183 protein-coding genes, 1 tRNA gene and 4 pseudogenes are annotated in these 182,876 nt (G+C 45.5%); 124 read left to right on the plus strand and 64 right to left on the minus strand.

The annotated features are described in order from the left end of the window. Window positions 1-480: 480 nt before the first annotated feature. Together KI350_RS13130 and KI350_RS13135 are read left to right on the plus strand one after the other, a co-directional pair. Window positions 481-969, plus strand: a complete 489-nt coding sequence (locus tag KI350_RS13130; RefSeq protein ID WP_065643825.1) for a dihydrofolate reductase — start codon at window positions 481-483, stop codon at window positions 967-969. Window positions 970-984: 15 nt separating this feature from the next. Then, a complete protein-coding gene (locus KI350_RS13135; protein ID WP_065643826.1) occupies window positions 985-1,608 on the plus strand; it encodes a hypothetical protein in 624 nt (207 codons plus the stop codon). 40 nt (window positions 1,609-1,648) lie between these two features. Here the strand turns inward: KI350_RS13135 and trhA are convergent, their stop codons facing one another. Together trhA and KI350_RS13145 are read right to left on the minus strand one after the other, a co-directional pair. Then, window positions 1,649-2,290 (minus strand): PAQR family membrane homeostasis protein TrhA, encoded by a 642-nt coding sequence (gene trhA, locus KI350_RS13140; protein WP_065643827.1) that lies wholly within the window; start codon window positions 2,288-2,290, stop codon window positions 1,649-1,651. Between the two features lie 15 nt (window positions 2,291-2,305). Continuing rightward, window positions 2,306-3,307 (minus strand): sigma 54-interacting transcriptional regulator, encoded by a 1,002-nt coding sequence (locus tag KI350_RS13145; protein ID WP_065643828.1) that lies wholly within the window; start codon window positions 3,305-3,307, stop codon window positions 2,306-2,308. Between the two features lie 232 nt (window positions 3,308-3,539). Between KI350_RS13145 and ilvA the strand changes: the two genes are divergently transcribed. The 7 genes from ilvA to ypmT all read left to right on the plus strand — a co-directional run bounded on the left by ilvA (window position 3,540) and on the right by ypmT (window position 8,444). Continuing rightward, window positions 3,540-4,808 carry a threonine ammonia-lyase IlvA gene (ilvA, locus tag KI350_RS13150; RefSeq protein ID WP_065643829.1) on the plus strand — a complete coding sequence of 423 codons (1,269 nt, stop codon included), beginning with the start codon at window positions 3,540-3,542 and terminating at the stop codon, window positions 4,806-4,808. A gap of 92 nt (window positions 4,809-4,900) precedes the next feature. Then, window positions 4,901-5,152: a YpmP family protein gene (locus tag KI350_RS13155; protein ID WP_065643830.1), complete on the plus strand. Its 252-nt coding sequence runs from the start codon at window positions 4,901-4,903 to the stop codon at window positions 5,150-5,152. Between the two features lie 149 nt (window positions 5,153-5,301). After that, complete coding sequence (locus tag KI350_RS13160; protein ID WP_065643831.1) at window positions 5,302-6,144, plus strand: DegV family protein; 843 nt, start codon at window positions 5,302-5,304, stop codon at window positions 6,142-6,144. 8 nt (window positions 6,145-6,152) lie between these two features. Then, complete coding sequence (locus KI350_RS13165) at window positions 6,153-6,743, plus strand: SCO family protein (RefSeq protein ID WP_065643902.1); 591 nt, start codon at window positions 6,153-6,155, stop codon at window positions 6,741-6,743. A 143-nt stretch (window positions 6,744-6,886) separates the two neighbouring features. Further along, window positions 6,887-7,639 carry an SGNH/GDSL hydrolase family protein gene (locus KI350_RS13170; protein WP_065643832.1) on the plus strand — a complete coding sequence of 251 codons (753 nt, stop codon included), beginning with the start codon at window positions 6,887-6,889 and terminating at the stop codon, window positions 7,637-7,639. A gap of 9 nt (window positions 7,640-7,648) precedes the next feature. After that, a complete protein-coding gene (locus KI350_RS13175; RefSeq protein ID WP_065643833.1) occupies window positions 7,649-8,221 on the plus strand; it encodes a YpmS family protein in 573 nt (190 codons plus the stop codon). 31 nt (window positions 8,222-8,252) lie between these two features. Next, window positions 8,253-8,444: a protein YpmT gene (ypmT, locus tag KI350_RS13180; protein WP_065643834.1), complete on the plus strand. Its 192-nt coding sequence runs from the start codon at window positions 8,253-8,255 to the stop codon at window positions 8,442-8,444. A 95-nt stretch (window positions 8,445-8,539) separates the two neighbouring features. Here ypmT and KI350_RS13185 read toward each other — a convergent pair whose 3' ends face one another. Next, window positions 8,540-9,244: a DUF4397 domain-containing protein gene (locus tag KI350_RS13185; protein WP_065643835.1), complete on the minus strand. Its 705-nt coding sequence runs from the start codon at window positions 9,242-9,244 to the stop codon at window positions 8,540-8,542. A 96-nt stretch (window positions 9,245-9,340) separates the two neighbouring features. Here KI350_RS13185 and KI350_RS13190 point away from each other — a divergent pair, with 96 nt between their 5' ends. Then, window positions 9,341-10,672, plus strand: coding sequence for an MATE family efflux transporter (locus KI350_RS13190; RefSeq protein WP_065643836.1), 1,332 nt, complete (start codon window positions 9,341-9,343; stop codon window positions 10,670-10,672). A 133-nt stretch (window positions 10,673-10,805) separates the two neighbouring features. Continuing rightward, on the plus strand, window positions 10,806-11,894 hold the full coding sequence (locus KI350_RS13195; RefSeq protein ID WP_065643837.1) for a diguanylate cyclase: 1,089 nt from the start codon (window positions 10,806-10,808) through the stop codon (window positions 11,892-11,894). 49 nt (window positions 11,895-11,943) lie between these two features. Here the strand turns inward: KI350_RS13195 and KI350_RS13200 are convergent, their stop codons facing one another. Both KI350_RS13200 and KI350_RS13205 read right to left on the minus strand, forming a co-directional pair. Then, entirely contained in the window at window positions 11,944-12,195 is a 252-nt protein-coding gene (locus KI350_RS13200; protein ID WP_065643838.1) for a DNA alkylation repair protein, read from the minus strand. Window positions 12,196-12,259: 64 nt separating this feature from the next. Next, window positions 12,260-12,694: a MarR family transcriptional regulator gene (locus tag KI350_RS13205; RefSeq protein ID WP_020451863.1), complete on the minus strand. Its 435-nt coding sequence runs from the start codon at window positions 12,692-12,694 to the stop codon at window positions 12,260-12,262. A 356-nt stretch (window positions 12,695-13,050) separates the two neighbouring features. Here KI350_RS13205 and msrA point away from each other — a divergent pair, with 356 nt between their 5' ends. The 14 genes from msrA (at window position 13,051) to KI350_RS13275 (ending at window position 24,694) form a co-directional block, all read left to right on the plus strand. After that, window positions 13,051-13,596, plus strand: coding sequence for a peptide-methionine (S)-S-oxide reductase MsrA (gene msrA, locus KI350_RS13210; protein ID WP_065643839.1), 546 nt, complete (start codon window positions 13,051-13,053; stop codon window positions 13,594-13,596). Then, window positions 13,583-14,023, plus strand: coding sequence for a peptide-methionine (R)-S-oxide reductase MsrB (gene msrB / locus KI350_RS13215; protein WP_065643840.1), 441 nt, complete (start codon window positions 13,583-13,585; stop codon window positions 14,021-14,023). Before msrA ends, msrB begins: the two co-directional genes overlap by 14 nt. Window positions 14,024-14,428: 405 nt before the next feature. Then, a complete protein-coding gene (locus tag KI350_RS13220; protein ID WP_081303514.1) occupies window positions 14,429-15,196 on the plus strand; it encodes a GNAT family N-acetyltransferase in 768 nt (255 codons plus the stop codon). A gap of 80 nt (window positions 15,197-15,276) precedes the next feature. Next, window positions 15,277-15,405, plus strand: a complete 129-nt coding sequence (locus KI350_RS13225) for a YjcZ family sporulation protein (RefSeq protein ID WP_003182774.1) — start codon at window positions 15,277-15,279, stop codon at window positions 15,403-15,405. Between the two features lie 137 nt (window positions 15,406-15,542). Next, window positions 15,543-16,778 (plus strand): MFS transporter, encoded by a 1,236-nt coding sequence (locus KI350_RS13230; protein ID WP_065643841.1) that lies wholly within the window; start codon window positions 15,543-15,545, stop codon window positions 16,776-16,778. A gap of 168 nt (window positions 16,779-16,946) precedes the next feature. Then, the gene (locus KI350_RS13235; protein WP_065643842.1) at window positions 16,947-18,287 is read left to right on the plus strand and encodes an aspartate aminotransferase family protein; all 1,341 of its coding nucleotides are present in this window, start codon (window positions 16,947-16,949) and stop codon (window positions 18,285-18,287) included. Beyond that, window positions 18,284-18,976, plus strand: coding sequence for a CoA transferase subunit A (locus tag KI350_RS13240; protein ID WP_020451855.1), 693 nt, complete (start codon window positions 18,284-18,286; stop codon window positions 18,974-18,976). The genes KI350_RS13235 and KI350_RS13240 overlap by 4 nt, the downstream gene beginning before the upstream one ends. Further along, window positions 18,958-19,611, plus strand: coding sequence for a 3-oxoacid CoA-transferase subunit B (locus KI350_RS13245; protein WP_020451854.1), 654 nt, complete (start codon window positions 18,958-18,960; stop codon window positions 19,609-19,611). The genes KI350_RS13240 and KI350_RS13245 overlap by 19 nt, the downstream gene beginning before the upstream one ends. A 13-nt stretch (window positions 19,612-19,624) precedes the next feature. Further along, window positions 19,625-20,893 carry a peptidase gene (locus tag KI350_RS13250; RefSeq protein WP_026579416.1) on the plus strand — a complete coding sequence of 423 codons (1,269 nt, stop codon included), beginning with the start codon at window positions 19,625-19,627 and terminating at the stop codon, window positions 20,891-20,893. A gap of 27 nt (window positions 20,894-20,920) precedes the next feature. Beyond that, a complete protein-coding gene (gene ablB, locus KI350_RS13255; RefSeq protein ID WP_023857378.1) occupies window positions 20,921-21,754 on the plus strand; it encodes a putative beta-lysine N-acetyltransferase in 834 nt (277 codons plus the stop codon). Between the two features lie 98 nt (window positions 21,755-21,852). Then, window positions 21,853-23,262, plus strand: coding sequence for a lysine 2,3-aminomutase (gene kamA, locus KI350_RS13260; protein ID WP_065643843.1), 1,410 nt, complete (start codon window positions 21,853-21,855; stop codon window positions 23,260-23,262). Then, window positions 23,259-23,540, plus strand: a complete 282-nt coding sequence (locus tag KI350_RS13265; RefSeq protein WP_020451850.1) for a YokU family protein — start codon at window positions 23,259-23,261, stop codon at window positions 23,538-23,540. The genes kamA and KI350_RS13265 overlap by 4 nt, the downstream gene beginning before the upstream one ends. Before the next feature lie 86 nt (window positions 23,541-23,626). Beyond that, window positions 23,627-23,848: a YozE family protein gene (locus KI350_RS13270; protein ID WP_020451849.1), complete on the plus strand. Its 222-nt coding sequence runs from the start codon at window positions 23,627-23,629 to the stop codon at window positions 23,846-23,848. A 165-nt stretch (window positions 23,849-24,013) separates the two neighbouring features. Next, window positions 24,014-24,694: a hypothetical protein gene (locus KI350_RS13275; protein WP_020451848.1), complete on the plus strand. Its 681-nt coding sequence runs from the start codon at window positions 24,014-24,016 to the stop codon at window positions 24,692-24,694. On the opposite strand, the gene KI350_RS23040 is transcribed toward KI350_RS13275, so the two are convergent. Then, window positions 24,687-24,821, minus strand: coding sequence for a hypothetical protein (locus KI350_RS23040; protein WP_020451847.1), 135 nt, complete (start codon window positions 24,819-24,821; stop codon window positions 24,687-24,689). The two genes, KI350_RS13275 and KI350_RS23040, sit on opposite strands and share 8 nt — an antisense overlap. A gap of 122 nt (window positions 24,822-24,943) precedes the next feature. Between KI350_RS23040 and KI350_RS13280 the strand changes: the two genes are divergently transcribed. The 3 genes from KI350_RS13280 (at window position 24,944) to KI350_RS13290 (ending at window position 26,210) form a co-directional block, all read left to right on the plus strand. Continuing rightward, window positions 24,944-25,114, plus strand: a complete 171-nt coding sequence (locus tag KI350_RS13280) for a YozD family protein (RefSeq protein WP_020451846.1) — start codon at window positions 24,944-24,946, stop codon at window positions 25,112-25,114. Between the two features lie 109 nt (window positions 25,115-25,223). Continuing rightward, the gene (locus KI350_RS13285) at window positions 25,224-25,835 is read left to right on the plus strand and encodes a phosphatase PAP2 family protein (RefSeq protein WP_023857376.1); all 612 of its coding nucleotides are present in this window, start codon (window positions 25,224-25,226) and stop codon (window positions 25,833-25,835) included. A gap of 63 nt (window positions 25,836-25,898) precedes the next feature. Beyond that, complete coding sequence (locus KI350_RS13290) at window positions 25,899-26,210, plus strand: YodL domain-containing protein (protein ID WP_031305173.1); 312 nt, start codon at window positions 25,899-25,901, stop codon at window positions 26,208-26,210. A gap of 37 nt (window positions 26,211-26,247) precedes the next feature. Here KI350_RS13290 and KI350_RS13295 read toward each other — a convergent pair whose 3' ends face one another. The 3 genes from KI350_RS13295 to KI350_RS13305 form a co-directional block, all read right to left on the minus strand. After that, window positions 26,248-26,379, minus strand: coding sequence for a hypothetical protein (locus KI350_RS13295; RefSeq protein ID WP_023857374.1), 132 nt, complete (start codon window positions 26,377-26,379; stop codon window positions 26,248-26,250). A 70-nt stretch (window positions 26,380-26,449) separates the two neighbouring features. Beyond that, the gene (locus tag KI350_RS13300) at window positions 26,450-27,322 is read right to left on the minus strand and encodes a TIGR03943 family putative permease subunit (protein WP_025811279.1); all 873 of its coding nucleotides are present in this window, start codon (window positions 27,320-27,322) and stop codon (window positions 26,450-26,452) included. Window positions 27,323-27,338: 16 nt separating this feature from the next. Beyond that, complete coding sequence (locus KI350_RS13305) at window positions 27,339-28,346, minus strand: permease (protein WP_020451841.1); 1,008 nt, start codon at window positions 28,344-28,346, stop codon at window positions 27,339-27,341. 208 nt (window positions 28,347-28,554) lie between these two features. Between KI350_RS13305 and deoD the strand changes: the two genes are divergently transcribed. Continuing rightward, the gene (gene deoD / locus KI350_RS13310; RefSeq protein ID WP_003182742.1) at window positions 28,555-29,253 is read left to right on the plus strand and encodes a purine-nucleoside phosphorylase; all 699 of its coding nucleotides are present in this window, start codon (window positions 28,555-28,557) and stop codon (window positions 29,251-29,253) included. A gap of 33 nt (window positions 29,254-29,286) precedes the next feature. Next, window positions 29,287-30,108 carry a M15 family metallopeptidase gene (locus KI350_RS13315; RefSeq protein ID WP_145645777.1) on the plus strand — a complete coding sequence of 274 codons (822 nt, stop codon included), beginning with the start codon at window positions 29,287-29,289 and terminating at the stop codon, window positions 30,106-30,108. A 35-nt stretch (window positions 30,109-30,143) separates the two neighbouring features. On the opposite strand, the gene KI350_RS13320 is transcribed toward KI350_RS13315, so the two are convergent. Further along, complete coding sequence (locus KI350_RS13320) at window positions 30,144-30,398, minus strand: hypothetical protein (RefSeq protein WP_145645776.1); 255 nt, start codon at window positions 30,396-30,398, stop codon at window positions 30,144-30,146. A gap of 94 nt (window positions 30,399-30,492) precedes the next feature. After that, window positions 30,493-31,203 carry a class I SAM-dependent methyltransferase gene (locus KI350_RS13325; RefSeq protein ID WP_145645774.1) on the minus strand — a complete coding sequence of 237 codons (711 nt, stop codon included), beginning with the start codon at window positions 31,201-31,203 and terminating at the stop codon, window positions 30,493-30,495. Between the two features lie 159 nt (window positions 31,204-31,362). Between KI350_RS13325 and KI350_RS13330 the strand changes: the two genes are divergently transcribed. Beyond that, window positions 31,363-32,760, plus strand: coding sequence for a S41 family peptidase (locus KI350_RS13330; RefSeq protein ID WP_212930496.1), 1,398 nt, complete (start codon window positions 31,363-31,365; stop codon window positions 32,758-32,760). Between the two features lie 45 nt (window positions 32,761-32,805). On the opposite strand, the gene KI350_RS13335 is transcribed toward KI350_RS13330, so the two are convergent. Both KI350_RS13335 and KI350_RS13340 read right to left on the minus strand, forming a co-directional pair. After that, a complete protein-coding gene (locus KI350_RS13335) occupies window positions 32,806-34,287 on the minus strand; it encodes a sodium:solute symporter family protein (protein ID WP_145645770.1) in 1,482 nt (493 codons plus the stop codon). Beyond that, window positions 34,287-34,490, minus strand: a complete 204-nt coding sequence (locus KI350_RS13340) for a DUF3311 domain-containing protein (RefSeq protein WP_020451835.1) — start codon at window positions 34,488-34,490, stop codon at window positions 34,287-34,289. Before KI350_RS13340 ends, KI350_RS13335 begins: the two co-directional genes overlap by 1 nt. Window positions 34,491-34,780: 290 nt before the next feature. Here KI350_RS13340 and KI350_RS13345 point away from each other — a divergent pair, with 290 nt between their 5' ends. Further along, window positions 34,781-35,386: an alpha/beta hydrolase gene (locus KI350_RS13345; protein WP_065643846.1), complete on the plus strand. Its 606-nt coding sequence runs from the start codon at window positions 34,781-34,783 to the stop codon at window positions 35,384-35,386. A gap of 44 nt (window positions 35,387-35,430) precedes the next feature. Here KI350_RS13345 and KI350_RS13350 read toward each other — a convergent pair whose 3' ends face one another. Further along, window positions 35,431-36,051, minus strand: coding sequence for a nitroreductase family protein (locus tag KI350_RS13350; RefSeq protein ID WP_065643847.1), 621 nt, complete (start codon window positions 36,049-36,051; stop codon window positions 35,431-35,433). A gap of 134 nt (window positions 36,052-36,185) precedes the next feature. Between KI350_RS13350 and yodB the strand changes: the two genes are divergently transcribed. The 3 genes from yodB (at window position 36,186) to KI350_RS13365 (ending at window position 37,602) form a co-directional block, all read left to right on the plus strand. After that, window positions 36,186-36,506 (plus strand): transcriptional regulator YodB, encoded by a 321-nt coding sequence (yodB, locus tag KI350_RS13355; RefSeq protein WP_065643848.1) that lies wholly within the window; start codon window positions 36,186-36,188, stop codon window positions 36,504-36,506. 5 nt (window positions 36,507-36,511) lie between these two features. Further along, a complete protein-coding gene (locus KI350_RS13360) occupies window positions 36,512-37,258 on the plus strand; it encodes an SDR family NAD(P)-dependent oxidoreductase (RefSeq protein WP_065643849.1) in 747 nt (248 codons plus the stop codon). Between the two features lie 65 nt (window positions 37,259-37,323). After that, window positions 37,324-37,602 carry a hypothetical protein gene (locus KI350_RS13365; protein ID WP_065643850.1) on the plus strand — a complete coding sequence of 93 codons (279 nt, stop codon included), beginning with the start codon at window positions 37,324-37,326 and terminating at the stop codon, window positions 37,600-37,602. Window positions 37,603-37,714: 112 nt separating this feature from the next. Here the strand turns inward: KI350_RS13365 and exlX are convergent, their stop codons facing one another. Both exlX and KI350_RS13375 read right to left on the minus strand, forming a co-directional pair. After that, entirely contained in the window at window positions 37,715-38,413 is a 699-nt protein-coding gene (exlX, locus tag KI350_RS13370; protein ID WP_065643851.1) for an expansin ExlX, read from the minus strand. Window positions 38,414-38,641: 228 nt separating this feature from the next. Then, the gene (locus KI350_RS13375) at window positions 38,642-39,094 is read right to left on the minus strand and encodes a spore gernimation protein GerT (RefSeq protein WP_065643852.1); all 453 of its coding nucleotides are present in this window, start codon (window positions 39,092-39,094) and stop codon (window positions 38,642-38,644) included. Window positions 39,095-39,175: 81 nt separating this feature from the next. Here KI350_RS13375 and rarD point away from each other — a divergent pair, with 81 nt between their 5' ends. The 4 genes from rarD (at window position 39,176) to bshB2 (ending at window position 41,492) form a co-directional block, all read left to right on the plus strand. Then, window positions 39,176-40,108, plus strand: a complete 933-nt coding sequence (rarD, locus tag KI350_RS13380; RefSeq protein ID WP_065643853.1) for an EamA family transporter RarD — start codon at window positions 39,176-39,178, stop codon at window positions 40,106-40,108. 74 nt (window positions 40,109-40,182) lie between these two features. Continuing rightward, a complete protein-coding gene (locus tag KI350_RS13385; RefSeq protein WP_023857365.1) occupies window positions 40,183-40,458 on the plus strand; it encodes a hypothetical protein in 276 nt (91 codons plus the stop codon). Between the two features lies 1 nt (window position 40,459). Then, complete coding sequence (locus KI350_RS13390; protein WP_065643854.1) at window positions 40,460-40,810, plus strand: YojF family protein; 351 nt, start codon at window positions 40,460-40,462, stop codon at window positions 40,808-40,810. Window positions 40,811-40,826: 16 nt separating this feature from the next. After that, window positions 40,827-41,492, plus strand: coding sequence for a bacillithiol biosynthesis deacetylase BshB2 (gene bshB2 / locus KI350_RS13395; RefSeq protein ID WP_065643855.1), 666 nt, complete (start codon window positions 40,827-40,829; stop codon window positions 41,490-41,492). Between the two features lie 42 nt (window positions 41,493-41,534). On the opposite strand, the gene KI350_RS13400 is transcribed toward bshB2, so the two are convergent. Then, window positions 41,535-42,893: an MATE family efflux transporter gene (locus KI350_RS13400; protein WP_065643856.1), complete on the minus strand. Its 1,359-nt coding sequence runs from the start codon at window positions 42,891-42,893 to the stop codon at window positions 41,535-41,537. Window positions 42,894-44,025: 1,132 nt separating this feature from the next. Between KI350_RS13400 and KI350_RS13405 the strand changes: the two genes are divergently transcribed. From KI350_RS13405 to odhB, 6 genes are all read left to right on the plus strand, one after another. Then, window positions 44,026-45,339, plus strand: a complete 1,314-nt coding sequence (locus tag KI350_RS13405; protein ID WP_059230614.1) for a C40 family peptidase — start codon at window positions 44,026-44,028, stop codon at window positions 45,337-45,339. Window positions 45,340-45,483: 144 nt separating this feature from the next. Beyond that, on the plus strand, window positions 45,484-46,044 hold the full coding sequence (locus tag KI350_RS13410; protein ID WP_408580747.1) for a superoxide dismutase family protein: 561 nt from the start codon (window positions 45,484-45,486) through the stop codon (window positions 46,042-46,044). A 94-nt stretch (window positions 46,045-46,138) separates the two neighbouring features. Beyond that, entirely contained in the window at window positions 46,139-47,029 is an 891-nt protein-coding gene (locus tag KI350_RS13415) for an ATP-binding protein (RefSeq protein WP_059230609.1), read from the plus strand. Window positions 47,030-47,039: 10 nt separating this feature from the next. Beyond that, window positions 47,040-48,953: a nitric oxide reductase activation protein NorD gene (locus KI350_RS13420; RefSeq protein WP_059230607.1), complete on the plus strand. Its 1,914-nt coding sequence runs from the start codon at window positions 47,040-47,042 to the stop codon at window positions 48,951-48,953. Between the two features lie 384 nt (window positions 48,954-49,337). After that, entirely contained in the window at window positions 49,338-52,172 is a 2,835-nt protein-coding gene (sucA, locus tag KI350_RS13425; protein ID WP_059230604.1) for a 2-oxoglutarate dehydrogenase E1 component, read from the plus strand. A gap of 14 nt (window positions 52,173-52,186) precedes the next feature. Further along, on the plus strand, window positions 52,187-53,467 hold the full coding sequence (odhB, locus tag KI350_RS13430) for a 2-oxoglutarate dehydrogenase complex dihydrolipoyllysine-residue succinyltransferase (protein ID WP_059230602.1): 1,281 nt from the start codon (window positions 52,187-52,189) through the stop codon (window positions 53,465-53,467). Between the two features lie 31 nt (window positions 53,468-53,498). Here the strand turns inward: odhB and KI350_RS13435 are convergent, their stop codons facing one another. Further along, window positions 53,499-54,479, minus strand: a complete 981-nt coding sequence (locus KI350_RS13435) for a bile acid:sodium symporter family protein (protein ID WP_065643857.1) — start codon at window positions 54,477-54,479, stop codon at window positions 53,499-53,501. 214 nt (window positions 54,480-54,693) lie between these two features. On the opposite strand from KI350_RS13435, the gene KI350_RS13440 reads away from it, so the two are divergent. After that, window positions 54,694-56,034, plus strand: coding sequence for a sodium-dependent transporter (locus tag KI350_RS13440; RefSeq protein WP_065643858.1), 1,341 nt, complete (start codon window positions 54,694-54,696; stop codon window positions 56,032-56,034). A gap of 215 nt (window positions 56,035-56,249) precedes the next feature. Here KI350_RS13440 and KI350_RS13445 read toward each other — a convergent pair whose 3' ends face one another. From KI350_RS13445 to KI350_RS13455, 3 genes are all read right to left on the minus strand, one after another. Further along, complete coding sequence (locus KI350_RS13445; RefSeq protein WP_065643859.1) at window positions 56,250-56,780, minus strand: stress response protein YvgO; 531 nt, start codon at window positions 56,778-56,780, stop codon at window positions 56,250-56,252. A gap of 621 nt (window positions 56,781-57,401) precedes the next feature. Further along, window positions 57,402-58,187, minus strand: a complete 786-nt coding sequence (locus KI350_RS13450; RefSeq protein ID WP_223254869.1) for a superoxide dismutase — start codon at window positions 58,185-58,187, stop codon at window positions 57,402-57,404. A gap of 50 nt (window positions 58,188-58,237) precedes the next feature. Then, window positions 58,238-60,127 carry a terpene cyclase/mutase family protein gene (locus KI350_RS13455; protein ID WP_145645768.1) on the minus strand — a complete coding sequence of 630 codons (1,890 nt, stop codon included), beginning with the start codon at window positions 60,125-60,127 and terminating at the stop codon, window positions 58,238-58,240. Window positions 60,128-60,359: 232 nt separating this feature from the next. Here KI350_RS13455 and KI350_RS13460 point away from each other — a divergent pair, with 232 nt between their 5' ends. Further along, complete coding sequence (locus tag KI350_RS13460; RefSeq protein WP_035338563.1) at window positions 60,360-60,761, plus strand: cytidine deaminase; 402 nt, start codon at window positions 60,360-60,362, stop codon at window positions 60,759-60,761. Between the two features lie 17 nt (window positions 60,762-60,778). After that, window positions 60,779-61,315: a GNAT family N-acetyltransferase gene (locus KI350_RS13465; protein WP_212930497.1), complete on the plus strand. Its 537-nt coding sequence runs from the start codon at window positions 60,779-60,781 to the stop codon at window positions 61,313-61,315. Between the two features lie 194 nt (window positions 61,316-61,509). Here KI350_RS13465 and KI350_RS13470 read toward each other — a convergent pair whose 3' ends face one another. Both KI350_RS13470 and KI350_RS13475 read right to left on the minus strand, forming a co-directional pair. Next, entirely contained in the window at window positions 61,510-62,757 is a 1,248-nt protein-coding gene (locus KI350_RS13470) for an MFS transporter (RefSeq protein ID WP_236808571.1), read from the minus strand. A gap of 124 nt (window positions 62,758-62,881) precedes the next feature. Next, window positions 62,882-64,369 (minus strand): aldehyde dehydrogenase family protein, encoded by a 1,488-nt coding sequence (locus tag KI350_RS13475; protein ID WP_059230638.1) that lies wholly within the window; start codon window positions 64,367-64,369, stop codon window positions 62,882-62,884. 267 nt (window positions 64,370-64,636) lie between these two features. Between KI350_RS13475 and KI350_RS13480 the strand changes: the two genes are divergently transcribed. The 4 genes from KI350_RS13480 to KI350_RS13495 all read left to right on the plus strand — a co-directional run bounded on the left by KI350_RS13480 (window position 64,637) and on the right by KI350_RS13495 (window position 66,974). Continuing rightward, window positions 64,637-64,846 (plus strand): DUF6501 family protein, encoded by a 210-nt coding sequence (locus KI350_RS13480; protein WP_043928038.1) that lies wholly within the window; start codon window positions 64,637-64,639, stop codon window positions 64,844-64,846. A gap of 433 nt (window positions 64,847-65,279) precedes the next feature. Next, the gene (locus KI350_RS13485; RefSeq protein ID WP_020451808.1) at window positions 65,280-65,624 is read left to right on the plus strand and encodes a PH domain-containing protein; all 345 of its coding nucleotides are present in this window, start codon (window positions 65,280-65,282) and stop codon (window positions 65,622-65,624) included. Between the two features lie 114 nt (window positions 65,625-65,738). Further along, window positions 65,739-66,227, plus strand: a complete 489-nt coding sequence (locus KI350_RS13490; protein WP_065643864.1) for a TraR/DksA family transcriptional regulator — start codon at window positions 65,739-65,741, stop codon at window positions 66,225-66,227. A 120-nt stretch (window positions 66,228-66,347) separates the two neighbouring features. Beyond that, on the plus strand, window positions 66,348-66,974 hold the full coding sequence (locus KI350_RS13495; RefSeq protein WP_020451803.1) for an FMN-dependent NADH-azoreductase: 627 nt from the start codon (window positions 66,348-66,350) through the stop codon (window positions 66,972-66,974). 42 nt (window positions 66,975-67,016) lie between these two features. On the opposite strand, the gene KI350_RS13500 is transcribed toward KI350_RS13495, so the two are convergent. From KI350_RS13500 to KI350_RS13515, 4 genes are all read right to left on the minus strand, one after another. After that, window positions 67,017-67,532 carry a DinB family protein gene (locus KI350_RS13500; RefSeq protein WP_065643865.1) on the minus strand — a complete coding sequence of 172 codons (516 nt, stop codon included), beginning with the start codon at window positions 67,530-67,532 and terminating at the stop codon, window positions 67,017-67,019. 119 nt (window positions 67,533-67,651) lie between these two features. Further along, window positions 67,652-68,107: a YndM family protein gene (locus tag KI350_RS13505; RefSeq protein WP_020451801.1), complete on the minus strand. Its 456-nt coding sequence runs from the start codon at window positions 68,105-68,107 to the stop codon at window positions 67,652-67,654. 21 nt (window positions 68,108-68,128) lie between these two features. Then, the gene (locus KI350_RS13510) at window positions 68,129-68,254 is read right to left on the minus strand and encodes a hypothetical protein (RefSeq protein ID WP_020451800.1); all 126 of its coding nucleotides are present in this window, start codon (window positions 68,252-68,254) and stop codon (window positions 68,129-68,131) included. Window positions 68,255-68,355: 101 nt separating this feature from the next. Beyond that, window positions 68,356-68,961 carry a TetR/AcrR family transcriptional regulator C-terminal domain-containing protein gene (locus KI350_RS13515; RefSeq protein ID WP_035338566.1) on the minus strand — a complete coding sequence of 202 codons (606 nt, stop codon included), beginning with the start codon at window positions 68,959-68,961 and terminating at the stop codon, window positions 68,356-68,358. Window positions 68,962-69,224: 263 nt separating this feature from the next. Between KI350_RS13515 and KI350_RS13520 the strand changes: the two genes are divergently transcribed. Next, complete coding sequence (locus KI350_RS13520) at window positions 69,225-71,891, plus strand: phosphoenolpyruvate synthase (protein WP_212930498.1); 2,667 nt, start codon at window positions 69,225-69,227, stop codon at window positions 71,889-71,891. Between the two features lie 169 nt (window positions 71,892-72,060). Further along, on the plus strand, window positions 72,061-72,519 hold the full coding sequence (locus KI350_RS13525) for an NUDIX hydrolase (protein WP_065643869.1): 459 nt from the start codon (window positions 72,061-72,063) through the stop codon (window positions 72,517-72,519). A gap of 152 nt (window positions 72,520-72,671) precedes the next feature. Here the strand turns inward: KI350_RS13525 and KI350_RS13530 are convergent, their stop codons facing one another. Further along, complete coding sequence (locus tag KI350_RS13530; protein WP_003182651.1) at window positions 72,672-72,857, minus strand: type Z 30S ribosomal protein S14; 186 nt, start codon at window positions 72,855-72,857, stop codon at window positions 72,672-72,674. 763 nt (window positions 72,858-73,620) lie between these two features. Then, window positions 73,621-74,244, minus strand: coding sequence for a LysE family translocator (locus KI350_RS13535; RefSeq protein WP_065643870.1), 624 nt, complete (start codon window positions 74,242-74,244; stop codon window positions 73,621-73,623). A gap of 175 nt (window positions 74,245-74,419) precedes the next feature. On the opposite strand from KI350_RS13535, the gene KI350_RS13540 reads away from it, so the two are divergent. After that, on the plus strand, window positions 74,420-74,656 hold the full coding sequence (locus KI350_RS13540) for a CotD family spore coat protein (protein WP_065643871.1): 237 nt from the start codon (window positions 74,420-74,422) through the stop codon (window positions 74,654-74,656). 82 nt (window positions 74,657-74,738) lie between these two features. On the opposite strand, the gene KI350_RS13545 is transcribed toward KI350_RS13540, so the two are convergent. Beyond that, a complete protein-coding gene (locus KI350_RS13545; protein ID WP_081303516.1) occupies window positions 74,739-75,242 on the minus strand; it encodes a YoqH family protein in 504 nt (167 codons plus the stop codon). A gap of 133 nt (window positions 75,243-75,375) precedes the next feature. Between KI350_RS13545 and KI350_RS13550 the strand changes: the two genes are divergently transcribed. The 4 genes from KI350_RS13550 (at window position 75,376) to KI350_RS13565 (ending at window position 78,798) form a co-directional block, all read left to right on the plus strand. Then, the gene (locus tag KI350_RS13550; RefSeq protein ID WP_171866300.1) at window positions 75,376-76,158 is read left to right on the plus strand and encodes an alpha/beta fold hydrolase; all 783 of its coding nucleotides are present in this window, start codon (window positions 75,376-75,378) and stop codon (window positions 76,156-76,158) included. 232 nt (window positions 76,159-76,390) lie between these two features. Continuing rightward, window positions 76,391-76,600: a hypothetical protein gene (locus KI350_RS13555; RefSeq protein ID WP_065643873.1), complete on the plus strand. Its 210-nt coding sequence runs from the start codon at window positions 76,391-76,393 to the stop codon at window positions 76,598-76,600. A 231-nt stretch (window positions 76,601-76,831) separates the two neighbouring features. Continuing rightward, entirely contained in the window at window positions 76,832-77,083 is a 252-nt protein-coding gene (locus KI350_RS13560) for a CotD family spore coat protein (protein WP_020451792.1), read from the plus strand. 365 nt (window positions 77,084-77,448) lie between these two features. Next, window positions 77,449-78,798, plus strand: a complete 1,350-nt coding sequence (locus KI350_RS13565; protein WP_065643874.1) for an amidohydrolase family protein — start codon at window positions 77,449-77,451, stop codon at window positions 78,796-78,798. Window positions 78,799-79,146: 348 nt separating this feature from the next. Here KI350_RS13565 and KI350_RS23220 read toward each other — a convergent pair. The 6 genes and pseudogenes from KI350_RS23220 to KI350_RS13580 all read right to left on the minus strand — a co-directional run. Next, a pseudogene (locus tag KI350_RS23220) lies at window positions 79,147-79,287 on the minus strand (DUF1796 family putative cysteine peptidase); the annotation flags it as partial. Beyond that, on the minus strand, window positions 79,275-79,568 hold the full coding sequence (locus KI350_RS23225) for a DUF1796 family putative cysteine peptidase (RefSeq protein ID WP_306420065.1): 294 nt from the start codon (window positions 79,566-79,568) through the stop codon (window positions 79,275-79,277). The pseudogene KI350_RS23220 and the gene KI350_RS23225, both read right to left, overlap by 13 nt. A gap of 205 nt (window positions 79,569-79,773) precedes the next feature. Then, window positions 79,774-80,007 (minus strand): hypothetical protein, encoded by a 234-nt coding sequence (locus tag KI350_RS23045; RefSeq protein WP_236808686.1) that lies wholly within the window; start codon window positions 80,005-80,007, stop codon window positions 79,774-79,776. A 246-nt stretch (window positions 80,008-80,253) separates the two neighbouring features. Then, window positions 80,254-80,334, minus strand: a pseudogene (locus tag KI350_RS23230) (hypothetical protein); the annotation flags it as partial. Beyond that, window positions 80,298-80,624 carry an SMI1/KNR4 family protein gene (locus KI350_RS23050; protein ID WP_252606808.1) on the minus strand — a complete coding sequence of 109 codons (327 nt, stop codon included), beginning with the start codon at window positions 80,622-80,624 and terminating at the stop codon, window positions 80,298-80,300. The pseudogene KI350_RS23230 and the gene KI350_RS23050, both read right to left, overlap by 37 nt. Before the next feature lie 74 nt (window positions 80,625-80,698). Beyond that, window positions 80,699-81,136 (minus strand): hypothetical protein, encoded by a 438-nt coding sequence (locus tag KI350_RS13580; RefSeq protein ID WP_065643875.1) that lies wholly within the window; start codon window positions 81,134-81,136, stop codon window positions 80,699-80,701. 226 nt (window positions 81,137-81,362) lie between these two features. On the opposite strand from KI350_RS13580, the gene KI350_RS13585 reads away from it, so the two are divergent. Beyond that, a complete protein-coding gene (locus KI350_RS13585; protein WP_065643876.1) occupies window positions 81,363-82,565 on the plus strand; it encodes a Ger(x)C family spore germination protein in 1,203 nt (400 codons plus the stop codon). A 227-nt stretch (window positions 82,566-82,792) separates the two neighbouring features. Here KI350_RS13585 and KI350_RS13590 read toward each other — a convergent pair whose 3' ends face one another. Together KI350_RS13590 and KI350_RS23055 are read right to left on the minus strand one after the other, a co-directional pair. Then, window positions 82,793-83,074 (minus strand): YozQ family protein, encoded by a 282-nt coding sequence (locus KI350_RS13590; protein ID WP_065643877.1) that lies wholly within the window; start codon window positions 83,072-83,074, stop codon window positions 82,793-82,795. A gap of 410 nt (window positions 83,075-83,484) precedes the next feature. Beyond that, entirely contained in the window at window positions 83,485-83,763 is a 279-nt protein-coding gene (locus KI350_RS23055) for a hypothetical protein (protein WP_075754245.1), read from the minus strand. Between the two features lie 343 nt (window positions 83,764-84,106). Between KI350_RS23055 and KI350_RS13595 the strand changes: the two genes are divergently transcribed. The 4 genes from KI350_RS13595 (at window position 84,107) to KI350_RS13610 (ending at window position 86,400) form a co-directional block, all read left to right on the plus strand. After that, a complete protein-coding gene (locus tag KI350_RS13595; protein WP_065643880.1) occupies window positions 84,107-84,499 on the plus strand; it encodes a YwqH-like family protein in 393 nt (130 codons plus the stop codon). 7 nt (window positions 84,500-84,506) lie between these two features. Then, complete coding sequence (locus KI350_RS13600) at window positions 84,507-84,638, plus strand: DUF5344 family protein (RefSeq protein ID WP_223254865.1); 132 nt, start codon at window positions 84,507-84,509, stop codon at window positions 84,636-84,638. A gap of 186 nt (window positions 84,639-84,824) precedes the next feature. Then, window positions 84,825-85,271, plus strand: coding sequence for an SMI1/KNR4 family protein (locus KI350_RS13605; RefSeq protein WP_065643881.1), 447 nt, complete (start codon window positions 84,825-84,827; stop codon window positions 85,269-85,271). Window positions 85,272-85,737: 466 nt separating this feature from the next. After that, a complete protein-coding gene (locus KI350_RS13610; RefSeq protein ID WP_065643882.1) occupies window positions 85,738-86,400 on the plus strand; it encodes a flagellar brake protein in 663 nt (220 codons plus the stop codon). Window positions 86,401-86,517: 117 nt separating this feature from the next. On the opposite strand, the gene KI350_RS13615 is transcribed toward KI350_RS13610, so the two are convergent. Continuing rightward, complete coding sequence (locus KI350_RS13615) at window positions 86,518-87,072, minus strand: hypothetical protein (protein WP_065643883.1); 555 nt, start codon at window positions 87,070-87,072, stop codon at window positions 86,518-86,520. A 202-nt stretch (window positions 87,073-87,274) separates the two neighbouring features. Here KI350_RS13615 and KI350_RS13620 point away from each other — a divergent pair, with 202 nt between their 5' ends. Both KI350_RS13620 and KI350_RS13625 read left to right on the plus strand, forming a co-directional pair. Beyond that, window positions 87,275-88,894, plus strand: coding sequence for a T7SS effector LXG polymorphic toxin (locus KI350_RS13620; protein WP_065643884.1), 1,620 nt, complete (start codon window positions 87,275-87,277; stop codon window positions 88,892-88,894). Between the two features lie 12 nt (window positions 88,895-88,906). Continuing rightward, window positions 88,907-89,401: a hypothetical protein gene (locus KI350_RS13625; protein WP_081303521.1), complete on the plus strand. Its 495-nt coding sequence runs from the start codon at window positions 88,907-88,909 to the stop codon at window positions 89,399-89,401. 376 nt (window positions 89,402-89,777) lie between these two features. Here KI350_RS13625 and KI350_RS23305 read toward each other — a convergent pair. Beyond that, window positions 89,778-89,992, minus strand: a pseudogene (locus tag KI350_RS23305) (YjgB family protein); the annotation flags it as partial. A gap of 147 nt (window positions 89,993-90,139) precedes the next feature. Between KI350_RS23305 and fdhF the strand changes: the two are divergent. Genes fdhF through KI350_RS13650 form a run of 4 tightly spaced genes read left to right on the plus strand, consistent with a single transcriptional unit; the run spans window position 90,140 to window position 94,328 of the window. Then, window positions 90,140-93,097, plus strand: coding sequence for a formate dehydrogenase subunit alpha (fdhF, locus tag KI350_RS13635; RefSeq protein WP_065643885.1), 2,958 nt, complete (start codon window positions 90,140-90,142; stop codon window positions 93,095-93,097). Continuing rightward, a complete protein-coding gene (locus KI350_RS13640) occupies window positions 93,090-93,650 on the plus strand; it encodes a helical membrane plugin domain-containing protein (RefSeq protein WP_059230598.1) in 561 nt (186 codons plus the stop codon). The genes fdhF and KI350_RS13640 overlap by 8 nt, the downstream gene beginning before the upstream one ends. Before the next feature lie 58 nt (window positions 93,651-93,708). Continuing rightward, entirely contained in the window at window positions 93,709-93,978 is a 270-nt protein-coding gene (locus KI350_RS23060; protein ID WP_023855692.1) for a pre-toxin TG domain-containing protein, read from the plus strand. Beyond that, window positions 93,972-94,328, plus strand: a complete 357-nt coding sequence (locus KI350_RS13650; protein WP_059230596.1) for an MmcQ/YjbR family DNA-binding protein — start codon at window positions 93,972-93,974, stop codon at window positions 94,326-94,328. Before KI350_RS23060 ends, KI350_RS13650 begins: the two co-directional genes overlap by 7 nt. Before the next feature lie 245 nt (window positions 94,329-94,573). On the opposite strand, the gene KI350_RS13655 is transcribed toward KI350_RS13650, so the two are convergent. From KI350_RS13655 to KI350_RS23235, 3 genes are all read right to left on the minus strand, one after another. Next, window positions 94,574-94,647: transfer RNA gene (locus tag KI350_RS13655), tRNA-Arg, on the minus strand. A gap of 124 nt (window positions 94,648-94,771) precedes the next feature. After that, on the minus strand, window positions 94,772-94,948 hold the full coding sequence (locus KI350_RS13660; protein ID WP_374706248.1) for a YjfB family protein: 177 nt from the start codon (window positions 94,946-94,948) through the stop codon (window positions 94,772-94,774). Between the two features lie 228 nt (window positions 94,949-95,176). Then, complete coding sequence (locus KI350_RS23235) at window positions 95,177-95,311, minus strand: hypothetical protein (protein WP_261378973.1); 135 nt, start codon at window positions 95,309-95,311, stop codon at window positions 95,177-95,179. Window positions 95,312-95,412: 101 nt separating this feature from the next. Here KI350_RS23235 and KI350_RS13665 point away from each other — a divergent pair, with 101 nt between their 5' ends. The 4 genes from KI350_RS13665 (at window position 95,413) to KI350_RS13680 (ending at window position 100,695) form a co-directional block, all read left to right on the plus strand. Next, window positions 95,413-95,934 (plus strand): hypothetical protein, encoded by a 522-nt coding sequence (locus KI350_RS13665; protein WP_059230593.1) that lies wholly within the window; start codon window positions 95,413-95,415, stop codon window positions 95,932-95,934. A gap of 183 nt (window positions 95,935-96,117) precedes the next feature. Continuing rightward, on the plus strand, window positions 96,118-97,899 hold the full coding sequence (gene recQ, locus KI350_RS13670) for a DNA helicase RecQ (protein ID WP_059230636.1): 1,782 nt from the start codon (window positions 96,118-96,120) through the stop codon (window positions 97,897-97,899). A 236-nt stretch (window positions 97,900-98,135) separates the two neighbouring features. Continuing rightward, window positions 98,136-98,945: a 3D domain-containing protein gene (locus KI350_RS13675; protein WP_023855696.1), complete on the plus strand. Its 810-nt coding sequence runs from the start codon at window positions 98,136-98,138 to the stop codon at window positions 98,943-98,945. A 160-nt stretch (window positions 98,946-99,105) separates the two neighbouring features. Then, window positions 99,106-100,695 carry a solute:sodium symporter family transporter gene (locus KI350_RS13680; protein WP_059230590.1) on the plus strand — a complete coding sequence of 530 codons (1,590 nt, stop codon included), beginning with the start codon at window positions 99,106-99,108 and terminating at the stop codon, window positions 100,693-100,695. Window positions 100,696-100,726: 31 nt separating this feature from the next. Here KI350_RS13680 and KI350_RS13685 read toward each other — a convergent pair whose 3' ends face one another. Continuing rightward, complete coding sequence (locus tag KI350_RS13685; protein WP_020451768.1) at window positions 100,727-101,692, minus strand: S66 family peptidase; 966 nt, start codon at window positions 101,690-101,692, stop codon at window positions 100,727-100,729. A gap of 44 nt (window positions 101,693-101,736) precedes the next feature. Beyond that, complete coding sequence (locus KI350_RS13690; RefSeq protein WP_059230589.1) at window positions 101,737-102,246, minus strand: GNAT family protein; 510 nt, start codon at window positions 102,244-102,246, stop codon at window positions 101,737-101,739. Between the two features lie 230 nt (window positions 102,247-102,476). Here KI350_RS13690 and KI350_RS13695 point away from each other — a divergent pair, with 230 nt between their 5' ends. The 6 genes from KI350_RS13695 (at window position 102,477) to KI350_RS13720 (ending at window position 107,817) form a co-directional block, all read left to right on the plus strand. Continuing rightward, window positions 102,477-103,457 (plus strand): hypothetical protein, encoded by a 981-nt coding sequence (locus KI350_RS13695; RefSeq protein WP_020451766.1) that lies wholly within the window; start codon window positions 102,477-102,479, stop codon window positions 103,455-103,457. Between the two features lie 152 nt (window positions 103,458-103,609). Next, window positions 103,610-104,143 carry a DUF420 domain-containing protein gene (locus tag KI350_RS13700; protein ID WP_020451765.1) on the plus strand — a complete coding sequence of 178 codons (534 nt, stop codon included), beginning with the start codon at window positions 103,610-103,612 and terminating at the stop codon, window positions 104,141-104,143. A 161-nt stretch (window positions 104,144-104,304) separates the two neighbouring features. Beyond that, window positions 104,305-105,513 (plus strand): glycosyltransferase family 4 protein, encoded by a 1,209-nt coding sequence (locus KI350_RS13705; RefSeq protein ID WP_059230587.1) that lies wholly within the window; start codon window positions 104,305-104,307, stop codon window positions 105,511-105,513. 14 nt (window positions 105,514-105,527) lie between these two features. After that, window positions 105,528-105,929, plus strand: coding sequence for a hypothetical protein (locus KI350_RS13710; RefSeq protein WP_059230585.1), 402 nt, complete (start codon window positions 105,528-105,530; stop codon window positions 105,927-105,929). Between the two features lie 210 nt (window positions 105,930-106,139). Further along, window positions 106,140-106,778: a papain-like cysteine peptidase gene (locus tag KI350_RS13715; RefSeq protein WP_059230583.1), complete on the plus strand. Its 639-nt coding sequence runs from the start codon at window positions 106,140-106,142 to the stop codon at window positions 106,776-106,778. Window positions 106,779-106,830: 52 nt separating this feature from the next. Then, window positions 106,831-107,817 (plus strand): polysaccharide biosynthesis protein, encoded by a 987-nt coding sequence (locus KI350_RS13720; protein ID WP_059230581.1) that lies wholly within the window; start codon window positions 106,831-106,833, stop codon window positions 107,815-107,817. A gap of 133 nt (window positions 107,818-107,950) precedes the next feature. Here the strand turns inward: KI350_RS13720 and KI350_RS13725 are convergent, their stop codons facing one another. Together KI350_RS13725 and KI350_RS13730 are read right to left on the minus strand one after the other, a co-directional pair. Then, window positions 107,951-108,601, minus strand: a complete 651-nt coding sequence (locus KI350_RS13725) for a lysozyme family protein (RefSeq protein WP_059230580.1) — start codon at window positions 108,599-108,601, stop codon at window positions 107,951-107,953. A gap of 90 nt (window positions 108,602-108,691) precedes the next feature. After that, window positions 108,692-110,029, minus strand: coding sequence for an APC family permease (locus KI350_RS13730; protein ID WP_059230578.1), 1,338 nt, complete (start codon window positions 110,027-110,029; stop codon window positions 108,692-108,694). A gap of 152 nt (window positions 110,030-110,181) precedes the next feature. Here KI350_RS13730 and KI350_RS23065 point away from each other — a divergent pair, with 152 nt between their 5' ends. The 3 genes from KI350_RS23065 (at window position 110,182) to czrA (ending at window position 111,816) form a co-directional block, all read left to right on the plus strand. Then, window positions 110,182-110,433, plus strand: a complete 252-nt coding sequence (locus tag KI350_RS23065; protein ID WP_223254864.1) for a YnfE family protein — start codon at window positions 110,182-110,184, stop codon at window positions 110,431-110,433. A gap of 140 nt (window positions 110,434-110,573) precedes the next feature. Further along, the gene (locus KI350_RS13740) at window positions 110,574-111,398 is read left to right on the plus strand and encodes a hypothetical protein (RefSeq protein WP_059230575.1); all 825 of its coding nucleotides are present in this window, start codon (window positions 110,574-110,576) and stop codon (window positions 111,396-111,398) included. Window positions 111,399-111,483: 85 nt separating this feature from the next. Next, window positions 111,484-111,816, plus strand: coding sequence for a Zn(II)-responsive metalloregulatory transcriptional repressor CzrA (gene czrA, locus KI350_RS13745; protein ID WP_059230573.1), 333 nt, complete (start codon window positions 111,484-111,486; stop codon window positions 111,814-111,816). Window positions 111,817-111,856: 40 nt separating this feature from the next. On the opposite strand, the gene KI350_RS13750 is transcribed toward czrA, so the two are convergent. Continuing rightward, window positions 111,857-112,408, minus strand: coding sequence for a CcdC protein domain-containing protein (locus tag KI350_RS13750; protein WP_481966651.1), 552 nt, complete (start codon window positions 112,406-112,408; stop codon window positions 111,857-111,859). A 137-nt stretch (window positions 112,409-112,545) separates the two neighbouring features. On the opposite strand from KI350_RS13750, the gene KI350_RS13755 reads away from it, so the two are divergent. The 8 genes from KI350_RS13755 (at window position 112,546) to KI350_RS13790 (ending at window position 119,586) form a co-directional block, all read left to right on the plus strand. Next, complete coding sequence (locus KI350_RS13755; RefSeq protein WP_059230571.1) at window positions 112,546-113,481, plus strand: helix-turn-helix transcriptional regulator; 936 nt, start codon at window positions 112,546-112,548, stop codon at window positions 113,479-113,481. 53 nt (window positions 113,482-113,534) lie between these two features. Then, on the plus strand, window positions 113,535-114,290 hold the full coding sequence (locus KI350_RS13760; RefSeq protein WP_081303529.1) for a zinc ribbon domain-containing protein: 756 nt from the start codon (window positions 113,535-113,537) through the stop codon (window positions 114,288-114,290). 81 nt (window positions 114,291-114,371) lie between these two features. Then, window positions 114,372-115,085, plus strand: a complete 714-nt coding sequence (locus KI350_RS13765) for an MBL fold metallo-hydrolase (protein WP_059230569.1) — start codon at window positions 114,372-114,374, stop codon at window positions 115,083-115,085. Window positions 115,086-115,092: 7 nt separating this feature from the next. Next, window positions 115,093-115,665 carry a TetR/AcrR family transcriptional regulator gene (locus KI350_RS13770; RefSeq protein WP_059230567.1) on the plus strand — a complete coding sequence of 191 codons (573 nt, stop codon included), beginning with the start codon at window positions 115,093-115,095 and terminating at the stop codon, window positions 115,663-115,665. A 243-nt stretch (window positions 115,666-115,908) separates the two neighbouring features. Further along, on the plus strand, window positions 115,909-116,808 hold the full coding sequence (locus tag KI350_RS13775) for a DoxX-like family protein (protein ID WP_059230565.1): 900 nt from the start codon (window positions 115,909-115,911) through the stop codon (window positions 116,806-116,808). A gap of 1 nt (window position 116,809) precedes the next feature. After that, complete coding sequence (locus KI350_RS13780; protein WP_059230564.1) at window positions 116,810-117,427, plus strand: DUF4166 domain-containing protein; 618 nt, start codon at window positions 116,810-116,812, stop codon at window positions 117,425-117,427. After that, window positions 117,424-119,070: a YndJ family protein gene (locus tag KI350_RS13785; protein ID WP_059230562.1), complete on the plus strand. Its 1,647-nt coding sequence runs from the start codon at window positions 117,424-117,426 to the stop codon at window positions 119,068-119,070. Before KI350_RS13780 ends, KI350_RS13785 begins: the two co-directional genes overlap by 4 nt. Before the next feature lie 30 nt (window positions 119,071-119,100). After that, a complete protein-coding gene (locus KI350_RS13790; RefSeq protein ID WP_025811326.1) occupies window positions 119,101-119,586 on the plus strand; it encodes a DinB family protein in 486 nt (161 codons plus the stop codon). 55 nt (window positions 119,587-119,641) lie between these two features. Here the strand turns inward: KI350_RS13790 and yqeK are convergent, their stop codons facing one another. Continuing rightward, a complete protein-coding gene (gene yqeK / locus KI350_RS13795) occupies window positions 119,642-120,271 on the minus strand; it encodes a bis(5'-nucleosyl)-tetraphosphatase (symmetrical) YqeK (RefSeq protein WP_025811327.1) in 630 nt (209 codons plus the stop codon). Between the two features lie 149 nt (window positions 120,272-120,420). Between yqeK and KI350_RS13800 the strand changes: the two genes are divergently transcribed. The 3 genes from KI350_RS13800 to KI350_RS13810 all read left to right on the plus strand — a co-directional run bounded on the left by KI350_RS13800 (window position 120,421) and on the right by KI350_RS13810 (window position 122,033). Continuing rightward, entirely contained in the window at window positions 120,421-120,906 is a 486-nt protein-coding gene (locus KI350_RS13800; protein WP_025811328.1) for a MarR family transcriptional regulator, read from the plus strand. A gap of 110 nt (window positions 120,907-121,016) precedes the next feature. Beyond that, window positions 121,017-121,616, plus strand: coding sequence for a TetR/AcrR family transcriptional regulator (locus KI350_RS13805; RefSeq protein WP_025811329.1), 600 nt, complete (start codon window positions 121,017-121,019; stop codon window positions 121,614-121,616). Window positions 121,617-121,622: 6 nt separating this feature from the next. After that, window positions 121,623-122,033, plus strand: coding sequence for a DUF5367 family protein (locus KI350_RS13810; RefSeq protein ID WP_033155099.1), 411 nt, complete (start codon window positions 121,623-121,625; stop codon window positions 122,031-122,033). Between the two features lie 50 nt (window positions 122,034-122,083). Here KI350_RS13810 and aprX read toward each other — a convergent pair whose 3' ends face one another. Then, window positions 122,084-123,412: a serine protease AprX gene (gene aprX / locus KI350_RS13815; RefSeq protein ID WP_025811331.1), complete on the minus strand. Its 1,329-nt coding sequence runs from the start codon at window positions 123,410-123,412 to the stop codon at window positions 122,084-122,086. Between the two features lie 210 nt (window positions 123,413-123,622). Here aprX and csaA point away from each other — a divergent pair, with 210 nt between their 5' ends. Next, entirely contained in the window at window positions 123,623-123,955 is a 333-nt protein-coding gene (csaA, locus tag KI350_RS13820) for a chaperone CsaA (RefSeq protein WP_023855721.1), read from the plus strand. Window positions 123,956-123,999: 44 nt separating this feature from the next. Here the strand turns inward: csaA and KI350_RS23405 are convergent, their stop codons facing one another. Both KI350_RS23405 and KI350_RS23410 read right to left on the minus strand, forming a co-directional pair. After that, window positions 124,000-124,950, minus strand: coding sequence for a methyl-accepting chemotaxis protein (locus KI350_RS23405; RefSeq protein WP_374706255.1), 951 nt, complete (start codon window positions 124,948-124,950; stop codon window positions 124,000-124,002). After that, window positions 124,945-125,985, minus strand: a pseudogene (locus tag KI350_RS23410) (cache domain-containing protein); the annotation flags it as partial. The pseudogene KI350_RS23410 and the gene KI350_RS23405, both read right to left, overlap by 6 nt. Before the next feature lie 463 nt (window positions 125,986-126,448). Here KI350_RS23410 and abc-f point away from each other — a divergent pair. From abc-f to KI350_RS13855, 7 genes are all read left to right on the plus strand, one after another. Next, the gene (abc-f, locus tag KI350_RS13830; RefSeq protein ID WP_020451740.1) at window positions 126,449-128,176 is read left to right on the plus strand and encodes a ribosomal protection-like ABC-F family protein; all 1,728 of its coding nucleotides are present in this window, start codon (window positions 126,449-126,451) and stop codon (window positions 128,174-128,176) included. A gap of 146 nt (window positions 128,177-128,322) precedes the next feature. Further along, entirely contained in the window at window positions 128,323-128,448 is a 126-nt protein-coding gene (locus KI350_RS23240; protein ID WP_023855724.1) for a hypothetical protein, read from the plus strand. 1 nt (window position 128,449) lies between these two features. Next, window positions 128,450-130,018 carry a spore germination protein gene (locus KI350_RS13835; RefSeq protein WP_020451739.1) on the plus strand — a complete coding sequence of 523 codons (1,569 nt, stop codon included), beginning with the start codon at window positions 128,450-128,452 and terminating at the stop codon, window positions 130,016-130,018. A 22-nt stretch (window positions 130,019-130,040) separates the two neighbouring features. Continuing rightward, window positions 130,041-131,147 carry a spore germination protein gene (locus KI350_RS13840; RefSeq protein ID WP_020451738.1) on the plus strand — a complete coding sequence of 369 codons (1,107 nt, stop codon included), beginning with the start codon at window positions 130,041-130,043 and terminating at the stop codon, window positions 131,145-131,147. A gap of 29 nt (window positions 131,148-131,176) precedes the next feature. Continuing rightward, on the plus strand, window positions 131,177-132,277 hold the full coding sequence (locus KI350_RS13845; RefSeq protein ID WP_020451737.1) for a spore germination protein: 1,101 nt from the start codon (window positions 131,177-131,179) through the stop codon (window positions 132,275-132,277). Continuing rightward, window positions 132,264-133,460: a Ger(x)C family spore germination protein gene (locus KI350_RS13850; protein ID WP_145651853.1), complete on the plus strand. Its 1,197-nt coding sequence runs from the start codon at window positions 132,264-132,266 to the stop codon at window positions 133,458-133,460. The genes KI350_RS13845 and KI350_RS13850 overlap by 14 nt, the downstream gene beginning before the upstream one ends. 39 nt (window positions 133,461-133,499) lie before the next feature. Next, window positions 133,500-134,597 (plus strand): spore germination protein, encoded by a 1,098-nt coding sequence (locus KI350_RS13855; RefSeq protein WP_020451735.1) that lies wholly within the window; start codon window positions 133,500-133,502, stop codon window positions 134,595-134,597. A 4-nt stretch (window positions 134,598-134,601) separates the two neighbouring features. On the opposite strand, the gene KI350_RS13860 is transcribed toward KI350_RS13855, so the two are convergent. Next, the gene (locus KI350_RS13860) at window positions 134,602-136,059 is read right to left on the minus strand and encodes an MDR family MFS transporter (RefSeq protein WP_044803362.1); all 1,458 of its coding nucleotides are present in this window, start codon (window positions 136,057-136,059) and stop codon (window positions 134,602-134,604) included. Between the two features lie 202 nt (window positions 136,060-136,261). On the opposite strand from KI350_RS13860, the gene KI350_RS13865 reads away from it, so the two are divergent. After that, the gene (locus KI350_RS13865) at window positions 136,262-136,738 is read left to right on the plus strand and encodes a MarR family winged helix-turn-helix transcriptional regulator (RefSeq protein WP_020451733.1); all 477 of its coding nucleotides are present in this window, start codon (window positions 136,262-136,264) and stop codon (window positions 136,736-136,738) included. Between the two features lie 40 nt (window positions 136,739-136,778). Here the strand turns inward: KI350_RS13865 and KI350_RS13870 are convergent, their stop codons facing one another. The 3 genes from KI350_RS13870 to ppsA form a co-directional block, all read right to left on the minus strand. Beyond that, window positions 136,779-138,818: a molybdopterin-containing oxidoreductase family protein gene (locus KI350_RS13870; protein ID WP_025811340.1), complete on the minus strand. Its 2,040-nt coding sequence runs from the start codon at window positions 138,816-138,818 to the stop codon at window positions 136,779-136,781. A gap of 146 nt (window positions 138,819-138,964) precedes the next feature. After that, the gene (locus tag KI350_RS13875) at window positions 138,965-140,389 is read right to left on the minus strand and encodes an MDR family MFS transporter (protein WP_212930499.1); all 1,425 of its coding nucleotides are present in this window, start codon (window positions 140,387-140,389) and stop codon (window positions 138,965-138,967) included. A 455-nt stretch (window positions 140,390-140,844) separates the two neighbouring features. Then, window positions 140,845-143,439 (minus strand): phosphoenolpyruvate synthase, encoded by a 2,595-nt coding sequence (gene ppsA, locus KI350_RS13880; RefSeq protein ID WP_212930500.1) that lies wholly within the window; start codon window positions 143,437-143,439, stop codon window positions 140,845-140,847. 324 nt (window positions 143,440-143,763) lie between these two features. On the opposite strand from ppsA, the gene KI350_RS13885 reads away from it, so the two are divergent. Then, window positions 143,764-144,480, plus strand: a complete 717-nt coding sequence (locus tag KI350_RS13885) for a 3-ketoacyl-ACP reductase (protein ID WP_025811343.1) — start codon at window positions 143,764-143,766, stop codon at window positions 144,478-144,480. Window positions 144,481-144,526: 46 nt separating this feature from the next. Here KI350_RS13885 and KI350_RS13890 read toward each other — a convergent pair whose 3' ends face one another. The 5 genes from KI350_RS13890 to KI350_RS13910 form a co-directional block, all read right to left on the minus strand. Then, complete coding sequence (locus KI350_RS13890; RefSeq protein WP_025811344.1) at window positions 144,527-145,741, minus strand: cytochrome P450; 1,215 nt, start codon at window positions 145,739-145,741, stop codon at window positions 144,527-144,529. 236 nt (window positions 145,742-145,977) lie between these two features. Further along, window positions 145,978-147,801 carry an ABC transporter ATP-binding protein gene (locus KI350_RS13895; protein WP_020451727.1) on the minus strand — a complete coding sequence of 608 codons (1,824 nt, stop codon included), beginning with the start codon at window positions 147,799-147,801 and terminating at the stop codon, window positions 145,978-145,980. Then, complete coding sequence (locus KI350_RS13900; protein WP_025811345.1) at window positions 147,798-149,525, minus strand: ABC transporter ATP-binding protein; 1,728 nt, start codon at window positions 149,523-149,525, stop codon at window positions 147,798-147,800. Before KI350_RS13900 ends, KI350_RS13895 begins: the two co-directional genes overlap by 4 nt. Continuing rightward, window positions 149,522-149,995 (minus strand): MarR family winged helix-turn-helix transcriptional regulator, encoded by a 474-nt coding sequence (locus KI350_RS13905; protein ID WP_025811346.1) that lies wholly within the window; start codon window positions 149,993-149,995, stop codon window positions 149,522-149,524. The genes KI350_RS13900 and KI350_RS13905 overlap by 4 nt, the downstream gene beginning before the upstream one ends. Before the next feature lie 139 nt (window positions 149,996-150,134). Then, complete coding sequence (locus KI350_RS13910; RefSeq protein WP_025811347.1) at window positions 150,135-151,709, minus strand: alkaline phosphatase family protein; 1,575 nt, start codon at window positions 151,707-151,709, stop codon at window positions 150,135-150,137. 130 nt (window positions 151,710-151,839) lie between these two features. Here KI350_RS13910 and KI350_RS13915 point away from each other — a divergent pair, with 130 nt between their 5' ends. Next, entirely contained in the window at window positions 151,840-153,756 is a 1,917-nt protein-coding gene (locus KI350_RS13915; protein ID WP_033155100.1) for a di-heme oxidoredictase family protein, read from the plus strand. A gap of 69 nt (window positions 153,757-153,825) precedes the next feature. Further along, window positions 153,826-153,990, plus strand: a complete 165-nt coding sequence (locus KI350_RS13920; RefSeq protein WP_023855739.1) for a hypothetical protein — start codon at window positions 153,826-153,828, stop codon at window positions 153,988-153,990. Window positions 153,991-154,146: 156 nt separating this feature from the next. Here KI350_RS13920 and gltC read toward each other — a convergent pair whose 3' ends face one another. After that, on the minus strand, window positions 154,147-155,049 hold the full coding sequence (gene gltC / locus KI350_RS13925) for a glutamate biosynthesis transcriptional regulator GltC (RefSeq protein WP_025811348.1): 903 nt from the start codon (window positions 155,047-155,049) through the stop codon (window positions 154,147-154,149). 148 nt (window positions 155,050-155,197) lie between these two features. Here gltC and gltB point away from each other — a divergent pair, with 148 nt between their 5' ends. The 8 genes from gltB (at window position 155,198) to KI350_RS13965 (ending at window position 167,708) form a co-directional block, all read left to right on the plus strand. After that, window positions 155,198-159,763, plus strand: a complete 4,566-nt coding sequence (gene gltB, locus KI350_RS13930; RefSeq protein WP_025811349.1) for a glutamate synthase large subunit — start codon at window positions 155,198-155,200, stop codon at window positions 159,761-159,763. 16 nt (window positions 159,764-159,779) lie between these two features. Then, a complete protein-coding gene (gene gltD / locus KI350_RS13935) occupies window positions 159,780-161,261 on the plus strand; it encodes a glutamate synthase small subunit (protein WP_020451720.1) in 1,482 nt (493 codons plus the stop codon). A gap of 232 nt (window positions 161,262-161,493) precedes the next feature. Beyond that, a complete protein-coding gene (locus KI350_RS13940) occupies window positions 161,494-161,694 on the plus strand; it encodes a hypothetical protein (RefSeq protein WP_020451719.1) in 201 nt (66 codons plus the stop codon). Between the two features lie 139 nt (window positions 161,695-161,833). Continuing rightward, complete coding sequence (locus tag KI350_RS13945; protein ID WP_236808676.1) at window positions 161,834-163,534, plus strand: DUF6044 family protein; 1,701 nt, start codon at window positions 161,834-161,836, stop codon at window positions 163,532-163,534. Window positions 163,535-163,556: 22 nt separating this feature from the next. Continuing rightward, a complete protein-coding gene (locus KI350_RS13950) occupies window positions 163,557-164,564 on the plus strand; it encodes a glycosyltransferase family 2 protein (RefSeq protein WP_065643893.1) in 1,008 nt (335 codons plus the stop codon). A 64-nt stretch (window positions 164,565-164,628) separates the two neighbouring features. Then, window positions 164,629-165,870 (plus strand): MFS transporter, encoded by a 1,242-nt coding sequence (locus KI350_RS13955; RefSeq protein WP_065643894.1) that lies wholly within the window; start codon window positions 164,629-164,631, stop codon window positions 165,868-165,870. A gap of 17 nt (window positions 165,871-165,887) precedes the next feature. Further along, complete coding sequence (locus tag KI350_RS13960) at window positions 165,888-166,994, plus strand: mandelate racemase/muconate lactonizing enzyme family protein (RefSeq protein ID WP_065643895.1); 1,107 nt, start codon at window positions 165,888-165,890, stop codon at window positions 166,992-166,994. 90 nt (window positions 166,995-167,084) lie between these two features. Further along, a complete protein-coding gene (locus tag KI350_RS13965) occupies window positions 167,085-167,708 on the plus strand; it encodes a YitT family protein (protein WP_026579600.1) in 624 nt (207 codons plus the stop codon). Window positions 167,709-167,726: 18 nt separating this feature from the next. On the opposite strand, the gene KI350_RS13970 is transcribed toward KI350_RS13965, so the two are convergent. Continuing rightward, entirely contained in the window at window positions 167,727-168,491 is a 765-nt protein-coding gene (locus KI350_RS13970) for a phosphosulfolactate synthase (RefSeq protein ID WP_020451713.1), read from the minus strand. Between the two features lie 611 nt (window positions 168,492-169,102). Between KI350_RS13970 and KI350_RS13975 the strand changes: the two genes are divergently transcribed. From KI350_RS13975 to KI350_RS14005, 7 genes are all read left to right on the plus strand, one after another. Then, a complete protein-coding gene (locus KI350_RS13975; RefSeq protein WP_212930501.1) occupies window positions 169,103-169,813 on the plus strand; it encodes a phosphoadenylyl-sulfate reductase in 711 nt (236 codons plus the stop codon). A 14-nt stretch (window positions 169,814-169,827) separates the two neighbouring features. Then, window positions 169,828-170,967 carry a sulfate permease gene (locus KI350_RS13980; protein ID WP_023855744.1) on the plus strand — a complete coding sequence of 380 codons (1,140 nt, stop codon included), beginning with the start codon at window positions 169,828-169,830 and terminating at the stop codon, window positions 170,965-170,967. Between the two features lie 302 nt (window positions 170,968-171,269). Further along, window positions 171,270-171,947, plus strand: coding sequence for a DUF421 domain-containing protein (locus tag KI350_RS13985; RefSeq protein ID WP_020451710.1), 678 nt, complete (start codon window positions 171,270-171,272; stop codon window positions 171,945-171,947). Window positions 171,948-172,298: 351 nt separating this feature from the next. Then, a complete protein-coding gene (gene proC / locus KI350_RS13990; RefSeq protein WP_075213795.1) occupies window positions 172,299-173,150 on the plus strand; it encodes a pyrroline-5-carboxylate reductase in 852 nt (283 codons plus the stop codon). Between the two features lie 38 nt (window positions 173,151-173,188). Further along, window positions 173,189-174,310 (plus strand): glutamate 5-kinase, encoded by a 1,122-nt coding sequence (gene proB, locus KI350_RS13995; RefSeq protein WP_020451708.1) that lies wholly within the window; start codon window positions 173,189-173,191, stop codon window positions 174,308-174,310. A gap of 25 nt (window positions 174,311-174,335) precedes the next feature. Then, on the plus strand, window positions 174,336-175,607 hold the full coding sequence (locus KI350_RS14000) for a glutamate-5-semialdehyde dehydrogenase (RefSeq protein ID WP_065643896.1): 1,272 nt from the start codon (window positions 174,336-174,338) through the stop codon (window positions 175,605-175,607). Between the two features lie 208 nt (window positions 175,608-175,815). Then, window positions 175,816-176,166, plus strand: coding sequence for a winged helix-turn-helix transcriptional regulator (locus tag KI350_RS14005; protein WP_065643897.1), 351 nt, complete (start codon window positions 175,816-175,818; stop codon window positions 176,164-176,166). Between the two features lie 35 nt (window positions 176,167-176,201). Here the strand turns inward: KI350_RS14005 and KI350_RS14010 are convergent, their stop codons facing one another. Beyond that, the gene (locus tag KI350_RS14010) at window positions 176,202-176,762 is read right to left on the minus strand and encodes an NAD(P)H-dependent oxidoreductase (RefSeq protein ID WP_020451705.1); all 561 of its coding nucleotides are present in this window, start codon (window positions 176,760-176,762) and stop codon (window positions 176,202-176,204) included. A 230-nt stretch (window positions 176,763-176,992) separates the two neighbouring features. Here KI350_RS14010 and KI350_RS14015 point away from each other — a divergent pair, with 230 nt between their 5' ends. From KI350_RS14015 to KI350_RS14025, 3 genes are all read left to right on the plus strand, one after another. Further along, window positions 176,993-178,153, plus strand: coding sequence for an acyl-CoA dehydrogenase family protein (locus KI350_RS14015; RefSeq protein WP_065643898.1), 1,161 nt, complete (start codon window positions 176,993-176,995; stop codon window positions 178,151-178,153). A 31-nt stretch (window positions 178,154-178,184) separates the two neighbouring features. Further along, window positions 178,185-179,822 carry an AMP-binding protein gene (locus KI350_RS14020; RefSeq protein ID WP_075213102.1) on the plus strand — a complete coding sequence of 546 codons (1,638 nt, stop codon included), beginning with the start codon at window positions 178,185-178,187 and terminating at the stop codon, window positions 179,820-179,822. A 512-nt stretch (window positions 179,823-180,334) separates the two neighbouring features. Next, window positions 180,335-182,876: non-ribosomal peptide synthetase (locus tag KI350_RS14025; RefSeq protein WP_212930502.1), on the plus strand; the 2,542-nt coding region annotated here is incomplete at its 3' end.

Here is a 182,876-nt window from a genome sequence, read left to right on the forward strand (position 1 = left end):
ATCTCAAAAAGCTGGCGAATTGGACTTGGAAAGGTCCTCATCGCCAGAACTCTCATCGAAAAAACAGAATAAATTGGACAAAAATAGGCCGGATTATAAAAATTCGACCTATTTTGTCAACGGTCTGCGTCCCCGCCATCAGGCGGGGACTTTTTTATGCCGCATATTTTAAACCTTTTCTCGAAAAATATCTTGTTTTCGAAAGGTTAAACAAGATACACTACAAAAGGATGAAAAAAATGAAACATCATGCGGATATATGCCGTCATATGTTAGAGAACCGGAATTGAACAAAACGGGGAATGACACCAATGCATTCGGGCGGCCTGATCAGAATGAAAACCTCGAAGAAAGAAAGGTTTCCTCTCATCACAGCTTTAACCTCCATCTACATGCATCATGTTCACAGATGATCACACAAAGAGATGAGCATCATCCGGCTTTATTTCGCTACAAACATCATAAGGGGGCTTTAAATTAATGATTTCATTGATTACCGCCATGGACAGAAACCGCCTGATCGGCAAAGATAATGATCTGCCATGGCATCTGCCGCAGGATTTGAAGTATTTTAAAGAGGTGACGAAAGGACACGCCGTAATCATGGGGAGAAAGACGTTTGAATCCATCGGCAGACCTTTGCCTCACCGGGAGAACATCATCGTCACATCCAATAAAGAACTGGATATCCCGAATTGTCAGGTGATGCACTCGACAGAAGAAGCGGTGCGGTTTGCGAAAAACAAAAATGAAGAATGTTTTGTCATCGGCGGTTCAACACTGTACGCGGAGATTCTGCCTTTTGCGGACAAGCTGTATGTGACAAAAATCGATGAAACCTTTGAAGGGGACCGGTATTTCCCTGAATTCAGCGAAGCCGAATGGGAAATCGTTTCGAGGCGGAAAGGCCTGAAAGATGACAAAAATCCTTATGACTACGAATTCCTCGTTTATCAAAGAAAAGGATAGAGGAGAGGGTTTTTCATGTTTCGCTATTGTTTTTTATGGGTTTATTCAGCCTATATGTTCATCAAGCATATCAAGCTCCTGCAGGCGCTGCAGACACTTGACCCGCGCCTTTCGTATGCCAATCAGATGGAAGCTGTCTTTGATAAGCCGAAAGCTTTTTTGCGGGGGTGCATCGGCTTAACCGGTTCGACCGTTTCCATCCATCAGAACGGAAGATCCCCGGCGGGGCCCGTCCTTTACGTGCATCCAAAGCTCGGCCTGTCAGAGCTCGCCGTGCTGCTCGGACACCTTGATAAAACGGCTTCGTTTTTTGCTGATCCGCGCGCCTTTCGTTATCCGTTGCTCAGCGGCTGGCTCAATAAAATGGCCGCGGTCAAAAAAAGCGCCGACAAGGAAGCATCACTTGAAAAAGTGGAAGAGATCATCAGGAAAGGCCAAAGCTTTATTCTGTCTGAAGATGACGGGCTCGATTACAAATCTTTATCCAAAAGGCTCGGCATTCCGATCGTTGCAGTCGAAACAGCCGGTACGGAAGACATGAAGAAAGGCAAGTTGTTCAAGAGGCTGAGGCCTGCTGATATCGACTTGACGATCCACCAGGCTTACGTCCTGACCGAAAACAAACAGCTTCAGGCATAAAAAAACCAGGCTCCCGTAAAGGAAGCCTGGTTTTCGCCGTTTATGATACAAACGGCACCTTTGCCACGTAGAAAAGCACGCAGAAAAACATGGAGGCGCTGCCGCCGAGTACGAAAGTGTGCCAAATCGCATGATGATACGGGATCTTTCTCCATAAATAAAAGATCGTTCCGACGGAATACAATATTCCCCCTAAGAGCAGCAGGGCGAATCCTTCTCCGGTCAAGGCCGTATAAAGCGGCTTGATCGCAATGATCGCCATCCAGCCCATCACGAGATACACCAGCGTGCTGACCACGATAAACCGTTTCACAAAAAAGATTTTAAATACAACTCCGCCAATCGCAAGCCCCCAGACAACCGCAAGCATTGTATAGCCGAGCGCGCCTTTCAAAGGTCCGAGGAGCAGCGGTGTGTATGTACCCGCAATCAGTACATAGATGGCTGAGTGATCGATGATCTCAAGAATATCTTTCGTTTTTTTGTGCTGAATGCTGTGCAGAAGGGTCGAACTTAAATACAGGAACAGCATGGAAGCGCCGAAAATCGAAAAGCTGACAACATCCACCGGACTTCCGTAGCGGATCGCAAATATCACCAAAAATACGATGGCGGGTATGGAGAGGAGAACGCCGAGTCCATGGGTTATTGCATTCGCAATTTCTTCTTTAATCGTGTACATACCAAGACACCCTTTCTAATCTTGAATAATGTGATGCTTTAAAGAGCTTAAAAAGCGGAGGCCTTCAAGCGTGATTTTTGTCCCGGCTCTTCCGCGGCCCTTTGTAATAAACTCTCTTTTTTCTAAATAATCCAATCTGCTGCGCACTTGCTGGGGGGTAAGCTCCGACTTGCCGTTTTTGCTCAGTTCAGACAGAACCCTGCGGCTGGCAGGCTCTCCTTTTTCATTTAATTGTTTGACTGCATCGAGCAAAAACGCAAACTCCTCTTTTTCCATTAAAGTCAGTGATGTTGAAGCCGTTTTTTTATCTTTTGGCTTCTTCTTTTCGATTTGTTCTCTTAACGCCGGCGGAGTGTCGTAAAGCTGAATCGTTTTCCCGTCTGAGACGGTTTTCATATAATCCGTCATGTTTTTGAGTTCTCTGACGTTCCCCTCAAACTCATGCTGCTCTAAAGCCTTCCAAACGACCGGTTCGACATATATGTCATGATCCCCGCTTTTTACAAAATGATGCACAAGAAGGGGGATGTCGCTTCGCCGTTCAGCAAGGGGTGGTAGCGGAAGGTCGAGCACATTGAGCCTGTAGTACAAATCCTTGCGGAATTCGCTGTTTTCAATCCGTTCACCGAGCGGCACGCTTGAGGTGGCGATCAGTCTTTTTGGCATCCCTTTTTCAATGGCTGCCAAAAGCTTGCCCTGAAGAGGCAAGGAAAGCCCCCACACTTCGTCGAGAAACAAGGTGCCGGATTCATTCATCTCTGAAAGAAAAAAGTCTTCAGCCGCATCATCTTCATTCAGCGTGCTGCAGCTTACGTGTGTGAAGGGATCATGCTTGAAAGATGATCCGGAATGAATGGCTTTGGCGAACAGCTCTTTGCCTGTGCCTGTTTCTCCATGAATCAGAATCGGATGGGAAGAGGCTGCAAATTGTATCGCTCTGTTTTTCGTTTGCAAAAAGGAATCGCATTCCCCGATCAGCTCGGAGAACTCTACGGATGGATACGTGTGTTTAATCATGGCGGGTCTCCTTTTGGTTCCAATTGGTTCTATTATAACACCCAATTAGAACAAATAAAGAGTTTTTTGAAAAAAAGTGTATTTGCCTGCACATTAACAATCAAAAAGAACGCCGTATATATTGAGAAAGTGTATAATATTCTGTAAATAACAAAGAATTGCCCTTTAAATTTTGAATATTCATGATATAATGGCGTATTAAATAAAGCTTTATACAGAAAGGATCTTATACATGAAACCGTTGCTTAAAGAAAACTCTCTCATCCAAGTCAAAGACATTTTAAAAGCCCATCAAAATGTAAAAGATGTTGTCATTCATACCCCCCTCCAAAAAAATGAGAGGCTCTCCGAGAGGTACGATTGCAACGTATATTTAAAAAGAGAAGACCTGCAGGTTGTCCGCTCTTTTAAACTGAGAGGCGCCTATTATAAAATGAAGCAGCTTTCAAAAGAAACGACGAAAAACGGGGTCGTCTGCGCCAGTGCAGGAAACCATGCGCAGGGGGTCGCTTTTTCCTGTAAACATCTCGGTATTCACGGAAAGATTTTTATGCCGTCGACGACTCCGAGGCAGAAAATTTCTCAAGTCGAATTGTTCGGCAAGGAATACGTCGAGATCATCCTGACAGGCGACACGTTCGATGATGCGTATCAAAGCGCAGTCGCCTGCTGCGAGGAAGAAAAACGGGCATTTATCCACCCGTTTGACGATTCTGCCGTCATGGCCGGCCAGGGAACGGTTGCGGTCGAAATCTTAAACGATATCGAAACAGAACCCCATTATTTATTCGCAAGCGTAGGCGGAGGCGGTCTGCTTTCAGGAGTGGGAACCTACATGAAAAACGTGTCCCCGGATACAAAGCTGATCGCGGTTGAGCCCAAAGGCGCGCCGGCTCTATTTGAATCAAACAAAAAAGGCGAAGTCGTCACCCTCGAGAAAATCGATAAATTTGTAGACGGAGCCGCCGTGCAAAAAATCGGCGAGGAGACATTTAAAACGCTTGAAACCGTTGTAGATGATATTTTGCTCGTTCCCGAAGGAAAGGTATGCACCGCGATTCTTGAGCTGTACAACCAATGCGCGATTGTCGCCGAGCCTGCGGGAGCGCTGCCGATCGCCGCTTTAGACCTTTACAGGGAAGAAATTAAAGGGAAAAATGTCGTATGCATAGTAAGCGGAGGAAACAACGACATCGGCAGAATGCAGGAAATCAAAGACAGATCGATGATGTATGAAGGACTCCAGCATTATTTCATCGTGAACTTCCCGCAAAGGGCGGGAGCTTTGCGCGAATTTTTAGATGAAGTGCTCGGGCCGACCGATGATATCACCCGTTTTGAATATACGAAAAAAAACAATAAAAGCAGCGGCCCTGCGCTCGTCGGCATCGAATTGAAGCAGCGCGAAGACTACGAGCCGCTGATTGCGAGAATGGATCGGAAAGGCTTCCGCTATGTCGAAGTGAATAAAGATGAAGGGCTCTTTCATTTGCTGATTTAAGAAATTTTTTTGAAAACGCGCATAAATCACAGACAACGGCTCCTGAGATTATGTATAATAAAGAAAATATCTCATAAATGAGGATTGATAGCTTGTTACTTAAAAGCCTGGAGTTCAAACGTTCGGATGGACAGAAGGTGAAGGTGACGGAAATACCCGTGCTGAAGGAGGACGACCCGCATTTTTTTATGGCCAGTCTGAGGCTCGACATCTTTTTAAAGACGCTCTATTGCTCAAAGCGGAAAAAAAACGTCTACTCCTTTAGGGACTACTTAAAGAGAGCATTGAAATGGCAGGATTACCTCGCCATTTATCAAGAGGAAGAATTGAAGCATAATGCATAAGAATTGATCGCATTCTTTGCCGGCCCATGAAGACAGCCAAATCCGCTTGGAAAAGGGCGGGAGACGGCATTCGGCCGGCAAAGAATTTTTCATGCCGATTTGACCTCACTAGGAAATTCACCATTTGAACCGACAGGATGTGAAGGGAATTGCCAAGCATTAAAATTGTAACGGACTCAACAGCTGACTTGAGCGAAGAACTGCTCAGAGAATATCATATTTCTGTGCTCCCGCTTTCGATATCAATCGACGGCATTGTTTACAGAGACAGGTTCGATATTCAGCCGGACGAATTTATTGAGAAAATGGAGAGCGCCGCAGAACTCCCGAAAAGTTCACAGCCGCCTTTAGGCGCTTTTATCGAACTGTATGAAGAGCTGACTGCTGACGGAAGCGAAGTGATCAGCATCCATCTCTCAAGCCAATTGAGCGGGACATACCAGACGGCTGTAAGCGCTTCAAACATGGTCGACGGGAATATTACGGTGATTGATTCCATGTATATTTCAAAAGGGCTCGGCTTTCAGGTCTTGCGGGCCGCCTTGCTGGCCGAAGAGGGCATGACGGCTGAAGCGATTGTAAAAGACCTGGAGAACTTGCGCGACCGGACATCTCTCTACGTGACAATTGATCATTTTGATAACTTGATCAAAGGCGGCCGCATCGGGCGAGGAAAAGCGCTGATCGGCTCATTGCTCAAGGTTAAGCCGATTGCAAGGCTTGAGGACGGAATCTATACGCCTGAAAAAAATGTCAGGAGCAGCAGTCAGCTTATCCGTTATTTAACTGGTCAATTTCTTTCCGCGGTGAAGGGAAGGACGGTGCAGGCGATCGGAATCGCCCATGCCGATGCACTCGACCTCGCCCATCGGCTGAAAGACTCTTTGCTTGAACATATTCCGGGAATCGATATTGATATTGCGTACACAACGCCGATTATCTCTGTTCATACCGGAAAAGGAGCGATCGGTTTTACCTTTTACACCGATTGAAAAAGGGGATGGAAGGATTGAAAAACGTTTTTGGCATTGTCCTTGCAGGTATACTCACAGTGTTTCTTTCGTCCTGCGGAACTAGCAAGATTGAAAATTCTTTAAACTATGACGTACAATCTTTTTCTTTTCAAAATCAAGACGGGAAAACCGTGTCTCTTGAAAGTTTAAAAGGCCAGGTGTGGGTGGCCGACTTTATATTTACGAACTGTAAAACGATCTGCCCGCCGATGACTTCACATATGGCTGAACTGCAAAAACGAATGGAAGAGGAAAACCTGCAGGCCCGCATCGTCTCATTCAGTGTTGACCCCGAAAATGATACGCCAGAAAAATTGAAGAAATTTGCGGCCAACTATCCGCTCAATTTTCAAAACTGGGATTTTTTAACCGGATACTCGCAGGAGGAAATCGAAAAATTTGCACTGAAAAGCTTTAAAGCAATCGTGAAAAAACCTGAAGATGAGGATCAGGTGATTCACCAATCGTCATTTTATCTAGTCGATCAAAACGGCAAAGTCGTCAAGGATTATGACGGTGCAAAAGATACGCCGTACGATGAAATCATCGCCGATATTAAGACGCTGGAAAACCGTTGATAAAAACGGGCGGCCTGCCGCTAAAAGCCTGTTTCCTGACCACCGGAAAACAGGCTTTTTTTTACACTTGTCAAATCATTTTCAAAAGAATCAAAACATGGTACACTTTTTTTTAGGTTATCTAGAAGGAAGGGGCATCATCATTGAACATACGGTTTATAACAGCCATGATGGCCCTCGTCTGTCTGCTTTCAGCCTGTACGGAATGGAATGCGGGCGTTGAAAAAACATCGGTCTCCCCTAAGCGCGATATCGTGATTGCAGCAGTGGGCGATTCTCTGACAGAGGGGGTAGGCGATCAAGAAAAGAAAGGCTATGTCGGCATCGTGGCCGACGAGCTTGAAAGCCGGAGCGATGTGAAGTCCGTAACGGTCAAAAATTATGCCGTTAAAGGTTCCCGGACTGATCAGCTGCTTGAAAGATTAAAAGAAAAAGAAGTACAAGAGGGCCTGAAAGATGCAGACTACATTTTATTTACAATCGGGGGCAACGACCTGATGAAAGTCGTCCGCCAAAACTTCGCGCACTTAACGCTCACACCTTTCCGCGCTGAACAAAAACTGTTTGAAAAGCGGTTTTCGAATATTTTAGCGGAAATCAGAGAGCAAAACGCCAGCGCTGAATTGATTTATGTCAGCATGTATAATCCATTTAAGTTTACGCTGTCTGAACTGAGGGAAATTGACCAAGTCGTAGACGAATGGAATGAAGGCGCAGAAAAGAGCCTGAAAAAGGTCTCCAATACGAAAATGGCGGATATCGCTGATATTTTTGAGGAAAACAGCGATGAAAAGAAGATTGCAAAAGATGAGTTTCATCCTAATCAATACGGGTATTCTTTAATAGCGAAACGCGTTTACGAACAAATTAAAAACGAAGACCCCTCAGCAGAATAAGGTGAAAAAATGAAGAAATGGAAGAGCTTATTTTTAATTTTAGCAGCAGTCAACGTCATCATACTTGCCGGGATTTTCATTCTCGTATTCATGCCCGGCGGTCAAAAGGAACCGTCACGGCCGACTCCGAGCGAATACCAATTGAACGTGACGAGCACGAAAGAGTCATTGGCCGCATTCATCAACACGTATTTGGAAAAGGAGTCTTCGCCGGATCTTGACTATCAAATCGAAATCGATGATGAATTCCACATCGTCGGTGCGATCCGCGCCTTTTCCTCGACAGTCGATGCGAAGGTGTCTTTTCGGCCGACAGTGGAAAAAAACGGAGATGTGGTTCTTGACGTGACGAGATTTTCGATCGGCAAGTTAAATGTTCCGATATCGATGGTGCTGAACTACATGGATCAATTTTATGATCTTCCTGATTTTGTACACGTTCGTTCGGACGCTAAAGAAATTCAAGTCCGTCTGTCAGAGATGCCGCTTAAAAACGGCATGTATGTGAAAGCAAAAGACATTGATTTAGAAAAAGATCAAATCGAATTTGTTTATTATCAGCCTGCACAAACAGATTCATAGATCGTGCAGCGGGATTTACAGGGGTGAACATATGGAACGTATCTACACATATTTCAGCTTGCTGTCTATGTTGTTTTCGCTGTACTTCGGCGGTCTCGCCGCCTTCAGTTTCATCGATGAAAACATGGACAAAATGTATTTGAACATCGGGTATTGTGCGTTGTTTTTAAGCGTTATGATCTTTACCCTAGATGCGAAAAAACGTGACCATCACAATCAATAATTGCCGGCAAAATCCTAAAACATGAGACCGTTTTAGGATTTTGTTGTCCATGCTTCAGCAGACTGTAAAAGAGACATCAGGTCTCTTTTTTTTCGCTATGAAGGCGGAGCTTTGGCAGGAAACGGCGCCGCTTTTATGGTGAGAGAAGGGGAGCCGTTGACGAAACCGAGGCCATACAAAGTTGCGGATTCCCCTGCGTGAAGCGTGATTTTCGGGACCTTCAGCAAGACCGCTGTTGAACCGGCGGCCTTTAGCTCCATGTCGATTTTCTGTGAACGCACCTCGATGTACCGGGTGACCGTTTGAAAGGGGACACCGGAAAACAGGACAGGTCCGTTTTGCACTGCAAAGTCAAGAGCGGGAGAGTCCGGCGATAAATGGACACATCGGATGCTGCGGCTTTCCGGATCAGCCGCAGGCCGGTCATACATTCCGACGGGAACGAGCTTTGCGGCTGTACCAGTAACGGCAACCGTGCAGTACCCGCCGTGGATCAGGTGATACTGTACCGTCAGCATTGGACCGTGCGCCCTGCCTCTTTGGAAAACATCGATTTGAATACGGCCGGCAGGAAACCGGACATAAGAAGATAAATCTGTATAGGAGATGTTTTGAAAAACGGAGATTCCGTTTACGAATACGTCGAGATTGTCGGTGTGAGGAGCCGCATGGAGCAGTCTGATCATCGCTGCTTTTCCGCTGTTTCGAAAATAAAAGGGCGCCTCTGCAGGCGGAAGATGGTAGCAGTTCCACCGAAAACCTTCCGCCATTTGACGGGCATCATGATCTGTAGAGAACATCTTGTCACGCCCCTTTGCATGCTTTCTGACATCATATGAGGCTGCGAAGCCATTGGTCACATCGCGATCAAGACGGCAGATGAAAAGGAGTAGACAATGAAAACGGATTTTACATACGGAAATGTGTTTAAACAGCTGGTCTTTTTTTCCGGCCCGATCATTTTAGCCAATCTTTTGCAGATTTCATTTCAATTCGTTGACAGCTTGTGGGTCGGAAATCTGCTCGGAGCAAAAGCTCTCGGTGCTGCGGCCGTCTCAGGGACGGTTTTCTTTACGGTGTTATCGTTCGTATTAGGCGTCAACAATGCGGCACTGACGATTCTTGCGCAGCAAAAAGGAAAAGGGGATCAGAAGGGACTTGCTTCATATGTCAACGCGTTTGTCGTTCTGATGACGGCGATGAGCGTAGTGCTCGGGGTTATCGGCTATTTTTTCACAGAGCCTCTGCTTTCGCTTCTTCAAACGCCCGGCAATATGATGGATTTGGCTGTAAGCTATTTGAGCATTCATTTCATCGGGATTATATTTTTATTCGGCTATAATTTCATCAGTACCGTGTTAAGGGCGGTCGGCGACAGTCAAACACCTTTGCGTTTCGTCCTCTTGGCCGTCATCCTGAACCTGTTCATGGATCCGCTGTTTATCTCGGTATTCAACCTCGGAATTGCCGGAGCAGCCTATGCAACCGTCGTTTCTCAAGGGATTGCTTTCATTTACGGTGTGGTCTATACGGTGAGAAAGCGGCTTGTTCCATTTTCAAAGCCGGCGCTTCCGTCACTGGAAGAGACATCCGTCATTTTGAAGCTCGGAGTGCCTGCCGGCTTGCAAATGATGGTGATTTCAGGCGGCTCGATGGCGATTATGAGCGTTGTCAATTCATTTGGAGAACGTGTCGTGTCAGGGTTTGGCGCGGTACAGCGGCTTGACAGCCTGCTGATTCTCCCGGCGATGGCCATCGGCACGGCTGTCAACAGTATGGCTGGCCAAACCGTCGGCAGCGGCGATATGGAGCGTACGAAAAAAATCGCTCACTATGGCGTCATTTATGTCCTGCTGTTTATGGCTGCTGTCAGCACCGCGATATTTCTGACAGGCTATCATGCGGTCAGGCTGTTTATTTCGGAAGCCGATTCAGCCGCATTCGGGGAAGAGTATTTAAAAACGATTGCTTTTTTCTATCCGTTTATTGGGATTAACTTTGTGTTAAACGGTGTTGTAAGGGCAGCCGGCGCGATGTTTCAAATTTTGGTGCTGAACGTCATTTCTTTTTGGGTTTTGCGCTATCCGTTCACATACTTATTTTCAAAGTGGCTTGGCGAAAACGGCATAGCGCTTGGCATCGGAATGAGCTTTATGCTGAGCAGCCTGACCGCGTTTTTATATTACCGCTACGGGAAGTGGAAGCACCTCGTTTTATTTGAAAAATGAAAGCAAGCTCCTGCGGCAAGCCCCGGAAGCGCCTCCTGCCGGGCATCTGAAGCAAACAAACAAAAATGCTTTTAACGTCTTAATAATTGACGATATATACAATATAAAATGAGTTTGGTGTTGGGGGCTTGTCATGTTTTTAATCGATTTATTTTTGAATTTGTGCATTTTAATCACTTCGCTCTTTATTTACACTCAGCTAAAGTGGAATATTTTTTCCCGAAAAGCGACTAATAAACAACTTGATTGGATTGACGGCGTCATGGGAGGGTTGCTCGGAAATGTGCTCATGTTCTTTTCGATCCAGGCAACCGATGAAACGATCGTTGATTTGCGTTATGTGCCCGTCATGATTTTGTTTTTATTTACGGGCGCCTTTCCGGCCTTTATTTGTTCTCTGCTGATTATAGGAGGAAGATTTGTTTACGGGGGGAATACATCATCGATTGCGGCGCTCACAGGAATGATCGTTATATTCATGGGATATTATCTCATCCTCAGGGCCATGGATAAAGACGCTGACACTTATCGAAAGACATTTGCTTTAGTCATTTTTGCCAATGTGGCGATTTCAATTGTGATCTTGATGCTCCTCCATGATTTCCATTTAGTGAAAATTTTATTGATATGGTTCTGGATTTTATCTACTATCGGCGGATTTACATCAGTATACGTCGTCTCATATTTGAAAAAATCTCATTTTCTGTTAAAAAAATATGAAGAGGAATCGTCGCTTGATTATTTAACGGGATTGAATAATGTCCGCCATTTTGATGCGATATGGAATGCTCAAATTTCAAACGCAATGGAGAAGAACGAGAAACTGTCTTTGCTTATGATCGATATCGATTATTTCAAAACGATTAATGATACATACGGACATTCAAACGGAGACGTGATTTTAAAAGAACTGGGAACGATTTTAAAAAAGACAACACGTGCGGAAGATATCGTATCAAGAAACGGCGGAGAAGAGTTTTCGGTCATATTGCCGAACAGTTCCCATTCGCAGGCCGCAGAGATCGCTGAAAGGATACGCAAGGAAGTGGAGACACACACTTTTTCAATTTCTCATTCTAAAAAGATTCATATTACCGTTTCGATTGGGGTTGCGGCATTTCCGGAGGTCAATCGCAGTACGGACGAGTTGATTGAAAAAGCCGACCAATGTTTATACAGGGCTAAACACCTTGGGAGAAACCGGGTGTGCACATCACTTTAAGCTGCACGAAAAAGGATAGATGAAACGATGTCCATCTATCCTGTCTTTGTTAGGTACGTTTATCGAATTCCGCAAGTTTGATAAACGTCTTTTCATCTTCAATTAATCCGCACGCGCCGCACTGCACTTTTATGGCAGGGCCGCTGTACGGCAGGTGAAATGGAGAAAGCTCTTCATCTGAATACGTTTCCATGATCTCCCCTGTTGCCGGATCAATCTTGACGGATATCGGGGATTGTTCGATTAAGTTAAACCGTGTTCGGTTTGTTTTGCAGTTAGGACAAAGATAAGGAGCTGTCATAAGTCAGTACACCTCTTTTTTTAATTTAAGGTGCACAGATTCGGGCCAATTTATGTAAACCCGATTAGCGCTGTTCCCGTTTTTTGTCCAATTTGCTGAAAAGTTCAATCAGCGTTTTCAGCTCTTCATCACTGAAGCTGCTGAACCGCTTGAAATAATATTCCGTTTTCTTTTCTTCAAAATATCTGATAATCTCTTTTCCCGCGTCTGTCAGATGGATTTTGATGATCCGTCTGTCTTCTTTTGACCGGACTCTCGTGATCCAGCCTTTTTCAACCAACGCATCGGTTACAGCTGTAATATGGCTCGCAGAAACGCCTAAAATCGTTGCAAACTCCGTGACTTTCTTCGGACCTTGCTCGCTCAGCAGGCGGAGAATCATGAATTCATTGCGGGACATCTCTTTTTCGAGCAGCTCATTTATTTCATCACGTATCTGTTTAAATACTGTGCGAAGCAGTGCTTCCATATCATACATCATTTGTTCTCTAACTTTCAAAATTTCGCCCCTCCATATAAGTAGCAAATTTCAGCTTTTTTAAAAAAGGAATGACCGAATCAGCATGAATATTATTTTTCATGAACATGATATCACTATGATACCATAATTTTCGTTTTTCAAGTGTATGTTTCAGAAGATTTTTAGTTCATTTGACCATCAATTGAACAACGGTCCATGACAATGGTAGATGAATACTGCTGTTTCTTAAAATATGGTGATGGCAATGACATATTATTGTCATTTTTTCTTTTTAGGCAGCGGCTGATTTTATGATGAGCGGGAGAGGGCTTAAAAATGAGCATGCTGTGATATAATGGTTCCCAACAAAAGTTGAAGAGAAGGAGGCAGAACAGATGGCTGAAAAACGAGAACTCGCCACATTTGCCGGAGGCTGCTTTTGGTGTATGGTCAAGCCTTTTGACGAACAGCCGGGCATTATAAAAGTCGAATCCGGCTATACTGGCGGCCATACGGAAAATCCGACCTATGAAGAGGTTTGCAGCAATACAACGGGACATAGGGAAGCGGTGCAAATCACGTTTGATCCCGATGTCTTTCCATACGAAAAACTGCTGGAACTCTACTGGCAGCAAATCGATCCTACTGACAGCGGAGGACAATTCGCAGACCGCGGCGAGTCTTACCGGACAGCGATTTTTTACCACAATAATAAGCAGCGGAAACTCGCTGAGGAATCGAAGAAAAAGCTTGAAGAAAGCGGCATCTTTAAAGATCCGATCGCGACCGACATTCTGGAAGCCGGGCCATTTTATCCGGCTGAAGAATATCATCAGGACTATCATAAAAAGCATCCTGAACGCTACACACAGTACCGGATCGGAAGCGGAAGAGAAGGATTTTTACAACAGCATTGGGGGCGAAAGCATGACGAACAATAAAGAAGAACGGCTGAAGCAGCTGACCCGGACGCAGTATGAAGTGACGCAGAAAAACGGGACGGAGCCTCCATTCCAAAACGAATACTGGGATCTGCGCGAAGACGGAATCTATGTCGATATCGTGTCGGGAAAACCGCTGTTTTCATCGCTTGACAAATTTGACGCACACTGCGGCTGGCCAAGCTTCACAAAACCGGTCGATACCGGGGAGATCGAAGAAAAACTTGACACTTCACACGGCATGGTTCGGACTGAGGTGAGAAGCAAGTCTGCCGATTCCCATCTTGGACACGTGTTTCCGGACGGACCCGGACCGGACGGCCTGCGCTATTGCATCAATTCAGCAGCCCTCCGGTTTGTGCCGAAGGATGACCTTGAAAAAGAAGGGTACGGCGAATATGTCAAGCTGTTTGAACGTGAAAAATAGGACTTAAAGGCGCTCAATAAATTATCAAGGATCTGCCCTCTTTGCTCTCACAAAGCAGAGAGGGCTTTTTTATCTCCGAATGTGGAATTGCATACTCCGAGCGAAAAAGTCGAGTAGTTTCTATTGATAAAGTAAAGCGGCATGAAGACTGCCGTGAGGATACTCAGCAAACAATAAAAATTTGAAATTTGTTACGAAAAATCCGTTAACATCCCTCGAAATACAAACAAGAATCATGTGGAAGAAACGCGTCTTTGAAAGAACGCAAGAAATCCTGAGAAGAAAGCTGAGAAGAACGGCATGTTCAGATGATCTTTCTTTCAAAGAGTCATCTTTTTAGAGGATTTTCTGCTCTGAAAGCGAAAAACATAATGATAGAACATCTTGAGAAAAGAGGCAGCCGTTGTGACATCCATTTCAATCACAGAAGACCGTTATTTAATGCTGACATGCAGCAAAAAAATTGAGTCGCATTATCATATATACACAGATGACCAGATCCCGCAAATGTTTTCATCTCACTTTCTGCAGCTGCAGGACGAATTTCCGCTGACAGAGCTGTACTCCCTGCTCGTTCGTGTACCCGATATTTTAAAACGAAATTATATTCATGTGAAAAGCTCTTTTAACCGCGATCTTCCTTTCACAATGAAAAAATCGCTCTTTGATCTTGGATACATTCTTGATGAAGAATTGTTTTATTCGATCCGGCTTGCAGAGTGGAAAGGAGTTTCTCCTGTGCGGGCAGAATGGGGGACGAAGAAATCGCTCATTGACGGCTGCCGCATCATGCAGGCTTATGATTCGTTGTCGATCAATGAAGCGTTTGCGAAAGAAAAGCTGCTGCGCAAGTATCCTTTTTACGAGGAAGGCATCATTCAGCTGTGTGTCTGCTACTCGGGAGAAGGTGAACCGATTGGATGTGCCGAGCTTTATCTCGATCAGGATGAAAGCGTTGCTAAAATCGAAGAAGTCGCCATTTTGGAGCCTTACCAGCGGAAAGGCTATGGATCGGGCCTTATCAAGCAGATGCTCGCCGCTGCCAAACAATCTGGCATGGAATCGTGCTATCTTGTGACTTCGGGAAGCGATCAGGTGAAAACGTTTTATGAAAAGCTGGGTTTTCAGCAGGAGGAAAAGCTCACGACGATATTTAAATATTTGTTCGAATAAAGTAGGCAGGTGCACATACCAATTGGGACTTGGCCTGCATAGGCTGGGGTGTAGACTTTATACGAAAGGATGATAAGCCTGTGCATTACTCCCATTATTGCTGTCCTACTGGAGGATACGGCTACGGGTTTCACGGCAGAAACACATTTGTGCTCATCGTTGTCCTCTTTATTTTGCTCATCATTGTCGGTGCGGCTTTCATTTGCTAGCTAAAAGCCCGACGCCCGGTCGCTTGACATGCTCACAAAGCCTTCCATCCGGAAGGTTTTTTGTTTTTGTTGTAAAATTTTACATATATATGTAATATAATACGAGGTGGAAATATCGGACAAACGGGGGAGTAACTTTGAAATATGCTTGGGTCATAAAAGGGGACTTTTTCAGACTGTGGTCTGGAACATTTTTATCGCTCTTTAGTTCGGTTCTTTTTTATTATTCATTGGTATGGTGGTCTTTAGCTGAAACCGGAAGCGCTCTTTCGGGAAGCGTCGTGATCGGCATCGGGCTGACTGTCTCGATTTTGATATCGCCGTTTACAGGCTGGCTTTCCGACAGGTTTCACAGGGGGAAATTGATTGCGGCTTCAGATATGATCATTTCAGCTGTATTTTTAATAATCGGATTTTTGGCGCTGTCAGGCATGAGTTCAGTGATGTTACTGGCGGTTGCAAGGGTGATTGTATCGGCATGTTTGACCGCAATCGAACCTGCTGCAAGATCGCTCTTGCCGGATACACTGAGAAAAGAACAAATTGAAAAAGGTATCGCATTTCAAGAAGTGGTCACACAGCTTATCCAAGTGATCGTTCCGCTTGTCACAGGGGTTCTGTTTTCCTTTCTGCATTTCGGCTGGTTATGGGTGCTGTGCGGAAGCCTCTCCTTCCTGTCCATCTTTTTGGAGTGGAGAATCAAAGATAAAAGGGGCAGCCAAAAGCGTATTCCTTTTACAAACAAACAGTTGTTCAGCGGTTTTACGAGCTTGTTTCAAAATAAGCCGCTCAAGTATTTGTTGTATGGGACGAGCATACAGCAGCTTGTATTCAGCGGTTTTCCAATATATATCGTCATTTGGACTTCGCTATTATTAAAAGATCAGGCTTGGCTGGGCGGCGCTTTTCAATCATTTTGGGCGTGCGGGACACTGTCTGCAGCGCTTTTCTTGTCCTTTATCGCAAAACCGGAGCACGCAAAAGCAGCTGTGCCCGCTTTAATGCTGATTTTCGGCCTGCTTTTGTCGCCTCTCGGCTGGATTGATCATGTCGTGCTCGGCGCCGCGATTTTGATCGTCATCGGAATGATCAGCGGCGTAGTCAACATTTATATTGAAGGTTACTTGCAAAGGGTAACGGAAGGTGAAAACAGGGGCAGGTCGCTGGGCGCTTTTTTTGCGGTCAACAGCTCTTTTATGCCGCTCGGCTATGCGGCCGCGGGGATGTTGTCGGATGCCGTCAGTCCCGAATATTTATTTCTCATCGTCGCACTGCCCGCGCCGTTCGCTGCGTTTTCGATGATGAGATCATTTTATTTATGGGAAAAACAGACGAAGGAAACAGTTGCTTTGCAGGACAAAACGTCAATGTGAATAAGCGCGCCTGGAAAAATAAAAGGACATGTCCTTTTATTTTTTTTGTTTACAACTAACGGCGATCGCTCCGAAATCAACCATTTCCGCTTGAAAAGAGAATGCCGCCTTTTCCCCATTCATATAATGTAAAGAAAAACCTCTCATTGGGGAAGGGGGGATGTTTTCATGTCATTTTTGATTAAGCCGGATTTGCACGCAAACTATCCGGTCGTTCAGTATGCAAAAGGAAGCTGGATTGTCGACAATTCCGGAAAGCGGTACCTTGACGGTTGTTCAGGGGCTGTTACCTGCAATCTCGGGCACGGTGTACAAGAAGTGATTGATTCTCTCAAAGAGCAGCTTGATTCCGTTTCATTTGTCTACCGTTCACAGTTTACGAGTGAACCGGCTGAACAGCTTGCCGAACTCCTTGCTGAATGGCTGCCGGGTGATCTGAATTGGTCTTTTTTTGTCAACAGCGGGTCGGAAGCTGTTGAAACCGCCATGAAAATCGCCGTTCAATACTGGCAGGAAAAAGGACAAAACGACAAAACGATTTTCCTTTCAAGATGGAACAGCTATCACGGAATTACAAACGGGGCCCTGTCGCTGTCGGGATTTTATGAGCGCCGCTACAGGTTTACGCACATGCTGCACAAGTATCCCGCCGCTTCTGCGCCAAACTGCTACAGATGCCGGCTTTCTCATCCCGACTGCCAGGAAGCGTGCGTGAAAGAAATCGAGCTCGCCATTAAAAGGATCGGCAAGCAGTTTATCGCGGGCTTCGTGGCCGAACCCGTCATCGGGGCTGCTGGAGCAGCCATAACAGCGCCCGATGGTTATTACAAAAAAGTAAAAAAGATTTGCGAAGAAAATGAAATTCTTTTTATTGCGGATGAAGTCATGAGTGGGATGGGAAGAACCGGCCGGTTGCTGGCGATTGAACATTGGGGTGTGACCCCGGATATTGCCGTACTCGGCAAGGGGATGAGCGCAGGGTATTCACCGATTGCCGCAGCTGTCATATCCGATGACATCATGGAAACGGTCAAAAACGGCTCAGGAGTCATCATGAGCGGACATACGTACAGCGCAAACCCTTTTTCAACCCGTGCGGCGCTCACCGTTCTCCGCTACATGTTGAAGCACGATCTTGTCAAACAAGCCAGGATAAAAGGGGAAAAGCTGAAAAAGATGCTGAAAGAAGTCATGAAACAGTCGAGCATCATTGGCGACGTTCGGGGCAAGGGGCTTCTTATCGGGATTGAATTTGTCGCCGATCGAAAAAGCAAAAAGACATTTCCTTCATCAATGCCGGTGTCGGCTCTCGTCATTTCCGAAGCGAAAAAAAGAGGCCTGCTTCTTTATCCGTCCCAGGCGGGCATTGACGGCGGCGGGGGAGATGCGGTCATCATTGCGCCGCCCCTTACGATATCGGATCAAGAGCTGGAAGAACTTATTCATATATTTAAACATGCCGTACACGAGATTGAAAAACAAGCAGAAAAGGTGATACGCGAAAGATGACGGTCCTGAACAAACGAATTGCTGTTGAAGATGCGATTGCCGATTTGAAAGACGAAGCGACCGTCATGTTTGGCGGATTTGGGGGAGTCGGTTCACCGCCTTCTTTCATCAGTGCGATTTTGAAAAAAGGCGTAAAAAATTTAACGGTCATATGCAATGACGCAGGCTTTCCCGGCATCGGCATCGGGCCATTAATCGTCAATAACCGCGTAAGGCGGCTGATCGCTTCCCATATCGGATCAAATCCCGTTGCGGGAAAACAAATGACTGACGGTTTTCTCGCCGTTGAATTTTCACCGCAAGGGACGCTCGCGGAAAGAATCCGTGCGGGCGGCACAGGTCTTGGCGGCATTTTGACCGATATTGGGATCGATAATGACATGGTGCGTCAAGGAAAGAAGATCGTTTCTTTGAATGGTCGTGCATACCTTGCCGAAGAAGCGCTGAGTGCGGAATACGCTTTTATTTATGGGAAAACCGCCGATGAATTCGGCAATATCATCTACGACAAAACGGCGCGTAACATGAACCCGCTTATGGCGATGGCTGCTGATCGGACATTTGCCGAAGTGGAGCGGATCGTTCCCCTGGGAGAGCTGGATGAAGAAGAAATTGTAACACCCGGTGTTTTTGTCGAAGGTGTCGCTGAAACGGAAGGGGTGAACTGGAAATGGGTTTGGGAGTCATAGAGCGGGAGAGAATTGCAAAACGGGCGGCCCGCGAAATCAAAAGCGGAATGATTGTCAATCTGGGCATCGGCATTCCGTCTTTAGTTCCCAATTTTCTAGATCCGGGCACTTCCGTTATGATCCAATCTGAAAACGGGCTTCTCGGCATCGGCGAGTCGCCTGAAAAAGGAAGGGAAGATGAGAATCTTTGCAATGCGGCAGGCTGGCCTGTCACCGTAGTAAAAGGCGCTTCTTATTTTGATTCGGCTCTGTCGTTCGGCATGATCAGAAAGGGCGCGATTGATGTCACGATTCTTGGTTCTCTGCAGGTCAGCCAGTCAGGGGATCTGGCCAACTGGATCGTCCCCGGCAAAAAGGTTCCTGGAATGGGAGGGGCGATGGAGCTTGCCCAAAAGGCGAAAAAAGTCATTGTCGTGATGAGCCATACCGATAAAAACGGCGCCCCCAAACTTGTCGCCGACTGCACTCTGCCACTGACTGCAAAAGGCTGCGTTGACATGGTGATTACAGAAAAAGCCGTGATCACCATTGACAGCGGCGGCTTTGTATTAAAAGAGCTGATGAATGAAGAGGATCTTGATGATGTGCTGCGGCTGACGGATGGAAAGGTCCGGATCGAACTGCCGCTTTCGTAAGAGGAGGAATTGGATGGAGAACATAGAGAGAAAGGTGTGCGATTGGATCGATTCGCACGAGAAAAAAGCGGTTCGCCTTTTGAAAAAACTCGTCGGAGAAAAAAGCACAATGGGCAGTGAATTTACCGCCCAAGCTGTCGTCCTGGAGAAACTGAGGCAATTCGAAGCTGAAATCGATGTCTGGGAGCCGAGCATGAAGCAATTGGAACAGCACCCGCTGTTTAAATCAGACAGAACAAGCTTTAAAGAAAGCCCGAATATTACGGCTGTCAAAAGAGGAAAGGGCGGCGGGAAATCGCTGATCTTAAACGGACACATCGATGTCGTGCCTGAAGGAAACAGAAAAGACTGGGAGACGGAGCCTTTTCAGCCGGTCATGAAGCAAGGACGAATATACGGCCGGGGCACAACTGACATGAAAGGCGGCAATACGGCTCTTTTAATGGCGATGGAAGCGCTGGAGCAATGCGGGGTTCAATTAAAAGGAGACCTGATTTTTCAAAGTGTCGTAGACGAGGAGTGTGGCGGAGCCGGGACGCTGGCGGCCGTCATGAGGGGCTACAAGGCGGACGGCGCTTTGATTCCCGAGCCGACAAATATGAAAATGTTTATTAAGCAGCAGGGGTCGATGTGGTTCAGAATCACGGTCAAAGGGCTTTCTGCACACGGCGGCACAAGATATGAAGGTGTCAGCGCCATTGAAAAAAGCATGCTTGTCATCCAGTCGCTTCGCCAGCTTGAACAGGTCAGGAATAAAAGAATAACAGATTCTTTGTATGACAATATCCCGATTCCGGTTCCGATTAACATCGGCACGATCAAAGGAGGCGCATGGCCTTCATCGGTCGCTGACACGGTGACACTGGAAGGAAGGTGCGGAATCGCTCCGAACGAATCTCCTGAAGCCGTCCAGTCCGAGTTTGAAAACTGGCTCAATGATCTTCAATACCATGATGAATGGTTTAAACACTACCCTGTTGACATAGAATGGTTCGGCGCCATGTGGCTCCCAAACGATTTGGCTGAAGACCATGAACTGACGAAAGTGCTGAAATCCGCCTATCAAACCATCACGGCAAACGATCCCCTAATCGAAGCTTCCCCGTGGGCGACAGACGGCGGAATATTGTCGCACGCCGGAGGCACCCCTGTCATCGTCTTCGGTCCGGGAGAAACGAAAATGGCTCACCAGGCAAATGAATACATTGAAAAAGACGCCCTGATTCAGTCAGCCAAAATCATCAGCCTGTTTATTATGAATTGGTGTGATTATGAACGGTGAAAAGATCAGCTGTTTTGGAGGTTAAATATGGTGGAAAAATGGAGCAATGACAGCTGTACGCTTGAAGCGGATGTCGACTTGTTCAGTAAAAGAATCAGAATCATCAATTATGAAGGCGATGTGTGTTCATTTTTTCCCGCCATATTGAAAGAAGCAAAAAAACACGGCATAGGGAAAATGATCGTTTTCACCAAAACGAATGACAGAAACGCTTTGCTTGAGCGGACGTTTGAACCGGAAGGGAAAATTGACGGATACTTTAACGGGCATGATGCTGACGTGTTCGTAAAATATGTGAAAGAAGACAGGCGAAAAACCGCTGACTGGCTTGCGCAGGATCAAATGCTGACAGAGCTGTTCAGCACTCCCCGCATCGCGGAGGCCCAAAACGCTTCCTTTCAAATCAGGCGGGCCGCCTCCAGTGATGCGCCTGGTCTCGCCGATCTCTACAACTGCGTCTTTCCTGTATACCCCGCGCCTGTTTCAGATCCGGCATATCTTAAGGAAGCGATGGGGAAAGGGGCTGTTTACTACCTCGCTTTTGACGGGGAAAAAGTGATTGCATCAGCAGGTGCAGACGTGAATCCCGTTTTGGGGAATGCGGAAATAACAGACTGCGCCGTCCTGCCGGAATACAGGGGCTTTTCATTGACGAGGCGGCTGATTGCCGCACTCGAAACCGATTTGAAACAAGCGGGTATCTTTTACGTTTATTCAATCGCAAGAGCAGCTTCTTTCGGGATGAACGCCAGTCTTTATCATTTATCATACTCATATAGGGGCCGGCTTTTGAACAACTGCCTCATTTATAAAACCATCGAGAACATGAACATCTGGTGCAAAAATTTAAGCCGGTCTTAAAAAGCGGTCTTCCGCGGGTTTTATATTTGAAGAGACACTTTTCACACCGGTCACATAACCTGAAAAGTATAGGGAAAATGCTGATAGGGGGATGAAAGATGGAAAACGGTCTGTTTCAGCCGAAAAGGCACTGGAAGGATATTGAGCTTTGGAAAGATGTTCCCGAGGAAAAATGGAACGACTGGATCTGGCAGCTGACCAACACCGTCAGAACGCTTGACGATTTGAAAAAAGTCGTCAATCTTACGAAAGAGGAAGAAGAAGGGGTGAGAATCTCCACAAAGACGATCCCTTTAAATATTACGCCGTATTACGCTTCACTGATGGATCCGGATGATCCGCGCTGTCCGATCAGAATGCAGTCGGTGCCCCTGGCAGAAGAAATGCACAAAACAAAATACGACCTTGAAGATCCCCTTCATGAGGATGAAGATTCGCCTGTCCCCGGCTTAACCCACCGCTATCCGGACCGGGTTTTGTTTCTCGTCACTAATCAATGCTCGATGTACTGCAGATACTGTACAAGGCGGCGTTTTTCCGGACAAATCGGCATGGGCGTGCCGAAAAAGCAGCTCGATCAGGCGATCGCATATATCCGGGATACGCCCGATGTCAGGGATGTCCTGATTTCAGGAGGGGACGGCCTTCTCATTAACGATCAAATTCTTGAATATATTTTGAAAAACCTCCGTGCGATCCCGCACGTGGAAATCATCCGGATCGGCACGAGAGCCCCGGTCGTCTTCCCGCAGCGGATTACCGACAAACTTTGCAGCATTTTGAAAAAGTATCATCCCGTCTGGCTGAATACGCATTTCAACACGAGCATCGAAATCACGAAGGAAGCGAAGGAAGCCTGTGAGAAGCTGGTCAACGCCGGGGTTCCGGTCGGCAATCAGGCCGTGATTTTGGCTGGTATAAATGACAGCGTTTCCATTATGAAAAAGCTGATGCATGATTTGGTGAAAATCAGAGTCCGTCCGTATTATATCTATCAATGCGATTTGTCTGAAGGAATCGGCCATTTCAGAGCGCCTGTCTCCAAAGGTCTTGAAATCATTGAAGGCTTGCGCGGACACACAAGCGGCTATGCAGTCCCTACCTTTGTCGTTGACGCGCCGGGCGGGGGCGGAAAAATCGCCATACAGCCGAATTACTTGATTTCGCAAAGCCCCGATAAAGTCGTGCTCCGCAATTTTGAAGGCGTCATTACGTCTTATCCTGAGCCTGAGAACTATATTCCGGGAAGAGCTGACGACCATTTTTCCAAAATTTTCCCTGATGTAATGAAGGAAAAAGAGGAGATCGGCATATCGGCAATCTATGCGGATCAAGCTCTTTCATACACACCGGACGGCTTAAAACGGCTTGAAAGAAGGGAGAGCTATTCCACAAGGCCCGATCATGAAACATTGAAAAGCCGCCGGGCAAAGCGCGATGAATTGAAAGAAAAGAAATTCCTTGCTCAGCAAAAAAAAGAAGGCGAAGCTGAGGGGCGTGTGCAATGAAGAGGTGTGAATGGTGCAGTGAAGAAAAAGCCGGGGAAGCCCGCACGGCGGTTTATTGGGAGCTTCCTGACGGGACGAAAGCGATCGAAATCACCGATACACCTGCGGTGGAATGCGAAGGCTGCGGCATGGTCTATCAGGAGGACAATGTCACTTGGGAAATTGAAAATCAGCTGCTCTTGATCGATACAAAAAAACTGCCTTCGTCCGTTTCGTATGATGCGCTGATGAAAACAGAGCGCATATTGAAGCGCAATTACTTTGATTTTTCTTCATGAAGCCGGCTTTTTGCCGGTTTTTTTTGTTTGTATTTTTTCAGACGCCCTGTATAATAGAACATCAAAAGAGGACAGGAGGGGAGACCGTGAAGTCTTTTTACCATTATTTAATGAAATACCGCCATCCGAAACCGAAGGACGCGATCAGCGAATTTGCGAACCACGCTTATCTTGATCACGGATTTCCCAAGACATCAACTCATTACGATGAAATCAGCTCTTACCTTGAGCTTAATGGGGATTATTTATCGTCAATGACGACATTTGATGAGGCTTGGGAGCAATATATTTCGGAAACAAAGCGATAAAAAATCCGCAGTTCTGAATAACTGCGGATTTTTTACGTTCGCCTAAAGCCGGCTGGGCTTTTCGGAAAACTCATCGGGCTTTGTAACCTTAGCCCATGCGAATTAACAGCACTCAGCATACGATAAGCGTAACACGGAAGCTTCAAGGCAAGGGGGAATCCAAATATGAAGTCAAACGCGCCTAAATTCAAAGTCGGGGATGTTGTCGTTGTCGTGATGTACGGGACGGTCGGAACGATTACAAAAGTTCATAAAATCGATAAGCATTTTTTGTATGAAGTCAATCATAATGAAGTGCTTTATTTTGAAACTTCTCTTCAGCTCTACAAAGATTATGACGGGGTCATTGTCGATACGGAAAAGCTTGATATCGAATATGAATTTTTAATCGGGGATGTCGTCTATGTAAAAGATTACGGCAAAGAATTGTTTAAAATCACCGGGCACAGAACGGAAATTTGGAGATATGTGGAGGATGGCTGGGAAGACATCATTTACGAGCTGACCCGTTTGAAAGACGGGGAATGGCTTGAAACCGAAGAAGAAGATTTAACGCTCGTTCTCAGAACTTACGAAATGGACCAGTTCGTCCATCAGCTTCTGTTTGTTCATTATGTCGGCGAAGCCGGACAAGAGCTTGATGAACCGATATCTGAAAAGGTGTTTCTGCCATTCGCGGGGGATCCCGAGGAGCATGAGCATGAGCGCAACATGGCTGTTGCTGTCGTGGATGAGCTGCTTGATATTTACAATGACTATAAAGTATTGTATGAAATGTTTCAGGATGCGGAATATAAAGAAATGATGGAGTTTGTGTTAAGCAGCCTGAAGGAATATTTCAAATGATAAACAACAAATATAAAAAGTAAGGAAAACAGCCGAACACAATCAGGCCGAACATGGCTTTCAAGACCTTCCCCAATACCAGGTCAAACCCTTCTCCGTCAAGTGCTTCAAGCGTTTTTTGGATCATTTTCTTTTCCCCTTCCGGCTTTTGTCTTGTTACGACATGTATATGACAGAGGACAAACATTATGACAAACCGGTTATAAAACCGGATGCCAGCTCATACATCAGAATAAGGAGGCGATCACAATGAAAGAAATTGAACTGATGATAGATACAGAAGAAATCGCTGATTTTTTTTATCTAGAGCTGACAAGAAGAGGCTACATACCGAGCGAGGACGAACTATTCGAAATTGCCGATATCACCTTTGATTATCTGATTGCAAAATGTATGATAGATGAGCATATAGAGGATTGAAAAAAGGGACCGGGGCGCACCTGCTCCGGTTTTTCTTATAAATTTGCCCGGCGGGGGAGCCGGGTGTAAAATGTTTAAAAACAATGACAAGGAGGCACTGATTTTTTCAATGTATAAAGCACTATTTTCAGCCGCTGTCTTTGCAATGATGGCCATTCTTATCCGCATCCCGGCGGTTCAATCGTTTGATGTGAGCGTGATACAGGCTCTCGAATCTGTCAGACACCCGGTTCTCACAGCGTTTTTTAAAGCGGTGACAGAGCTTGGGTCAAGCGGCTTCATGCTGCCGCTGATGCTTGCTTTAACCTTGGTACTTGCCGTCTATAAAAAAGCAGCGGCATCACTGTATCTTTATTTGCTGTTTTTTGTTGAAAGAACGGCCAATGAAGCTTTAAAAGGCTGGATTGCCAGAGAGCGCCCTGCGATAAACCCGCTCGTCCACGAATCGTCACACAGCTTTCCGAGCGGCCATTCAATGAATGCGGCGAGCATATATCCGTTTATCGCATATCTCTTTTTGCTCTGCATTCCTTTTTTTCAACAACGCAGCCGCGCACTTTACATGTGGACAGGCTTTATCGTCGGACTCATCGGCATCAGCCGCATGTATCTCGGCGTTCATTATATGGCAGATGTCATCTCAGGATTTTCTCTCGGTCTGGCGCTGTTTTTCATCTTCAAAAAAATTGGCGAAAAGTACCCGCTTGTTCGACAAAAGTAGTCAAAGGGATTGAGCCGCGAAGCGCCAATTGTATAAAAAAAGGAGGGATCTGTATTGCCGTTAATGTTTCAACTGTTTAAAAAGAAGCTGACACCTTATGATGTGACGATTTTTCAAACGCCTTGCTTTGGTGAAGATAAGGGATATGAAATGGTTTACAGAACGGAAATAAACGGCAGAACCCATGAAGATGTGCTGGAACGGGCATTTTCCACTTTCAATGTTTATGACACGGTGCCGAATGATTATAAGGCGAGATTCCTTGCAACAGGCGACATCGTTTTAATCGATGAAGGAAGAAAGGGAAAAACCTATTATAAACTGCTGTCTACGGGATGGAGCAAAATCAACCGCATTTTGCTGCAGTCATCGTAAAGCTGAAAAAACTGCGGAAGCGCTGTCCGCAGTTTTTTTATGTTGTATTCTTTCGTTTTCTGGCGCTGAATTCCTTTTCGTGTGCATCCTCTGCTGCGATGACGTCCTTTGTCGGGATGTGGTTGTTCTTTTTCAGACCGGTGACTCTGTTTCGCTGTTTTTTGCCCATCATTTATGACCTCCTTCCTAAAAAATAGGATGACTAAACGCCCCGCTATTTATCCAAGAGAAAGTCGTCTTTAATCTGTCATATTGATCGCGGCCGGGTAGACATACGGCTGCTTCGGCTCGCTGATCTCCTTCCATCGCTTCGTGCGGATGATCGGGATGACAGCGCCGTTATAAGATGCTTTGCCGAGCGTTCCTTCCAATTCAATCCATGTATCAGGCTGCAATTGCTCAGCGCCGCTCCATTCGGCGAGAAACCCGATCAGACTGGCGTCTGCAATGCAGTGCGTGATCATAAATCGGGACAGCACGAGCTGGCGTGCGCTCAGCCCCGCTTCCTTATGGACGAAGCCTTTGACCGTGATTTCTTTTCCAATGTAATGATCAAGACGGCTTGTCACTTCATCATAATAGTCTGCAAACATATCGTCATTCATGACAATTCGCTTTTCATGCTTAAATTGCTCCATCTTCCGGTCATACGCCGACTTCGGCATCGCTGAATCGGCGAGCCCCTGCTGAATCTCCGGTGTCATGACATGTTCCTTTTCGCCTTCGGTTTGAGGGGCGATCTCCGTTTTGGTGAGCATCGTCCCTTTATTGGCGGCGACAGACGAATTCAGTACAGCCGGGGAAAGGGTGAATCCGGTGATAAGGGGAAGCGTGATTACGCCATAATGCATCAGCCTGATGAAAAAAGGCTTTGATTCGTCATGATCATGTCCGCAGCCGCAATCTCCAGAGTGGTCATCCTTCACTGTCCAGACCCTTGTCAGCTGAATGATAAACAGAAACGCAAACACACCTGCGGCGATGAGGCTTGTGTAATCGTATTTCGGATTGATCAGCTTATTAATTTCCCCTGTGTAATGGAGCTTGAAAATAAAGACGGAAAAAGCCGCCAACACGAGTGCGCGCAAAAATTGCCGAGGCTGAAAAACCATTGGTGAAACCTCCTTTCTAAAGCAAACTGACAAATTTGATACAAACATAGACAACAACTGTGATCAGAACAGACAAACAAATGACGAACTTCGGCTTAAACGCATGCAGCATCATGACCGTATTTTTTAAATCGAGCATCGGTCCGTATACGAGAAAAGCAAGGATGGACGAAGAAGGAAACAAATTGGAGAAGGAGGCGCCGATAAATGCATCCGCTTCAGAGCACAGTGATAAGAAGTAAGCCAGTCCCATCATGACCAATGCCGAGTCGAGCATGCCCCCTCCGAACAAAAACAGCGATTTTAACGGGAGGTAGGTTTGCACAAGTGCGGCAATTAAAGCGCCGATAATCAGAAACCTTCCCATATCAAAGAATTCGTCAACAGCGTGTTTCAGCATATCAAATAGCTTTTCCGAAAAAGGGGATTGTCTGCCGGAATGGGCGCAGTGTGCAGCTGTTATGCTGCTTTCCGTTTTCAGCTGGCTGGAGCGGAACATCATGCTGATCGCAAAAGCGATGATGACCGCTGCGGCAAAACCGACAGCAACCCTTAAAACGGCCATTCGCAAATCATTGCCAAATGCCATAAAAGTGGATAAGATGACAATCGGATTGATCAGCGGACCTGTCAACAGAAAGCCGACGCCGGCGTAGATGGGAACGCCTTTTGAGACGAGCCTTCTCACGATCGGGACAATTCCGCATTCGCAAGCCGGAAAACAAGCGCCGAGCAAACAGCTGACAATTACTCCTGAAAACCTGTTTTTTGGAAAAAGCGAGCGGATGTGCTCTTCAGTCACAAAAATCTGGATGAAACCGGCGATCAATACCCCGATTAATACAAAGGGAAGAGCTTCGATTAAAATGCTGATGAAAATCGTATTCAGCTGCTGAACGGAAGCCGGAATCTGGAAGGGGAGGCCTGCGGCGAGCGATCCGCCGGCTGACACAAGGCATAGCAAAACACCGATGACAACAAGCCCGGTAAAGTCGATTAAATAACTATTAAGTGAACGAAACATCACTTTTCCTCCATCCTGAAATAGCTAATCGTAATGATTCTTTTTTAAAGGTATGCCTGTCCTTTTTTAAACATGACAACAAAAGAATGATGCCGAAGCGTTGCAGGGCTTTATTTTCTTTTTCCGCGATGTTGGTTTATAATACATATGCGAGTGGATGCTGCAATCATCATCACCAATCAGCTTTAAAAAGGCAGGAGGAATATTCATGAGCGTACATATTGGCGCAGAAAAAGGACAAATTGCAGAAACGGTGCTGCTGCCGGGAGACCCGCTGCGTGCAAAATATATCGCTGATACATATTTGGAAAACGTTGAATGTTATAACGAAGTACGGGGAATGTACGGCTTTACGGGCACTTATAAAGGAAAGCGCGTTTCCGTACAGGGGACAGGCATGGGTGTGCCGTCTATTTCAATTTATGTCAATGAACTGATCAGAAGCTATGATGTGAAAAACCTGATCCGCGTCGGATCGTGCGGTGCGATCAGAAAAGACGTCAATGTAAGAGATGTCATTCTGGCAATGACTTCATCAACCGATTCGCAAATCAACAGAGTGGCATTCGGTTCGATCGACTTTGCGCCCTGCGCAGACTTCGGCCTGTTAAAAGCTGCTTATGACGCTGCAAGTGAGCGGAACATCCCGGTTACGGCAGGGAACGTGTTTACGGCGGATCAATTCTATAATGACGACAGCCAAATTGAGAAGCTTGCCAAACACGGAGTGCTTGCGGTCGAGATGGAAACGACGGCGCTTTATACATTAGCTGCGAAATTCGGCCGAAAAGCCCTCTCCATTTTAACGGTCAGCGATCACGTTATTACCGGCGAGGAAACAACGGCAGAAGAAAGACAGACGACCTTTAATGATATGATTCTGCTGGCTCTGGATACCGCATTGTAACCAGATACATGCACTGAAAAAGGATGGATTCGAATGAACGGAAAGTACAAATACGTGACGATTGCTTCATTGCTGAGTGCAGCGGTTCTGCTTGGCACAGGATGTACCATGACTGAACAGAAGCAAAATGATACGGCTAAAACACAGAACACTGCAAATGCAAGCAAAGATGCGAAAGACCAAAAGGACGACAGCAGCCTGGAAGATCAGGAGTTCATACTTGAGAGCAAGTATTTTAATCAAATTAAAGATGTAGACGGGCTGCCGACGATTCAAAATCCGGAAAACATACTGGCGCTTGTCAATAAAGAGTACGCGCTTCCCGGTAACTATGCACCGAGCGACTTGACAGTGCCTGATGTCGCGTTTTCTTTTACCGAGGATATTGACAAGCGGTATATCAGAAAAGAAGCCGCCAAAGCGCTTGAAGAGATGTTCAGTGCCGCGAAAAAAGAAGGCTATGAACTGGCTGCGGTGTCCGGCTACAGATCCTATGACAGACAAAAAGCGATCTATAACAACGAAGTGAGCCAAAAGGGAGAAGAAAAGGCGAAAGAAGCTGTGGCATATCCGGGTCAAAGCGAGCATCAGACAGGACTTGCGATGGATATTTCCAGCAAAAGCAACGGCTTCGCCTTATCAGAGGACTTCGGCAATACGAAAGACGGACAATGGGTCGAGAAGAACGCCTACAAATACGGCTATATCATCCGTTATCCGAAAAACAAAGAAGACATTACGAAATATAAGTATGAACCTTGGCACCTGCGCTATGTAGGCAAAAAAGCAGCTAAAGTTATCCAGGAACACGACTTGACGCTTGAAGAGTATTTTAAACAAGTGAAAAAGATATAAAAGAAAAAAGGCCGATATCAATCGGCCTTTTCATATTACCAAAAAAACAAGCCTGCAAGGGCTACACCGGCAATTAGACCGAGGCCAAGTCCGTATACAGGGCCCCAACCCCACCCGCCGCCGTAATATCCGTAGGCGAATCCGGGGCCTCCCCGTCTGATCATCGGGGCGATATAAACTTTGCTTGGTGATACACGGACGATTCTTCCGACATGGACGCGGCCTCTTTTGTCGGTGATTCTCGCAACTCTGCCAACATTTTGGTGGCAAAACCTGTAATATCTGTCCACTTGAATGCTCCTTCCATCATCTTATCTATTCCTAATCAGCTTATGACGGATTTAATAGAAAAGGTTGGACGAAAGAAGGAGGACAAATGATGGTTTATAGATGTGATATAAAAATAATATGATCAAGAGAGTCCCGGTATTTTTCCAGGTAATGCAGGTGTTTTTCCATTGTTTCATAGTTTTTGTCGGAAATCGAAGGCGACAGATCCATTTCAACGGCGTCATCAGGTTCTGCTGCGTCTTCCAATAGGACAGGGATGATGTTAACCTTTGAAAATCCTTCTTCCCGCAGAACATTAACCCATTCATCCTCGGCATATAAAGCGGTGAATCCGTAAAAGTCCGTGATTTCTTTTTTGGCTTCGTCTGTCAGAGCTTTGCCTTCCTTAAGGCAGACTTCGATCGCGATCAGCGTCCCTCCAGGTTTTAAAATCCGCCGGATTTCCTGTAAAGCGGACCGGATATTTGTGAAGCTCAGCACAGATTCAGATAATACACAGGCAAAGCTTTCAGACTGAAACGGCATTTCCTCGAGGGGAGAGTGGACAACCGGAATGGATAGCTGTTCTTTTTTAAAACGCTGTTTGGCTTTATCGATCATGACCGGGTCGGCGTCAAGGGCAGTGACAGGAAACAGCAGCTGCCCCAAATAAGCGGCGGTCTGGCCGGTTCCGCAGCCTGCATCAAGAATCGGCTGCTCAGGGTCGAGGCCGGCTTTGGCGAGCACTGCCTTTGACAGGGACATCCCGCCGGGATGAGCGGATGAGACGCCGAAGCTGGCGAGCATGTCTAAATAATCGCTCAAATTGAAATCCCTCCTTTTTTGTATGCATATGCAAAAGCGGAATAATGGTTGAAAAACGATCGAATGCCAGCAGCCCGGAAAATCGGACCCTGAGTGATTCGAGTTGACGAATAAAGATTCGTCCATGATAATATGGTAAGAAGAAAAGGTGGTGTTCGTTTGAAACAGCAGTTAAAACTCTTTTTGGCTGTATTGATTACGGCTGTCGCCGCCTCCGCACTGACGCTATATCTGGCGGGCAAAGGCAGCGGCGGTTCAGTATATTCCGCTTCAGACTCCGAGAAATTCGAAAAGCTGATGGCGGCGTACGACAAAATCAAGAGCGACTATTATCAAAATGCAGACGATGAAAAGCTGACTGACGGGGCGATTAAAGGGATGCTTGGAGCTTTGGATGATCCATATTCAACATACATGGATAAGAAAGAAGCTAAAAGCTTTGAAGAAAGCATTACCTCTTCTTTTGAAGGAATCGGCGCCCAAGTAGAAGAAAAAAATGGACAAATTCTAATCGTCGCGCCTATTAAAGGATCTCCCGCAGAAAAAGCCGGCTTAAAGCCGCATGATGAAATTCAGAAAGTGGACGGCAAAAGTGTAAAAGGCAAGACCGTCAACGAAGCGACAGCAATGATCCGCGGCAAAAAAGGCACGAATGTCAAGCTTGTTCTCAACAGGGGAGGCGTCGGCCAAATCGATGTTACGATTAAGCGGGATACGATTCCGATCGAAACGGTGTACTCCAAAATGATCGACGGCAACATCGGTGAAATCCAAATTACGTCTTTCTCTGAAAATACCGCAAAGGAACTGACAAAAGCCATTGATGACTTGTCTGAAAAAGGTGCGGAACGATTCGTGCTTGACCTCAGAGGCAATCCTGGCGGCCTGATGGACCAAGCGATTATGATGAGCAACCTGTTTGTCGATAAAGGCAAAACCATTATGCAGGTTGAATCCAAAAACGGAAAAAAAGAAGTGTACAAAGCTGAGAAGGAACGAAAAGTGAACAAGCCGACCGTCGTTCTCGTCAACGGAGGAACGGCAAGCGCCGCTGAGATCATGGCCGCAGCACTTCACCAGTCTTCAGGCATCCCGATTGTGGGTGAAAATACGTTTGGAAAAGGAACGGTTCAAAATGCGGAGAGCTTCTCCGACGGATCGACCGTCAAGCTGACGATTGCCAAGTGGCTGACGCCAAATGGAGACTGGATTCACGAAAAAGGAATCAAACCTCAATATAAAGCAGAGCTCCCAAGCTATGCCAAACTGCCGTACCTGGATTCCAAAAAAGAGTATAAGGCAGGCAGCACCGGAGACGAAGTGAAAGCCGCCCAGCAAATGCTCCAAGCGCTCGGCTATAAGCTGAATGCGACAGGGGCATTCGACGCACAGACGGAGGCTGCCGTTAAGGCTTATCAAAAAGACCAAAAGCTGAAAGCGACAGGCATCCTAACGGGCGAGACGACAATCAGCATGACAAGCAAGCTGCAAGATAAGCTTGCCGACAATGATACGCAGCTAGATAAAGCGATTGAGATCTTAAAAAAAGAGAAATAAAAGAAGCCCTTACGCTCACACGGAGCGTAAGGGTTTTTTTAGTAATCAAGCGCTTTTTTGCACATTCTTCTTAGTATGGAACAAATAGTTGATCACAGAATTGTGTTTTACATTTTTCACAAATAACGGATTCAACAAGACAACAGTCAAAAGGTTGGCGGCAAGCCCCCAGAAGCCTTCGTAAATGCCGAAAGTGGCTCCTGTCAAATAAACGGTAAATGTAACGGCAAGGCCGATGAGGAGACCGATGATCGTCGCTTCCTTCGTCTGGTTTTTCCAGAACAGGCTGATGACGATGGCAGGGAATATCTGCACCATGCCTGATACACCGAGAAGCTGAAGCGTTACAAGCGCTGCCGGGAACAGCATTCCGAATAAAAGGGCCAAGCCGATGACGACGAATACCATCGAGCGGGTGATGATCGTCAGTTTTTGTCCTGAAACGCGGGGGTTGATCAAATCGCGGTATAAATTGTTAGCGAACAGGTTGGACGCCCCAATCGCCATAATCGAACACGGGATCAGACTTGCCAGGGCAATCGTTGAATAGGCGAATCCTTGCGTGACGCCGCCGTAGGAACTTTGAATTAAATACAGCAATGCAAATCTCGGATTAATGTCATCAGGAAGTACGAGAAATGCGATAAAGCCTAAGAAAATGACTAAAATCAATACAATATTGTACAGCGGCAGAAACATACTGTTCTTTCTGAGTGCATCCGCGCTGTTCGCCGTGAAAACGCCTGTCGCCGCATGGGCCCACATGAACAGAGCCAACGCGGAAACGATCGATGCCGTGATGAACCAGGCGATTCCGCGAGGTCCGTCAGAAGGGATTGTCAGCATATGCGGCGCTTCATTTGCCAGCTTGTCAATCATCGGCGTCCAGCCGTTAAAATGGATGAGCGGCAACGAAACGACCATAAACAGCATCATCACCCAAACTAAAATGTCTTTAATAATGGCGGTATATGTAGGACCTTTGATGCCGCTGAAAAACGTATAAAGCGCGACAAGGACGAACGAAATGATTACGACGACATTGACGTTAATAAACCCTGTACCCGCGACTTGAAGCGTATCCTGAATTCCGCTGAGCTGCAGGCAGATATACGGGATCAGCATTAAGACGCCGACAATCGCAACAAGCGAAGACAGGAGCTTGCTGCTGAAGCGTTCCCTTGCGTAATCGGCCAGCGTTGTGAGCTGGTGTACTTTCGCCACCTTCCAAATCTTCGGCAGAAAAAAGTAGGCGATGAAATAGGCCAAAACCGAATAAGGAATCGCGAAAAAAGCGACGCTTCCGCTTGTAAAAGCGGTGCTTGTCAATCCTAAAAACGTGTAAGCCGTATACAAGTCGGCACCTACAAGAAACCAGACGAGCAGCCCTCCGAACCGCCTTCCGCCGACGGACCACTCTTCAACCGATTTCCGCGACTGCTTATTGCTGCCGGCGATAAACCCGATACAGACCACGGTCAAAATAATGCCGGCGGTAATGAGGAGCGCGGTTAAATTTCCCTGCATCACTCATAACCTCCGTTTCTTTTCTCAAATCTGTAAATCGCAAATGTGATCATCGGTGTCAGCACAATCCACAGCACCAGCCAAAAATGAAAAAATGGAAGTCCGAAAACGATCGGATCAATCCGGTTTACAAATGGCAGCAAGGCAAGCTGCCCGATAAAAGGGATGATGAACAGAACCCATTTAAAAAGCTGTTGATTCACCTTTTTTCCTCCTTTAGCGATTTTAATGTTCATAATCATAGCAGTTGTCAGATTTAATCACAAGATAATTATTAGAAAAAAGTGATTTTTTAAATTATTTAAACAGCCATTCTGACTTGCATATTCGAAAGTATAACTTTACAATAATTAATATCTCGAATTCGAGATAAAACAGAATGAAGGGGATCACCACACAGGAGAGGCGAACGGGGGCTTTTTGATTGATGAACCGCTGGAAAGACTGGCGCAATGACATCGCGAAAACAAAATGGGAAAAGGAGTGAAAGGAAATGAATCATATATATGAGAAAGGGAATTCTGATACGACCCTGTTGTTATTGCATGGAACAGGGGGAAACGAACACGATCTTCTGCCGATCGGCAGGATGATTGATTCCGATGCAAATTTGCTCGGAGTCAGGGGAAATGTGCTGGAAAACGGAATGCCCCGGTTTTTCAGGCGCTTGAGAGAAGGGGTGTTTGACGAGAAAGATTTGATCGACCGGACGGATGAATTAAAAACGTTTTTAGATGAAGTCGCAAATGAATTTCACTTTGACAGGAGCCGGGTAGTCGCAATCGGCTATTCAAACGGCGCCAATATCGCGGGAAGTCTCCTGTTCCGTCATGAACGTGTACTGAAAGGGGCGATTTTGCATCATCCGATGGTTCCGTTTAGAAATCGCAAGCTCCCTGATATGACAGGCCTGCCCGTGTTCATTGGAGCCGGCAAAACAGACCCTCTCTGTCCGCCCCAGGAATCAAGCGAGCTTGCCGGCTATTTCACAAACGCCGGCGCCCAAGTGCTCCTTCACTGGGAAAGCGGCGGCCATCAGCTGACACACAGCGAGATCGACCAGGCGAAAATCTGGTATGAAAAGCATATAAAAGCATAAAAATAAACCTTAGTCCTTTTTGGGGACTAAGGTTTTTAGCATGTTTACAGCCATGTAGATACGTCAGACACATCAAAACGATTGCTTTTGTGTGCAGGTTTGACCGGTTTTCCGATCGAAATCAGCATGACCGGTACATAGCGTTCATCGATGTTGAATTCTTTCACGAACGCTTGCTTGTCAAATCCGCCCATCGCGCATGTGTCATAGCCCATTGCTTTAGCTGCAATCATCAGCTGCATGGCCGCGAGCGATGCGTTTGTAAAGGCAGCGTCTCTTGCAAATCCGCTGTTTTGATAAGCGCCGTTGATTTGTCCGAGCAGCGTGTTTTTAATGTCTTCGGTCATATAACCTGCTTCTGTCAGAGGCCCGTATACGGCTTCACCGTTCAGGTTCGCTTGTAAGTCTCCAAGCACAGCTACAACCGCAGATGCCTGGCTGACTTGTTTTTGGTTGAACGCGATTGGAAGGAGCTTATCTTTTGATTCCTGGCTGTGGAAGACTGTAAAATGCCAGTGCTGCAGATTCCAGGCTGACGGAGCCTTTGTTGTGACGCTCAGCAGCTTTGTCAGCTCCTCTTTGGAAATGGAAACGCTTGTGTCATATTCTTTAATCGAAGTACGCTCTTCCAGAATGTTGAGAGCGGTGTTTTCTTGTGAAGACATGTGACTTCCTCCTTTGGGCTAAACATGTTATGATAGAGTCAGACAAAAAGTTAGAAACTTACTTTTTGTAACTTTAATGAGTATTTTAATAGCACACATTATATTTGTCAACTGGATATGGAGGGGTGAGAGAATTGGGGTTTACAATGTGTCCTAGAATGGAAGCCGCCTTTTCTTTACTCGGCAAACGATGGAATGGATTGATCATCCATGTTTTATTGGATGGTCCTAAACGGTTTAAAGACTTGACCGAAATGATACCGATGATTAGCCAAAAAATGCTGGCTGAACGTTTAAAAGAGCTCGAACACTGCAAAATAATCGAGCGCCAAGTGCTGCCGGAAACGCCGGTAAAAGTCATCTATCAATTGACAGACAAGGGAACGGCGCTGGAGCCTGTCCTCAAAGAGATACAAACCTGGGCTGAACATCATTGCGATCCGGAAGGGAGCTGACCGGATTGACTAGTAAAGAAACAGTCGTTATTACAGGCGGGGCCAAAGGCATCGGAAGAGACCTGGTGGCCGCCTATGCTCAAAAAGGTTTTATCGTCGTATTTGCCGATGTACTGAAGGAAGAGGGGGAACAGCTTGAAAAAGAGCTGACCGCTTCCGGAGCGCGCGTTCAGTTTGCGGTTTGTGATGTAGGATCTGAAGAAGATGTGAAACGGCTGATGCAGGAAGCTTCCCGAAACGGCCGTTCGATATCGGCGCTCATTAATAACGCGGGCAGATCAGTTTGGAAGTCCCCTTATGACTTGACGGCGCAAGAATGGGACGATGTTCTGAATACCAATTTGAAAGGCGCGTTTCTTTGCGCAAGAGAAGCCGCCAAACAAATGAAAGAAGCGAAAACAGGCGGAGCCATCGTTAATATCGCTTCGACAAGGGCGTTTATGTCCGAGCCGGACTCGGAAGCCTATGCCGCGTCAAAAGGGGGCTTAATCGCTTTGACTCACGCATTGGCCGCGTCTTTAAGCAAAGATTCGATCGTCGTCAACAGCATTTCCCCGGGGTGGATCGAAACCGGGGATGATACTGCCCTGCGGCCTATTGACCACGGGCAGCATTTGTCAAACAGGGTCGGCCGCCCTCAGGATATCGTCAAAGCATGCTTTTATTTGACCGATCCGGACAATCGCTTTGTCACCGGTACAAACTTGACAGTGGACGGCGGAATGACAAAAAAAATGATTTATGAAGAATAGCCCAAACGTTTCCCGACTTTATGAATACCTTTACTATAGGCAGACATAAAGGAGGATAAAAGCCAATGAACCCTCATATGCTTTATTCGAGATCAGGTCCTGCCGGATACCCGGCCAGATTCCCGTTATTCTGGGGTTTTGGAGCGCCGCTTGTCGGCGGATTGCTGGGCGGTTTTCTCGGAAGCGCGATTTTTAACTACCCAAGGCCTTACGCTTACCCGCCGCCATACCCGGGACCTTACGGCGGCGCGCCTTATTACGGCTACGGGGCAGCTCCTGGGGCCGTTCCGTACGGAGGTGTTCCGGGCGCAGCTCCATACAGAGGGGCGGGACCGGGCTATTGATCAATAAGCCAATTGTTGCTGGCATCTAAATGCCGGATGTCCAATATGAAGCGGCGGCCAAAGCTTGCGAATCTTTTCGCCTTTGGCCGCCGTCTCATTCTTTCCGGATCGATCAGTCAGGGAACTGTACTTTTCCAGGTACGGTATATGCGCTTGACGTCCCGTTTTCCGGCAGTTTTTTTATCGTGTCTTTTACGACTTTTCCTCGGATATCTGTAATTCTGACTTTAAGCGGACTTGTCCCGAGATTGGTGCTGACGAAATGGTTGTAGTCCGTTTTCTCCATGTTGATCCACTTTCCGTCTTTGTAATATTCCATTTTCATGACGGGATATTTGTGATTTCTGACTTGGATCGCCGCCCACCACTGGCTGCTGCCTTCTTTGATCCGGTAAGTGAAATTGCCGGTAATCGGCGCTTTGACTACACGCCATTTAATGTTGATTTTGCCGTCTTTCATATCGCCGATCTCGCGAAAAGCGTTCGGTGAAAGGTCAAGAGCGCCCGGCGCGCCTTCAGGATACAGATCGGTCACATAGACGGTCGTTTTTCCTTTCGGCCCTTCAACCCGCAGATAGGCGCCGGCAAGAGCTGCTTTCACTCCGCGGTAATTCATATCTGTCGGATTTAAAGCGGTGATCTTCATATTGGACGGAATCGGATCCAAAAGCAATGCACCGCCGGAGTAACCTGACCCCGTATAAGTGGCGTAGCCCGTATGCAGTGAGTTGTATGCAGCAGAAGCTTGGGGTGAAAAACAAAGGATCGTCAAAAACATTGCTGTGATCAATAGGCTGATTTTCTTTTTCATATTCATCCTCCTGTTTTATAAATTGAGAACCATTATCATTATAAGGACTAACTGACAGCAGCCGAAAGAGGAAATAGTTACAGGGACTTTTTAAGGAATAATGACTAACACTGTCGAAATGTAAAGGCACAGCCTGATGTCAGGCAAATGAGATGATCATCCATGAGGACTAGTGTTAAGATGGTACAGGAAGAAAAAAAACAGCCTGCTTCTCCAAGCTGGCCGTTTTCAAAACGTGATGTCGATTTCAGACAGGTTAAAGTCCTCATTTTTTAAGAACATCACTTCCAAAATGCCGTCTTTAAATATTGCTTTCGTACCCTTTCTGCGTACTAGAGAGGGGAGAACGACTTTTTCCTGCCGCCCTTTTTCAGGGTAGTTTTCTATGATCAGGGTTTGTGAAGTATGTTTAATTTTCAGAAGGTTAAGCTGTTCTTTGGTGAGCGGTACTTTAACAAATACATGGCTTGTCGTTTCAAAAATATCAATCGGATCAGATTCATCTGCCGCCGGTGTTTCTTTTGAGAGAGGGTCACGAAAAGGAAATTGAACTGCATACCCCGGTCCGAAAACGCTTTTCATCATGTGGTGGATATATTGCTCCACATCTTTCGGGTCAGCGTTTTTTAATCCGTCCTTGGAAAACTGCTGAAATGGAAAAAAGCGTTGCCAATCAAACACGATCACACTTCCTTTCACATAGACGGTACAGTATATGCAAAAAAGTGCGGAAAGTGATGAGAAGAAAGGAAAGAAACAGACATGAATCATTCATCTCAAACGAAAGGAATCATTTACACAGCGCTTTCTTATTTGCTGTGGGGGCTCCTTCCTTTATATTGGAAAGTGCTCGATCAGACGGCTGCACTCGATATACTGGCGCACCGGATTATCTGGTCATTTGTTTTCATGTGCGGCGTGCTTCTCGTTTTGCGGCAGTGGAAAAACGGAGTCAAAGCATTTCGCGCGCTTTCGGGAAACCGAAAGGAATTGGTACCGCTCATTTTGTCGTCCGTTCTGATTTCGATCAATTGGTATGTCTACATATGGGCTGTCAGCAACGGCTATATTCTTGAAGCGAGCCTGGGCTACTACATCAATCCGCTCGTATCGATCGTGCTCGGAATTGTCTTTTTAAAGGAAAAGCTGACGCGGATGCAGGGAGCGGCAGTTCTTCTCGCTGCTTTCGGCGTGCTTATTTCCGCCTTCCAGTACGGTTCCGTGCCGTACATCGCTCTGATACTTGCATTCAGCTTCGGGCTCTACGGACTGGCGAAAAAGCGGACATCGCTCTCAAGCGCCATAGGACTTACTTTGGAAACGATGATGATCGCTCCGGTTGCAGCGATCTACCTGCTGTTCTTCAGCCATCCGGAAAAGGCTCAAGCCGCTTCAGGGAGCATCGGCATGATGGTGCTGCTGTTTTTGGCAGGAGTGTTAACCGCGATTCCGCTGCTTTTATTTGCGGAAGGTGCGAAAAAACTTCCGCTTTATCAAGTCGGCATTTTGCAATATATCGCTCCGACCATTACATTATGCTTAGGCGTTTTCGTCTACCATGAACCGTTCAGCAGCAGCAAGGTCTTTACGTTTACCTGCATATGGGCGGCGCTGATTTTGTTTACACTTTCGCAATTTCAATGGAAGAAACCGGAGAAAGTATTTTTGAAAAGAAAAAATTCCTTTCATCCGTAAGCCCTTTTTCTTTTCAATAAGCACCGATTATGTATAATTAAACATTATTGAAGCAATTCGGAGGTTATTCCGTCATGGCAGACGAATTAGAGCTTTTCCGGGCGTATAAAACCCTTTGGAAAAACCGGACGATGGACGGAGAGGGCAGGCAGGCGCTTCATCGGGCGATTGATGATGAGCTGAACGACCTCCGCACCCATCCAAGGCTCAGAAAGACGAAGCACGAAAAATACTATCAATCAATCCGGCGCATTGTGAATTCACAATTGGAACCAGATATGAAGCTCAAGCTGATTGAATGGCATACGGAACGATTGGAGTTATTAACAAACGAAGAAAGCAGGGAGTAACATGAAAGCAATAATAAAAAAAGATGTGCAGGCTTCTTTGGAAACATTTTTAAACCAGCCTGCTTACATTCATTTGGAGACGACAACCGGATCGTATTCCGCGCATAAAGATGAGCAGAACATGACCGTGGTGGCGTATATCAGAAACGCGAAGGTGACCTGCTCCCGGGCTAAAATCACGGGTGAGGGGCCATTTCGCGCCGGTTTGAAAATCGAAGACGGCTGGATCTACGCCGAAGGCCTGACGGATTATACGGTTGATGATGAAGGAAGATTGCTTCTCGCCGGCTATTTGCCGGGCGGCAAACTCGCCATTTCGCTTCAAATCAGCAAAAAGCCATTTGCAGTCTAAAAAGAAGGTGTTATAGATGAAAAAACATTTACTCGTGATCTTGCCGCATCCTGACGATGAATCTTTCGGAGTCGCCGGCTTGATCGCCTTAAACCGAAAAGAAGATATACCTGTCACATACGCGTGCCTGACGCTGGGCGAGATGGGAAGAAATATGGGAGACCCGCTTTTTGCCAACAGGGAAACCCTTCCGCTGCTCAGAAAGCAAGAGCTGATCGACGCCTGCAGGGAAATGGATGTACAGGACTTGCGCATGCTCGGATACCGCGACAAAACGCTCGAATTCGAGGATGAAGAAAAACTGGCCGATCGAATAGAGGCTGTCATCGATGATGTAAACCCGAGCCTTGTTGTGACGTTTTATCCGGGACACGGCGTTCATCCTGACCATGATGCGTGCGGTGCCGCGGTCATCAGGGCATTATCGCGGAAAAAGAAAGAAGACCGGCCGCGCGTCTTATGCATGGCCATCACCCACCACAGAGAAGAGGTTCTTGGCAAGCCTGACGTCGTTCTTGATATCAAAGAAGCCGCAGATATTAAAATGAACGCGCTCAAAGCGCATAAATCTCAAACAGGCGGCTTTATGAAAGAAATAGAGCAAAAACTCGCCAATGGCGAGCCGGTTGTTGAGACATGGTTTGAAAAAGAAACATTTTGGACCTATCAATGGAATGATTAAAATGGTCAAAAAAGGTGTCGGGCATATGAGCCCGGCACCTTTTTATACGCTTTGAGTGTGAATATAGCGGTTTTGAATGTGTTTGAGCCTGAAGAACAGCCCGACTGCACCGGCTGCGAGCCCCGTGATCAGTCCGATCCAGTACCCGAAAGCTCCGAATGAAGTATACGTTCCGATCACAAAACCGACCGGAAGCCCGATAATCCAATACGAGACGAGAGCGGTAACAAGCGTGTAGTTGACATCTTTATATCCTCTGAGCGCTCCTTGTATCGGCGCGGCGATGGCATCTGACAGCTGAAAAAACAACGCATACAGCAAGAAGTCCTTTGTCAGAAGCAGCACATCCCGGTCAGCCGCATACAAACCGGCGATTTGCTCTCTGAACAGTAAAATGATGAGTGCGGTGAATAATGAAAAACCGACCGCTATTGAAATGCCGAGATAGCTGTAGGTTCTCGAGTCTTTAAACCGTTTTGCTCCAGCCTCAAAGCCGACGACAATTGTCAGCGTCATCGATACGCTCAATGGAAGCATGTAAAGAAGCGAAGCGAAATTCATTGCCGCCTGATGGGAAGCGATCGTGACCGTGTCAAAATGGCTCATCAGCAAAGTGACAGCTGCGAATATACTCGTCTCAAAGAAGATGGCGAAACCGATCGGAATCCCGATCTTCAGCAGTTTCATACTTTCAGCAAAAGAAAATGAATAGAATGTTCCAAAAATCCTAAACTGGTGAAACGGCGTCTTTTTGTGGACGATGTATAAAGAGATCAGACAAATGCACCAATATGTGATGGCGGAAGCCATACCGGCTCCTGCTCCTCCAAGCTTTGGAAAGCCGAAGTTCCCGAAAATGAACAAATAATTCAAAACAAAATTAATGGGCAGAGAACAGAGCGTAATCAGCATCGTCACCCGCGTTTTTCCGAGTGAATCAATAAAGCAGCGCATCACATTGTAAACAAACAGCGGCAATATGCCGAGCCCGATGCAGATTAAATATTGCTTTGCGATAACCGCTACCTTCTGTTCAAGATCGAGGTTCTCAAGCACCGGATCAATCAGTAAGTACCCGGAAACGATCACAGCAATGCTGATGATCCCGGCCACATAGACCGATTGAATAACAGTATAAGGGACATCCTTTTGCCGCTTGGCCCCCATCAGCTGGGCGACCATCGGTGTTACAGCCGTCAAAATGCCGGCAAGCCCTGTATAAACGGGGGTCCACAAACTCGAGCCGATTGCGACCCCGGCGAGGTCTGCGGCACTGACTTTGCCTGACATCACCGTGTCGAGAACCGTAATGAGCGACAGTCCCGCTTGCGTAATCAAAATCGGAATTAAAATCGTTAAAAACTGTCTTGTTTTCTCCCGCAAATCCTTTGTTTCCCTCATATCAGTTCCCCGTTTCTTTTGGATAACGAGAGAAATTATAACACGTTATGTATAAAATGCAATAAATGTCTGTTCAATCTTTTTTCGTCTGTTTTGTTTTTTTAAACATTTGCACATAAATAAAGGAAAGAGAAAGGATTCCTAAACATGTACATAAATATTGACATATTTTTTGAATGGCCAAGAAGATTCACCTCCATGTCTTAAAATGCGCCATAAAAGGAAGAATCATGCATGAAAGCGGCGGTAATCAACCGGAAGTTTTTTATGTGCTTTAATAGTCTATTAAGACTATTAATATACAAAAAATAATGAGCATTAAGTTTTATTTTTTCTAATTATCGTTACATTAAGACGGGAAAAAAGAATCTATAAATGAAATAGTAAAACGCCGTTCGATCTAAATAAAAGATGCTCCCAATTCCGGATGTTGGCAAAAAAAATGTGTGATATAGTCAATTTATGGTTTCTTGGAGGAATTTGTGCTGAAATGTAGAAATGTATGAGTGATCCTGATCTTTGCTTTTTGATTAGGCAATAGATGAGGATTGATCGGCGATTTCCGGTAAACTAATGAATATGAATACACAGTTTTTACATCCTCAACTTGAATGCTGGCTTGTCCATCTGTTGACCGTTTGATCCGAGAGAAAAAGAAAGCGGCTGTAAAACGGTACGGAAATCCGCATGTTACGGCGTCTATTCGGGCTGTTTCAGCACATGCAGCATATCCAGTCAACTCCTTCTCGCTGTTTTTCACCATGAACCTCTGATTTTAAAACAACTGATCATCGTATTTCTGAAAAATTGAAACGCAAACCTTTGCAAAAAAAGCATAAGGCATCTCGAGCGCGCGAAAAAAAGTATTGATTTTTGTCAATATGTCTATCAGTCTGTATTTTTAATGAGAAATTTGTAAAAAAACAAAAAGACTATTAAAAAAATATAAAATAGACCGATACAAATCGTGAATTGCATTTTTTGCTTAAGAATATAAAAGGGGGCTTTCGGCCAAAGGTCATACATATGGTGATCAGATCACCTGTCTGATCGGCCGGATAAAGTCTTAAGCAATAGCAAATGTAATGGCATACATAGAGAGAACGAAAATGAAACGGGAGGTTAAAAGGTTATGAAGAAGAAGATAGCAGTAGGTTTGGCGGCCTCTGCGGTAGTTGGAACTTCATTGGCGGCATCACCGGTAGAAGCCCAAACCATCAAGGTGAAAAGCGGAGACTCACTGTGGAAGCTTTCAGCTGATTACAATACCAGTGTTTCGGCACTTCAATCAGCCAACAATCTTTCATCTACAGTTATTTATGTCGGACAAACTTTAAAAGTACCGGACGGCAAGTCAACAAGCAGCTCACAGACAAAATCCGCAAGTTCCAGCTCAAGCTCAAGCACTGCCAAGTCAACTTACACGGTAAAATTAGGAGATTCCTTGTGGCTGATTGCCAAAGACTACAAAACAACCGTAAAAGAGATCAAAAACTTAAACGGGCTGAGCAGCGATATGATTTACCCGGGACAAAAGCTGGTCATTAAAGGAAGCGCGAAAAACACCGGTTCCAGCTCCGGCTCAAGTTCCAGTTCGAAATCATCCAGCTCATCCTCAAGCTCGCAAAGTGCAAGCAGTTCAAGCAGCACATACAAAGTCAAATTGGGCGACTCTTTATGGAAAATTGCCAATAGTTTGAATATGACAGTCGCCGAAATTAAAACGCTGAACAACTTGAAGTCGGACACGATCTACCCGAACCAGGTTCTTAAAGTGAAAGGAACGGTTTCCAGCGGAAGCAAACCATCTTCTGGTTCGTCTTCAAGTTCTTCATCAAGTAAAACGAACACAAGCAGCAGTTCAAAAACGACCACTTACACGGTTAAACCAGGGGATTCTCTCTGGAAAATTGCAAATTCGATGAAGGTGACAGTCCAAAGCATCAGAGAGGCTAATCAATTAAAAACAGATGTTTTGCAAGTCGGCCAGAAGCTTAAAATCTCCGGTGCATCGACTTCCGGATCATCTGGCAGCCCGTCTTCCAGCTCGCCGAACTCTTCAGTTTCAACCGGCACTTCGACAAGCGCAAAGGTCGAACGAATGATTGCGGAAGCAGAAAAGCATATCGGCGTGCCTTACAGATGGGGAGGCAACAACCCTTCAGGCTTTGACTGCAGCGGATTCATCTATTACACGTTGAACAAAGTCACATCTGTCTCAAGGCTGAGCGCAGCCGGATACTGGAACATCATGTCGCCAGTCAGCCAGCCTTCAAGAGGAGACTTCGTTTTCTTCCAAACATATAAAGCGGGCCCTTCACACGTCGGCATTTATTTAGGAAACAACAAGTTTATCAATGCCAACGATTCCGGTGTCACCGTCAGCGACATGAACAATTCCTACTGGAAACAGCGCTATCTCGGCGCAAAACGGTATTCATTTTAAAAAAGCCATTTTATATGGCTTTTTTTTTTGCGTGATTTCAGGATGGTAAGGACAGGTTTAATGCCCCTCTTCATTGTCTAAACTGAAAAGAAAAGCGAAGGGGGAAGCCGTTTGAGAACATTACAGTACATATTGCTCACATGTATGGCTGTTTGTTTGGCAGCTGCATGCAACCAGCAGAAAGAAATCGAGCAAAAAAATGCCGAACAGGAACATAAAGAAACTTTTGAAGCGATGACACAGCCATTAAAAATACCGCTGATCAAACGCGACGGTACGGAGACCGGTTTTATAGAAGTGTCTGAATCTGCTGCAGAAGGCCTTGATATAAGAGTCAGCGTCCATGATCTGCCGCCGGGAATGCTTGCTTTTCATATTCATGAAACGGGCGTGTGTAAAAAGCCTGATTTTGAAAGTGCGGGTGCTCATTTCAATCCTGACCAAAAGGAGCACGGCTTTCACAATCCGAAAGGACCGCATGCCGGTGATTTGCCGAATATTGAAGTCGGAGCCGACGGCAAAGTCGACGTCATCGTAAATGCGCCGGACGTCACCCTCGATCAGAAAAGCAAGTTCAGCTTGCTTGATCATGATGGAAGTGCTTTCATCATTCATGAGCATCAGGATGATGATTTGACAAATCCATCCGGAAACTCCGGAGCCCGGATGGTTTGCGGAGCGCTGACGAACACCGGAAAAAAGTGAATCGGCGCATGGAAGCCGTTTATATTGAGGGCAGCGCATCTTTTCTAGTATACTTACATACAGAAGACGCTTTGAGAAAGGAATTTTACAACACATGAAATATGATCTGCATGAACTAGAGCTGCCTGAAAAAATAAAAGAGCGGCTGATTCAGTCTGCCGCCAAACCTGTTGCCGCGGAATACCAATCATTGATTGGAACGCCCGGTTATGAAGCGGAAGACAGCGCCATTCTCTATGACGCGATGATCGCGCTGTCACTCGGAAAAAACGTTTTGTTAAAAGGCCCGACAGGCTCCGGAAAAACAAAACTTGCCGAAACGCTCTCCGCTTATTTTCAAAAACCTATGCACAGTGTCAACTGTTCTGTGGACCTTGATGCAGAGGCGCTTGTCGGTTACAAAACGATTGAAAACACCGACGGGAACGCCTCTATTGAATTTATCGAAGGTCCCGTGACAAAAGCGATGAACAACGGCCATTTCCTATATATTGACGAAATCAACATGGCGAAACCGGAAACGCTGCCGATCTTAAACGGGGTGCTCGATTACCGGAAAATGATGACCAATCCGTTTACGGGGGACGTCATCAAAGCGAAAGAGGGATTCGGCGTGATTGCAGCGATAAACGAAGGTTATGTCGGAACGGTCCCGTTGAATGAAGCGCTGAAAAACCGGTTTGTCATTATCGACGTGCCCTACATTAAAGGTGACCTGCTGAAACGGGTGCTTGAAACACAATCCGAACTGAAAAATCAGAAGCTGCTGAACCGCTTTGTCACCCTGTCATCGGACTTAATGACGCAGGCTCATAATGGACAGGTTTCTGAAGAGGCCGCTTCCATCAGAGCGCTTCTCGATACTTGCGACTTGTCGACGTATATTCCGCCGCTGCGAGCGATCGAACGGGGCATCGTTGAAAAGCTTGATGATGAACGCGAAAAAGCGGCGGTCCGAAATATTGCCCAAACTTTGTTCGAATGAGGGTTTTTTTATGAAGTTTATTAAATTCAATGACAGCAAGATTGACTCTCTGCTTTTTATGGAGCTGACAGATCTGGCGAAAACGCTCGCAAAAAGCGATCAGGTTGAAGTGGAGTACGGGGTTCAGTCTTATTACAATCCTTTTGAGAAAAAGATCTACATGAGCCATTTTTGGAAAGACAGGAACCACCGGGATATGGTAGACGGTTTGAAAAGTGATGTCTACTTGCGGTCAATCGGCTCCCGCTACAGCTCGATGAAAGACTTTTCCCGCATGCTTGACGCGGCTCGGAAATATCAGTTTAAGAGTTTGGCAAAACAGTTGTTTATGCTTTTTGAAGACATCAGAATCGAAGAGTCCATCAAGAGGGAGCGCCCCGGCACAAAACCGGTATTTTCAAACCGGAAATCAATGTACCGGAAACACTTTGCGACCCAGTTGACGCTGAATTTGGAGCGGAGCATTTTTACAGATGCTTTGTTTTGCGCTGTATATCTTAAGCTGACCGCGGAATCGCCGCTTGATGAGATACCGGCTATCCATGAATCGGTCGATCCGATGAAAGGATTTATAGAAGCCGAGCTCGCCCGCGTATTCGAAGCGCGTTCAACTGCTGACATCGTCTCGATTGTAAGCGGGCTGATGGAAGGTTTCGAAGAGGTGCTCGAAAAGGATATGCTGAATACGTACTTCTTTTTTCCGGAACTGGAATACGACCAAGTTGACGAAGAAGAGCTTTTTCAAGATTTGAAAGCAAAACCGAAGCTGAGCGAGGATCTGACGCTTGAAGAAAAAAGTGCGGGTGACGAGGAAGTTCACGAAGAAGAAATGCCGACTTGGCACAGAGAAACGGAAGCCCCGGCGAAAAGCTTTCTCCAGTTTGATTTGGAGCACGGCGCAAAAACCGATATTTCCGGCGGCGCTTTAAGAGAAGGAGAAGACGGCGACCAAGCGCTCGGGTCTGTTCAGGGAACGGCGAAGCAGACGAAAAGAAAAGACTATTCAAAACTTGAATCGCTTGAATCTGTTCAAGATGAGCCGAACGGCGGCGCCGCACCAGCCGGCAAAGAAAACCGCTATGCGTTTTCGGTGATGAAGCCTCCGGAAAAACCTTCTAACGAAGACATATTAGACTACCAGGCTCAAGCCAAAACAATTGAATCGTATCAAAAACGGCTCAAACAGATGATTCAAAAAACGCTCGAGCATAAAAAAACGCTCCCGAGAACCGATTTGCATGCAGGCAGATTGAACAATAAGCTGCTCCGCTACTTTACAGAGCGCAATCCGCGCCTGTTCTATAAAAAGCAAGAGCCGTCAACAGAGATCGACGCCGTGTTTACATTGCTCGTCGACTGTTCAGCAAGCATGCATGACAAAATGGCGGAGACGAAACGGGGCATTGTTCTGTTTCACGAAGCGCTTAAATCTGTTGCTGTTCCTCACCAAATCGTCGGTTTTTGGGAAGATACGAACGATGCGACAGAGACGAGCCAGCCCAATTACTTCCATACGGTCGTCTCTTTTGCGGATTCCTTAAAAGCAGGCGCCGGACCGCATGTCATGCAGCTTGAACCGGAGGAAGACAACCGGGACGGATATGCGATCAGACAGATGACGAAGATGCTTGTTCAAAGAAGCGAAGCTCAGAAGTTCCTGATCGTCTTTTCAGACGGGGAGCCGGCTGCATTCGATTATGAACAAAACGGGATTGTCGATACACATGAAGCCGTTATGGAAGCGCGGAAACGAAATATCGAAGTCATCAACGTATTTTTATCAAACAGCGAAATTGAAGAATCGCAAGTGAAGACGATACAGGATATGTACGGAAAGTACAGCCTTTTCGTCCCGGACGTCGATCAGCTTCCCGATGTTCTGTACCCGCTTTTAAAAAAGCTGTTGAACAAAAGTATACGATAGATATGACAGATGGCAGCAATACTCGCGGCCATCTGTTTTTTATCGTAGAAACACAGTGAAATATTGAAATTTTTATTATTTTTATCAACTTAATTTTTTGCGGAGCACATCGGGATGTTAAAAAATAGACGGTCAGGGGAAATATGTGAATAAATAATGAGCCGATTTAAGAGAATCCGGTCTGAAAGTTCAAAATTATAAAATTTTTTATTTTTCAAGATGATTTTTTAATTTTATTTGAACAATCTGTGTAGAAACAAATGAGAAACAGTGGTAAAATGTACGTGGAAGCGTTTTTATTACATATTTCTGGGCGCAAGGTTCAGAAGATATATTAAGATAGTGAATCATTCACTTGATTATTAGGTTGGGGGTAATGTTCAAATGTTTCAAAATAGTATGAAACAAAGAATGACTTGGGAAGAATTTCACGGTCCGAACCTCGGCTATGTGCTGGAGCTTTACGATCAATACGTCAAGGATCCAGAAAGCTTGGATGCTGATTTAAAAGAGATGTTTGACGAACTTGGAGCTCCCCCGGGCGATATAAGGGCCGCCTCTCTAAAAAACGAAGAGGCAGATTTCACGGCTGGATCTATTCAAAAAATCGCATCAGCGATAAAACTCGCAGAAGATATTAGAACCTATGGCCATTTAAACGCTTCCGTCAATCCACTGAGAAAAACACAAGAGAAACAGGAGCTTTTTCCTCTTGCTGAGTACGGGTTAACTGAGCAGGATGTGAAAAAAATTCCGGCGTCTGTCCTATGCAAAGATGCCCCTAAAGAAGTAACAAACGGTTTAGAAGCCATTCAGTACTTGAGAAACACATACAAAAAATCGATTTCTTTTGAATTTGACCATGTGCACATTTTTGAAGAGCGCAACTGGCTGATGAAAAAGATCGAATCCGGGCAATTATTCGCCCCGAAATCGAAAGAAAAGCTGGTGGAAGTTTTAAGAAGGCTGACAGAAGTTGAAAGCCTTGAACAGTTTCTCCACAAAACCTTTGTCGGGCAAAAACGCTTTTCAATAGAAGGACTTGATGCGCTTGTTCCCATGCTGGATGATATTATCGCCAAGTCCGTTTCGGCAGGTACGACAAACGTTAATATCGGTATGGCGCACAGGGGCCGCCTGAACGTTCTTGCGCATGTGCTCGGAAAACCTTATGAAATCATTTTTTCTGAATTCCAGCATGCGCCGAACAAGGATCTCGTTCCGTCGGAAGGTTCGACAGGGATCAATTACGGCTGGACGGGTGACGTAAAATATCACCTCGGCGCCAACCGTCAGATTCAGGATGAGCATACGAAAACGGCGCGCATTGCGCTCGCGAACAATCCGAGCCACCTGGAGTTCATCGATCCGATCGTTGAGGGTTCGACAAGAGCCGCCCAGGAAACGAGAACGGAGAGCGGCTATCCGGTTCAAGACGTCAAAAAATCGCTGGCGATTCTGATTCACGGCGATGCGGCATTCCCAGGGGAAGGCATTGTCGCGGAAACGCTGAATTTAAGCCAGCTTAAAGGCTATCAGGTGGGCGGAGCGATTCACATTATCGCCAATAACATGATCGGCTTTACGACGGAAAGCAATGAGTCAAGATCGACAAAATATGCAAGCGACCTTGCAAAAGGTTTTGAAATTCCGATCGTCCACGTCAATGCGGATGATCCTGAAGCATGCCTTTCAGCAGTTCAGCTCGCTGTTGAATACCGCATGACTTTCAACAAAGACTTTTTGATCGATCTGATCGGCTACCGCCGTTTCGGCCACAATGAAATGGATGAGCCGTCTGCAACGCAGCCGATGCTGTATGATGCGGTCAGAAAGCACCCGACCGTCAAGAACATCTTTGCTGAAAAGCTGATTCATAACGGGATCGTCGATAAAGAAACCGTCGACAAAATCGGGGACGCTGTCATGAAGCGTTTAGAAGAAGCCTATCGCAAAGTGCCGGCCAAGAAGGAAGACATGACGCATGAAATCGTTCTTCCCGAGCCTGTTTCCAACGGTTTTCCTGATGTTGACACGTCGGTTGATGTTGAAACGTTGCGCAAAATCAATCAGGAGCTTGTTTCATGGCCTGAAAACTTCAACGTTTTCGATAAGCTGAAGCGAATCCTCGAAAGGCGCGCCAAAGCGTTCGACGATGACCGAAAAGTCGACTGGTCGCTAGCAGAGGCAATGGCTTTTGCGTCCATTTTGAAAGACGGCACGCCTCTAAGGCTGACCGGGCAGGATTCAGAACGCGGCACATTCGCACACCGCAACCTTGTCCTTCACGACAGCAAGACAGGGGACGAATTCATCGCACTGCATCACCTTGCAGATACGAAAGCGTCATTTGCGGTTCACAACAGCCCGCTTTCTGAAGGGTCCGTCCTTGGCTTTGAATACGGATATAACGTGTCTTCGCCGGAAACGATGGTGATCTGGGAAGCGCAGTTTGGCGACTTTGCAAACGCGGCGCAAGTGTACTTTGATCAGTTCATTTCTGCAGGAAGAGCGAAATGGGGACAAAAATCAGGGCTCGTTGTTCTCTTGCCGCACGGCTATGAAGGGCAGGGACCTGAGCATTCAAGCGGAAGAACGGAACGCTTCCTTCAGCTGGCGGCGGAAAACAACTGGACTGTCGCCAACTTGACGAGCGCTGCCCAGTACTTCCATATTTTAAGAAGGCAGGCGAAGATGCTCCTTCGCGAGGAGATCCGCCCGCTGATCATCATGACGCCGAAAAGCCTGCTGAGAAATCCGAATACCGTGTCAGAAGTGCAGGAGCTCAGCGACAGTAACTTTAAGCCGGTCTATGAAATGTCAGGACTTTCCCATCAGTATGACAAAGTGACGCGCCTCGTCCTTTCAAGCGGTAAAGTTTCGATTGACATCAGCAGCCATTTCAATAAAATGGAAGGTGAAAAAGATTGGCTGCACATTGCACGGGTTGAAGAGCTGTATCCGTTCCCTGCAAAGCATATTAAAGCGATCTTCAGCAAACTCCCGAATTTGGAGGAGATTGTCTGGGTACAGGAAGAACCGCAAAATATGGGTGCATGGAACTATATTGAGCCTTATTTAAGAGAGATTGCTCCAAAGGACGTGAAGGTCCGCTATATTGGCAGAAGAAGACGTTCAAGTCCGGCAGAAGGGGATCCGACGGTTCATAAAAAGGAACAGGAACGCATTGTATCTGATAGCTTGACTCGCAAAAATTAAGGGGGAACTAAAAAATGGCGGAAATTAAAGTACCTGAATTAGCGGAATCAATTTCAGAAGGAACGATAGCCCAATGGCTGAAACAACCGGGAGATTATGTAGAACAAGGGGAATTCCTGCTTGAGCTTGAGACTGATAAAGTCAACGTTGAATTGACGGCAGAGCAGTCCGGCGTTCTTCAGGAAGTGCTGAAAGATTCCGGTGACACGGTTCAGGTCGGCGAAATAATCGGAACGATTTCAGAAGGCGAAGGCGAAGGAGGCAAATCAACGGCTCCTCAAGCTGACGCTCAAGAAAGCGCCGGCGCTCCGGAAGAGAAGGCAGCCTCGTCTGAAAAGACAGCCGAACCTCGCGAAAGCGCGAACGATGAGGCGGATACATCCAAAACAAGAACAATCGCTTCTCCGGCTGCCCGAAAGCTCGCCCGTGAAAAAGGCATCGATTTATCGGAGATTCCTACCGGTGATCCGCTCGGAAGGGTCAGAAAGCAGGATGTTGAATCTTATCAGAAGAACGAGCAGCCGCCAAAAGCTCAGCCTGAACCAAAACGCGAAACACAGGCGCCGGCCGCTAAACAAACCGAAAATGCAGGTAAACCGGTAGAGCGTCAAAGAATGTCCCGCCGGAGACAGACGATCGCCAAACGCCTCGTTGAAGTTCAGCACACCGCCGCTATGCTGACGACATTCAACGAAGTGGACATGACGGCGGTCATGAACCTAAGGAAACGCCGAAAAGATCAATTCCTTGAGCAGCATGATGTGAAGCTCGGATTCATGTCATTCTTTACAAAAGCTGTTGTCGCCGCGCTGAAAAAATATCCGCTCCTCAATGCGGAAATTCAAGGTGACGAGCTTGTGATCAAAAAATTCTATGACATCGGAATCGCTGTAGCTGCGCCGGATGGCCTCGTCGTACCGGTCGTGCGCGATGCAGACCGCAAAACCTTTGCAGATATTGAAAGGGATATCGGAGAGCTTGCGAAGAAAGCGAGAAATAACAAATTGTCGCTCAACGAGCTTCAAGGCGGCTCCTTTACAATCACAAACGGAGGAACGTTCGGATCACTGTTATCGACTCCGATTTTGAACAGTCCGCAAGTTGGTATTTTAGGGATGCATAAAATCCAGCTGCGCCCTGTGGCAATTGATGAAGAGCGTTTCGAAAACCGCCCGATGATGTACATTGCATTATCGTACGACCACCGGATCGTCGACGGTAAAGAGGCGGTCGGCTTCCTGGTTACGATTAAAAATCTGCTTGAAGATCCTGAACAGCTTCTGTTGGAAGGTTAAATCAAGAAAAAAGCTTTGGCCGCATGTACGGTCAAAGCTTTTTGTTTATCATCTGCGGGGCAGGAGAATGATTGTCATTCTTCTGCTTATTTGTTTTTTTGCCCCAATATGTCGCAAGCCATGAGCCTGAAAGGTTATGCCAGACACTGAAAACAGCGCTCGGAACAGCGGAAAGAGGGGAGAAGTGCGCCGTCGCCAATGCCGCGCCGAGACCCGAATTTTGCATCCCGACCTCAATGGCTACGGCTTTTTGTGATGCATAATCCATTTTAAAGCACTTTGCCAAAACAAAGCCAAGGAAAAGCCCGAGGCCATTATGAAGAATGACGACCGCAAAAATCAACAGCCCCGATTGAATAATGTTTTCCCGGTTGCCTCCGACGACCGCGGAGACGATGGCGACGATGCCGAGAACAGAGACGAGCGGAAGCACCTGCACAGCTTTTTTCACTTGTTTTTTAAAGAAAAATTGAACGATCAGCCCGGCGATAATCGGGAACAGCACGGCCTGCAAAATCGACACGAACAGCGAGCCCGGAGATACTGGAAGCCATTCTTTTGCGAAAAATAAAATGAGAAACGGCGTTAAAAAAGGGGCAAGCAATGTGGAAACCGTTGTAATCGCCACTGACAGGGCGATATTCCCTTTCGCCAAAAATGTCATGACGTTTGATGCCGTTCCCCCGGGGCAGCATCCCACTAAAATGACCCCAACCGCTATTTCAGAGGGAAGACCGAGTCCATAGGCCAGTCCGAAAGCGAGCAGCGGCATGACCGTATATTGAACCATCACACCGATCAGCACATGCAGGGGACGTCTCAGCAGCTCTTTAAAATCGTCCGCTGACAATGTCAATCCCATGCCAAACATAATCACGCCAAGCAGGATGGTAATATAAGGGATAATCCAGGTGAACTGCGTCGGAAAGGCAAAGCCGAGAACCGCAAACAGAATCACCCAAATGGCGAACGTTTTTCCTGCAAATTGACTGATTTTGATCAAATAACTCATAAGTCCAGCTCCTCACATCTGTAGAAAATATAACATTCTCTTATTATAATTAATATTCTGAATAATTCAATACTAGTAAAATGCGTATTTGTTTTAAATAATATTATTATGTAAACTGAAAGAAATGTTTGAAAACCTTGACGAATTCGTTTATGCTTTTTAAAATGATAGTTTGTAGCCATATGCAATTAGACCGAGAAGAAGAGGTGCTTAAGTGGAAAATAAACAAAATATATGGTCATCAAAGCTTGGATTTATCTTAGCTTCGGCCGGCTCGGCAATCGGGCTCGGCGCGATATGGAAGTTTCCTTATGTCGCCGGAACAAGCGGCGGCGGAGCATTTTTACTTATGTTTATTCTTTTTACTTTATTGATTGGGCTTCCGTTATTAATGGCGGAGTTCATTATCGGCAGAAAGACTCAAAAAGATGCCGTTGAATCCTATAAGGAGCTGGCGCCCGGCTCGCTTTGGCACTGGATTGGACGCCTCGGCATTATCACGTGTTTCATTCTGCTGTCTTTCTATAGTGTTGTCGGCGGCTGGATCATCATTTACATTATTAAAGGGCTGACCGGTGAACTGTCAAGAAGTACGGATTATGCCGGTCTTTTCGGGGAGACGATTGCAAATCCGTATCTCGTTCTTGCGAGCCAGTTTGCATTTATCATGATAACGATCCTTGTCGTTTCCAAAGGAGTCAGAAGCGGAATTGAAAAAGCGAGCAAGTTTATGATGCCTGCTCTGTTCATTATTTTTCTGCTGTTGATCATCCGTTCGCTCACACTTCCCGGTTCAATGGAAGGATTGGAGTTTTTCTTAAAACCTGACCTTTCCCATATCACAGCCAAAACGGTGCTGTTTGCGCTTGGACAATCCTTTTTCTCGCTGAGTGTCGGTGTTTCCGTTATGGTAACGTACAGCTCTTATTTATCGAAAAAAGAAAACCTTGTACAGTCGGCCGTTTCAGTGACTTTGCTCAATGTATCTGTAGCGATTCTTGCCGGGTTTGCGATTTTTCCGGCCGTTTTTTCATTCGGATTATCTCCTGATGCCGGCCCGATGCTGTTATTTAATGTGCTGCCGTCAGTCTTTCATAAGATGCCTTTAGGAATCGTCTTTTTATTGGCGTTTATGCTCTTATTTTTATTTGCTACACTGACGTCCGCATTTTCTATGCTTGAAATCCTTGTTTCTTCCTTGTCAAAAGGGGATCCTAAAAAAAGACAGGCTTTCGCTTGGGCCGGAGGAATTGCGATTTTCCTATTCGGAATTCCTTCAGCATTATCATACGGCGTGCTTCAGGATGTATCGATTTTTAATCTATCGATTTTTGATGCGGCGGATTACCTTGTCAGCAATATTTTAATGCCGCTCGGCGCTTTGCTCATCGCCGTTTTTGTGCCGCTCAAAATCCCGAAAGACGAGCTGTTTGCCGAATTGAAAGAGGGCTCTAAAATTAGCAGAAAATGGTTTGCGGCATGGCTTCTGCTGATCCGCTACGCCGCTCCGATCGTCATTATTGTCGTCTTTTTGGACGTCATTGGCGTATTCTAAGATTGAATGGTTTATAAGGCCGGACAAATCCGGCCTTTTTTTCATGCAGACAGTTTGAGTGCCGCTAATGATAAGCATCGCGGTATGATCGGTTTAATAAAGGGGGCAGGAAAAAATCGACTTTTTTCTGCGCAGACATATTAAAAAAGCCTGCCGATGAATTCGTTTTTGACGATTTTACCGGCAGGCAGAAGAGGGGGATACTTTGACTTTGATTAAGGCTTGCGGAATGTTACAGTTTGACCGTTTCGATCAAACCAACCTTTAAAGGCCCAGTTAATCCAGCCGCCATCTCCCTGGTTTGTAAATTGTCCGCTTTCAAATACCCAAATGCCGTAAATCACGCCATGATAGTTGGCAGATCCATAAAATTTTACTCCTCTTAAACCATTATGATAGCCTTGGCTTAAGTTGAACACCATGACATTATATCTTTGCCCTGCAGAGTAAAAAGCAGTTTCCATGCAGTTTTTGACGAAACCGCTGCGGTTATTGCTTTGGACGATAGCATCTCTAATCGAGTTTCCGATTCCTAAGAGATCGAGGCCGATGTTGAGATTAATAGCGGAAGTTTTAAACTGTTGTTTTTCCTGGTCCAATGACTGATTGAGAGATGTGGGTATAGACATAGAAGGTAAGGTTGTAACAGCACTGTCCGTATGTTTTGATTCTTTCGCTTCTGATAAGTACGGGAGACAAGTCAAACCGAGCATGAAGGCTGTAAAGAAAGCAAACATTTTTTTCATGATTAACCCTCCTAAAATAAATTTCCATTTTTCAAAAAACTGACCAGCTGAATCAGACAAACATCGACACCTTGTTCATTTATTCCCTCCCTTCTTGTAGAATAGCTTAACGATTTTTAGAATTAGAAGAATGAGGAAAAACGACTATTTTCCAAATAAATCAAAAAATGTTCACATTTCATACTTAAGGCGCAAATTTGGGATATATTGATAGAGTATGGCGGATTCGCTTTTCCATAAGGGGATTATCATAATAACAGGTTCAAAAAGGTGCACGGATGCGGGATTTCTCTTCTGAATCTACTCAAGCATCTCCGTGTATCAGTTTTGAAAATCCTGAGGATAAACAGGAAACTTTTATACGTTATCTTTTTACATATGGTAGAGGAAACATGGATGCGCATCGACAGTGATAAGGGATCGGTACTCGGCTCGATACGGCCAGTGTCGACGACTGCATGGTGCCGGGAAGCATTCATGTAAGAAAGGCGCGAGAGGAAGCGCTTGTCCGCTTTTTGAGGCAAGTCTTTTTCATCTCTGATGACGGGGAGGCCGATGTCGGGCGCAACTACCGAAACAAAAGAGGACTTCAGTAGTTGAAGTCCCGCCATTGAATTTGAATCAGAAGGGCTCCCATAGAACGCGCTTTGCTGTCGCAAACCGCCTTTCAGGTTCTCTCCAGTCAACGACATTCCACCAATTATCGACGTATTTTGCCCTTTCATTTTTATATTGAAGGTAGTATGCGTGTTCCCATACGTCGAGCGGGAGAAGGGGGATCACATCCCATTGGCTCATCAGCTGATGTTTTTCTGCGATCAGAATTTCCAAGCGGTGTGAGCGAGGCGCCCAGACAAGGATCGCCCAGCCCACGCCTTCCACCTTTTTCGCCGCTTCGGAAAATTGTTCTTTAAAGGCCGAATAGCTGCCGAAAGAACGGTTAATCATTTCCAGCAATTCGCCTGTCGGCCGCCTTTTTCCTTTTGGATGCATCGCGTACCAAAATATCGTGTGCAAATAGTGCCCGGCTCCGTGGAAGGCGAGCTCTCTTTCCCAGTGGTTTACAAGGTCGAATTGTTTGGTTTGCCTTGCTTTCTGCAGTTCTTTTTCAGCTTTGTTCAAGCCGTCGACATAGCTTTGGTGATGTTTTGTATGATGAAGAAACATAATTTCTCTTGAAATATAAGGCTCAAGGGCTGAATAAGAGTAGGGCAGGCTTGGCAGGCGATGGCCTCCGATCGGCACTGTTCTGAATGGCTGCCGGCCTGCTTGAGACGCATCACTGCGGGAGATGGCTTGATACACGGCTTCTGCCTGTTCATACCATTCCTGTTCGGTCGCACGAGGATCATCCAGTGATTGAAAAAGTTTTTCTAACTGGCTTACTATAGAAGGATCATCTTTCATCTGGTCTTTCAGACCTTTGGCCCATGACGCTATTTTTTCTTTGTAAGCATTCAATATGTCTCCCTCATTTCCGCTTTTTTAATAAATGCGCTTGAAGCGAGCAATGAAAACACAAAAGGATAACTGTGATAGCGGATGTAGAATTGTTTCGGCAGACCGATTCCCGTCGGGTATTCGAGTCGCTCAGGCGAGCTTTCGTGATCAGCGGTGAGAAAACGAATCCCATTTAAGATCTTAGGGTCATCCGGACGCTCATATTGCAAAAGCGCCTCCAGCGCCCATGAAGATTGAACAACTGTTCCAAAGTGAAGAGGGACAAAACGCTTCGCTTCACAGCTTTTGCAAGATTCTCCCCAGCTTCCGTCTTCAAGCTGGATCGATTTAAGCCAGGAGACCGCTTTTCTGACAGACGCGTGATTGTGGGAAATTCCGACGGCTTTCATTCCGGTGAGTGCGGCCCATGTCCCGTAAATAAAGCAGACGCCCCATCTGCCATACCACGAACCGTCAGCTTCCTGATGGTGATCAAGCCACCTTAGAGCGCGTCTGACTGCGGGATGGTCATCTGTCAACCGCTCTTTAAGTCCGAGCAGATGAAGAATGCGCCCAGTCAAGTCTGCCGTTGACGGATCGACTGCTGCGTCAGCGGCAGATTCGAGCGGCAGATTTCGGATGAGCGGATGGTCAACGTTTTTTTCAAATGCTGAAAACCCCCCATCCTTGTTTTGCATTGATATAAGCCAGGTGAGCCCCCGGTTCCAGGCAGCCGGACGCCTTTGAAACGGAATTGCTTTTAATGCCGCAGCGGTATCGTCCAAATCGGGATTGTTTGTATTGATGTGTGAAAAACCCCACCCTCCCGGTGCCGCTTGAGGGTTTGAGACCGCCCAGTCCGCTTTTTTCACATGCTGTCTTTTGAGAAGGTAGTCCGCTGCCGATGAGATGGAAGAATGTTGTTCAGGTATTCCGGATTCCTGCATGGCAAAGCTGATGAGCGCGGTGTCCCAGACAGTGGAAGTTGAGTTTTCCAAATGGAAGCCTTCCTCTCCGCATGAGGAAATAAGGCTTTTGATTCCGCCGACTGCTTTTTTAACAACGGGGGCGTTTTTTGATATTCCCATCGCTAGCAGGCTGTAAATCATGAACATGGTCGCGCTCGCATAGCTGTATAGTGTTCCGTCTTCTTCGATTCTGTCCAGCATATATTTTTTGCCCGCTTCAAATCCGAGCTGATGAACATAAGCCGGCCATTGAAAGAGCTGTTTCCATTGCAGATTGAAAGAATAGAAGGTTCTCTCGTCAAAAGAGCGGATGTTCAGCCATTCGAGAGGATTTTTTGACATGGCTTCATCCAGATGCCGAAGCGAGCCGATTTGGTTGTTTTTTAAAGAGAATCGTCGATTAAACGTAATGGCCATCGGGACAAAATGAATTCTTGCGTATGTGCTGAAATGGTAAAAATGAAGCGGGAAATAGGGCGGGATCAGTAAAAACGAAAGCGGAATATAGGCTCTCGGCCATGGATACAGCCCGTTGGCAGCGAGCATCCACTTCGTCATAAAGTGCACATTCTTCAAACCGCCTGTTGCCTTAATAAACGCCTCGGCTTTCTGCATATGCGCATCTCTCCGGTCATAGAGCCCCGAAGCCAGCATCCCGGTATAGCCCTGGACTGTCGCGGTCAAATTGCCTGCCGTTTCATCCGGATGATTGCGAAACGCACCGTCTCCGCTCTGCTTCGAACGGATTCGTTCAGCAAGACTTGTGATGAGAGAAGAGTCCTGATCGCCAAGTGAGGTCAGCATCAAAATGAAAAAGCTGTCTGTCATCACGGGCCCTTCAAAACAAAACCGCCATGACCCATCAGGTCTCTGTCTATTTTGAAGCTTTGCGAGCGTCTTTTGTCTGAAAGCTTTCACGTCTTCTAGTAAAGAACGCAATCTTCTCATCTCCTTCATTTTACTGTATTCATTTCGGAAATGTGTCATGCCAACCGGATGAAAACAGAAGAACAGCGATTTTGAATATGTGATGAGCATACAGAGGCATTCGTCAGCGCGGGCATGCGTGAGCATGATCAGGAAATCATGAATATCTTCGTTTACCTCTGTTCCATTATCAGGTATTGTAAAAAGAGAGACCTTAGAAACAATGTTTGGGGGATGTTGCTGAATGAATATTGAACAGATGCTGTATGACACCGCAGTCGAATTGATCAAAAAGAGGTATCCGACCGGATGGGGCGGGGCAGCTGCCATGTATACCGAAGACGGGAGAATCTTGACGAGCGTAGCGCCGGAAGTAATCAACGCTTCAACCGATTTATGCATTGAAACGGGCGCCATTCTCGAAGCCCATAAATATCAGGCAAAAATTACGCACTCTGTTTGTGTTGTGAGAGATGATGAACATTCCGAATGCAAGGTATTAACGCCGTGCGGGGTATGCCAGGAAAGACTTTTTTATTGGGGGCCGGATCTTAAAGCAGCTGTAACTGTACCGGATGGGCGTCTGCTTTATAAATCTTTAAAGGAAATACAGCCATACCATTGGTTTGCTGCGTATCAAAAGTAGCAGGGGAGGGGCGTTCGATGTTTGAGTGCCGCAAGGTTTATCTCAGACCTGTTGAAAAAGGCGATATGGAGAGCTTTTACAAAGCTGTTCAAAATGAAGACATCAGATATATGACGGGCACGACGCGCGAATTTACGATGGAAGACCTTTATGAGCACTACGAGAGAATCACAAGCGATGAGACGCGCTATGATTTTGCCGTCTGCTTAAAGGAGGACGATCGTTTGATAGGCGATCTGTCCATCATTGACATCGACCGGACGAATCGAAAAGCGGGGTTTAGAATCGCTTTGCACAGCCCCGCTTATTTGAACAAAGGCTATGGTTCTGAAGCGGTGCGGCTGGCCATGCAGTTTGCATTCGAAAGGCTCGATCTTAACCGCCTCCAGCTCGAAGTCTTTTCACACAATAAGCGCGCTCTGAAAGCATATGAAAAAGCCGGATTTAAAAGGGAAGGTACGGTCAGGGAGGCTCTTTATATGAATGAACAGTACTCAGATGAAATCATTATGGGGATATTGAAGCGGGAATACAAAGAGCTGATATTCTGCTGAATCAGAGGACGCGCAGCATGTTATTCTACTGAGCGCCGCTTTGTTCATTCTTATTTTTCAATCTTTGCTGAACGGCTGCAAATGCCGCCGAAAACAGGCCGCCGGCAATCTGCGCCATTGTCATCAAATGAGCTTCTTTTTTTCTAAAACGATCACTCCAAATATACCGTTGATGAGAAAAATCCACAGCAGCTTCATCGTTCTATCTCCTCTTTCGTGTGCTGCCTTGCAGACTGGCTGTACGTTCTCACATCCCGTACGAAAAATGTGACAGCGGCTGTTCCGGCATATAATACAGCGGCAGCGATAAATACGCTTTGCACCCCGATCAAGTCAGCCAAAGCCCCCATAATGGCGATTGTTAAAACAGACCATGCAGTCAAAATGGTATTTTTGGCGGCGGTAACCGGTGCACGCTCTTCATCTGTCAACGTATCTTGAAGGATAACCGTCTGACTGACGTCTCTTACTTGATAAAGCGGACCCATCATGATACAGAGGATGACCGAAAGGAGGGGATTTGACGAATAGGCGAATAAAAGCGTTGTGATTCCCATTGAAACAGAACCCAAGACAATCATGAGGCCAAGCCTTTTTTTGAGCTGGTTGGAAAAGAGCACAGCGAGAATGCCGCCCAAAATTGCTCCCAAAAAATAACCGGCATTGATGAATCCCCACCAAGCCTCTCCTTTATTCAGCACCTCTTTCGTAAAAGCCAGCAAAACGGCGGAAGTCCAGACCGCATTTGCTAAACCTTCTGACATGTCCATCATCGTAAGCAGCAAAACGGTTTTCTTCCTGTATACAGTGCGCCAGACTGATTGTGTGCGGATTTTTTGGCGAGGGATAACCGCTGTTTTCAAATCAGGCAATTTGATTAAAAGCCCTGATACGAAAAAGAGTCCTGCTGTAAACACTGTCAGCGTGTGAGTCTGGGTCAAAACGGTTAAATAGCCGCCGAGCCCCCAGCCTGCTGCCTGAACAAACTGGTTGACCGTTACGATGCTTCCCGATGCAGCCACGTAATCGCGCTTTTTAATCGCTTGATACAGTAAACCTAATTGTGCGGGAGAATACCAGGAGCCGACAAAGCTTTGCAAAAACAGCAGCATATAAATGATATAAGAGGGTAAGCCCAGCGATTGGCATAAGCCGATGCATAATGCGCAGACCGCTCTGAACCATGTTGAACAAGCCGCTGTTTGAAGCAGGTCGAGGCGCTGAATAGCAAAAGCAGCCATCGCACCGCCTAATACACTGCCGAACGAGGATAAAGCCAAAACCAGACCCGATCCGAATACAGAGTTCGTTTCCTTAAACACATCGACCATGACGATGATCGTCATCAAAATCGATCCGACAGCCTGTGCTGTTTGTGACGCCCATATGTATCTAAAGCTTTTTTGATTCCAGAGGGTTTTGCTAAGAGAGGAAGAATACACGATTCTATCATTCCAGTCGATTTAAACTATCATCCATTTTACCATATGTATCTATAAATGTTTATTTCCACAAAAAGAAAACCGCCCTGATCGACAGGGCGGCTGCAGAAACTCATGTCTTGCGTTATTCGCCTGTATGAATCCAGACGCTTTTTACTTCTGTATAGTTATCCAGAGCGTATGAGCCCATTTCACGTCCGAGTCCCGACTGTTTGTAGCCGCCGAATGGGGATGCAGCGTCAAAGGCATTATAGCAGTTGACCCAAACGGTACCGGCTTGCAGACGGTCGGCGATATAGTGGGCGTTTTTCAAATTTTCCGTCCATACGCCAGCAGCAAGGCCGTATTCGCTGCGATTGGCCCGTTCGATCACTTCATCTACCGTTTCATAAGGGATCGCCGCCAAAACAGGACCGAAGATTTCTTCTTTTGCTATTGTCATCTCGTCTTCGACATTGGTGAATACAGTCGGAGAAACAAAGTATCCCTGTTCATAAGGGCATGTTCCGCCGGCTGCGATTTTCGCACCCTCCTGACGTCCTTTTTCAATATACGAGAGGACGCGTTCGTGCTGCTCTTTGCTGACAAGCGGTCCCATTTGCGTGTCTTCATGAAGGCCCGCACCCTGGCGGAGCGATTTGGAATAAGCGGCCATTTCATCGACGACTTTGTCATATTGGTCTTTATGGATGAACACGCGTGATCCCGCACAGCACACTTGGCCTTGATTGAACATGACGCCGGTCAGTGCGCCTGGAATCGCTTTCTTCAGGTCGGCGTCAGGGAGGATGATATTCGGCGACTTTCCGCCGAGTTCAAGGGTAACCCGTTTAACCGATTTGGCCGCTTTCTCCATAATTTTTTTGCCGATTTCCGTTGACCCTGTGAATGCCAGTTTGTCGACAAGGGCATGATCGGTCAGAGCTTCTCCGGCCGTCTCACCGAAGCCAGGAATGATGTTGATGACGCCTTTCGGGAAGCCTGCTTCATCGATCAGTTCTGCCAAATACAGAGCGGAAAGCGGCGTTTGTTCCGCCGGTTTTAAGACAACCGTACATCCCGCTGCAAGGGCGGCTCCCATTTTCCACATGGCCATCAGAAGCGGGAAGTTCCAAGGGATAATTTGCCCGACAACTCCGACAGGCTCATGTCGTGTATAGTTGAAATAAGGTCCGTTAACAGGAATCGTCTGTCCGGTTATTTTCGTCGCCCAGCCGGCATAATAGCGCATATGTTCAATTGACAGCGGAATATCGCCTGCGGTCGTTTCGCTGATCGGCTTCCCGTTATCCAGCGTTTCAAGCTGAGCCAGTTCCGTTTTGTGTTCCTCCATCAGATCGGCGAGTTTGTACATCAGCCGGCTTCTTTCGGCCGGGTTCATCGTCCGCCACTCACCGCGGTCAAAGGCTTCCCGCGCGGCTTTCACCGCTTTGTCCACATCCTCGGGACCTGCCTCATATAAGGTGGCGAGCGTTTCACCAGTCGCCGGGTTTGGGGTCTCAAACGTTTTGTTTGAGGCGCTGGTTACAAATTCCCCGTTAATATAGAGCTTCTTTGTTCCCTGCAAAAATGACTCCAGCTTTTTACTGACCTGCATTGTTAATGAACTCATGTTTGTCAAACAAACCTCCTTTGAAATTTTGGTCTGTCTTCGGGTGAGTTGTCTTGATGCTGGTTTGTCTTTTGATTCGGTCATTGCGCGGATGGAAGAGGGATATATTTCTGATTTTGGAACTATACACCACCATTCTATAACAGGGAATGAAACCAAATCAATATCCATGCTCTTTAAAATCACATTCGCCTCCAGATCGCATTGCATTTCGGCGAAAAAACGCTACAATGGAAACTATACACGTATGAAAAAGGAGACATCCACATGATTCACGAAAAATGGCAGAACAATAAAACCATTAAAAAAGTAAAGTGCATACATACCGATGCCAAAAAGTACATCGTCAACAGAGCGCTGACCGTCGGTAACGTATACGAGGTCAAAAACGAAACGGAAGAGTTTCTGTTTATCATCGATAATACAAACAAAGTCGGAGGCTATTACAAAGAGTACTTTGAAGAAGTAAAAGCCTGAATCAATTCGCGCGGGTCATCAACAGCAATGAATGGTAGTCGAACAAAAACCGCACGCATTCATAAAAAATCGGCTGACTGAATCAGTTGCGTGACCGAAGCAGGAAAAGCGCCTGATATGTACATAAAAGGCATAATAGTCAAAAGAGAACCGCAGAGGAAGAACATCCTGCTGCGGTTTTTTGTTTTATCCGTTATGCACCTTTTGATTGGTAGCAAACGAAAAATAAGCTAAAAAAACTGATAAAAAGTTGAAACCTCACGCGTCCGCCGGGCGTATGAATTGATAGTAAAAACAAACATATAGCGTTAAAGAAATGTAATCTGCTCGTAATTGTTTATAAATCAGGGTTATCGTATCCTTATTAGTAACTGACAGCATACTTTGCCTTGTGCATAAACATAAATTGGACATACAGAAAGAGGGGTTTTGATTGGGCGTTTTTTCAGCAAGCAAGACAGCAGACGGCAAAAAATTTGAACCGCTGCTCATAGAAGGAGAAAAAATTGAATCGGTTTGCAGACTGAGGATAGATCAAATTTGTTTTACGAACAAGCGGATTATTTTTTTTGATAATAAACTGTTTTCCAAAAAGAAAGTCCGCGTCTTTCTGCCATACAGATCGATTGAAGGCTTTGCGATTAGAGAAGTCAGCATGTTCAATCCAGACAGTTCTCTTTCTCTGATGACCAGCAGCAAAATCTTTGACCTGGAATTTACGAAGGATACCGACATGCTTGAAATTCAAGCGCTGTTATCAAAATACTTATGTGCATAATCTCAACAGGCTGTTCAAACGCTATTTTGCGAACGAACGGTCTTTTTTTTGCGGAGAAATGCAGGTTTCCCCTTTCGGCAATCGGGTAATGAAAAAGAAAGGAGGATGATCAACATGGCATTGACAGAGGAACAAAAACAGCACCTTTACGATAAATTAATCAGCTTAAAAAACGAAATCACAGCTGCAAAGTCTGAGGTACAGCCGATGAATGAAGAAACAGGCGAATTGTCAAACGGTATTGACAATCATCTTGCCGATCACGCCGGTGTGTATACCGAACGAATGAGGGACCAGGCTTTCCGGCAATCGGACGAAGCTTTGCTGAAAGAGATCGAAGACGCTTTAAATAGGATGAAAGACGGCACATACGGAAGGTGTGAAGCAACTGGAAAAGAAATCCCTTATGAACGCCTTGAAGCGGTTCCATATGCGCGAAGAACGGCCGAAGCTCAAGCGGAAGCAGACACAAGACATGAAGACCGCACAGGGAATGACCGGCAATTTACACGGCAGATGAAGGATTTGACGAATAAAGAAACGATGGATCAAAAGCATTCATACGTCTATGAACGGCTTGACCAGGAGCAGGACTCCAAATAAAGCGCCCAAACGGGTGCTTTTTTTTGGCCAGAAAAATAAATGAGTTGACTTTCTATTTAAAAGAAAGTAACATACTATTTGTAAGTAAATATTGAAACGTTAGCACGGGAGGAAAATAGAATGTCTAAAGTATTGTTTGTTAAAGCTAATGACCGTACTGCTGAAGAAGCTGTATCTGTAAAACTTTATGATGCGTTTCTTAACAGCTATAAAGAAAATCATCCAAACGATGAAATTGTAGAGCTTGATCTTTACAAAGAAAACCCGCCGTACCTGGGCAGAAATGCTATTAACGGGACATTTAAAGCAGGAAAAGGCATGGAATTGAACGAGGAAGAAAAAGCAGCTGCAGCTGTAGCGGACCGTTACTTGGACGAATTCGTCAAAGCCGATAAAGTTGTTTTTGCTTTCCCATTGTGGAACTTTGCTGTTCCAGCTGTACTTCACACTTATGTGGACTACTTGTCCCGCGCAGGAGTGACGTTTACATACACTCCTGAAGGACCTAAAGGCTTGATGGGAGACAAGAAGGTTGCTCTGTTAAATGCCAGAGGAGGCTTCTATTCTGAAGGACCGATGGCTGCAATGGAAATGTCATTGAACTACATGAAAACCGTCATGGGCTTCTTCGGTGTTCAAGACCTGCATACCGTTGTCATCGAAGGACACAACGCTGTTCCTGACGACGCTCAAAAAATTATTGAAAACGGCTTAGCAGAAGCTAAAAAGCTTGCAGCATCATTTTAATTGTGAAACCCTTGTTCCAAAAGCGGAACAAGGGTTTTTTATTTATGTCGGCTGCTTCATGCTTAATAAATAATAAACATAGTCTGTCGGCACACCTGCTTCACCCATCTGTCTCAGCATCGCTGAAATGTTGCCTCTGTGGTACGTGCCGTGATTGACCACGTGATGAAGGAGTTCGCTAACAGGCGTTTTGATTTCGCCGAATGCCGGATGTGCAATCGTGATTTCACCATCGGGGTCTTCAAGATTTTCAAAAAACGTTTCATATTGAAGCGCCGTGTCATGGAAGAGGGAAATGAAGTCATCGATCTTTTTCCCCTTTAATCCTTCTTTCAGCCGCATGCCTGTTTCCTTTGCTTCCTCGTAAGCGGCTCCGGATATAATCTTCAGCCATAAGGCGTCAGCCACGCACATATGGGTAACAACCTCAGATACAGATTGAAAAACGCTTTTGATTTCCCGAGTGAACAGCTCTTCAGGCAGGCTTTTCAGGTGGGTGAGCACCCTTTGATTCGCCCAATTGTGATAATCTAAATGCTTTAGCGCGCTATGTGTCATTTTTTTGTCCTCCTCACTTTTTTAATATCAATTCGTGAAAAAGACTCATATTCCTTTAATATGAAAAATGCCTCTGGTCATAAACGTAAAAAAACCTGCCGATCGGCAGGTTCTTGTGCTTAGTCTTCGTCCTGTTTTTTAGATGGGGTAACCGGGTAAAGTTCTTCCGATGCTTCACTTTGATACTGCAATGAGCCTGGCTTTTCCCGTTTTTCGTTTTCCGTTTCGCCCAAAACGTTGGCTTCCATATAGCGGTGGAAGAAATATTCGAACACTGTGACGCCGATTGCTGACACGATTGAAGCTGCAGCAAGCGAACCATACGGCGGATTATTTTGCATGGCGAGAATCGCCCAGATCAATACGAGGGAAAGGCCAAAGTCTCCCATTGTTGCAGTTGTATTGTTTGTTCTCGGCAGAAGAAGAAGATCTCCGATCAGATAGGAGATCACACCTAAAAACAATGTCAAAACAAACATTTCGCCAAATGGAACGCCAAAAAACAGAGTTAGCACCACATATAAGAGGACAAGGCTCACAATAAATTTTAAACACAATGCTCTTACATGCTTCATTTCGTTTCCACACCTTTCAGCTTATTTTAAAGCATTCCTGTTTTGTTGCTGTTTATTGCTTTTGTTATCCTGCTGGAATGCGCTTTCTGTTTCGTGGTCGTTTTTCAGCTGCTCGAGGCTGCTGTTTTGAATGCCTTTCTTCTGCATGGTCTCACCACCTTTTTCACTATATTTTGGATTATTTTTGATTTCTTATACATACCACGAAAAAAGCAAAAAAGAGGGTTATCCCTCTTCCTGAAAGCCTGTCATTTTTTTCTCAGTCCTGCCGCGTATGCAGGGCCCATCCCAGTTATTTTTGATAAAATGAGCGCCATATCATGCGGCGTCTCTTTCATGCCGTTTTCCAGCCATTGCTGCATGACGCTGATATGAGCGCCGGTTATATAGGAAATCAAGTAGTCCTCCGGTACGATCGGATCCGCCTTGATCGCTTTTTTCAGCCGTTTTAAATTGATGCTCAAAACCGATTTGAATTTCAAACGGAAAGAACCCGGGCCTTTCGGGCCTAAAATTGCCTTCATAAAAACCTCGTTTTCTCTTATATATTGAAAAATATCGACGACAAACGTTAGCGGATGATCAATCACATCCTGATTTAATATGTCCATTGAGTGAATCGAGCGTTTAGCAATATTACTGATCTCTTGGATAATTTCCTCCTCGCTTTGTTCCAGCAAATCGTATTTATCTTCGTAATGCAAGTAAAACGTGCTGCGGTTAATATCGGCTTTCGTTGTAATGTCCGTGACGGATATCTCTTCAAACGTTTTATTTTTCATCAGTTCAGAAAGTGCGTCTCTAATCATTTTTTTCGTGCGCTTTACCCTGCGGTCTTTTTTTTGTCCAGTCATACAAATCCTCCTGAGGTCCATGAAAATCAACAATGTCCATGTTTGTGTTGAGAACTTAACATTTGCTGATTGATTGTTCATTGCATTCGCCTTTTGTGCAATTATAATAAACATGATGAATATTAATCAACACAGTGTTCAATATTTGTGTATGAAAAAGCATGCCTCATAAGACAAAGTGTGTTGAAAGTCCGGCCAGGGCAAAATCAATCGTCCAAAATGAGGCGTGGAATTTCAAAAAGCGGCTCTAAGGAGAGGATAGAATGGAGAAATATGTGCTGTATTTCAATGAAATCGATCAATTTGCTTTGCCCTATGTCGGCGGAAAGGGGGCGAACCTCGGGGAAATGACAAAAGCGGGTTTTCCCGTTCCCGAGGGGTTTTGCATATCAACTGCCGCCTATCGCGCGTTCATACAAACAAGCGGCATCATCGACAGCCTGCTCGACCAGCTTGGACAGCTCAAGCATGATGATCTGGAACAGATTCGGATTGCGGGGAAGCAGATTCGCGAGCATCTTGCCCAGATTCCCATACCTGACGAGATCAAATCGGCGATACTGGAAGGCGTTGATACGACCGGCAAAGATAAAGCCTATGCTGTCCGCTCCAGTGCTACGGCAGAAGACCTGCCGACAGCTTCATTTGCGGGGCAGCAGGATACCTTTTTGAATGTCTGCGGAAAAGATCAGCTTCTTGATGCGGTAAAACAATGCTGGTCCTCTCTGTTTACGGACAGGGCGATTTCCTACCGCGCGAAAAACGGTTTCGATCACCGCTCTGTTTTTCTTGCAGTTGTCGTGCAAGAGATGGTTTTTCCCGAGGTGTCCGGTATTATGTTCACTGCGGACCCGATCACGGGGCACCGCAAAACGGTTTCCATCGATGCCAGCTTCGGCTTGGGTGAAGCGTTGGTGTCCGGAATTGTGAGCGCTGATCTGTATCAGGTTCAGTCAGGTGAAATCGTCAAAAAACAACTTTCGAAGAAGGAATCGGCCATTTACTCCGTTCCAGAAGGAGGAACCGTTCAGAAAACCCTCTCTCCGGAAGAACAACGAACACAGGCTTTGCCGGATCCAAAAATCGTCGAATTGGCAGAACTGGGGCGCAGAATCGAGGCTCACTACGGTAAGGAACAGGATATAGAATGGGCTTTTGCCGGCGGCAGCTTTTACATTCTTCAAAGCCGGCCGATCACATCCCTATACCCGGCCGTACACGTTTTTGATGATAAGCCGCATGTATTGATTAATTTTGGCTATATCCAAATGATGACCGATCCAATGAAACCATTGGGTGTATCGGTGATCAGCCAAGTTCTCCGATTTTTAAAAAAAGACCCTTCGGCACAGCCGATTCTTCGCGAAGCGGGAGGAAGAGTGTTCGCCGATATTACGGGTGCTCTTTCCCTCAGATTCGCCCGAAGCCGGCTGCTTAAAGTATTAAATGGTATGGATCAGCTGATGGTATCTGCTGTATCGGAGGCAGTCAAGCGCAAAGAACATCAGCTTAATTCTCTTTCGATAAAAGGCATGTTTCATATTGCCGGGAGATTGGCGCCGATTTTGATTCCGGCAGCATTAAAGGTTGCCGGAATCCTGCTGATGAAAAACCCCGATAAAGCCGAGAAAAAAGCGGAATTGATCATTGAAGCGATCGTGACGGACACCGAGGAGAAGCTTAGCCGGACTTCCGGCGCTGAGACGATCCGCGTCATCCAAAAAGGAATGGAAAGGATGTTCCAAGACGTGCTTTCAAAAGTCGCTGTATATGTCTTCAGCGGAATGATTGCAGCCGGATCGCTCGAAAAAAAGCTAAAAAAAAAGCTGGGGGACGAGAAAAGCGCTATTTTACTGGGGAAATTGTATAAATCCCTGCCTCATAATGTCACAACGGAAATGGGTCTTGAGTTGGGGGATCTTTCCGATCAGGCGAGGAAGTATCCTGAAGTCATTGACTATTTCAAGCGTGCAGACAGCGAAAACTTTATGGAAGAATTGCTCAAAATCCCCGGCGGCGCCGAATTGAAATCCAGTTTAGATGGTTTTCTCAAAAAGTACGGGATGCGGTGCGTGGGAGAAATCGATATGACAAGGCCAAGATGGGCAGAGGCTCCGGTTCAGCTCGTTCCGTCCATACTCAGCCATATTCGGACGACTGCCCCTGGGGAACACAGGAGGAAATTTAAACAAGGCGAAATGGAAGCGGAAGAGGCAAAAAAGCAAATCATCTCTCAATTTCGTTTTCCGGAAAAAAAGAGAGTCTCCCGGCTCGTTCATATGTATCGAAGCCTGATGGGAATGCGGGAGCATCATAAATTTACACTTGTAAAATTGATGTTTTTATACAAAAAAGCCATTCTTAAAGAAGCCCGCACCCTCGTTGAAAAAGGTATCCTCAATTGTGAAGACGATGTTTTTTACCTTACGCTTGAGGAGCTTATCGCGCTATTGGAGAATCGCGGCATCGGGGATATTCCGGAATTGTTAACAGACAGAAAACAGCAGCATATGTCCAATCAAAAGCTCACATCCCCCCGCGTGATGACAAGTGAAGGGGAGATCATTACAGGGAGGCTGCGAAATGCAAAAAGTCCCGAAGGAGCTCTCACAGGGACACCGGTTTCTGCAGGCACCATTGAAGGGACCGCCAGAGTTGTGAAGAGCCCTGAAGACGCGAAGCTGAATCAAGGGGACATCTTAGTGGCGCCGTATACTGATCCGGGCTGGACTCCGCTTTTTACTTCAGCGGCCGGACTGATTACGGAGGTGGGCGGCATGATGACTCATGGTTCAGTAGTGGCAAGGGAATACGGCATTCCTGCGGTCGTCGGAATCGACAAAGCGACAGACATTATTGAAGACGGCGCCTACATCCGAATCGACGGAACAAACGGGTTTGTTCAAATATTGAACAGTGACGGCTCATGAACGCGCTTATATTGATATTTGCTGCTTATACAAATCCCTGATATAATAAAAATAGAACGAGTGTTCTGTTTGGTTGTCAAGGTGTGCAAAGCGTTGAGAGCTTTCAATGAACAAAGCAGATTCATGAAAGAAGAAGCTAGTCAAACCAATGAAAATAAAGGAGAAATGGATGTCGCAAAATGGAATTGTTTTAGTAGCCAGTGTATCAATCTTACGTGATAATAAAGTCTTGATGATAAAAGAGAATAAGCCTACCGCCGTTCATAAGTGGAACTTTCCGGGTGGACGTATCGAATATGGAGAGGACATTCTCCATTCAGCTCGAAGAGAAGTTAAAGAAGAAACTGGATTGGACGTAAAACTGATTGCCGCTGCTGGTGTATATAATTTTATCAGTAGGACGAAGAATCAAGTTATTTTATTTCATTTTATTGGTGAAGTTACCGGAGGTTCTTTCAATCTCGAAGAAGATGAAATTTCAGACAGCAAGTGGATAAAAGTAAGTGACCTTGTAACATTTGAGAACGAAGACTTACGAGAACCAAATGTAACAAAGCAAATCATTGATAACTTATTAAAAGAGAATGTACACTCAATGAGTGTGTATAATGAGCAACTGATTCAATAGTTCTTATCCAGCTAACAGAGACGTTAGTTGAACAAGTATAGAGGAAACCCTAATCATAGGATTTCCTCTATTTTTATGCAATATCAACATTAAAATTCAACAGAGCCTAAATCAAAAAAGCCAGCCTCTTGAAAAGGCTGACGAAGTCGTTCTTACCAGCTTGCTTTTTTAACGCCGGGGATATGCCCTTTGTAGGCAAGCTCGCGGAAGCAGATGCGGCACAATTTAAACTTCCGAATCACGGAATGCGGTCTGCCGCAGCGTTCGCAGCGGGTGTACTCTCTGACTTTGAACTTTTGTTCCCGTTTTTGTTTGACAATCATTGAAGTCTTGGCCATCTTTTTACCTCCTTCATTTTAAATTCATCGATTTATATAAATAAAAATAGATTTTATTTCTGTAAAAAATTTATTATAACATTTAAAATATCATTTGTAAATAAATTCAAAAGACTCACTGTCCGAGTCTTTTTTGCAGATAAAAAGCGAAAATGAATCTCATTGATTAAAGCAAAACTTAGCAGATACACGAATCAAACGATCCCGTTTCTCCTCAAAAAGCGGCATATTCTATCAAAAAAGACCCACGCCCATCGATTGACTGATCTACCGTCCCTAAGATCGATGTGTCCGCTTTATTCGATCTGATGATTTGGATTGAGCGGAAAATAACCGATTTGCATCATTACGAAGCAGCGGGAAATTTGTATACTGGCTTCAAAGAAAGGGGGAGGATAGAGAACAACGGTATTTAGATTTTTGTCTCATTGTCTGGCACTCCACTATACAATGAAACGAAGGAAGAATCTAACACAGCAAGAAAGCGCTGCAGAATTTGACAGTCTTGTGATTCGACTCCAGCCAAAGAAACAAATCACTTCGATTCCGCAACACCAGCTCCCGCTCTCAACGATCAAGCTTGAAAACGAATAACGGAATGCAGGGCTGTTCATTTTCACATGAACCTCGATGTTTAAAGGGATGACATTGCCGCTGTGTCCATGAAAGCGGCGCCCGACGGCGAAAATGGTAAACGCGTCAAATGTTATAAGCGGTAAAATCGGGAAAAGGTGTGCTGGCTGCACACCTTTTTTCAGCGGCGCTACCTTTGGCTGACCGCTATTTTAAGTCCGATCAAAGCGAATAAAGACCCTTCCAGCAAATGAACTTTTTTGGCGGCTTGCGGACTTCTGCGCAGCCGGCCTCCGACTTTTTCCGCAAACAGGCTGATCATTACAAAGATCACAAACGCTTGAATTAAAAATAACATGCCGTAAACGAGCATTTGCGTTGTCACGCTGAAGGTGCCGGGGTGTATAAATTGCGGAAGAAAGGCAAGGAAGAACAATGAGACCTTCGGGTTTAATAGATTCATCACAACGCCTTTTTGGTATAAAGCCCTGCGGTTCAATGAATCTTTGGCTTCAAGATTGAAACCAGCGCTTTTTTGCCGAAAAGACTGGTAAGCTAAAAACAACAGATAGGCTGCACCTGCATATTTCACGATCGAGAAGGCGACAGCTGATTGATAGATCGCAGCAGAAATACCTGCTGCAGCCGCCGTGATGTGGACGACTAACCCTGTGCATAGCCCGCATGCGGTTGCTGTACCTGCCGATTTTCCCTTTGAGATGCTCTGTGCCAAAACGAACAAGTTGTCAGGGCCCGGCATAAGTGTAAGCAGTACAGCCGCACCCAAAAAAGAAACGATCGATATCACATCCATCTGTCCAACTCCATTTTCATTAGTATTTTTTTAATTATACCATCAGAGAAACTCTCTTTTGAGTGAGAAGGCGGGGAAAATGGACGGATTTTTAGTTTCTTGTATTAGTACAAGTTTGTGCTAATCAACATATTTTGATAATGAAGAATGAAACTCAAGGAAGGGAGAAGTGCTTATGTCTTACTGCAAACCGCGCGTTCTGCCGCCAGTTGTGCATCCTACCAGGTACTGTGAGGATCACAGATACTCTAAAACGATCGTTCCTCACATCCATCCGCAGCATATTAAAAAAGTGGATCATCAGAAATACGAGCATGTTCACTATTATCCGCATTCTTATTCAAGCTATAAGCCGGTATATCATGATCACTCTTACTGCGGTAAACCTTGTAATCGCTACGAAAAATACTAACCTTTCCCGAAGAAAAAATTCTTCTCATGAAAAAAGGCCGTAAGAAGCGTCCTAATGGTGCTTTTGCGGCCTTTTTTTTGATTTAGTTCCTGCATCCTTGCAAAGTCCCCTGCAAAACAGCTCGGCCGGCCTTTTTCGTCTTCGAATTGAAAGGACGCACTTCGACTCGAGTATTCACAGTCAGCTCTGACGATATTTCGTCAAATTTGCCCGCCCAAGGACTTCCGCCAAACCAGCTTGGCGCGTCTTCCCGGACGAGATGCATGGTGAAGCGCCAGCTGATCTGGTCCGGTATCCGGGCAATTCCTTCATATTGATCATAATCTCCAAATGAAGCAGGGGCTGGAAGCCAATCGGCGTAGATGCCGACGCTCCGCCGTTCCCTGACTGGACTTCCAGGGGCTTCGGTATACGGTTTCTTCACTTTCGCAATTAAAGCCGTTCCGCGGGCATTGGGAATATCCTGGGCTGGATGAAGAATGACGCTGCATGGATAAGGTACTAGTGCGGCAGGCTGCGCTTGGATCGTCGCCGCAGGCAGCATGAGGACAAGCGATATCGCCAGACTTCTCAAGCGTTTCATCATTGAACCACCTCCGTATCTTGAAATAGTCTAACCAGTCACACCTTTTCAAATTCTTCACCTTCAGCCGTCTGGACATTCACCTATTGACATCTTGGGAGTACCTTATGGTAAAGACATGATTGGGGGCGACGGCATGGGATACTTTGTTCAGGCTGAATCAGACGTTAACCTGTACGTAGAAGACATCAATCCTCAAAGCCGCAAAACAATTGTATTTTTGCACGGCTGGCCATTAAGCCATCTGCAGTTTGAATATCAATTTGACGATCTTTCACAAAAGGGATACCGCTGTATCGGCATTGACTGGCGGGGATTCGGGCGTTCGGATAAGCCGGCGACGGGCTACAATTACAACCGTTTGGCTGATGATATCCGCGCTGTCGTTGAGACGCTTCAACTAAACCGCTTCACGCTTGCCGGTCATTCAACCGGCGGCGCCATAGCACTTCGCTATATGTCGCGATACAGGGGTTCCGGGGTCTCAAAGCTGGTTTTGATCGATGCAGCGGCACCTGTGGGATTTACAGAAGAGACGGCAGCCAAATTGCTCCAGCAAGCGTCTAACGATCGTCCTAAGATGATGCGTGAAGTGACCGACACATTTTTCTTTCAATATATTACACAACCGTTCTCGGACTGGTTTTTTCAATTGGGATTGCAGGCGGCAGGCTGGTCGACAAAAGCGGTTATCGACATGCTGAGAGATGAGAAACTGTATGATGATCTTGGAAAAGTCGCTGCTCCGACCTTGATCATTCACGGTGTTCAAGACAAGGTGATTCCGTTTGCACAAGCAAAGGAACTCAACCGCAAAATAAGAAATTCATATCTTGTTCCGTTTCAATACAGCGGACACGGCCCGTTCTGGGAGGAACGCGAAATGTTCAACCGGATTTTAACGCAGTTTATCGGTTGATTCTATACGGAGGAGCTGCCGCCACATAATGTTCAAAAAGCGGAAAGGGATATTTTGGATAACGTGTTATGATGATAATTACCGTACTGCTTCTACAGTTTGAGGCGTAAAAAATACCCGAATAATTTTAAACTCCAGGGAAGAGAAAAATCGCAAGTTTTTACTGGGGTGAATCTCCGTTTTGCGCAGAAGCAGAAGGAAGCATGACGTTTCTGAGGGGGAATGGGATTTAATGAAGTCAATTCAAGCAATCACCGTTCATTCAAAGCAATATATTGTAGGTGAGCCATGTCATCCGCCAGGATTTAGAGACGAAGCGACCGTTATGAAAATTACAGAAAAAAACAAGTTCTATGGGTTAATCAGAGGCTTTGTTGTTCATTTCGATACAAAAACAGAGCTGCATATTCATACAGATCCCGTCAAGGTTTATTGGAGATGAAGGACTTTAAGCGAACATTTAAAGTATTCGTTTAGTGTCTTTTTTTAACTCCGGAAGCAAGGGGTATTCAACCGGCGGATGCTTCAGGGTAATAAAGCAGATTTTTCAAAAACGATCTTCAGAAAATGAACGGGCAAAAATTGGGACAAAGTATAGGTACTTATGCAGTCAGGCTTTAGCTTTTCAGCATAATGTACTAGTGAATCTATAAATTGAAAGGAGCGTGTACACATGTACTGCAAAAAACATCATGAGCCGCATGTTTACCCTACGAAATATTGTGAGGATCATAAGTATTCAAAATCTGTCGTTCCTCATATTCATCCGCAGCATACTAAAAAAATTGACCACCACAAATATGAACATGTTCATTACTATCCGCACACTTATTCACATCATAAAGACGTTTCGCATGAACACTATCATTGCGGAAAACCTTGCAAAGGCTATGAAAAAAAGTCGGACTATGGCCATTGCTATTAATAAAGTGATTGTACCGTATTTTGATCGCAGCTAAATATACGTTCACTCATTCACAGACCATAGCTTTTTTATGGTCTGTTTCTATTTTGGAGGTAGTAACCTATATCGTGATAACCAGCAGTATGAAAGCGGAATTTACGATAAATACACACCGCATCATTGCAATATAAATAACCGCTGTTTCCTGCAATTCACCTTTCTTCTTTTTCTGACGTGATCGTGTACTGCATCTCTTGCATCTAGCTCAGAAGGCGGATTTCCAAGTCGCACAATGCATATTAATATCATTTATACCTTTTTTATTTTAAAATGGTACATATAGGATGTTGTTTTCTCTAGTTGGCTGGGAAGAAAGGAGAACCGTTATGCAAAAAACACTTTTTCAAAACGCAACGATTGTTACTCTTGATCCGCAGCTTCATACGATCGAAAAAGGGGACATGCTGATTGAAGGCTCCGTCATTCTTGACGTTGCCGAGTCGATTGCACCGGGAGACGCTGAGATTGTTGATGCCTCCAATATGCTGATCATGCCTGGATTTGTCGATACACACCGCCACGTATGGGAATCTGTGATCCGCGGAATCGGAGCTGACTGGTCCCTGCAAACTTATTTAAACCGGATTTATTATGGGAATTATGGATCGATGAGAAGGCCTGAGGATGATTGGGTCGCGAACTATTTAGGTGCGCTTGAGGCGCTTGATGCAGGGGTCACAACTTTGCTGGACTGGACGATGATTGAATCGCCTGATCATACGGACCAGCTGATTGCGGGACTAAAAGACGCCGGCATTCGCGCAGTATTCGCTTTCGGAACATCCGGTGATGCAGAATATTGGGACAGAGACAGCGATCTTTCGAATATGGACGAAGCGAAACGGGTAAAAAAAGCATATTTTCAATCGAAGGATCAGCTTCTGACGATGGGACTTGCAATTCGCGGTCCGGAGTTTTCTTCATGGAAGACATCTGTCTTTGAAATCGAGACGGCCCGGGAACTGGATGCCTTATGCAGCATGCATATTGCGTTTGGCAACTGGGGAGCGAAAGATCGTTCGATTGAGAAGCTGAATCAAGCCGGGCTGCTCGGTCCCGATTTAAATATGGTGCATGCCAATGCGATGAGTGAAGAAGAAATGAAAATGCTTTCGACTCACGGAAGCTCGATTTCTGTGACACCAGAAATTGAGATGATGATGGGGCACGGCTATCCTGTTACAGGGCTCGCCCTAAAAAACGGGGTTCTTACTGCACTTGGGGTTGATGTTGTGACATCGACGGGAGGAGACCTTTTCGCACAGATGAAATTTGCCCTTCAAGCAGAGCGTGCAAAGCACAATGAAGAGCTGCTGAAAGAAGGGATCATGCCTGGTCCCGAATTGAGCATATCGGCCGAACAAATCCTGAGAGCGGCGACCATTGACGGGGCGAGGGCCTTAAGGCTCGATCACAAAATCGGCTCGCTTTCCCCCGGCAAAGAAGCTGACTTTATCATGGTGAAAACGGACAGCGTCAATTTGCTTCCTTTCACTGATGCGGTGGGGGCTATTGTCCAAAGCGCGCACACGGGAAATGTAGACTCCGTATATGTCGCAGGAAAAGCGGTGAAACGAAACGGCCGATTGGTTGATGCAGATCTTGAAAAAGTGAGACAAAAAGCGCTGGAAGCAAGAGACCATATCTTATCCCGATACCCTGAAGGCGCCTTTTGATCTTTCCTTTGAAATTCTCAGTGATAAACTTGCCTTGCTAGACTTCAGAAAGCCGCTCCTTAGGATTTGTTCTGTTTGAAGACCAGCTTTCTGGTTTAGTTTTCAGAGAAGAGTATGTATGGAAAAGATTAAGATGATGTTATAACCTTTTCCTGTCGCTTATTAGTTTTGTTTAAAAAGGGATATAATTCACGCCATTAAGCATTTCTCTCCACAGATGATCATTAGACTGCCAGATTTCACGATCTGGAAGTGTAACCGCGCATATTCTTTTTAATGGCCAATTCTGCTCGACAATTCCTTTAACTTTTGAGTGATTGATAAGGAGTACCCTGAAGTCGTTTTGTACTAAATCCGATAATACGGACTCAGTTCTTGAGCTTCCTTGTAGGTTCCGTTAGTTCTGACAAAAAGGATCCGATTAGCGGTTGACATCTTTTCATAAAATCTGTTGATTCTTCTATTGAATTTTTCCATCACTTCATCGTATGCGGCAAGATGTTCGAGTGTATTTTTATCTGCTTTAAAATCATGAGCTGAATCGCATGATAATAATCATCTGTAACAGAGATATAACGGTCAGTAGTATAAACACCTGTTGAGCAGCCTGTTACCCTTAGATTTAGGGGTGCCATAAAATTTGAAAAGCGATTCTTTAAAAGACGGTTCAATTCGGTCAGGGAAGAGGTGCCTACCCAGTCTAAAGGGCCTGCATACGGCCTTAAATTGTTTTCTCTAAGCTGAAGAGCAGTTAACAGAGGTGGCCTAATCCGAAAATGGCATTATAGTCTCCTTTTATATCATTCAAATTCATAATCTAAACTCCTTTTGTGGATTAATTTCCAACAATCTATTTAGTATTCTATGTTTTATAAAAGGTTGAGTAACAACAGTTGCCTACATTGAGGTCTCGGAACAGGAGAGTTTATAGAATGGGGCGGAAACATAAATAAAAAACAACATAAAAGTTGTTTTTTAAAGGGAATCTTTTATCTGTACTAAAAGGATGTCTATAACAGAGTCATTCAAATTCTTTAGAATAGCTGCAATGTCTAAGACCAGCCTTCTTGTTTGTTCGTTATCAAGCATTAAATCTTTATGGTAGGAAATAATGGATTCTAAAACAATGGCAAGTTCGACACCATTGTCAATATTTGCTGTCAATGAGCTTTCTTTTATTTTTGTCAGAAGCCAATTTAAATCATCCAAACCTTCAATAGGGTAGTAATGAATCTGATACAGATCGGCTGCCGAATTTTCAGTCAGAATCTGTTCCGCTTTTTCTTTTGTGATGGCATCTTCCGGATAGACATAGGGAATATCTACATTCTCAGGATATATGCCTTCCTTATGTTCGCAGCTGTCATCATCAATGGAGTCATCTGTATAAAGTTTAGAGAGAAATTCTCCAAATGAACCGGCTAATCTAAAATCCTCTTCAAGTTCTGAGTCAAAATAGTGAACGGGCGGATTTTCTTTCGTCTCCCTGTAGTCAAGCGCTATCCACGTATGGCCGTCACCATGAATAAGGACCAGGTTGTCGGGCAGTCCCCATTCTTTAATAAAGGCTTTACTCTCGAGAATTCCTTCCTTTTCCCCATGCCTAATAAGTAGTCAAACTGGATATGATCTTTAGCCCAGGAGGTGGGCCGTTCAGAAGGGAAAGCATTAAAATTGATATAGCCGCCATTTTGTTCAAGAATAAGCGCTTTATATTCTTCCGGAAGTCTCACACCTAACTTTTTTTCAGCTTTCAGAATGCCTCTCTCTGATATGCTTTTTAAAGTGTACGGATCTTCGTCTTCGTATTTCCAAAAGTTTTTCAAATGATTCCCCCACATCCGTTTGTAGTCAGCAAAATGGTGCTCGGGCCTTTATGCTTGTATTGCCTTTATAACGGCTATCTTTCGCTGAAGGCCGAGAAATTATCATACGTTTGCGGAATAGCTCCGTATGTTCCTTTAATGCGGATATCCTTACATTCACCTTCGGTATTCTCAAAATAAAGCCTATAGGTCCGAGGCATCAACGTGATGACATCCTGAGCGGTTCGATCAGGCCAGTTACCTTCAAAATCTTTAATGCTTAAGCTCATAAATCTGCCGGAAAGGTGCATCATCTGAATTTTAATCGTTGTTTTGCAGTTTTCTGCATTGAAAATCGTAAACTTGTAGCCAATATGCCAATTATAAACATTAGTGTCGCTATTGGGAATGACTTCCACATGTGTTCCCGTAAACGTTAAATTCAATTTGTGCGGGAACGAATAAGCTTCAGCACTACTCCCAAAACTGAAAAATCCACAAACCAACACCGTGATCAGCAAAAAGCGTTTCATTCCATCTCCCCTCCTTTTTCCATTTTATTGTAGCATAGATGAGTTGAAAAAGATGGAAGTTTTTTAAGAGAGAAGCACAAACCGAAAATCACGTACGGTTTTGATCAATGCTCCAATATGGTTTTAATTACCGTATATATATAAATTGATCCAAGGGAAAATTAGGATCAGCCTAGTTGGATCCATGGCAATTCTCTTTATTTTTTTTCATGTGAGGAGCGGAAACATGAAACTTAGCACTTATAAGATCTGCTTTTTATTTTCTATCATCATTCTTTTTTTAACCGGATGCTGGAGCAGCCATGAAATTGAAGATCTTGGTCTGACTTTTGCTCTAGGGGTTGATGAAGGCCGAGCGACTGCACTTGAAAAAAAATTTATTAAAATGGGCGGCAATTATCCAAAGAAAGATCGAATCACCTTGACATACCAATATGTCAATCCGTACACAGCAGGGGTCAAAATTGCCGGGGGAAGCAGCGGCCGCCAAAAATCTTACATTAATGTATATGGAACGGGTGATTCCTTTCAGCAAATAGGCACTGAAGTAGCGCTCAGACAGGACAGGCCGGTCTTCAGTTCCCACTTAAAGGTGATCGTCATTGCTGCTGATTTGCTTCGTACATATTCACTGAAGGAATTGCTTGATCAGTCTCTGAGGGACAATGAAATCAGGCTGAGTACGCTGGTCCTTATAACAAGAGGAAGAGCAAGCGATGCACTTGAACTGAAAGACGGCTCCGGGGAGATACCCGCGTTTCACCTTAGCAGAATTATTCACAATGACTTTAAGGCGAAAAAGATTCTCCCTCCGATTACACTTGCCAAACTGACGGGCATGATGAATGCTGGAACGAGCTATTTGCTTCAAAACGTTATCGGTGTCAATGGGGAAATCAAATATGCAGGAGCTGTAGCCATTAACGGAAAAACAAATAAGCTCCTTGGTTTACTAGATGAAAAAGATGTAGACGGGATTATGTGGATTAAAGGACAAGGGATAGGCGGTACCATCAAAAACTACGATCCGAAAACAAAAAAACTGACGGCTTTGGCAGTAGATCATCTAAAGAGTGAGATCAAGCCTGTCGTTAAAGGAAACCGCCTTTCGTTTAAAGTGAAAATTGAGTCAGAGGCACACCTGGCCGAAACCTGGAATACAGCCGACGCAGAAATTGACAAAAAATATTTGAAAAAGAAGGAAGCATATGCATCACAAACAGTGAAACAGCTGGCTGAGCAGATTACAGAAAAAATGCAGAGAGAATATAAAGCCGACCTTGCCGGCTTCGGTGAAGAAGTGAGGATTCAATATCCCTCTCTTTGGAAGAAGCTGAAGAAAAATTGGGATGAAGTGTTCACGGAGATTCCCATTCAATATGATGTGAACATCACGATTGAGGAATTTGGATCACAAAGTAGACATTAGCTTTAACGGGAATTTATAAAGAGTGAAAGGGATAGAAGGAATGGGTGAGAAGTTGGTCATAAACAGACGGGCTTTAAAAAAACAAAGACATCTGATCAAACACACATTTTATACACCGACCATGGCCTTTGAGGTTGTGAGCGAATATTTGATTAGAGGGCAGTCATTTTTTGTTAAACAAAACGGAACTAACTTACTCTTTTAAGTTAGTCCCGCTGTTCAAACGACTAATCCAAATTTTGATCGATCGTTCCTTCAAAATAGTCATCACTGACCTGTTCATGAGTTTCAGCCAATCCTTTTTCCAACTGCGTGGCTCCTTCATAATCCGAGGGGTCAAAGTATTTTCCAGCCATATCCGTGCTGTCATTTATGTTGTCTTTGCTATCAGTTTCAGCGTTCTCTGTCTTAGCATTGCTGTCTAACGATTGCTGAGAATCGTATTCCTTGTCTGCTGAAGAAAATCTTTTGTAATCATCGGGTTTGTCTGCTCCATTTTTTTGCATCACGTTTATCACTCCATATCATTGAATTTTATAATAAGAAAGGGGCATCTGAAGACCATTTCAGTTTGATGATCATTCAATACAATGGTTTCACTCCTTTTGTGAATTGTGCTGAAATATCAACTCTTCTTATTTTGTCTGTTGATGTGGTATTCATTCGCTTTTTCGGGAAATCCAACTTCAACCCTATATCAAGGGAAAGAGAACAGGCGCAAAAAAATCATAAAGTAAAGCCGGGCGTGCAGGAACGACGCCGATCCTTTCAATGGAAGGCATCAAACAGGATAACTTCCCATTCGATGATTAAGGCTTATGTATTTAAGGACATGTGAACTTGCATTGGACGCCTCCTCTGGGGGATAAAAGCGGAAAAAAAGCGAATTCAACTCTGGAATATATATTTTCACGCCTGTTTATGTTTTTTTGTTTCTATATGATGAAATGGTTGTTTTCAATGATGCATATGAACCAATAGCTGCGTAACCATAGAATCCGCCCATAAATACTCCAGCTATGAGGCTGTGTCGATGGCTTATGCAAACAGATATGATTAAGCCTAATGCGAGCGCAATTGATGGGACATACTTTTTGGGAACCTTGAGAAAAACTTTAATGATCTGTGTGACGATCATAATAATTGGCACTGCTATAACAGCATCCCAAAAGTTTGTATGAATGATTGGGAAATCCAAATAAACACCACCTTTTTCATCAGTATTTCTTGATTTGCTGAAAAATATTTAACCCGAGCAGCAGAAAAGCCACGGATCGCATAAATGAAGCAGTATACCAGCATCATGATTTTGTTGTTTAGCTTAGAAATAAGTTTTGAATGATCTTTTTGCAGCCGTTTCATTAGCGGCATTTTTTATGCGCTTGAAACTCTCGATTAAAGAATAGGTTTATTGGCCTGATCTTAAAGATACATTTTGTTGGATTGAAAGGATTTATTCACCAATTCCTTTCCGTATAGTGGTAAACTCTTAGTTGGTTATTACTTTTGTCATACATTTTTCGGGAAACGAGGTGTTGCATATGATAGGTTCAATACTTGGAGAAACGCTGGCTTTAGATATCATGAAAGTTGATTTATCGATGAAGAAAGAATTTTTGGCAGAGCTGAAAGCTTGCCGCAAAGAGCTAGAAAAAGACAAAACGGAGTTTTCTGATTCCAAAAAGACGATCACCGAACCACAGTTGTCGTCTCATACATGGCAAGGCAGTCTTGCTGACTCCTTTGACCGTATTCGAGGCCTGATGAAGACTGCCTACAATGACATCAGCGGAAAACAGCTTTCTGATGTTTTAAGCAAAATCGATGAACGAATCAAATCTTTACAAGAGGATATTCACTCGCTCAGCCAGGAAGTTCGTTCTTTAGAGAAAAAGATTGAAAACGCGAAGCGAGAAGCGCGAAACAAGGAGTAAATGAAAAATGGGTCAAGAAATAAAAGTGAATACCGGAGAAGTCAAACAAGCGCTCTCTAAATTAAAGCATTCCAGCCATTCAATGAAAGCGACGGTTCCGACAGATATCAAGGGCCAGAATCAGCTTGATGGGATATAGGCAGGCTTAAATAAAGATTCTGATCCACCTGTACCATCACTGAATAGGCCACCTTCAGGTTATATATGACATCATCATCAAGACAGGAAAACGATGATTCATGCAGACAAAGATTTCATAGGGAATTTACTCATGCGGGTGATTATCAACTGTTAATGGCATGTAGATAAGTAGGAGAAATTAAAGGTGAGAATTGAAAAACCAGGTAAAAAACTTACTTTAGAAGAAATTAAACAGTTTGAAACAAAAAATAACGTAAAACTAACGGAAAAATACAAGAGATTTTTACTTAAGTGGAATGGCGGATACCCTAAACCAAGTATTTTTAATATTTCTGGCGAACAGGGAAAGAGCGTTCTGAATGTATTTAATGGTATTGGTGATATGTATGATAATTTAGAGGAAGTCATAGACATATATGAGTATAGACTTCCAACTGGCTTTATTCCGATTGCAGATGATCCTGCAGGGAACGTAATATGCCTAGGCACTAAAGAACCTTATGATGACAAAATTTATTTTTGGGATCATGAAGAAGAGTCAGAGAATCCTGATGACATGAGCAATATGTACTTCTTAGCTGATAACATCAATGAATTATTGGACAACCTTTATGAAGGTGATGAAGAATAAAATGTGCTTTTAGAACCTTAATTGGCTATTGCCTTTCAAGTTTTTTTGTTCAAATCGAGAAAAGCCGACAAAAAAAGGGAATGGTGAATTTTTTCTATTCCACTTTGTCATACGTTAGAGACAAGAAAAACGAACGTGAAAACCTTAGTCCAGACGAAGATCCTGCGGACACTGATCAGTTGCACACGGATGTTGTGCAACTGATTGGCGGCCGCTTTTTAATGCCGGAATGGGACACACCTTTCCATAATGAAATGATGTATCGAATGATGATGAAGATCGTCAGGGTTACTGAGACGTGGCTGGAGTCTATGCAGTATTGCGAGTGATTGTCAACACAAGGCGGTAAGATCCCGTTGACATGATAAGTTTTTCAATTTCTTCAATGCCTACTTCTTTTCTTTTTTTAAATTATGTGTCATAGTACCGATATAATGATTAAGTAGAATTGAAAGAGTGATGCCCATTGTTATCTTTAGGAAATACCATAACAATAGAATTTGAAAACGAAATTCAAGAGTATGTCCTTGCGAAAAGCAAAGTGTTATCTATTGAAGGCAATGTATTAAGAGTGCATTATCCTGTGGATGAAGAAACGGGGAGAACCGTTATTATTCCAACAAACACAATGGCCACGGTTCACTTTATAAGTGAGCAACAAGCCCCATATAAATTCACTAGTGTAATACAAGGCCGAGAAATCTATCAGGATATACCTGTATTAAATATATATTTACCTGAAGAAGATCAAATGACAAAAGTTCAAAGACGACAATTTTTTAGAGTCAATACAACGATTCCTGTCACTGTTCGCCCATATGGATCCGGCTCAATGTTTAAAACATATACAGCAAATATCAGTGCTGGAGGCGCTGCGTTAATCATTGATGAGACGCAAAAACACGAACCGGAAGATGATTTGAATCTAAGTATCCATCTGCCAAATGGACATGATGAAGATGTGATTGCCGTCCATGCTCAAGTCAAACGCACTTACATTGACCCCAGAACAAACAAACAGTTCATGACAGTTGAATTTATCAAGATGAATGAACATGACGAACAAACTCTTGTGCATTATTGTATAAAATTGCAATTGACAGAAAGAAGGAAATTGAAAGCTGATTAAAATATTAATCTCAACCTATTATTTGGTGCAGCTTAGAGCAGGTATTGATCCTCCAAAAGTTAAGGAAGGCAGAGATCTGCCTTTTAAGAAGGGATTTTTCTTCCCCGCCGCTTCTATTTATATGGAAAGCTGTTGGCGATTAAAAAATCCGCCGCCAAAATGATTAAAGATACATAATCTGGCCAATGGAAAATGATAAAAGAGGCAAACCCTTATGTACCAAGGGTTTGCCTCTTTGCATTTGAAACGTCCTAGGAGAGACTCGAATGGCTGACAGGATGGCGACTTCATTGTGTTAAATTGAACAGGGCACTCAAACAAAGCTTTGATGATGATGAATGAAAGATCATAAAGGCCAAGCTGTGTTTGTTTTCTTGCCTCTTCTACTTTTAAAAAGTAGAGAGATGACATTTCAAAACATTCATTCTCATGATAGTATTTATCCACGTCTAGTGACATATCTTCTACATCAGGAAACATTTTTTTTGATTCTAAATGAAGTAAGCAACGATCAATTTTTTTGGTGTCAGGTCCATCTAAATAAAGACCCTTTAAAAACTCAAATTTTAGGCTATAAATTGAGTCGCCAACCTCATTTGAATGCTCGCACCCCTCATCAAAAAAGAGTTGCGCTTTCTTCTTGTTTTTTTGTTTGAAATGAATTTGTGTCATTAAAAAGTATGCTTGCGGGAGGCAGAAAAGATGAGTTTTTCACAATCGTTTTATATTGATGACACAATTCAACACCAATAGTTTCTTTGACCTAATCACTTTGATTCATTTTCATGGGTGGGTAGGATTTATTCACCAATTATTTTCTATAAAGTGGTAGAATATTTCGTGGTATGTCACTTTTGTATTAGAGGGGAATGCTATGAAAACTCTTGATGTTCAGGCGTTGCACAAAGCCATTGATCAAACGCTGGAACAATTAAAACAGCAGTCAGACGAATTTGCCAAAGTCAAAAAAGCCGTAGAGGGTATTACATCACTTGAGGATGCTTTAAAAGGAAAAGGCGGAGACGCGATCCGTGCCTTTTACGAGGAGTGCCACACTCCTTTTTTGCGGTTCTATGATACTTTCATAGAGGAATACAGTTCCACGCTAAAGAAATTGAAAAGCGCGCTGAATTCTCTTGAACCAAACCACAACGGATTTATTTCACAAACCTTCCTCGAACACGAACTGGAACAAGGATTGAATGCGGCCGACCGCACAACGAAGCGTTTGGTATCTAAAACAAATGCCACGATCACAAAAGTCAGCCACATTGTCGATTGGCCTGATTTGAATGACAGCGGTTTTCATGAACAGAACAGGAAAGCATTAAAGGAAATCAATCAGACAATTGAAAAGCTACATGCTTTTGACCGTGAACAAACAAACACTCTTAAAACTGCTGAACAAGACCTGGAAACGATGCAAAAATACATCAAAGAGCTTGAGAAAATGTACACAGGCCCAAAAATCGAGATCACAAGCTATAAAAAAGGTTCAATTTTAAAACCCGATGAGAATACAAACATTAACGGTCCGGTCGGCGGTCTAAAGGGAGAGTTAGAAAATGCTGAGCCTTCGCCGATGGAAATCATGCTAAAAAAATTGTCCGATCAAGAAGAATCTGAAGTCGATTCACTTACCAAAGCAGATCATTTTAAAAAGATTGATACAGGTATTCGCATCATCAAAGGCAAAGTATATAATATGAAGGGATACAAAAAGCTCGGTTCTGTCGATGTCACAGATGAAGTTGGTACAGGCAAGGACTTTGTCGGCGGTTCATACACGCTTTATTCAAACGGTCAAATTGTCCGAAAATACATATCCGGCGGTGAAGTGAAATACGAACTTGTCAGTCGCATACCGGAAAGCAGAGTGAAGAAAAGCGACATTGAAAAAGCTCTTGATTGGGCTAAAGACACAGTTGGAGAATTGTCCGGTGGTTATGATGGTTATAGAGCGATAACAGGTGTTGACCCTGTGACTGGTGAAAAACTATCCGTCACTGACCGTATCCTGTCCGGTGTTTCTGTCATACCAGCTACTAAAGTAGTCAAGGTAGGGAAATATGTTTTCAAAGCAAATAAAGGTGCGAAGACGGCGAAAAGGGTTTCGAATGCTGAGAGAAGTGCTAATGCTACGCCTAAAATTAACAGAAAAGAAGCTCTCAATCAGGCAAAAGATTTAGCTGGAGTCCCAAGATCACAACAACCTACACGTCAATGGCAGGTTGGCGATGATGTAACTAAGAAGGGTGTAGACTATAAAAACTATGAATATAGTTCAAATCCAACCCATCATGGACGTTACTATGAATACGATACACCAAACGGGAAAATGGTCGTTGCTGAACACACAAATGACGGAAAATTGCATGCACATGCAGGGAAGCCAAATGAAAAAGAGAATCCATTTAATTATGACTTTAAGAAGAAAAGATATTCTAATATTTATGGTTCTAATGGAGACCATCATATTTATTACAATAAGTAATGAGGGATTATTATGACACATCGGCAAAAAACCATTCAAGAAAAAATAGCATTTATGAAAGCAAAAAAAGTTTTAGAACAATTCTCTAATTTAGTGTTTATAGAGTTTGAAAGTTCTAATTCTCAGTGGTTACAAGTATTTGAAACTCCTTTGGAACAATTTAGTTTAATCGATTCTAAGCCAACTTATTCTAAGCCAATTGGAGACGATAATGAAGCTTATATCTCTTGGTTTATAAACTCACTAAATTTTTTAGAAGAAAAAAAAGAGTGGTTAATACTTGTTCCGAATTGCCCTCTTCCAATTTGGGCAAATGTTCAAGTTCTTGACTTCACTTTGGCAATTGGAGAGCTTTGGCAAACTTCAGAATCTCGAAATTTCATTATAGCTGACAAGTCGACAGGGATTATTGCACAAATATTTTCAGAAGAAAAGAGTTACGAAGTTCATATTGCCAAATGTGACATTAATGATATACACAACGAGAAAAACAACAAAATTAAATAAAACATTTGTAACCTTGAAATGCTTTTGCCTTTCAAGGTTTTTTTTATCTTCAAATTCGATAAAAATCCGACAAAAAGGGGGATAAAATGGGGGACTTTTTCTATTCCATTTTGTCATACGATAGAGACAAGAAAAATGAACGTATACCTGAGTCCAAGAAGGAGAGCCTGCGGACACTGATCTTTTGCACACGGATATTGTGCAGCTGATTGGTGGCCGCTTTTTTATTGGCCAGAATGGGAGACGCACCTTTCCCTTATCAAGTGTGTACCCGGATGTATCGAATGATGATGAAGGTCGTCAGCTTCACAGGAGGAGCGGCTGGAGTCTATGCAGGATTGCGCGCGATTGTCACGGGGAACGCAAGCGGTAACTTAACTGCAAGGCCCTGCACCTGCTGAGGCATTTCCCCTGTGTAAGCGGAGTTGTAAAGATTTTTGACAAGCTCGGTCGCTGATTGGTTTGTGTTTTTCAGAGAGCGAGGTTGTTTGGGACGGTGTTTGTCGGTGCTAAAAAGGACGGCGCCCCAAAGCCGGAAAGAGAGCCTGTCAGTGCTGCTGCCACGGTTAGAACAGACATTGTTTTTTTCATGCTGATCCCTCTTTTTCATCTACCCTCCCGTTTCCCGGTGATGATGTGATAAAAACATATGAGTGCGCTTTGTATGTTTGATTGATCCCTTGCAAGGGAAGAAAATGGGTAATTCGGTATATACACAAGCAAGAAAGGGGAATGGAGATGGCTGAACAGAAAAAAATCACAATAAACGGCGTTGAAATGGAAGCGTCCGAGGAACAGACGGTGCTTCAGCTTTTGAATAACAGCTCGATTGAAGTGCCGCAAGTTTGCTATCATCCGAGCTTAGGACCGATTGAAACATGCGATACGTGCATCGTCAGCATCAATGGCGAGCTGAAGAGGTCGTGCTCCGCTGAGTTAAAGGATGGCGACGTCATTGATACGCTTTCGTCTGATGTGAAAAAAGCGCAGGTCATCGGGATGGACAAGATTTTATATAATCATGAGCTTTATTGTACAGTTTGCGATTACAACAACGGGGGATGTGAAATACATAATACGGTGAAAGAAATGAAAGTCAATCACCAAAGCATCCCGTTTGATCAGAAGCCTTACCATAAGGATGAATCAAATCCGTTTTACCGGTACGATCCTGATCAATGTATTTTGTGCGGACGCTGTGTCGAAGCGTGTCAGGATGTTCAGGTAACTGAAACACTGACCATAGACTGGGAGCGGAAACGCCCGCGCGTCATTTGGGATAATGATGTGCCGATCAATGAGTCATCTTGTGTATCATGCGGCCACTGTTCTACCGTCTGTCCATGTAATGCGATGATGGAAAAAGGAATGGAGGGGGAAGCCGGATATTTAACAGGAATCGATGACGAAACGCTGCGTCCGATGATCGAGATCACAAAAGGCGTAGAAACAGGTTACGGCTCGATTCTCGCCATTTCCGATATGGAATCTGCCATGCGTGATGAACGAATCAAGAAAACGAAAACCGTCTGCACATACTGCGGCGTCGGCTGCAGCTTTGATGTCTGGACAAAGGGCAGAGACATTCTGAAAGTCGAGCCGCAGGAGGAAGCACCGGCCAACGGCATTTCTACTTGTGTAAAAGGAAAGTTCGGCTGGGATTTCGTCAACAGCGAGGAACGCCTGACAAAGCCGCTGATCCGTGAAGGCGACCATTTCCGTGAAGCGGAATGGGAGGAGGCGTTATCGCTGATCGCCAGCAAGTTCACGGATTTAAAAGAGGCGTTTGGCCCGGATTCACTTGCCTTTATTACATCTTCTAAATGTACAAACGAAGAATCCTACCTCATGCAAAAGCTGGCGAGAGGGATCATCGGCACAAATAATGTCGACAACTGTTCGCGCTATTGCCAATCTCCTGCGACTGCCGGCCTGTTCCGGACAGTCGGCTATGGCGGTGACTCAGGGTCGATTACAGATATCGCGGAAGCGGACCTTGTGTTGATTATCGGTTCGAACACGTCTGAGTCGCATCCGGTCTTGTCCACTCGCATTAAACGGGCTCATAAGCTGAGAGGGCAGAAAGTGATCGTAGCGGATATCAGAAAACACGAAATGGCAGAGCGCTCTGATTTATTTGTCCAGCCGCGTGCCGGCTCGGATATCGTCTGGCTGAATGCGATCGCCAAATATTTAATTGAAAACGGCAAAGCCGATGAACGCTTTTTGCAGGAAAGAGTGAACGGACGGGATGAATATGTAAAAAGCCTGGCGCCGTACACACTTGAATATGCCGAGAAGAAAACCGGAATTGATCAAGAAACCCTCATCCAAATGGCCGAGATGATTGGACAAGCTGACAGTGTGTGCGCATTGTGGGCCATGGGGGTAACACAGCATATTGGCGGAAGCGATACGAGCACAGCAATTTCTAATCTGCTGCTTGTGACAGGAAACTACGGAAAATCGGGTGCGGGCTCTTACCCATTGCGCGGCCATAACAACGTGCAGGGAGCAAGTGACTTCGGAAGCATGCCTGACAGAATGCCGGGGTATGAAAAAGTGACAGACGAACAAGTCCGCCAAAAATACGAGCGGGCGTTGGGTGTGCCGCTGCCGAAGGAGCCGGGCATGACCAACCACGAAATGATCGAAAAAATCCATTCCGGCCAGCTGAAAGCGATGTATGTAAAAGGTGAAGAAATGGGTCTGGTCGATTCCAATATTAATCATGTACACGCCGCATATGAAAAGCTTGATTTCTTTGTGGTGCAGGACATTTTCTTTTCACGTACAGCCGAGTTTGCTGATGTTGTTCTTCCTGCGAGCCCGAGCCTTGAAAAAGAGGGAACCTTTACAAACACAGAACGCCGGGTTCAGCGGCTATATCAGGTGTTAGAACCGCTTGGCGAATCAAAACCGGACTGGCAGATTATTATGGAGGTTGCCAATAAACTCGGTGCTGACTGGCACTATGAGCACCCTGGAGACATTATGAAGGAAGCAGCTATGCTGTCGCCGATTTATGCCGGCGTCACCTATGAGCGCCTTGATGGCTACAACTCCCTGCAATGGCCTGTAAGCGCTGATGGAAAGGATTCGCCTTTACTTTTTACTGAGCGCTTCCCTTTCCCGGACGGCAAAGCCAAACTCTTCCCTGTTCAGTGGACAGAACCTGAAGAGTTCGGTGATGAATATGACATCCACGTCAACAATGGGCGGCTTTTGGAGCATTTCCACGAAGGGAACCTGACCTACAAATCAAAAGGCATTTCGGAGAAAACACCGGAAGTGTTCTTAGAAATTTCTCCTGAACTCGCGGCAGAACGAGGGATTCAGGACGGAACTCTTGTCAGACTCACATCGCCTTTCGGAAATGTCAAAGTGAAGTGCTTGATCACTGATCGTGTCAAAGGGAAGGAAGTATATCTGCCAATGAACGATTCAGGGGAAGCAGCGATCAACCTGTTAACAGGCAGCCATGCTGATAAGGATACCGATACGCCTGCATATAAAGAAACCTCAGCCAAGATGGAAATTTTAAAGCACGACGGAAGCAATCCGCTGCCTAAGATCAATCACCGCAATGGCAATCCGCAGCCGCAAATCGGTGTGCAGGTACAAAAGAAATGGGCGCGAAAGGATTATATTTTCCCTGGTGACGCTGTGAAAAGGGGGATTGGGCATAATGGCTAAAGCGATTAAACGAATTCAGAAAATCGAGATAACCGAAGAGGAACAGAGAAAGCGTGATATGAAAGAAATAGAAGATGCATTAGTCGAAAATAAGGAAGCCATTCTTGAAACGTTGCATATGATTGGCCACATGAACGAACGCGGTGTTTTGCCATTGCTCCGCGGCCTTTTTGGCCAAGGAGATAAAGTTCTTGACATCTTAGTGAAAAAGGCAGATACAGAGGAAACAGCCAATACACTGAAAAATCTGCTTCTTCTGTTCGGAACGCTTGGCATGCTGGATGTAAAACAGCTGGAACCTCTCATTTTGAAAGTGAATGCGGGGGTGGCAAACGCGGTGGAACAGAAGGACAGCGAAGAGAAAACAGGTTATTTTGATATCATCCGCTCGCTCAAAGACCCGGAAATCAACAAAGCAGTTACACTGCTATTCTCCTTTTTAAAAGGAATGGGACAAGATACAAAGGAGCTGGAACGCACGACTCAGTCTCCGGAGCACCAAAAACATCATCAGGAACCCCGAGAGAAAAGAGGAATGAATAAGAGGGATTGACCCCGCCCGAGCCGGCTGTTGCCAGCTCGGGTTTTTTGCAGGCAGCCGGCTAATCAATATGAAATCGAAGCAAAAAGAGCTCACTCAAAAAACAGGAAGATCTTGCGAGCGGGAGTGGTATGAAAAAGTGTTGGATGCAGGCAGCACATTTGCAGGAAACATCACCGGATATTATGATTACAAGAAAGCCACTGAGGGTGTTAATCCCGTTACAGGAGAAACATGTCTCCTTCACATCATGACTTCAAAAAATTCACCATTGTCCCATCTGGATCGGCAATTGCCGAAAATCTATTTAAGTTGTTGGAGGAATGATTCAGTATGTTAACAAGAGAAGATATCTTTAAGCATGTCAAAGAAAAATTCGGTACATTGCCAGATTACCCATTTCAAAAATTTCCATACTATGCTGCCTTAAGACATGAATCTAACGAAAAATGGTATGGTCTTGTAATGAATGTTCTTCCAGAAAAGTTAGGCTTAGATGGAAATGACGAAATAGATATTCTGAATTTAAAATGCCCTCCCGAAATAAGCGGCAGTTTAAGAAATGGAAAGAGCATTTTACCTGGATATCATATGGATAAGGAAAATTGGATATCACTTGTTTTAGAACGTATAGATTCAGAAGAAGAAGTTTATAACTTAATTGAGCAAAGCTTTAATTTAACCAAGTAAATCATGAAATGATCGTTTCGCAAAAGGAACCAGAAAATGTTCAAACTTTTTTATAAAACCGAAACTTAAATTCGTTGGATAAGAATCCATTTTGATCAATCTTTTTTTTCAAAACGGGTTCTTTCTATAATATGTGGGTTCTCATGATGATTTTAATCAACTTTATTTTAAAGCAACAACAACACGGCCATTAACAAAAGAGGCAAACCCTTACGTTCCAAGGGTTTGCCTCTTTTCATTCAATACGTCCCAGGAGAGATTCGAACTCCCGACACACAGCTTAGGAGGCTGTTGCTCTATCCACCTGAGCTACTGGGACACAGAACAATATTATAGTGCAAAAACCAGAAAAAATAAAGAGGTTGCAGCGATTTTTTTTAAAATTTCTTCGGGAAAACATACATCCGGCAGACTTCGCAGCCTGCTGAATGTATGTTTTGGCCTTAACCTTTCAGGTCAATATGATGTCCTGAAACTGGATGTGGGGCCTGCACCATGTCTACGAGCTGCTGTGCGCTTTGTTCAGCGGTGTCCAAAGCCGTCTTTGTCAGCGACATTTGCACGTTTTGATGAAGAGCGGCCTGACTCATGGCCATTGATAAAACAGCAATATCCAACATAACCACCTCCTTAACATGTGTATCGGTTAGAGAGGAGAGGACTTTACTCATATTTACTAATCTGAATATTCAATATAATATAGTTGTAAACTGATCCTGCGGCATCTTAAACAGCATAAAAAAGAAGCCGTCTCTCAATACGGCCACTGATCGGTTCCTTGTTTGTCTATGAATAAGGAGAGGGGCTGTTTTGTATCTTCCGCGATTCTTCAATTCCTGAGCATTTGTCTAATGTTTGTTGTTGATTTCATTCTCAAAGAGGCTGATGATTCTATCATTCTGCTTGACAATCGTTCGCAACATGGCGACAATGTTTCCTGCAAATCCGATCAATATGATCATCAGTATGATGATGATCCACATGGTAAACCACACACCTTTATGCACAAAATTTTCCTTTCGATTCAACATTACCACCTGGTCTTTCACAAAACAACTTTCCTTTTGAAACGGAGGCTGATTTTATGGATTGGCTTGAATTTGTTTCGGCGACGGTTCAATCATTGGCATGGCCAGCTACTTTGATGATGTGCGTTTTGCTGTTAAAGGAACCTTTGTCTGAACGGATGAAGGAATTGATCAAACTGAAATACAAGGATTTTGAATTGGAGTTTGACAAAAGGCTTCAGGAGCTCGTCTCCGTACGGGAAAAAAGGTTATCGGGACTGACTTCTGTACGGTCGGTGCCGGCAGGGGAAAACATGATCGAAAACGCTTGGTCTGATGTTCACAACGTTCTTCGGGAAACAGCCTCAACATTTGATCAAAATGCGCTCCGTCTTGAAAGCGATGAATTGATTCAAATGCTGCATGACCGCGGAATTATACAAGACGACGCGGCATCTGTGCTGTCAGAGCTTTCCGCTCTGCGCCGGGATGCATCGGACAGAGCGAGCATTACCGGAGCCCTGGCATACAAAACACTTTGCTTGGAGGAAGCGAAGCGTTTGCAATTATTAGCTGAACAACAGGCTGCGATTAAATGAAAGGCGAAACTATTCATTTGATACTCTGACGCTTTACATCAGCGCCGGGGTTTTTTGTATTTGAGCTAAAAATGAATTTTCTTTATCGAATTGACGATTTTACGGAGAGGGGCTGATTGCCGGTTTAAATATGATATCATGGTGGACAGGAAGAAGTTTATGATAAGAGAGGGTTTCATTTATATGCTAGAGAAAGCTGAAGCTTTATTGCAGCACTATTATGGCTATCCTTCACTGCGTCCGGGTCAGAAGAAAGCCATTCAATCGGTTGTTTCTGAAAAACGGGATACAGCATGCATTATGCCTACGGGCGGAGGGAAATCAATCTGCTACCAAATTCCTGCGCTCCTTATGGAGGGGACAACCATTGTGATCTCTCCTTTAATTTCCTTGATGAAGGACCAGGTGGATGCGTTAAATCAGCTTGGAATTCAAGCTGCGTACGTGAACAGTTCTTTAGGCCATGGCGAAATCGCTGAGCGGCTTTCCGTTTTAAAGGAAGGCGGCTACAAGCTGTTTTATGTCACACCTGAGCGGCTGACGTCTCCCGATTTTATTCGCGTGCTTTCCCGCATTCATATCCCGCTGACAGCGATTGATGAAGCTCACTGCATTTCACAGTGGGGCCACGATTTCAGGCCGAGCTACAGACATATTGAAAGCTTTTTAAATAGTCTCGGCACCCGTCCGGTCGTATTGGCATTGACGGCTACCGCAACGCCCGAGGTTCATGAGGATATTTGCACACAGCTCGGGATCGAAAAAGAGAGCACGGTTTTCACCGGTTTTTCACGGGATAATTTGACGTTTAAAATTTTAAAAGGCGAAAACAAGGATCGTTTTATCGAATCATATGTGGAGAAAAACCGCTCAGAGGCGGGAATTATTTATACAGCGACAAGAAAGGAAGCCGAAAGAATATCAAGCCGCCTGTCTCAAAAAGGAATTGCGGCCGGGTGCTATCACGGCGGGATGAATGATGAAGAAAGGGACCGGCAGCAGGATCTCTTTTTAAATGACGAGATCAGTGTGATGACAGCGACCTCAGCATTCGGAATGGGCATCGATAAATCCAATATCCGCTATGTGATTCATGCTCAAATTCCAAAGAACATGGAGAGCTATTATCAAGAAGCAGGACGAGCCGGACGCGACGGTCTTGACAGCGAGTGTGTCCTACTATTTTCTCCTCAGGACATCCGGCTTCAGCGGTTTTTAATCGAACAGTCGACAGAAGATGAAGACATTCGGGCGCAAGACGTGAAAAAGTTGAGGCAAATGGTTGATTTTTGCCATACTGAAGGCTGTCTTGAGCGGTTTATTCTTTCTTATTTTGGCGAAGTTTCGACTGAAGACTGCGGCAGGTGCAGCAGCTGTCTCGACACCCGAAGCATCACCGATGTGACGAAGGAAGCACAGATGGTACTGTCCTGCATCATCCGCATGGGAGAAAGGTTCGGAAAAACCATGGTGGCGCAAGTTCTGGCAGGTTCGAAAAATAAGAAAGTGACCGAAAACGGCTTCCAGCAATTATCGACTTACGGAATTTTAAAGAACCGGTCTATTGCCGACATCAGCGATTTTATAGAGTTTTTAATCGCAGATGAGTACATCCAGATGTCCGACGGAACATATCCCGTTCTCTTTGTCGCCAACAAGGGGCGAAACGTTTTGCTCGGCCGGGAAGCGGTGATGCGCAAAGAAAAAATGCAGACAAGTCAAATTGTTAAAGATGACGAATTGTTTGAACGGTTAAGAGCGCTGCGCAGAAAACTTGCCCAGGAACAAGGCGTGCCTCCTTTTGTCATATTCTCTGACGAAACGCTGCGGGAAATGAGCGGGAAAGTTCCCCTGACAGACGAAGAACTTTTGTCAGTCAAAGGAGTGGGAGAACAAAAAAGAGTAAAATACGGCGCTGTATTTCTACAGGAGCTTCAAGCCTATAAAACTGAGAAAGAAGCATAAAAACCCAAAAACATCATATGTAAAAAGTTTTTTTAGTAAATCTCCTATTGCAGATAAAAAAAGATTGGAACCCTTGATACACCTGAATTTATGCCGGTTTTTGGACGGCTGAAACTCCTCCTCGTAAAATAACTGTAATCAAAAACAAATTGTTTTGTTATTGATTTGACATTTTCATATGTTACGATTGCTCCTGTTAGCCGGACAATAAAAAGCTAACAAGGGAGGATTTACTTATGAAGAAGACGTTTATGTCCTTTGTTGCAGTTGCAGCACTATCTTCAACTGCATTCGGAGCGAGTGCCTCTGCAAAAGAAGTAACAGTCCAAAAAGGTGACACCCTTTGGGGAATCTCGCAAAAACAAGGGGTAAATCTGCAGGACTTAAAAGAATGGAATCAGCTTTCCTCAGACCTGATTATTCCAGGACAAAAGCTGAACGTTTCTGAAAAACAGACAGAAGAAAAGAAACAATATACCATTAAAAAGGGAGACACTCTCTGGAAAATCGCTCAACAATTCGGCGTTTCCGTGAACGACCTTAAAAATTGGAACAACATAAAATCAGATATCATTTACCCGAATACATCCATAACTGTTGACGGACAGGCGACGGTTCAAGCTGCTGCGGCGCAGCCTGCGGAAACAAAGCCTGCCGTACAAAAAGAAGCGAAAGTTGAGAAAGCTGCGCCTGCACCTAAGCAGGAAAAAGAAACGGCTTCCCGTTCAAACGAATCTCAAAGCTCTCAAAGCGCTGCAAAAGAACTGACGGTTACCGCAACGGCATACACTGCCAATGACGGCGGAATGACAGGCGTGACAGCTACGGGTTTTGATCTGAATGCCAATAAAAACGCCAAGATTATTGCGGTGGATCCAAACGTGATCCCGCTTGGATCCAAGGTGTATGTTGAAGGCTACGGAGAAGCGACTGCTGCCGACACCGGCGGTGCGATCAAAGGGAACAAAATCGACGTATTTGTTCCAAGCAAATCCGCGGCAAAAAACTGGGGCGTTAAAACGGTTAAAGTAAAAGTTTTAAAATAAGAAGTTTTACCATTGATGGACACTGACCATGGAGATGATCAGTGTCTTTTTTCTGTTTTCTGCATCTTTTTTTCGATTTAGATGTTTTTTTAGATTGGCAAATGGGTAGTTCAATAGATATGTACATATCAGCTGATTTAGAAAAGGAGATGTAGGAGTATTGCTGTGGATTATCATGACATTTTTATTGATTAATGCAGGGATTTTTATTTTTTCTTATCTGAGGACAAAAGATATTAATTTGAAGACGTCAGACGGTTATTTTCTCGGCGGGCGAAGTCTCACTGCTCTCTATATTGGAAGTTCGCTGCTTTTAACCAATTTGTCAACAGAACAAATGGTAGGGTTAAACGGTCAAAGCTATTCGGGAACGATGAGTGCGATGGCTTGGGAGGTTACAGCACCGCTTGCGCTCATTATGCTGGCATTCGTTTTTTTACCGAGGTATCTCAGTTCTGGGGTTACGACGATACCTGACTTTCTTGAAAAACGCTATGATCAAAGAACGCGGCAAATCGTCTCGATTCTCCTGCTTCTGGGATATGCGACCTCGTTTCTGCCAACCGTATTGTACTCCGGGGCGCTCGTTCTCGATCAAGTGTTTAATATTTCCTCTGCGCTTGGAATCAGTACGTTTGCGACTGTTTTTTTCATCTCGCTTGTGATCGGGGCCGCAAGCTGCTGCTACATATTTTTTGGGGGACTAAAAGCTGCGGCATCGGCTGATGCCATTTATGGCGCCGGTTTAATTCTTGGCGGTCTGTTTATTTTTGTGCTTGGAATCATGGCAATCGGCGACGGCAGTCTCTTAAACGGCTATACTGAGCTGACGAGTGTACATAAGGAAAAGCTGAATGCCATTACAGCTGACAACACTGCAGAAGTCCCGTGGCCGACGATTTTTACGGGACTGCTTGTGAACAACTTATTTTATTGGGCTGTTAATCAGTCGATCGTTCAGCGGGCGCTTGGGGCGAAAAACTTGGCTGAAGGGCAGAAAGGCGCATTGCTGGCCGGTGTATTTAAGACGATCGGTGTGTTTTATCTCGTTCTTCCCGGGGTTATTGCTTACCATCTTTACGGAGGTCATATTGAAAATGCTGACACCGTTTACCCTAAGCTGATCGTTGATTTGCTGCCGACTGCGCTTATCGGTGTCTTTGCCGCGATTTTATTCGGAGCGATTCTCAGCTCGTTTAACGGTTCGCTGAACAGCACGATCACGTTGTTTACATTGGATTTGTACAAACCGATCTTCAAGCCTGAGGCAAAAGAAGAAGAGCTTGTGAAAACGGGAAGGATCTTTGTGGTGATCCTTGCCGCGGTGTCGATTATCATCGCGCCTTTTATTCTGTTTGCGCCGTCCGGACTTTACAATTATTTACAGGAAATGTTCGGATTTTTCAATGTCCCTGTATTGGCTGCCGTCGTTGTTGGATTCTTTACGAAAAAAGTGCCGGCGCTTGCCGTGAAATGGGCGATATTCGCACACATTGTTTTGTATACCATCTCAAAAATCTATTTTGGCCATATTCATTTTCTCTATATATTGGCCGTTTTGTTTCCGTTTTCCGTCCTTTTGATGCTTTTCATCGGAAAATTGAAGCCAAGGCCGTCAGAATTCAAGCTTGAGAAAAATGCTAAGGTTGACTTGCGGCCATGGAAGCATGCCAAACTTGCTTCTATTCTTGTGATTTGTCTGATGGCCTGCATTTATCTGTTATTTTCGCCTTGGGGTCTTGCCAAATAAAAAAAGGCAGAGGATGTGTTCATCCTCTGCCTTAATGTTTTGTGATACAAAGTGATACATGTTCTTTCTGTGCGTCGATCCGGCACCGTCCGCCAATCGGAAATGTAAAGAAAGGGGTCGTATGGCCGAAATCTATATTTGCGATAACGGGTATTTGAGAAAGCTCTTTTTTTGTTTGCACAATTTGTTTAAGGCGCTCAAGCGTTACGGCTGATGCTGTCTGAAAACGGCCAATGAGAACGGCTTTGACACCGGAAAAATCGGGCAGATGAAGCAAGGACTGCAGATCGCGGTCAAAAAACGCTGCCGGCGATTCCCAATCATCCTCAAGAAACAATACGGCGTTCTTGATGTCAGGGAAATATTCCGTACCTTGCAATAGGTTCAATGTGCACAAATTCCCTCCTATGATCTTTCCGTCTGCTGAGCCTTCGTTGATCACAACAGGGCCGCTGTTTTGTTTGGGACATTCTTCAGTTTCGATTTCTTCACACCACATCGATGATGGTTCAACATCGTAGACACCGCTTGCGCAACAGCACTTCAAAAAGTAATCTGTCATATAGTTTAGTCCATACCCCATTGAAAAGCTTGAAAAATGAGGTCCCGAATAGGTGACAAGCCCGGTTTTTGCATAGATCGCCGCTGAAAGAGCGGTAATATCTGAAAAGCCGCAGAACACTTTTGGGTTGGCTTTTATGAGTTCATAATTCAAATGTGATAACAGCTGATTGCTGTTATACCCGCCGAGCACAGTGAGTATTCCTTTGACGCGTTGATCGGAAAAGGCATCATGGAGATCGCTTACTCTCGATTGAATGCTGGAGGAAGAACATTCATCAATTTCATTAGCATGTGCGGAAAAAGAGATTCGAAATCCGAGGTTGTTTAAAACCGTTCTCGCTTTTTCGATCTTATCGGTGTTGAGAAGTGACAGGCTTCTCGATGGGGCAATCACCCTGATTTCGTCACCGGGCTGTAGTTTTTCTGGAAACATGAACGGGCACACCTTTCATTGTTTCTATCTATTTCACCATACTTTTAAAGATCCTGCCACTGAATTTCACCGGATTTTAAACCGGGGTCGATCGTTACTTCAAAATGATGCTTTTCATAAAAATGGATCAGCCGGTCCACATGGTCCCAATCCCTTTCAGCAATGTCCCCCGTGATGACCGGTATGTTGTGCTCGCGGGCTTTTTCTTTTAAATACTTCATGCAGATGGAACCATAACCGTAGCCTGCCGGCCCTTTAATATCCCCGATATGGATCGCGCATTTTTCTTCTTTGTAGGAAGCGACAAGAGAAAAATCACATCTTCCGCGGTACGGCGACTGGCAATCGCTTAACATGATCTTGCATGTCCGGCCATCATCAATCGAATGGACAATCATCCATTCATCGTCTTTCGATTGATCAATACCGAGCACTCGCGAATCTTTGGAGATATCCTTCATATTTTCACGCATCCGAAACAGTTGAAATTGTAATTCGTTCAATTCCTTCTGCAAGCCGGAGCTGTCTTTTTCCATTTCTTCATCCGTTATCATAAAAACTTACTCCTTTCCATTAAAACATACAGTTTTCGATTATAGTAAAAAGAACGGCAATTTGCAAATGGGTTGCTAGAATTAAATTTTAATGTAATTTTAAACAAAAATTTCACATTCTACGATTTTTTTGTGATAGAATTCATATGACTTCTGGTATATTTACCTAGGATACGAGACAATGGATCCTCCTAATCCCAGAAAAACCATGACAAAAGGAGCGTACGATTTTGAAGAAAAGAATTTTTTCTCTATTGATGCTGATGTCAGCTTTTGTTCTTGTATTAGCTGCATGTCAGCAGGCTGATCCAAAAGGATCTTACGCAACGGCTTATAAAAAGCTGATTTCTGCGAAATCATACGAATTTTCAAGTGATATCGGCTTGAAAGTTGACGCATCCAACCTTGGAGCGGAAGATAAGCAAGTTGCTGATATGCTGAACGATGCAACATTAACGATCAGCGGAAAAACGAATGCTGAAACGAAACAGTCTGAGGCTGTGATTAAAGCGAAGCTGAAAGTCCAAAACATGTCGCTTGATTTCGATATTCCGGTTTATATGGACGAAAAGAAACAAGTCGGCTACATCAAAATTGACAGCGTTCTTGACAGCTTCGGCTTCTTCCTTGGAACAGCCGGCATGAATTTTGACAGCGTCAAAGGCAAGTACCTTGAATTCCCGCTTGAAGATGACAAAACTTCATCTCAAGACACGGATGAACTTCAAAAACAATTGATGGAATCCATCAAAGAAGCTGCAGACAATCTGCCTGCAGATAAGTTTGAAAAAGCGGATCTGACAGATAAAGAAAAAGAGCAGGGTGCTGCTCAAAAAGTCGCTTTCAGCTTTAGTGACAAAGAAATTAAAGCTGCGGTCGTCAAGTTCATCGAAATCGCCGGAAAAGCGAGCGGAGAAGCTGTTCCGAAGAGCGAGCTGAACAAGATTAAAGACGGACTGAAAGACGTCACATTCAAAAAGTTCGATGTGACATCAACAATCGATGACAAAGAAAATCTTCTGACTGAAAATGCGGATATCTCTTTGTCTGTTGACAGCAAAAAAGCACCTCAATCTTTAGGCATCACGGCATCTACAACTTACAAAAATATCGATGGTGACGTAAAGTTTGAGCATAAACCGAATAAAGAAGATATCGTAACTGAAGAAGAATTCGAAAAATTAATGGCTAAAGATGCTATGAATTTCTAAGGCATCCGCCTTGGTTCCCTTCCTCGTTCTAGAGGAGGGGAATTTTTGTATATTCTGTGACTAAATTCTGACGAAAAGCCGAAAACGTTGACATTCCTCCTGAATTTGAATACGATTTTGATAGCTTGCACAAATAGGAGAGATTGCCCGATATGACACATACACAAAAAAATAAAAACTATACAGGCATTGTTGTTGCTCTGACGATTATCATAAACGGTGTCATTGCCCTCTTGTTTTTCATGCCGAAAAGCGACAAATTCGCTCATTTGGATTTGACTTTTCTGCCGCTTTTGAACGCAGTCTGCAACAGCTTCACATTCATTTTCTTAGTGGCTGCACTGATCATGATTAAACAGAAAAACATTAAGGCGCACAAGCGGTTTATTTTTGCCGCTTTTACGACAACGTTCATCTTTCTCGTTTCATACTTAACTTACCATTCATTAATGCCTGACACTCATTTTGGCGGGGAAGGGATTATAAGACCGATCTACTATTTTATTTTGATCACACACATTGTCTTGTCCGCTTTAATCGTTCCCTTGGCCTTGTTTACGTTGTTCAGAGGCCTGAGCATGCAGGTGGAACGCCACCGCAAAATCGCCCGCTGGACGATGCCGCTTTGGCTGTATGTCAGCCTGACAGGTGTTCTCGTCTATATGATGATTTCCCCCTATTACTAAAAGAAAAATCCGTTCTCTTATAAAAGGAGAGCGGATTTTTTTCTTTTAGCAGCCTCTTGAAAAATAATCTTTCTGAATTGGATATCCGTCCTACACAAGATATGACAATCACCAATATAAATAATTAGAGCATTGGATAGAAATGAAAAAGGGAGATGCTTATGAAAATTCTTCTTGCCACTTATTGGAGTATTCCGCATGTAGGTGGTGTATGGACATATATGGTCCAGCTGAAAGAATCGCTTGAATCTATGGGACATGAAATCGATTTGCTTGGATATGGAGAGGAAAATCAGATTGTTCATATTGTAAACGAAAATCGCAAGGTCGAAAAAGAACAGCTGATGCCTATGATTGAGCAATCGGTCAATCAACAATCTTTTCCGCAAATATTCGACAATCAATTGGTCCACTTTACTGAAATCCAGCGCTATGTTTACGAACTTGCAGCCATTTATTTAGGATTGGAAAAATACGATCTGATCCACGCCCAAGATGTCATCTCAAGCGGCTGCCTGAAACGAGTGAAGCCAAAAAACACACCGCTTGTCGCCACGCTTCACGGGAGTGTAGCCCATGAAATCAGACACCAGCTGACAACGATCCACAGAAAGTCTAGTTCTGACGTTGCAAGGGCGTACTTCGACCATCTTGAACAGGTCGGCGCTGTTTCGGCTGATGCCACAATCGTTGCCAACAATTGGTTGAAAAACCTGCTGACTAAGGAATTCGATACACCGGAGGAACAAATCAGCGTTCTCCATTATGGCTATGATATTGATAGCTTTCTAAAACGAAAGGATATAAAGTCAGCGGAAATACCGCAAACAGATAAGAAAATTATCCTTTTCACAGGCAGGCTCGTTGAAAACAAAGGTGTTCAGCATCTGCTTGCCGCGCTTTCACATTTAAAAGAGGTTCGGGATGATTGGGTATGCTGGATTGCCGGCGACGGAGAGAGAATGGCGGGACTGCGAATTCTATGCGGACAGCTCGGTTTGGAAAACGATGTCGTGTTTATGAAAAAGCGCGATGATGTCCCTTATCTTCTTTCAATTGCTGATGTGTATGTTTTGCCGAGTCTTCTCGAAAATCAGCCGCTGTCTGTTATTGAAGCACAATTAGCCGGACTTCCTGTCATTGTCAGCGACGCCGGAGGTCTTCCTGAAATCGTCGAACACAATGTGACCGGTATGGTTACGCCTAAAGGAGATGCACAGGCCATATGCGACTCTATCAATCAGTTGTTGGAAGATGAGACACTTAGAAAAACTTTAGGATCCAATGCGCACAAGTTTGCAATGGAATATTGGAATATGGAGGAAGCTGTCAACAAGGTTTTGGAAATTTATCAGCAAACTTTAAAATAAAGGAGACATGTCATATGAAGTCTGAAATTAAAAAGCATTTGTTTGAACTTCTGACGAAAGAGGAAGTGGATATCGATTGGTGGGATAAATATTTGGATTTGCTTTTCGAGTTTCGAAAAGAAAAAGTTGAGGCTCTAGCCGAAAAGGCAGCTCAGACGAATTCGGCAGCTGAATCAAATGAACAGCCTGTTGATACCGCAGAGGCTTCACCGGAAGAAAGCTCAACGAATGTAAACAGCAAAAATGAAGTATTAGACGAATTATCTGCAAGCTTTGAAGAAATGAACAATAAAATTATAGAAAGCAATAACAAAGTGCTTGAGGCGATCAAAGAGTCGCTTCCAGAGAATTATTCAATTCCAAATGATTCCACAGTGAATTTCTTTAAAACACAAAATCAAACAAAAACAGAATAATTTATTCTCCAAAATCAACCTTCGGAGCTCCGAAGGTTTTTATTAAGCCTTTAAATCTAGCAAGGCTGATTGAATTTAGGAGTCTGTTAGGTGATTGTCTTTTACCAATTTGTTACACCGACATACTATGTTATAAAGACCACATGCTCTTTCCTATCATTAGTTACTTATAACGATTTTCTTTTGTTAGTAAGCACAAGGAGTGAGAATATGAATTTAAAAGAGATACAGGGTGAATATGATGCGATTTTCAGCTTGGGGCATTTATGTCTGACAGCTCTCCAGCTGAGAAAAATGAATAAAAGGCCTTATGCAGGGCCGTTTGATTGGGTCGGCTCCTCGTCGCTGCCGGATCTTTGCCGACTGATACGGAACCGATTTGAAGGCTTTATGGATCCTATAAATTTGAGAGTGACGGGGTATTCCACAGGAGTTGCCACTCAAGATCCTTTTATTTCGGTTACAGATGATCATTATTGCATTGACTCGGCACACGATTTTAAAGCGGATCGAAATACACTCGACAACCTGGCTACTTATCATGAAGTGATAGAAAAGTTTAACAGGAGATTTAACAGATTTTTAGAAATGACATCGACTGCACAGCGCGCGTTGTTTGTCAGAACAAGCGGCACAATGCAGGAAGCAAAAGAACTTGAAGAAGTGCTCTCAAATTTGGTTACAAACGATTTCAGCATTCTTCTGATCAATCACACAAATGTATCGGGTATTGTTGAAAATCACTGGCCGTTAAAGAACGTATGCGCTGTCGAACTTCCTGATCAAGAAATTTGGCAATCAAATGACCTGTATTGGAGTGAAATGTTCCAAGGCATAACGATTCGTTAGTTTTTTGCCGATGAGAATGATTGACTAAGGCACAAAGGGAGAGAAAAAGCGGATGTTTGAAAATAAAACGATATTCATTACTGGAGGAACAGGCTCATGGGGCCGGGAACTCATTCTTCAGCTGCTATCCTTAAACCCTCAAAAGCTCATTGTATTTTCCAGAAATGAAGAAAGACAAGTTCAAATGAGAAGGCAGATTGAAGATCCGAGGCTGACGTTTTTCATCGGGGATATCAGAGATCGGAAAGCGTTGAATACAGGATTAAAAGGGGTCGACTATGTCTTTCATTTAGCTGCGCTGAAGCATGTGCCGGTTTGTGAAGAACAGCCGCTAGAAGCATTAAAAACGAATGTCACAGGGACGGAAAACGTCATTGAAGCAGCGATCGAAAACGGCGTTAAAAAAGTCATCAACGTCTCGACCGACAAAGCGGCTGACCCTGCCAACTTTTACGGAATGACGAAAGCGATCGGCGAGAAGCTGATCGTATACGCGAACCATCTCTATTCAGACACGGATTTTATTTGTGTAAGGGGAGGAAATGTGCTCGGAAGCAGCGGAAGCGTTCTTCAGCTTTTTAAAGACCAGATCAGGGAAAAGAACCAGGTCTCCATCACAGACAAAAGAATGACCCGTTTCTTCCTCACGAAGGAAAAAACGATCCGGCTTTTATTAAAAGCGGCTGAAAGCGGCCAAGGCGGAGAAATTTTCATTATGAATTCGCCGGCCTGCAGAATTTTAGACATGGCTGAAGTGCTGATCGAAGCTTACGGAAACGAAAAAACGTCGATCACAGAAACGGGGGCAAGGCCGGGAGAAAAGCTTCATGAGCTGCTGATTTCACCTCATGAACGGCAGCATGCTGTTTCATTTACAAATGACCTCGCGGTGGTGCTACCTGCAATCAAAATGCCTGAACTTCATAAAAAGTATGCGGATTGTCAGCCTTTAGAAACAGATCAGTTGAGCTCAAAAGACTTTTTAATCTCAAAAAAGGAAGTAAAAGAAATGCTGAAAGAAGGCGGTTTTTTGCAGTAGAAGGATGGAACGAAGCGTTCACGGAGAATACGCGAACTGATGACAAGCATGGCATGCAGCTGCAGGCGATGCTTCTGTTCGCTCCTCGAAAACAGGACAAGCCGGACGAAAATTCACCCGGCTTGCCGTTTTGTCAATGTTCAAGTGTTAACCCTTCGATATGTTCTTCGACTTTTTTTGTGCGTTCCATTACTTTTTCCGTGTAAGAGTAATCCCCGTAGCAATAAGGGTAGCGGAAATTGTTTGTATCTCCGCCGCAATTATACAGATCGGGGTTCTTTTTGACTTGTTCCTCGGAAAATGCCTTTGCCAGCTTCTCTGAGTGCTTTCCGCCGTGTTTTGAGACGTAATCGATATAACCCGATCCCATATTATAGCTTTGGATGATCGTTTCAATATCGACACCTTTTTTCTGTCCCTTTTGATACATTGCTGTAAAGTGGCGCACACCCTGCTTAATGCTTGCTTTTGGATCGTCAATCTCATTTCGCTTCATACCGAGAGATTCCGATGACTGCATCGGATCACCGCCTCTGCCTTTCGACTCCTGATACATCATGCCCAACAAAAGAGCGGTGTATTGTGAAAGATCCTGTTCATCAAGTTCTTCTTCAACAAGAGGTTTGTAATCTTTTAATCTCTCAAGAATGTTAGATTCAGTGTCAAGAGGAAGCCATTTTAATTGTTCCAGACCGGAGATGGCAAAGAAAATGATCAAGGGAACAAACACAAAAAAAGACAAACAGCCAGCTCCGGCTAAACATCCCGATTTCTTTTTCTTCAATGGTTTCACCTCTGTAGCGCCCTGATGCAAAACAGTATACAGCCTCATTTATTATGACATATATCTTCAAGAAGACCAAGCGATATCCTTCTATCTTGGATCGCGGTCAAAGCCGAATGTGACGTTCGGAAGAGAACGGATTCTGAATAAAAAGTATATAAACCCGGCAATCAGCCAGCCGGCTCCAATCATGAGCGCATTTTTGCTGATGCTAAGCAGCAGCCAGCCGCAGAAAGAGGCCCCCAAAAAGGGCAGAACCAAATAGCGAAGCGTTTTTAAAAAGCCTCTCTCCTGTTTTCGAATGTAGTAATGGCCGATGACAGACAGGTGGACAAAAATAAATCCGATCAGCGCGCCGAAACTGATGAATGAATAGATGACCTCGAGTTCCCCGATCATGGCCGTCAATGAAATCAGCCCGATGAACATAATATTAAACACCGGCGTCTTTAAAGTCGGATGCACATAGCCGAAAAAGCGTTTCGGAAGAGAGCTGTCCCGCCCCATCGCATACAAAAGCCGCGAAGCGCTCGCATGCGAAGAAAGCGAAGATGAAATGACAGCGACCATTGTTCCCGCCAAAAAGAAGGACTTTAAAAAAGCGCCTCCTGTATATAGGGCGATTTCCAGCGATGCCGAATCGGCGTGCCGGAAGCTATCATAGGACGGATAGATTTGCTGCATCAAGTAAGAAATCGCCGTAAACAGCGTTCCGCCGATCGCTACTGTTAAAAAGATGGCCAACGGAATGTTCTTCTTCGGGTTGACCGTTTCTTCAGACATGGTGGAAATCGCATCAAAGCCAAGAAACGAAAAACACAAAATCGTCGCTCCTGATACAATCAGGGAAGGCTCGATATCAGAACGGAAAAACGGATCGGCTGACATCAGCTCGCCCGTCCCGAGGCCGTCTGCCAGCCCGGCGATCATAAAACCGGCAAAAGTCAGGGCGACGATCACTTGAAAAGCGACGAACAGCCCTGTAATATTTGCCGTTAGTCTGATGCCTAAAATATTGACAACGGTAATCGATAAAGCGAGCAGAACGACCCAAAAACCATGCGGCACTTCAGGAAAAGCCGCCGTCAAATAAGCGCTGCCGATCGCAAAATTGACCATCGGCAAAAATAAATAGTCCAGCATGATCGTCCAGCCGGCTAAAAATCCCGCATGCGGATGAATGCTTTCATATGCATATGTATAAACCGATCCCGCTTGTGGATAGGCCTTGACCATGCTGCCGTAGCTCAAAGCGGTCAAAAGGAGTGCGGCAACAGTGAATATGTATGCCGCCGGAACGTGTCCCTTTGTCAGTTGTGCGACCACTCCGTATGAATCAAATACGACGAGCGGGTCCATATAAGCAAGGCCGATCACAACGAGCGGGCCGAGTGTAAGACTTCGTTTAAGCGCAGTTTCGTTTTTCAATGACTTCTAAATCCCCTTATGTAAAAAATACAGAAATTAAGACATATTTTATCTGTTTTTTTGCGCTTGAGCAACCGTATAAAACCTCTTTTTCCCGTATAAAAATAATAAATGTTGCAAACCCTTTGAAAAAAGGCAAGGAGTATGAAGACATGGATATATTGAGAGGCTATGTTGAAGCCGTCAAAAGAAATATCGAGACGATGAATGCATCCGATTATGATGGAAAAGAAGAGGATTTAAGAAGACAGCAGGAAGAGCTCGAACGCTATGAACAACAGTTAAAAGAGAAAAGCGCTTCGGCCGATCGCTTTGATCAGGTAGTCGATGCCGCTGTAGATTGTGCGGCCGGCGATATTTCATTTTCACAGCTTGAACATATGTATCAGCAAGAAGGCAGCTAGCGTCCGGATCAGCGGACGCTTTTTTCACGTTTCAGGATGAAGCGGACAGATCAGCCTGGATAGCGCAATATATAGAAGCGAAAAAATCATGTATATGTGAAGGAGATGGTAAAATATAGTTTGAAAGGGGAGGAGCAATTTTGACTAACTATATTTGCACGACGTGCGGTGTTCAATGTGAAGCTGCTCCGAAAGAGCCGGCGGAATGCATTATTTGCAATGAAGAAAGACAGTATGTCAATCATTCAGGGCAAGCTTGGACAACGCTGGAAGAAATGAAGCAAAGCGGAAGGTTTCAAAACGAAATCGCATTGGAAGAAGAGCGCCTATACAGTTTAACGACAACGCCCGAATTCGGCATCGGTCAGTCGGCATACCTGATTCAGGAGCCCGGTTTTAACTTGCTGTGGGATTGTATCACATACCTGGATCAGCGGACGTTTGAGAACATCGAGCGGATGGGCGGAGTCCAGGCGATCGCTTTATCACATCCGCATTATTATGCTGCACAAACGGAATGGGCTGAAATGTTTGATGCTCCGATCTATATTCATGAAGATGACAAACAATGGGTGCAGCGGCCGAGCAGCCGGATTGTGTTTTGGTCCGGCGATTCCCTCAAGCTGTCAAGCGGATTGACCTTGCACCGGCTTGGCGGCCATTTTAAAGGGGGAGCGGTCTGCCATTGGGCAAACGGAAACGGAGGCAAGGGAATCCTCCTTTCAGGAGACATTATCCAAGTCGTTCAAGATCGCAGATGGGTGAGTTTTATGTACAGCTATCCAAATTTGATTCCTCTTCCCGCCGGCAAAGTGCAGCAAATGGCTGATCAAATAAAAAATGTTCCATTCAACCGGCTGTATGGCGCTTTTCGCCGCTCAGTGGAAAACCACGCCGGAGAACGTGTACAGCTGTCAGCCGCAAGGTATGCAGAAGCGCTTCAGGGGACGCTGTTTTCGACTTGATCTATCCCCTGGCTATAAAACTTTTCAACCGGTATGTTTTGGTATATGATATGAAGGTAAAAGTTGCACGGAAAAGGTGAAAAGCATGAGTGAGCACAATCAGGAAACAACAGAAAAACAGGTGCAGGCCGAGTTAGATGAAGAAACTTTATTTCTCGTTTCACAGACGTTTAAAGCGCTCTCAGACCCTACGAGAATCAAAATTCTTCACCTGCTCTCACAAGGCGAACATTCGGTCAATGAAATAGCGGAGAAGCTGAGTTTGCTGCAGTCAACCGTTTCTCATCAGCTCAGGTTTTTAAAAAACCTTCGTCTCGTCAAATCAAGAAGGGCAGGAACTTCCATTTTTTATTCTCCGGAAGACCAGCATGTCCTCGATGTACTTCAGCAGATGATCGATCATACACAGCATGACTAAAGCTTATGAAAAGGCAAACTCCACATCCCGAGTTTGCCTTTTACGCTGAGCGTTTTTCTTCAGTTCTCCCTTTTTTTAAAACAAAAAAAGAGAAACCGACATAATAAACGGCCAGTACAAAAAAACCGATCATCGTCGCCGGGTCCTGCGCAAAAAGGGCGCCGTACGCTGCTGAACCCCCGTTTGAAACCGCAGACTGGAGCTGTCCGATCTCGGCGATCCGGTAAAGAAACCGGTATAAAAATAACAAAAGTACGATCAATTCAATCCATAAATGCGTTCTGAAATAAAGGATGCCGTCCCGATTTTCGATTGACACATGCTTCAGCGCATAGGCGGTCAAGATGAGCCCGAGCGCGATCCCAATCAGATCATAAAAGTATGATAAAGGGTGAAGTGCGCTCATCGTCAGCAGAAAAACGAAAATTCCCGAAAAGAGGATGATCCGGAACAGCATGCGTGCCGGCTTTAAAGGCTGATAGCCGACTGAGCGTTTGAACTTGATATAGACGATGGACACAATTGCGAAAAACTGTAAAAAATAAAATATGATGTTTTTAAAACCTCCTTTTTTTAAGGAGTATATGTCCAAACTGTATAAATCGTAACAGGAAAAGTGATTTTCTAAATAATTGGGTGATCAGATCCCCTTTTTTGTCATGATATTCCAAAATGGTGTGTGCATTAGAATGAAATTAGGCAGCATAAGATGAATGTGAGGGATCTGCGGTGAAAATTGACCGGCTATTGGCCATCGTGATTTTATTGATTAATAAACGCCAGGTACAGGCAAAGGAGCTTGCCGGCATGTTCGAGGTCTCTGTCAGAACGATTTACCGGGATATCGAGGCGATCAACCAGGCGGGCATTCCGATTGTCACCTCACAGGGAGCGGGAGGCGGGATCAGCATCATGGAGCGGTTCCGGCTCGAAAATAAACTGCTTTCTGCAGACGAACTGGCTGCCATTACGACGGCTTTGGAAAGCGTTTCTTCGACGTATGAAGTGCTCCATCACGGTTCTGCCCTTGAAAAAATCCGGTTTCTCGTTTCCGAAGAAGAAATGCCGGAATTCCGCAAGAAAACGGAAAAATGGTTTGTTGACATCTCTTCCTGGGGAGAAAGTCCTGTCATCAAAGAAAAGATCCGCTTGTTAGATGAGGCGGCAGACAGCACGCGGGTGGTTTCTTTTACATATGTGAACAGAGAGGGGCAAACCGGAACAAGGAAAGCGGAGCCGCATACCCTCGTCCTAAAGGGAAGGCACTGGTATTTATATGCGTTCTGCCTGAAGAGACAGGCGTTTCGCTTCTTTAAACTGTTGCGTATGAAAGACGTGCGGATGCTTGAAGAAAAGTTTGAAAGAAAGGAAGTTGATCTGTCTTCGCTTCCTTGGGAAACATCATGGTACAAACCGGACAATATGACCGAGTTGACCCTTCTCATTAAGCCGTCGGGAGAGTCTTTGGCGAGAGAATGGTTTGGCTCAGAAGCGCTCACTTATGAAAACGGACAATGCGTGGCAACCGTTTCTTATCCGGAAGATCAATGGCTGTACGGATTTCTGCTCCAATTTGGAACACATATCGAAGTTCTCGCACCTCCCCGCATCCGTCAAAAAATAAAAAACTTGGCTAATCAAATTGTACATTTATACGAAACCTGACACGATGCTGTCAGGTTTCTTTTTGTATGATGAAGAAAAAGGAGGAATGAAACATGGAACATCATGTTTGCCAAAGCTGCGGCATGCCGATGACAAGCGAACTTTACGGCACAGAAAAAGACGGGGGGAAGAATCGCGACTACTGTGTGTACTGCTATGAAAACGGAGCATATACACATCCGGATGCGACATTGAAAGATATGATCGAAATCTGTGTTCCTTATATCAAAGAAGAGGGAAAAACCGAGGCCGAAGCGCGAGCGCTCTTGGAGCGGACGCTCCCTTATTTAAAACGGTGGGCGGCGGATACGCAATCGAAAAGGCGGGCAGAGAAGATGAGCTTTTCTCATTTCGAAAAACAGAAGGCAAAGTTATTCAGCGGGATATCGACCGTGACAAGCAACCGCGATGAAGCATCTGAAAAAGGTAAAATTCCTTCCATGTGGAGTTTATACCTTGAAAAATTTCTGCATACTGAACGCCGGGACATGAGGAGAGACACGATCGCCCTTTATTCAGATTATGAGACGGACGAACACGGGACATATACATTTTCAATCGGAACGTTCGTTGATCAGCAAGAAAAAGCGGCCAATCTCATTTCGCTCCCTGCATCCGAATATGCCGTTTTTGTTTCAAGACGGGGGAAGATCGCGGAGGTAGTGTTTGAGACTTGGCAGGAGATTTGGACATGGGATGAAAAAAATCTCCGTACTTATACCGGCGATTTTGAAGTTTATGATGAACAAGCAGAGAATCCCGAAAACGCCCAAGTTACCATCTATGTTGCTGTCGATCGAAAAAAATAATGCTTGCAAAACTAATACCATTAGTTTTAAAATGAAAACTAGCGGTATTAGTTTTTTATTTTGATCGAAGAGGTGAAAGCAATGAAGATTACCCGATTTGAATCGGTCTACCAGCTGACTTTTTTTCCGCGCATATTTCCTGTCAACTGTTATTTAGCGGATGAAGAAGACGGCCTCACATTAATTGATACAGGGATTCCGATTAGCAAAACAGGGATTTTAAAGGCTGCGGATCATCTCCGCAAGCCGATTAAACGGATTTTGCTGACTCATGCCCACAGCGACCATGTCGGTTCGCTTGACGAGCTGTGCCACAGCCTTCCCGGTGTGAAGGTGTACATATCTGAACGGGATGCACGTCTGTTAAAAGGTGATACAGAGATGTTGGAAGGGGAGCGCGGAACAATCAAAGGAGGCGTTCCGAAAAACATCAAAACAAATCCTGATATCCTTTTAAAGGAAGGAGACAGGATCGGTTCATTGCTGACCGTTTCATCACCCGGGCATACGCCTGGCAGCATCTCGTTTTTTGATGAAAGAAGCGGCCTTCTCATAGCCGGTGACGCGTACCATACGCGAAGCGGCATGACGGTATCGGGGCATTTAAAACTCTCATTCCCTTTTCCGGCTTTGGCCACGTGGGACAAAGAAATTGCTTTAGAAAGCGCGCAAAAGCTGTTAGATTTAAAACCGAAGGCGCTTGCCGCCGGCCACGGCGATCTTGTCCATAATCCGGCTCAAGCGATGAAAAAAGCGGTAAACGAAGCATATATCAAATTGAACAGGAAAGGATGAAGAAATCGTGTCTCCGCGAATCGGTTTGAATAAAGATGCAGTATTGGAAGCTGCCGCATTTCTGGCTGATGAGGAAGGCATTCATGAAGTGACGCTTGCTTCTCTTTCCAAAAGGCTGAATGTCAAATCTCCGTCTCTGTACAATCATATAAAAGGATTGAACGACTTACGGAAAGAACTTGCACTTTACGGCTTGACGATACTTTATGAAAACATGGCTTCTGCTGTCCAGGGAGCCGAAGAGGATCAGGCTGTCAGCAGAATGGCTCACGCCTATGTCGCTTTTTCCAAAAACAGGCCGGGGCTTTATGAAGCCACTTTTATTGCAATGCCTGAGGAAGATGAACGGCTCGACGAAGCAGGAGACAGAATCATCGAATTGGTGCTTTCCGTTCTGAAAGACTATCATTTAGACGATGACTTCGCGATCCATGCGGTCAGAGGCTTGAGAAGCATCATGCATGGATTTGCAACACTCAGGCAACACGATGCGTTCGGACTTCCTTATGATGTGGAAGAAAGTTTTGATCTGACAATCCGTGCCTTCCTAAAAGGCATTGCTGTCTATCAGACCGAATAAACAAGGAAATTTTCCCTTAATTGTTTACATTTTTTCGAAAATTTAGTATGATTGTCGTATGGCTCTTCCATTTTTTGAGTCATAGGTATGAGAAGGCTTAACCAGCCACTAATTGCCTTGGCCTAACAGCCGAGGATTTTTTTATGTCGGCAAAGAGAGACTGGATATGCAAAAATTGGTTCACACATGATGTGTTCCATGTTATGCTGTTATTGTGAATATATTCACAAAAGGGCGTGCGCAATGAAAAAAACTCCGATTTACGTAGAAATATCTATCCAGACAGATATGGAGCGGCTATGGCGCTATACCCAAGATCCTGCCCTCCATCGGCAATGGGACTTGCGATTTACGGACATTACCTATTTAAAGCGCAGACCGGGTGAACCGCAAAGGTTTTTATACGAAACAAGAATCGGCTTCGGCTTGAAAATTTCCGGTACAGGAGAGTCTGTCGGAAACGTATATCAAGACACGGGAGACAGAGTCTCGTCACTCAAGTTCGCTACAAACCACCCGCTTTCTGTCATTCGCGAAGGCAGAGGATACTGGAAATACAGCGAGAGCGAAACCGGGATCACGTTTATGACACAATACGATTATGACACCCGTTACGGGAGGCTGGGCCGGCTTGCAGATATGGCATTCAGGCCGCTCATCGGCTGGGCGACGGCCTGGAGCTTTGCTGCACTGAAGATTTGGCTTGAAAAAGGACTTCATCCAAGGCTGCTTTTTCAAAAAACATTGATCTATTGGCTCGTTTGTCTGCTGTTTTCTTTCGTCTGGATTTACCAAGGGCTTGTTCCAAAGCTCATCATGGCTCATCCTGAGGAAATCAGCATGCTTTCGGCTTTCACGGACGGCCGCTTTCATCCCGAAATGCTCCTGAAGCTTATCGGTTTGGCCGAGGTGATGGTCGGTCTGTTATGGCTTTATCCAGGCCGGAAAAGGAAGTGGTTCCTTCTGCATATCGCCCTGCTTGTGCTGCTTTCGGCATCGGCGGGAATGGCTGATATCGCATCTTTTGTCCAACCTTTTAACCCGGTCGTGCTGAATGCAGCGCTTATCATCTTGTCCGTTGTCGGCTATGTGAGCGCTTGCGGCATTCCAAACGCGGGTAATACGATCAGAAAGAGGCGTTGATTTGGTTTCGATGTACGAACGGGTGATCGAGGATTTTTACCTTCTTCACCCAAAACTCAAGGAACGGTATCACCTCACTCAAGAAAACGCGTTCAGAGGAAAAGGAGTGATGACGGAAATATCCGGCGGTACGTACTGGATCAGGCTGTTGTTTAGAGCGGGAACGGTCTTCCGCTGTTTTTTTCCCGAAAGAGGGAGGAACATTCCGTTCACGATTGAAAATCACATTCGGCTGACGAAAAATGATACACCGGCAGCCGTTTGGAACAGGACTTTCTTTTTTCGTGATAAACAAAGGTATTTTGATGCTGTCATGATCTATGATGAAAGCCGAGGGGAAATCATCGACTATTTCGGACATCCGCCAATCTTAATTTCAAGCCTGCGGTTTAAGGCGGAAGCTGACGGATCATTGTCGATTACTTCTGTCAGACAATGGCTGCCTTTATTCAGTAAAAAGCTGCCCCTTCCAAAGAGTTTATACGGTATTTCCAGGGTGAATGAATCGTATGACGAAGAAAAAGGCTGTTTTACGATTGATGTTCATGTGAAAAACCCGCTGTTCGGAACGCTGTTTGTCTACAGAGGAACGTTTAACAGGGAGGAGGAGACGGCATGAAAGCCCGCCGCTTTTTTGTAAGCGTTCTTTGCTACGCGGCTTTTTTCGCCGGCAAAGCGCCGGACATCCCGCCAGCAGAGGCGCTGCTTTTATTAGCTGTGCTGTTTTTTGTACCGGCCGCACTCGATCTCATTCAGCATGAAAACGGAATGTTTCGGCTGATCAGCGCGTGCTTTCCTTATGCGGCTTGTGCAGCTTCGTTATCCCTGTTGATCCATTCCCCGCTTTTTTCAGCGGTTTGGCTATGCTATACGGGGATGATCGCCTTATATGGCATTCTTCGTCTCTGGGAAAGAGGAGGAAAGGGCCTTGAAGAGGCATCGATTGACAGCGGCCTGCTTTACCTTCCTTTCGGAGGGGGGTGGCTTTTTGCTTATACGCTGAATCTCCAGGTCATGGATTTCAGCCCGCTGATCGTGCTGCTGACAGCGGTGCATTTTCATTATTCCGCCTTTCTCATTCCGATTTTTAATGGAATGCTCGGAAGGAAGCTGAAAAAGAAAGGCCTTCTCTATGCGGCGGTGACATGGCTCATCATGCTGTCTCCGCTTTTCATTGCGGTCGGCATATCGTTTTCGAAAACCATTGATGTCTTCGCCGTTGCGCTGTATTTGGCGGCCCTATACGGCAGCGGCTTTCTCGTCTCGATCGCGGCCTTCAAAAACAGCGCGGCTCGCCGCTTTGTTATCTTTTCGTCTTTTACATTGATGATCACCATTGCCTTTTCACTTATTTACTCTTACGGCGTTTATCGCGGCCGGCCAACTTTTACAATTCAGGAAATGATTTGGATTCACGGGCTTGTCAACGCTTTTGGCGTCATTATTCCAGCCCTGACCGGCTGGCGTCTTGAATCTCCTGAGCCGGACTGTGAAAGGAGGCAAGGCGAAATGATGAGCAACATTTACGGGTCATGGAGAATCGGAGCCGATTTTTTACACCGGCACCGATTACAAAGCGATTCGTCTTACCAAGGTCTTGCCGATGATATGAGCGTATTTCAGAGAAACGGATTTCAGCTTGAGACGGTTTCTCCTCTTATTCTCGATTTCTATGAGCATACTGCCGATTATTCGTTAACAGCAGAGATCGCCTGGCGTCCATGGTTTAAGCCGCTTGCGTTCATGTACCAGCTGATTTCAAAAATGACAGGGCAAATTCATTTGGGGACAAAGACCGGGCGGCAAACGATGGAGGGCGAGATAATCGGTGTTGATTCAGCCAAAGACGGCAGGAAGAATGTGCGCGCCTGGGTCAGAACGAACGAGGAAGGCGAGACTGTGTTCGTGGCGCTTTATTCTGCTCATACCCATGATCACATCACATATATGAATATTGCGCTGCCATTGCCGTTTTCCAATATGACAGGCATTTTAAAGCCGAAAGCAGAGGACGGTTGCCTGATTTTGACGAGCAGTGACAAACGATCTGACCGGGGGGATGAAGGGATTTTCCTTTCGACCGGAACAGGTACGTTTAAACTGCCGCTTGCCGAACGTTTTATCATCAAAGAGCAGGGACGAAGGAGGCTCTACGCCCATCACCGCATGTGGCTGTTCGGCATACGGTTTCTCGACATTCAATATCATATTGAAAAAAAGGATTCTGCCATCAATAGGGCGAAAATAGCAACTGAAAGCTAGGCAAAAATCGAATCGAACTGGAGGGTATTTATGCTAAAAAACATTTTGCTTGAACAGTTTAAAGCATGCTTTAACGAAACGACTTGGTTTGTTTGTTTTCAAACGGCTTCCGCTGATCTCACGGAAAGCCAGGCAAGGCAAAAAGGGGAAGGTTCGGAAAATTCGATTTTAGAAATTGCCAACCATTTGATTTTTTACAACGAGCGCTATTTAAAGCGGTTTAAAGGAATTCCCGTTCCGGCTTTTGATTATACGATCGATGATACGTTTGTAAACAAAAGCGGACTGGGCTGGGAAGAAAGCCGGAAGGAACTGAATACGATCTATGACGAATGGATCGATGCGCTTTCAGCATGCGAAGAGGAGATGCTGAACGAGCCGGCCCAGCATGATCCGCATTCCACCTGGGCGGAGATTTTGTCCCTTCTCATTCTTCATAATGCTTACCATTTGGGACAAATCGTCACTATCCGAAAACAGCAGAAATCGTGGGACCCTTCAAAAGGCGTCAACTAACGGTGTTGTCAGGCAAGATGGCGGCTTAAGGCGGTCACCCACCCTAAGCCGCAGTTCATTTTGCCTGGGGGCATGCTTCGATTATTGCTTTTAGGTGATGATAGGCGTCTTTTAGCCAGGGATGGACAACTTTCAGTTTATCTTTTTGTTTCCACAAATACTGAATATAAACAAACGCCCCGTGCTCCAGAGAAATTTCAAGCGCTTCATGAAGCTCCTTGATGTAAGGCGGAGTCCCCGTCTGATCCCATTCGATTTTGTCAGCTGAAAACAGGACAAGGTCGAGCTGCGAGGGATTTTCTTTCAGCGTTGTGTGGCATTCTATTGCATCTAAAATATCTTGATCCGCCACCTGAAACAGATCCCGCGCCATCACTTTCGACAGTTTTTGATGGATAATCATCGGAAAGATCCGTTCTTCGGGCAGAATATCAATACCGAGCGCCTCAGCAGCTGCAATCCTTTTTGCGTTAGGGATGACACCGCTAATGTCATGCAAAATTCCGGCTATTCCCGCTTTTTGTGCAGGAACATGAAAACAATTTGCCAAATCTTCCGCCGCTTTTTTCACCCTTATCGAATGTTCAGCTGTTTTTTCGTGGTTATGGCGTCTCAAAAATTCAAGGGCATCTGAACATACATCGCCTGTGCAGCGAACTTCCATCTCTATTCCTTCAATATTCATCAGCGATTCTCCTTTTTGATGTTGTTTCATGATAAACAAAACACATTCGTTATCAGATTTTATCTTATCATAACATTGACAAATCCCAGAACATGCAATTAAAATATTTTGTTAACCGAAAAATAAAAAGAAGGGACTGTCGATTGACTATGTCTGAACTGACAAAACAGCTGATCTATGATATGTATGTTAAACTCCTGCACCTGAACGAACAAAAAGCGGATACTGATCTCAAGGCATTTTTAAAGCAGGCGGCAGAATCTGATGTTAAACGGCTCCCGGGGAATATGACGACGATCCATGTCATCAGCTGTATCGGTCATGATGAACCGATTAACAACACAGGCATCGCCAAAAAAATGAATTTATCAAAAGCAAATATTACGAAAATCAGTTCAAAGCTGCTAAAGGAAGGCCTTATTAAACGGTTTCAATTGACGGACAACAAAAAAGAGATATACTTCAGGCTGACGCCCAGCGGAAAACAAGTGTTTGAGCTTCATGAAAAGCTTCATCAGCAAAAAGCGGAACAGTTTCAGCGGTTTCTCGATTCGTTTTCTACAGCAGAACAGGGAGCTATTTTGAAATTTCTTCAAGGGCTGACACTTATGACAGAAACGGATAAGAAACAATAATAATATTATGTTAACTTGAAAGAGAAGATAAAACCGATTGACAAGAAAACCCTTCCAGATTATAGTTGAACTAACAAGTTAGTTATTCGGATAACTAAGAGGTGAAGTGAATGGCAAGGCCGAATGTGACATCAAAAGAAACGTTAATTGAGGCGGCTAAGCGCCGCATTGCCGGACATGGTCTGGACAAATTGACGTTAAAGGCGGTTGCTGAAGAAGCAAAGGTGACACAGGGAACGGTTTACTATCATTTCCGGACAAAAGAGCAGCTTGTCTTTGAAGTGGTCCGCGACCTTTGCCGCGCGTCGTGGGAAAGGTTGAAAGCAAATGAAAAACCCGCTGCCGAAAGGATAAAAGACGGATTGTCATCGGCGAAATCAAGAACACGGAAAGATGCGTATTACCATCAGCTTTTTTTAGAATTGGCCGTTTTAGGTTTTCGAAATGAAAAGATAAACGAACAGCTTGGAGAACTTCTCGAAGAGGAAAATGCGGTGTTGGCAGAACAGCTTTCCGAGATGTGGAAGCGTTCTCCTGTTGACGGGGTTTCTTTCAGCACGTGGGGCATTCTTTTAAACGCACTAATCGACGGTCTTGCGCTTCAGTCGCTGATGTCTCCGGGATTTCCCTCTGAAAAAGTCTACGGGGAATTAGATGCGGTGCTGCAGATGCTGACGGAAACCGCTGTAAAACAGCATGGAGGGGAGTAAAGGGAGATGGAGATGTTGACTGAAAAACTCGGTTTGGCTCTTGTTTTTTCGTTCGTTGTCTGGGTTGGTGCCACTGTGTTTTTTATGCTGTTCGGCAGTGCGGTTCTTGCCGAACCCGGCCAAGATGCTTTTATGCTCCGCTTTTTGCTTCTTGAAGCCGGAACTTTTGCCCTGCTATATGCCGTGATCCTCGCTTACCGGCGAGTTGACAAATCGAGGTTTGCGGCGGTTAAGCTTGGCATTGTAGGGTCGGCAGTCGGTTTATGTCTTGACACTTTTTCTTTATGGCATCATTCGTTGATCTTTCCGGCGCTTTCAAAGGGCCAGGTGATTGGATTTGCGGTTTGGATGGTCTTCGCGTATGCCATGTATTTGATGATACCGCTCATACTTGAAAAAAGAAGGTTTGCGGTTTAAATGTTTTATGTAAGATTCGCCCGCTTTATGCCAAAACGGGCGAACGGTCTTTAATCTTGCGGAACCGATTGTTCTCCATTGATGTATCCCGCACCGTAAACATTTGGATCGCGATCTTTCCATAAATCGGTTCCGTCTATTAACAGTTGTTTGATTTCATCAGGTCCTGTCCCCGGGGCTTGCTGAAGAATAAGGGCTGCAATGCCTGCGCAGATCGGCGTGGCCATCGAGGTTCCCGATAATATCATATAATCTGTGCCGACTCTGTTTGCTTTTTGCATCTTATCGAGGAAAGATCCAGGTGAACGAAGCGATGTAATATTTGTGCCCGGTCCCAGCAAGTCCGGTTTAACTTGACCGTAGATCGTCGGCCCTCTGCTTGAATAAGAGGCAACATCATCATCTTCCCGGCTGACTGTATCCCGGTCATCCAAAGCTCCGACTGTAATAATCTTGCTGCTGACGCCAGGGCTGGCAATCGTTTGCGCATCAGGACCGGAATTTCCTGCTGCCGCACATACCACAATGCCTGCGTCCCATGCTGCATGAACAGCTTTAACGACCGGATCTTCTTCCTCATTCTCGTAGCGTAACGCATCTGCCCCCAATGACATTGAAAGAATGTCGATCGGATCATCAGGGTTTTCCTCATTGAATTGAATGCACCAATCGATCCCTTGAATGACAGTTTCCAGCGTGCCGGATCCCATTTTGTCCAATACTTTTACACCGACAAGTTCCGCTTCAGGAGCAGGCCCCCGGTACTGACCCGATGAGGCCGCTCCATTTCCGCAAGCATCGCCGGCGCAGTGTGTGCCATGGCCATTGTCATCATACGGTTCTGTCCTTTGGTTGACAAAGTCTTGAAAAGCCCTGATCCTGCCTTCAAGATCTTTGTGAGGGTATATGCCCGTATCAATGACAGCGATTGTGACACCTTTGCCTGTCAGCATCTGGTTGTTTCTGATCACCTCTTTGGCACGGCTTGATTCAACCGCTACGTCGAGGAGCGCTTTCACTTTGCGATTTAAATAAATTTTACGAATGTCACCGCATTGAGATAGAAGCGATTGCAAAGAAGAAGGGGTGACTTCCGCGCTGCAGCAGCTAATGTTAGAAAAGCGATGCTTGATTTTGTTTCTTCTTTTGCTGCCGATCATTTCATTGACTAATTGATAGCCTTTATGGTGGCTGTCTTTTTCAAATTCAATAATGACCGGTATTTTTTTGTTCTTCATTAATATTTTTTCGAAAAATCTGTGTAAAAAGCAAGGCGTCCATTTAAAAGGTTTATAGAGTTTCAGTACGCTTTCTCTCAGCGGCCGGTCCAGCTTATGGGCGTTGGACCTTACCATTTGAACCATATAGGAACCGAACATCCTAGTTCCACCTCATCTCTTATAGTTTATTCTTCCTCTTAATCTATGAATGAAAGGGGGTTCCCGTAAAGTTGGCTGTCCTAAAACGGCGGCAAAAGAGGCCTGTTTCCCATTCGCTTCTGGAAGTGCAGGGTTTCAACGAATCAAAATACATGATATTCTAGTCATGTCAATATCACCCTCTAGGAAGCGGCCAAAGGAGCTGAATTCATGGCAACAATCGAAGATTTTTTAAAGCTGGATATTCGGATTGGGACAATTTTAAAAGCAGAAGAGTTTCCTGAAGCGAAAGTGCCGGCCATTAAGCTTGAGATCGATTTCGGAGAAGAGATTGGTGTCAAACGTTCGAGCGCTCAAATCACAAAGCGTTACACACCTGAAAAGCTTATAGGCCGGCAGGTGACGGCAGTCGTCAATTTTCCGCCGCGGCGGATTGCCGGGTTTAAATCGGAAGTTCTCGTTCTTGGCGGCGTGCCGGAAAAAGGCGACGTTATTTTGCTGGCGCCTGATCAAGAAGCGCCCAATGGAACGAAGATCAGCTGATACATAAAAGAGAGGCCCCCTCTACCAGAAGGAAGCCTCTTTTTTTATTTCACCTTGAATTTTTTCGTTAAATCTCGCAGATCTTCCGCCATTTGTTCAAGTGTGGCAGAAGACGTACTGATTTCTTCCATTGAAGCCAGCTGTTCTTCCGCTGATGCTGCAATATCTTGTATTCCAGCTGTGCTTTCCCTTGAAACATCGGCGATTTCCTGAACGGCACCGGAGACTTCCTCAGAGCCTTTCGACAATTGTTCGACCGCTGCATTGAGCGTTTGCAGCTTGCCGGCGATCTCATTCGTCATGCCGCTGATTTCGTGAAAGCTCGTTTCTGTTTTCTCGGTAATTTTGAGTCCGGATTGGACTTCATGGTTGACCGATTGAAACATGTTGAGAGAATGTTCGATTTCTTTGACGATTTCCTGAATCAGAGCTTCGATTTCTTTTGCCGATTCCGCTGATTGGGCAGCAAGCTTTCGAACTTCTTCGGCGACGACTGAAAAGCCTCTGCCCGACTCGCCGGCGCGGGCCGCTTCAATTGCGGCGTTCAATGCCAATAGATTCGTTTGATCGGCAATTCCGTTAATGACCCTGAGAATTGATGTGATATCTTTCGATTTGCCTTCGAGACCTTTGACGACGCTCTCAGCTTGTTTGACAGATCGATCGATGGAGTTCATCTGGCCGACTGTTTTCTGAACGAGTTCTCCGCCGGTTTCGGCGATTTCTGTCGATTTGATCGATGATTCAGTAATCGATTCCGACACTTCGGTCATTTCGCTCAGATGATCATTCATTTGGCTGAGCTGCTGCGAGCTGGTTTCGACTTTTTCATTCTGGCTTTCGGCCCCGTTCGAGAACTGTTCGATCGCAGAAGTAATATGTTCTGTCGCTTGGCTCGTCTGCTCCGCGCTTGCTGTCAGCTGCTCTGATGATGAGGCGACATTCTCAACCGATTCCTGAATGGTGCCGATCAGTGTGCGGAGCGATTCCGCCATATCATTGAAGCTTGTGCCGAGCTGCCCGAATTCGTCATTTGAACGGACTTTAATTTGCTGCGTCAAGTCACCGCTGCTGATGTTCTTTGCAGTTAGAACGAGCTGATTCAATGGTTTGCTAATCGCGCGGACAATAAAGAAAATGAGAATTCCGCCAAGCACCAAAGCCCCTGAAAAGACGATGAGAGCCATATAAAGGACGGGCTTTGTTGCGTTTGTTATCTCATCGGAAAACATCGTCCCGGCGATTTTCCAGCCTGTCAGTTTGTTTGTTGCAAACGCCATTTGCTTGGCTTCTCCTTCAAAAGTATACTTGTACTCGCCTTTTTCTTTGCCGTAAACTTGATCAACCCAGCCGCCTTCACCTTCAGTTCCGGCTTTGATCGTCGGGTGGGCGATATATTTTTTGGAGGCACTTGAGATAAAAGCAAAGCCGTCTTTTCCGACTTTGATATCGTTTGTCGCTTTAATCAGCTCGTCGATATTCAAGCTGAGCGCCGCGACGCCCGACCCGTCTTTATTTTGTTTGGCGATGGTAATGACCGTGTTGCCGGTGGCGGCAGATGTGTATGGATCAGTGACGATGATTTCGCCTTTTTTCTCAACTGCTTCTTGGAACCATGGCCTTTCCGCGGGATTATAGCCGTCAGGCATTTTCGTATAAGGATGCTGCACGTAGATACCGTCTACAGAGCCTGTGAACACGGCTTCTACATCTTTATTTTGTCTGGCGTATTGTTCAAACTTTTGTCTTAACGAAGCCTGGCCTTTTTCCTTGTATACTTTTTCTTTGATCACTTCACTGAAATATGTAACAGCATCCGCTTTTTTTTCGATGTTTTGATCGATCGTTTCGTTTAATTGATCCACGCTGTTTTTTGCGCTTCTCATGATTTCCTCTTCAATCGAACTTCCCGCCGTATAATAGGAAACACCTGAAAGGATTAAAACTGGGAGCGTTAAAATCAATAAAAATGAGACCGCTAATCTTTTAGAAAGAGAGGGATGCTTGAACCAGTCCAATATTTTTTTCATTCGCCAAAACTCCTTTTTATAGGTTACGAGATTAATATCGGACAATTTTCACACTTTTGCATTAAATTTTAAATTTTAGACTTCGAAATAAAATTCTCAACTAAGGTGAAAGGCAACAGTTTTCGGGATCGGCTGAAAAAAGGGCTGAATAACTGTTGACAAAGTTTACCTTCGTTTATATACTAATCGGTAAATACAGTGAAAGGAATAGGTATAGGGGACATGAAGCAGTAATCTTATTTTCCATCGTTTTTTTAAATATGAAAAAACGGAAACTTGGAGAATAGGATGAGTATGCCCTTTTATACCTTGCATCAATTTCTAAATTTGCATGTTTTTTGTCGTGCAAAGAATTGGGATCGGTTCATACCGCTTTCACGATGCATATTTTGGCATGATATCCTCTCCGGGTTTCCGCGAGAGGTTTTTTGTTGTCAGCCAAAATAAAACAGAGGTGAACGGTATGACGATCTTAATGAAAATAAGAGGTTTGCAAAAAAGCTTTGGAGAGCAAACAATTTTAAAAAACATCGATTTTGACATTTCCAATCAAGAGCGGATTGGGCTGGTCGGATACAATGGAGCGGGGAAAACAACGCTCGCAAATATATTGAGCGGTCATATAGAAGCCGACAAAGGCACTGTTCAAACAGACCGGACGCTTAAAATCGGCTATCTGCTCCAGTCGATTGAGTACTCCGTTCATGATTTCAACAGCATATTAACAGGCGATGAGGGCGGGAAATTATATCAGTTGACCAGCCGTCTTGGCTTATCAAAGGTCCAAAGCTGGAATTCCGAACGGCTCAGTCATTTGAGCGGGGGAGAAAAACTAAAGCTTGCACTGGCGCACGTCTGGAAAACGATGCCTGACCTCCTCATCTTAGATGAGCCGACCAATCACTTGGATTTAAAAGGAATCAGCTGGCTCCTTGAAGAACTGCAACAATATCGAGGGGCTGTATTGATTATTTCTCATGACCGTTATTTCTTGGATCAATCCGTCTCCAAAATACTTGAGCTGGAAGATGGGAAGTTGCACACTTATCAAGGAAACTATAGTGCATACCGGCAGGAGAAAAAACGATTATATGAAGAACGTCTGCACCAATACGAAGTCCAGCAGAAGCAAAAAGAAAGAATCGAGTCACAGATTGCAACTCTTCAAAATTGGTCGCAGAAAGCCCACCGTGACTCAACAAAACAGGGATCACAGTCAGAACGAAGGCAGCTGGGTTTTAAAGAATACCACCGGGTAAAAGCCAAAAAGCTCGATAATCAAGTCAAATCAAAACTTAAACGCCTTGAACAGGAATTGGAAAAAAACAAAGCGGAAAAGCCACAGGAAGCTGCGTCAGTCAATTTTCAATTTTCATCAGGAGAAAAAAGGGGCAAACGGATTATTGAAGCAAAAGACCTGACAAAAGCGTTTGACGGACGCACTTTATTCAAAGACAGCCATTTTTACGTCAAACATGGCGAGAGAATAGCGCTTATCGGAGACAATGGCTGCGGCAAAACGACCCTTGTGAAGATGATGTTGGATGCTGAACCTGCAACAGCCGGAACGCTATGGAAGAGCCGATCTGTAAAGGCCGCATATTTAAGCCAGGATGTCAGTGATTTAAGGGTTGATCAAACAGTGGCTGAAGTACTGAATTTGTCTGACAGAGCCGAAATCGCAAATGCGCGGACCATTTTGGCCAATATGGGAATCAAAGAAAACCGCTTTCATGATGAAATCGGGACGTTCAGTCTCGGGGAGCGGACCCGGATCAAACTGGCAGGCATGATTTTAAAGGATTATGATCTGCTGATTCTGGATGAACCGACCAACCACCTTGATTTGCCAAGCAGAGAGCAGCTTGAGCAGACATTGCTTGAGTTTCAAGGCACGATCATCATTGTGTCGCATGACCTGTATTTTACAGATCAATTGTGTAACAAACTTCTCGTATTTGAAAATGGGCGCATCATCCGCGTCGAAACCGGATTGAAAGATTATCGGAACAGAAAGAAACAGCGACATGCAAAACGTGATGAAGAGGAGCGGCTTCGCATCGAAAATCGGATGACCGCCGTTCTTGGAGAATTGGCCGGACTCACACCCCAAGACCCGAGATATCATGAATTGGATCAGGAATTTTCAGAGCTGGCCATACGCAAACGGTCGTTTTTAGAAAAAGAATAAATGGACAGAACCATTTGTGTTTTTTAACACAGATGGTTCTTTTTTGTTTGACGTGGTTTAAATTACCACCCATTATAGATGGCACCCAAGGTAATAATAGGATAAAAATGATGGACTTACTACAGCAATAAAAAAGGGTGATCAACATGTGGAAAACCATTGTTTCCTATTTTCCGGACTGGATGGTCCTGATGCAGGCTTTTTTTGTCTTTTTCGTCCCGTTTGCCATATCAAAAGTATTTCTGTGGCTTCGCACGGCAGGGGATGATTGATATGAGATGGTGGAAAGCAAAAACGCGCAGATTGATACAGTCGTCCAACAAGCCGGAAAAACCTAAAAATGAAGTGCCGTCTTTGGAATCAACGGGGTATTTGACCGGCGATTTTGATCACGACCTGCAAGCGGTCAAAACAGCCTTGGAGAATAACTCAGACGTTCATTTCCGAGAATTCGACTTAGGGCGCACCGGCACCCGGGCGGCGATTGTTTTTGTTGAAATGCTTGCAGATCAAGATCTGATTGACAAACATATTATGAAATCCCTTATGGATGATTTTTCTAAAGAATATAACATTGAGCTTTCTTCATTAAACAGCAATATAACGGACTTAATCAAAAAACAGATTTTATCAATCAGCGGAGTATCAGTGGCAAAGCATGTCAGCGAAGCGGTGCCGGAAGTGTTGATGGGTACGGCTATACTGCTGATCGACGGTTCAGCGGAAGTTTTATTGCTGGGTACCGTTAAAAAAAATACAAGGAACATTGAAGAGCCCGTATCTGAATCCTTGGTCAGAGGGGCGCGCATCGGTTTTACGGAAACGATTGGCACAAATACAGCCCTTTTGAGGCAGCACGGCAAAAACCGAAATTTGTCTATGGTTCAATTTCAAGTTGGGAAGCGAGCCGTCAAAAATCTTGTCGTCGCCTATATCAAAGACGTGGCTGAACCAGGAATGGTGGAAGAAGTCAAAAAAAGAATCGAAAAGATAGATATCGATGATGCGCTCGAATCAGGTTTCGTCGAGCAGCTGATCGAAGACAATTATCTCAGTCCATTTCCGCAGGTGCAAAGCACTGAACGTCTTGACAGGGTGATGAGTGCGTTAATGGAGGGCAGAGTGGCCATTTTATTGGACGGGACGCCTTTTGTTTTAATCGTTCCGGTTACATTCAGCATGCTCCTGCAATCGCCCGAGGATTATTATGAACGCTGGCTCCCGAGTTCATTGATCCGCATCATGCGAATCGGCGCAGCCATGATCTCGCTTCTTGGACCCGCTTTATATATTTCCTTTATTTCGTTTCATCCCGGGCTGATTCCGAGTGAACTTGCGATTTCCATTACCGGAACGAGGGTGGGCGTACCTTTTCCATCGCTGATCGAAGCGCTCATTATGGAAGTGGCGATCGAAATTTTGCGCGAAGCCGGCCTTCGGCTGCCAAAACCAATCGGTCCGGCGATGGGAATCGTCGGCGGTATCATCATCGGGGAGGCTGCCGTGCAGGCAGGCATTGTCAGCCCGATTATGGTCATCGTTGTTGCCGTTACCGCGATTTCTTCATTCGCCATTCCGCAATACAGCGCCGGTATTTCGCTGCGCATGCTGAGATTTGTGGCGATGTTTTGTGCAGCCACGTTCGGCTTGTACGGGGTGATTATGTTTTTCCTCATGCTTGCCAGCCACGCGGTGAAGCTGAAAAGCTTTGGTGTTCCATACGCAAGCCCGGCTGTCCCTTATCGTTTGCGCGATTGGAAAGATTTCATCGTTCGCATGCCGATACAGATGATGAAAAAGCGGCCGAAGATGCTAAAAACAGACGATTCGACACGTCAGTAGCAGAGAAAGGAGGGAGACGCTTATGATGGTCAGGCACGAAGAGCGCATTACCACTTCGCAAACAGCTGTTATCATCACCAATTTCCTGCTTGGGACAGGGATCCTGACGCTCCCGCGAACGTCTGTTGAGGAGGTGGGGACACCTGATGTTTGGATCACGCTTGTATTAGGCGGCTTGGTCGCACTCTTGGCCGCGGTCATCATGGTAAAGCTCAACCATCAATATCCTGATAAAACCTTTTATGAATTCAGTCAGGACATCATCGGCAAATGGATAGGCAGCCTGATCAGCTTGTTATTCGCATCTTATCTATTGGCCCATTCCGGTTTTCAAGTCCGCTCGATGCTTGAAATCATCCGCTTTTTTTTACTGGAAGGAACCCCCCGCTGGGCCATTGTCATGGTTTTTTTATGGGTCGGATTATACTTGATCGTTGGCGGTTTAAGTTCGATCGCCAGGTTGTTCCAAATCGTGCTCCCCATTACATTCATTCTTTTTCTGCTGGTCGTGTTTATGAGTATCGGAATTTTTGATGTGGACAACTTGCGTCCTGTACTTGGCAAGGGAATAGGGCCTGTCTTAAAAGGAATAAAGGTGACCGCATTGTCTTTTTCAGGTATTGAAATCATTTTGGTCCTGATGCCCTTCATGAATCAGCCTCGCAAGGCCATTCATACGGTTACGATCGGGATTGCTATCCCTCTGCTTTTCTATATGGTCACAGTCGTTATGGTAATCGGCGCCCTGTCTATAGACGGGGTGGTTTCACGGACCTGGCCGACGATTGATTTGATGAGAAGCTTTGAAATCCCCGGTCTGATATTTGAACGGTTTGAGTCGCTGCTGTTGGTCATCTGGATCATGCAGCTGTTCTCCACCTTTGTCATTTCTTTTTATGGTGCGGCATTAGGCCTGGCCCATCTCTTTAAAACAAATATTCGGCCGATGCTGTTTGCCTTGCTTCCGGTGATTTATCTCATGGCCATGATCCCGAAAAATATCAACAACATGTTTGCATTCGGAGACTTTATTGGAAACAGCGGCGTTTATTTAGGCGGCTTGACCCCGCTCGTTCTGCTGGTGATTTCAAAAATAAGAAGGAGGAAACAGGGAACTGACAGAGGCTGATGATTGAAAAAGGAAAGGGGGATTTCTTCATGATGGTGAGTCAGCAAGACAAAATTACCGTTTCACAAACCGTCATCATCATCACGAATTTTCTGCTGGGAACAGGCATCTTGACACTGCCGCGGACATCTGTGGAAGCGGTTAAAGCGCCGGATGTCTGGTTGTCTGTTGCATTCGGAGGGCTCGTTGCCATATTAGCCGGTTTCATCATGGTGAAATTGAGCATGGAGTCCCCAGACAAAACGTTATATCAATATAGCCGGGATCTCATTGGCAAGTGGCCGGGAAGACTTTTCACCCTGCTTTTGATTTGTTATTTTCTCGCAACATCGGGTTTCCAAGTCCGCTCTGTTACAGAGGTTATAGGATTTTACTTACTGGAAGAAACGCCGCTTTGGGCATTGGCGATGGTTTTTTTATGGAGCGGAATCTATTTAATAACCGGCGGTATGAATCCGATTGCCCGACTTTATGAAATCATTTTTCCGATTACAGTTCTCATTTTTCTTATCGTCATATTTATGAGCGCCAGCATATTCGATACCGACAATTTGCGGCCGGTTCTCGGGAAAGGGATCGTGCCGGTGCTGCAAGGAGTCAAGACAACGTCTTTTGCTTATACAGGCATAGAAATCATACTGATCATCGTTCCTTTTATGAGAAAGCCCGAGCAAGCTTTAAAAGCAACTTTGATGGGAATTTCTTTTCCGGTTGTCTTTTATATGATCACCGTCATTATGGTCATCGGTGCACTGTCAATCGATGGAGTGTCGTCACGGACATGGCCGACGATTGATTTGATGCGTAGTTTTGAGATGCCGGGTCTGATTTTTGAACGGTTTGAGTCCTTGCTGCTAGTGATCTGGATCATGCAAATGTTCTCCAGTTTTACGATCAGCTATTTTGCTGCTGCTTTAGGTCTGTCGCAACTCTTGCAGAAAAGGAAGGAACCGATATTATTTAGCTTGCTTCCGGTCATTTATCTCATTGCGATGATGCCTAAAAATATTAATCAACTTTTTCAACTGGGAGATCTAATCGGCAACAGCGCCATCTATTTAGTCGGCCTCATCCCGCTCATGCTTCTGGTCATATCGAAAGTAAGGAGGAGAAAGTTTGAAAAAAATTAACACCATTCGCTACTTAACGATTGCTTTCCTTTTGTTTTTATTAACCGGATGCTGGAGCAGCCACGAAATTGAAGAGCTTGGTCTCACATTTGCGATGGGGATTGACAAAGGCAAAGAAACCGAACTCGAAAAAAAATTTGACGAAATGGGAGGCGATTACCCGAAAAAAGACCGGATTACGATGGTCTATCAATACGTGAACGAACAAGCAGCCGGTTCAAAATCGACCGGAGGAAGCACTGATCAAAAAACGTATATTAACGTTTACGAAACGGGAGACTCGCTTCAGCAAATTAACACCGAAATAGCATTGAGACAGGACAGACCTGTATTCAGTCCTCATTTAAAGGTGATTGTCATCGCCGCTGAGCTTCTCCGCACCTATTCGCTGGCAGAACTGCTTGATCAGCCTCTCCGCGATAATGAAATCAGGCCGAGCAGTATGGTGCTGGTCACAAGAGGGCGGGCGAGAGACACGCTTGAGCTGAAGGAAACCGGCGAAATGCCGGCGTTTCGTCTGCGCAAAATCGCCGAAAATGAATATAAAGCGAGAAAAATACTTCCTCCTGTGACGCTTGCCAAACTAACAGGCAAAATGAGATCAGGAACGAGCTATCTTCTTCAAAATGTTATCGGTACCGATGGAGAAATCAAATATGCAGGAGCAGCCGCGATCAACGGAAAAACCAATAAGCTGATCGGTTATTTGGATGAACATGACTTAGTAGGGGTAATGTGGATCACCGGTGAGGGAATTGGAGGCATGGTTAAAAGTTATGATCCGAAAGAAAAGAAGGTGACCGCATTTGGCGTCGAATCGATTAAAACCGACATCAAGCCCATCGTTAAAGGAAACCGTCTTTCTTTTGAAGTGAACGTAAAGTCAGATGGGTATCTTGCGGAAAACTGGAACACGAATGAAAAAGCTTTTGATGACAATTATTTGGAAAAAATCGAAAAAACAACCGCGAAAACGGTGAAAAAATCGATGGAGGACATTACAAAAAAAATGAAAACCGAATACAAAGCAGATCTTGCCGGATTCGGAAACGAGCTGAGGATCAAGCATCCGAGGCTTTGGGAAAAACTAAAGAAAAATTGGGATGAGACCTTTACCGATATACCGATTACATTTCATGTTCAAATCGCGATTAAAGAATACGGAACCGTTGGGGATCAGTAACAGAAGTACTTCTAATCACGAAAGGCGGAGAAACGCGCAATGATCCGTTCCGAAGATCAAATTACGACTTCTCAGGCAATTGTTGTATTTGTCAGTTATATTATGGCGGCTGGGATTCTCTCCTTGCCGAGAACCGCTGCAGAAGAAGCCGGGACGCCGGATGTATGGATTTCCGTCCTATTAGGCGGACTTGTCACAACGGCAGCCGGAGTGGTGATGACAAAATTAAGCCAGGATTATCCCGGCCAAACATTTTTTCAATATGGGGAAGACATTGTTGGAAAGTGGCTCAGTATTGTGATCAGCCTGTTTTTCATTGACCATTTTATAGCGATTGCGGCTTTTGAAGCAAGAATTATGGCGGAAGTCATTATCTTTTTTTTGCTGCAGCAAACACCGATTTGGGCGATCGTCATGTCGATGATGTGGGTCGGATTTTATTCGATCAAAGACGGAATGGGGTCGCTTGCCCGTTTATTTGAAATCATTTTTCCGGTGACAATCCTTTTCTTTTTAACCGTCGTATTTATGAGCTTTGGCATATTTGAACTGGATAATCTGCGGCCAGTCCTTGGGAAAGGCATCATGCCGGCAATAAAGGGGACAAAAGCGACAACGCTTTCGTTCATCAGCGCAGAGGTGATGGTGTTCCTTTTGGCGTTTATGAAAAAGCCGAAAGATGGTGTCAAAGTCGCTGTCATGGGAATCGGCATCGCAATGCTCTTTTACTTAACAACGGTCGTATTCGTGATCGGGGGGCTGTCGGTTGACGGGGTGACCGCGATGACATGGCCGACGCTTAACCTGATCCGCAGTTTTGAGATGCCCGGCTTAATATTTGAACGTTTTGAATCGCTGCTCCTTGTCATCTGGATTATGCAGCTGTTTGCGACTTTTTCTGTCTCATTTTACGCTGCATCCCTGGGGCTCTCGCAAATTTTCAAAAAAAAGAGCAGACCGATCATGTTCGGTCTGCTTCCGGTGATGTATTTGCTCGCAATGACGCCAAAAAATATCGATGATGTATTTTCTCTCGGCGACATGATCGGCTATCAAGCGGCTGTTTTATTCGGCATTGTGCCGATTCCGCTTTTATTGATTTCGAAAATGAGAAAAAAGAAAGCTTTGCAAAGCTAGATGTTCAGCCCGCTTTGTTCACTCGCTTTTTAGCTCTCGGTTTCACCCTGTCATTCGGCATGAAAAACACGAGCAAAAAGGCGGCCGCTGCGGGGAAAATTGCCCAAGTAAACGTATGAACAATCGAATTTGACAGCGCCTCGGTGATGTGATTTAAAATATCCGGCGGCAATGATGCCCGGGCACTAGACAAAATCTGGTTGGCGTCATTCGGTGAGGCGGGATTTGAAGCGCCTGTGCTTTTAAACATATCTTCCATCTGTTCTGAAAATTGGTTTTTTTGAATCATTCCGAACATACTGGCGCCGATCGTCATGCCGAGAGAGCGCATAAAGTTGCTCGTAGAAGTCGCTGAACCGCGCTGTTCCGGGCCGAAATGATGGATTGCCGCCATGCTTAATACAGAGAATGAAAAACCGACTCCCAAGCCGACAACAATCATATAAATTGTTAATAATAAACGCGGAGTGTCAATATTAAGCGTGCTTAATAAAGAAAACCCGCTGACGAGAACCAGTCCGGAGATGAGCATAATGTTCCGGTAGCTCATTTTTGTCGTTAAGAATCCGCCAAGCTGGGCTGATACGACAGAGCCGAGCATCATCGGCAAAAGAACAAGCCCGGAGTTTGTCGCAGAGTCTCCGTAAACACCCTGAACAAAGATCGGAATCTGGATGGTCGCCGAAATAAATGTCCCGCCGTAAAATAAAGCGACAAGCGTGCTGCCGGCAAACAGCCGGTTTTTAAACATATGAAACGAAATGATCGGTTCACTGGCCTTGCGTTCGATCATGAGGAAGCAAACCAATAAGACGGCTGCACTTCCGAAAAGAGTAAGGATGACATTCGAATCCCAGGCGTATTTCTCGCCGCCGAGCTCCAACGCAAACATGAGGCAGACGACCGCTCCTACGAGCGTGATCGCCCCTAGCCAATCAATGCGATGCTTTTCATGCTGTTTCGTCTCTTTGTAAAATAGAAGAATAAAAACAAAAGAAACCATACCGAGCGGCAGATTCATATAAAAAATCCAGTGCCAGCTGATGTAGTCAGTGACATAGGCGCCGATGAGCGGTCCGAAAATGCTCGAAAGGCCAAAAACAGCGCCGAAAAGTCCAGTGATCTTACCGCGCTTTTCCAGCGGGAAAATGTCAAAAATGATGGTAAAAGCAATCGGAATGAGAGCGCCTCCGCCAATTCCTTGGACCGCGCGGTAAATGCTGAGCTGCTCAATGGTTGTAGCCGTTCCGCACAATGCTGAACCCGCCATGAACACGATGCTGCCAAAAAGAAAAAAACGTTTTCTGCCATACATATCCGACAGCTTGCCGAATATCGGCATACCGGCCATTTCGGCGACCATAAAGGCAGATACAACCCAGACAAAGCTGTCGAGTCCGCCAAGATCGCCGACAATTGTTCCCATTGCCGTGACGACGATGGTATTGTCCATCGAAGCCATCAAAATAGCAAGCAAAAGTCCTGCTACAACAAATCCTAATTTTTGATTTTGAGTTTGTGACAAATCAATCTATTCTCCTTTTAAATAAATTCGTTCTAAAGCAGCGTTTGGCATGGACGCTTCATCCTGTTATGATCATTTATATCAGGAAATAAATATCTTAGCTGCTAAGACATAATGATTTTATAGAAGGGTGTTGCCGATGTCAAGAACAAATCATATTGAAGGAGAAGGGCTGCTCAACGAGCTGATACAGCAGTTGAGGTTTCACAGCACCGCAACCATTTTTCTGCACGAGGCGATCGGCGAGAAAATCGGACTGAACGCAACAGATCATAAATGCCTTGAGATCATCTCGCGGGAAGGTAAAGTAACAGCGGGGGAGCTTGCCGCAAAAAGCGGGCTGACAACGGGAGCGATCACAGGCGTGATCGACCGCCTTGAGAAAACGGGCTATGTCAGACGCATCAGGGATTCGTCCGACAGAAGGCGTCTTTTAGTCGAGCTGATCCCGGAAAACCTGGAGAAGATCTCTCGTATCTTTCAAGACTTGGCGCAAGAATCTGCCGGATTTTTAAGCCGATATTCAGAGGAGGAACTGCAAACCATTATCAAGTTTTTGAAAAACAGCACGGCGTTTGCCGCCGATTATGCGAAAACTTTAAAGAAGGCAAAGTGAAAAAAGACCGGTTTTGTTACAACCGGTCTTTTGTACACGTTCATATTTTTTCAATTTGAACTCTTCCAGAAAAGAAAGTTGCACCACCGCCCATATCAGCTAAACGATCGGGCGTCAGCGCATTGACGAGATAATGTTTTCCTTCTGCATCCGCCCATAATCCTTGGCTTGCGGCGACGCCCGGAAGGACGTTTTCTCCGACGGCAGCGGGCAGGATGCATGATCCGCGGTCATTCCAAACTTTCACCAAATCTCCATTTTCGATGCCTTTTTCTTCGGCATCCTTTATATTTAAGTGAAGTTTCGGCTCCTTTTCTAATTTAATATGCTTTTCATTGTTTGAAAAGGTCGAATTTAAAAAATTGTGATTCGGTCCGGGCACAAATAAAAATGGATACTTGTCTGTTTCAACAAGCGGGGTATGAGTCGGCAGGCCCGGATAGCCGTGCTGCTCCATCATTTTTGAATACAATTCAATTTTTCCGCTCGGCGTTGGCAGTTGATCAGGAAAAATTGTTTTCCGATTTGCTTTGACAAAATGCTTTTCAGTCAGGCTGTCGTAGTCAATGCCATCGAGCCACGGATTATCAGGGTAATCAAGCGCCTGTCTGATCATCTCTTCGTCGGAATCTTTCAGCGGCTCATCATCAAAGCCCATCGCCTCAGCCAAAAGTCTAAATACTTCTGTATTTGACTTGCTCTCACCATATTTCTCAATAACAGGCTGCTGAATTTGCGCATAATGGTGCCAATATGACGTATAGAAATCCGTGTTTTCGAAAGCGGAAGAAGCCGGCAGGACAATATCGGCATACCGTGCCGTTTCCGTCAGGAATAAATCGTGAACAACCGTGAATAAATCTTCGCGCTCAAGCCCTTTTCTGACTTTGTTTGCCTCCGGCGCGACGACGGCCGGATTGCTGCTGTACACAAACAGCGAACGGATCGGAGGTTCGGTTTCTAAGAGAGCTTTGCCGAGCTGATTCATGTTGATGACTCTCGGCGTTCTGCCTTTTAATAAATCGGGGCGCTGCAAAGCTTTTGTATTATAGGCCAAAAATGCCGTGTTGCCTTTGATCGCCCCGCCTCCTTTTATTGTCCACTGGCCCGTGATCGCGGGCAGGCACGCGATGGTGCGAACGATCATTCCTCCATTATCATGATGCTGAAGACCGTTGCCGATCCGGATCAGGGAAGGGGAGGTGCGGCCGTACAAGCGGGCGAGCTCGATGATATCATTCCGGGATACGCCGGTGATTGCTTCTACTGTGGCGGGATCGTATTGCAGCACATGGCGGCGCAGCTCTTCATGGCCGACTGTAAATTCTTTCAGAAATGATTCATCAGCCAAATTTTCCTCGAATAAGACATGCATAATGCCAAGCGCAAGCGCGCTGTCCGTGCCGGGGCGAATCGGAATAAACCAGTCCGCCATCCGGCCGGTCTGATTTTTATGAACGTCGATCACAACGATTTTTGCACCGTTTTTCCGGGCTTTTTGAGCAATGGTGATTTGATGCATGTTCGTTGAGACCGCATTGATCCCCCAAAAGATAAACAGTTTTGTCTCCGTTGTATCTTCAGGGTCAGTGCCGATGCTTCCGCCCATCGTGTATTTATAGCCGACAGAACCGGCAGGGGTGCAAATCGCCCGGTCAAGCTGGCTCGATCCGAGGCGGTGGAAAAAGCGCCTGTCCATTCCTTCAGCCGTCAAGTTTCCCATATTGCCGTAAAAGCTGTAGGGCAGAATGCTTTCGGGACCTTCCTGTTCAATGAGCGACTGCCAGCGGGTGCGAATCGTTTCAATCGCTTCATCCCAGCTGATCGGTTCAAATATCCCGTCTCCTTTTGGACCCGTCCGTTTCAGCGGGGTTTTCAGCCGTTTTGGGTCATAAATACGCTCCGTCATATTGCGGACTTTATTGCAAATATTGCCCTGTGTGACCGGATGTTCCGGGTCGCCCTGTATTTTAACGATTTTTCCGTCTTTTTTATGAACGAGCAGCCCGCATTGATCCGGGCAGTCGAGCGAACATACGGATTTGAAAATCCCGTCTTTTTGATCAACATATGACTCCATGGAATCCGTTCCTTTCAGATAAAATGAATATGATTCTAGCATTATATCACAAAATCTCGTCAATTCTGAAAATAAGAGCCGGAAGAATCACGGCAGAAAAACGATAAAAAAGGATGCCCCAGAAAGGACATCCTTTAAGTTTCTGTTTATTCTTGATCAAAATCAGGCGCGACCGCTTTTTTAATAAATAAAGCGGTAAAGAAAGCGATACAGCATAAAGCGAGAGCAAACCAGTAGGCATGGTGAACACCGTGAGTCATCGCTTCATTCACGATTTGTGGACTTACGGCTTCTTGCCCGGCAAGATAGCTTTTCTGGCCCTGGCTCATGATGCTGACAAACACTGAAACACCGAGTGCGCCTGCAACAGGCTGAAGTGTATTGGAAATTGCCGTACCATGAGGATATAAATGCTTCGGCAATTCGTTTAATGCATTCGTCTGCGCAGGCATCATGATCGCTGAGATAGACAGCATCAAGATGATGTACACAATAATGAACGCCCAAACCGGCACCGAAGGATTGATCCTGCTGAAGAAAAACATCACGCCGACGAGAACGATCGTACCCGGAATGATGAGTTTTCTCGGCCCGAACTTATCGAATAAAGCGCCCATGGCCGGCGACATGAGGCCGTTTAGCAAGGCCCCGGGCAAAAGCAAAAGACCTGCTGCTTTTGCTGAAAAATCAAGCGGTCCTTGCAAATACATCGGCATCACGATTTCGGAAGCGAACATTGCCATAATGACAATCACAAAAAGGCAGACCCCGCGCGTGTAATTTTTATAGGCGAACACACGCACATCCAGCAATGGTTCTTCAAGCTTCAACTGCCGAAGCACGAACAACACGATGCTGATCAGGCTGATGATGATCACACCGATGATCATAGGGGACTGAAACCCTTCCGGAGCCTCTCCGGCACTGCTGAATCCGTATACGATTCCGCCGATACCGATCGTTGAGAGAATGATCGATAAAAAATCAGCCCGCGGGCGCGTCGGTTCTCCGACATTTTGCAAATACTTCATCGCAAACAGGATTGAAAATACTGCAAAAGGAATGACGATGATAAACAGCCAGCGCCAGCCGAGGATGTCAACAATAACGCCCGAAAGAGTGGGCCCGATCGCAGGAGCAAACATGATGACCAGCCCGAACGTACCCATGATTTTCCCGCGGACTTCAGGCCGATAAATCAGCAAGAGGGCGTTCATAATAATGGGGATCAAGAGTCCCGTACCGACTGCCTGAATCATGCGCCCCGTCAAGAGCATCGGAAAATTCACTGCACAAGCGGCGATGATAGTTCCGACTAAAAAAGTCGACATGACGCCGATAAACATCTGTCTTGTCGTGAACCATTGAATCAGTAAAGCGGAAATAGGCATTAAAACACCCATGACAAGCATAAATCCGGTTGCCAGCCATTGAACAGTCGGGGCATCAACGTGAAAGACTTCCATCAGCTCTGTTAATGCGATGTTCAACAGCGTTTCGTTTAATATTGCAAAAAATGCACCAATCATGAAGGTGACTAATATTGCTTTAGAATTAAACTTTTTCTCCATATCAAACCTCCTGTAATACAATTTACCCAAAAACATGACGACAAATGATATGTAGGATTCCCGAATATCCGGAGTCCCAATTTGCTTCTTTCGTTTTTCATCTTATATAATAACGTGTCTCCACCGCCGTTCATCGTTTTTCTTCATGATTGGCAACTATATGAGTATACTCGGTTTCACCCATATTTACAATAAAATTGTCAGGTTCATCTTTTGAAGTTAACGAGTGGATGATTATGAAATGACAGGGAGGTAAGGGCATAGATCATCCCTTCAGTCAAATAAGCCCATTATTACAGGTATATTTTACCTGTATTGCGGGCAGCTGTTCTGACTGAAGAACATCATGCCCGGATCCTTTCCCTGATAGATAAAAAAGGTAAGAACTCTCCAAATCTGAAGAGTTCTTTTACATGCACTGTCGACTCCCGTATTCCTTTTCGCAGCAGACACCGTCACAAAATTTCGATATATCCCTCTGTACCGTGCACGCGAATTTGTTGCCCATCTTTTATCAGCCCAGTAGCATTCTCCACTCCGACAACTGCCGGCAGGCCATATTCGCGTGCGATCACCGCTCCGTGGGTCATTAATCCGCCGACTTCGGTGACCAGGCCTTTTATGGATACAAATAATGGTGTCCAGCCTGGGTCGGTAAAGGAGGTGACTAATATATCTCCATCTTCCAGATCGGCATTTTCCATGTTTAAAATGACACGCGCTCTTCCTTCTATCACTCCGGAAGAAACAGGCAGGCCTGCAATCGCATTAGGCGGCAAATTTTCTCGTTTGTACTCACCTGTAATGATTTCGCCATCAGACGTGATCACGCGCGGCGGAGTTAGTTTTTCATATAATTTGTACTCGTCTTTCCGTTTGCTGATGATTTGGTCATCTATTTTTTTTGTGCGTACGGCTTCGTGAAGTTCTTCAAAAGTGAGGTAGTAAATATCTTCTTTTTCATGAATAACGCCCGCTTGTACGAGTTGTTCGGCTTCTTTCAGTAACGCCTGCTTGTATACGAAGTAGCGACTGACTATGCCGTATTTTGGATATTCCCGGTAGCCGATGAAATTCCGAATGAGGTCGATCATTCGTTTTGTTTCTTTAGCTTTTTGTTCACCATCCGGTAATTGCTTCAATCGATCGATTAACTCTTGTTCTTTATCCAAAGCAATCAGCCGCCCTTGCTCAAACTTTCGATTGCCGGCGTTAGGCTCGAAGTTTTTGATATGACTAAGAATCATGGGGACAAGTGTAATTGGTTTTTCACTCCAGCGAGGTCTTGTAATATCAATTTCTCCAGGACAACGCATTCCGTATTTGCTGAGATAATCATAAATAGCGTCTTGGATTTCCTTTCCACCATTAAACTTAACCAGTTCATCGAGAAAGTGATCTTCTTTTGCATGCTGCAAATAATCAATCACTTCTGGATAAGGGCGAATCACATCCGCGACATCCATCAGCGCCAGACCCATTTCCGAAGTAATATTGCCCGGTACAGATTGAGAAAGGGTATCAGCGGCGTTTTTTTCGCCTAGCCACTTGTTCATGTTTTCATTGATCCATGTTGTCGCATTTATAGCAGCCATAAACACAGCCGTACTTTGCGGGTCAAATACGATCTTCTTTAATTGCTGGATATCTTCCAGTATAAAATCAAACAAATCCGATCCCGATTTCGCTTGGATGTTTTGCTTTAACTCTTCGATCGATGTTTGATTGCGCTTCATCAAATCAGAAACGATTGTCGGATCGTTCTCGAATTGCACCGGCATATCTGTTTGACCGTTGCCCGGAATCGGTGCTGTTTGATCATTTGGCATCAATTTTATAAAATCTCGCTCGATTACGGTCATGAGTGCGTCTTTTGTAAGCGGATCTGCTCCCACGGTGTTTAATAAAGCTTCCCGGCCGGCACGTGTCGTCAGCCTAGGCGCAACATCAACAAACAATCTCCCGCCGGCTTTACGCATAGGTGCAGGAGTAATTAACAGATAAAAAGACAAGCCCAACGGTTTAATGGGATCAGTCATCATTTGCTGATGACCAACAGATAGATAGACGTGATTTTCTTGATCATTCGCTTCAGGGATCGGGAATAAAGTCGTGATCGGCCGGCTCTGAACAATATAAAATGTATCATCAGCCAAACACCATTCGATATCTTGCGGCTGGCCGAAATGAGCTTCGATCTGTCTTCCGATACGTGCCAGCTGTAAAATTTGCCCGTCAGTGAGTGCTTGAGACATCTGCTGATCAGGATCGATCTGCTTTGTCTCTGTTCCGCCTTGTGCTCGTCCATAAATCGCCAATTTCTTGGCTGCTATTCTCTTATCGGCGATTTGTCCGTTTTGCACTTTATAACAATCGGCAGAGACCAAGCCGGAGACCAGAGCTTCTCCAAGTCCAAAACCGGCATCGATTGAAAGCAGTTTCCGGTTGGAAGTCATCGGATCAGCGGTAAATAAAATTCCTGAAGCATGCGGGAAAACCATCTTTTGAATGATAACGGATAAATAAACTTGCCTGTGATCGAATCCATTCTGCATACGGTAGATGACCGCGCGCTCCGTGAACAGGGAAGCCCAGCATTTGCTGATATGCTGCAAGATCGCATCCTTGCCGATAACATTTAAATAGGTATCTTGTTGACCTGCAAAAGAAGCATGCGGCAAATCCTCGGCAGTCGCGCTAGAACGCACTACATAAGCATGTTTCTCGCCAAATTGAGAGAGATAGTGAGCAACTGCTTTCACAACATCAGCAGGAATTTCTGCTTCCATAATGATTTGCCGAATTTTCCTGCTGATTTCACCAATTTGATCCCGATCCTCAACTTTTAGCATGGCCAGTTGATCCAGCAACGCTTGGAACGTTTCGTTTCGATTGATGGCTTTTTGAAATGCTGCTGTCGTGACGCAAAAGCCTTCTGGTACTTGTATTCCTTGAATGTTTGATAATTCACCTAAATTTAACCCTTTTCCCCCGACAAGCAAAAGCTGTGTTTTTTCCATTTCGTGAAAACCGAGAACGAAATCACTCATTCTGCATCTCTCCTTCGAAAAAAATTTGACAAGAGCTTTTCAATATGTTAGAATTAAATTATAAGATGGGATACCTATGACTATTAATCTAAAACATACGTGATCTGATTATATCATCGCGTCTGTTTTTATGCAATATGAAAAGAACCTGGTAAAACGATCCAGGTTCTTTTTTTGTTTCTTCAAGCAATCGAATATAACGATGGCCGATTTAATGGGCGGTTCGCAGACGGTTTATTCTTCGCAAGTCGTCATATTTGCAAAAACGCAGTTTATTTTCCTATAATTTAAACGTGTGCTACATATAGAAAGGAAGTTTTTCATATGCAATCTTTACAAAACAAAACCGCTCTGATTACAGGAGGGGGAAGAGGGATCGGCCGCGCAACAGCGATTGCCCTTGCAAAAGAAGGCGTACATATCGGCCTTATCGGCCGTACAGCTGCGAATCTTGAAAAAGCAGCAGAGGAATTAAAGGCGTTCGGCGTAAAAGTATCTGTAGCTGCAGCTGACGTAAAGGATTTAACAGCTGTAGAACGTGCGGTCCAATCTGTAAAAGGAGAGCTTGGACACATCGACATTCTCATTAACAATGCCGGGATCGGCGGGTTTGCAGGATTTCTTGAGCAATCCCCTGAAGAGTGGGAAAATATTGTCCAGGTGAATCTGATGGGGGTTTACAATGTAACACGCGCCGTTCTGCCTGAAATGATCGAAAGAAAAGCCGGCGATATTATTAATATTTCTTCTACAGCAGGCCAAAGGGGAGCAGCCGGGACAAGCGCCTACAGTGCGTCTAAATTCGCGGTACTCGGACTGACCGAATCGCTGATGCAGGAAGTCAGAAAACACAATATCCGCGTGAGCGCCCTTACACCGAGCACGGTTGCGACGGACTTGGCAATCGACTCCAAATTAACAGACGGCAATCCGGAACGCGTCATGCAGCCCGAAGATCTGGCCGAATACATGGTCGCCCAGCTTAAACTGCATCCGCGCATTTTCATTAAATCAGCGGGCATGTGGTCTACAAATCCTTAAACAATCGGGAAAGGACAGGCTTGAAACAGCCTGTCCTTTTTTCGTGCTATTTTTGCGAAAGGCGGACGGGGAGATGGCGGACGCCGAAGACAAACGGACTTTGAATCGCTTCAAGCTCCTCTGAGCTGTCCCTTTCCACTGATGCATGCCGCAGCAAGTAATCGAGTGCGACTTTCGCTTCAAGCCGGGCAAGGGGAGCGCCGAGACAAAAATGGATGCCGAAGCCGAAGCTCATATGCGGGTTTGATTTACGATCAAGCCTAAAGCTGTCGGGATCGTCAAATTTCAGTTCGTCACGGTTCGCTGAAGCGACCCAGTTGATCACCGTGGAACCTTTTGCAATCCGCACGCCTTTGATGTCAAGGTCTTCAGCCGCCGTGCGGCCGATTGCTTGCACGGGCGGATAATACCGCAGTGTTTCTTCAACAAAAACAGGAACGAGGGACAAATCTTGCCTTACGGCTTCCTGTGTGGCTTTGTCTTCGGTGAGATAGCGGACGCTGTTTGCGATCAGGTTAGTTGTCGTTTCGTTGCCTGCGACCAAAAGAATGATGCAAAAATTCAGCAGTTCTTCTTCTGTCAGCGACTTGCCGTCAACTTCTGCCCGTAGCAAAAGCGAAATCAGGTCGTCTTTTGGCTCTTTTTTGCGCTGCTTGATAATGTTTTTAAAATAATCCGCCAAAAACCGATTGCCTTCTTCACGGCGTTTGTACATCTGTTCAGCGGCTTCAGCCGAGCGGTCTTCCGCACCTGCGACAAGGATGTCTGAATAATGTTTAAACATGAGGCGGTCTTCAGCCGGAACGCCCAAAAGTTCAGCAATGATAATGACGGGAAGGGGAGCAGCCAAGTCATCCACCACATCAAACAAATCCTTCTGTTTCGCTTCGTTAAATAAAAAAGCCGTCACTTCTTCGATATGCGGCTCAAGCTCTTTCACCGCTTTCGGCGTAAAAGCTTTATTAACGATGGCCCTCATTTTTGTGTGTTTCGGCGGGTCCATTGTTAATATGCTTTTTCCTTCCATATTACCGCCGCGTTTTGAAGAGAAAAGCTTCGGGTTTTTTAACACGAATTGAACGTCTTCATACGAAAAGATATCCCAGCATTTTCGCTCATCATCGTAACGCACAGGAGACGTCTTTCTGATCCGGTTATAAATCGGGAACGGAAACAGCCGGTCATTACTGGAGCTGATTTCTTTCATCGGAATCCAATTGGCATAGTGCTTGCTTGATTGAAGTGAATTTGAATTTGCCACGTCAACTCTCTCCTTTAACATGAATCGTTTATACATGATGAACCGGTTCAATATTTACGTTATCACTATTTTTACAACGGTTTCAACGGACATATCATGAAAAAATTGTCAATTGGCCGAAAGTATCGGATCTAAAAAAGGAAAAAAGGCGAGGTATGCTCACAACACCGGGAACATCAGCTCAGAGATGGATGAAAAAAACGAGGCCGCACCTGATCAGGTACGGCCTCGATCTTTCAGCTTACGGCTTCTTCCCGGGAGAACTGGCTGTTATACAAATCGGCGTAAAAACCGTTCTCGCGGAGAAGCTCTTCATGGCTGCCTTTTTCAATAATATCTCCGTTTTTCATCACAAGAATCAGGTCGGCATCTTTAATGGTAGAAAGACGGTGGGCGATGACAAAACTCGTGCGGTTAGCCATCAGTTTGTTCATCGCTTTTTGAATATTCATTTCCGTCCGGGTGTCGACACTGCTAGTCGCTTCATCCAATATTAAAATCTTCGGATCGGCTAAAATGGCTCTCGCGATCGTGAGGAGCTGCCGCTGCCCTTGCGAGATGTTTTGGGCATCTTCGCCCAGTACCGTATCATAGCCGTCCGGCAAGGTACGGATAAAATCGTCGGCATAGGCGGCTTTTGCCGCCCTGATGATGTCTTCATCTGTTGCGCCATCACGTCCGTAGGCGATGTTTTCGCGGATGGTGCCGTTGAACAGCCATGTGTCCTGCAAAACCATCGCAAACATGCTTCTGGCCTGTTCGCGCGACAGTTCGCTGATGTCAGTGCCGCCGACCTTGATGCTGCCTTTGTTTAATTCATAAAACCGCATCAGCAAATTGATGATCGTCGTTTTTCCTGCACCAGTCGGTCCGACGATCGCAATTGTCTGGCCTTCTTTGGCATGGAGGCTTAAATCGCGGATGACCGGAACGTTTTTATCATAGCCGAAGGCGACACGTTCAAACGATACATCGCCTTTTAATGCGCCGGTATCGATGGAAGCCGGCGTTTCCTCGGTTTCCTCGTCTTCGTCTAAAAGACTGAACACCCTTTCGGCGGATGCGATTGCCGATTGGATTGTATTCGCGATTCCGGCAGCTTGAACGAGCGGCTGGGAAAATTGCTGCGTGTATTGGATAAAAGCCTGCACGCCTCCGATTAAGAGGGTGCCGTTAAGAACGAAAATACCGCCGGTTATGCTGACAAACACATAGCCGAGGTTGCCGATGAATGTCATGATCGGCATCATCAGACCTGAAATAAACTGCGCTTTCCAGCCTGACTGGTAAAGACGCTCATTCACTTCATCGAATTGCTGAATCGCTTTTTCTTCATGACCGAATGCCTTTACTTCCTGGTGCCCTGTAAACATCTCTTCAACGTGTCCGTTGATGTCGCCGAGTTCTTTCTGCTGCGTGCCGAAGTGTTTCTGCGAAAATGAGGCGATAAATCGGACAGCGAGCATGCTGAGCGGAACCGTGATGAAGACGACGAGCGTCAGCACAGGGCTGATCAGGAGCATCATGACGATGATTCCGACTATCGTAATGACAGACGTAATCATTTGCGTCAGCGCCTGCTGCAGTGACGTATTAATATTGTCAATATCATTGACGGCGCGGCTGAGCGTATCGCCATGCGAATGCTTGTCATAGTACTTTAAAGGGAGCCGCGTCAGCTTTTCATTCACTTCCTGGCGCATTTCGTATATCGTTTTCTGGGCTACGCCGGCCATCAGGTATTGCTGCAAGAACGTAAAGAAAGCAGAAAGCAGATACAGTCCTGCCAGGATCATCGTGATCCGGCCGAGAAAGCCGAATTGAACACCGGTGCCTTCTGTAAAGCTTGCGAAAAGGGAAGAGGTCGCATCTCCGAGAAGTTTTGGACTGATGACATTAAACAACGTCGCCAATATTGCAGCACAGACAACGAGCACCAGCTGGAAGGTCCGCGGTTTTAAATAGCGGGCCAATCTCAAGAGGGTCTTTTTAAATTCTTTCGGTTTTGTCTCGTGCATTCCTTTTGGTATCGAGCCGTGATGCTTTTGTTGTTGGCTCATGCGCTTTCCTCCTCGGCCTGCTGTGATGCCACAATTTCCTGGTAAATTCCATTTTCAGCAAGCAATTGTTGATGGGTGCCGATACCGGCTATTTTTCCTTCATTTAATACGATGATTTGGTCCGCATCTGTAATCGTGCTTACCCTTTGGGCAACAATAATGACGGCGGCATCAGCGGTGGTTTTCTGAAGCGCTTTTCTCAGCTTTTGATCCGTTTTGTAATCAAGCGCCGAAAAGCTGTCGTCAAATAAATAAATTTCCGGTTTTCTGACCAATGCCCGGGCGATGGAAAGCCGCTGTTTCTGGCCGCCTGAAAGGTTGGCTCCGGCCTGCTCGATATCAGATTCAATTCCATTTTCCTTGCCTTCCACAAACTCGGAAGCCTGTGCCGTTTCAAGTGCTTCCAAAATTTCTTCATCTGTTGCATCTTCTTTGCCAAATCGGATATTGTCCTTGATCGTCCCGCTGAATATTGAAGCTTTTTGCGGGACATAGCCGATTTTCGCGCGAAGCTCCTTTTGCGCCATCTTTCTGACATCTGTTCCGTTGACAAGCACAGACCCTTTTTCAATATCGAAAAATCTCGGGATCAATTGAAGAATCGTCGTTTTTCCGGCCCCTGTGCTGCCGATGATCGCAGTCGTTTCACCCGGTTTTGCCTTGAACGTAATATTTTCGAGAACGGGCTTTTCAGCTCCGGCATAACGAAAAGTCACATCTTGAAATTCCACATAACCGCGCAAGCCGCTGTCTTTCTGCGGCTCTTTCGGATCGGTAATCGAAGGCACTGTTAACAGCACTTCGTTAATGCGGTCGGCAGATGCCTGAGCCCTTGGGATCATCACGAATGTCATCGCAAGCATGATCAGCGCGATTAGAATCATGGATGCATATTGAAGGAAAGCCATTAAGTTCCCGACCTGCATGCTGCCTTGATCGATGCGGATGCCTCCGAACCAGATAATCGCGATGTTCGTGAAATTCATCATAATCATCATGACAGGGAATAGAAAAGCCATGATTCTGTTGACGGCGATGCCTGTATCGCGAAACTCTTCGTTTGCCTTTTGAAAACGGGCTTTTTCTTGATCAACTCGGTTAAAGGCGCGAACGACGCGAACTCCAGTCAAACCTTCCCTGAGAACAAGGTTGAGACGATCCGTCTTTTTTTGAAGAACGCCGAATAAGGGAACAGCTTTTCTTGTAATGAGAAAAATCAGCCCCGCAAGGATCGGGAGAGCGGCCAGAAATATAATCGACAGCTTGGCATCTCTGGACACGGCAAGCACAATACCGCCGACCAGCATTAACGGCGCTCTTGTCATCAATGAAAGCATCATGTTGAGTACATCCTGGACTTGCTTGACATCATTTGTGGTACGGGTAATGAGAGAAGCAGAACCGATTTTTCCGAATTCATCCATTGAATAGTGTTCAACTTTGACAAACAGCTTGCGCCTGATATCCCTTCCAAAGCCGAGGGCTGTTTTCGAAGCGAAAAACGCTTTTCCGACAGTCATGATGATGGCCAGAAGGGAGCAGGCGATCATCCAGCCTCCGGTTCTCAATATGAATGGCATGTCGCCGTTCACGATTCCGACATCAACGACATCTGCCATTAACGTCGGCAAATAAAGCTCAAGCACACTGCTCAGCAAAGTAAAAACAGCGACAAGAATCACTTGCAGCTTATAAGGCTTTAAATATTTTAAGAGTGAGATCATTTTTCAACCTTCTTTTCACTTGTTTTTTCTCCGTGTTCGATAAACTCGGATAACTTATGAATCAAATCGGCGAACTGCCTGCTTTCATCCTCGCCCAGAAACCGAGTGAGCTGCAGGAACCACCGGTTCAGCCCTTTAAGCGCATCGTCCGCCGCTTTTTTTCCTTCATCGGTTAAAAAAATCCGGACGATCCTCCTGTCATCCTCATCCATGCGCCGAAAAACGAGCCCTTTTTTTTCCATTCTGTTCAACATCTGCGTGACGAAAGGGGAGGTGACATGCAGAGCGCGGCTGATTTCGGATGCCATTTTGCCTTCACCGCTTGCTTCATTTAAAAGCATCAGCGCTTTTGCCTCAGTCTTTTTCCATTCAACTGCAGGAAAAGACTGCTTCATTTCCGCATACCGCAGCCGGTTGAAAGCTTCGATCAACTGCACAACGGTCTTGCGGCTGACTTTATCTTGTTTCATAAAAAGCACCTGCTTCTCCATTTTAATTAATTAAGTAAATAAACTAAAACACGGTATTATCATACATAGAACAACAAAAGATTGTCAAAGAAGAAACTTATAAAAAAGAAAAAACCCGATCATTGATGACATGACCGGGTCATTGTACGAGCTTCATAAAAAAATCTTTCATTTCAAGGTGGCGAAGATGTTCCGGAACTTTTTCCGAACCGACGATGATCATCGGAGCCAAGCTATCCGTTTTATAAAGTGAGCCATGGCCGCCTCCGCCAAAATGGAGGGGAGACTTTTCGCCGGCAAATTGGAACCCGGGTTTCGCGTCGGCGATCACAAACTGTCCGCGATGCGAATGCATGGCGCTGTACAGGCGGGCAAGAGCATCCGGGTAATCGCCGTATTGGATCGAGACGCCGTCTGCTTTAATGTCCAATAAAGAAAAATCTCCGCTGATCGTCCATGACTGCCCGTAAGGATCTTGATAGCCGCCTTTTGGACGAAACCGAAGCGGTTTTAAAGAACGCTTCGAATCAACATATATCCAGCCGCTTTTTTTCCACGCTGTGAAAGCGATCCGTTCGTCTTTTTTCAATTCATTGACGGCACCTTGCAGCGGCATGTTTCGATCCGTGACATAAATGTATGCCATTCTGTCGTTTACTGCAAAAAGAAGCTGGGCGTTTCGATCGTGGGCTTCGTTTATTTTAGCGATCCGGTATCCTTTAAAAAGCGAATGAAGCCGGATGGCGGCCTTGTCTTTATCGCGTCCGATCGCTGTCTGCCCGCCATCACCCATGACGACCCATACCGCTTTTTCGGCCGCATCGCGCCAAGAATCATATGCATTCAATATACACTGCAGCTGCTGGTCCATTTTTTCGAGGCCTTTCATATCCTTCGGGCCTTTTTTGTGTGCATCATGGTCAAAATCGGGCAAGTAGGCGACAGTCAGCGCAGGAAGCTTCCTCTTTTTAATTAAATAGGCCACTTCCTGTGCTGTGAACTTGTCGTTAACGCCATAACCTTGCCAAATATGATGGTAGGAGTTATTGGGATCGAGCTGGGCAAAGCGGCCGAACGAAAAAAGAGCCGGCCCGTTTACCGTCATATGTTCAGGCATCAATTTAAGCTTTTTGAGCGGGGGCGGGATATTTAATTCGTGGCGGTCAGGCCCTCTGTATATGAGCCCGTTGATGGATGCCGACTGTTTTCCTCGCACTTGCAAATCATCATGGACCGTTGTCACCTTTCGGCTTAAATGGCGGTGATTAAGAGAAAATATCCCGTCTTCGATCGTTTGTTTGATGCCGAGTGTCGCGATTTCTTTTTTATCGCTCCCGTAATTCACAATTCTCTGTTCATCCTGATTATACCAGACGAGCCCGGGAACGCGGTGGATATTCGGATAAGTTCCGGTGAGCAGGGTGCTGTCAATCGAAACCGACATGGTCGGATACGCGTTTACCACTTCAGGTTCATAATGACCGTTTTCAAGAAAGAATTTTAATGCCGGGGCGCGGCCTGCTTGAATCGCTTTTTTCAAAGGCTGATCCATCAAAGAGTCGATGATAAGGACAATGACCGGTTTTTTGGAGGATTTGACGGCCTCTGCTTCTTCATCCGGGAGTCCCAATTTTTCATTCCCGGCATTCAGCCATATAATAAATGAAATTAGCGCACATATAAAAATGGCAAGAACAATGCTTAGCTTTTTCAAAATGGCCTCATTCCTTTAATCCCATCATATGCATATTCTGGCATGGGACGCCGGAAGTTATAGCTGGTAATACGTTCTAAATGATTCACGGCAGCTCTGGGGAATCCTATTCAATTAGAAAGGTGGGTCAATGATGAAAAAGCATAAATGGTTAGCCGCATTTGCTATCATCGCGGCTTTAGCCGTAATTGGCTATATCACGGTCAGACATCTTGAACCGGAATATGTATATATGCCTCCTAAAGAAAAAGTCATCTCAAAAGAAAAACGAGTGCACGGATACGATCTATGGGGAGCATTTACACCGGACAAGCCCGCCTCCGCAGAGGAGGGAGCTGTAAAGGTTGATGACCGCCTTCTCGACTTGGGACGGGAGACATTTTATAAGGAAACTTTCGGCAACGAAGTGTTTTTGACAGATATCATCGGACTCCTTGACGGTCCCATTACAGCAGCCAACATGACGAAAGCCATTGCCGGATTGAAAGGGAAAGGGACGACGAACTTGCGCATCGAATTAGCTGAAACGGTTAAGGTCGGCGGGAAAATCTTTAAAAAAGGCGAGAAGATCGACACCGGCATTGATGTTCCAAAAGGGGCATACGCACCGCTCGGCATGCCTTTCAAATACGCTGACGGAAAAATCAAAGCCGGCATCAGCTGTGCGGCCTGCCACGCCGCAGTCGATCCGAAAACGATGAAGGTGATGGAAGGCGTGACAAACTCTGATTTAAATACAGGGCTGATGCTGGCGCTGGCGACAAATTCAGCGGCTTATTTTACACATGCCGAAATTGATAATATTCAACAATTTATGAATGATAAAAGCCCTGTGATCACTGCCAGAAACGGCAAAAAAGAACGCCTTCCCGATCCGGACCGCCTCGAAGATGCGGTCGATCGCATTTTCCTGAAGTGGCCGAGAGGTTTTTTCGACTCGACGATCGATATGAAAAGCAATCCCACGCAGATTCCGGATGCCTATACATTGGGCGACCATCCGTACAGCTGGAGCGGTTCGGCAATGGCCGGTCCTTTTAAAGGCTTGACTGTGTTCAGCAATAATGTTCATGCGCAAAATTCGGACAGCCTCTCGCAAGCCCCGGCAAGCCGGGCGCTTTTCGGCATGAGCGAAGATGTTTATATCGGGACGATCCTGCAAAGGGCTCCCGTCTCAACATACAGGTATCAGCCGAAAAAAAAGGAAAGTCCGACTGCGTTTTTCAAAAAAGCCGATCCCACTCCCGGAGTACCGGGCGTCAACCAAATGGTCAAGCCGCCAAACTATCCTAACATCACATTGGCGGCGCCCGACGGCGTACTTGTGAGCTCACCCGGACGAAAAGTGAATGAAGAAAACAACGCTGTATCCGCCTGGCAAAATACACTTAGACCTCCTGATCCGCGGCAAAAAACCGACAGCCAAACCGTCAGGCGCGGCAGGCGTGTTTTTGAACAAGCGGGCTGCATATCCTGTCATGCCGGCCGGTATTTGACGAACAACAAGGTCATCTCGGTTGAAAAAATCGGAACCGAGCCGACAAGGGCCCGGTCTTTTAAGAAAACGGAAAACATATTCGGGAAAAGCCTTATTCATTCGCCTGACACACCGGTGCCTCTGCCGCGCAAACCGAAGATCCTGAAAGTCCCGACAGCCGGGTTTGACCCCGAACAGATCAAGCTTTCCTGGGCGCAGGGAGATTCCAAAGGCGGGTACAAAGTGCCGAGTCTGATCGGCGTTTACTGGCGCGCTCCTTATTTGCACGACGGAGGGGTTGCAGTGGGAAGCTCATTAAAAGAGACAGGCTTACCAAAGACGGTCATAAAAGGTAAGCAGGCGGATCCTTATAACAGTTTGCTGGCGATGATCGACAGAGATTTAAGACAGCAGGTCGTCAAAAGCAATTCGGAATCGCCCGACTTAAAAGCGGTAAGGGTAACCGGCAAAGGGCATGAATTCTGGATCGACGCCAAAAGCGGCTTTTCCGAACAAGAGCAAAAAGCGTTGATTCATTATTTAATCCATGCCGATATGCCGAAAAAGTAAGGAATAAAATGAAACGATAAGCCGCCTGAATGGCGGCTTTTTTTAAAACTTCATCACGGGAGCGGCGATATGATCGCCTTTTCGGTCCTTTGTGACGGCGCGATCCGGCTGACGGAATATGTCATTCACTTCAGCGGTTTTGACGAGTCAAAGGCCGGTTCCAGGCTGCAGCCAGTGCAGGCGAGTCCGTTTCCAGACAGAAAAAACTGGCGTCAGTATGAAAAATCAGCATAAAAAAAGGGGATAAACATACATATATAAGATGTGCTTTTTACAATAGAAGAGATGCGCAGAGAATAAATGGACAGAAAATTCAGACATTAATCATTGTTTATGATAAAATGAAAACAGCCAAGCTTTTGCGCCCGGCTGAATTCGTTGTCATACTGGCTATTGGTATTGCTGAAGGCGAGAAAAAAACTTCTTTACGAACTGATAAAAGACTTTTGCAGAAGGGGAAAGCTCCCTGTTTTTAGGGGTGATGATTCCGACTGTGCGCTTTACTTGAGGATAATCAATCGGGATCTTCTTTGTAAAACGGGGAGCCGTTTCATTAAAGGCGCTTTCCGGCAAAAGCGTCACACCCATATCAGCAGAAACCAGCCCTTTGATCGCATCCAAATCTTCGCCCTCTGAGGAAATTTTAGGCGTATATCCTACTTGCTTGCATGCATCAACAGCCATTTTTCGAAGGATGTATCCGTCTGGAAACAGCACATACTGATCATTTCTGAGATCGCCGAGATGAAGGCTTTGCTGGCCTGATAGGGGATGATTGATCGGCACGAGTGCCAAAAGGCTTTCCGAAAACAAAATGTCCCCTTTAATCTCAGTGATATTTGACGGAACAGGACCGAGAAAAGCCAAATCGATATCCCTGTTTTTCACCGCTTCGATTAAAAATTTATAAGATCCCTGCCTTAAAAGAAAAGCGACATGAGGATGCTCCTCTTTAAAAGCGGAAATAACCGTCGGGAGGAACTGGCCCGCAAGGCTTGTCGGGAAACCGATTTTAACGGTCCCGCGATTCGGGTCCAAATACTCATCGATTTGTTCCTTCGCGAAATCGATCGCTTTCATCGCTGTTTTAATATGGTCTAAAAACTGTCTCCCGATCGGAGTCAGCTTCACATTGCGGCCTTCGCGCTCAAACAAATCAACACCGAGCTCTTCTTCGAGATTGGCGATCTGCCTGCTGATCGCCGACTGAGCGACATGAAGGTGCATGGCCGCTTCCGATACGTGCTCTCTTTCTGCAACTTCCATAAAATAATGCAATTGGCGTAATTCCATCGTTGTTTCACCTGCTCATCTCAAAATGAGATAGTTTTAATCTAAATTATATATTGTTTGTATAGATTTGAAAACCTACAATAGGATTAGAGTTTGTAAGATTTTATGACCGGGGACAAACGGGAAAAATGAACGGGGGAGAGGAACAATGACTTATAATCAACTACCAAAGGCACAAGGTCTCTACCGTCCTGAATTTGAACATGATGCATGCGGAATCGGCCTTTACGCTCATTTGAAGGGCCTTCCTACTCATGATATTGTCAAAAAAGGATTACAAATGCTTTGCCAATTAGACCACCGGGGCGGTCAGGGCAGTGACCCGCATACCGGAGACGGAGCAGGCATCATGATGCAGATTCCGGATGCTTTTTTCAAAAAAGTCTGCGCCGGTTTCAACTTGCCTGAAAAAGGACGCTACGGCGTCGGGATGATCTTCTTTTCTAAGGATGACAGCGGGCGCGAAAAAACCGAAGCGCGCATTAACGAGCTGATCAAACAGGAAGGACAGACGGTGCTCGGCTGGCGAACTGTACCTGTAAATGTCGGAAAAATCGGAACAGTCGCACAGAAAAGCGCGCCAATCGTCCGCCAGGTATTCATCGGAGCAAATGAAGCGCTGAAAGACAATCTGGCATTCGAACGGAAGTTGTACATCATTCGCAAACAGGCCGAAAATTGGGCGAAAGAACACGACAAAACGTTCTATTTTGTCAGCCTCTCTAGCAATACCATCGTATATAAAGGACTTCTAACACCCGAGCAGGTTGATGCTTTCTATGAAGATTTACAGGACGAGGACTTCGTCTCAGCTTTTGCATTGGTTCACTCCCGTTTCAGCACAAACACGTTTCCGAGCTGGGAAAGGGCACATCCGAACCGCTATCTGATCCACAACGGGGAAATCAATACGCTGCGCGGCAATATGAACTGGATGAAAGCGAGGGAGCAGCAGTTTGTTTCCGAAGCGTTCGGCGAAGACTTGCCAAAGGTTTTGCCAATCCTCGATGAAAACGGAAGCGACTCCTCGATCCTGGATAACGCTTTTGAATTCTTTGTTCTGGCTGGAAGGAATCCGGCCCATGCTGCAATGATGCTGATTCCGGAGCCGTGGAACGAGAACCCGTACATGTCAAAAGAAAAGAAGGCATTTTACGAATATCACAGCTCTTTAATGGAGCCATGGGACGGCCCGACTGCGATTTCATTTACAAACGGAAAACAGATCGGAGCCATTTTAGACCGGAACGGGCTCAGACCCGCTCGCTATTATGTCACTAAAGACGACTACCTTATTTTTTCCTCCGAAGTCGGCGTGATTGATGTCGAACAGGAAAACATCTTATATAAAGACCGGCTGGATCCCGGGAAAATGCTTCTTGTTGATCTTGAAGAAGGGCGGATTATCTCCGATGAAGAAGTCAAATCCGAAATCGCCGGGGAGTTTCCGTACCAGGAATGGCTCAGTAAAGAACTGGTTCATGTCTCAAACGATATTGAGGAAACCGAAGAAAAATCTGTGCCTGACCTATTGACCCGCCAAAAAGCATTCGGTTTTACGTACGAAGATATTCACAAATATTTAATTCCTGTCATTACAGAAGGCAAAGACCCGCTCGGTTCAATGGGCCACGATGTCCCGCTGGCGGTGTTGTCAGACCGTCCGCAATCGCTGTTCAACTATTTTAAACAGCTGTTTGCACAAGTTACAAATCCGCCGATTGATGCAATCCGTGAGCAGATCGTCACTTCGACATTGACATGGCTCGGAGCGGAAGGCGATATTCTCCATCCGAATGAAAGCAGCTGCCGCCGGATTAAATTGTATACACCGGTCTTGACAAACGCACAGTTCAATTCTTTAAAAGGACTTGTGCATAAGGATTTCAAAAGCAAGACGATTCATACGCTCTTTACAGACGACTTGAAGAGCGGCCTCGAAGATATGTTTAAAGAAGTGGACAGAGCGATCGCCGAAGGCGTGACTCTCCTTATTTTATCCGACCGCAAAATGGACGGTCAGAAAGCGCCGATTCCTGCGCTGCTAGCCGTCAGTGCCTTGCATCAGTATTTAGTCCGCGCGGGAAAACGTACGAAAGTCAGCATTATCGCCCAATCCGGTGAAGCGCGCGAAGTTCACCATTTTGCCGCCTTGATCGGCTACGGAGCGGATGCCATTCATCCGTACCTCACGTATGCGACATACAAGCAGGCGATTGAAGACGGAGCACTTTCCATCAGCTATGAAGAGGCCGTTACAAAATACAGCAAAAGCGTGACAGAGGGCGTCGTAAAAGTGATGTCCAAAATGGGTATTTCCACTGTTCAAAGCTACAGGGGCGCACAGATTTTTGAAGCGGTTGGGATCAGCAAAGACGTCATAGACAGCTATTTCACAGGAACGGCATCACAGCTCGGCGGAATCGGTCTGGATACGATTGCCGAAGAAGCGAAGCGCCGCCACAGGGAAGCGTATGAAGATACATTCAGCGAAACGCTTGATTCGGGAAGCGATTTTCAATGGAGAAAAGGCGGGGAGCACCACGCTTTTAACCCGAAAACGATTCACACGCTGCAATGGGCATGCCGCAAAGGTGATTACAGCCTGTTTAAACAATATTCGAAAGCAGCTGATGAAGAAAGAATCGGTTTTCTCCGCAATCTCTTCTCATTTGATGAAAACCGGAAGCCGCTGCCGCTTGAAGAGGTCGAATCCGCTGAATCGATTGTGCGCCGCTTTAAAACAGGGGCGATGTCATTCGGCTCTTTAAGCAAGGAAGCCCATGAAGCGCTGGCGATTGCAATGAACCGTCTCGGCGGAAAAAGCAACAGCGGGGAAGGCGGAGAAGATCCGGCGCGCTTTACGCCTGACGCAAATGGCGATAACCGCCGCAGCGCGATCAAGCAAATCGCTTCAGGCCGTTTCGGTGTGAAGAGCCATTATCTCGTCAATGCCGATGAGCTGCAAATTAAGATGGCTCAGGGTGCAAAACCTGGAGAAGGCGGACAGCTTCCTGGCAACAAAGTGTATCCATGGGTTGCTAATGTACGCGGATCTACGCCTGGGGTCGGCTTGATTTCACCGCCGCCGCACCACGACATCTACTCGATTGAAGATTTGGCGCAGTTGATCCACGATTTGAAAAACGCCAACCGCGATGCACGGATCAGTGTAAAGCTTGTCGCTAAAGCCGGGGTCGGCACGATTGCAGCCGGAGTCGCCAAAGCGACTGCCGATGTCATCGTCATCAGCGGCTATGACGGGGGCACTGGAGCCTCACCGAAAACAAGCATTAAGCATACCGGCCTTCCGTGGGAGCTTGGACTCGCAGAAGCTCATCAAACACTGATGATGAACGGTTTGCGCGAACGCGTCGTATTGGAAACAGACGGCAAATTAATGACCGGCAGAGACGTTGTCATGGCTGCGCTTTTAGGAGCCGAAGAATTCGGTTTTGCCACAGCGCCGCTCGTTGTTCTCGGCTGCGTTATGATGAGAGCCTGTCATTTGGATACGTGCCCTGTCGGGGTAGCGACGCAAAACCCTGAGCTGCGCAAAAAGTTCATGGGCGATCCGGATCATATCGTGAATTACATGCTCTTTGTCGCAGAGGAAGTTCGCGAATTGATGGCCCGGCTCGGTTTCAGAACAGTTGATGAAATGGTGGGCCGCACGGATGTCCTTCGTGTCAGCGAACGGGCGAAAGCACATTGGAAAGCGGGTCAGCTCGATTTATCAAACCTGCTATATCAGCCGGAAGGCGCACGCACATTCCGTACGCCGCAAAACCACAAAATCGATGAATCACTTGATATTACGCAAATTCTACCCGCCGTCCAGTCAGCTGTTGAAAACGGCACGTCTGCGGAAGCATCCTTTGAAATCCGCAACATCAACCGTGTAACAGGAGCCATAACCGGAAGTGAAATTTCTAAGCGCTACGGCGAAGAAGGCCTCCCTGAAGATACGATTACGCTCAGATTCACAGGTTCAGCGGGGCAAAGCTTTGGCGCGTTCGTACCAAAAGGAATGACAATGTATTTGACAGGGGATGCCAATGATTATATCGGCAAAGGTCTTTCAGGCGGAAAAATCGCCGTCAAAGCGCCTGATGAATTCAACCCTGCATTCCGTGAAAATGTTATTGTCGGAAATGTTGCGTTCTACGGTGCTACAAGCGGAGAAGCTTATATTAACGGACTCGCCGGCGAACGGTTTGCCGTCAGAAACAGCGGAGTCAGCGTTGTCGTTGAAGGCATCGGCGACCATGGCTGCGAATACATGACCGGCGGACGCGTCGCTATTCTCGGCGACGTCGGCAAAAACTTTGCCGCGGGCATGTCAGGCGGAATCGCCTACGTGTACACCGAAGACAAAAAAGCCTTTAAACGGAAATGCAATCCTGAAATGATCGAATTTGAAACACTTGAAGCACCTGAGGAAATCGCCGAACTGAAAACGATGATCGAAAACCATTACAGATATACTGAAAGCTCAAAAGCAGCTTCGATACTTGATCATTGGGAAGAGGCCGTCGGCCGGTTTGTGAAAGTGATTCCGAAAGACTTCAAGCAAATGATAGAGCGGATTAAAGAGCAAAAAGAAGCCGGCTTGTCCGATGAAGAAGCGCTGATGTACGCGTTTGAAGCCGGTACGAAGCAAAAGATTGAACCGTCTGCGGCTGCTTCATCAAAAGAAGCGGTGGCACAGTAAGAAAGGGGAGGGGAAAATGGGCAAAGCAACAGGATTTATGGAATTCAAGCGGGAAAAGCCTGCTGAACGCGATCCTCTCACACGGATAAATGACTGGAACGAATATTCGTCTCCATTTTCTGAGGAAGCATCAAAAAGACAGGGAGCGCGCTGCATGGACTGCGGCACCCCCTTTTGTCAAATCGGCATGGATATAGGCGGTTATACGTCAGGATGTCCGATACACAATTTAATCCCTGAATGGAACGACCTCGTTTACAAGGGAAGGTGGAAAGAAGCGCTTGACCGTCTTCTGAAGACAAACAACTTCCCTGAATTCACGGGGCGGGTCTGTCCGGCCCCTTGCGAGGGCTCTTGTACGGTGGCGATTTCCGACCCGGCCGTATCCATCAAAGGGATCGAACGGACGATTATTGACAAAGGATTTGAAAACGGATGGATTCAGCCGCGGATTCCGAAAAAACGGAGCGGCAAAAAAATCGCGATCGTGGGCTCAGGGCCTGCCGGTCTGGCAAGCGCCGATCAATTGAATCAAGCGGGGCATTCGGTCACTGTTTACGAGCGCAGCGACCGCCCGGGCGGCCTGTTAATGTACGGCATTCCAAGCATGAAGCTTGAAAAAAGCGTTGTCGAACGCCGCATCAAACTATTGACGCAGGAAGGCATCGACTTTGTCACCAATACGGAAATCGGCAAAGATATTACAGCCGACGAGCTAAAAGAACAGTACGATGCGGTTATCCTTTGCACAGGAGCCCAAAAACAGCGCGATCTCTTGATTGAAGGCCGGGAAGCAAAAGGTGTCCACTTTGCCATGGACTATTTAACAGGCACTATAAAAAGCATGCTCGATTCGAATTTTAAAGATAAACAGTTTATCAATACGAAAAATAAAGATGTCATCGTCATCGGCGGGGGAGATACCGGAGCAGACTGCGTTGCAACGGCCTTGCGCCAAAAAGCGCGAAGCGTCGTCCAGTTCGGCAAACATCCGAAGCTGCCCGATACAAGAACCGCCGAAAATATGTGGCCTGAACAGCCGCATGTCCATTCACTGGACTATGCTTATGAAGAGGCGCAAGCAGCATTCGGCAGCGATCCGAGACAATATTCGATCCAAACGAAAAAGCTTGTCGCAGACAAAAACGGCCATTTGAAAGAACTGCATACGATTCAAATGAAAAAAGTAAAGAATGATCAAGGAAAATTTGAGTTTCACGAAATTCCGGGCACGGAAAAAGTATGGCCTGCTCAATATGTCTTTATCGCTATCGGCTTTGAAGGAACGGAACAGCCGCTGCTTGAACAATTCGGGGTAAATACGGTGAGAAATAAAGTTGACGCAGCATACGGGGAATTTAAAACGAATGTCGATGGAGTCTTCGCAGCAGGGGATGCGAGAAGAGGACAGAGCCTGATCGTTTGGGCGATTCACGAGGGACGCGAAGTCGCCCGTGAGGTTGACAAATATTTAATGGGAAGTTCTGTACTGCCATAAAACAAAGGGGTTTTCACATCATATAAATAAAGCCTGTCCTGCGACCTTCTTTAGGTTGACAGGGCAGGCTGTTTTTTGTTTGCTTCACAATATTCACCTGCTGATTCGACTTGCCATATCGTTATTTGTTCGAATTTATACAAAGGCAATGATAAAAAAATTGTGTACGTACTCCATTTAATGGTATATAACATAACCTAAAGTATGCAACGCAATAAAGGAGGCTATAACAGTGGAAGAAACTTATCAATATCAAGATGACTGGACGGATGCGGATAGACAGCAGCCTTTTACTTATGGCGGCTACGGCGGCTACCCCTATCCGCGGCCAAGACCGCGCCCTAGACCGAGACCGCCGTTTTATCCGTATCCATTCTTCTATCCGTTCTTTCCTTTTTATCCATACTACCCTTACTACCCGTACCCTTGGTAATGGGTAAAGCGAAGCTGTCTGGTGAAACAGACAGCTTTTTTCATTTTGATGAATTTTTCAAAACGCTTCCACGAATAATAACAGCGATATGATAAAAGCTCTATATTTCCAAAAGAGAACAAAATTGGATGTGGTATCCGTGTCGTTATTCGTCAAAAAGACCAGCAAGGAAAAGCGATATTTAATTTTCGCATTCAGTGTCATTCTTCTCTATGTCCTTCCGCTTTACATATTAAATGAAGACGCTCATATCCGCGTGCATGACAACCTGGATTCCAACATTGCATGGTATAAGGTGCTGGCGGAAAGCGGTCAACTGCTCGGCGGTGTTAAAGCCGTTATTCCGCAAATCATCAACGGACTGCCGCGGGATGCTTACGGAACGGAATGGAGCGGCATTGTCTGGCTTCATGCCTTGTTTCCCTCAATGACCGCATACGCTATAAGCCAAACGATCACGAGGGTGTTTGCCTTTGTCGGGATGTACCTGCTGCTGAAAAGCCATTTGATTCGCGATGAAAAAGCGTATTTCATCAGAATCGCGGTATCGCTTGCTTTTGCCCTGACACCCTTTTGGCCTTCGGGAATGCTCAGCACGCTTGGCCATCCTTTAGCTTTATGGGCTTTTTTAAACATCAGGGCAGGAAGAGACTCATGGAAAGAATGGGCGACCCTTGCGCTTTTGCCGCTTTACTCAAGCTTTGTGCTCGGTTTCTTCTTTTTCCTAGCAGCCGTTTCACTGATTTGGCTTTATGATTTGGTTTCAAAGCGCAGCTTTAACCTTCGCTTTCTCGGAAGCATCGCTCTCATGACGGGCATTTTTCTGGCGATAGAATACCGGCTTGTTTATTCGGTTTTCGCTTCAGGCGAAACGATGCATCGGGTTGAATTTATTTCATCCAGGCACGACATCCTTCATTCGTTTCGGCTGTCATTTAAAAATTTCGTGCTCGGCCACAATCATGTCATGACCGTCCATACGGCGGTGATCCTGCCTTTGATTGTGCTCACTTTTGGGCTCGTCGTTGCGAGACAACGAAAAAAGCGGCCAAGAGAAGAAAAGCTGTTCATCTTTTTATTCATTTTAAATTATGCGCTTTCTTTATGGTATGCCCTCTGGTTCAACAAGCTGTGGGCGCTTCCCAAGGAAAAGATCAGTCTGCTTTCGGCATTCAATTTCGCGCGTTTTCACTTTTTGCGCCCTCTTGTGATATACGCAAGCTTTGCAGTTGCATGCTACATATTGTGGAAAATGGGGAAGAGATGGCGGCGCTTCGTCCATGCCGCGCTGGTCGCCCAGCTGCTCGTGCTTATACCGTTTCATGAAGAGCTGACTTACGGCGCATACCACCATGCCCCGACCTTTCGGGAATTTTATGCATCAGATCAGTTCAAACAGATCAAACGGTTCATCGGCCGGTCTCCCGATTCCTACCGGGTGGCGAGCATCGGCCTGCATCCCGCGATTGCGCAGTATAACGGTTTTTACACACTTGATACGTATGCCAATATTTATCCGCTGAAGTACAAGTATCAATTCCGGAAAATCATCGCCAAAGAGCTTGAGAAAAATCCGGTCTTGAAACGCTATTTCGATGAGTGGGGGAGCCGCTGCTACTTGTTTGTTGACGAGCTCGGAAAACATTACGCGTTCAAAAAGAGCACGAAGAAAAAAATCACGAACCTCGAATTGAACACTGAAGCGTTCAAAAAAATGGGGGGGCGATATATTTTTTCTTCGGTTCCGATTATGAATGCAGAACAAAACAAGCTGGCGTTTTTAAAGCGGTTCAGCCACCCGCAGTCCGCTTGGAACATCTATGTATATGAAGCGAAATAAGCATCGATAAGGAGGAAGCAAATTGAATCTTCAACAGCCTTTGCTGACAATCGTCATACCCTGCTATAACGAAGAGGACGTGTTTGCCGAAACCGCAAAACAGCTGACTGCGGTATTGGATGATCTCACAGCAGACAAGCTGATCTCTGCAGAGAGCAAGCTTTTATTTGTCGATGACGGATCGACGGACCGCACATGGCCGCTGATTGCTATGGAAAGCACAAAAAACCGCTATGTGACAGGCTTGAAGCTGGCCCGTAATTCGGGACATCAAAAAGCTCTCTTAGCCGGACTAGATAAAGCGAAGCAAAAATCGGATTGCGTTATTTCAATCGATGCCGACCTTCAGGATGACATTTCGGCGATTCGCCGGTTTATCGAAAAATATCATGAAGGCTATGAAATCGTCTACGGCGTACGCCGCAGCCGGAAAACGGATACATGGTTTAAACGAACGACAGCCGCATGGTTCTACCGGATCATGAATAAGCTCGGCATCCAGCTGGTCGATAACCATGCCGACTTTCGGCTTTTGAATAAACGGGCGCTTGAAGAGCTCAGCCGTTATGCAGAAGCAAATGTTTTTCTGCGCGGTCTGGTGCCTTTGATCGGCCTTCGGTCGGCCAAAGTGTTCTATGACAGAAAAGAGCGGCTGGCTGGAGAAACGAAATATCCGCTGAAAAAAATGCTGTCTTTCGCTTTTCACGGGATTACGTCATTCAGTGTCGCTCCGATCCGTTTTTTTACCCTGATTGGCTTCTTCTTATTTTTCCTAAGCTGTATCGCGGGTATATATGCAATGATTCAAAAGCTGCTCGGCTACACGAATGCTGGCTGGGCTTCGTTGATCATTTCGATATGGTTTTTGGGCGGTTTGCAATTGATGGGGATCGGCATTATCGGCGAATATATCGGAACGATTTTCACCGAAGTGAAAAGAAGGCCGAGGTATGCGGTGGATATCGATTTATATACGGAACGGCTCGGCCGGCGCGAACCTGAAAAACGGCCCGGAACGAAGCTCAGTTGATGACGGGCCAAACGGATAACCTAACTTTACAGTTCATAATGAATAAGGAAGGATGTACAAACTTATGGCAGAAAAACAAACCTCTGGCATGACGGTTGTCGCGATCGGGTCGATCCCATTGATTATGACGTTGGGAAATTCGATGCTGATTCCGATTTTGCCGAAGATGAAATCTGAACTCAATTTATCGCAATTTCAAGTCAGCCTTGTCATTACCGTGTTTTCGATTACTGCAGCGCTCTTTATTCCGCTGCTGGGTTACTTGGCGGACCGCTTCTCAAGGAAAGTGGTGATTATTCCGTGCCTGTTCCTTTACGGGGCCGGCGGGATTCTTGCAGGATTTGCATCGACGACCTTTGCGAACGCTTTCCCGTGGGTGCTTTTCGGGAGAGGACTGCAGGGGCTTGGAGCAGCCGGTACAGCGCCGATCGCAATGGCGCTGACAGGAGACCTTTTTAAAGGATCTGAAGAAAGCCGGGTGCTCGGTCTCGTTGAAGCCTCGAACGGCTTCGGAAAAGTGCTGTCTCCGATTTTAGGATCATTGATAGCATTGATCGCTTGGTTTTGGGTGTTTTTTGCATTTCCTGCTTTCTGTATTGCACCGATCATTTTGACTTGGATTTTTATCAAAGAAAAAGACAAGAAAAAAGAGCCGCCGCCTCTCGGAAAATATGTGAAAGGGCTGACAAGCGTTTTTAAACATGAGGGCAGATGGCTTTTCACCGCATATCTCGCAGGGGCCGTCTGTTTGTTTACTCTGTTTGGCATCCTCTTTTACTTATCTGATGTTTTGGAAAAAGAATTTCATACAGACGGCGTGAAGAAAGGTCTGATCTTGGCGATCCCTCTGCTTGTCATGTGTACAACATCATATATAACGGGCAGCAAAATCGGACAAAACCAGCGGCTGATGAAAAAAATGATGGTCATCGGTCTTGCTCTGATTACGGTTTCCTACGGCACACTGTCTTTTTTCTCCGCGCTCATTCCTTTTATTTCGATCCTTGTCATCAGCAGCATCGGTACAGGCTTTGTTCTGCCGTGTGTCAACAGCTTCATAACCGGGGCTGTCGGAAAAGAGAGGCGCGGTTTTGTGACATCGCTGTACGGATCGGTCAGATTTTTAGGAGTCGCGATCGGTCCGCCGATTTTCGGGAGGCTGATGGAATGGTCGAAACTCGGCATGTTTATGTCGATTGCGGGCCTGACATTAGTCGTCGGTGTGTTGGTGCTGACGATGATTCATGTCAAAAAGGAAGACACCAAAAAAGGGGAGAAGGGGCTGCAGCCTGCTGACGCAAGATAGGAGGGAAGGGAAAAAATATGCGCATTGAAAAGGTTGACACATTTCCGCTGTTCCACAGGCTTTCCTCCCCTTACGGCGATGCGAACGGATTGAAAAGCTACAGAACGTGCTACCTGATTCGGATCACGACAGTTTCAGGCCTGTCGGGATGGGGAGAATGCGCGGATTGGCTGCCTGCTTTGGATGCGGGCTTTAAAAAACGGATCATTCCTTATTTAATTGGAAAAGAAGCGGGCAATCGCACGGAGCTTGTCACCGTCATCAAAAAGTGGCATCAGCGGGCCGCAGCTGCCGTTAGCATGGCTTTAACGGACATTACGGCGAAAAAAGCAGGCCTTTCGGTATGTGAATTATGGGGAGGAAAACTGAGGGAGCAGATCCCGGTCTATGCCTCATTTCAATCATATTCAGACAGGCCCGATTGGAGCCGCCATTCCCTCCGGCTCGTCGAAAAGGCCGTGCGGTCCGGATTTAAAACCGTCAAGCTGAAAGCGGGAGGCAAGTTGTTTTCCGAAGACTTGGCGCATATTCAGGCGTTCCAGGAGATGACAGGCCAAAACACCCGACTGATACTCGATGCCAACCAGAGTTATGACCAGGCCGCCGCACGGAAGTGGGAAACGTGGTTTTCCGCCTGGGGCAACGTGCTTTGGTTTGAAGAGCCCATGCCGTTTGACGTTCCCGCTGAATACCGGATGCTGCGTTCAGCGCTTTCTGTTCCGGTTGCCGGAGGAGAAAATGTAAAAGGCGCAAAACCGTTTTTGCCGATTTTTCTGGAGAACGCAGTCGATATTGCTCAACCCGATGTTATGCACTGTGACGGCACAGACGATTTTCAAACCGTTCTGAAGCTCGCCAGGCATTTCGGAAAAAGGGTTTCTCCCCACAGCTATGACGGCGGACTTTCAAGAATGTACGCCGTTTTCGGACAAGCCTGTCTGCCGCCTTGGAGCAAAATGGACGGAGAAGATATCGAACCGCTCGAATGGGATGCGATGGAGAATCCGTTCACACAACTCGTGCCCGTCAGCATAAAAGACGGATACATTCAAGTCCCGGACAAAATCGAAATCGATACAGAGCTCGTAGAAGCGTATGGATGGGACGGCTCGTCTTACATGTGAAAGCGCCAACTCGAAAAAATGTGATATTTTTCATTTCCCCTTACATATAGTAGGAAGAGGACAAGTTTCTTTAAAGGGGATTATATCCGTATGGGAAGAAAGCTCAAAATCGTACATGCTATCGTGCTGGGCAGCGTGTTACAGGGTCTCGGCATGGCGCTGTTTTTGTTTCCGAACCATATTCCTTCAGGGGGCGCAGCCGGCATCGCTGTTTTGCTCAATTTTTGGTTTCAGGTTCCGCACGGATTAACCGTCTGGGCTGTCAACTTTTCGCTGCTTTTAACGGCCGTTAAATGGCTTGAACCCGTAACGGTCTTCGGGACGATGGGGGCGATTACCATGACGTCCGTTTCGGTGCAGATCTTCGAATCCTGCATGCCCGTCATGACGACGAACAATATCTGGCTGGATTTATTTTACGGATCCGTCCTTTTGGGGACGGGGGTTGGATTGCTATATAAATACAATATTTCTAACGGCGGTTTTGGCGCCCTGGCTTTAATGATATCGATTTACCGCGGCGGAAAACCGGGAACTGCACTGTTTATGATGAACGCATTCATCTTCCTTTTGACGGCGTCTGTCATCGCCTGGGGAATCGTTATCCAAGCTCTAATCTGCCAGTGGATTTCTACGAGGATCATCGATGCGATTTATCAGATTCGCTTCCGTCCGTTATTGATGCCTATCGCCAGTTTCCGCAATAAAAAATAGGCCGCTTTTCAAACGACCCTAATCATATAAATAAAATGTATCTGATCGAAGTCCCAGTCTCAGCGTTTCAAGCGGAATGGCATCCTGAAACGGTATATTCGCCAAATTGGCGTCAGGACCGATTTTTTCAATGAAACACGTCTGCAGCTGTTTCGTCGGCGCTTCAAAAATTAAATCCCTTGAAGCGATGCCGGAATGAAGGATCTCCTCAATAAGCTGGGACCGCATTTCTCCATCGCTTTTGCACAGCCCGCTCGTGCCGCTTTCCCTCGTTTCCGTGATCACTTTCTCGGCCCCGGCTTCAAGATCTTCGAGGATGTAATCGATCCATTCGGCTGACTCGAGCTCACTGCTGAGGGCGCTGTCTTTGCTGCCGACTTCGCTGAACACGTGAAACTCTTTCGAAAAATCGGAAATAAAGCTTGCTTTATCTTTATTAGAGAGACGGACCGTTCCGTTTGATATTTCCACATAACGACATCCATATAATTTGCAGTAGCGATAGTAATCTTCAATTTTATCCTGGCTTAAAAACTTCTCAAACAACGTTCCGCCAAAAAAGAATTGAACGTCATTTTGCTTCAGACAATCGATTTTCTCAACCAAATATTTCGTAATTAAAGACGTTCCCCATCCAAATTTCACAAAATCTATATAATCTGCCGCTCCGTGAATCGTATCTTTAAAAAAGTTCAAGGGAACCCCGTTATCAATCAGGATGGTGATCCCTTTTAATCTTGGTTTAAGCTGCCTGTCGGGCAGTATCAGTTCAGATGAAATCATTGATTACCCCTCACAATCTGCTGTATCTTTCATACTTTTAGGTAAATGTCTGTCGGCCATTATTCAGCTGTCACAATAAGAATTCACCTTTTCCCGTTTATCGTTTCTCCCATTCATGTGTTGCCGTTCGGCAAGGAGTGATCTTCGTCCACCTCCCATTAGGCAGCATGTTAGCCTCTCATCTCCTGACTTGCTTCTCAACTAGGTATCTATCCATTTTGTGAAGTCAAAGTAAGTATATTCGCCGTCCTTTCATATGGTTCCTCACTAGTTCTTCACAATGAAAACTGACGTAAAAAGAAGGCCCGCGACAGATACGCGAAGCCCTTACTTAATCTTAGAAAATATATCAGTATATCAAATCCGGATCTCTCACCGCCAGTTTTTATTTTAATGCCGCAAGACAGATGTAATGATTGATTGATAGGAATCGGTTTATTTCAATTTGGCGCGCCGGGTCTTTCAGATATTCACAAAATTGCTGAAATCATAACAATTTCCAGATCACATTTAGTTTAAAAAGTGAATAATCTGCCTATATGTTCTTTCAGTTCATGTTTCGTATCAGGGGGTAAGAAAACTAACCTTTAGGACGTATTGGGGGAAAATCGATGAACGATGTTTTAACGTATCACACATGGAATGAAAAAGCTTCTGAAGAGGTGATGGATACCTTCAGCGGCGAGATGGACGTTTTGAAATGGGCGTACAGCACGTATCAAAAAATTGTTTATGCCTGCAGTTTCGGCGCGGAAGGAATCGTTTTGATCGACTTGATTTCAAAAGTTGTGAAAGAAGCGGACATCGTGTTTTTAGATACAGGACTGCATTTTCCGGAAACATATGAACTTATCAATGAAGTGAAAGATCGCTATCCCGGTCTGTCGATTCGCTTTTTAAAACCCGGCCTCTCGCTTGAAGAACAGGAAAAACGCTATGGCAGCGAACTTTGGAAACGCCATCCGGACCATTGCTGCCGCCTTCGCAAGATCGAGCCACTCAGAGAGCATCTGTCAGGGATGGAGGCATGGATGACCGGGCTGAGGCGGGAGCAGTCGGAAACACGGAAACATGTCCGTTATATCAACAAGGACGACAATTTTAAACTGATTAAAATCTGCCCCCTTATTCACTGGACATGGGAAGATGTCTGGACTTACATTAAGCTGAATCAGCTGACGTATCACAAGCTTCATGATCAAGATTATCCGAGCATCGGCTGTGAGGTGTGTACGTCTCCCGTGGCAGACGGCGGCAATTTAAGAGCGGGAAGGTGGGCCCGTCAGGATAAAACAGAATGCGGGCTGCATCAATTCCGGTAGGAGCTGGGTAAAAGATGACGATTACCATTTTGGCATTCATTATCGCTTTGTTTTTTGCCATGAACATAGGAGCGAGCGGAGCAGCAGCTTCAATGGGAATAGCGTATGGCGCAGGTGCCGTCCGGAAAAGGCAGGCGGCCTTGTGGATCAGCGGAATCGGTGTATTTTTGGGCGCCATGATAGGCGGAGGAGAGGTTGTGAAAACAATCGGTTCAGGCATTATCCCCACGTCTATTCTCAATGTGCATATTGTCGTGATTATCCTCGGAGCATCTGCGATTTCGCTGTTTATTGCAAACATCGCGGGGATTCCCCTTTCAACCAGCGAGGTGACGGTCGGCTCGATTGTCGGGGTCGGCGTCGCATTTCAAGCGGTATTTACCGATAAGCTGTTGGTGATCGTCATGTATTGGCTGATCATTCCGATTGCCGCTTTTTTTCTCGCTTTTTTCATTGGACAATTGCTGAAAAAAGCCGAGAAGAGGCTACGGTGGCTTAAACAGCAAAAATGGGCGCGGCTGCTCACCGCACTAGTGATTTTAACCGGGTTTTTAGAAGCCTTTTCGGCGGGAATGAACAATGTCGCGAATTCCGTCGGACCTCTCGTTGGAGCAGGCCTCTTGTCAGTCAGCAGCGGAACGTTTCTTGGGGGACTGTTCGTGGCTATCGGAGCCATTTGCCTTGGAAGCAGGGTCATTGAGACGAATGGGAAAAAAATCACCGAGTTTTCGCTTTTGCAAGGGTCATGTGTTTCAGGACTCGGTGCGTCCCTAGTCATCGGCGCTTCGCTATTTGGCATTCCCGTGCCGCAAACCCAGATTACGACTTGCAGCATCATTGGGATTGGCCTTTCTGAAAAGGGAAGGGCAATTTTTCGTAAAAGCGTTATTTTGAAGTTAATGAAAGTATGGGTTGTTTCACCGGTTTTTTCACTTGTCATTTCGTATAGTCTCGTGAAAATCTTTCTCGATTTTGATTTATATTCAGTTGCAGTTGTTTTATGTGTTTTTCTTGCCACTCTTGGATCTGTAAGCCTTATGAAACATGCCAGGCAGAAACAATCAGATGTCCGAAGAAACAGGGATCATGTAAAGTCGATCGTTGGAGGAAGAGGGCGTAAAAGAGAACCTGCCGCATGGAGGGACTTTAGTTAACCGGGCCGCCTGTTTTGGATGATTTGGACTAAGGCCCGGAATCAGCCGGATTTAAAAAAGGCGCTCGTGCAGCTTTATCTGTTTCATTGCCTGATCGTGAGAAGTCATGAGCGGAACGGCACTTCTCAGCCGTATGATCGAAGAAGAGGTTGGCACGACGCCGCTATTTTTTGAAGAATACCAATGGATTGGCAGAAGGCGCGGCGCAGCAGATGGCCCTTTTTCTCAGGAAAAGTATTCCTCTGGTTTAAACTGCATCCCGATTGTTAACAATGAAGAGAGAGATTCGGGAGGGAACCTTGATGGAATATGTACACTTGGTAGTCGAACTGACGATAGGGTTTGCAGCTTTATTTCTGATGACGAAAATTCTGGGGAAAACCCAATTTGCCCAAATTACGCCGTTTGATTTTATTTCCGCTTTAATATTGGGGGAAATGGTTGGAAACGCGATTTTCGATCAGGATGTCACCATCTGGAAAGTCCTTTTCGCCATCCTCGTTTGGGCCATTCTAATCTATTCAATAGAAGTTTTATCACAAAAAGTGCAAAACATCAGAGGTTTTCTCGAGGGCAGGCCAAGTATTGTGATCAATAAAGGAAAAATCGATTATAACGCCCTCAAAAAAAATAAATTGGACCTGAACCAGCTGCAGACATTGGCACGTGAAAAAGGCTGTTTTTCCTTAAACGAGATCCAATATGCCATCCTTGAAACAGACGGTTCGCTCAGCGTCCTGCCAAAACACAAATACGGGATGCCGACAAAAGAAGACTTAAACATCCCTTACAAACCGGTTCAGCTCCCGGTGCCGTTAATCCTCGACGGCGAGCTCGAAAAGAACAATCTGCATGAAGCCGGCTTTGACGAGCTTTGGCTGCAAAATCAATTATCAAGTCAAGGTATTACACAGTATCAAGAGGTGCTTTATGCGGAATGGCGCGGCGATGAGGGGCAGCTTTACGTTACAACCTATTGATATTGGCAAGCGCGGGTTCGACAAGCTTCGAGCCCGTGCTTTTCTATTTGCGCTCACACGGCTAAAGGATCGTACTTTTTTACCGGTCCGAAAGGCTGTCAATCTCTAAAAAATTCCGTTAAATCATTCAAACGGCCTTCAAATGGAGGAAAGACAAACGACAAAAGGTGCAATTGAAGCTGAAAAATCTGCTTTCAGCCTCTTTTTCTTTTCCTTTTTTCTTCAAAAATCTCCATTTTTCACATGACCTGCGCTGTCCAATCAAAACACGCAAACTTGACATAAATATCTAAAGTGTTAATATACTAACCGTGTTCGAAAAAATACGAACAGAAATGCGAACAAAGGGAGATGTTAAAGATCTTTAATCAAAAAAACGTAGCTTTTATAGGGGCAGGATCAATGGCAGAGGGAATGATCTCAGGCATCGTTCAATCCAAAAAACTGCCTGCTTCGCAAATCTATGTTACAAACCACACGAACCACCGGCGTTTAGAAGAACTCCAGCAGAAATATGGAATACGAGGCGTCAGAAAAGAAGAACTTGACTATCAGAACATCGATTGCTTCATCTTGGCGATGAAGCCGAAAGATGCAGAGAGTGCTCTTACTTCCATGAAACCGCATATTCAACCCCATCAGCTTATCGTGTCAGTTTTAGCTGGCATATCAATTTCATTTATTGAAAACGAGCTGCACGGCATGCAGCCTGTCATCCGAATCATGCCTAACACCTCAAGTGCAATCGGCGCATCTGCAACCGCCATGGCCGAAGGCAGCCATGTAACAGCCGATCTGTCAAAAACCGCGAAACAACTGCTTCAATGCATGGGAGAAGTCTATTCCATCGAAGAAAGCAAAATGGACATTTTCACCGGCATTGCCGGCAGCGGGCCTGCTTACTTTTATTATTTAATGGAGCACATCGAAAAAGCGGGAGCCGAGGCTGGATTAAGCCAAAAACTAACGAGGGAAATCGGCGCGCAGACATTGTTAGGCGCCGCCAAAATGCTGTTGGAAAGCCCTGAAGATACAGCTGTTCTCAAAGACAACATCACTTCCCCTAACGGTACGACTGCCGCCGGTTTAAAGGCCTTGGAGGAAAGCGGCGGAGGCGAAGCGATCGAACAGGCGGTCAAACAAGCCGCAAAACGATCCAAAACCATCAGTCTCGAACTTGAACAATTAGTCGCAGCAAAGTAAGCACCCGTAACGAAGAAAAATACTACAGGAGTGATAAAATGACCTCTAATCAACAGAGGGTAGTTGTCAAAGTGGGAAGCAGTTCTTTAACAAGTCTTCACGGCGAAATCAGCAGCAAAAAGCTCGAAAAGCTCGTTGAGCAGATCGTCCGCCTCAAAGATGAAGGGCACGAAGTCCTCCTCGTTTCATCTGGCGCTGTGGCGGCCGGATACCGGAAACTTGGCTTCATTAACAGGCCGGATACATTGCCTGAAAAACAAGCATCCGCATCTGTCGGCCAGGGCTTACTAATCGAAGCGTATTCCAAGCTCTTTTTATCCCATGGCTATATCGCTTCACAAATATTAATCACAAAAAGCGATTTTTCAGATGAAAAACGGTACAACAATGTGAGAAATACGATGAATGTTCTGTTGAAACGCGGCATTATTCCGATCATCAACGAAAATGACACAGTTACCGTCAACCGGCTCAAATTCGGAGACAATGATACGCTTTCTGCTAAAGTGGCGGGTCTGATCGACGCTAACCTGCTGACCATCCTCTCTGATATAGACGGCCTTTATGACGCGAATCCGCGAAAAACGCCGGACGCCGCACTCGTCCGGGAAGTAAATGAAATCACGCCGGAGATAGAAGCTTCAGCAGGGGATGCCGGAAGCGAAGTCGGAACAGGCGGCATGAAGTCGAAACTGGACGCTTTTAAAATTACAATGGCTTCAGGCATCAAAGGATTTTTAGGGCGTGCAGACACCTCCGGTCTGTTGCAAGAAGCAATCAGCGGGACTGCGAGGGGAACGTATTTTATTCCGAATGACGATTCACACACACTCAACCATAAAAAGCAATGGATAGCATTTAACTCTGGACCTGAAGGAGACATCATCGTCCACAACGAAAGCAAAGAGTTTATTATCGACCGTAAAAAAAGCCTGTATCCTTCTAGTATTTACGAAATTAACGGCCGTTTCAGCAACGGTTCCGTCGTTCGAATCCTTGATCAGGAAGGAGAGGAAATCGGCCTCGGCGTCGTCAACTTTTCCTCATCCCAGCTTCGTAAATGGAAGAAGGATACGAATCAGGAAACAGCCGCTTCCTCACAGGCTGTCGTTGACAGAGAAGCGTTTGTCTGTCATTTAGAGCTATCCGTTCCGCTTTAAAAAACAAATCAAAGGAGGAATTGACATGACGGCGACAAGCGAGAACACCAGGGCACAAATCGAAGAAAAAGCGATAAAGGCAAAAACAGCCGCAAAATCTTTGCGGCTGACAACTGAAAAAGACAAGAACGAGGCGCTTGCTACACTGGCCGAACACCTGAAACAAAACATGAGCTATATTCTCACTGAAAATGCCAAAGATATTGAAGCGGGACGAAAAAAAGGCTATGATACAGCCTACATCGACCGCCTGTCGCTCAATGAAGACAGGGTACTGGATTTTGCCAATGGACTGCTGGAAGTCGCGGAACTGGATGATCCGGTCGGAGAAACGCTATCAAGCTGGACGCTCGACAACGGGCTAAAGGCGGAAAAAGTCAGCGTTCCTCTCGGCGTCATCGGCATGATCTATGAAGCGCGTCCGAATGTGACTGTCGATGCGACCGGGCTCGCTCTAAAATCGGGCAATGCGATCGTTTTGAAAGGCGGCTCTTCCGCCATTCATTCGAATACAGCGATCGTATCGGTCATGCACCAAGCGCTGGAAACGACAGACATTCCCCGCGATGCTGTTCAATTTATCGAAAGCACGGACCGAAGCGCCACGAAGCAGCTCTTCAAGATGAAAGAGCATATCGATGTACTCATCCCCCGGGGAGGCGGTGCCCTCATTCAGGAAGTCGTTGAGAACGCAACCGTTCCCGTTCTTGAGACGGGAGTCGGCAACTGTCACATCTATATCGACCGGGAAGCAGACCCTGAAAAAGCAATCAATGTCATGATCAATGCGAAAACAGACCGCCCCGCCGTCTGCAATGCGCTTGAAACGCTGATTGTTCACGAAAAATGGCTTGAGGAAAACAGTGCAGCGCTTATCAATGCTTTAAACGAACACGGTATTCAAGTTTACGGAGACGAAAAGGCGGTTCAATGGATTCAAGACGCGATACCAGCGGGGGAAGCCGATTGGCAGAACGAATATTTAAGCCTTGATCTCGCGGTTAAAGTCGCAGCAAGTCTTGAAGAAGCCTGCGATCATATCGAAACATACGGAACAAAGCATTCAGAAGCGATTATCACCGAAAATCCGAAAACAGCCAAGGCTTTTCTGAATACCGTTGATGCGGCAGCACTGTATCACAATGCCTCAACCCGGTTCACCGACGGCGGTGCACTCGGCTTCGGCGCGGAAATCGGGATTTCTACACAGAAGCTTCACGCCCGCGGACCTATGGGTCTGAAAGAATTGACCACATGCAAATATATCATGGGAGGCGACGGCCATATCAGAAGATAAATAAAAAAGCCTGCATTGAAACTGCACCTCAATTGTCACCTGACAATCTTGAGGTGCAGTTTTTTCTTACGGCTGCATCCGCCGTATCACGGAAAACATACGGCGTAGTGGTTTTTCTTTAAGCATCCTTTAAAATCCTTCCTTTACATCCTTTCAATCCAATTACATAATGATCTATGATATAGGATTCAGAAGGAGAGTGTACGTTATGCAACCCTCAACCGGAAAAACCTGCGTTCCGACCGGTGTGGATCTTAAAAACACCGGTTTTGGATATACGTTGTCATTGATAAGCGGCAAATATAAAATAATCATTCTATATTGGCTGTCTGAACGCGAAGTGATGCGGCATAATGAGCTGAAGCGAAGCATCGGCACCATTTCCTTCAAAACGCTGAGCATCATGTTAAAAGAGCTGGAGGCAGACGGCCTTATTATACGCAAGGAATTTCCCCAAATTCCCCCAAAGGTGGAGTATTCATTATCTGAACGCGGACGTTCTCTCTTACCTTTGTTCAATATGATGTGTGAGTGGGGAGAGAAAAACAGGCTGGGCTGACAGCCTGTTTCAACCGGAATGATTTCCGGCAAAACTTAAAGATTGTCAATAAAACGCAAATAATCCCGGGCGCTTTTCTCCAATTCTCCCGCTCCCGGCCCGGTCGCTTCTTCCTCATTTCCGCCGGGCTCATTTTCCTTGCCGTAAAACGCAAAAAATGAACGATAGTCTGCATGACAATATCGGAATGTCGTTTCAAATGGAACTAATATTTGTTCAAGCGTATAGCGGTACCTTCCGTTTTCACCATAATCTTCTTCTTTAATTCCGGCGGATACACCTAATGCCACTTTACGATTTTTTAATCGATCACCTCCATTTGAACCATAAGCCCATCCGTAAGCCAATACATCATCAAGCCATTTTTTAAGAAGAGGCGGACAGTTAAACCAATAGATAGGGAATTGAAAAACAAGATTGCCGTGCGCTTCCACCAATTTTTGTTCTTTTTCCGCGTCAATGTTTCCATCCGGATATACGTCGGACAATTCGTGAACCGTATACTTTTCCGGATATTTTTTGAGCTCCTCTACCCAGCGCTTATTGATAACTGATGTTTCTAAACTTGGATGTGCAACGATAATCAGTGTTTTCAAAAATTTTCCTCCTTCGGCATGTTTTCATCTTGATTATAAAGTTCACACTGCGAATTTGTAAGTATGCACTTTTGGTTCAGGTACTTACGTAAAGGTAAGTATCAGTTGTCATCAAACGGTCCGATTTTGCCTGTCCAAAATCCTCTGGCATGAAAAATGCACTTTTTTAATATAATGTTACAAAGCTCTGCTGCCTAAGGAATTTGACGATCCAAAAAGGGGGTCACTTTATGAATTTTGAACTAACCAGAGAACAGCAAATGGTTCGCGAACTCGCCAGAGATTTTGCGAAACAGGAAATTGCACCGCATGCCGAACATGTTGACAGGACGGGAGATTTTCCGGTTGAGACATTTAAAAAAATGGGGGAGCTCGGCCTCTTGGGGATTCCGTTTCCGGAATGCTACGGCGGGTCAGGCGGGGATACGATTTCCTATGCGCTTAGCGTCGAAGAAATCGGCAAAGCGTGCGGGAGCACCGGTCTAAGCTATGCTGCGGCTGTATCGCTCGGGGCTGCACCGATTTATTATTTCGGCACCGAAGAACAAAAACAAGAATATCTCGTGCCGCTTGCGACGGGCCGGGCGCTCGGAGCGTTCGGGCTGACCGAACCGAATGCAGGATCAGATGCGGGCGGCACCCGGACAAAAGCCCGCTCGGAAGGGGACAGCTATGTGATCAGCGGGGAGAAATGCTGGATCACCAATGCCGGATATGCCCGGACCGTCATCGTCACCGCCGTCACCGGAAAAGATGACAACGGAAAAAACATCATCTCCGCCATCATCGTTCCGACAGATTCGGAAGGCTTCACCATTAATAGCGAATATGACAAAATGGGTGTCCGCGGCTCCAATACATCGCAGCTCATCTTGGACAATGTCCGCGTTCCAAAACAAAATCTGTTGGGAAGCCCGGAAAAAGGGTTTAAACAGTTTCTCAATACACTTGACGGGGGCAGAATTTCGATCGCCGCGCTGGCCGTCGGTATCGCTCAAGGCGCATTTGAGGCCGCGCTTGCATACGCACACGAACGAAAACAATTCGGCCGGCCCATCTCCTATTTCCAGGCGATTCAGTTCAAGCTTGCCGACATGGCCATGGAAATTGAGCTTGCCCGCAATATGGTGCTGAAGGCCGCCTGGCTGAAAGATCAAGGCCGGCCGTTTACAAAGGAAGCGGCTTTCGCCAAGCTTTATGCCTCAGAGATGGCGTTCAGGACATGTAATCAGTCCATTCAAATACACGGAGGATACGGGTATATGAAAGAGTACGGAGTCGAGCGGATGCTGCGGGATGCCAAATTAATGGAAATCGGTGAAGGAACTTCAGAAATTCAACGGCTCGTCATCGCAAGGCAGCTCGGCATAGGAAAACAAGCGGCAAAATGAAAACGCTTTCCGGGAGAAGGGAGGGACAACGTTGGCAGAGCTGCTCCATTTGACTATCGGAAAATTGTTGGAGAAAACCGCGGCAAACGCACCTGATCACGAGGCTGTCGTCTATCCGGATCGCCGTCTCCGTTATACGTACCGGCAATTTGACCAGTTGTGCAGAAAAGTCGCAAAAGGACTGGTGGCGCTCGGTATTGAAAAAGGTGAACATGTCGCAATTTGGGCTTCCAATACTCCGGAATGGCTTACCGCCCAGTTTGCCTCGGCAAAAACGGGCGCGGTGCTTGTCACAGTCAACACGAACTATCAATTATCAGAGCTTGAATATGTGCTGAAACAGTCAGATGCCACAACACTCATTTTAATGGAATCATACCGGGGCACTTCTTACATTGATATCCTTTACAAACTGATTCCTGAATTGAAGGAGTCGGAACCGGGTAAGCTCGCATCTGAAAGACTGCCTTTCTTAAAAAATATTATTTTGATGGGAGATAAAAGGCATCCCGGCATGTACCTTTGGGATGACATATTAAAGCTCTCCGGTTCGGTAAGCGAAAAAGCGCTTGATCACAGGATGGAACGACTCAAAGAGCATGATGTCATCAATATGCAATATACATCAGGTACGACAGGCTTTCCAAAAGGCGTGATGCTCACTCATTCCAATTTGGCAAACAACGCGGCAAATATTGCGGAATGCATGAATTTATCGAGAAAAGACAGAATGTGCATCCCCGTACCCTTTTTTCACTGCTTTGGATGCGTGCTGGGAACTCTCGCTTGCGTCACCGCCGGTGCGACGATGGTGCCGGTGCAAGAATTCAATCCAAAAGAAGTGCTTTCCGCTGTCGAAACGGAAAAATGCACGGCGCTTCACGGTGTACCGACCATGTTCATTGCCGAACTGAATGATCAAGATTTTGCATCATATGACTTGTCTTCTTTAAGAACGGGTATCATGGCCGGTTCAAACTGTCCAATTGAAGTTATGAAAAAAGTGATCAATAACATGGGGATGTCTGAAATAACGATTGCATACGGACAGACGGAAGCATCACCGGTCATTACCCAGACGAGGGTCAACGATTCGCTCAAAAGAAGGGTCGAAACCGTAGGGCGCGCCTTGCCGAATGTTGAAGTCAAAATAACTGAACCGGGCACAAATCAGGAGGTTGCAAGAGGCGTTCAAGGCGAGCTGTGCACACGCGGCTACCATGTCATGAAAGGCTATTACAAAAATTCTGAGGACACGGCAGCGGTGATTGATGAGGACGGATTTTTGCATACAGGTGATTTAGCCGTAATGGATGAAGAAGGCTACTGCCGGATTACCGGGAGATTAAAAGACATGATCATCCGAGGCGGAGAGAACATATACCCGCGGGAAATAGAAGAGTTTTTATACAAGCATCCCAACATTCTCGACGTCCAAATTGTCGGTGTGCCTGACGAAACATTCGGTGAAGAGGTCTCGGCCTGGATCAAACTGAAAAGCGGAGCATCCATGACAGCTGACGAATTAAAAGAATACTGCAAAGATAAAATCGCCCGATATAAGATTCCGCGCTATATCGCATTTGTCGAAGAGTTTCCGATGACGGCATCAGGAAAAGTGCAGAAATTTAAATTAAGGGAGCAAGCGCTTGAACATTTTCAATTGTAATTTTCTCTTGCAAGTGCGACGAACTAAAATGAGGGACTCTTTTGTTTAACGGATCATCCGTACATGTAAACGGATGCCGTGTAGCCTAAAGCTTTTGAAAGTGAAGCAAAACTGTATCTTAATTCGTTAAGGTACAGTTTTTTTATGAGCTTTTTCAAAAACACGTGAGACGATATTTTTTACGAATAAATGATGACAATTTATTTCCATTTCGCTCAGAGTGCATTGGATTTTTAGTACTGTTTTTTGAATAAAATGGTATAAACATCCTGATATTCCCTCCGTTTATTCATTCTATTTTGAGCTTTTCATATGTGATGAGCAGTAAAGACAAGAAGATGAGATCAAATAACCATTTTCTAAAAAATTATTGAATTTATTGTAAACATTGTTGTATTTTATCGAATTTGTATTACAATGATTCTCATACGTATGATTTAGCCATATATTGTCATATAACCTGTAATTATTTTACTTTTTTATTCTCTTATATTTGAAATGGAGGGGTTCCATTGAACACAACCTACACTTTGACCCATGCTCAAAGGAGAGTATGGTTTACCGAGCTGCTCGATCCGGGTACAAGTATCTGCAATCTTGCAGCCTGTGTCAAATTCAGGGGCGCTATTGACCTTGATGTGCTGCGGCGGGCTTTGGACTTTTCAGTTTCCCGGCATGATTCACTTCATTTTCAGCTGACAGAAGGGAAAGGGGAAGAGCCTGATCTTTATCTCGCTGAATATCGCCCGCTTTCCATAGAGACCATTGATTTGACAAAGGCCGGCAAGTCCGAACGGAATAAGTGGATTGACGATCAGACTTCGATTCCGTTTAAGCTGTTTCATTCACCGCTTTATCAATTCACCCTGCTGGCGATTTCGAGCGAAGAAGTTTGGCTCTATGCAAAATTCCATCATATCATAATGGACGGTATTTCTCTTAATCTGCTAGGCAATCAACTGATTGAGATGTATCAAAAAATGATTCGGAATGAACCCTTACCTCAACATCATGAACCTTCCTATCTCACCTATATCGAAAAAGAGAAGCAATACTTGCAATCTTCCCGGTTTGAAAAAGACCGCTTATTTTGGACAAACACCTACCACACCATTCCAGAACATTTCCCACTAACAGAAAAAGCCTTGCCTCAGCAACAAAGCACCGCCGCTTTAAGAGAAACCCTGACTCTTTCACATCCCTTGGCAGAATCAATCCGACACTTTTGCGAAAAGCATCAAATCAGCATTCTTTCTCTGTTTATGGCTTCGTTTTACATATGCATCAGCAGAATGACATCCAGCAAGGATATTGTGATTGGAACCTATTACGGAAACCGCGCCTCCAGGCTGGAAAAAGACATGCTCGGTATGTTTGTGAGCACACTGCCAATCAGAATGGAAGTTGATCCGGATTGTGATGTTCTTTCATTTGTCACAAGCATCGGGAAAGAACAGCTTTCAGTCATGCGTCATCAAAAATATCCCTACAATCTGCTGATGAACGAATTAAGGCATCAGCATGGTGATCTGCAAAATTTAATCGTCACTTCCATACAGTATCAGCCGCTTCAATGGCAACAAGCAGATGGCTTTGAATATGAAACGGCCATGTATTTCAGCGGGCGCACTGCAAATCAGCTGTCTGTTTCAATTAAAGAGCGCCTTGATACCGGTATCATACAGTTAAATTTTGATTATCAAACCGCTATGTTTACTGAACATGACATCAAACGGATTCAATCCCATCTTTTAACCGTTTTGGAGAAGGCGCTTGAGAAGCCGGACCAGCCGATTAAAAACATCGATATGGTAGAGTCCAACGAAAAGGAACGGATTTTGTCTGCTTTTAACCAAACAGATTCCGTCAAACCTTTGGCGCCGACGCTGCATGGTTTTTTCACCCGCCGCGCGGCGCTGTCGCCGAGCTTGCCGGCGCTTCGTTTTTCCGGCGGTATCTTAACGTACGGAGAGCTTGATCAGTATACCAATCAACTTGCTGTCCGGTTGAAGAAAAAAGGCGTCGCCAAAGAAAGTGTGGTCGGCGTGCTCGCCGACCGTTCACCGGAGATGGTGATCGCGGTGCTGGCTGTTTTGAAAGCCGGCGGCGCTTACGTGCCGCTTGATCCAGACTATCCTGAAGAACGGCTCAGATATATGCTCGCTGACAGTGGCGCCCGGCTTCTCGTCACAGGGCCGGGTTTGTCCGTCTCCGGATTTTCCGGGGAAACGCTTGAAGTCAACCTGTCATCACTTCGAACGGAACCAGCGGAGAACGAACCGGTTTGCGCTCATACGGATGGCGGCTCACTCGCCTATGTCATCTATACATCCGGTTCAACCGGGACACCGAAGGGCGTCGCGGTTGAGCACCGACAGGCTGCCGCCTTTTTGTCCGGGATGCAGCGCCAGTTCCCATTAACTGAAGATGATGTCATCGTGCTCAAGTCATCGTTTTCATTTGATGCTTCGATCTGGCAGTTGTTTTGGTGGATGATTCCCGGCGCCTCCATGTATTTGCTTCCGCAGGGCTGGGAGAAGGATCCCGCTTTGATGACAGAAGCCTTCACAAACGAAGGAGTGACGACGGCGCATTTTATCCCGGCGATGGCCAACAGCTTTTTAGACCAGGTCGAGATGGAAACAGAGGAGAAAAGGACAAGCCTTGCGAAAACCTTGAAACACGTATTCGCCGGAGGTGAAGCGCTCGCTCCCCAGACAGCCGCCCGATTTGCCCGGTCTTTGCCGGAGACTGCGGTCATTCACGGCTACGGGCCGACAGAAGCTACGGTGGATGCCGCATTTTATCGGTACGACCATGAAAAAGACAGGGAACGGATGCGGCTTCCGATCGGAAAACCTGTACCGGGAGCCCGTCTTTATATTTTAGACAGTGAGAAAGCTGTCCAGCCCATAGGGGTGGCCGGAGAACTGTATATCGCAGGCGCGGGCGTCGCAAGGGGCTACTTGAACCGTCCGGAGCTGACAGAAGAACGGTTTCTCGATGACCCCTTTTATTCAGGGGAACGCATGTATCAAACGGGCGATCTGGCGA

Source organism: Bacillus sp. J41TS8, from assembly GCF_018333035.1.
Taxonomy (GTDB): Bacteria; Bacillota; Bacilli; order Bacillales; family Bacillaceae; genus Bacillus; species Bacillus paralicheniformis.

Bases quoted from the DNA above. Each gene is read 5' to 3' on its own strand.
- KI350_RS13675 (WP_023855696.1), top strand. From the start codon at position 98,136: ATGAAGAAGACGTTTATGTCCTTTGTTGCAGTTGCAGCACTATCTTCA.
- KI350_RS13915 (WP_033155100.1), top strand. From the start codon at position 151,840: ATGATGAAAAAGCATAAATGGTTAGCCGCATTTGCTATCATCGCGGCT.
- KI350_RS13715 (WP_059230583.1), top strand. From the start codon at position 106,140: ATGAATTTAAAAGAGATACAGGGTGAATATGATGCGATTTTCAGCTTG.
- KI350_RS13595 (WP_065643880.1), top strand. From the start codon at position 84,107: ATGATAGGTTCAATACTTGGAGAAACGCTGGCTTTAGATATCATGAAA.
- yqeK (WP_025811327.1), bottom strand. From the start codon at position 120,271: ATGAATATTGAAGGAATAGAGATGGAAGTTCGCTGCACAGGCGATGTA.
- KI350_RS13900 (WP_025811345.1), bottom strand. From the start codon at position 149,525: ATGATCTCACTCTTAAAATATTTAAAGCCTTATAAGCTGCAAGTGATT.
- czrA (WP_059230573.1), top strand. From the start codon at position 111,484: ATGAGTGAGCACAATCAGGAAACAACAGAAAAACAGGTGCAGGCCGAG.
- KI350_RS13920 (WP_023855739.1), top strand. From the start codon at position 153,826: ATGATCGCCTTTTCGGTCCTTTGTGACGGCGCGATCCGGCTGACGGAA.
- KI350_RS23235 (WP_261378973.1), bottom strand. From the start codon at position 95,311: ATGTGGATCATCATCATACTGATGATCATATTGATCGGATTTGCAGGA.
- KI350_RS13245 (WP_020451854.1), top strand. From the start codon at position 18,958: ATGGGTTTGGGAGTCATAGAGCGGGAGAGAATTGCAAAACGGGCGGCC.
- KI350_RS13975 (WP_212930501.1), top strand. From the start codon at position 169,103: ATGAACGATGTTTTAACGTATCACACATGGAATGAAAAAGCTTCTGAA.
- KI350_RS13385 (WP_023857365.1), top strand. From the start codon at position 40,183: ATGGCAGACGAATTAGAGCTTTTCCGGGCGTATAAAACCCTTTGGAAA.
- KI350_RS23065 (WP_223254864.1), top strand. From the start codon at position 110,182: ATGGATATATTGAGAGGCTATGTTGAAGCCGTCAAAAGAAATATCGAG.
- KI350_RS13510 (WP_020451800.1), bottom strand. From the start codon at position 68,254: ATGCAGAAGAAAGGCATTCAAAACAGCAGCCTCGAGCAGCTGAAAAAC.
- KI350_RS13335 (WP_145645770.1), bottom strand. From the start codon at position 34,287: ATGCAGGGAAATTTAACCGCGCTCCTCATTACCGCCGGCATTATTTTG.
- KI350_RS13195 (WP_065643837.1), top strand. From the start codon at position 10,806: ATGTTTTTAATCGATTTATTTTTGAATTTGTGCATTTTAATCACTTCG.
- KI350_RS13480 (WP_043928038.1), top strand. From the start codon at position 64,637: ATGATTCACGAAAAATGGCAGAACAATAAAACCATTAAAAAAGTAAAG.
- recQ (WP_059230636.1), top strand. From the start codon at position 96,118: ATGCTAGAGAAAGCTGAAGCTTTATTGCAGCACTATTATGGCTATCCT.
- KI350_RS13165 (WP_065643902.1), top strand. From the start codon at position 6,153: ATGGAAGGATTGAAAAACGTTTTTGGCATTGTCCTTGCAGGTATACTC.
- ablB (WP_023857378.1), top strand. From the start codon at position 20,921: ATGGTGGAAAAATGGAGCAATGACAGCTGTACGCTTGAAGCGGATGTC.
- KI350_RS13625 (WP_081303521.1), top strand. From the start codon at position 88,907: ATGACACATCGGCAAAAAACCATTCAAGAAAAAATAGCATTTATGAAA.
- KI350_RS13405 (WP_059230614.1), top strand. From the start codon at position 44,026: ATGAAGAAGAAGATAGCAGTAGGTTTGGCGGCCTCTGCGGTAGTTGGA.
- KI350_RS13190 (WP_065643836.1), top strand. From the start codon at position 9,341: ATGAAAACGGATTTTACATACGGAAATGTGTTTAAACAGCTGGTCTTT.
- KI350_RS13445 (WP_065643859.1), bottom strand. From the start codon at position 56,780: ATGAAAAAAATGTTTGCTTTCTTTACAGCCTTCATGCTCGGTTTGACT.
- exlX (WP_065643851.1), bottom strand. From the start codon at position 38,413: ATGAAAAAGAAAATCAGCCTATTGATCACAGCAATGTTTTTGACGATC.
- KI350_RS13495 (WP_020451803.1), top strand. From the start codon at position 66,348: ATGTCTAAAGTATTGTTTGTTAAAGCTAATGACCGTACTGCTGAAGAA.
- gltB (WP_025811349.1), top strand. From the start codon at position 155,198: ATGACTTATAATCAACTACCAAAGGCACAAGGTCTCTACCGTCCTGAA.
- KI350_RS13400 (WP_065643856.1), bottom strand. From the start codon at position 42,893: ATGAGGGAAACAAAGGATTTGCGGGAGAAAACAAGACAGTTTTTAACG.
- KI350_RS13810 (WP_033155099.1), top strand. From the start codon at position 121,623: ATGGAGATGTTGACTGAAAAACTCGGTTTGGCTCTTGTTTTTTCGTTC.
- KI350_RS13305 (WP_020451841.1), bottom strand. From the start codon at position 28,346: ATGTTTCGTTCACTTAATAGTTATTTAATCGACTTTACCGGGCTTGTT.
- KI350_RS13265 (WP_020451850.1), top strand. From the start codon at position 23,259: ATGAAGAGGTGTGAATGGTGCAGTGAAGAAAAAGCCGGGGAAGCCCGC.
- ilvA (WP_065643829.1), top strand. From the start codon at position 3,540: ATGAAACCGTTGCTTAAAGAAAACTCTCTCATCCAAGTCAAAGACATT.
- KI350_RS13550 (WP_171866300.1), top strand. From the start codon at position 75,376: ATGGGATACTTTGTTCAGGCTGAATCAGACGTTAACCTGTACGTAGAA.
- KI350_RS13500 (WP_065643865.1), bottom strand. From the start codon at position 67,532: ATGACACATAGCGCGCTAAAGCATTTAGATTATCACAATTGGGCGAAT.
- KI350_RS13845 (WP_020451737.1), top strand. From the start codon at position 131,177: ATGATGGTGAGTCAGCAAGACAAAATTACCGTTTCACAAACCGTCATC.
- KI350_RS13665 (WP_059230593.1), top strand. From the start codon at position 95,413: ATGGATTGGCTTGAATTTGTTTCGGCGACGGTTCAATCATTGGCATGG.
- KI350_RS13870 (WP_025811340.1), bottom strand. From the start codon at position 138,818: ATGGAGTCATATGTTGATCAAAAAGACGGGATTTTCAAATCCGTATGT.
- ypmT (WP_065643834.1), top strand. From the start codon at position 8,253: ATGGAACGTATCTACACATATTTCAGCTTGCTGTCTATGTTGTTTTCG.
- msrB (WP_065643840.1), top strand. From the start codon at position 13,583: ATGACGAACAATAAAGAAGAACGGCTGAAGCAGCTGACCCGGACGCAG.
- KI350_RS13580 (WP_065643875.1), bottom strand. From the start codon at position 81,136: ATGAAACGCTTTTTGCTGATCACGGTGTTGGTTTGTGGATTTTTCAGT.
- KI350_RS13345 (WP_065643846.1), top strand. From the start codon at position 34,781: ATGAATCATATATATGAGAAAGGGAATTCTGATACGACCCTGTTGTTA.
- KI350_RS13130 (WP_065643825.1), top strand. From the start codon at position 481: ATGATTTCATTGATTACCGCCATGGACAGAAACCGCCTGATCGGCAAA.
- KI350_RS13985 (WP_020451710.1), top strand. From the start codon at position 171,270: ATGGAATATGTACACTTGGTAGTCGAACTGACGATAGGGTTTGCAGCT.
- KI350_RS13300 (WP_025811279.1), bottom strand. From the start codon at position 27,322: ATGGTTTTTCAGCCTCGGCAATTTTTGCGCGCACTCGTGTTGGCGGCT.
- KI350_RS13660 (WP_374706248.1), bottom strand. From the start codon at position 94,948: ATGTTGGATATTGCTGTTTTATCAATGGCCATGAGTCAGGCCGCTCTT.
- KI350_RS13865 (WP_020451733.1), top strand. From the start codon at position 136,262: ATGTCAAGAACAAATCATATTGAAGGAGAAGGGCTGCTCAACGAGCTG.
- KI350_RS13640 (WP_059230598.1), top strand. From the start codon at position 93,090: ATGGCTAAAGCGATTAAACGAATTCAGAAAATCGAGATAACCGAAGAG.
- trhA (WP_065643827.1), bottom strand. From the start codon at position 2,290: ATGTACACGATTAAAGAAGAAATTGCGAATGCAATAACCCATGGACTC.
- KI350_RS13790 (WP_025811326.1), top strand. From the start codon at position 119,101: ATGCTAAAAAACATTTTGCTTGAACAGTTTAAAGCATGCTTTAACGAA.
- KI350_RS13420 (WP_059230607.1), top strand. From the start codon at position 47,040: ATGAAGTTTATTAAATTCAATGACAGCAAGATTGACTCTCTGCTTTTT.
- KI350_RS13705 (WP_059230587.1), top strand. From the start codon at position 104,305: ATGAAAATTCTTCTTGCCACTTATTGGAGTATTCCGCATGTAGGTGGT.
- KI350_RS23040 (WP_020451847.1), bottom strand. From the start codon at position 24,821: ATGATCCAAAAAACGCTTGAAGCACTTGACGGAGAAGGGTTTGACCTG.
- KI350_RS13520 (WP_212930498.1), top strand. From the start codon at position 69,225: ATGGAGAAATATGTGCTGTATTTCAATGAAATCGATCAATTTGCTTTG.
- KI350_RS13800 (WP_025811328.1), top strand. From the start codon at position 120,421: ATGTCTGAACTGACAAAACAGCTGATCTATGATATGTATGTTAAACTC.
- deoD (WP_003182742.1), top strand. From the start codon at position 28,555: ATGAGCGTACATATTGGCGCAGAAAAAGGACAAATTGCAGAAACGGTG.
- KI350_RS13760 (WP_081303529.1), top strand. From the start codon at position 113,535: ATGGAACATCATGTTTGCCAAAGCTGCGGCATGCCGATGACAAGCGAA.
- KI350_RS13840 (WP_020451738.1), top strand. From the start codon at position 130,041: ATGATGGTCAGGCACGAAGAGCGCATTACCACTTCGCAAACAGCTGTT.
- KI350_RS13465 (WP_212930497.1), top strand. From the start codon at position 60,779: ATGTTTGAGTGCCGCAAGGTTTATCTCAGACCTGTTGAAAAAGGCGAT.
- KI350_RS13410 (WP_408580747.1), top strand. From the start codon at position 45,484: ATGGCTGTTTGTTTGGCAGCTGCATGCAACCAGCAGAAAGAAATCGAG.
- KI350_RS13285 (WP_023857376.1), top strand. From the start codon at position 25,224: ATGTATAAAGCACTATTTTCAGCCGCTGTCTTTGCAATGATGGCCATT.
- KI350_RS13970 (WP_020451713.1), bottom strand. From the start codon at position 168,491: ATGATTTCATCTGAACTGATACTGCCCGACAGGCAGCTTAAACCAAGA.
- KI350_RS13275 (WP_020451848.1), top strand. From the start codon at position 24,014: ATGAAGTCAAACGCGCCTAAATTCAAAGTCGGGGATGTTGTCGTTGTC.
- KI350_RS13560 (WP_020451792.1), top strand. From the start codon at position 76,832: ATGTACTGCAAAAAACATCATGAGCCGCATGTTTACCCTACGAAATAT.
- KI350_RS13835 (WP_020451739.1), top strand. From the start codon at position 128,450: ATGAGATGGTGGAAAGCAAAAACGCGCAGATTGATACAGTCGTCCAAC.
- KI350_RS13965 (WP_026579600.1), top strand. From the start codon at position 167,085: ATGGGAAGAAAGCTCAAAATCGTACATGCTATCGTGCTGGGCAGCGTG.
- KI350_RS23405 (WP_374706255.1), bottom strand. From the start codon at position 124,950: ATGGCGGAATCGCTCCGCACACTGATCGGCACCATTCAGGAATCGGTT.
- KI350_RS13860 (WP_044803362.1), bottom strand. From the start codon at position 136,059: ATGGCTTCGATGGACAATACCATCGTCGTCACGGCAATGGGAACAATT.
- gltC (WP_025811348.1), bottom strand. From the start codon at position 155,049: ATGGAATTACGCCAATTGCATTATTTTATGGAAGTTGCAGAAAGAGAG.
- proB (WP_020451708.1), top strand. From the start codon at position 173,189: ATGACCTCTAATCAACAGAGGGTAGTTGTCAAAGTGGGAAGCAGTTCT.
- KI350_RS13490 (WP_065643864.1), top strand. From the start codon at position 65,739: ATGGCATTGACAGAGGAACAAAAACAGCACCTTTACGATAAATTAATC.
- fdhF (WP_065643885.1), top strand. From the start codon at position 90,140: ATGGCTGAACAGAAAAAAATCACAATAAACGGCGTTGAAATGGAAGCG.
- KI350_RS13250 (WP_026579416.1), top strand. From the start codon at position 19,625: ATGGAGAACATAGAGAGAAAGGTGTGCGATTGGATCGATTCGCACGAG.
- kamA (WP_065643843.1), top strand. From the start codon at position 21,853: ATGGAAAACGGTCTGTTTCAGCCGAAAAGGCACTGGAAGGATATTGAG.
- KI350_RS13315 (WP_145645777.1), top strand. From the start codon at position 29,287: ATGAACGGAAAGTACAAATACGTGACGATTGCTTCATTGCTGAGTGCA.
- KI350_RS23240 (WP_023855724.1), top strand. From the start codon at position 128,323: ATGTGGAAAACCATTGTTTCCTATTTTCCGGACTGGATGGTCCTGATG.
- KI350_RS13415 (WP_059230609.1), top strand. From the start codon at position 46,139: ATGAAATATGATCTGCATGAACTAGAGCTGCCTGAAAAAATAAAAGAG.
- KI350_RS13290 (WP_031305173.1), top strand. From the start codon at position 25,899: ATGTTTCAACTGTTTAAAAAGAAGCTGACACCTTATGATGTGACGATT.
- KI350_RS13885 (WP_025811343.1), top strand. From the start codon at position 143,764: ATGCAATCTTTACAAAACAAAACCGCTCTGATTACAGGAGGGGGAAGA.
- KI350_RS13365 (WP_065643850.1), top strand. From the start codon at position 37,324: ATGAACCCTCATATGCTTTATTCGAGATCAGGTCCTGCCGGATACCCG.
- KI350_RS13980 (WP_023855744.1), top strand. From the start codon at position 169,828: ATGACGATTACCATTTTGGCATTCATTATCGCTTTGTTTTTTGCCATG.
- KI350_RS13720 (WP_059230581.1), top strand. From the start codon at position 106,831: ATGTTTGAAAATAAAACGATATTCATTACTGGAGGAACAGGCTCATGG.
- KI350_RS13545 (WP_081303516.1), bottom strand. From the start codon at position 75,242: ATGATGAAACGCTTGAGAAGTCTGGCGATATCGCTTGTCCTCATGCTG.
- KI350_RS13200 (WP_065643838.1), bottom strand. From the start codon at position 12,195: ATGACAGCTCCTTATCTTTGTCCTAACTGCAAAACAAACCGAACACGG.
- KI350_RS13460 (WP_035338563.1), top strand. From the start codon at position 60,360: ATGAATATTGAACAGATGCTGTATGACACCGCAGTCGAATTGATCAAA.
- KI350_RS13145 (WP_065643828.1), bottom strand. From the start codon at position 3,307: ATGATTAAACACACGTATCCATCCGTAGAGTTCTCCGAGCTGATCGGG.
- KI350_RS14015 (WP_065643898.1), top strand. From the start codon at position 176,993: ATGAATTTTGAACTAACCAGAGAACAGCAAATGGTTCGCGAACTCGCC.
- KI350_RS13235 (WP_065643842.1), top strand. From the start codon at position 16,947: ATGTCATTTTTGATTAAGCCGGATTTGCACGCAAACTATCCGGTCGTT.
- KI350_RS13690 (WP_059230589.1), bottom strand. From the start codon at position 102,246: ATGATAACGGATGAAGAAATGGAAAAAGACAGCTCCGGCTTGCAGAAG.
- KI350_RS13450 (WP_223254869.1), bottom strand. From the start codon at position 58,187: ATGAAAGATGATCCTTCTATAGTAAGCCAGTTAGAAAAACTTTTTCAA.
- KI350_RS13805 (WP_025811329.1), top strand. From the start codon at position 121,017: ATGGCAAGGCCGAATGTGACATCAAAAGAAACGTTAATTGAGGCGGCT.
- KI350_RS13475 (WP_059230638.1), bottom strand. From the start codon at position 64,369: ATGAGTTCATTAACAATGCAGGTCAGTAAAAAGCTGGAGTCATTTTTG.
- KI350_RS13960 (WP_065643895.1), top strand. From the start codon at position 165,888: ATGCGCATTGAAAAGGTTGACACATTTCCGCTGTTCCACAGGCTTTCC.
- KI350_RS13875 (WP_212930499.1), bottom strand. From the start codon at position 140,389: ATGGAGAAAAAGTTTAATTCTAAAGCAATATTAGTCACCTTCATGATT.
- KI350_RS23060 (WP_023855692.1), top strand. From the start codon at position 93,709: ATGAAATCGAAGCAAAAAGAGCTCACTCAAAAAACAGGAAGATCTTGC.
- KI350_RS13615 (WP_065643883.1), bottom strand. From the start codon at position 87,072: ATGACACAAATTCATTTCAAACAAAAAAACAAGAAGAAAGCGCAACTC.
- KI350_RS13390 (WP_065643854.1), top strand. From the start codon at position 40,460: ATGAAAGCAATAATAAAAAAAGATGTGCAGGCTTCTTTGGAAACATTT.
- KI350_RS13525 (WP_065643869.1), top strand. From the start codon at position 72,061: ATGTCGCAAAATGGAATTGTTTTAGTAGCCAGTGTATCAATCTTACGT.
- KI350_RS13895 (WP_020451727.1), bottom strand. From the start codon at position 147,801: ATGAGCCAACAACAAAAGCATCACGGCTCGATACCAAAAGGAATGCAC.
- KI350_RS13280 (WP_020451846.1), top strand. From the start codon at position 24,944: ATGAAAGAAATTGAACTGATGATAGATACAGAAGAAATCGCTGATTTT.
- KI350_RS13650 (WP_059230596.1), top strand. From the start codon at position 93,972: ATGTTAACAAGAGAAGATATCTTTAAGCATGTCAAAGAAAAATTCGGT.
- KI350_RS13955 (WP_065643894.1), top strand. From the start codon at position 164,629: ATGGCAGAAAAACAAACCTCTGGCATGACGGTTGTCGCGATCGGGTCG.
- KI350_RS13175 (WP_065643833.1), top strand. From the start codon at position 7,649: ATGAAGAAATGGAAGAGCTTATTTTTAATTTTAGCAGCAGTCAACGTC.
- KI350_RS13505 (WP_020451801.1), bottom strand. From the start codon at position 68,107: ATGAAGCATGTAAGAGCATTGTGTTTAAAATTTATTGTGAGCCTTGTC.
- gltD (WP_020451720.1), top strand. From the start codon at position 159,780: ATGGGCAAAGCAACAGGATTTATGGAATTCAAGCGGGAAAAGCCTGCT.
- KI350_RS13710 (WP_059230585.1), top strand. From the start codon at position 105,528: ATGAAGTCTGAAATTAAAAAGCATTTGTTTGAACTTCTGACGAAAGAG.
- KI350_RS13620 (WP_065643884.1), top strand. From the start codon at position 87,275: ATGAAAACTCTTGATGTTCAGGCGTTGCACAAAGCCATTGATCAAACG.
- KI350_RS13700 (WP_020451765.1), top strand. From the start codon at position 103,610: ATGACACATACACAAAAAAATAAAAACTATACAGGCATTGTTGTTGCT.
- bshB2 (WP_065643855.1), top strand. From the start codon at position 40,827: ATGAAAAAACATTTACTCGTGATCTTGCCGCATCCTGACGATGAATCT.
- msrA (WP_065643839.1), top strand. From the start codon at position 13,051: ATGGCTGAAAAACGAGAACTCGCCACATTTGCCGGAGGCTGCTTTTGG.
- KI350_RS13775 (WP_059230565.1), top strand. From the start codon at position 115,909: ATGAAAAAAACTCCGATTTACGTAGAAATATCTATCCAGACAGATATG.
- KI350_RS13905 (WP_025811346.1), bottom strand. From the start codon at position 149,995: ATGAAACAAGATAAAGTCAGCCGCAAGACCGTTGTGCAGTTGATCGAA.
- KI350_RS13585 (WP_065643876.1), top strand. From the start codon at position 81,363: ATGAAACTTAGCACTTATAAGATCTGCTTTTTATTTTCTATCATCATT.
- KI350_RS13135 (WP_065643826.1), top strand. From the start codon at position 985: ATGTTTCGCTATTGTTTTTTATGGGTTTATTCAGCCTATATGTTCATC.
- KI350_RS13185 (WP_065643835.1), bottom strand. From the start codon at position 9,244: ATGTTCTCTACAGATCATGATGCCCGTCAAATGGCGGAAGGTTTTCGG.
- KI350_RS13565 (WP_065643874.1), top strand. From the start codon at position 77,449: ATGCAAAAAACACTTTTTCAAAACGCAACGATTGTTACTCTTGATCCG.
- KI350_RS13350 (WP_065643847.1), bottom strand. From the start codon at position 36,051: ATGTCTTCACAAGAAAACACCGCTCTCAACATTCTGGAAGAGCGTACT.
- csaA (WP_023855721.1), top strand. From the start codon at position 123,623: ATGGCAACAATCGAAGATTTTTTAAAGCTGGATATTCGGATTGGGACA.
- rarD (WP_065643853.1), top strand. From the start codon at position 39,176: ATGAATCATTCATCTCAAACGAAAGGAATCATTTACACAGCGCTTTCT.
- KI350_RS14000 (WP_065643896.1), top strand. From the start codon at position 174,336: ATGACGGCGACAAGCGAGAACACCAGGGCACAAATCGAAGAAAAAGCG.
- KI350_RS13555 (WP_065643873.1), top strand. From the start codon at position 76,391: ATGAAGTCAATTCAAGCAATCACCGTTCATTCAAAGCAATATATTGTA.
- KI350_RS14005 (WP_065643897.1), top strand. From the start codon at position 175,816: ATGCAACCCTCAACCGGAAAAACCTGCGTTCCGACCGGTGTGGATCTT.
- KI350_RS13855 (WP_020451735.1), top strand. From the start codon at position 133,500: ATGATCCGTTCCGAAGATCAAATTACGACTTCTCAGGCAATTGTTGTA.
- odhB (WP_059230602.1), top strand. From the start codon at position 52,187: ATGGCGGAAATTAAAGTACCTGAATTAGCGGAATCAATTTCAGAAGGA.
- KI350_RS13515 (WP_035338566.1), bottom strand. From the start codon at position 68,961: ATGACTGGACAAAAAAAAGACCGCAGGGTAAAGCGCACGAAAAAAATG.
- KI350_RS13435 (WP_065643857.1), bottom strand. From the start codon at position 54,479: ATGAGTTATTTGATCAAAATCAGTCAATTTGCAGGAAAAACGTTCGCC.
- KI350_RS13530 (WP_003182651.1), bottom strand. From the start codon at position 72,857: ATGGCCAAGACTTCAATGATTGTCAAACAAAAACGGGAACAAAAGTTC.
- KI350_RS13765 (WP_059230569.1), top strand. From the start codon at position 114,372: ATGAAGATTACCCGATTTGAATCGGTCTACCAGCTGACTTTTTTTCCG.
- KI350_RS13295 (WP_023857374.1), bottom strand. From the start codon at position 26,379: ATGGGCAAAAAACAGCGAAACAGAGTCACCGGTCTGAAAAAGAACAAC.
- KI350_RS13785 (WP_059230562.1), top strand. From the start codon at position 117,424: ATGAAAGCCCGCCGCTTTTTTGTAAGCGTTCTTTGCTACGCGGCTTTT.
- ppsA (WP_212930500.1), bottom strand. From the start codon at position 143,439: ATGAGTGATTTCGTTCTCGGTTTTCACGAAATGGAAAAAACACAGCTT.
- KI350_RS13685 (WP_020451768.1), bottom strand. From the start codon at position 101,692: ATGTTTCCAGAAAAACTACAGCCCGGTGACGAAATCAGGGTGATTGCC.
- KI350_RS13240 (WP_020451855.1), top strand. From the start codon at position 18,284: ATGACGGTCCTGAACAAACGAATTGCTGTTGAAGATGCGATTGCCGAT.
- sucA (WP_059230604.1), top strand. From the start codon at position 49,338: ATGTTTCAAAATAGTATGAAACAAAGAATGACTTGGGAAGAATTTCAC.
- aprX (WP_025811331.1), bottom strand. From the start codon at position 123,412: ATGTTCGGTTCCTATATGGTTCAAATGGTAAGGTCCAACGCCCATAAG.
- KI350_RS13535 (WP_065643870.1), bottom strand. From the start codon at position 74,244: ATGGATGTGATATCGATCGTTTCTTTTTTGGGTGCGGCTGTACTGCTT.
- KI350_RS13540 (WP_065643871.1), top strand. From the start codon at position 74,420: ATGTCTTACTGCAAACCGCGCGTTCTGCCGCCAGTTGTGCATCCTACC.
- abc-f (WP_020451740.1), top strand. From the start codon at position 126,449: ATGACGATCTTAATGAAAATAAGAGGTTTGCAAAAAAGCTTTGGAGAG.
- KI350_RS13600 (WP_223254865.1), top strand. From the start codon at position 84,507: ATGGGTCAAGAAATAAAAGTGAATACCGGAGAAGTCAAACAAGCGCTC.
- proC (WP_075213795.1), top strand. From the start codon at position 172,299: ATGTTAAAGATCTTTAATCAAAAAAACGTAGCTTTTATAGGGGCAGGA.